212 protein-coding genes, 7 tRNA genes and 1 pseudogene (2 of these 220 cut by a window edge) are annotated in these 230,686 nt (G+C 52.8%); 69 read left to right on the forward strand and 151 right to left on the reverse strand.

Translation table 11 applies throughout. The features are described from left to right. Together rbn and ACHHZ7_RS02975 are read left to right on the forward strand one after the other, a co-directional pair. Window positions 1–372: the 3' portion of a ribonuclease BN gene (gene rbn, locus ACHHZ7_RS02970; protein WP_060683499.1), read on the forward strand. 546 nt of this gene lie to the left of the window's left edge; the window shows 372 of its 918 coding nt (coding positions 547–918); the start codon falls outside the window, past its left edge; the stop codon is at window positions 370–372. Between the two features lie 64 nt (window positions 373–436). After that, entirely contained in the window at window positions 437–1,441 is a 1,005-nt protein-coding gene (locus ACHHZ7_RS02975; RefSeq protein ID WP_032944079.1) for a chemotaxis protein, read from the forward strand. Window positions 1,442–1,499: 58 nt separating this feature from the next. Here the strand turns inward: ACHHZ7_RS02975 and nuoN are convergent, their stop codons facing one another. The 14 genes from nuoN to lrhA all read right to left on the reverse strand — a co-directional run bounded on the left by nuoN (window position 1,500) and on the right by lrhA (window position 18,198). Beyond that, window positions 1,500–2,957, reverse strand: coding sequence for an NADH-quinone oxidoreductase subunit NuoN (gene nuoN / locus ACHHZ7_RS02980; protein WP_003027689.1), 1,458 nt, complete (start codon window positions 2,955–2,957; stop codon window positions 1,500–1,502). Window positions 2,958–2,963: 6 nt separating this feature from the next. Continuing rightward, on the reverse strand, window positions 2,964–4,493 hold the full coding sequence (gene nuoM, locus ACHHZ7_RS02985; protein WP_003027692.1) for an NADH-quinone oxidoreductase subunit M: 1,530 nt from the start codon (window positions 4,491–4,493) through the stop codon (window positions 2,964–2,966). Between the two features lie 251 nt (window positions 4,494–4,744). Next, a complete protein-coding gene (gene nuoL, locus ACHHZ7_RS02990) occupies window positions 4,745–6,586 on the reverse strand; it encodes an NADH-quinone oxidoreductase subunit L (protein WP_003834744.1) in 1,842 nt (613 codons plus the stop codon). Then, window positions 6,583–6,885, reverse strand: a complete 303-nt coding sequence (nuoK, locus tag ACHHZ7_RS02995) for an NADH-quinone oxidoreductase subunit NuoK (RefSeq protein WP_000612644.1) — start codon at window positions 6,883–6,885, stop codon at window positions 6,583–6,585. The genes nuoL and nuoK overlap by 4 nt, the downstream gene beginning before the upstream one ends. Beyond that, window positions 6,882–7,436, reverse strand: coding sequence for an NADH-quinone oxidoreductase subunit J (gene nuoJ / locus ACHHZ7_RS03000; RefSeq protein WP_003028059.1), 555 nt, complete (start codon window positions 7,434–7,436; stop codon window positions 6,882–6,884). The genes nuoK and nuoJ overlap by 4 nt, the downstream gene beginning before the upstream one ends. Before the next feature lie 11 nt (window positions 7,437–7,447). Beyond that, complete coding sequence (gene nuoI, locus ACHHZ7_RS03005; RefSeq protein ID WP_003028062.1) at window positions 7,448–7,990, reverse strand: NADH-quinone oxidoreductase subunit NuoI; 543 nt, start codon at window positions 7,988–7,990, stop codon at window positions 7,448–7,450. 14 nt (window positions 7,991–8,004) lie between these two features. Further along, window positions 8,005–8,982, reverse strand: coding sequence for an NADH-quinone oxidoreductase subunit NuoH (gene nuoH, locus ACHHZ7_RS03010; RefSeq protein WP_003028063.1), 978 nt, complete (start codon window positions 8,980–8,982; stop codon window positions 8,005–8,007). After that, window positions 8,979–11,705 carry an NADH-quinone oxidoreductase subunit NuoG gene (nuoG, locus tag ACHHZ7_RS03015; RefSeq protein WP_032941985.1) on the reverse strand — a complete coding sequence of 909 codons (2,727 nt, stop codon included), beginning with the start codon at window positions 11,703–11,705 and terminating at the stop codon, window positions 8,979–8,981. The genes nuoH and nuoG overlap by 4 nt, the downstream gene beginning before the upstream one ends. Window positions 11,706–11,785: 80 nt before the next feature. Next, window positions 11,786–13,123: an NADH-quinone oxidoreductase subunit NuoF gene (gene nuoF / locus ACHHZ7_RS03020; protein ID WP_003834753.1), complete on the reverse strand. Its 1,338-nt coding sequence runs from the start codon at window positions 13,121–13,123 to the stop codon at window positions 11,786–11,788. Next, on the reverse strand, window positions 13,120–13,620 hold the full coding sequence (gene nuoE, locus ACHHZ7_RS03025) for an NADH-quinone oxidoreductase subunit NuoE (RefSeq protein WP_003028069.1): 501 nt from the start codon (window positions 13,618–13,620) through the stop codon (window positions 13,120–13,122). Before nuoE ends, nuoF begins: the two co-directional genes overlap by 4 nt. A 2-nt stretch (window positions 13,621–13,622) precedes the next feature. Further along, a complete protein-coding gene (nuoC, locus tag ACHHZ7_RS03030) occupies window positions 13,623–15,425 on the reverse strand; it encodes an NADH-quinone oxidoreductase subunit C/D (RefSeq protein ID WP_003834757.1) in 1,803 nt (600 codons plus the stop codon). Window positions 15,426–15,510: 85 nt separating this feature from the next. Beyond that, window positions 15,511–16,173, reverse strand: coding sequence for an NADH-quinone oxidoreductase subunit NuoB (gene nuoB / locus ACHHZ7_RS03035; protein ID WP_003028075.1), 663 nt, complete (start codon window positions 16,171–16,173; stop codon window positions 15,511–15,513). A 15-nt stretch (window positions 16,174–16,188) separates the two neighbouring features. Then, complete coding sequence (gene nuoA / locus ACHHZ7_RS03040) at window positions 16,189–16,632, reverse strand: NADH-quinone oxidoreductase subunit NuoA (protein WP_003028077.1); 444 nt, start codon at window positions 16,630–16,632, stop codon at window positions 16,189–16,191. 627 nt (window positions 16,633–17,259) lie between these two features. Beyond that, window positions 17,260–18,198, reverse strand: a complete 939-nt coding sequence (gene lrhA, locus ACHHZ7_RS03045; protein ID WP_003834760.1) for a transcriptional regulator LrhA — start codon at window positions 18,196–18,198, stop codon at window positions 17,260–17,262. 927 nt (window positions 18,199–19,125) lie between these two features. On the opposite strand from lrhA, the gene alaA reads away from it, so the two are divergent. Together alaA and yfbR are read left to right on the forward strand one after the other, a co-directional pair. Then, window positions 19,126–20,343 (forward strand): alanine transaminase AlaA, encoded by a 1,218-nt coding sequence (gene alaA, locus ACHHZ7_RS03050; RefSeq protein WP_003028082.1) that lies wholly within the window; start codon window positions 19,126–19,128, stop codon window positions 20,341–20,343. Between the two features lie 83 nt (window positions 20,344–20,426). Next, window positions 20,427–21,026: a 5'-deoxynucleotidase gene (yfbR, locus tag ACHHZ7_RS03055; RefSeq protein WP_003028083.1), complete on the forward strand. Its 600-nt coding sequence runs from the start codon at window positions 20,427–20,429 to the stop codon at window positions 21,024–21,026. Window positions 21,027–21,089: 63 nt separating this feature from the next. Here yfbR and ACHHZ7_RS03060 read toward each other — a convergent pair whose 3' ends face one another. The 4 genes from ACHHZ7_RS03060 to yfbV form a co-directional block, all read right to left on the reverse strand. After that, a complete protein-coding gene (locus tag ACHHZ7_RS03060; protein WP_032944084.1) occupies window positions 21,090–22,922 on the reverse strand; it encodes an SLC13 family permease in 1,833 nt (610 codons plus the stop codon). Window positions 22,923–22,999: 77 nt separating this feature from the next. Further along, complete coding sequence (locus ACHHZ7_RS03065; RefSeq protein WP_123969826.1) at window positions 23,000–23,677, reverse strand: sugar phosphatase; 678 nt, start codon at window positions 23,675–23,677, stop codon at window positions 23,000–23,002. Beyond that, the gene (locus ACHHZ7_RS03070; RefSeq protein WP_003028086.1) at window positions 23,670–24,164 is read right to left on the reverse strand and encodes a YfbU family protein; all 495 of its coding nucleotides are present in this window, start codon (window positions 24,162–24,164) and stop codon (window positions 23,670–23,672) included. Before ACHHZ7_RS03070 ends, ACHHZ7_RS03065 begins: the two co-directional genes overlap by 8 nt. 82 nt (window positions 24,165–24,246) lie before the next feature. Next, window positions 24,247–24,702 (reverse strand): terminus macrodomain insulation protein YfbV, encoded by a 456-nt coding sequence (gene yfbV, locus ACHHZ7_RS03075; protein WP_003028087.1) that lies wholly within the window; start codon window positions 24,700–24,702, stop codon window positions 24,247–24,249. Between the two features lie 339 nt (window positions 24,703–25,041). Here yfbV and ackA point away from each other — a divergent pair, with 339 nt between their 5' ends. From ackA to yfcC, 3 genes are all read left to right on the forward strand, one after another. Then, window positions 25,042–26,244 (forward strand): acetate kinase, encoded by a 1,203-nt coding sequence (gene ackA / locus ACHHZ7_RS03080; RefSeq protein WP_003834770.1) that lies wholly within the window; start codon window positions 25,042–25,044, stop codon window positions 26,242–26,244. A 75-nt stretch (window positions 26,245–26,319) separates the two neighbouring features. Next, a complete protein-coding gene (pta, locus tag ACHHZ7_RS03085; protein WP_008785351.1) occupies window positions 26,320–28,464 on the forward strand; it encodes a phosphate acetyltransferase in 2,145 nt (714 codons plus the stop codon). Between the two features lie 199 nt (window positions 28,465–28,663). After that, window positions 28,664–30,184, forward strand: coding sequence for a putative basic amino acid antiporter YfcC (gene yfcC, locus ACHHZ7_RS03090; RefSeq protein WP_060683497.1), 1,521 nt, complete (start codon window positions 28,664–28,666; stop codon window positions 30,182–30,184). Between the two features lie 56 nt (window positions 30,185–30,240). Here the strand turns inward: yfcC and yfcD are convergent, their stop codons facing one another. Genes yfcD through yfcF form a run of 3 tightly spaced genes read right to left on the reverse strand, consistent with a single transcriptional unit; the run spans window position 30,241 to window position 32,103 of the window. Continuing rightward, entirely contained in the window at window positions 30,241–30,795 is a 555-nt protein-coding gene (gene yfcD, locus ACHHZ7_RS03095; RefSeq protein WP_003834775.1) for an NUDIX hydrolase YfcD, read from the reverse strand. Window positions 30,796–30,851: 56 nt separating this feature from the next. Continuing rightward, entirely contained in the window at window positions 30,852–31,403 is a 552-nt protein-coding gene (gene yfcE / locus ACHHZ7_RS03100) for a phosphodiesterase (protein WP_048234823.1), read from the reverse strand. 55 nt (window positions 31,404–31,458) lie between these two features. Continuing rightward, the gene (gene yfcF / locus ACHHZ7_RS03105) at window positions 31,459–32,103 is read right to left on the reverse strand and encodes a glutathione transferase (RefSeq protein WP_003834778.1); all 645 of its coding nucleotides are present in this window, start codon (window positions 32,101–32,103) and stop codon (window positions 31,459–31,461) included. 134 nt (window positions 32,104–32,237) lie between these two features. Between yfcF and yfcG the strand changes: the two genes are divergently transcribed. From yfcG to ACHHZ7_RS03125, 4 genes are all read left to right on the forward strand, one after another. Continuing rightward, window positions 32,238–32,873: a GSH-dependent disulfide bond oxidoreductase gene (gene yfcG, locus ACHHZ7_RS03110; RefSeq protein WP_020996685.1), complete on the forward strand. Its 636-nt coding sequence runs from the start codon at window positions 32,238–32,240 to the stop codon at window positions 32,871–32,873. A 54-nt stretch (window positions 32,874–32,927) separates the two neighbouring features. Further along, complete coding sequence (folX, locus tag ACHHZ7_RS03115) at window positions 32,928–33,290, forward strand: dihydroneopterin triphosphate 2'-epimerase (RefSeq protein WP_003028107.1); 363 nt, start codon at window positions 32,928–32,930, stop codon at window positions 33,288–33,290. A gap of 20 nt (window positions 33,291–33,310) precedes the next feature. Continuing rightward, window positions 33,311–34,204 (forward strand): TIGR01777 family oxidoreductase, encoded by an 894-nt coding sequence (locus ACHHZ7_RS03120; RefSeq protein ID WP_060683495.1) that lies wholly within the window; start codon window positions 33,311–33,313, stop codon window positions 34,202–34,204. 71 nt (window positions 34,205–34,275) lie between these two features. After that, a complete protein-coding gene (locus ACHHZ7_RS03125; RefSeq protein WP_071845290.1) occupies window positions 34,276–34,791 on the forward strand; it encodes a GNAT family N-acetyltransferase in 516 nt (171 codons plus the stop codon). Window positions 34,792–34,824: 33 nt separating this feature from the next. Here the strand turns inward: ACHHZ7_RS03125 and hisP are convergent, their stop codons facing one another. The 15 genes from hisP to pdxB all read right to left on the reverse strand — a co-directional run bounded on the left by hisP (window position 34,825) and on the right by pdxB (window position 49,105). Continuing rightward, on the reverse strand, window positions 34,825–35,598 hold the full coding sequence (gene hisP / locus ACHHZ7_RS03130) for a histidine ABC transporter ATP-binding protein HisP (RefSeq protein ID WP_003839331.1): 774 nt from the start codon (window positions 35,596–35,598) through the stop codon (window positions 34,825–34,827). 13 nt (window positions 35,599–35,611) lie between these two features. Continuing rightward, the gene (hisM, locus tag ACHHZ7_RS03135; protein WP_003028116.1) at window positions 35,612–36,319 is read right to left on the reverse strand and encodes a histidine ABC transporter permease HisM; all 708 of its coding nucleotides are present in this window, start codon (window positions 36,317–36,319) and stop codon (window positions 35,612–35,614) included. After that, window positions 36,316–37,002: a histidine ABC transporter permease HisQ gene (locus ACHHZ7_RS03140; RefSeq protein WP_003028118.1), complete on the reverse strand. Its 687-nt coding sequence runs from the start codon at window positions 37,000–37,002 to the stop codon at window positions 36,316–36,318. Before ACHHZ7_RS03140 ends, hisM begins: the two co-directional genes overlap by 4 nt. Before the next feature lie 186 nt (window positions 37,003–37,188). Then, entirely contained in the window at window positions 37,189–37,971 is a 783-nt protein-coding gene (hisJ, locus tag ACHHZ7_RS03145; protein ID WP_003028120.1) for a histidine ABC transporter substrate-binding protein HisJ, read from the reverse strand. 247 nt (window positions 37,972–38,218) lie between these two features. Further along, a complete protein-coding gene (gene argT, locus ACHHZ7_RS03150) occupies window positions 38,219–39,001 on the reverse strand; it encodes a lysine/arginine/ornithine ABC transporter substrate-binding protein ArgT (RefSeq protein WP_006683634.1) in 783 nt (260 codons plus the stop codon). Window positions 39,002–39,288: 287 nt separating this feature from the next. Next, window positions 39,289–39,858 carry a UbiX family flavin prenyltransferase gene (locus ACHHZ7_RS03155; protein WP_060683492.1) on the reverse strand — a complete coding sequence of 190 codons (570 nt, stop codon included), beginning with the start codon at window positions 39,856–39,858 and terminating at the stop codon, window positions 39,289–39,291. A gap of 96 nt (window positions 39,859–39,954) precedes the next feature. Then, complete coding sequence (gene purF, locus ACHHZ7_RS03160; protein WP_003028127.1) at window positions 39,955–41,472, reverse strand: amidophosphoribosyltransferase; 1,518 nt, start codon at window positions 41,470–41,472, stop codon at window positions 39,955–39,957. Between the two features lie 33 nt (window positions 41,473–41,505). After that, window positions 41,506–41,994 (reverse strand): colicin V production protein, encoded by a 489-nt coding sequence (cvpA, locus tag ACHHZ7_RS03165; RefSeq protein ID WP_003028129.1) that lies wholly within the window; start codon window positions 41,992–41,994, stop codon window positions 41,506–41,508. Between the two features lie 213 nt (window positions 41,995–42,207). Beyond that, window positions 42,208–42,876, reverse strand: coding sequence for a cell division protein DedD (gene dedD / locus ACHHZ7_RS03170; protein ID WP_003834793.1), 669 nt, complete (start codon window positions 42,874–42,876; stop codon window positions 42,208–42,210). Beyond that, window positions 42,866–44,134: a bifunctional tetrahydrofolate synthase/dihydrofolate synthase gene (gene folC, locus ACHHZ7_RS03175; protein ID WP_060683491.1), complete on the reverse strand. Its 1,269-nt coding sequence runs from the start codon at window positions 44,132–44,134 to the stop codon at window positions 42,866–42,868. The genes dedD and folC overlap by 11 nt, the downstream gene beginning before the upstream one ends. A gap of 192 nt (window positions 44,135–44,326) precedes the next feature. Then, complete coding sequence (gene accD / locus ACHHZ7_RS03180) at window positions 44,327–45,241, reverse strand: acetyl-CoA carboxylase, carboxyltransferase subunit beta (RefSeq protein ID WP_003834797.1); 915 nt, start codon at window positions 45,239–45,241, stop codon at window positions 44,327–44,329. 149 nt (window positions 45,242–45,390) lie between these two features. After that, window positions 45,391–46,050, reverse strand: a complete 660-nt coding sequence (locus tag ACHHZ7_RS03185) for a DedA family protein (protein WP_003028140.1) — start codon at window positions 46,048–46,050, stop codon at window positions 45,391–45,393. 24 nt (window positions 46,051–46,074) lie between these two features. Further along, a complete protein-coding gene (gene truA, locus ACHHZ7_RS03190) occupies window positions 46,075–46,887 on the reverse strand; it encodes a tRNA pseudouridine(38-40) synthase TruA (protein WP_060683490.1) in 813 nt (270 codons plus the stop codon). After that, window positions 46,887–47,900: an aspartate-semialdehyde dehydrogenase gene (locus ACHHZ7_RS03195; protein WP_008785360.1), complete on the reverse strand. Its 1,014-nt coding sequence runs from the start codon at window positions 47,898–47,900 to the stop codon at window positions 46,887–46,889. Before ACHHZ7_RS03195 ends, truA begins: the two co-directional genes overlap by 1 nt. A gap of 68 nt (window positions 47,901–47,968) precedes the next feature. Next, window positions 47,969–49,105 (reverse strand): 4-phosphoerythronate dehydrogenase PdxB, encoded by a 1,137-nt coding sequence (gene pdxB, locus ACHHZ7_RS03200; RefSeq protein WP_060683489.1) that lies wholly within the window; start codon window positions 49,103–49,105, stop codon window positions 47,969–47,971. A 108-nt stretch (window positions 49,106–49,213) separates the two neighbouring features. On the opposite strand from pdxB, the gene flk reads away from it, so the two are divergent. Continuing rightward, complete coding sequence (gene flk / locus ACHHZ7_RS03205; protein ID WP_008785362.1) at window positions 49,214–50,215, forward strand: flagella biosynthesis regulator Flk; 1,002 nt, start codon at window positions 49,214–49,216, stop codon at window positions 50,213–50,215. Here the strand turns inward: flk and ACHHZ7_RS03210 are convergent. After that, window positions 50,212–51,390: an MFS transporter gene (locus ACHHZ7_RS03210; protein WP_003834805.1), complete on the reverse strand. Its 1,179-nt coding sequence runs from the start codon at window positions 51,388–51,390 to the stop codon at window positions 50,212–50,214. The two genes, flk and ACHHZ7_RS03210, sit on opposite strands and share 4 nt — an antisense overlap. Window positions 51,391–51,569: 179 nt before the next feature. Next, window positions 51,570–51,944, reverse strand: coding sequence for a hypothetical protein (locus ACHHZ7_RS03215; protein WP_060683790.1), 375 nt, complete (start codon window positions 51,942–51,944; stop codon window positions 51,570–51,572). A gap of 167 nt (window positions 51,945–52,111) precedes the next feature. Between ACHHZ7_RS03215 and ACHHZ7_RS03220 the strand changes: the two genes are divergently transcribed. The 3 genes and pseudogenes from ACHHZ7_RS03220 to ACHHZ7_RS03230 all read left to right on the forward strand — a co-directional run bounded on the left by ACHHZ7_RS03220 (window position 52,112) and on the right by ACHHZ7_RS03230 (window position 53,405). After that, entirely contained in the window at window positions 52,112–52,369 is a 258-nt protein-coding gene (locus ACHHZ7_RS03220; RefSeq protein WP_060683488.1) for a helix-turn-helix domain-containing protein, read from the forward strand. Between the two features lie 150 nt (window positions 52,370–52,519). Beyond that, a pseudogene (locus ACHHZ7_RS03225) lies at window positions 52,520–52,884 on the forward strand (hypothetical protein). 2 nt (window positions 52,885–52,886) lie between these two features. Further along, entirely contained in the window at window positions 52,887–53,405 is a 519-nt protein-coding gene (locus ACHHZ7_RS03230) for a YbjP/YqhG family protein (protein ID WP_060683487.1), read from the forward strand. A gap of 52 nt (window positions 53,406–53,457) precedes the next feature. Here ACHHZ7_RS03230 and fabB read toward each other — a convergent pair whose 3' ends face one another. After that, window positions 53,458–54,678 (reverse strand): beta-ketoacyl-ACP synthase I, encoded by a 1,221-nt coding sequence (gene fabB, locus ACHHZ7_RS03235; RefSeq protein WP_008785363.1) that lies wholly within the window; start codon window positions 54,676–54,678, stop codon window positions 53,458–53,460. Between the two features lie 159 nt (window positions 54,679–54,837). Here fabB and mnmC point away from each other — a divergent pair, with 159 nt between their 5' ends. After that, on the forward strand, window positions 54,838–56,838 hold the full coding sequence (gene mnmC / locus ACHHZ7_RS03240; protein ID WP_060683486.1) for a bifunctional tRNA (5-methylaminomethyl-2-thiouridine)(34)-methyltransferase MnmD/FAD-dependent 5-carboxymethylaminomethyl-2-thiouridine(34) oxidoreductase MnmC: 2,001 nt from the start codon (window positions 54,838–54,840) through the stop codon (window positions 56,836–56,838). A gap of 114 nt (window positions 56,839–56,952) precedes the next feature. Here the strand turns inward: mnmC and ACHHZ7_RS03245 are convergent, their stop codons facing one another. From ACHHZ7_RS03245 to prmB, 6 genes are read right to left on the reverse strand one after another with little or no spacing between them, the layout of a single operon-like run. Next, window positions 56,953–57,228 carry a YfcL family protein gene (locus tag ACHHZ7_RS03245; RefSeq protein WP_003028163.1) on the reverse strand — a complete coding sequence of 92 codons (276 nt, stop codon included), beginning with the start codon at window positions 57,226–57,228 and terminating at the stop codon, window positions 56,953–56,955. A 32-nt stretch (window positions 57,229–57,260) separates the two neighbouring features. Then, on the reverse strand, window positions 57,261–57,809 hold the full coding sequence (locus tag ACHHZ7_RS03250; protein WP_003834819.1) for an elongation factor P hydroxylase: 549 nt from the start codon (window positions 57,807–57,809) through the stop codon (window positions 57,261–57,263). Beyond that, on the reverse strand, window positions 57,809–58,618 hold the full coding sequence (locus ACHHZ7_RS03255) for a sulfite exporter TauE/SafE family protein (RefSeq protein WP_003834821.1): 810 nt from the start codon (window positions 58,616–58,618) through the stop codon (window positions 57,809–57,811). The genes ACHHZ7_RS03250 and ACHHZ7_RS03255 overlap by 1 nt, the downstream gene beginning before the upstream one ends. Further along, window positions 58,618–59,442, reverse strand: coding sequence for a penicillin-insensitive murein endopeptidase (gene mepA, locus ACHHZ7_RS03260; RefSeq protein ID WP_060683485.1), 825 nt, complete (start codon window positions 59,440–59,442; stop codon window positions 58,618–58,620). The genes ACHHZ7_RS03255 and mepA overlap by 1 nt, the downstream gene beginning before the upstream one ends. 3 nt (window positions 59,443–59,445) lie before the next feature. Then, window positions 59,446–60,531 (reverse strand): chorismate synthase, encoded by a 1,086-nt coding sequence (gene aroC / locus ACHHZ7_RS03265; RefSeq protein ID WP_003834825.1) that lies wholly within the window; start codon window positions 60,529–60,531, stop codon window positions 59,446–59,448. 39 nt (window positions 60,532–60,570) lie between these two features. After that, the gene (gene prmB, locus ACHHZ7_RS03270) at window positions 60,571–61,503 is read right to left on the reverse strand and encodes a 50S ribosomal protein L3 N(5)-glutamine methyltransferase (RefSeq protein WP_003028173.1); all 933 of its coding nucleotides are present in this window, start codon (window positions 61,501–61,503) and stop codon (window positions 60,571–60,573) included. 166 nt (window positions 61,504–61,669) lie between these two features. On the opposite strand from prmB, the gene smrB reads away from it, so the two are divergent. Continuing rightward, window positions 61,670–62,221 (forward strand): endonuclease SmrB, encoded by a 552-nt coding sequence (gene smrB / locus ACHHZ7_RS03275; RefSeq protein ID WP_003839296.1) that lies wholly within the window; start codon window positions 61,670–61,672, stop codon window positions 62,219–62,221. A gap of 74 nt (window positions 62,222–62,295) precedes the next feature. Here smrB and sixA read toward each other — a convergent pair whose 3' ends face one another. The 4 genes from sixA to ACHHZ7_RS03295 all read right to left on the reverse strand — a co-directional run bounded on the left by sixA (window position 62,296) and on the right by ACHHZ7_RS03295 (window position 66,909). Then, window positions 62,296–62,781, reverse strand: a complete 486-nt coding sequence (gene sixA / locus ACHHZ7_RS03280) for a phosphohistidine phosphatase SixA (RefSeq protein ID WP_003028179.1) — start codon at window positions 62,779–62,781, stop codon at window positions 62,296–62,298. Between the two features lie 208 nt (window positions 62,782–62,989). After that, window positions 62,990–65,137 carry a fatty acid oxidation complex subunit alpha FadJ gene (fadJ, locus tag ACHHZ7_RS03285; protein ID WP_060683484.1) on the reverse strand — a complete coding sequence of 716 codons (2,148 nt, stop codon included), beginning with the start codon at window positions 65,135–65,137 and terminating at the stop codon, window positions 62,990–62,992. Beyond that, window positions 65,137–66,447 carry an acetyl-CoA C-acyltransferase FadI gene (gene fadI / locus ACHHZ7_RS03290; RefSeq protein WP_060683483.1) on the reverse strand — a complete coding sequence of 437 codons (1,311 nt, stop codon included), beginning with the start codon at window positions 66,445–66,447 and terminating at the stop codon, window positions 65,137–65,139. The genes fadJ and fadI overlap by 1 nt, the downstream gene beginning before the upstream one ends. 177 nt (window positions 66,448–66,624) lie before the next feature. Next, on the reverse strand, window positions 66,625–66,909 hold the full coding sequence (locus ACHHZ7_RS03295; protein WP_003834838.1) for a YfcZ/YiiS family protein: 285 nt from the start codon (window positions 66,907–66,909) through the stop codon (window positions 66,625–66,627). A 371-nt stretch (window positions 66,910–67,280) separates the two neighbouring features. Between ACHHZ7_RS03295 and fadL the strand changes: the two genes are divergently transcribed. Continuing rightward, on the forward strand, window positions 67,281–68,561 hold the full coding sequence (gene fadL, locus ACHHZ7_RS03300; RefSeq protein ID WP_032944104.1) for a long-chain fatty acid transporter FadL: 1,281 nt from the start codon (window positions 67,281–67,283) through the stop codon (window positions 68,559–68,561). Window positions 68,562–68,620: 59 nt separating this feature from the next. Here the strand turns inward: fadL and mlaA are convergent, their stop codons facing one another. Next, entirely contained in the window at window positions 68,621–69,376 is a 756-nt protein-coding gene (gene mlaA / locus ACHHZ7_RS03305) for a phospholipid-binding lipoprotein MlaA (RefSeq protein WP_003028190.1), read from the reverse strand. Window positions 69,377–69,664: 288 nt separating this feature from the next. Between mlaA and ACHHZ7_RS03310 the strand changes: the two genes are divergently transcribed. Continuing rightward, entirely contained in the window at window positions 69,665–70,606 is a 942-nt protein-coding gene (locus ACHHZ7_RS03310) for a formate/nitrite transporter family protein (RefSeq protein WP_060683482.1), read from the forward strand. Between the two features lie 75 nt (window positions 70,607–70,681). Further along, a tRNA-Arg gene (locus tag ACHHZ7_RS03315) sits at window positions 70,682–70,756 on the forward strand. 46 nt (window positions 70,757–70,802) lie between these two features. On the opposite strand, the gene ACHHZ7_RS03320 is transcribed toward ACHHZ7_RS03315, so the two are convergent. Next, window positions 70,803–71,435 carry a DNA-binding protein gene (locus tag ACHHZ7_RS03320; RefSeq protein ID WP_048234804.1) on the reverse strand — a complete coding sequence of 211 codons (633 nt, stop codon included), beginning with the start codon at window positions 71,433–71,435 and terminating at the stop codon, window positions 70,803–70,805. Between the two features lie 312 nt (window positions 71,436–71,747). Between ACHHZ7_RS03320 and ACHHZ7_RS03325 the strand changes: the two genes are divergently transcribed. Together ACHHZ7_RS03325 and ACHHZ7_RS03330 are read left to right on the forward strand one after the other, a co-directional pair. Next, window positions 71,748–72,779, forward strand: a complete 1,032-nt coding sequence (locus tag ACHHZ7_RS03325; protein ID WP_060683481.1) for an isoaspartyl peptidase/L-asparaginase family protein — start codon at window positions 71,748–71,750, stop codon at window positions 72,777–72,779. 341 nt (window positions 72,780–73,120) lie between these two features. Beyond that, entirely contained in the window at window positions 73,121–73,729 is a 609-nt protein-coding gene (locus ACHHZ7_RS03330) for a DUF1062 domain-containing protein (RefSeq protein WP_071845288.1), read from the forward strand. Window positions 73,730–73,805: 76 nt separating this feature from the next. Here the strand turns inward: ACHHZ7_RS03330 and ACHHZ7_RS03335 are convergent, their stop codons facing one another. Beyond that, on the reverse strand, window positions 73,806–75,704 hold the full coding sequence (locus ACHHZ7_RS03335; protein ID WP_020996691.1) for a methyl-accepting chemotaxis protein: 1,899 nt from the start codon (window positions 75,702–75,704) through the stop codon (window positions 73,806–73,808). A gap of 372 nt (window positions 75,705–76,076) precedes the next feature. Here ACHHZ7_RS03335 and ACHHZ7_RS03340 point away from each other — a divergent pair, with 372 nt between their 5' ends. Continuing rightward, window positions 76,077–76,616, forward strand: a complete 540-nt coding sequence (locus ACHHZ7_RS03340) for a DUF2058 domain-containing protein (protein WP_192463880.1) — start codon at window positions 76,077–76,079, stop codon at window positions 76,614–76,616. A gap of 105 nt (window positions 76,617–76,721) precedes the next feature. On the opposite strand, the gene pgtA is transcribed toward ACHHZ7_RS03340, so the two are convergent. The 3 genes from pgtA to pgtC are packed head-to-tail and all read right to left on the reverse strand — an operon-like array spanning window position 76,722 to window position 81,164. Continuing rightward, a complete protein-coding gene (gene pgtA / locus ACHHZ7_RS03345; RefSeq protein ID WP_060683478.1) occupies window positions 76,722–77,969 on the reverse strand; it encodes a two-component system response regulator PgtA in 1,248 nt (415 codons plus the stop codon). Continuing rightward, on the reverse strand, window positions 77,959–79,953 hold the full coding sequence (gene pgtB / locus ACHHZ7_RS03350) for a two-component system sensor histidine kinase PgtB (protein WP_187392930.1): 1,995 nt from the start codon (window positions 79,951–79,953) through the stop codon (window positions 77,959–77,961). Before pgtB ends, pgtA begins: the two co-directional genes overlap by 11 nt. 11 nt (window positions 79,954–79,964) lie before the next feature. Then, entirely contained in the window at window positions 79,965–81,164 is a 1,200-nt protein-coding gene (gene pgtC, locus ACHHZ7_RS03355; protein ID WP_122984195.1) for a phosphoglycerate transport regulator PgtC, read from the reverse strand. A 415-nt stretch (window positions 81,165–81,579) separates the two neighbouring features. Here pgtC and pgtP point away from each other — a divergent pair, with 415 nt between their 5' ends. Further along, the gene (pgtP, locus tag ACHHZ7_RS03360; RefSeq protein ID WP_048234793.1) at window positions 81,580–82,971 is read left to right on the forward strand and encodes a phosphoglycerate transporter PgtP; all 1,392 of its coding nucleotides are present in this window, start codon (window positions 81,580–81,582) and stop codon (window positions 82,969–82,971) included. Window positions 82,972–83,080: 109 nt separating this feature from the next. On the opposite strand, the gene ACHHZ7_RS03365 is transcribed toward pgtP, so the two are convergent. Then, window positions 83,081–83,323, reverse strand: coding sequence for a DUF2545 family protein (locus ACHHZ7_RS03365; RefSeq protein WP_008785383.1), 243 nt, complete (start codon window positions 83,321–83,323; stop codon window positions 83,081–83,083). A 440-nt stretch (window positions 83,324–83,763) separates the two neighbouring features. Between ACHHZ7_RS03365 and lpxP the strand changes: the two genes are divergently transcribed. Then, window positions 83,764–84,684, forward strand: a complete 921-nt coding sequence (lpxP, locus tag ACHHZ7_RS03370) for a kdo(2)-lipid IV(A) palmitoleoyltransferase (protein ID WP_020996694.1) — start codon at window positions 83,764–83,766, stop codon at window positions 84,682–84,684. A 41-nt stretch (window positions 84,685–84,725) separates the two neighbouring features. On the opposite strand, the gene ACHHZ7_RS03375 is transcribed toward lpxP, so the two are convergent. Then, on the reverse strand, window positions 84,726–85,340 hold the full coding sequence (locus tag ACHHZ7_RS03375) for a lysozyme inhibitor LprI family protein (protein WP_060683476.1): 615 nt from the start codon (window positions 85,338–85,340) through the stop codon (window positions 84,726–84,728). 343 nt (window positions 85,341–85,683) lie between these two features. Between ACHHZ7_RS03375 and ypdK the strand changes: the two genes are divergently transcribed. Beyond that, the gene (gene ypdK, locus ACHHZ7_RS03380) at window positions 85,684–85,755 is read left to right on the forward strand and encodes a membrane protein YpdK (RefSeq protein ID WP_010723117.1); all 72 of its coding nucleotides are present in this window, start codon (window positions 85,684–85,686) and stop codon (window positions 85,753–85,755) included. A gap of 66 nt (window positions 85,756–85,821) precedes the next feature. On the opposite strand, the gene alaC is transcribed toward ypdK, so the two are convergent. Then, a complete protein-coding gene (alaC, locus tag ACHHZ7_RS03385) occupies window positions 85,822–87,060 on the reverse strand; it encodes an alanine transaminase (RefSeq protein ID WP_008785386.1) in 1,239 nt (412 codons plus the stop codon). Between the two features lie 387 nt (window positions 87,061–87,447). Here alaC and ACHHZ7_RS03390 point away from each other — a divergent pair, with 387 nt between their 5' ends. From ACHHZ7_RS03390 to ACHHZ7_RS03400, 3 genes are all read left to right on the forward strand, one after another. Then, entirely contained in the window at window positions 87,448–89,145 is a 1,698-nt protein-coding gene (locus ACHHZ7_RS03390; protein WP_123969770.1) for a sensor histidine kinase, read from the forward strand. A 14-nt stretch (window positions 89,146–89,159) separates the two neighbouring features. After that, window positions 89,160–89,894 (forward strand): LytTR family DNA-binding domain-containing protein, encoded by a 735-nt coding sequence (locus tag ACHHZ7_RS03395; RefSeq protein WP_003834866.1) that lies wholly within the window; start codon window positions 89,160–89,162, stop codon window positions 89,892–89,894. A 123-nt stretch (window positions 89,895–90,017) separates the two neighbouring features. Continuing rightward, window positions 90,018–91,040, forward strand: a complete 1,023-nt coding sequence (locus ACHHZ7_RS03400; protein WP_060683475.1) for a hypothetical protein — start codon at window positions 90,018–90,020, stop codon at window positions 91,038–91,040. Between the two features lie 26 nt (window positions 91,041–91,066). Here the strand turns inward: ACHHZ7_RS03400 and glk are convergent, their stop codons facing one another. Beyond that, window positions 91,067–92,032: a glucokinase gene (glk, locus tag ACHHZ7_RS03405; RefSeq protein ID WP_003028256.1), complete on the reverse strand. Its 966-nt coding sequence runs from the start codon at window positions 92,030–92,032 to the stop codon at window positions 91,067–91,069. A gap of 203 nt (window positions 92,033–92,235) precedes the next feature. On the opposite strand from glk, the gene ACHHZ7_RS03410 reads away from it, so the two are divergent. Beyond that, window positions 92,236–93,471, forward strand: coding sequence for an ion channel protein (locus ACHHZ7_RS03410; RefSeq protein ID WP_032944118.1), 1,236 nt, complete (start codon window positions 92,236–92,238; stop codon window positions 93,469–93,471). Here the strand turns inward: ACHHZ7_RS03410 and ACHHZ7_RS03415 are convergent, their stop codons facing one another. Then, entirely contained in the window at window positions 93,472–95,124 is a 1,653-nt protein-coding gene (locus ACHHZ7_RS03415; protein WP_060683472.1) for an alpha-keto acid decarboxylase family protein, read from the reverse strand. Between the two features lie 182 nt (window positions 95,125–95,306). On the opposite strand from ACHHZ7_RS03415, the gene mgrA reads away from it, so the two are divergent. Next, complete coding sequence (gene mgrA / locus ACHHZ7_RS03420) at window positions 95,307–96,296, forward strand: L-glyceraldehyde 3-phosphate reductase (protein WP_048234784.1); 990 nt, start codon at window positions 95,307–95,309, stop codon at window positions 96,294–96,296. Between the two features lie 137 nt (window positions 96,297–96,433). Then, window positions 96,434–96,760, forward strand: coding sequence for a DUF2502 domain-containing protein YpeC (ypeC, locus tag ACHHZ7_RS03425; RefSeq protein ID WP_060683471.1), 327 nt, complete (start codon window positions 96,434–96,436; stop codon window positions 96,758–96,760). A 32-nt stretch (window positions 96,761–96,792) separates the two neighbouring features. Here the strand turns inward: ypeC and ACHHZ7_RS03430 are convergent, their stop codons facing one another. Next, entirely contained in the window at window positions 96,793–98,031 is a 1,239-nt protein-coding gene (locus ACHHZ7_RS03430) for an Nramp family divalent metal transporter (protein WP_003834891.1), read from the reverse strand. A 344-nt stretch (window positions 98,032–98,375) separates the two neighbouring features. Here ACHHZ7_RS03430 and nupC point away from each other — a divergent pair, with 344 nt between their 5' ends. Then, window positions 98,376–99,578 carry a nucleoside permease NupC gene (nupC, locus tag ACHHZ7_RS03435; protein ID WP_060683470.1) on the forward strand — a complete coding sequence of 401 codons (1,203 nt, stop codon included), beginning with the start codon at window positions 98,376–98,378 and terminating at the stop codon, window positions 99,576–99,578. Between the two features lie 139 nt (window positions 99,579–99,717). Here the strand turns inward: nupC and ACHHZ7_RS03440 are convergent. Beyond that, window positions 99,718–99,793: transfer RNA gene (locus tag ACHHZ7_RS03440), tRNA-Ala, on the reverse strand. Window positions 99,794–99,835: 42 nt separating this feature from the next. Beyond that, a tRNA-Ala gene (locus ACHHZ7_RS03445) sits at window positions 99,836–99,911 on the reverse strand. Between the two features lie 221 nt (window positions 99,912–100,132). Between ACHHZ7_RS03445 and ACHHZ7_RS03450 the strand changes: the two genes are divergently transcribed. Together ACHHZ7_RS03450 and ACHHZ7_RS03455 are read left to right on the forward strand one after the other, a co-directional pair. Beyond that, window positions 100,133–100,495: a YfeC-like transcriptional regulator gene (locus tag ACHHZ7_RS03450; RefSeq protein WP_395148619.1), complete on the forward strand. Its 363-nt coding sequence runs from the start codon at window positions 100,133–100,135 to the stop codon at window positions 100,493–100,495. A gap of 1 nt (window position 100,496) precedes the next feature. Next, a complete protein-coding gene (locus ACHHZ7_RS03455; protein ID WP_003834896.1) occupies window positions 100,497–100,889 on the forward strand; it encodes a YfeC-like transcriptional regulator in 393 nt (130 codons plus the stop codon). 56 nt (window positions 100,890–100,945) lie between these two features. Here ACHHZ7_RS03455 and gltX read toward each other — a convergent pair whose 3' ends face one another. Beyond that, window positions 100,946–102,361, reverse strand: coding sequence for a glutamate--tRNA ligase (gltX, locus tag ACHHZ7_RS03460; RefSeq protein ID WP_060683469.1), 1,416 nt, complete (start codon window positions 102,359–102,361; stop codon window positions 100,946–100,948). A 258-nt stretch (window positions 102,362–102,619) separates the two neighbouring features. Between gltX and ACHHZ7_RS03465 the strand changes: the two genes are divergently transcribed. The 4 genes from ACHHZ7_RS03465 (at window position 102,620) to ACHHZ7_RS03480 (ending at window position 103,020) form a co-directional block, all read left to right on the forward strand. After that, window positions 102,620–102,695: transfer RNA gene (locus ACHHZ7_RS03465), tRNA-Val, on the forward strand. A gap of 46 nt (window positions 102,696–102,741) precedes the next feature. After that, a tRNA-Val gene (locus tag ACHHZ7_RS03470) sits at window positions 102,742–102,817 on the forward strand. Between the two features lie 47 nt (window positions 102,818–102,864). After that, window positions 102,865–102,940, forward strand: a tRNA-Val gene (locus ACHHZ7_RS03475). A gap of 4 nt (window positions 102,941–102,944) precedes the next feature. Continuing rightward, window positions 102,945–103,020 (forward strand) — tRNA-Lys (locus tag ACHHZ7_RS03480). A gap of 456 nt (window positions 103,021–103,476) precedes the next feature. Here ACHHZ7_RS03480 and ACHHZ7_RS03485 read toward each other — a convergent pair. The 7 genes from ACHHZ7_RS03485 to ACHHZ7_RS03515 form a co-directional block, all read right to left on the reverse strand. Next, a complete protein-coding gene (locus ACHHZ7_RS03485) occupies window positions 103,477–104,361 on the reverse strand; it encodes a LysR family transcriptional regulator (protein ID WP_060683468.1) in 885 nt (294 codons plus the stop codon). Between the two features lie 98 nt (window positions 104,362–104,459). Next, entirely contained in the window at window positions 104,460–105,716 is a 1,257-nt protein-coding gene (locus ACHHZ7_RS03490) for a nucleoside permease (protein ID WP_048215824.1), read from the reverse strand. A gap of 56 nt (window positions 105,717–105,772) precedes the next feature. After that, window positions 105,773–106,606 carry a xanthosine phosphorylase gene (gene xapA, locus ACHHZ7_RS03495; protein ID WP_060683467.1) on the reverse strand — a complete coding sequence of 278 codons (834 nt, stop codon included), beginning with the start codon at window positions 106,604–106,606 and terminating at the stop codon, window positions 105,773–105,775. A 325-nt stretch (window positions 106,607–106,931) separates the two neighbouring features. Further along, window positions 106,932–107,201, reverse strand: a complete 270-nt coding sequence (locus ACHHZ7_RS03500) for a YdgH/BhsA/McbA-like domain containing protein (RefSeq protein WP_008785396.1) — start codon at window positions 107,199–107,201, stop codon at window positions 106,932–106,934. Between the two features lie 230 nt (window positions 107,202–107,431). Beyond that, on the reverse strand, window positions 107,432–107,827 hold the full coding sequence (locus ACHHZ7_RS03505) for a DUF302 domain-containing protein (protein ID WP_032944134.1): 396 nt from the start codon (window positions 107,825–107,827) through the stop codon (window positions 107,432–107,434). Window positions 107,828–107,904: 77 nt separating this feature from the next. After that, window positions 107,905–108,996 carry a beta-propeller fold lactonase family protein gene (locus tag ACHHZ7_RS03510; protein ID WP_060683466.1) on the reverse strand — a complete coding sequence of 364 codons (1,092 nt, stop codon included), beginning with the start codon at window positions 108,994–108,996 and terminating at the stop codon, window positions 107,905–107,907. Between the two features lie 427 nt (window positions 108,997–109,423). Then, a complete protein-coding gene (locus tag ACHHZ7_RS03515) occupies window positions 109,424–110,350 on the reverse strand; it encodes a LysR family transcriptional regulator (protein ID WP_032944140.1) in 927 nt (308 codons plus the stop codon). A gap of 89 nt (window positions 110,351–110,439) precedes the next feature. Between ACHHZ7_RS03515 and ACHHZ7_RS03520 the strand changes: the two genes are divergently transcribed. Continuing rightward, window positions 110,440–111,438, forward strand: a complete 999-nt coding sequence (locus ACHHZ7_RS03520; RefSeq protein ID WP_060683465.1) for a bile acid:sodium symporter family protein — start codon at window positions 110,440–110,442, stop codon at window positions 111,436–111,438. Here the strand turns inward: ACHHZ7_RS03520 and ACHHZ7_RS03525 are convergent. From ACHHZ7_RS03525 to zipA, 3 genes are all read right to left on the reverse strand, one after another. Then, entirely contained in the window at window positions 111,435–111,653 is a 219-nt protein-coding gene (locus ACHHZ7_RS03525) for a DUF3820 family protein (RefSeq protein WP_003038102.1), read from the reverse strand. The two genes, ACHHZ7_RS03520 and ACHHZ7_RS03525, sit on opposite strands and share 4 nt — an antisense overlap. A gap of 1 nt (window position 111,654) precedes the next feature. Continuing rightward, entirely contained in the window at window positions 111,655–113,670 is a 2,016-nt protein-coding gene (ligA, locus tag ACHHZ7_RS03530; protein ID WP_060683464.1) for an NAD-dependent DNA ligase LigA, read from the reverse strand. A 71-nt stretch (window positions 113,671–113,741) separates the two neighbouring features. After that, entirely contained in the window at window positions 113,742–114,755 is a 1,014-nt protein-coding gene (gene zipA / locus ACHHZ7_RS03535) for a cell division protein ZipA (RefSeq protein ID WP_060683463.1), read from the reverse strand. A gap of 230 nt (window positions 114,756–114,985) precedes the next feature. On the opposite strand from zipA, the gene cysZ reads away from it, so the two are divergent. The 5 genes from cysZ to crr all read left to right on the forward strand — a co-directional run bounded on the left by cysZ (window position 114,986) and on the right by crr (window position 119,846). Continuing rightward, a complete protein-coding gene (gene cysZ, locus ACHHZ7_RS03540; protein WP_057066948.1) occupies window positions 114,986–115,747 on the forward strand; it encodes a sulfate transporter CysZ in 762 nt (253 codons plus the stop codon). A gap of 163 nt (window positions 115,748–115,910) precedes the next feature. Next, the gene (cysK, locus tag ACHHZ7_RS03545; protein ID WP_003038091.1) at window positions 115,911–116,882 is read left to right on the forward strand and encodes a cysteine synthase A; all 972 of its coding nucleotides are present in this window, start codon (window positions 115,911–115,913) and stop codon (window positions 116,880–116,882) included. A 383-nt stretch (window positions 116,883–117,265) separates the two neighbouring features. Next, complete coding sequence (ptsH, locus tag ACHHZ7_RS03550) at window positions 117,266–117,523, forward strand: phosphocarrier protein Hpr (protein WP_002913505.1); 258 nt, start codon at window positions 117,266–117,268, stop codon at window positions 117,521–117,523. A gap of 45 nt (window positions 117,524–117,568) precedes the next feature. Then, window positions 117,569–119,296 carry a phosphoenolpyruvate-protein phosphotransferase PtsI gene (ptsI, locus tag ACHHZ7_RS03555; RefSeq protein WP_008785405.1) on the forward strand — a complete coding sequence of 576 codons (1,728 nt, stop codon included), beginning with the start codon at window positions 117,569–117,571 and terminating at the stop codon, window positions 119,294–119,296. Between the two features lie 40 nt (window positions 119,297–119,336). Further along, window positions 119,337–119,846 carry a PTS glucose transporter subunit IIA gene (gene crr, locus ACHHZ7_RS03560; RefSeq protein WP_000522253.1) on the forward strand — a complete coding sequence of 170 codons (510 nt, stop codon included), beginning with the start codon at window positions 119,337–119,339 and terminating at the stop codon, window positions 119,844–119,846. Window positions 119,847–119,994: 148 nt separating this feature from the next. Here the strand turns inward: crr and ACHHZ7_RS03565 are convergent, their stop codons facing one another. Beyond that, a complete protein-coding gene (locus tag ACHHZ7_RS03565; protein WP_008785406.1) occupies window positions 119,995–120,234 on the reverse strand; it encodes a hypothetical protein in 240 nt (79 codons plus the stop codon). Then, window positions 120,231–121,097, reverse strand: coding sequence for a pyridoxine/pyridoxal/pyridoxamine kinase (pdxK, locus tag ACHHZ7_RS03570; protein WP_060683462.1), 867 nt, complete (start codon window positions 121,095–121,097; stop codon window positions 120,231–120,233). The genes ACHHZ7_RS03565 and pdxK overlap by 4 nt, the downstream gene beginning before the upstream one ends. 82 nt (window positions 121,098–121,179) lie before the next feature. Between pdxK and ptsJ the strand changes: the two genes are divergently transcribed. Both ptsJ and ACHHZ7_RS03580 read left to right on the forward strand, forming a co-directional pair. Continuing rightward, complete coding sequence (gene ptsJ / locus ACHHZ7_RS03575) at window positions 121,180–122,472, forward strand: transcriptional regulator PtsJ (RefSeq protein ID WP_060683461.1); 1,293 nt, start codon at window positions 121,180–121,182, stop codon at window positions 122,470–122,472. 13 nt (window positions 122,473–122,485) lie between these two features. Next, window positions 122,486–123,202, forward strand: a complete 717-nt coding sequence (locus ACHHZ7_RS03580; RefSeq protein ID WP_032944157.1) for a type 1 glutamine amidotransferase — start codon at window positions 122,486–122,488, stop codon at window positions 123,200–123,202. A 90-nt stretch (window positions 123,203–123,292) separates the two neighbouring features. Here the strand turns inward: ACHHZ7_RS03580 and cysM are convergent, their stop codons facing one another. The 10 genes from cysM to ACHHZ7_RS03630 form a co-directional block, all read right to left on the reverse strand. Further along, entirely contained in the window at window positions 123,293–124,204 is a 912-nt protein-coding gene (cysM, locus tag ACHHZ7_RS03585; protein WP_060683460.1) for a cysteine synthase CysM, read from the reverse strand. A 67-nt stretch (window positions 124,205–124,271) separates the two neighbouring features. After that, the gene (gene cysA / locus ACHHZ7_RS03590) at window positions 124,272–125,369 is read right to left on the reverse strand and encodes a sulfate/thiosulfate ABC transporter ATP-binding protein CysA (protein WP_060683459.1); all 1,098 of its coding nucleotides are present in this window, start codon (window positions 125,367–125,369) and stop codon (window positions 124,272–124,274) included. Beyond that, window positions 125,359–126,234, reverse strand: coding sequence for a sulfate/thiosulfate ABC transporter permease CysW (gene cysW, locus ACHHZ7_RS03595; protein WP_003038064.1), 876 nt, complete (start codon window positions 126,232–126,234; stop codon window positions 125,359–125,361). Before cysW ends, cysA begins: the two co-directional genes overlap by 11 nt. Next, on the reverse strand, window positions 126,234–127,067 hold the full coding sequence (gene cysT / locus ACHHZ7_RS03600; protein ID WP_003038061.1) for a sulfate/thiosulfate ABC transporter permease CysT: 834 nt from the start codon (window positions 127,065–127,067) through the stop codon (window positions 126,234–126,236). Before cysT ends, cysW begins: the two co-directional genes overlap by 1 nt. Then, complete coding sequence (gene cysP, locus ACHHZ7_RS03605; protein WP_003835019.1) at window positions 127,068–128,084, reverse strand: thiosulfate/sulfate ABC transporter substrate-binding protein CysP; 1,017 nt, start codon at window positions 128,082–128,084, stop codon at window positions 127,068–127,070. A 157-nt stretch (window positions 128,085–128,241) separates the two neighbouring features. After that, window positions 128,242–129,033 carry an SDR family oxidoreductase UcpA gene (ucpA, locus tag ACHHZ7_RS03610; RefSeq protein ID WP_003835020.1) on the reverse strand — a complete coding sequence of 264 codons (792 nt, stop codon included), beginning with the start codon at window positions 129,031–129,033 and terminating at the stop codon, window positions 128,242–128,244. Between the two features lie 172 nt (window positions 129,034–129,205). Continuing rightward, complete coding sequence (yfeX, locus tag ACHHZ7_RS03615; RefSeq protein ID WP_048215808.1) at window positions 129,206–130,105, reverse strand: porphyrinogen peroxidase; 900 nt, start codon at window positions 130,103–130,105, stop codon at window positions 129,206–129,208. A gap of 93 nt (window positions 130,106–130,198) precedes the next feature. Continuing rightward, window positions 130,199–130,774, reverse strand: a complete 576-nt coding sequence (locus ACHHZ7_RS03620) for an RpoE-regulated lipoprotein (protein ID WP_048215807.1) — start codon at window positions 130,772–130,774, stop codon at window positions 130,199–130,201. Between the two features lie 59 nt (window positions 130,775–130,833). Further along, the gene (locus tag ACHHZ7_RS03625; RefSeq protein WP_008785415.1) at window positions 130,834–131,283 is read right to left on the reverse strand and encodes a DUF2919 domain-containing protein; all 450 of its coding nucleotides are present in this window, start codon (window positions 131,281–131,283) and stop codon (window positions 130,834–130,836) included. Continuing rightward, on the reverse strand, window positions 131,270–131,695 hold the full coding sequence (locus ACHHZ7_RS03630; RefSeq protein ID WP_003038048.1) for a GNAT family acetyltransferase: 426 nt from the start codon (window positions 131,693–131,695) through the stop codon (window positions 131,270–131,272). Before ACHHZ7_RS03630 ends, ACHHZ7_RS03625 begins: the two co-directional genes overlap by 14 nt. A gap of 212 nt (window positions 131,696–131,907) precedes the next feature. Between ACHHZ7_RS03630 and amiA the strand changes: the two genes are divergently transcribed. Next, on the forward strand, window positions 131,908–132,777 hold the full coding sequence (gene amiA, locus ACHHZ7_RS03635; protein WP_003038046.1) for an N-acetylmuramoyl-L-alanine amidase AmiA: 870 nt from the start codon (window positions 131,908–131,910) through the stop codon (window positions 132,775–132,777). A gap of 2 nt (window positions 132,778–132,779) precedes the next feature. Continuing rightward, window positions 132,780–133,679, forward strand: coding sequence for an oxygen-dependent coproporphyrinogen oxidase (gene hemF / locus ACHHZ7_RS03640; protein ID WP_048224960.1), 900 nt, complete (start codon window positions 132,780–132,782; stop codon window positions 133,677–133,679). A gap of 95 nt (window positions 133,680–133,774) precedes the next feature. Here the strand turns inward: hemF and eutR are convergent, their stop codons facing one another. The 18 genes from eutR to maeB form a co-directional block, all read right to left on the reverse strand. Then, on the reverse strand, window positions 133,775–134,827 hold the full coding sequence (eutR, locus tag ACHHZ7_RS03645; RefSeq protein WP_008785417.1) for an HTH-type transcriptional regulator EutR: 1,053 nt from the start codon (window positions 134,825–134,827) through the stop codon (window positions 133,775–133,777). Window positions 134,828–134,875: 48 nt separating this feature from the next. Beyond that, on the reverse strand, window positions 134,876–135,406 hold the full coding sequence (eutK, locus tag ACHHZ7_RS03650) for an ethanolamine utilization microcompartment protein EutK (RefSeq protein ID WP_003835033.1): 531 nt from the start codon (window positions 135,404–135,406) through the stop codon (window positions 134,876–134,878). Between the two features lie 11 nt (window positions 135,407–135,417). Next, window positions 135,418–136,077: an ethanolamine utilization microcompartment protein EutL gene (gene eutL / locus ACHHZ7_RS03655; RefSeq protein ID WP_003838537.1), complete on the reverse strand. Its 660-nt coding sequence runs from the start codon at window positions 136,075–136,077 to the stop codon at window positions 135,418–135,420. Between the two features lie 9 nt (window positions 136,078–136,086). Then, on the reverse strand, window positions 136,087–136,983 hold the full coding sequence (gene eutC / locus ACHHZ7_RS03660) for an ethanolamine ammonia-lyase subunit EutC (RefSeq protein WP_008785418.1): 897 nt from the start codon (window positions 136,981–136,983) through the stop codon (window positions 136,087–136,089). A gap of 20 nt (window positions 136,984–137,003) precedes the next feature. Further along, window positions 137,004–138,365 (reverse strand): ethanolamine ammonia-lyase subunit alpha, encoded by a 1,362-nt coding sequence (gene eutB, locus ACHHZ7_RS03665; RefSeq protein ID WP_003038029.1) that lies wholly within the window; start codon window positions 138,363–138,365, stop codon window positions 137,004–137,006. Between the two features lie 11 nt (window positions 138,366–138,376). Then, window positions 138,377–139,780 carry an ethanolamine ammonia-lyase reactivating factor EutA gene (eutA, locus tag ACHHZ7_RS03670; RefSeq protein ID WP_008785419.1) on the reverse strand — a complete coding sequence of 468 codons (1,404 nt, stop codon included), beginning with the start codon at window positions 139,778–139,780 and terminating at the stop codon, window positions 138,377–138,379. Then, the gene (gene eutH / locus ACHHZ7_RS03675) at window positions 139,777–141,009 is read right to left on the reverse strand and encodes an ethanolamine utilization protein EutH (protein ID WP_003835043.1); all 1,233 of its coding nucleotides are present in this window, start codon (window positions 141,007–141,009) and stop codon (window positions 139,777–139,779) included. The genes eutA and eutH overlap by 4 nt, the downstream gene beginning before the upstream one ends. Before the next feature lie 119 nt (window positions 141,010–141,128). Next, window positions 141,129–142,316, reverse strand: coding sequence for an ethanolamine utilization ethanol dehydrogenase EutG (eutG, locus tag ACHHZ7_RS03680; RefSeq protein WP_008785420.1), 1,188 nt, complete (start codon window positions 142,314–142,316; stop codon window positions 141,129–141,131). Further along, the gene (gene eutJ / locus ACHHZ7_RS03685; RefSeq protein ID WP_008785421.1) at window positions 142,306–143,145 is read right to left on the reverse strand and encodes an ethanolamine utilization protein EutJ; all 840 of its coding nucleotides are present in this window, start codon (window positions 143,143–143,145) and stop codon (window positions 142,306–142,308) included. Before eutJ ends, eutG begins: the two co-directional genes overlap by 11 nt. Window positions 143,146–143,157: 12 nt before the next feature. Continuing rightward, window positions 143,158–144,561 carry an aldehyde dehydrogenase family protein gene (locus tag ACHHZ7_RS03690; protein WP_003835050.1) on the reverse strand — a complete coding sequence of 468 codons (1,404 nt, stop codon included), beginning with the start codon at window positions 144,559–144,561 and terminating at the stop codon, window positions 143,158–143,160. A gap of 11 nt (window positions 144,562–144,572) precedes the next feature. Further along, the gene (gene eutN, locus ACHHZ7_RS03695) at window positions 144,573–144,860 is read right to left on the reverse strand and encodes an ethanolamine utilization microcompartment protein EutN (protein WP_003038011.1); all 288 of its coding nucleotides are present in this window, start codon (window positions 144,858–144,860) and stop codon (window positions 144,573–144,575) included. Between the two features lie 114 nt (window positions 144,861–144,974). Further along, complete coding sequence (eutM, locus tag ACHHZ7_RS03700; protein WP_003835054.1) at window positions 144,975–145,268, reverse strand: ethanolamine utilization microcompartment protein EutM; 294 nt, start codon at window positions 145,266–145,268, stop codon at window positions 144,975–144,977. 36 nt (window positions 145,269–145,304) lie between these two features. Then, window positions 145,305–146,321, reverse strand: coding sequence for a phosphate acetyltransferase (pta, locus tag ACHHZ7_RS03705; RefSeq protein WP_032944169.1), 1,017 nt, complete (start codon window positions 146,319–146,321; stop codon window positions 145,305–145,307). Next, entirely contained in the window at window positions 146,318–147,121 is an 804-nt protein-coding gene (gene eutT / locus ACHHZ7_RS03710; protein WP_003835057.1) for an ethanolamine utilization cob(I)yrinic acid a,c-diamide adenosyltransferase EutT, read from the reverse strand. Before eutT ends, pta (ACHHZ7_RS03705) begins: the two co-directional genes overlap by 4 nt. 9 nt (window positions 147,122–147,130) lie before the next feature. Continuing rightward, window positions 147,131–147,829 (reverse strand): ethanolamine utilization acetate kinase EutQ, encoded by a 699-nt coding sequence (gene eutQ, locus ACHHZ7_RS03715; RefSeq protein ID WP_032944171.1) that lies wholly within the window; start codon window positions 147,827–147,829, stop codon window positions 147,131–147,133. Beyond that, on the reverse strand, window positions 147,807–148,286 hold the full coding sequence (eutP, locus tag ACHHZ7_RS03720) for an ethanolamine utilization acetate kinase EutP (protein WP_003037998.1): 480 nt from the start codon (window positions 148,284–148,286) through the stop codon (window positions 147,807–147,809). Before eutP ends, eutQ begins: the two co-directional genes overlap by 23 nt. A 12-nt stretch (window positions 148,287–148,298) precedes the next feature. Then, entirely contained in the window at window positions 148,299–148,634 is a 336-nt protein-coding gene (eutS, locus tag ACHHZ7_RS03725; RefSeq protein WP_003037995.1) for an ethanolamine utilization microcompartment protein EutS, read from the reverse strand. A gap of 160 nt (window positions 148,635–148,794) precedes the next feature. Next, window positions 148,795–151,074, reverse strand: coding sequence for an NADP-dependent oxaloacetate-decarboxylating malate dehydrogenase (gene maeB / locus ACHHZ7_RS03730; RefSeq protein ID WP_003835063.1), 2,280 nt, complete (start codon window positions 151,072–151,074; stop codon window positions 148,795–148,797). A 280-nt stretch (window positions 151,075–151,354) separates the two neighbouring features. On the opposite strand from maeB, the gene tkt reads away from it, so the two are divergent. After that, on the forward strand, window positions 151,355–153,349 hold the full coding sequence (gene tkt, locus ACHHZ7_RS03735; RefSeq protein WP_057066929.1) for a transketolase: 1,995 nt from the start codon (window positions 151,355–151,357) through the stop codon (window positions 153,347–153,349). Here the strand turns inward: tkt and ACHHZ7_RS03740 are convergent. The 3 genes from ACHHZ7_RS03740 to aegA all read right to left on the reverse strand — a co-directional run bounded on the left by ACHHZ7_RS03740 (window position 153,339) and on the right by aegA (window position 157,217). Next, entirely contained in the window at window positions 153,339–154,382 is a 1,044-nt protein-coding gene (locus ACHHZ7_RS03740) for a DUF1176 domain-containing protein (protein WP_008785425.1), read from the reverse strand. The genes tkt and ACHHZ7_RS03740 overlap by 11 nt on opposite strands. A 123-nt stretch (window positions 154,383–154,505) precedes the next feature. After that, the gene (gene nudK / locus ACHHZ7_RS03745; RefSeq protein ID WP_008785426.1) at window positions 154,506–155,081 is read right to left on the reverse strand and encodes a GDP-mannose pyrophosphatase NudK; all 576 of its coding nucleotides are present in this window, start codon (window positions 155,079–155,081) and stop codon (window positions 154,506–154,508) included. 156 nt (window positions 155,082–155,237) lie between these two features. Continuing rightward, complete coding sequence (aegA, locus tag ACHHZ7_RS03750; RefSeq protein WP_060683457.1) at window positions 155,238–157,217, reverse strand: formate-dependent uric acid utilization protein AegA; 1,980 nt, start codon at window positions 157,215–157,217, stop codon at window positions 155,238–155,240. A 260-nt stretch (window positions 157,218–157,477) separates the two neighbouring features. On the opposite strand from aegA, the gene narQ reads away from it, so the two are divergent. Together narQ and acrD are read left to right on the forward strand one after the other, a co-directional pair. After that, window positions 157,478–159,175, forward strand: coding sequence for a nitrate/nitrite two-component system sensor histidine kinase NarQ (gene narQ / locus ACHHZ7_RS03755; RefSeq protein ID WP_032944178.1), 1,698 nt, complete (start codon window positions 157,478–157,480; stop codon window positions 159,173–159,175). Between the two features lie 184 nt (window positions 159,176–159,359). After that, a complete protein-coding gene (acrD, locus tag ACHHZ7_RS03760; RefSeq protein ID WP_060683456.1) occupies window positions 159,360–162,473 on the forward strand; it encodes a multidrug efflux RND transporter permease AcrD in 3,114 nt (1,037 codons plus the stop codon). A gap of 75 nt (window positions 162,474–162,548) precedes the next feature. Here the strand turns inward: acrD and ypfM are convergent, their stop codons facing one another. After that, the gene (gene ypfM, locus ACHHZ7_RS03765; protein ID WP_001386977.1) at window positions 162,549–162,608 is read right to left on the reverse strand and encodes a protein YpfM; all 60 of its coding nucleotides are present in this window, start codon (window positions 162,606–162,608) and stop codon (window positions 162,549–162,551) included. A 397-nt stretch (window positions 162,609–163,005) separates the two neighbouring features. Here ypfM and ACHHZ7_RS03770 point away from each other — a divergent pair, with 397 nt between their 5' ends. From ACHHZ7_RS03770 to ACHHZ7_RS03780, 3 genes are read left to right on the forward strand one after another with little or no spacing between them, the layout of a single operon-like run. Then, on the forward strand, window positions 163,006–163,362 hold the full coding sequence (locus ACHHZ7_RS03770) for an ArsC family reductase (protein WP_060683455.1): 357 nt from the start codon (window positions 163,006–163,008) through the stop codon (window positions 163,360–163,362). Between the two features lie 3 nt (window positions 163,363–163,365). Beyond that, entirely contained in the window at window positions 163,366–164,493 is a 1,128-nt protein-coding gene (gene dapE, locus ACHHZ7_RS03775) for a succinyl-diaminopimelate desuccinylase (protein WP_003037976.1), read from the forward strand. A gap of 27 nt (window positions 164,494–164,520) precedes the next feature. Next, window positions 164,521–164,721, forward strand: a complete 201-nt coding sequence (locus ACHHZ7_RS03780) for a YpfN family protein (protein WP_003835080.1) — start codon at window positions 164,521–164,523, stop codon at window positions 164,719–164,721. Window positions 164,722–164,824: 103 nt separating this feature from the next. On the opposite strand, the gene ypfH is transcribed toward ACHHZ7_RS03780, so the two are convergent. The 6 genes from ypfH to dapA form a co-directional block, all read right to left on the reverse strand. After that, window positions 164,825–165,523 (reverse strand): esterase, encoded by a 699-nt coding sequence (gene ypfH, locus ACHHZ7_RS03785; RefSeq protein ID WP_057066931.1) that lies wholly within the window; start codon window positions 165,521–165,523, stop codon window positions 164,825–164,827. Between the two features lie 73 nt (window positions 165,524–165,596). After that, on the reverse strand, window positions 165,597–167,612 hold the full coding sequence (locus ACHHZ7_RS03790; protein WP_395148636.1) for a tRNA(Met) cytidine acetyltransferase TmcA: 2,016 nt from the start codon (window positions 167,610–167,612) through the stop codon (window positions 165,597–165,599). 15 nt (window positions 167,613–167,627) lie between these two features. Then, complete coding sequence (locus ACHHZ7_RS03795) at window positions 167,628–168,491, reverse strand: neutral zinc metallopeptidase (protein ID WP_032944186.1); 864 nt, start codon at window positions 168,489–168,491, stop codon at window positions 167,628–167,630. 128 nt (window positions 168,492–168,619) lie between these two features. Further along, a complete protein-coding gene (gene purC / locus ACHHZ7_RS03800) occupies window positions 168,620–169,333 on the reverse strand; it encodes a phosphoribosylaminoimidazolesuccinocarboxamide synthase (protein WP_003835086.1) in 714 nt (237 codons plus the stop codon). 111 nt (window positions 169,334–169,444) lie between these two features. Then, entirely contained in the window at window positions 169,445–170,479 is a 1,035-nt protein-coding gene (gene bamC / locus ACHHZ7_RS03805) for an outer membrane protein assembly factor BamC (RefSeq protein WP_003835088.1), read from the reverse strand. A gap of 16 nt (window positions 170,480–170,495) precedes the next feature. After that, window positions 170,496–171,374, reverse strand: a complete 879-nt coding sequence (dapA, locus tag ACHHZ7_RS03810; protein WP_003037957.1) for a 4-hydroxy-tetrahydrodipicolinate synthase — start codon at window positions 171,372–171,374, stop codon at window positions 170,496–170,498. A 145-nt stretch (window positions 171,375–171,519) separates the two neighbouring features. Here dapA and ACHHZ7_RS03815 point away from each other — a divergent pair, with 145 nt between their 5' ends. Continuing rightward, complete coding sequence (locus ACHHZ7_RS03815) at window positions 171,520–172,092, forward strand: glycine cleavage system transcriptional repressor (RefSeq protein ID WP_003037954.1); 573 nt, start codon at window positions 171,520–171,522, stop codon at window positions 172,090–172,092. Continuing rightward, complete coding sequence (bcp, locus tag ACHHZ7_RS03820; RefSeq protein ID WP_003835095.1) at window positions 172,092–172,562, forward strand: thioredoxin-dependent thiol peroxidase; 471 nt, start codon at window positions 172,092–172,094, stop codon at window positions 172,560–172,562. The genes ACHHZ7_RS03815 and bcp overlap by 1 nt, the downstream gene beginning before the upstream one ends. Before the next feature lie 107 nt (window positions 172,563–172,669). Here the strand turns inward: bcp and iadA are convergent, their stop codons facing one another. The 4 genes from iadA to ACHHZ7_RS03840 form a co-directional block, all read right to left on the reverse strand. Further along, a complete protein-coding gene (gene iadA, locus ACHHZ7_RS03825; RefSeq protein WP_057066937.1) occupies window positions 172,670–173,833 on the reverse strand; it encodes a beta-aspartyl-peptidase in 1,164 nt (387 codons plus the stop codon). An 11-nt stretch (window positions 173,834–173,844) separates the two neighbouring features. After that, the gene (locus ACHHZ7_RS03830; protein ID WP_003835099.1) at window positions 173,845–174,306 is read right to left on the reverse strand and encodes a YjiG family protein; all 462 of its coding nucleotides are present in this window, start codon (window positions 174,304–174,306) and stop codon (window positions 173,845–173,847) included. A 1-nt stretch (window position 174,307) separates the two neighbouring features. After that, a complete protein-coding gene (locus ACHHZ7_RS03835) occupies window positions 174,308–174,967 on the reverse strand; it encodes a nucleoside recognition domain-containing protein (protein WP_032944189.1) in 660 nt (219 codons plus the stop codon). A 166-nt stretch (window positions 174,968–175,133) separates the two neighbouring features. After that, a complete protein-coding gene (locus ACHHZ7_RS03840) occupies window positions 175,134–176,198 on the reverse strand; it encodes an AI-2E family transporter (RefSeq protein WP_003037941.1) in 1,065 nt (354 codons plus the stop codon). A 226-nt stretch (window positions 176,199–176,424) separates the two neighbouring features. Here ACHHZ7_RS03840 and bepA point away from each other — a divergent pair, with 226 nt between their 5' ends. Both bepA and arsC read left to right on the forward strand, forming a co-directional pair. After that, window positions 176,425–177,888: a beta-barrel assembly-enhancing protease gene (gene bepA, locus ACHHZ7_RS03845; protein WP_008785438.1), complete on the forward strand. Its 1,464-nt coding sequence runs from the start codon at window positions 176,425–176,427 to the stop codon at window positions 177,886–177,888. A 123-nt stretch (window positions 177,889–178,011) separates the two neighbouring features. After that, window positions 178,012–178,371, forward strand: coding sequence for an arsenate reductase (glutaredoxin) (gene arsC / locus ACHHZ7_RS03850; protein ID WP_003037937.1), 360 nt, complete (start codon window positions 178,012–178,014; stop codon window positions 178,369–178,371). 35 nt (window positions 178,372–178,406) lie between these two features. On the opposite strand, the gene ACHHZ7_RS03855 is transcribed toward arsC, so the two are convergent. The 4 genes from ACHHZ7_RS03855 to ACHHZ7_RS03870 all read right to left on the reverse strand — a co-directional run bounded on the left by ACHHZ7_RS03855 (window position 178,407) and on the right by ACHHZ7_RS03870 (window position 182,830). After that, window positions 178,407–179,108, reverse strand: coding sequence for a DnaA inactivator Hda (locus tag ACHHZ7_RS03855; protein WP_211924219.1), 702 nt, complete (start codon window positions 179,106–179,108; stop codon window positions 178,407–178,409). Window positions 179,109–179,203: 95 nt separating this feature from the next. Next, a complete protein-coding gene (gene uraA, locus ACHHZ7_RS03860; RefSeq protein WP_003835107.1) occupies window positions 179,204–180,493 on the reverse strand; it encodes a uracil permease in 1,290 nt (429 codons plus the stop codon). A 96-nt stretch (window positions 180,494–180,589) separates the two neighbouring features. Next, window positions 180,590–181,216: a uracil phosphoribosyltransferase gene (gene upp / locus ACHHZ7_RS03865; RefSeq protein WP_003835110.1), complete on the reverse strand. Its 627-nt coding sequence runs from the start codon at window positions 181,214–181,216 to the stop codon at window positions 180,590–180,592. Window positions 181,217–181,399: 183 nt separating this feature from the next. Beyond that, window positions 181,400–182,830, reverse strand: coding sequence for a 6-phospho-beta-glucosidase (locus tag ACHHZ7_RS03870; protein WP_060683454.1), 1,431 nt, complete (start codon window positions 182,828–182,830; stop codon window positions 181,400–181,402). 295 nt (window positions 182,831–183,125) lie between these two features. Here ACHHZ7_RS03870 and purM point away from each other — a divergent pair, with 295 nt between their 5' ends. The 4 genes from purM to ppx all read left to right on the forward strand — a co-directional run bounded on the left by purM (window position 183,126) and on the right by ppx (window position 188,630). Further along, the gene (gene purM, locus ACHHZ7_RS03875) at window positions 183,126–184,163 is read left to right on the forward strand and encodes a phosphoribosylformylglycinamidine cyclo-ligase (RefSeq protein ID WP_020996702.1); all 1,038 of its coding nucleotides are present in this window, start codon (window positions 183,126–183,128) and stop codon (window positions 184,161–184,163) included. After that, on the forward strand, window positions 184,160–184,801 hold the full coding sequence (gene purN, locus ACHHZ7_RS03880) for a phosphoribosylglycinamide formyltransferase (protein ID WP_008785442.1): 642 nt from the start codon (window positions 184,160–184,162) through the stop codon (window positions 184,799–184,801). Before purM ends, purN begins: the two co-directional genes overlap by 4 nt. A gap of 216 nt (window positions 184,802–185,017) precedes the next feature. Then, window positions 185,018–187,084, forward strand: coding sequence for a polyphosphate kinase 1 (gene ppk1 / locus ACHHZ7_RS03885; protein WP_032944192.1), 2,067 nt, complete (start codon window positions 185,018–185,020; stop codon window positions 187,082–187,084). Between the two features lie 4 nt (window positions 187,085–187,088). After that, window positions 187,089–188,630, forward strand: coding sequence for an exopolyphosphatase (ppx, locus tag ACHHZ7_RS03890; protein WP_032944195.1), 1,542 nt, complete (start codon window positions 187,089–187,091; stop codon window positions 188,628–188,630). Here ppx and ACHHZ7_RS03895 read toward each other — a convergent pair. Beyond that, a complete protein-coding gene (locus ACHHZ7_RS03895) occupies window positions 188,610–190,880 on the reverse strand; it encodes a sensor domain-containing phosphodiesterase (RefSeq protein ID WP_057069344.1) in 2,271 nt (756 codons plus the stop codon). The genes ppx and ACHHZ7_RS03895 overlap by 21 nt on opposite strands. 350 nt (window positions 190,881–191,230) lie before the next feature. Between ACHHZ7_RS03895 and ACHHZ7_RS03900 the strand changes: the two genes are divergently transcribed. Both ACHHZ7_RS03900 and mscS read left to right on the forward strand, forming a co-directional pair. Beyond that, window positions 191,231–191,434, forward strand: coding sequence for a YfgG family protein (locus tag ACHHZ7_RS03900; protein WP_008785446.1), 204 nt, complete (start codon window positions 191,231–191,233; stop codon window positions 191,432–191,434). A 364-nt stretch (window positions 191,435–191,798) separates the two neighbouring features. Further along, window positions 191,799–192,677: a small-conductance mechanosensitive channel MscS gene (gene mscS / locus ACHHZ7_RS03905; protein ID WP_048234740.1), complete on the forward strand. Its 879-nt coding sequence runs from the start codon at window positions 191,799–191,801 to the stop codon at window positions 192,675–192,677. Between the two features lie 134 nt (window positions 192,678–192,811). Here the strand turns inward: mscS and guaA are convergent, their stop codons facing one another. Together guaA and guaB are read right to left on the reverse strand one after the other, a co-directional pair. Continuing rightward, window positions 192,812–194,389, reverse strand: coding sequence for a glutamine-hydrolyzing GMP synthase (gene guaA, locus ACHHZ7_RS03910; protein WP_008785448.1), 1,578 nt, complete (start codon window positions 194,387–194,389; stop codon window positions 192,812–192,814). Between the two features lie 63 nt (window positions 194,390–194,452). After that, on the reverse strand, window positions 194,453–195,919 hold the full coding sequence (guaB, locus tag ACHHZ7_RS03915) for an IMP dehydrogenase (RefSeq protein WP_003037756.1): 1,467 nt from the start codon (window positions 195,917–195,919) through the stop codon (window positions 194,453–194,455). A 160-nt stretch (window positions 195,920–196,079) separates the two neighbouring features. Between guaB and xseA the strand changes: the two genes are divergently transcribed. Next, window positions 196,080–197,453 (forward strand): exodeoxyribonuclease VII large subunit, encoded by a 1,374-nt coding sequence (gene xseA / locus ACHHZ7_RS03920; protein WP_057068022.1) that lies wholly within the window; start codon window positions 196,080–196,082, stop codon window positions 197,451–197,453. Here xseA and ACHHZ7_RS03925 read toward each other — a convergent pair. From ACHHZ7_RS03925 to ACHHZ7_RS03985, 13 genes are all read right to left on the reverse strand, one after another. After that, window positions 197,450–197,665, reverse strand: coding sequence for a zinc ribbon domain-containing protein (locus ACHHZ7_RS03925; protein WP_003835160.1), 216 nt, complete (start codon window positions 197,663–197,665; stop codon window positions 197,450–197,452). The two genes, xseA and ACHHZ7_RS03925, sit on opposite strands and share 4 nt — an antisense overlap. A 52-nt stretch (window positions 197,666–197,717) precedes the next feature. Continuing rightward, window positions 197,718–198,800 (reverse strand): Gfo/Idh/MocA family oxidoreductase, encoded by a 1,083-nt coding sequence (locus ACHHZ7_RS03930; protein WP_057068024.1) that lies wholly within the window; start codon window positions 198,798–198,800, stop codon window positions 197,718–197,720. Between the two features lie 63 nt (window positions 198,801–198,863). After that, on the reverse strand, window positions 198,864–200,405 hold the full coding sequence (locus ACHHZ7_RS03935) for a peptide MFS transporter (protein WP_048225012.1): 1,542 nt from the start codon (window positions 200,403–200,405) through the stop codon (window positions 198,864–198,866). Between the two features lie 300 nt (window positions 200,406–200,705). Then, entirely contained in the window at window positions 200,706–202,178 is a 1,473-nt protein-coding gene (gene der, locus ACHHZ7_RS03940) for a ribosome biogenesis GTPase Der (protein ID WP_003835168.1), read from the reverse strand. 118 nt (window positions 202,179–202,296) lie between these two features. After that, window positions 202,297–203,475 (reverse strand): outer membrane protein assembly factor BamB, encoded by a 1,179-nt coding sequence (bamB, locus tag ACHHZ7_RS03945; RefSeq protein WP_008785453.1) that lies wholly within the window; start codon window positions 203,473–203,475, stop codon window positions 202,297–202,299. A gap of 10 nt (window positions 203,476–203,485) precedes the next feature. Beyond that, window positions 203,486–204,106, reverse strand: coding sequence for a YfgM family protein (locus ACHHZ7_RS03950; protein ID WP_003835172.1), 621 nt, complete (start codon window positions 204,104–204,106; stop codon window positions 203,486–203,488). Window positions 204,107–204,119: 13 nt separating this feature from the next. Then, window positions 204,120–205,394: a histidine--tRNA ligase gene (gene hisS / locus ACHHZ7_RS03955; RefSeq protein WP_003835173.1), complete on the reverse strand. Its 1,275-nt coding sequence runs from the start codon at window positions 205,392–205,394 to the stop codon at window positions 204,120–204,122. 110 nt (window positions 205,395–205,504) lie between these two features. Further along, window positions 205,505–206,623, reverse strand: a complete 1,119-nt coding sequence (ispG, locus tag ACHHZ7_RS03960) for a flavodoxin-dependent (E)-4-hydroxy-3-methylbut-2-enyl-diphosphate synthase (protein WP_003037720.1) — start codon at window positions 206,621–206,623, stop codon at window positions 205,505–205,507. Window positions 206,624–206,649: 26 nt separating this feature from the next. Continuing rightward, window positions 206,650–207,648: a cytoskeleton protein RodZ gene (rodZ, locus tag ACHHZ7_RS03965; protein WP_032944208.1), complete on the reverse strand. Its 999-nt coding sequence runs from the start codon at window positions 207,646–207,648 to the stop codon at window positions 206,650–206,652. Window positions 207,649–207,931: 283 nt separating this feature from the next. After that, window positions 207,932–209,098, reverse strand: coding sequence for a bifunctional tRNA (adenosine(37)-C2)-methyltransferase TrmG/ribosomal RNA large subunit methyltransferase RlmN (locus ACHHZ7_RS03970; RefSeq protein ID WP_008785455.1), 1,167 nt, complete (start codon window positions 209,096–209,098; stop codon window positions 207,932–207,934). Between the two features lie 251 nt (window positions 209,099–209,349). Further along, window positions 209,350–209,781 carry a nucleoside-diphosphate kinase gene (ndk, locus tag ACHHZ7_RS03975; protein WP_003037710.1) on the reverse strand — a complete coding sequence of 144 codons (432 nt, stop codon included), beginning with the start codon at window positions 209,779–209,781 and terminating at the stop codon, window positions 209,350–209,352. Between the two features lie 148 nt (window positions 209,782–209,929). After that, window positions 209,930–212,242 carry a peptidoglycan glycosyltransferase PbpC gene (pbpC, locus tag ACHHZ7_RS03980; protein WP_060683423.1) on the reverse strand — a complete coding sequence of 771 codons (2,313 nt, stop codon included), beginning with the start codon at window positions 212,240–212,242 and terminating at the stop codon, window positions 209,930–209,932. Beyond that, complete coding sequence (locus ACHHZ7_RS03985; protein ID WP_060683422.1) at window positions 212,243–217,177, reverse strand: alpha-2-macroglobulin; 4,935 nt, start codon at window positions 217,175–217,177, stop codon at window positions 212,243–212,245. 206 nt (window positions 217,178–217,383) lie between these two features. On the opposite strand from ACHHZ7_RS03985, the gene sseA reads away from it, so the two are divergent. Beyond that, the gene (gene sseA, locus ACHHZ7_RS03990; RefSeq protein ID WP_057068032.1) at window positions 217,384–218,229 is read left to right on the forward strand and encodes a 3-mercaptopyruvate sulfurtransferase; all 846 of its coding nucleotides are present in this window, start codon (window positions 217,384–217,386) and stop codon (window positions 218,227–218,229) included. A gap of 43 nt (window positions 218,230–218,272) precedes the next feature. On the opposite strand, the gene sseB is transcribed toward sseA, so the two are convergent. From sseB to trmJ, 11 genes are all read right to left on the reverse strand, one after another. Next, the gene (gene sseB, locus ACHHZ7_RS03995) at window positions 218,273–219,049 is read right to left on the reverse strand and encodes an enhanced serine sensitivity protein SseB (protein ID WP_016157136.1); all 777 of its coding nucleotides are present in this window, start codon (window positions 219,047–219,049) and stop codon (window positions 218,273–218,275) included. A 70-nt stretch (window positions 219,050–219,119) separates the two neighbouring features. Beyond that, window positions 219,120–220,403 carry an aminopeptidase PepB gene (gene pepB / locus ACHHZ7_RS04000; RefSeq protein WP_008785461.1) on the reverse strand — a complete coding sequence of 428 codons (1,284 nt, stop codon included), beginning with the start codon at window positions 220,401–220,403 and terminating at the stop codon, window positions 219,120–219,122. A gap of 61 nt (window positions 220,404–220,464) precedes the next feature. Continuing rightward, complete coding sequence (gene iscX, locus ACHHZ7_RS04005) at window positions 220,465–220,665, reverse strand: Fe-S cluster assembly protein IscX (RefSeq protein WP_003037694.1); 201 nt, start codon at window positions 220,663–220,665, stop codon at window positions 220,465–220,467. A gap of 11 nt (window positions 220,666–220,676) precedes the next feature. Continuing rightward, the gene (gene fdx / locus ACHHZ7_RS04010; RefSeq protein WP_003037690.1) at window positions 220,677–221,012 is read right to left on the reverse strand and encodes an ISC system 2Fe-2S type ferredoxin; all 336 of its coding nucleotides are present in this window, start codon (window positions 221,010–221,012) and stop codon (window positions 220,677–220,679) included. A gap of 1 nt (window position 221,013) precedes the next feature. Further along, a complete protein-coding gene (gene hscA / locus ACHHZ7_RS04015) occupies window positions 221,014–222,864 on the reverse strand; it encodes a Fe-S protein assembly chaperone HscA (protein WP_003838439.1) in 1,851 nt (616 codons plus the stop codon). A gap of 15 nt (window positions 222,865–222,879) precedes the next feature. Next, window positions 222,880–223,395: a co-chaperone HscB gene (hscB, locus tag ACHHZ7_RS04020; protein WP_003835201.1), complete on the reverse strand. Its 516-nt coding sequence runs from the start codon at window positions 223,393–223,395 to the stop codon at window positions 222,880–222,882. Window positions 223,396–223,503: 108 nt separating this feature from the next. After that, complete coding sequence (gene iscA / locus ACHHZ7_RS04025; RefSeq protein ID WP_003835203.1) at window positions 223,504–223,827, reverse strand: iron-sulfur cluster assembly protein IscA; 324 nt, start codon at window positions 223,825–223,827, stop codon at window positions 223,504–223,506. Between the two features lie 20 nt (window positions 223,828–223,847). Next, window positions 223,848–224,234, reverse strand: coding sequence for a Fe-S cluster assembly scaffold IscU (gene iscU / locus ACHHZ7_RS04030; RefSeq protein ID WP_002913991.1), 387 nt, complete (start codon window positions 224,232–224,234; stop codon window positions 223,848–223,850). Between the two features lie 25 nt (window positions 224,235–224,259). Next, window positions 224,260–225,474 (reverse strand): cysteine desulfurase, encoded by a 1,215-nt coding sequence (gene iscS / locus ACHHZ7_RS04035; RefSeq protein ID WP_060683420.1) that lies wholly within the window; start codon window positions 225,472–225,474, stop codon window positions 224,260–224,262. A gap of 112 nt (window positions 225,475–225,586) precedes the next feature. Further along, window positions 225,587–226,078: a Fe-S cluster assembly transcriptional regulator IscR gene (gene iscR, locus ACHHZ7_RS04040; protein ID WP_003037674.1), complete on the reverse strand. Its 492-nt coding sequence runs from the start codon at window positions 226,076–226,078 to the stop codon at window positions 225,587–225,589. Between the two features lie 239 nt (window positions 226,079–226,317). Then, window positions 226,318–227,049 (reverse strand): tRNA (cytosine(32)/uridine(32)-2'-O)-methyltransferase TrmJ, encoded by a 732-nt coding sequence (gene trmJ, locus ACHHZ7_RS04045; RefSeq protein ID WP_003835235.1) that lies wholly within the window; start codon window positions 227,047–227,049, stop codon window positions 226,318–226,320. 118 nt (window positions 227,050–227,167) lie between these two features. On the opposite strand from trmJ, the gene suhB reads away from it, so the two are divergent. Further along, the gene (suhB, locus tag ACHHZ7_RS04050) at window positions 227,168–227,971 is read left to right on the forward strand and encodes an inositol-1-monophosphatase (protein ID WP_003835237.1); all 804 of its coding nucleotides are present in this window, start codon (window positions 227,168–227,170) and stop codon (window positions 227,969–227,971) included. A 103-nt stretch (window positions 227,972–228,074) separates the two neighbouring features. On the opposite strand, the gene ACHHZ7_RS04055 is transcribed toward suhB, so the two are convergent. Together ACHHZ7_RS04055 and ACHHZ7_RS04060 are read right to left on the reverse strand one after the other, a co-directional pair. After that, window positions 228,075–229,055 (reverse strand): nickel/cobalt transporter, encoded by a 981-nt coding sequence (locus tag ACHHZ7_RS04055; protein ID WP_060683419.1) that lies wholly within the window; start codon window positions 229,053–229,055, stop codon window positions 228,075–228,077. Then, window positions 229,046–229,684: a DUF1007 family protein gene (locus ACHHZ7_RS04060; protein ID WP_060683418.1), complete on the reverse strand. Its 639-nt coding sequence runs from the start codon at window positions 229,682–229,684 to the stop codon at window positions 229,046–229,048. Before ACHHZ7_RS04060 ends, ACHHZ7_RS04055 begins: the two co-directional genes overlap by 10 nt. A gap of 420 nt (window positions 229,685–230,104) precedes the next feature. Here ACHHZ7_RS04060 and ACHHZ7_RS04065 point away from each other — a divergent pair, with 420 nt between their 5' ends. Continuing rightward, a protein-coding gene (locus ACHHZ7_RS04065; RefSeq protein WP_003037665.1) for an autoinducer 2 ABC transporter substrate-binding protein crosses the window boundary here: on the forward strand, window positions 230,105–230,686 show its 5' portion. 402 nt of this gene lie beyond the right edge of the window; 582 of the gene's 984 nt are visible here — the first part of the coding sequence; the start codon lies at window positions 230,105–230,107; the stop codon falls past the right edge of the window.

Consider the following 230,686-nt stretch of genomic DNA (forward strand, 5'->3'; position numbering starts at 1 on the left):
ACCATCGTGCTGGAAGATGGACGTACGATCCACGGCGCCGACTTCCTCGCCCCGGCCCCCAGGGGAAAATCAGTCGCTATTTTCGGTGACACAGGACCCTGCGCGTCCGCCATTGAACTGGCTCGAGGTGTAGATGTCATGGTACACGAAACCACGCTGGACGCTTCAATGGAGGAAAAAGCAAACAGTCGCGGGCACAGCTCAACCCGACAAGCCGCACAGCTGGCGCTGGATGCCGGAGTGGGACGTCTGATAATGACCCACGTTAGCTCACGCTACGATGAAAAAGGCTGCCAGCGCTTACTCGCAGAGTGCAAAACAATATTTCCAGACACGGCACTGGCTCACGATTTCGCCATTTTCAGCGTTTAACGCTCTATTTTTCCGCCTCAGTGCCGATAACAGTGGAAAGGCTGGCTTTCACACTGAGGACAGGATGAACAATTTCCAGAAAGATATTGATGACAGGACAAACCTAACCCTGTCTAACCGTTTTGAACTGCTGCTGTTTCGCCTCGGCAAATCTGTTGAGGAGCAGAAATCAGAGCTGTTTGGCATCAACGTATTCAAACTGCGTGAAATCGTGCCGATGCCGACCTTTACGCGTCCGGCGGGTATGAAGGCCCCGTTACTGGGTATGGTTAATATTCGCGATCAGGTGATCCCGGTGATTGACCTGCCCGCCGTCGCGGGCTGTAAGCCAGAGACCGGACTCAACATCCTGTTGATCACAGAATATGCCCGCAGCGTCCAGGCGTTTGCTGTGGAGTCAGTGGAAAACATTATGCGCCTGGACTGGCAACAGGTGCATACCGCCGAGAAAGCCGTTAATGGTCGCTATATCACCAGTATCGCTTGCCTGGACGACAACAAAGAGACCAACAACCTGGCGCTGGTACTCGACGTTGAGCAGATCCTGTACGACATCGTACCGGCGAACCACGACCTGCGCGCAACCGATCTGAAAACCAATAAATTCAACATCACGCCGGGTGCGGTGGCGATTGTGGCTGATGATTCCAAAGTGGCCCGCGCAATGCTGGAAAAAGGGCTTAACGCCATGGAGATCCCGCATCTGATGCATGTAACAGGTCAGGATGCGTGGGAAAAAATACAGCAGCTTTCCGCAGAAGCGCTGGCGGAGGGCAAGCCGGTCAGTGAGAAGATCGCTCTGGTTCTCACCGATCTCGAAATGCCGGAGATGGACGGTTTTACGCTTACCCGTAAGATAAAAACCGACGAACGTCTGAAGAAAATCCCGGTCGTTATCCACTCTTCGCTTTCCGGTAGCGCGAACGAAGATCACGTTCGCCGAGTAAAAGCGGATGGCTACGTGGCAAAATTCGAAGTCAATGAGCTTTCTTCAGTGATCCAGGAAGTGATGGATCGCACAGCAAAAGGTATCAGCGGTCCGCTGGTGAGCCGTCAGCTATTAAACTGACCGTATTTCACGCATAAAAAAACCCGCCAAGGCGGGTTTTTTCGTTTCTGCATTTCGTTTACATCAGCGGAGTCGCTAACTGCACAATGCTGATCAGCGGTTGCGGGTAAATACCCAGCACCAGTACCAGCAGAGCAGAAATCAGCACCACGATACCGCCCGCGCTGTACTGCCAGTTAGACGGCGCATCACGGTTCAGCTGCTGCGGTGCGCTCAGGTACAAGCTTACGGCAACGCGCAGGTAGTAGTACAAACCAATCGCAGAACCGACCACCACGGCGGCAACCAGCCACCACAGGTTAGCCTGCACACCGACGGCCAGTACATAGAACTTACCGATAAAGCCCAGCGTCATCGGGATACCTGCCAGAGACAGCATCATCACCGTCATCACTGCCGCGAGGATCGGACGATGCCAGAACAGACCACGGTAGGAGAACAGAGAGTCCGCATCCGGGCCGCGGTACGGGCTGGACATCAGGCTGACCACACCGAACGCGCCGAGGCTGCTGAACAGGTAACCGGCCAGGTAAACGCCAACTGCTTCCATCGACATCTCGCCGCTCTGCAGAGCAATAAGCGCCACCAGCAGGTAGCCGAGGTGAGAGATAGAAGAGTAACCGAGCAGACGTTTAATATTGGTCTGGCTCAGCGCCATCAGGTTACCGAAGATGATGGAAGCAAAGGCAATCACGCCCAGTACGATACGTACCGCTTCGCTATCCCCTACCGGTGCGTACAGGAACAGACGCATCACCACGCCGAAGATAGCGATTTTGCTCGCCGTCGCCAGGAAGGTGGAAACCGGAGCAGGAGCACCCTGGTATACGTCTGGGGTCCACAGGTGGAACGGAACCAGCGAGAGTTTAAAGCCGAGGCCAACAATCATCAGACCGAAGCCCGCCAGCAGCAGCGGTTCGTGCAGCATGCCGTCGCCGAGGCTCTTACCGAGTGCAACAAACGACAGATTACCAGACTGCGCGTACACCAGCGCCATACCGAACAGCAGGAAGGAAGACGCTGCGGCAGACAGAATGGTGTATTTGATACTGGCTTCCAGCGAACGTTTCTGGCGGAACGCATAGCCAACCAGACCAAACAGCGGCAGAGAGATCAGCTCAATACCAAGGAACAGCGCCGCCAGATGGTTAGCGTTAGCCAGCAGAATACCGCCGAGCGCGGCAATCAGCACCAACAGGTAGAACTCTTCCCGGTTGTCATCGTAGCCTTCCAGCCACGGGTAAGCGAAGGTACAGGTGGCAAGACTCGCCAGCAGCACCAGCCCGGTGTAGAGCATGGCGAAACCGTCAACCCGCATCAGCGGAGTGACGTCCATGGCGCCCGCCTGGCCAACAAACCAGAGCGAAACCAGCGCGGCGTTAAGCCCAATGACCGACAGCGTGGCATTGAGGAAGTGATTGCGTCGCCACGCAATGGAGAGCATCACAACCACCACCGTCAAGCCGACGATCAGCAGCGGTAGCAGCGCAATCAGGTGTTGTGGAGTTATTGTCATGGCGATTTACGGCCTTGTAGTAGTAACGGAATTAACAAACCACTGCTGGATGTTGCTCATCGCAGAATGCGAGGTATCCAGAATCGGCTGCGGATAGAAGCCAAGCAGTACCAGAAGCACGACCAGCAACAGGATGATAAACAGCTCACGCAGCGACATCCCTGGCAGTTCAACACTGGCAATCTGGCTCTTCGCTTTACCGAAGTAAGCGCGATGCAGCATCGCCAGCGAGTAAACAGAGGCAAACACCAGACCAAAGGTCGAGATCACGGTAATGACCGGAACCACCTGGTAGCTGCCGAACAGAATCATAAATTCGCCAACGAAGTTACCTGTACCCGGCATACCCAGCGTACACACTGCGAAGAACATCGACAGCGCAGGCAACCATTTCATTTTGCCCCACAGGCCGCCCATCATACGCATATCACGCGTGTGCAGACGTTCGTACAGCTGACCACACAGAATGAACAGACCGGCTGCGGACAGACCGTGCGCAATCATCTGGATAACAGCACCCTGGTACGCCAGCTGGCTGCCGGTGTAGATAGCAATCAGTACGAAGCCCATGTGCGATACGGAGGTGTAAGCGATCAGACGTTTGATATCGTACTGATTAAAGGCCATCCACGCGCCGTAGAAGATACCGATAACGCCCAGCCACATTGCGATAGGTGCAAACTCAGCCGACGCGTTCGGGAACAGCGGCAGAGAGAAGCGCAGCAGACCGTAAGCCGCGGTTTTCAGCAAGATCCCCGCCAGGTCAACGGAACCTGCGGTCGGCGCCTGGGAGTGCGCATCCGGCAACCAGCCGTGCAGCGGAACTACCGGCATTTTCACCGCGAAGGCGATGAAGAAGCCCAGCATCAGCAGATATTCCACACCGTGGGACATCGGGGTATTCAGCAGCTCTTCATAGTTGAAGGTCCACACACCGGTCGCTTTATAGTGCACAAACACCAGCGCCAGGATGGCAATCAACATCACCAGACCACTCGCCTGGGTATAAATGAAGAACTTGGTCGCCGCAGTGATACGCGTTTTACCATCAGAGGCTTTATGGCCCCACAACGCGATCAGGAAGTACATCGGCACCAGCATCATTTCCCAGAAGAAGAAGAACAGGAACATGTCGATGGCAAGGAACACGCCGATCACGCCGCCTAAGATCCACATCAGGTTCAGATGGAAGAAGCCCTGGTATTTTTCGATTTCATTCCAGGAGCAAAGTACCGCCAGAACACCGAGCAGACCGGTCAGCACTACCATCAGCAGCGACAGACCGTCGATAGCCAGATGAATAGAGATGCCAAAACGTGGGATCCACGGCAGGACAAATTCAGACTGCCACTGCGGAATGCCAGCGGATTGCGTCAGTGAATAGCCGCCCTGCAACCACAGTTGCAGGCCAAGCGCCAGCGTCAATCCCATGGTAATCAGCGCGATCCAGCGCGGCACCTTCACGCCAAAGCGTTCGGTCTGCCAGCACAGGAAGCCACCGATAAAGGGAATTAATATCAACCAGGGTAATAACATAGCTAAGTATGTCCCTTATATTTACTCCTGCTCAGGCTATCTCACTCGTCAGCCCAAATCCCGGCAGTGCTCGCAATCCTCACGTACTTCAGTACGCTCCGGTTGCTCTGCGCTGGCGGTCTCCGGTCTGACTTCGCCGATGACGCCTGTACATCAGGAACAGATTTTCAACGAATTCTAAAAATTATTTTTGGGTTTGTAGGCCGGATAAGCGCAGCGCCATCCGGCAATCGTTCATCCAGCCAACAAACTCAACGCAGTACCATCAACAGTGCCAGCACAACGACGGCGCCGATGCTCATTGATGCAACATACCAGCGCAGATAACCGTTCTCGCTCAACAGCAGGCCTTTACCTGCAAAGCGGGAAAGGATCGCCGGAATGTTCATCATTGAGTTGAGCGGATCGCGTTTCAGCAACCAGGCAACACCCAGGAACGGCTTAACGAACACTTTGTCGTACAGCCAGTCGAAGCCCCAGGCGTTATACCACCAGGTACCCAGCAGGCGGCCCGGCGCACTGTTCGCAATCGACGTCACCAGCGTGCGTTTACCCAGCCACAGCCATGCTGCGATCAGGATGCCCGCAATCGCTACGATACCGGAGGTAATTTCCAGCGTCATAACGCGACCATGCTCAAGCTCGGTCGTCGCAGGCAGTACACCCTGCAGCGGCGGCACAATCAGCGCGCCAACGAAGGTGGACAGGATCATCAGCACAATCAGCGGCAGATGATGGGTAATCCCCTTCCCTGCGTGGGCGTGAATTTGTTCTTTACCGTGGAACACGATGAAAATCATACGGAAGGTGTACAGAGAGGTCATGAATGCACCGACCAGACCTGCAACCATCAGATTAATATGACCATTCGCCATTGCACCGGCCAGAATCTCATCCTTACTGAAGAAGCCAGCGGTAATCAGCGGCAGAGCCGACAGCGCCGCGCCACCGATCAGGAAGCAGAGATACACCAGCGGAATTGACTTACGCAGACCGCCCATCTTGAAGATGTTCTGTTCGTGGTGGCAAGCCAGGATAACCGAGCCGGATGCCAGGAACAGCAGCGCTTTAAAGAAGGCGTGCGTCATCAGGTGGAAAATCGCCGCATCCCACGCCTGTACGCCGAGAGCCAGGAACATATAACCAATCTGGCTCATCGTAGAGTACGCAAGAACGCGTTTGATGTCGGTCTGTACCAGCGCAGCAAAACCCGCCAGCACCAGAGTGATAGCACCGATAATCCCCACCAGGTGCAGGATTTCAGGCGTCATCAGGAACAGGCCGTGCGTACGGGCTATCAGGTAGACACCAGCGGTAACCATCGTCGCGGCGTGGATCAACGCGGAGACAGGCGTCGGACCGGCCATCGCATCAGCAAGCCAGGTCTGCAACGGCAGCTGTGCAGATTTACCGACCGCACCGCCCAGCAGCATCAGGGTTGCCCACATCAGCATGTTGTTACCGTCTGCAAAGTGCGCAGGCGCCAGTTCCACCATTTCGCGGAAGTTCAGCGTGCCCAGCTCGTTGTAGAGGATGAACAGCGCGAACGCCAGGAATACGTCACCAACACGGGTTACCACGAAGGCTTTCATTGCCGCAGCGCCATTCTTCGGATCGGTGTAGTAGAAACCAATCAGCAGATAGGAGCACAGGCCCACGCCTTCCCAGCCGAGGTACATCAGCAGCAGGTTATCCGCCAGCACCAGAACCACCATGCTGGCGATAAACAGGTTGGTGTAGGCGAAGAAACGAGAATAGCCCTCTTCTCCGCGCATATACCAGGAGGCGAACATGTGGATCAGGAAACCAACGCCGGTCACCACGGAGAGCATGGTCAGCGACAGGCCGTCCAGCACCAGGTTAAAACCGATGTTGAAGTCGCCGACTGACATCCACGTCCACAGCGGCTGGCTGTAAGCCTGCTGGCCATTGGCAAAGAAATCAACGCCAACAAACGCAGTAACCAGCGCAGCCAGACCGATCGACCCGACACCCACGGTAGCGGACAGATTTTCTGACCAACGACCACGAGAAAACGCCAGTAATACAAAGCCAATAAATGGCAGAATAATGGTTAAGGCAAGCATGTTCATCCACGCATCTCACTTACTGAATCGATGTTCAGGTTCTGGCGACGGCGATGAAGTTGCAGCAACAGCGCAAGCCCAATGCTCGCTTCGGCAGCCGCAAGGCTGATGGCGAGAATATACATCACCTGACCATCGGTCTGGCCCCAGTAGCTTCCTGCGACCACAAAGGCCAACGCGGAGGCGTTAATCATGATTTCCAGCCCGATCAGCATAAACAGCAGATTGCGGCGGATAACCAGACCGGTTAAGCCCAGCACGAATAAGATCGCAGCGAGGATCAGTCCATGTTGTAAGGGGATCATGCGTGCTCCTCCGTTTTTCTTTTCGCGCGGTCATCGGTGCGGTTGCTCAGCACTTCACCTGAACGCTCTTCGCGCCCCACGTGGAAGGCCACAACCAGACCCGCCAGCAGCAGCATCGAAGCCAGTTCAACCGCCAGTACATACGGTCCGAACAGGGAAATACCGACTGCTTTCGCGCTAATTGGCGTGCCGTCGATGCCCTGATCGTTAACGCCCAGAATGGCGTAAACAATAACCACCAGCATAATGGCCGACAGAATCGCCGGACCAATCCACACCTGCGGTTTCAGCCACTGACGTTCCTGTTCAATTTCAGAACCACCAAGGTTGAGCATCATCACCACGAACACGAACAGCACCATGATGGCGCCCGCGTAGACGATAATTTCCAGCGCACCGGCGAAGTAAGCGCCTAACGAGAAGAACACCCCAGAAATCGCCAGCAGCGAAATAATCAGGTACAGCAACGCGTGTACCGGATTGGTGTGGGTGATCACCCGCAAGGTTGCGAGAATGGCTATCAGGCCACAGATATAAAAAGCGAACTCCATTGCCCCTCTCCTTACGGTAACAGGCTCTTGACGTCGATAGGCTTAGCTTCGTTCTCTGCTTCGCCCTTATCTTTGCCGTCGATTGCCATACCTGCCATCCGGTAGAAGTTATATTCCGGGTATTTGCCCGGACCGGAGATCAGCAGATCCTCTTTCTCGTAAACCAGGTCCTGGCGCTTGTACTCACCCAGCTCGAAATCTGGAGTCAGCTGAATAGCCGTAGTCGGACAGGCTTCTTCGCACAGGCCGCAGAAAATGCAGCGTGAGAAGTTAATGCGGAAAAACTCCGGATACCAGCGGCCATCTTTGGTCTCTGCTTTTTGCAGAGAAATACAGCCTACCGGACACGCTACCGCACACAGGTTACAGGCAACGCAGCGCTCTTCACCGTCTGGATCACGAGTCAGAACGATACGACCACGAAAACGGGGCGGTAGATAGACCGGCTCTTCCGGATACATCTGCGTTTCGCGTTTCGCGAACGCATGCAGGCCGATCATCCAGATACTGCGTACCTGGGTGCCGAAACCTACGAACAATTCTTTTAAGGTCATGGTCTTTGTGTCCCTTATTGCGCCTGCCAGAGAATGACAGCCGCCGTTACCAGCAAGTTGACGAGCGTCAGCGGCAGACAGACTTTCCAGCCGAAGGACATTACCTGGTCATAACGAGGACGCGGTAACGACGCACGAATCAAAATGAACATCATCATGAAGAACGCGGTTTTCAGCGCGAACCAGACGAATGGCGGTAAGAACGGGCCATGCCAGCCACCGAAGAACAGGGTAACCATCAGTGCAGAAATGGTGACGATACCGATGTATTCACCCACGAAGAACAAACCGAATTTCATACCGGAATATTCAATGTGGTAACCGTCGGCCAGTTCCTGCTCGGCTTCTGGCTGGTCAAACGGGTGACGGTGGCACACCGCCACGCCCGCGATGGCAAAGGTGACAAAACCAAAGAACTGCGGAATAACGTTCCAGATATCAGCCTGGTTATTGACGATGTCGGTCATGTTAAATGAACCGGCCTGCGCCACCACGCCCATCAGGGAAAGCCCGAGGAACACTTCGTAACTCAGCGTCTGCGCAGACGCACGCATCGCACCGAGCAGGGAGTATTTGTTGTTACTGGACCAGCCGGCGAACAGCACCGCGTATACCGCAAGGCCCGCCATCATCAGGAAGAACAGGATCCCGATGTTCAGGTCAGCAACTACCCAGTTCGGACTCACCGGCACGATGGCGAAAGCCAGTAGTAGCGAGGTAAAGGCGATCATCGGTGCCAGGGTAAAGATGACGCGATCCGAGAATTTCGGGATCCAGTCTTCTTTAAAGAACATCTTGATCATGTCCGCAACCAGCTGGAGCGAACCGCCCCAGCCAACTCGGTTCGGTCCGTAACGGTTCTGGAACAGACCCAGCAGACGACGTTCGCCAAAGCTCATGAATGCCCCGCAGGTGACCACCACCAGCAGGATCACGACAGCTTTGAGAATGCTCAGCAGGATCTCAATCAGATCGGGTGTAATCCAACTCATTGTTGTGCCTCCTGCAGATCCTCAAGACGCGCACCTGCCAGAACCGGCGCGATGCCAGGCATACCCATCGGCAAACCAACCTGCCCTGCCGTTAATCCTTCAGCGATTTCAACCGGCAGCGTAACCGTGTTGCCATCGTAGCTGAAAGAAACGCGCGTACCGGCATTAACACCCAACTTCGCGGCATCAGCCGGGTTGAGTTTGATGTACGGCTGCGGCATACGGGTCTGGAAGACTGGCGCACGCTGGGACATTTCGTCACTGCCAAACAGATGGTAGTACGGCGCTATACGCCACTGACCATCCTGAGCCTGGAAGCTCGCCGGAACGGTAGTGAAGTAATCCATACCATCTGCAGAAGCTTCGATCAGACGCACGCCCGGATCGCCATGACGCAGTTTACCGCCCACTTCATCCTGGAACTTGTTCCACGCCTGTGGGGAGTTCCAGCCCGGAGCCCAGGCAAACGGAATTTGTGAACGCGGCGCAGACGGTTGGTTGTTCCCTTCCATAGAGAAGGCGAACATAGTGTCTTTGTCCTGCGGCTGGCGCGGTTCGTGTACGCTGATGTTAGCGCGCATTGCGGTACGACCGCTGTAACGGTGCGGTTCACGAGCCAATTTCTGTCCACGGATACGGAAGCTTGCGTCCGGCGCGGCATCTTTGATACCCGCCAGTTGCGGCAGCTTCTCAACGACCGCGTCGATAACGTGGTCGAGCTGCGTCCAGTCCACTTCGCGGCTCTGCACGGTGCTGTGCAGCGAGTGCAGCCAGCGCCAGCTTTCCAGCATCACGGTGTTACTGTCGTAGTAGGACGGGTCGTAGACCTGGAAGAAACGCTGAGCGCGGCCTTCGTTGTTAATCACCGTACCATCGCTTTCGGCGAAACTTGCGGCGGAAAGCACCAGATGAGCGTTTTCCATAATTGCCGTACGCTGATGGTCAATGACCAGTACCAGCGGCGCTTTCGCCAGCGCTGCGTTCACACGGGTTGCTGAAGCATGGCGATGCAGGTCATTCTCCAGCACCACAACGGCGTCAGCACGACCTGTTTCCAGCTCGGTCAGCGCATCGTCAAGGGAACCACCGCCAATCATACCCAGGCCCATGCTGTTAACAGAGCGAGCAATCATGGTGATGCCGACGTCTGCACCACGGCCTTTCAGCGCCTTCGCCACGTTGGCAGCCGCCTGAATCACTTCGGCGCTACCGGCGTTGGTGCCGGAAATAATCAGTGGTTTCTTCGCCCCGGCCAGTGCCTGAACGATAACGTCAATTTTGTTTTGCAGGTCACGGTCGATACCGTCAACCGCCGGAGCGTTGTTATCCAGCGCATGAGCGATAGCGAAACCTAAACGCGCCTGATCTTCAACCGGTGCACGATAGGTCCATGCGGCGATGTCATCCAGACGGGTGTTATCGACGTTGGTAACGAACAGCGGGTGCTTAGCACGCTGGCCGATGTTAAGGATTGCTGCGATCTGCCAGTCAGCCACTTTCTGTGCCGCCGCCATTTCACGCGCTTTACCTTTCACCGCCTGACGCACAGCCAGCGCAACGCGTGCGCCGGTCTGGGTGACATCTTCGCCCAGCACCAGAACCGCATCATAAGATTCGATTTCGCGCAGTGCCGGAGTATGAATCCCGCCGTCACGCAGCACGCTCAGTGCCAGTTGCAGACGTTCCTGCTCGCCCTGGGCGATACCGGTATAGAAGTTATCCGCACCCACCAGTTCACGCAGCGCGAAGTTACTTTCAACGCTGGCGCGCGGGGAGCCGATACCAATTACTTTCTTCGACTGACGCAGAATATCTGCCGCGCCCTGCATCGCCTGCTCGGCGTTCAGCGTGATCAGGTCATCGCCACGACGCTGTACCGGCTGACGCGGACGGTCTTTCAGGTTCACGTAACCATAGCCAAAACGACCACGGTCGCAGAGGAAGTAGTGGTTAACGGTACCGTTATAACGGTTTTCGATACGACGCAGTTCACCGTAGCGTTCGCCCGGGCTGGTGTTACAGCCGATGGAACACTGCTGGCAGATGCTCGGCGCAAACTGCATGTCCCACTTACGGTTATAACGCTCGGAGTGCGTTTTATCAGTGAAGACGCCGGTCGGGCAAATTTCTACCAGGTTACCAGAGAACTCGCTTTCGAGCGTACCGTCTTCCGGGCGACCGAAGTAGACGTTGTCATGTGCGCCATAGACACCCAGATCCGCACCATCGGCGTAATCTTTGTAGTAACGTACGCAGCGATAGCAGGCGATGCAGCGGTTCATTTCGTGAGAGATGAACGGCCCCAGGTCCTGGTTACGGTGAGTACGCTTCGTGAAGCGGTAGCGACGGAAGCTGTGACCGGTCATGACGGTCATATCCTGCAGGTGGCAGTTGCCGCCCTCTTCACAGACCGGACAGTCGTGCGGGTGGTTAGTCATCAACCACTCCACGACGCTTTCGCGGAACTGTTTCGCTTCTTCGTCATCAATAGAAATAAAGGTGCCTTCGGTGGCCGGTGTCATACAAGACATCACCAGGCGACCACGCGTGTCTTCCGCGTTTTGATATTGCTTCACCGCACACTGGCGGCAAGCACCGACGCTTCCCAGCGCCGGGTGCCAGCAAAAGTACGGAATATCAAGGCCGAGAGACAGACAAGCTTCCAGCAGGTTGTCCGCTCCGTTGACCTCATATTCTTTGCCGTCTACATGAATCGTAGCCATAGTCAGCATGCTTCCAGTTGGCTCGGTCGTAACCGAGCGTTAATCGAATTTCTTATCGCGACACAGGGCTAACCCTGTAATCACCAGCGCTCTTTCAGCAGGTTCGGCTGAATACCACCAATCTGATGGGTATTGCTGAAGGACTGCTTGATGCCAGCTTCGAATTCTTCGCGGAAATATTTAATGGCGCTCTGCAGCGGTTCCACTGCACCCGGTGCGTGTGCACAGAAGGTTTTACCCGGGCCGAGGAAACGACACAGTTGCTCAAGTGTCTCGATATCCCCAGGCTGGCCTTCGCCACGCTCCAGCGCGCGCAGAATTTTCACACTCCACGGCAGACCGTCACGGCACGGCGTACACCAGCCGCAAGACTCGCGGGCAAAGAACTCTTCGAGGTTACGCACCAAAGGAACCATGCCAATCTCGTGATCAACAGCCATGGCCAGCGCGGTGCCCAGACGGCTACCTGCTTTACCAATGCTTTCGAATTCCATCGGCAGATCGAGGTGTGCTTCGGTCAGGAAGTCAGTCCCTGCACCGCCTGGCTGCCAGGCTTTAAACTTCAGTCCATCGCGCATGCCGCCCGCGTAATCTTCGAGGATCTCACGCGCGGTAGTACCGAAAGGCAGTTCCCACAGGCCAGGATTCTTCACGCGACCAGAGAAGCCCATCAGCTTGGTGCCCGCGTCTTTGCTCTTCGAAATGTTCTGGTACCACTCCACGCCGTTCGCGAGGATAGCCGGTACGTTACACAGGGTTTCGACGTTGTTTACGCAGGTCGGTTTGCCCCATGCGCCAGAGCTTGCCGGGAACGGCGGCTTGGAACGAGGGTTAGCACGGCGACCTTCGAGGGAGTTGATCAGCGCGGTTTCTTCACCGCAGATGTAACGCCCTGCCCCGGTGTGGACAAACAGTTCGAAGTCGAAACCAGTGCCCATGATGTTTTTGCCAAGCAGACCGGCTTCGGTCGCTTCGGCAATCGCGCGACGCAGATGCACGGCTGCTTCGATATATTCACCGCGCAGGAAGATGTAACCACGGTACGCTTTCAGCGCAAACGCGGAAATCAGCATGCCTTCCACCAGCAGGTGCGGCAGCTGTTCCATCAGCAGACGGTCTTTATAGGTGCCCGGCTCCATTTCATCGGCGTTACACAGCAGGTAACGGATGTTCATGGATTCGTCTTTCGGCATCAGGCTCCACTTCAGACCGGTGGAAAAGCCCGCGCCGCCGCGCCCTTTCAGGCCAGCGTCTTTTACCTGATTAACGATTTCGTCCGGTGACAGCCCGGTCAGGGCCTTACGCGCACCTTCGTAGCCGTTCTTGCTACGGTATTCGTCCAGCCAGACCGGCTGTTTGTCATCACGCAGACGCCAGGTCAGCGGATGGGTTTCGGGAGTACGGATAATGTCTTTCATTTATACCGCTCCAGCAGTTCGGGAATGCCTTCCGGGGTCAGGTGAGCGTGAGTATCCTCATCGATCATCATGTTTGGCCCTTTATCGCAGTTCCCCAGGCAACAGGTCGGCAGCAGCGTAAAGCGACCATCAAAGGTCGTCTGCCCCGGCTTGATGTTGAGTTTTTTCTCAAGCGCGGCCTGGATCCCCTGGTAGCCGTTGATATGGCACACCACGCTGTCGCAATAGCGGATCACGTGGCGACCTACCGGCTGGCGGAAGATCTGGCTATAAAACGTAGCAACACCTTCTACGTCGCTTGCCGGAATACCCAGCACATCAGCGATCGCATAGATCGCCCCATCCGGCACCCAGCCACGCTGTTTCTGAACGATTTTCAGCGCTTCAATGGACGCCGCACGCGGGTCTTCGTAGTGGTGCTTCTCGTGCTCAATCGCTTCACGCTCAGCCGCACTCAGCTCAAAAGCCTCGGTTTGTGGTTGTTGATTCTCGTGCATAATTAGCGGTCCACATCTGACATAACAAAATCGATACTACCCAGATGGACGATTAAGTCGGACACCAGGCTGCCACGTACCGCTACCGGGATCTGCTGCAGGTGCGCATAGCTCGGGGTACGGATACGGGTACGGTAACTCATGGTGCTGCCATCGCTGGTCAGGTAGTAACTGTTGATACCCTTGGTCGCTTCCACCATCTGGAAGGACTCGTTTGCCGGCATAACCGGGCCCCACGAAACCTGCAGGAAGTGGGTGATAAGGGTTTCGATATGTTGCAGCGTGCGCTCTTTCGGCGGCGGCGTCGTCAGCGGGTGATCCGCTTTGAACGGGCCTTCCGGCATGTTATTGAGGCACTGCTCAAGGATGCGCAGACTCTGGCGCAGCTCTTCAACTTTCAGCATCACGCGGGTATAGCAGTCAGAAACGCCGCCGCCAACCGGGACTTCAAAGTCAAAGTTTTCGTAACCAGAGTACGGACGCGCTTTACGCACGTCGAAATCAATACCGGTCGCGCGCAGCGCAGCACCGGTACAACCCCAGTCCAGCGCTTCTTTCTTACCGTAAGCGGCAACGCCCTGCGAACGGCCTTTCAGGATGGTGTTACGCAGTGCGGCTTTCTCGTAAGAATCCAGACGTTTTGGCATCCAGTCGAGGAAGTCACGCAGCAGCTTGTCCCAACCGCGCGGCAGATCGTGTGCCACACCGCCGATACGGAACCAGGCCGGGTGCATACGGAAACCGGTGATCGCTTCCACCACGTCATAGATTTTCTGACGGTCGGTAAAGGCGAAGAAGACCGGGGTCATCGCGCCGACGTCCTGAATGAACGTGGAGATGTACAGCAGGTGGCTGTTGATACGGAACAGTTCGGACAACATCACGCGAATCACGTTGACGCGATCCGGCGTGGTGATACCAGCCAGCTTCTCAACGGCCAGTACGTAAGGCATTTCGTTTACGCAGCCGCCGAGGTACTCAATACGGTCGGTGTACGGAATGTAGCTGTGCCAGGACTGACGTTCACCCATCTTTTCAGCGCCACGGTGGTGGTAGCCGATGTCAGGTACGCAGTCGACGATTTCTTCGCCATCAAGCTGCAGCACAATACGGAAAGCACCGTGAGAAGACGGGTGGTTAGGACCGAGGTTGAGGAACATGAAGTCCTCGTTTTCGGTACTACGCTTCATACCCCAATCTTCAGGTTTGAAGGTCAGCGCTTCCATTTCCAGATCCTGTTTGGCTTTAGTCAGCTCAAACGGATCAAATTCGGTCGCACGCGCCGGGTAGTCTTTACGCAGCGGATGACCTTCCCAGGTATGCGGCATCAGCAGACGCGTCAGGTGCGGGTGACCTTCGATATCGATGCCAAACATTTCCCAGGTTTCACGCTCATACCAGTTGGCGTTCGGGAACAGTTTGGTGAAAGTCGGTACGCGCAGATCGTTTTCAGACAAAGCCACCTTGAGCATGATATCGCGATTGCGTTCAATGGAGATCAGGTGATAGAAAACGGAAAAATCCGCGGCAGGTAACCCTTCGCGGTGCGTACGCAGACGTTCGTCCATGCCGTGTAAGTCAAACAGCATGACGTAAGGTTTCGGCAGTCTCTTTAAGAAATCGCCAACTTCCAGTAATTGTTCACGCTTGACCCAAACAACGGGTACCCCGGTGCGAGTCGCCTGAACGGTAAAGGCATCCGGCCCAAAACGGTTGCGCAGTTCGCCAATGACCGGGTCATCAAGGTGATCCCGTGTTTGCCATACGGCGTCTTGCGCGGTTAAGTCGGTCATATTGTTCACCATTGCAAATGGTCCGTGGTGGTCGGCAGTGCTTCGCGCTATTTATGTAGTGATAAGCGAAGGAAGTGCTGCTGCCGACAGGCGCAAATTAAATCTCGTCTGGTGTACGAAGATTCGTTACAGCAATACGTTCGCCGCGTTTACGCTCGCGTTCTGACTGCATATTGGCGCGATAAACGCCCTGATCGCCAACCACCCAGGAGAGCGGGCGGCGTTCTTTGCCAATGGAATCTTGCAGCAGCATCAGAGCCTGCATATACGCTTCTGGGCGCGGCGGACATCCCGGGATGTACACATCGACCGGAATAAATTTATCAACGCCCTGCACCACAGAATAGATGTCGTACATACCGCCGGAGTTGGCGCATGCGCCCATGGAAATAACCCATTTCGGTTCCAGCATCTGATCGTAGAGGCGCTGAATAACTGGTGCCATTTTGGTAAAGCAGGTTCCGGCTACGACCATCAGGTCAGCCTGACGCGGCGATGCACGCAGTACTTCCGCACCAAAACGGGCCACATCGTGCACGGCGGTAAACGAGGTCACCATCTCAACGTAGCAGCAGGAAAGGCCAAAGTTATATGGCCAAATTGAGTTTTTACGGCCCCAGTTAACCATGTCATGCAGTTTGCCCATGAACACGTTTTTGTTAACTTCTTGTTCCAGGGGGTCGGTTACGATCTCCTGTTTTTGCAGGGGGTAACGGTCGTTCTCACCGTTAGGATCTATGCGGGTGAGCGTATAATCCATCTTAATGCCTCGCGGTTAGCGTTGACGATTAGCGATACTGTTCGTTTCCGGGTTCATACGCTCGCGGCGTGAACGCGCGGGCGTCCAGTCCAGCGCGCCAATACGCACCAGATAAACCAGACCTGCCAGTAACACAAAAATAAAAATTGCAGCTTCCACAAAGCCAATCCAACCGCTTTCACGGATAGAAGTTGACCATGCGAACAGATACAGCGCTTCAACGTCGAAGATAACGAAGAACATGGCTACCAGATAAAACTTGGCAGACAGGCGCAGGCGGGCGGTGCCGACCGAGTCGATACCTGATTCAAACGGCACGTTTTTAGATCTCGCGCGTGCGCGACCCCCTAAAAACCAGCCGCCGACGAGCATCAGGCAGCACAGGCCAATGGCAACGATAAGAAAGATAGCGAATGCCCAGTGATGAGCGATGATTTCAGTGGATGTTGACATACTCATTGCTTACTCATCAAAAGTAGCGCCAAATTCTCTGCTCTTTTCGGCAGATGAACGCCACATCGATTCATGGGGAGGAATAAAAAAAACCTTACAATCACTGTGAAAAATCATTTTATACAGCTAATTGATGGGGTTTTTTACTCCTTTCTATAACCTTTTGTCAACTTTAACAAAAGTTTCCTCACATTATTTTACACTGTTCCAACTTCATTAACATAAAGTGCTCTTTAGACCCATTTCGATTGCATCATCGGTCATTTTTAATGTTGTTGAATCGTGTCCGTAGTGAAGTAAAAAAGATAATACACGTCTATTTTGACAGGAATTCACCCAGATGCCTCCCCCTAAATGGGAGTATTTTCTTGATCTGTGACACGCTTTTGTTAATTCACCATAAAAAACAGCAACAATTTCTCTAGTTTTTTAACATGGAAACATTTAGCAACTCAGCTGATTATTTTTCATCCTATTGTCAGTCTGTTTTTTTACCTGCTGATTTTGTTAAGTTTTAGTATATGAATGAACAGAAAGCAGTAATATTTGCATAAAAAAAGAGCCGCTGGATGTTTTTTCATCATCAGTGGCTCTTTTTTACACTTACATTTTAAAACGTTTTTTTGTGACGCTTTACTCAAAGTCGCCTTCAACAATCAGCGAGTCATCTCCCCCTTCAGGGGTAAACTGATTGTATTGCCAAGGATTTTGATATGTCTGCATCGACTTAAAGATAACCTGAGCTAATTCATTTTGCGTGGCCGGATCGCTGCACAGCAGATACTCGGTATCAGGCAGAGGTGGCAATCCGTCCGCCGCACCCAGTACGCGTAAATCCGGGCTCATCATTTCGACAGGACGGGCAGTAACGCCCAGCCCTGCTTTTACCGCCGCGCGGACCGCAGGCAATGTTGAAGCGACATAAGCCAAACGCCACGGGATCTGTGCGGCATTCAACGTCGCCAGCACGATATCGCGAAACGGGCTGGGATCGTCCAGCAGAACTAACGGCACCGGTTCCCCTTTTTGCAGGATATATTCGGCTGCGCAATACCAGTGCGTCGGTGAAGTTCGCAAATTCAGGCACTCAAAATCGCCAGGTCGGTTAGTGGTGACCACTAAATCCACTTCTTGCGACTTAAGCATCTCCACCATGTAGGCGTTGCGTTTCACTCTGACATCCAGTGCAAGTTTCGGATAAACCGAACTTATACGGTTAAGCAGAAAAGGGAGTATGGTATCGGCGGATTCATCAGAAGCACCGATAGTTAACACCCCCTGAAGATTGTTAAACATCAATGATGAGCATGCCTCATCATTAAATCGCAGTATTTTCCTGGCGTAACCCAACAGCTGGATACCGTGTTCGGTCAGCAGTTTGTTGCGTCCATGGCGCGCGAACAACTCTTTCCCCACAAGTTGTTCAAGACGCTGCATTTGCTGACTTACCGCAGACTGAGTTCGACATACCGCAGCTGCCGCAGCCGCAAAGGTATTCAGGTCGGCAACAGCAACAAAGGTTCTCAGCAGATCGAGGTCGAGGTTAATTATCGGACGATTTGCATTTATCATAGTTTTTCACTTACTCGCGGGTCATACCGGGTTAATGCTGTGCATTCAGAATCAAACAACTCCATTTGTAATGTGCCTCCCTTCAGTTTCGCTTAGTGTAACCAAGTGAAAATAAGGATGTATTTGGTTTAACAAACGAAACAATTCTCTTTCTGAGCTATTTTAATACCCGTGATATTCATCGGAATATAGCAACGAGAAAGAGCCGTATTTTTAGCTGCTGGATGATTCTGACTAATGGGAAACATGTAAATTTTGTAAATTTAAAAAATAGTTAACGAACAATAATTTACACATTAAAAACTAACTTTTCAGGATGTTAGGAACAACCAACAAACATTTGAATTATCGTAAAATTCGTACTACACACCATTTCATAGGAGTTATCTTAACCTAAAACCACTATATTTATAAGTGTTATCGCGAATAATTCCGGGCAAATTGGTGTTATGTCAGCGCAACGGTTTTCGTATTATTGGCCAACTCAATTTGATGTCGTTTAAATAATAAATAATAATTAATTAAGAATTCCTCAATTCATTAATTATGCTTAACAATGGATTCACACCGCATCACGCAGGGATCAGACCGATAACAGATTTCGCAGGCCAAACCTCAGTATTTTCGAATTACGCCATTCAGCTGAGATCTCAGCTACCTTTTTCTTTACAGGTCTAACTTTTTTTGACCAGACAAATCACCATACCCACACTAACAAAGCAAAACATAAACCACAGAAAACACAATAATCCAGATCATTACTCTACAAAAATCACATTATTTAGTTATTAACAGTGAATTATAATCCCCCTGCTTTCCAAAATCTTCTACTAAAGACCCTTCAAAACTCACCGTCGTGGGAGTACATTGTGCTGGGCTGACTTCCACGGCAGGGAGTGGCATTCACAGCTAAAAAGGTCAACGTTCATGTCCCCCATTGAAAAATCCAGCAAATTAGAAAACGTCTGTTATGACATTCGCGGCCCGGTTCTGAAGGAAGCAAAGCGCCTGGAAGAAGAAGGCAACAAAGTTCTGAAACTGAACATCGGCAACCCTGCGCCTTTCGGGTTTGAAGCGCCAGATGAAATTTTGGTGGATGTGATCCGCAATTTGCCAACTGCGCAAGGATATTGCGATTCCAAAGGCCTTTATTCAGCCCGCAAAGCAATCATGCAGCATTACCAGGCCCGTGGGATGCGCGACGTAACCGTGGAAGATATCTATATCGGTAACGGCGTATCTGAATTGATTGTGCAGGCCATGCAGGCATTGCTAAACAGTGGGGACGAAATGCTGGTTCCTGCACCTGATTATCCACTGTGGACGGCGGCGGTTTCGCTCTCTGGTGGTAATGCCGTGCACTACCTGTGTGACGAATCGTCAGACTGGTTCCCGGACCTGGATGATATCCGCGCCAAAATTACGCCGCGTACCCGTGGGATCGTCATCATCAACCCAAACAACCCTACTGGCGCGGTGTATTCTAAAGAGCTGCTGATGGAGATTGTTGAGATTGCCCGCCAAAACAATCTCATCATCTTTGCGGACGAGATTTACGACAAAATTCTTTACGATGACGCCGAGCACCACTCGATTGCGGCAATGGCCCCTGACCTGCTGACTATTACCTTTAACGGCCTGTCAAAAACCTATCGTGTTGCCGGTTTCCGCCAGGGCTGGATGGTACTGAACGGACCGAAGAAACATGCCAAAGGGTATATCGAAGGCCTTGAGATGCTGGCTTCTATGCGCCTGTGTGCCAACGTTCCGGCACAACATGCCATTCAGACCGCACTGGGTGGATATCAGAGCATCAGCGAATTCATCATGCCAGGCGGACGTCTGTATGAGCAACGTAACCGCGCCTGGGAACTGCTTAATGACATCCCCGGCGTCTCTTGCGTAAAACCGCGCGGTGCGCTGTATATGTTCCCGAAAATTGATGCTAAACGCTTTAATATTCATGACGACCAGAAGATGGTACTCGACTTCCTGTTGCAGGAAAAAGTACTGCTGGTCCAGGGGACGGCATTCAACTGGCCGTGGCCGGATCATTTCCGCATCGTCACGCTACCGCGTATTGACGATATCGAAATGTCGCTGAGTAAATTTGAGCGTTTCCTGTCAGGGTATCGCCAGCTGTAACCACGCAAAGTGCTGCCGGGTTTGCATCCGGTAGCACTCTCTGCGCAAAATACCGTTACTGAAGTCACTGAGTAAGGGTCGTTATGAAGCAGAGCCACTTTTTTGCCCACCTCTCCCGTCTGAAACTCATTAACCGCTGGCCGCTGATGCGCAACGTGCGCACCGAAAACGTGTCCGAACACAGTCTGCAGGTTGCCATGGTTGCCCATGCGCTGGCCGCAATTAAAAACCGTAAATTTGGTGGTCAGGTTAATGCTGAGCGTATTGCCTTGTTGGCGATGTATCACGATGCGTCAGAGGTGTTAACCGGCGATCTCCCTACCCCAGTGAAATATTTCAACTCGCAGATTGCTCAGGAATATAAAGCGATAGAGAAAATTGCCCAACAAAAACTGGTCGATATGGTTCCCGATGAGCTGCGCGATATTTTTGCGCCGCTCATTGATGAACATGCCTTAAGTGAAGAAGAGAGGTCGATTGTTAAACAGGCCGATGCCCTGTGCGCGTATCTGAAGTGCCTGGAAGAACTCTCCGCCGGTAACAACGAATTTCTGCTGGCGAAAACACGTCTGGAAAAAACGCTGGAGTCACGACGCAGCGAAGAGATGGACTACTTTATGGACGTGTTCGTCCCGAGTTTTCACCTTTCATTAGATGAAATCAGTCAGGATTCTCCATTGTAAGTTTGCGACGACGTTACCTTTGTAGGCCGGATAAGGCGTTAGCCGCCATCCGGCACATAAAAATCAAAACGGAAACAGCATCGGGATCATCACCACGCACACCACCATTACAATGATGGTAAACGGCACGCCAATTTTAACGAAATCGCTAAAGCTGTAGTTACCCGGCCCGAGTACCAGTGTGTTTACCGGTGAAGAAACTGGCGTCATAAAGGCTGCTGAAGCCGCCATCGCAATCACCATCGCAAAAGGATACGGCGAAACGCCCATCGACTTTGCTGCCGCCAGCGCAATCGGCGCCATCAGTACCGCCGTCGCAGTGTTAGAGATAAATAACCCAATGGTCGCGCACAGCACGAACAGGCAGCCCAGCATCATATACGGGCCGTACCCTCCACCAACGTCCATTAGCCCTTTAACCACCAGATCAACACCGCCCGTTTTCTGTAATGCCAGCGCAAAGGGCATCATTCCGACAATCAAAATAATACTTGGCCAGTGAATGGCTTTATAGGCGCTTTCGGCATCGATGCAGCGGAATTTTCCCATCAGCAAACAGGCGATAATCGCGGCAACCGTATTAGGGATTTCATCGGTGAGCATTAACGCGACCATCAGCACCAGACAGAAAATCGCATGCGGCGCCTGGCTGTGCGCCGGAGAAGCTTCACTGACTTCCACGGGCATATTCAGCACCACGAAATCGCGCCCTTTTTGCCCCAACAAAGTGATGAGTTTCCAGTTGCCCACCACCAGAATGATATCGCCCATCAGCAGTGGTTCATCCACCACCGCTCCGGCCAGTGCCGTACCATCACGCTTCAGTCCGACGACATTCAGGCCATAACGCGTACGAAAAGCGATTTCCCGTACCGTTTTGCCGATCAATTCCGATTCAGGGATCAATGAAATCTCGGCCATACCCACGTCAAGCGCCTGCTCGGAGAAGTATTCACCGCGCAGCACCATCGGCTCCAACAGTTGCTCGCTGCAAAATTCACGCAGGTCGACGTCGGCCGCTGACATATCAATCAGCAACACGTCACGGGCACGGAACTCAGAAACCCCGTTAACATCGACAATCACGCGGCGAAAACGCCGCCAGCGTTCAACACCAATCACGTTTGCCCCGTAGCGCTCACGCAATTTCAGGTCATCCAGACGTTGGCCAATCATGGGAGAACCCGGGCGAATCGCCAGGCGGCGGGCACGCCCTGTCAGGCGATATTCTTTGATCAGATCGCGAAAGGTCCGGCGCTTCCAGCCGTCTCCCGGCTGCCCGGAGTCTTCACCTTTCAGCATAAAACGCATCACCAGCATATAAATTATGCCGAGTACCAACACCACCAGTCCCAGTGGGGTTACGCTAAAAAAGCTAAAACCGTTAAGTCCTTCACGTAACAATTCACTGTTGACGACCAGGTTCGGCGGCGTTGCCACCAGCGTCATCATGCCGCTTATCAATCCGGCAAAGCTCAACGGCATCATCAGCCGTGAGGGGGAGATTTGCATGCGCATGGAAACGCTTAAGACAACCGGAATAAAGATGGCGACCACACCGGTCGAACTCATGAAGGCACCGAGTCCGGCTACGGTTATCATCAGCAACACCAGCATTTTGACTTCACTGCTGCCGGCGACCTTCACCAGCCAGGCACCCATTACCGTCGCCACGCCGGTACGCACCAGGCCGTCGCCGATAATGAATAAAGCCGCTATTAAAATAACGTTAGGATCGCTGAACCCGGAAAAAGCCTCTGTGATGCTCAATGTTCCGCTCAGAACAAAGGCAATAATGACCAGCAAAGCGACCGCGTCCATACGCACTCTGCCAGTTGCAAACAAGACGACGGCAATCGCCAGCAATGAGAGAACCCATATCAATTCACCGTTCACAACATATCCTTGTTAAATGAGAGGGATGGACTGATTCTGCCATAAAAAAGCCCCAACAATCTGGGGCTAAATCATGATCAGGTATTTCTTATAACGACCACATTTCCGTTGGGTTGTTTGGTCACAGAAATATGTTCCAGACTGGTCAGCGAAAAATCAACTTCGTCCAGACGCGGCGTATCCGCTGGCGCGTTAACCGCGATGACATGACACCCAGCAGCCAGTCCTGAGAGCACCCCGGCGGGGGCATCTTCCACGACTGCACATTCCTGCGGTGACAGGCCCAGAAGCTGAGCACCTAACAGATACGCGTCTGGCTCTGGTTTCCCTCTTTTTACCCGCTCGGCGGTGACAAACACTTCAGGAGCAGGAAGCCCGGCAACACGATGACGCGCACGTGCGACTGGCATAGAACCGGAGGTCACAATCGCCCATGGAATACCTGCTTTATTGAGATGGTTGAGTAAATCAACTGCCCCCGGCAGCGCGGTGATCCCGGCGGTTTCCGTCGCTTCGATCTGCTCCAGACGGGTAAATTCCGCGGCGATCTCTGCCTCAGACTTGCCCACCATAAAGTGTCGCAGGGAGGTAATGGCCTGCTTACCATGAATAAAGCCGAGTACCTCGGCGTGATCGAGGCCGAAGCGATCGGCCCAGTTGCACCACGCACGCTCTACTGCGGGTAAGGAATCGACCAACGTTCCATCCAGATCAAACAGAAAACCTTTGCACTGCACGCTCGCCCCCTCAGGCATTAATGATTTGGTTAATTTCATTCGCGCTCAGGTGATACTGACGCGGGCAAGAGTGCCAAACATTCAGCATACGCTGATATTTTTCCCACATTGGGGTCTGGGCGTTGAAGCCATGCGTACCCGCATCAAAGTGGGTGTAACGACCTTCCACATTGACCATAAAACGAACGTACCCGAGGAAACGGGCTTCCGTTGCGGCGTCAAAACCGAGGAAGGTCACGCGACGCTCATCAATAGCCTGCGCATCCTTAAGATTAGTCCAGGACACATGTAATGCGTGATACATCTCCATAATATCGATAATCGTACGACAGGTTTCTTCCGTCAGTTCACCAAACTCACGATCCAGCTCACGCATCTGCAAGCCGTAACCGCGTTCAATAATCGTCTGCAAACGACGATAACGCTCGGCGTTAGTTGGATCGAGCATAGTCATCATTTTGTACTGATTCGACAAAATCAGACGTTGAGCGTTGGTCATTTCCATTTGGGACTCCTGTATCACTACTACTGCGATGAAAAAAAGAAGGCATCTTGTGCCTTCTTTTATATGCGTAATCAGGGGTCAATTACAAATCATCAAGGAAAGTTTTATCCAGTTGTTTGAAGGCGCGCTTAAGCGTGTCAGCCAACGCCTGGTAATCCGGCTTTCCTTCCACCGGAGAGAGCGCCTGCCCAGCTTCTTGCAATTTACCCCGAACTTCGTAGAACCAATTGAGAATTGAAGGCGGCAGCGGCGTTACGGAACGTTTTCCCAGCCACCACATCCCCTGCATCGGCAGGCTAAGCGCAAACAGAGCAGTCGCCACGGCCGGGCCCAACTGCCCCCCTAACGCAATTTGCCAACATAAGGTGAAGACGGCGATAGGCGGCATAAAACGAATCGCGTAACGCGTCATGCGGATCACGCGGTTCTCAACAAACACGGGCGCAAGGCGCTTTTCCATTGGCCACGTCTTTGCATAGTGCTGCCCCCGGCGAAACAAGCTAAAAAAATTGACGGAGCGATTATCCGGTGTCGACATGGCGGTTACCTCAACTTCACATATAAAAATTAAAAAATTTGTGCAAAACAACAACTACAAGGGACATCGTTCAAAACATTTTGTCTTTGATACCCACATTCAGGTATCCTGTGCCGGCCTGTAAGGCCTGTAGTCCAAAATCATTGAGTCGTCAAATTGGCATACATTATGCCATTGCCTGAAAAATACGCAAAATGACATAGACTCAAAGGTATTTATTCCATCGTGCCCAAAAAGACTATGGCGCATGATGTTAATCATAAACGTCGGTGTCATCATGCGCTACGCTCTATGACTCCCTGACGTTTTTTTAGCCACGTATCATAAATAGGTACTTCCATGTCGAGTAAGTTAGTACTGGTTCTGAACTGCGGTAGCTCCTCACTGAAATTTGCCATCATCGATGCAGTAAACGGTGAAGAATACCTCTCTGGTTTAGCCGAATGTTTCCATCTCCCAGAAGCACGTATCAAGTGGAAAATGGACGGCGGTAAACAAGAAGCGGCTTTAGGTGCAGGCGCCGCTCACAGTGAAGCGCTGAACTTTATCGTTAACACTATTCTGGCACAAAAACCAGAATTGTCTGCGCAATTGACCGCTATTGGTCACCGTATCGTACACGGCGGCGAGAAGTACACCAGCTCCGTGGTTATCGATGATTCCGTTATTCAGGGCATCAAAGATTCTGCCTCTTTCGCACCACTGCATAACCCGGCTCACCTGATCGGTATCGCAGAAGCGCTGAAATCCTTCCCTAATCTGAAAGACAAAAACGTGGCTGTATTCGACACCGCGTTCCATCAGACTATGCCGGAAGAGTCTTACCTCTATGCTCTGCCGTACAGCCTGTACAAAGAACACGGCGTTCGTCGTTACGGCGCGCACGGTACCAGCCACTTCTTCGTCACTCAGGAAGCGGCAAAAGTGCTGAACAAACCGGTTGAAGAGCTGAACATCATCACTTGCCACCTGGGCAATGGCGGTTCTGTATCTGCTATCCGTAACGGTAAATGTGTTGATACCTCCATGGGTCTAACCCCGCTGGAAGGTCTGGTGATGGGTACGCGTTCCGGTGACATCGACCCGGCGATCATCTTCCACCTGCACGATACCCTGGGCATGAGCGTTGACCAGATTAACAAAATGCTGACCAAAGAGTCCGGCCTGCTGGGTCTGACCGAAGTCACCAGCGACTGCCGTTATGTTGAAGATAACTACGCTACTAAAGAAGACGCTAAACGTGCAATGGACGTTTACTGCCACCGTCTGGCGAAATACATCGGTTCTTACACTGCGCTGATGGATGGTCGTCTGGATGCAGTTGTCTTCACCGGTGGTATCGGTGAAAACGCAGCGATGGTTCGTGAACTGTCTCTGGGCAAACTGGGCGTTCTGGGCTTTGAAGTTGACCACGAACGTAACCTGGCCGCACGTTTCGGCAAATCTGGTTTCATCAACAAAGAAGGTACCCGTCCTGCGCTGGTTATCCCAACCAACGAAGAACTGGTTATCGCGCAAGACGCGAGCCGCCTGACTGCCTGATTTCACACCGCCAGCCTAGCTGGCGGTGCTGTTTTGTAACCCGTCTAAATTGGCGGTAACGAAAGAGGATAAACCGTGTCCCGTATTATTATGCTGATCCCTACCGGAACCAGCGTCGGCCTGACCAGCGTCAGCCTTGGCGTGATCCGCGCAATGGAACGCAAAGGCGTTCGTCTGAGCGTCTTTAAGCCGATCGCTCAACCGCGTGCCGGTGGCGATGCGCCAGACCAGACTACCAGCATCGTCCGTGCTAACTCTTCTCTGCCAGCCGCAGAGCCGCTGAAGATGAGCCACGTTGAATCTCTGCTGTCCAGCAATCAGAAAGATGTGCTGATGGAAGAGATCATCGCGAACTACCACGCGAACACCAAAGACGCTGAAGTTGTACTGGTTGAAGGCCTGGTCCCAACCCGTAAACATCAGTTCGCGCAGTCTCTGAACTACGAAATCGCGAAAACGCTGAACGCGGAAATCGTCTTCGTTATGTCTCAGGGTACCGACACCCCGGAACAGCTGAACGAGCGTATTGAACTGACTCGCAGCAGCTTCGGCGGCGCGAAAAACACCAACATCACCGGCGTAATCGTTAACAAACTGAACGCACCGGTTGATGAGCAGGGCCGTACTCGCCCGGATCTGTCCGAGATTTTCGACGACTCTTCCAAAGCGAAAGTGATCAAAGTTGATCCGGCTAAACTGCAAGAATCCAGCCCGCTGCCGGTTCTGGGCGCGGTGCCATGGAGCTTCGATCTGATCGCTACTCGTGCAATCGATATGGCGCGTCACCTGAACGCCACCATCGTTAACGAAGGCGATATCAACACCCGTCGCGTGAAGTCTGTGACGTTCTGCGCACGCAGCATTCCACATATGCTGGAACACTTCCGCGCAGGCTCCCTGCTGGTAACTTCCGCAGATCGTCCTGACGTGCTGGTTGCAGCATGCCTGGCGGCCATGAACGGCGTGGAAATCGGTGCCCTGCTGCTGACTGGCGGCTACGAAATGGACGCGCGCATCACTAAACTGTGCGAACGTGCATTTGAAACCGGCCTGCCGGTATTCATGGTAAACACCAACACCTGGCAGACCTCTCTGAGCCTGCAGAGCTTCAACCTGGAAGTTCCGGTTGACGATCACGAGCGCATTGAGAAAGTTCAGGAATACGTTGCTAACTACATCAACGCTGACTGGATTGAATCCCTGACTGCAACCTCTGAGCGTAGCCGTCGTCTGTCTCCGCCAGCGTTCCGTTATCAGTTGACCGAGCTGGCGCGCAAAGCGGGCAAACGCGTTGTTCTGCCGGAAGGCGACGAACCGCGTACCGTTAAAGCGGCAGCCATCTGTGCTGAACGTGGTATCGCAACCTGCGTACTGCTGGGTAACCCGGATGAGATCACCCGCGTAGCAGCCTCTCAGGGCGTTGAACTGGGCGCTGGCGTAGAAATCGTTGATCCAGATGTGGTTCGCGAAAGCTACGTTGCTCGCCTGGTCGAACTGCGTAAAAACAAAGGTATGACCGAAACCGTTGCCCGCGAACAGCTGGAAGACAACGTGGTTCTCGGTACCCTGATGCTGGAACAGGACGATGTTGACGGTCTGGTTTCTGGTGCAGTACACACCACCGCGAACACCATCCGTCCGCCGCTGCAGCTGATCAAAACTGCACCGGGTAGCTCTCTGGTGTCTTCCGTGTTCTTCATGCTGCTGCCGGATCAGGTTTACGTTTACGGCGACTGCGCGATCAACCCGGATCCGACTGCAGAGCAGCTGGCAGAAATCGCGATTCAGTCCGCTGATTCCGCAATTGCCTTCGGTATCGAACCGCGCGTAGCGATGCTCTCCTACTCCACCGGTACTTCTGGTGCAGGTAGTGACGTAGAGAAAGTTCGCGAAGCAACCCGTCTGGCACAGGAAAAACGTCCTGACCTGATGATCGACGGTCCGCTGCAGTACGACGCCGCCGTTATGGCTGATGTAGCGAAATCCAAAGCGCCGAACTCTCCGGTTGCAGGTCGCGCTACCGTGTTCATCTTCCCGGATCTGAACACCGGTAACACCACTTACAAAGCGGTACAGCGTTCTGCTGACCTGATCTCCATCGGGCCAATGCTGCAGGGTATGCGCAAGCCGGTGAACGACCTGTCTCGTGGCGCGCTGGTAGACGATATCGTCTACACCATCGCACTGACCGCGATCCAGTCTTCCCAGCAGCAGCAGTAATCTGCCGAGTGTGCCGGATCTTTTATCCGGCTACACATCTGCTTATCAAACCGGAAATAGCTGATATTTCCGGTTTTTTTATGTCTTTTTCCCCTTTGGCATAATCTGAAACATTTGCCTGGATGCGCTGCATCAATGAATAACTATTCTTCTGTTCGCATACTTACTCTCTTTTGCGTTGCAACAGGGATAGTCTTTCATGTCAGCAGTAACAGAATCACAGCCAGCTAAAAAATGGGCGATGCCCGACACGCTGGTGATTATTTTTTTCGTCGCCATTTTAACCAGTCTGGCAACATGGGTTGTTCCCGTCGGGATGTTCGACAGCCAGGAAGTGCAGTATCAGGTTGATGGACAAACCAAAACCCGTAAGGTGGTTGACCCCCATTCCTTTCGTATTCTGACCAACGACGCAGGTGAAGAGCAGTATCACCGGGTGCAGTTATTCACCACCGGAGATGAACGCCCAGGCCTGATGAATTTCCCGTTTGAAGGATTAACCTCCGGCTCGAAATTCGGCACTGCTGTCGGCATCATTATGTTTATGCTGGTCATTGGCGGCGCATTCGGCATCGTTATGCGTACCGGTACCATTGATAACGGCATCCTGGCGCTCATTCGCCATACGCGGGGCAACGAGGTCCTGTTTATCCCAGTGCTGTTTATTCTCTTCTCCTTAGGCGGCGCGGTGTTTGGCATGGGGGAAGAGGCTGTTGCCTTTGCCATTATCATCGCGCCTTTGATGGTACGGCTAGGTTACGACAGTATCACCACCGTGCTGGTTACCTATATCGCGACTCAGATTGGTTTCGCCAGCTCATGGATGAACCCATTTTGCGTGGTGGTCGCGCAAGGTATTGCGGGGGTACCGGTGCTCTCTGGTTCCGGGCTACGCATCGTGGTCTGGGTGATCGCTACGTTAATCGGGCTGACCTTCACGCTGGCCTATGCGGCGCGTATCAAAAAGAATCCGCTTTTGTCCCGGGTACATGAATCCGACCGCTTCTTTCGCGAGCAGCAGGACGAAGTCGTGGAACGACGCTTCACGCTGGGAGACTGGTTAGTGCTAGTGGTGCTGACCGCGGTGATGATTTGGGTTGTCTGGGGCGTTATCGTCAACGCGTGGTTTATTCCTGAGATCGCCAGTCAGTTCTTCACGATGGGTCTGGTGATTGGCATTATCGGCGTCGTGTTTCGGCTCAACGGCATGACGGTCAACATCATGGCCTCCTCATTCACTGAGGGTGCACGAATGATGATTGCCCCTGCCCTGCTGGTTGGTTTTGCCAAAGGCATTTTACTGCTGGTCGGTAATGGAGAGGCGGGTGAAGCCAGCGTGTTAAACACTCTGCTGCACAGCATTGCCAATGGCATCAGCGGGCTGGATAACGCCATCGCGGCGTGGTTTATGCTGTTGTTCCAGGCAGTTTTTAATTTCTTCGTCACTTCCGGCTCTGGTCAGGCTGCGTTAACCATGCCGCTACTGGCACCGCTGGGCGATCTGGTTGGCGTAAACCGTCAGGTCACAGTCCTGGCCTTCCAGTTTGGCGACGGATTCAGTCATATTATCTATCCGACGTCAGCATCTCTGATGGCTACGTTAGGCGTTTGTCGAGTGGATTTTCGTAACTGGCTGAAGGTAGGTGCTACGCTGTTGGGACTGCTGTTTATTATGTCCAGCGTGGTGGTGATTGGCGCGCAGATGATGGGTTACCATTAAAAAGTGTGCGTCCGGCCTACTCGATTTCTCGACGCAGTAGGCCGGATGAACAGAGTTTACTCAGCTTCTTCCTGCTTTTCGGCTTTCGCCCCTTCATTCTTGGCGTTGCGGGTCATCCACAGCGCCAGGGCTTTCAGGGAGTCCGGTGTAAATTCGTCGCAGCGCGCGGTAATTTCTTCCGGCGTCAACCAGCAAACTTCACTGACCTCATCTTCCTGAAGCGCAAACGGTCCGTGGGAAACGCAGCTAAACAACCCACCCCATACGCGACAGTTCTGGTCTTCAAAGTAAAACTGACCATGCTCGGCAAACGGCACGCCCGCAATCCCCAGTTCCTCTTCTGCTTCACGACGCGCTGATTCCAGCATCTGCTCGTCAGCCTGAACCACACCGCCTGCGGTGGCATCCAGCATGCCGGGCAAAAAATCTTTTGTCTCAGTGCGACGTTGAACCAGAATTTTGCCCATACCATCATGCACAACGATATACGTTGCACGATGGCGTAAGCGTTGCGCCCGCATTTGTTCCCGGCTGGACTGTGCAATGACTTCGTTGTCTTCATTCACAATATCCACCCATTCAGTACTTGCCAAACGACGCTGTTCCACCATCAGGAAACCTTCTTTTTTCTGGCGCTCTTACGGCGCGTTTATGTTTGTGGGGTAAATTACGGATTAATCTCGACCTGTGCAATAACACTTTGATCATTGAGTGCCATTACGCTGAGAACATTATCATCCAGAATCCCGTAACTTGCCGCAAAGCCCCCTTTCGGGATGCTTACCGAGCCGGGATTGAAATGATAGATACCCTCGCGCCGCTCAGCAACCGGCAGATGAGTATGCCCATAAACCAGAACATCGCCCGCATTGAGCGCCGGCATATTTTGCGGGCCAAAAAGGTGTCCGTGCGTCAAAAAGAGTCGCTGGTTTTCTGTCAGAATTTGCTGCCACGGCGCAGTCATCGGAAAATGCAGGAGCATCTGATCCACTTCGCTGTCGCAATTACCACGCACCGCAATAATTCGCGATGCCAGCTCATTCAGCCGTTCAGCAACCTGCGCAGGTGCATAGCCTTCTGGAAGCGCATTACGCGGCCCGTGGTTTAAAACATCACCCAATATCACCAGCCATTGCGCGCCGCTTGCAGCAAACCGTTCGAGTACGCGTTCCGTGGCTGGCAACGAACCATGAATGTCCGATGCGAACATCAGTTTCATCACTCACTCCTCGCTGAAAATTACCTTGTAATGATACTGGATTACGGCCCGTTTTTCAGCAGGAACGCTTCGCTGAAAGCGCGATAAAACGCTGTACTGAAGCGCGCTGCCACTGGAAGGTGGCGTATTCCGCAAGCGCTTCTGGAACCTCATCGCCGTTAAGGACCAGTCGATTAAGCATTAGCGCTAAATCGCAGTCAGCGATACACCATTCGCCAAATAAATTCTGCTTACCGTGGCTCAGTAAACTGCTCGCAGTAGCGAACAGTTTTTCCGCACTGGCTTTTCCCGCTTCGCTTAACGGGCCTTTCTTCACGCCAGCAAAAACGACATCTGTTGATCGTTCCTCACGGATAGGCATTAAATCGCTGCGGATCCACGCCTGAACCTGGCGCGCCCGAGCGCGCTTTTGTACATCGTGTGGGTAGATACGCTCCCACTGTGGCGGTGCAAAGCTCTCTTCCAGGAATTCCGTAATCGCTGATGATTCGCTCAGTTCAAAACCATCGATCTCCAGAACCGGTACGCGGCGCGTCAAGGCGTAACCTTGCCATGAAGGATGCAAGTGTTCACCACTATTGAGATCAACGGTTTTCAGCGTGAATGGTAGCCCCTTCTCTTGCAGAGCGACATAAACAGACAGCACGTAGGGGGAGAAAAAATTGGCATCTGACCACAGCGTAATTGCAGATTTGCTCATAATGTCCTCTGAAGTGTATTGGCTTGCCTTCAAAATATAGAGTCTTTCTCTCGCTGTCACTTGATGAAAACTCACGCACGCCAACAGGCTCTATACTTGTAATGACCCGGTTCATGACAAAACGGATGCTGAAAATGATCGATCTCTATTACACGCCATCGCCAAACGGTCACAAAATCACGCTGTTTCTTGAAGAGGCACAGCTGCAATACCGTCTGATTCATGTCGATATCAGCAAAGGCAGCCAGTTTCGCCCCGATTTTTTGCTGATCTCGCCGAACAATAAAATCCCGGCCATTATCGATCATGCGCCGGAAGATGGCGGAAGGCCCATCAGCTTGTTTGAGTCCGGAGAAATTTTACTCTATCTGGCGGAGAAGAGCGGTAAGCTGCTCAGCGGTGAATTACGCGAACGCCACACCACGCTGCAGTGGCTTTTCTGGCAGGTCAGCGGTTTGGGCCCCATGCTGGGACAGAATCATCATTTCAGTCATTACGCTCCGCAAACGATCCCTTACGCTATTGAAAGATATCAGGTTGAAACCCAGCGCCTGTACAACGTGATGAATAAACGTCTGGAAACGTCACCCTGGCTGGGAGGCGATCACTACAGCATTGCTGACATTGCCTGCTGGCCGTGGATCCACGCCCATCAGCGTCAGCGCATCGACCTCGACAATTACCCGGCGGTCAATAACTGGCACGAACGCATCCGTACGCGTCCTGCCACGGAACGCGCCATGCAGCAAGCACTGAGTGAGAAGCGGTGACGCAATTCGGTTCTCGTGTATCATGCAGAGGTTCATACATGGAGGAAACCTGCAATGTCACAACCTGACGCTATTATTCGTATAAAAAACCTTCGTCTGCGCACCTTTATCGGCATTAAAGAAGAGGAGATCCTTAACCGCCAGGATATCGTCATCAACATTGCCATTCACTATCCGGCAGACAAAGCGCGTACCAGCGAAGATATCAACGACGCGCTGAATTACCGCACTATAACCAAAAGCATCATTGCCCACGTGGAGGGTAACCGCTTCTCATTGTTAGAAAAATTAACTCAAGATGTGCTCGATATCGCACGCGAACATCACTGGGTCACTTATGCTGAAGTCGAGATAGATAAACTTCACGCATTGCGTTACGCCGACTCAGTATCAATGACGCTGAGCTGGCAGCGCTAAAACGTAACCCGGGAGGCGACATGCAGATTCTGATTACCGGCGGTACTGGCCTGATTGGACGTCATATGATCCCCTGCCTGCTGGAACTGGGGCATCAGATAATCGTAGTGACACGTACCCCTGATAAGGCTCGTCAGATTCTCGACTCTCGGGTCACGTTATGGAAAGGACTGGAAGAGCGGCAACATCTCAATAATATTGATGCCGTGATTAACCTTGCCGGAGAACCTATCGCAGATAAGCGCTGGAGCGCACAGCAAAAGGAACGCTTGTGCCAGAGCCGTTGGGGCATTACGCAGAAACTGGTCGATTTAATCAATGCCAGCGAGACGCCGCCCTCAGTGTTAATCTCCGGTTCCGCTACCGGTTACTACGGCGATTTGGGCGAAGTTGTGGTTACGGAAGAAGAGCCACCGCATAACGAATTTACCCACAAGCTGTGCGCCCGCTGGGAGCAAATTGCCAGCACTGCGCAAAGCGACAAAACCCGCGTGTGTATGCTGCGTACCGGCGTGGTACTGGCCTCAGCAGGCGGCATTCTGGCAAAAATGGTCCCGCCGTTTCGTCTTGGCTTAGGCGGCCCGATCGGTAACGGACGCCAGTATATGGCATGGATCCATGTTGATGATATGGTCAACGGAATTATCTGGCTGCTGAATAACGATCTACGTGGTCCCTTCAATATGGTTTCGCCATACCCGGTGCACAATGAGCAGTTTGCCCACGCGCTGGGTCACGCTCTGAACCGCCCTGCCATTCTGCGCGTTCCCGCCACCGCTATGCGACTGCTGATGGGGGAATCGTCAGTACTGGTCCTTGGTGGACAACGCGCATTGCCCAAACGCCTGGAAGCTTCCGGTTTTACGTTTCGCTGGTACGATTTAGAAGAAGCGCTGGCGGATGTCATCCGATAACCCCTATGCACTATTCACAGTCGCCGTTGTGGTGGTAAGGTTATAGACCAGATTTCCGCAATGGCGACGTTATGGCGATAATATCGACTCCCCGACTTACCCTCTCTTTGTTTCAATTTTCTGACTGGTCATTTTTCCAGAAACTCCGTGAATGTCCTGAAGTCATGCGCTATATGGGTAACATCGCCCCGGCGAAAGATACGCGGCTGTTATTCGCCAGACGTCTGGCCGCACAGCACACTTTCGTCATCCGCGAACATAACAGCCCGACGCCACTTGGCGATATTGGTCTGCAAATCAGCCATCTTTACCCGCAGGAAGCCGACCTCGGCTACGCCATCATGCCACAGGCTCAGGGGAAAGGTATTGCCAGCGAAGCCGTGCGCGCGGTGTGCCAGTATGCCTTCGAGCATGCAGGTGTGACGGCGATAAACGCATACGCGCTGGCGGATAACAAGGGTTCAATCCGTATTCTGGAAAAGACAGGCTTTGTACGTACGCAGGTACTGGAAAAGGCGTATGAGATTGACGGCATCGCCTACGACGACTGGGTGTTTCGGCTGGAGCGCGACGCGCTAAAATTGTAAGCCCGGAAAGCGTAGCGCCTCCGGGCTGTTGACTTACTTCAGCGATCCTTTAAGGAACTGCTGCAAACGCGGGCTTTGCGGATTACCGAATACCTGCTCCGGGTCGCCCTCTTCCTCAATTTTCCCCTGATGCAGGAAAATCACGTGCGTGGAAACATGACGAGCAAACCCCATTTCGTGGGTCACCACCACCATGGTTTTCCCCTCTTCAGCCAGCTGTTGCATAATGCGCAGCACTTCACCCACCAGCTCAGGATCAAGCGCCGACGTAGGTTCATCAAACAGCAACACTTCCGGTTCCATCGCCAGCGCACGGGCAATGGAAACACGCTGCTGCTGACCACCGGACAGGTGCACCGGATATTTACCCTGTGCGCGCTCATCAATGCCCACTTTAGCCAGATACTTCACCGCACGGTCGCGAGCTTCCTGCTTGCTCAGCCCCAACACCTGAATCGGCGCTTCCATGACGTTTTCCAGCACTGTCATGTGACTCCACAGATTAAAGTGCTGAAAGACCATCGTCAGACGCGTACGCAGCAGGCGTAGCTGATTTTTGTCCGCAACCTTCAACTGGCCGTCTTTGTCGCGCACCAGACCAATGTTCTGACCGCTGACGATAATCGACCCGGCACTCGGTTTCTCAAGAAAGTTAATGCAGCGCAGGAAGGTACTTTTACCGGAACCTGACGAGCCAATAATGCTGATAACATCACCCGCGTTGGCCTGCAGCGATACCCCTTTCAGCACTTCATGTTCGCCGTAGTGCTTATGTAAATCGATAACGTTTAATTTATTTTCAGACATCGTGTTACTCGAATCATTTAGAGGATACATGCTGCAACCAGCGTTTTTCCGCTTTACGGAACAGACTGATCAGGACATACGAAATAATCAAATACAGCACAGCGGCAATACCGAAGGCGGTAAACGGCTGATATGTTGCCGAGTTGATATCGCGAGCGATTTTCAACAAATCAGGTACCGTTGCAGTAAATGCCAGCGCCGTTGAGTGCAGCATTAAAATGACTTCATTGCTGTATGCCGGCAGCGCAATACGCAGCGCGGAAGGTAAAATAATGCATCGATACAGTTTGAATGACGAGAAACCGTATGCGCGCGCAGCCTCAATCTCACCGTGAGGCACGGAACGAATAGCCCCGGCGAAAATCTCCGTGGTATAGGCGCAGGTATTCAGCGTCAGCGCCAGCACGGTGCAATTCAGCCCGCTGCGGAAAAACGCGTTGAGGAAGTCCGTGCCTTTAACTATCTCCAGCGTATACATCCCGGAATAAAACACCAGTAGCTGAACGTACAGCGGCGTCCCACGAAAAATATAGGTGAACAGCCAGATGGGAAACTGGATAAATTTATTACTGGAAACGCGGCCAATCGCCAAAAAGAGTGCCAGTATTCCGCCCATCACTACTGACGAAATCAAAAGCCACAGGGTGATAGCGACGCCAGTGTAGCGATATCCGTCGGTCCACAGCAGGGACTTCCAGTATTCCTGAATAATCTCGATCACAGGTCAGCCCTCTTCACACCCACGGAATAGCGGCGCTCAAGGTACAGCAGCACACCATTAGAAACAGTGGTAAACACCAGATAGATGACCCCGCACACGACGGCAAAATAGAACGGCTCCCAGGTACTCTTCCCGGCAAGCTGAGTCGCTTTCACCACGTCTTCAAGTCCAAGCAACGATACCAGCGCCGTAGCCTTAAGAATAACCTGCCAGTTATTGCCGATTCCCGGTAAGGCATAACGCATCATCGCCGGGAACATAATGCGACGAAATATTTGTGAGCTGGTAAAGCCAAACGCCGTCGCGGCTTCAATATGGCCTTTTGGTACAGCCATAAACGCACCGCGAAAAGTTTCGGTAAAGTAGGCGCCGTAGATGAATCCAAGGGTGATAATGCCCGCAACCATCGGATCAATATCAATCTGGCCGATACCGATGGCATCGGTAATGGTATTCAGCGCGATTTGTAATCCGTAGAAGATGAGCAGCATTAAGACCAGATCGGGCACGCCGCGGATTAGCGTTGTGTACCCTTCGAAAATAAGTCCCATTGCCCGGCTTTGCGACAGCTTTGCTGCTGCGCCGACAAGACCTATCAGAACCGCCAGTACCACCGAGCTGAGTGCCAGCTCCAGCGTAACAATTGCGCCCTGTAAAATAACACCTGAAAAGCCATACAACATGCTGCCTGTCCTGTCGTGTGTGGTGGAGTAGTAAGCCTCTTTTGATTTCAGACTAACCGTTAAATGCCGGATGGCGGCCTTGCCTTATCCGGCCTACAAAATCACCGTAGGCCGGATAAGCGCGGTGCCATCGGGCATAAATTCAACGCGTCAAAAATCTACGGGCTTTATCAGCACCTGCGGTAATTAACCGCCGTAAACATCAAAATCGAAGTACTTTTTCGCCAGCTTCTCGTAAGTACCGTCAGCTCGCATTTCGGCAAAGGCTTTATTCAGCGCTTCGCGCAGTTCGTTATCGTCTTTGCGCAGTCCCATACCGGTACCCACGCCGAACAACTTCTCGTCTTTCACAGACGGGCCGCCGAATTTGTAATCTTTACCGACTGGCTGTTTCAGGAAGCCTTCGCTAGCCGCGACTTCATCCTGGAACGCGGCGTCAATACGCCCGGCAGTCAGGTCAGAATAGATATTGTCCTGCCCCTGATAAGAGACAATCTCAATACCTTTTGGCGCCCAGTGTTCGTTGCCGAACGTTTCCTGGGTAGTGCCCTGCAGCACACCAACACGTTTACCTTTCAGCGACTCAATGGTCGGCTGAATAGCAGAATCTTTAGCGACAACCAGACGCGAATCGGCTGCATAAAGCTTGTCGGTAAATGCGATTTCCTGCTGACGTTTTTCAGTAATGGAAAGCGAGGACATGATGGCATCAATTTTCTTCGCTTTTAGCGAAGGGATCAGCGCGTCCAGAGGGTTTTCCACGAAGGTACATTGCGTATTGATACGTTTGCACAGCTCTTTAGCCAGATCGATATCAAAACCGACTAATTCACCCTGCGCATTCTTCGATTCGAACGGCGCATAAGTAGGATCGGTACCGATACGAATTTTTTGCGGAATGGCTGCAAATGCTGCGGTAGCACTGGAGAAAGCCAGAACCAGAGAAAGAGACAACACCAGTTTTTTCATAACTATCCTCAACAGACTGTCTTTTATAGGGGATCTTTACAGGACCAGGTGCAGTTATCGTGCCATTAATCAGGCCGACAAGGCAAAGCATTCTACCCTGTCGGCGGTATTTATTTGCATGAAAAGCGCTTAAGTATGCACTCATGCTTATTAAGCCAGCGATAAAAGCACCAAAACAGTGCACTGAATTTATTATGCACCGAAATGGTTACCCGCAATGGTGCAGTCAATTCCCCACGCCGCTGTATTAATCGCCGTAGACATTAAAATTAAAATATTTGCTCGCCATTTTGTCGTAGGTGCCGTCTTTACGCAGTTCGCCCAGCGCTTTGTCGAAAGCGGCTTTCAGCTCTGCATCATCTTTGCGCAAGCCAATCCCGGTTCCGTCACCAAAGTATTTTTTATCTTTCACCGACGGACCGGCAAAAGCGTAATCCTTACCAGCAGGCTGCTTCAGGAAGCCTTCGCTGGCCGCGACTTCATCTTGCAATGCCGCGTCCAGACGGCCTGCCGTCAGGTCAGAATAGATGAGGTCCTGGTTCGCATAGGCCACCACGTCCACGCCTTTGCTGCGCCAGTTGTCATTGGCATAGGCTTCCTGAGTAGAGCCTTGCAGGACGCCAACGTGTTTACCTTTGAGGGAATCCAGAGTCGGCTGAATTGGGGAGCCTTTCGCGGCGATCAGACGTGAGTCTGCAGCGTAAAGTTTGTCTGAGAACGCAATCTCTTGCTGACGCTTTTCGGTGATAGAAAGCGAGGAGATGATGGCATCAATTTTTTTCGCTTTCAGCGATGGGATCAGCGCATCAAAGTCACTGGCAACCCAGGTGCATTTGATCTGCATGCGCTTACACATCTCATTTCCCAGATCGATATCGAAGCCGACAAAGTCGCCTTTGGCATCTTTAGAGGAAAAAGGAGCGTACGTTGTATCTGTACCAATACGAACCGTCTGCGGAAGTGCTGCGTAGCTGGCCGCGGTGGCGGAGAGTCCTACCAGCAAAGACAAAGCAAGAACCGTCTTCTTCATACATAACCCTCAAGTGGCGTAATTTTATTATGTTTTACGTTGTGTTGTGTGTTTGCAGACTTTTTCATGCAGGTCTTATGCCATTTTCACGTCGATGAGGATATTCGACGTTAAATATGTTAATAAAACGTTGCAATAATGTCCTGATTTTGAAGATAGCAGGTCTGGCGGTTGAACCGCAGCGTTTCGTTGAGTTTTAACGAATTAAATGTTGAGGATATGATCGCGGTTACAAAATTGCCCTGAAACAGGGCAACGGATGATTCTTTGCACGCTGATGGAACGGCTTACGCCCCTTGCCAGCGGGTGAACAGGTCCTGCGGAAGGGTAATATCAAACTGGTCAAGCACGCGATTAACCGTTTGATTAATCACATCATCGAGCGTTTGCGGACGATGATAAAACGCCGGGACAGGTGGCATAATTACCGCCCCAATTTCTGCCGCCTGCGTCATCAATCGCAAATGCCCCAAATGCAGCGGCGTTTCGCGTACACACAGCACCAGTGGACGGCGTTCTTTCAACACCACATCCGCCGCACGGGTAAGCAACCCATCGGTGTAACTGTGGACGATGCCAGAAAGCGTTTTGATTGAACAAGGCAGAATAACCATTCCGGCGGTCTGAAAAGAGCCGGAGGAGATACTGGCGGCGATATCACGGCTATCATGATTCACATTTGCCAGCGCCTGCACGTCGCGCACAGAGAGGTCCGTTTCCAGCGCCAGCGTCTGCCGGGCAGCGGCACTCATCACCAGGTGGGTTTCCACATCAGTGACGTCACGCAATACCTGCAACAGGCGCACGCCGTAAATTGCCCCGCTTGCACCAGAAATACCAATGATGAGTCGTTTCATGTGTAATCGCCCTTACTTGCTCAGGGCCGACTTTGCAGGAAATTACGGTGAGTTGCAAGCAAGGGCGCAGGTTGCGCCCTTGCTTGCGAGCAAACATTAACCTTCGTTGTGCATCTCAAGGTTTTCCGCTTCGTTCTGACGCAATACCGCTTTGGCATCGTCATTACGCAGGGAGTCGAGGAAATCGAGATATTGCTGGTCGACGTCTTTGGTAACGTACACGCCGTTAAATACTGAACATTCAAACTGCTGAATATCCGGGTTCTCAGCACGGACAGCTTCAATCAGATCGTTCAGATCCTGGAAGATCAGACCATCTGCGCCGATTATCTGGCGAATCTCGTCCACTTCACGACCATGCGCAATCAGCTCCGTCGCCGTAGGCATATCGATGCCATAAACGTTCGGGAAGCGAATTTCCGGGGCGGCGGAGGCCAGATACACCTTCTTCGCTCCGGCTTCACGCGCCATCTCGATAATCTGCTCAGAAGTGGTGCCGCGCACGATGGAGTCATCCACCAGCAGCACGTTTTTATCACGGAATTCCGCACGGTTAGCGTTCAGCTTACGGCGCACAGATTTACGACGCAACTGCTGGCCCGGCATGATAAAGGTACGGCCCACATAGCGGTTTTTCACAAACCCCTGGCGGTACGGCTTACCGAGAATACGGGCAATTTCCAGCGCGATATCACAGGAGGTTTCCGGGATTGGGATTACTACGTCGATGTCCAGATCTTCCCACTCACGGGCAATTTTTTCGCCAAGCTTAGTCCCCATATTCACACGGGCGCTGTAGACGGAAATCTTGTCGATAAAGGAGTCAGGACGTGCGAAGTAAACGTATTCAAACAGACATGGATTGCTCACCGGGTTATCGGCACACTGACGGGTAAACAGCTGGCCTTTTTCGGTGATGTACACCGCTTCGCCAGGTGCTACGTCACGCAGGAATTCAAAGCCCAGCGTATCCAGCGCTACGCTCTCAGACGCCACCATGTACTCGGTACGGCCATCGCCAATATCGCGTTTGCCCATCACCAGAGGACGGATACCGTTAGGGTCGCGGAAGGCAACCATACCGTGACCGATAATCATCGCCACGCAGGCATAGGCGCCGCGAATCTGGCGGTTGGTTGCCGCAATGGCAGCAAAAATATTGTCGGCTTCCAGCGGGTAATGGCGGAAGTTATCCAGCTCGCTGGCGAAAATATTCAGCAGAATTTCAGAATCTGAAGTGGTATTGATGTGGCGGCGCTTTTCTTCAAACAGCTTTTTACGCAACTCATGCGCGTTGGTCAGGTTGCCATTGTGGGCAAGCGTAATGCCATACGGTGAGTTGACGTAAAAAGGTTGAGCTTCGGAGGCGCTGGAGCTGCCAGCCGTTGGGTAACGCACATGACCGATGCCCATATTGCCCTGCAAACGCTGCATATGGCGCGCTTCAAAAATATCGCTCACCATTCCGTTTGCTTTACGCAAGCGGAAGCAGTTGTTGGCATCAATGGTGATGATGCCCGCAGCATCCTGACCACGATGCTGGAGCACCGTTAACGCGTCATAAATCGACTGGTTTACCGGCATAACACCGGCGATACCGACAATACCGCACATACGTCTTTTCCTCGTTCAGCAACGACCCAAAGTTTATACTTTGGGCAAGAAACTTGACGAGCTTTGCAGATAGTCAAAGAACCATCTGATGATGAAACTGAACTGCGGGATCAACTGTGACTTACCCCAGTCTTCACTTTTCGACAGACCGGTAAAGGTATCGAGAAAGAACAGTATGGCGGCGACGATCAACGCTCCACGCAAAGCACCGAAGCAGATCCCCAACACCCTGTCGGTACCCGACAGTCCTGTTTTCTCTACCAGTTGGCCTATCACAAAGTTAACGATAGCGCCGACGATAAGTGTCGCGATGAACAGTATCGCGATAGCAATCCCATTTCGAACCAGTTCGTCTTCAAAGCCCGTAAACCAGACAGACAGGTAAGTGTAGTAATGGCTGGCGACAAAGAAAGCACAACCCCAAGTCACCAACGATAATGCTTCACGAACAAAGCCACGGATCAGGCTAACCAGACAGGAAAAACCAATCACCGCGATAATGGCGTAATCAATCCAGACCATATGTGTCCCACGATTTTACGCCCTGTCGTCCTGTTCGGGGCGCATTCTAACAGAAAAAGAAAACGTTTGCGTAGGGATTTCCTTTCCACGCGTAAATAAAAATGGCGCTGAAAAAATCTTCAACGCCATACGATTTTATGCCTCTTCGGGCACTGCCGGATGGCGGTGTAAACACCTTGTCCGGCCTACATCAGAGCAACGTAACGCAATCCCTTAGTTAGGGGTATACCCCATCACCACCCCGCTCAAACCAGAGATCTTCTGCAGCTCGCCGAGCGAGTTCTTCAGCTTATCTTTGGAGGCGTCAGGTCCTACGAGAATGCGGGTTATTTTACCCTGCACCGGCGTTGACGGGGAAGTATATACCCGGAAGCCCGCGCCACGAAGTTTACCCACGATCTCATTGACCTTATCCGCGTTTTTCAATGCACCGAGCTGTACAACGTACGCTTTTCCGGTTGGCGCTGGCGCTTCCTCAGCGGCCGGTTTCGGCGCTGGAGTCGGTGCCGGCGTTGGCGTCGGGGCGACAGCAACAGGCTGCGGCTTCGGTTTAGGTTTCGGTGGTTCCACAGGCGCAGGGACAGGATCTAACTCCGCGCTGTTTGCCGTCGTCAAACGTGATGGATCCAACGATGGCGCGGCAGCATCACCCGCACGCACCTCTTCTGCCGCCCCTTCCGGCGGCTGAGTCGGCAGCGCCTGCGTTGCTGCTGGCATCATGTCTGGTTCATCGCGATCGCCGGGTTTAGGCACCAGTGGGATCGCTGCAAATTCATCCTGATAATGCTTTTTCTGGCCGTCAAGCAGCCCGGGAAGCACAATCACCCCGAGCGCGACCAGCACAATTGTGCCGACTAATCGATTCTGAAACTTACTCGCCACCGCTTCTCCCCACGTCTATTACTTCCATGACATGTGCGACAGTGTGAAACGATCCACACACCAACACGGTATCTTCTGGCTTCGCCTCAGCAAGTGCCGCAGCCCATGCCTGCGCCACGCTGTCATAAGCGTTGCCTTTGCCCAGGTGCTCCAGCAGCTGTTCTGCCGTTGCACCACGCGGCCCTTCCAGGGGCGCACAGTACCAGTCGTCAACCACGCTTTTCAGCCAGGCCAACGTACCTGCAATATCTTTATCATGTAGCATACCGATAACCGCAAGTACACGCCCGCTTTTCACTAACTTTTTCAGACGTCCGGTCAGATACTCCGCCGCATGCGGGTTATGGGCAACATCAAAAATTACCCGCGGCGACTCGCTCACAACCTGGAAGCGTCCCGGTAAAATCGCTTGTTCGATACCGTCACGAATGGCCTGCTCGCTGACGTTAAGGCCGCTTGCGCGCAGTGCGGCCAGTGCGGTTGCAGCATTAGGTTGTGGCACCTGCGGCAACGGCAGGTGCGCCAGCGTTCCATGAGCATCAGTAAACGACCAGTCGTTCTCCGTGACCGCATAGCGCCAGTCCACACCGCAACGTTGCAAAATCGCCCCGCTCTCCTGAGCGACATCCGCGATGGTGTAAGGCATTTCCGGTTCGCCGACGATGGCCGGTTTCTCTGCGCGGAAAATCCCTGCCTTCTCACGACCAATACTTTCGCGATCCGGGCCCAGCCAGTCAGTATGGTCAAGCGCAATACTGGTGACTACTGCGACATCGGCATCGACGATATTGGTGGCGTCAAGGCGGCCGCCTAACCCCACTTCCAGAATAACAACATCCAGTTGGGCCTGTTTAAACAGCCAGAGTGCCGATAACGTACCGTATTCAAAGTAAGTCAGGGAAATGTCACCACGTGCGTCTTCAATCTCAGCAAACGAGGCGGTATGAGCTGATTCCGGCAGTTCACGCCCCTGCACGCGCACGCGTTCCGTGTAGCGCACCAGATGAGGCGAACTGTACACCCCAACTTTATAGCCTGCCGCAGTCAGCACAGATTCCAGCGTACGACAGGTTGTGCCTTTCCCATTGGTTCCTGCCACCGTAAAAACAAATGGCGCAGGTTTCAACACACCCAGTTTACGCGCCACCTGGCTGACGCGTTCAAGGCCCAGATCGATGGTTTTACTGTGCAGGTTTTCAAGATAAGAAAGCCACGACGCCAGGGGCGACGCGGCTTGAGGGATACGTTTATTGTCCATGATGCCTGTAGACTCTTTACGTTGAGAAAAGCAAAAGGGCAGCGCCAACCGGCCTGCCCTTTTTTACACGTCGTTTTCCACGTTGCAGATGTGTTGGCTGTACTCGCTCTCCCGAATCACTTAACGGTGTAAGTTCATCGGGATTAACACTCTTGTCGCCTGCCTGCAACCCGAAACCCATAGCGTAAACTATCAGGCCTCTGGTTCCTGATCGGGAACCGGAGGTACCACTTCGCCTTCACGCGGCTCATCCGGATTCGGCGCAGGAAGATTCATCAGCTTCGCCAGGATGCTTGCCAGTTTCAGGCGCATTTCCGGACGGCGGACGATCATATCGATAGCGCCTTTTTCAATCAGGAACTCGCTGCGCTGGAATCCCGGCGGCAGTTTCTCACGTACGGTTTGCTCGATAACACGCGGACCAGCGAAGCCGATCAATGCTTTCGGTTCTGCAATGTTGAGATCGCCCAGCATCGCGAAGCTTGCGGAAACACCACCCATTGTTGGGTCGGTCAGTACAGAAATATACGGTAAACCGCGTTCCTGCATTTTCGCCAGCGCAGCAGAGGTTTTCGCCATCTGCATCAAAGACATCAGCGCTTCCTGCATACGCGCCCCGCCAGAAGCGGAGAAGCAGATCAGCGGACAGTTGTCTTCCAGCGCCTGCTCAACGGCACGGACAAAACGCGCGCCGACCACAGAGCCCATGGAGCCGCCCATAAACGCGAACTCGAATGCCGCAGCAACGACCGGCATACCGTGAAGTGTGCCTTTCATCACCACCAGCGCATCTTTCTCGCCAGTTTCTTTCTGCGCAGAAGCCAGTCTGTCTTTGTATTTTTTGGAGTCACGAAACTTCAGCACGTCTTTCGGCTCAAGCTCGCTACCCAGTTCCACAAGAGAACCTTCATCTAACAGGCTATGCAGGCGATTGCGCGCCGACATGCGCATATGATGGTCACACTTCGGACAGACCTCAAGATTACGTTCCAGCTCAGCACGGTATAAAACCTGACCGCAGCTATCACACTTGGTCCACACCCCTTCAGGAATGCTTGCCTTGCGGGTGGGAGTAATGTTGCTTTTAATTCGTTCAATCCAGCTCATTGGTGACCTTTCTGCCTGAACCCTAGTCAGCTTTGTTATAAGGGGCGCATAATGCCATTTTTGCCCCTAACAGACCATGAATGTTGCACATTAAAACATAACAGCCCGAAACTTTGGATAAAAAAGTGGTCGAACCGCTGAGTTACTTTCTATTTTGCAGCCCGTGACGCAGCACGCTTATGGCGAATTACTTCAATCACCCCCGGCAATACGGAAAGGACGATAATCGCCACAATCAATAATTTCAGGTTTTCCTGGACGATCGGCAGATCGCCGAACAGGTAGCCTGCGTAGGTGAACAACAATACCCACAGCAATGCGCCTACGACGTTATACATCGCAAAGTGACGGTAGGACATATGTCCCATACCGGCAACAAACGGCGCAAATGTACGCACGATTGGCACGAAACGCGCCAGGATAATCGTCTTACCGCCATGACGCTCGTAGAACGCATGGGTTTTATCCAGGTAGCTGCGGCGGAAAATTTTGGAGTTCGGGTTACTGAAAAGTTTTTCCCCGAACAATCGGCCAATCGTGTAGTTCACCGCATCGCCCACAATCGCCGCCACAATCATCAGTGCCACCATCAGATGAACATTAAGATCGTTGGTTGGCAGCGCAGAAAGCGCACCCGCAACAAACAGCAGCGAATCCCCTGGCAGGAATGGTGTCACCACCAGCCCGGTTTCACAGAACAGGATCAGAAACAGAATGGCGTATACCCAGATACCGTATTCCGCAACCAGCTCCGCCAGGTGCACATCAATGTGCAGGATAAAATCGATAAGAAAGTAAATCAGGTCCATAGTTTTGCCTTTATACGACTCAAATTAGTCCGCCAGAAATAGCGGGCCCATAGGCGGTTTTGGCAGGTCGAACCGGTCCGGGTAATCTACCGCAACCAGATACAGTCCTTCCGCTTTCGCCGTTGCCGCTGCCAGCGTTCTGTCCTTTGCCGCTAACAGTTCTGCTATCCAGCTCTCCGGCTGGTTGTTGGCGCCAACTTCCATCAGGCTGCCGACAATATTCCTGACCATATGATGTACAAAGGCATTCGCTTTAATATCCACCACCACATATGCACCGAAACGTTCGACGTTAATGTGCATCACGTTTCGCCACGGCGTGCGCGACTGACACTGCACCGCTCGAAACGAGGTAAAATCATTTTCGCCAATCAGACACTGGGCCGCACGATGCATACGCTCAGCGTCCAGCGGTTCATAGTAATGGGTTACCCCTTTACCCAAAACAGCAGGGCGCAACTGATGATTGTAGATGATGTAGCGATAACGGCGAGCCGTGGCGCTAAATCGGGCATGAAAATCATCGGGTACAGCTTTAACCCAGCGCACGGCGATGTCACCAGGTAAATTCGCATTTACCCCCAGTGTCCAGGCCGCATCTTTACGCTGGGCAGTGGTTTCAAAATGCACGACCTGCCCAGTGCCATGAACGCCCGCATCCGTGCGTCCTGCACAAAAAACATTGATGCGTTCATTCGCCACCTGAGAGAGCGCTTTTTCCAGTTTTTCCTGAACGCTACGCACTTCGTTCTGGCGCTGCCAGCCATAATATTTGCTGCCGTCATACTCAATGCCCAGCGCAATTTTATGGGTTGACGGCTGTTGCTGGTCAGACATTAGTACAGGTACTCCTGCACCAGTTTTTCCGCAATTTTCACCGCCATTAACGCGCCGCCAAAGCGTACGTTGTCCGCCACAGACCAGAACTGAACCTGCTCTGGCATACCGTAATCATTATGCACGCAGCCAATAGAAAGGTGCGGCGTGCCCGATGCATCGCCAACCTGGGTCGGGAAATCGGTCTCTTCCGACAACACCACGTCTTCACCGCGTGAAAACGCATCGCGCGCTTCTTCCGCCGCCAACGGGCGCAGGGCCTCAAAATTAACCATCTGCGCGTGGCCATAAAATACCGGGGACTGCACGATGCTGGCAGAGATGAGCAGACCATCATCCTGCATAATTTTGCGCACTTCATCAACGATACGACGTTCTTCACGCACGCTACCTTCACGATCGGGCAGCAGCGGCAGCATGTTGAATGCCAACTGACGGCCAAAGAAATCATCTTCGTCAATCGGGATACCGTTAAGCAGTTTTGCACTCTGTCCGGCCAGCGCATCCACCGCTTTTTTGCCATGAGCGGAAGCTGAGATAATATTGGTCACCGTAATACGCGAAAGCCCACCGTCATCAATCAACGGTTTCAGTGCAGACAGCAGTTGGCTGGTCAGACTGTTAGGCACCGCAATCACATTGCGGTTACGGTAATCCGCCAGCACGAACGGGTTAACGTCCGGAACCACCAGCGGAACGTCTGGCTCAAGCGCGAACAGACCGCTGCTGTCGATCACCAGGCAACCTGCATTAGTGGCTTCTTCTACCCATGCGGCGGTGGCTTCAGCGCCCGCAACAAAAAATGCCAACTGTGCCTGCGTCCAGTCAAAGTCTGCAACGTCCTGTACTATGACCGATTTACCGTTAAAACGCAGATGTTCACCGGCGCTTTCATTACGCGCCAGCGCATAAATTTCACCGACCGGGAACTGGCGTTCAGCCAGCGTATCGAGCAGGGCTTCGCCTACGGCGCCCGTTGCGCCCAGAATGGCAATATTCCAGCCTTCAGACATGGTGATTTACTCCAAGAAATACGTAAGCGTCCCTGTCGCATTATTCGACAGGGAGCATTAAGAAGACATTAATGTGCCGGATGATGAACAGCGTTAAAACCCAGCTTACACAATAAGGCAGCAGCCGTTGCGTCGTCACACATCACATATAAAGACGACCATTCACGACGCTCAAGGTAATTTTTACGCAGTTTATCAAACTCACCCGGAATTCCAGCGACTTTGCGCAGCGGCGCATCATCGCGGCGCACATCATACACTAAATGCACCAGCCTTTTCAGCGTTGGCTGATCTAACGGGCCATGCAGGGTGATACGACCAAATTCCGGCGCGGGTAACAGGGTACTGAGCGCAACGTGCTGCTCGTGACCAATAAACTTACTATAGGCCTCAAAGACCTGCGTGGTGCCACGGGCTTTTCCTTCGAGGGTATACCCGGCAATGTGCGCCGTGCCGATATCGACTTTCTCCAGCAACGCCACATTGAGATCCGGCTCTCCTTCCCAGACATCCAGCACAACGCTCAGCGACTGACCGGCATTCAATCGGTTCAGCAATGCCGTATTGTCGATGACCGACCCACGGCAGGCGTTGATCAAAATAGTGCCCGGCTTCAACCGGCTAATCAGCTCGTCATCCGCCATGTGCAGCGTTTTGTACGGCCCGTCTTTAAACAGTGGGGTATGGAAAGTCAGCACATCGGCTTGCTCAACCAGTTCATCCAGCGAGCAGAAATTGCCTTCGTCACCGCGATCGGCTCGCGGTGGATCGCACAGCAGCGTGCGGATCCCCAGCGCTTCCAGACGCGCCTGTAAACGCCCGCCCACGTTACCCACACCCACAATGCCTACGGTGCGATCGCGTAACGCAAACCCGTCGCGCTCCGCCAGCATCAGTAACGCTGAAAAAACATATTCTACGACCGCTATTGCGTTACAACCGGGCGCGGCGGAAAAACCGATCCCCGCCTGCGCAAGCCAGGCGTCATCCACATGGTCTGTGCCAGCGGTTGCCGTACCGACAAATTTAACCGGTTTTCCGCCAAGCAGTGATTCATTTACTTTCGTCACCGAGCGCACCATTAAAGCATCCGCATCATCCAGTTCAGCAACGGGAATCGGACGACCGGGAACCGCTTTGACCTCCCCCAAACGACTGAACAGTTCGCGGGCATAGGGCATATTTTCATCAACGAGGATTTTCACGTCTTTCGCACCTGTTTGAGAACGAGAGTTAACCGGGCAAGTGTGCCATAATCTCGCCGCCAGGCATACTGCGAGACCTGGTCAGCACAGATTTAAGGAACAGAGATGATGCAGCCCATTTCAGGTACGCCCGCACGCCCTCCCGGCGAAGGCCAAAATGCCCCTTCCGCTGCGGGTGAACAACCGTTATCCACGCAACAACGTACTGTGCTGGAACGGCTAATTACCCGTTTGATTTCACTCACCCAGCAGCAAAGCGCTGAGGTGTGGGCCGGAATGAAGCACGATCTGGGCGTCAAAAGTGATACGCCGCTGCAATCACGTCACTTTCCTGCCGCTGAGCAAAACCTTAACCAACGACTGGGGGTTGCTCAGCAAAATCATGTTAATCGTCAGGTGCTTTCGCAGCTCACTGAATTACTGAGCCAGGGAAATAATCGCCAGGCGGTGAGTGATTTTATCCGTCAGCAGTATGGGCAAACGGCGCTCAGCCAGCTCACGCCTGAGCAGTTGAAGAACGTGCTCACGCTGCTGCAACAAGGACAGCTGTCGATACCGCAGCCGCAGCAGCGCCCGGCTACCGATCGCCCTTTGCTCCCCGCAGAGCACAATACGCTGAACCAGTTGGTTACCAAACTGGCGGCGGCCACGGGAGAATCCGGGAAGATGATCTGGCAGTCGATGCTGGAGTTGTCTGGCGTAAAAAGCGGTGAACTGATCCCTGCCAAACAGTTTACGCACCTGGTCACCTGGCTGCAGGCGCGCCAGACGCTCAGCCTGCAAAGCGCACCAACGCTACAAACGCTCCAGGCGGCGCTGAAGCTGCCATTAGAGCCGAATGAGCTGACAGCGATAAAAGAATACGCGCAGCAGACGTATCAGATCCAACCACAATCGATTCTGACCACGGTGCAGGTGCAGGACTTGCTCAATCAAATTTTCCTGCGTCGCGTGGAACGAGAACGTGAGCTCAGCGAGCCGCGTCATCTGCAGCCCATTTACAGCCCGTTCGCGCCGATGATTGAAACGGTTAAATCTCTGTCGGCACGACCGGGACTGCTGTTTGTTGCGTTGATAATTGCGTTAGCCATTTTCTGGCTGGTCGCCTAACCTTTACGCAGCGTAAGCAACGTTACAATAATCCCCACCACGGCGGATATCGCCCCGGCAAGGAACACTGAGGGATAACCGTACGCGGTGGCCAGCACCCCGGCGACCGGACCGCTTATACCGTAGGAGATATCCTGAAACGCGGCGTAACCGCCCAGCGCCGTACCGCGAACCTGCGCGGGCACTCGCTTCACCACTTCGACGCCCAATGCCGGGAAGATAAGCGAACACCCGGCCCCGGTTAATGCCGCCCCGAGCAGCGCAATCCAGGCCGATGGGGCCTGCCACAGCAAAATCAGCCCCGCAGTTTCCACCAGCAAAGAGACAACGGCGACCTTCACACCGCCGAAACGGTCCGGCATCCAGCCAAACAGAATGCGCATCAGCACAAACGCCCCACCAAACGCAGTCAGGGTGAACCCCGCCATCGTCCAGCCGTTGCTGACAAAATAGAGTGAAATAAAGGTACCGATCACCGCAAAGCCAACGCCCTGCAGCGCCAGGCCCAGGCCCGGTTTCCAGATAAGCCCCACCACGCTCCATAACGAAGGACGTTCTCCTGCATGCGCAGGCACTTTACGCACGGTGCCGTTGAATGCCCATGCCAGCAGCGGTAATACCATCGTCGTTCCCGCCAGCGCCGCGAAGCCAAAGTGGCTGTGGATCAACAGGCCCAGCGGTGCACCAGCGGCCAGCGCACCGTAAATCGCCATTCCGTTCCACGACATCACCTTACCGGAGCGTGTTGGGCCGACCAGCCCCAACCCCCAGGTCAGCGTACCGGTGAGCAGTTGGCTTTCGCCAAAGCCGAGGATCAAACGCCCGACGATTAACAACGCAAATTTTACAGGGACAGAAACAGGCAATAGCGCGGCTAAAAGCCACGCCGCTCCCGCCAGTCCACAGGCAAACATCCCCTGTAGCGCCGAGCGTTTAGCACCATATTGATCGGCTAAGCGCCCGGCGTAGCCGCGCGTTAATACCGTTGCCAGAAACTGTACACCTACGGCGATACCGACCATGGTGTTGCCATAGCCCAGTTCCTGATGCACAAACAGAGGAATCACGGGCAAAGGGAGACCGACCGTCATATAGGTCAGGAAAACTGCAAAAGCGATACGAAACAGCGAAAAGTTCGCCGAAGGTGTTTTTTCTTGTTGGGTTACAGCTGTCATGCGTTACTCCAAAATGCAGAGTAAGGCGAGGAATGTCCACGCCCCCTCTACCTGACTATCAGGATTAAGGTGCGTTGGATAACGTTAAACGCTTACGCATTATCAAGAGGATAATGTTGAAGCTGGAGTCTGCCTGCGAGTGACCCTGGCTGTCAACTGTGAAAGCATAGCTGTGTGTTTCAAAGCGGTGACTTCGCAACGAACAAAAAGGGAAATACCGCATCAATGCCTTTCGCTCTAAACCTCCCGGTTACCTGTTCACGCTGCTGCGGCGTCAGGAGCCGGAACATCATATCCCAAATCTCTTTGGGCTCGGCTTCCTGCACAATGTTGCGATCAGGCGCCTCTGTTTTCTCATTTTCATTCAGATACGAGCGTACATACAGTGGGAACACAGAAATATGAAATTCCTCGGCCTTAGATTTCGCGCGCTTGCGCTTAACGCCCTCCTTCCCTTCACTGTAGGTATTTAAGCGCAGACGTACAGCTGGTGCGCTTCCAGGAAACCCCGGTAATTCAAGACACTCCTTTACCGTGAACCACTCTTTTACCATCAGTTTCTTTCCTTTCTGCTGATGAAATAAAAATATTTTTTCTTTTTCGCGAAATTTCAAATTAATTCTGGCAATATTCCTACAACAAAAAGAAAGTAACGTTCTTTTTTCTAATTTATACCCTGAAAAATATCGGCACCGATAACACATCTTCTTAGGATTACAGAATGGAACACAAAAGCCAAGACTGGCATCGTGCAGATATTAAAAGTGCACTGGAAAAAAGAGGCATTACGCTCAGAGAATTGTCACGTTCTGCGGGCTTGTCTCCTGATTCGCTACGAAATGTATTTACCCGCAACTGGCCCAGAGCAGAACAGATCATCGCACAGGCGCTGGAAACCACGCCGGACATGATTTGGCCATCGCGCTACCTCTCGAAATCAGAAAAAATAACCGTCACAAAAAATAACCATAAACTATAAATGCGTTACCCATAATTTGCATGGCAGATTAATTTATATCTCAACCAAATATATTCCCGATATTAATAGCACTATCGGTCATGCCCATCAGATTAAATCCTGTTAAAGCAATACACGAACTTATTACATATTCTTTTAACAGGAGTCATGATGAGTTGGAATAAAACAGCAGCAACAAATTATGCGAAATCACATGCAGGCGCGCATTCTCAGAAGCGCTGTGCAGAATTTACCCGCAAAGCCATTCAGGCAGGAGGTATCTCTCTTGGGAATACCTACCATGCTAAAGATTATGGACCGCTGTTAAAAAACGCAGGATTCCGTCCTATCGGCACATTTGAACAACCCAGAGCAGGAGATGTCGTCGTCATTCAACCTTATGAGGGAGGAAACCCAAGCGGCATATGGCGATATTTGACGGTCAGGAGTGGTACTCCGATTTTAGACAACGTGATATGTGGGCGGGGCCAGGCTATCGGGCGGCAAAGCCTTCATACACTATTTACAGGAAGTAGTAATGAAAGCGTTCCCATTGATTGCTCTAGTTTTGTTACTTTGTAGCTGTTCTTCATCACGCAGTGACAGCACTCAGGATGTTAAACAATTCTATCTCGCGTGGATGTCCGCCTACACACAAGATGGAGATACGTCCGCGCTCATGCAACGTTATGTGGCGAAAGACGTTATCGACCGTCTGGCGCTGATTGGCAGCCTTTACGAGCAGGAAATAATAAATTCTGACTACTTTATGTACGTGCAGGATTATGACCCTGAATGGATCCCGCGGCTACGGGTTGGAGCAGTTCAGCCCTTTCTCGGTGGCGAAAAGGTGGAAGTACAATTAGGTGGACCGGCAGGCGAAGCACCCATGCAACTGGAAGTGTATACGCGTTGGGAAGAGGGTCGCTGGAAAATTTATCGCGTGCGGGATCTGGGCAATCAATTTGAACAGCCAATCTACAGCGCCGGTGATATCGCACACGCCAAGGCATGGTCTGCGGAGATCGCACCGGAGTACGAAAAGATGAATAGATAAAAAAGGGGAGCCATCAGGCTCCCCTTTGCATCTCATTTTTCATTTTGCAGACTTATGCTTTCAGCTTACGCATAACCAGCGTTGCGTTAGTGCCGCCAAAGCCGAAGCTGTTGGACATCACGGTAGTCAGCGCCTGCTCGGTCGGTTTGGTCACGATGTTCAGACCTGCCGCCTGCTCATCCAGCTCTTCAATGTTGATGCTCGGCGCGATAAAGCCGTGTTCCAGCATCAGCAGAGAGTAGATAGCTTCCTGTACGCCAGCTGCGCCCAGGGAGTGGCCGGTCATGGCTTTAGTCGCAGAGATTGCCGGGCTGTTGTCGCCAAACACTTCACGAATTGCCCCCAGCTCTTTCACGTCGCCTACCGGGGTAGAGGTACCGTGAGAGTTCAGGTAGTCGATCGGGGTGTCTACACCGTGCATCGCCATTTGCATGCAACGTACTGCGCCTTCGCCAGACGGAGCAACCATGTCTGCGCCATCGGATGTTGCGCCGTAACCGACGATTTCCGCATAGATGTGCGCGCCACGTGCCAGCGCGTGTTCCAGCTCTTCAACCACGACCATACCGCCGCCGCCTGCAATAACGAAACCGTCACGGTGTGCGTCATAGGTACGGGAAGCTTTTTCCGGTGCATCGTTGTATTTGGTAGACAACGCGCCCATGGCGTCGAATTCACACGCCATTTCCCAGCACAGCTCTTCGCCGCCGCCAGCAAAAACGATGTCCTGTTTGCCCAGCTGAATTTGTTCTACCGCGTTACCGATACAGTGCGCAGATGTCGCACAGGCAGAGCTGATAGAGTAGTTTACGCCGTGGATTTTGAACGGCGTTGCGAGGCAGGCAGAAACGCCGGACGCCATCGCTTTGGTGACCACATACGGGCCAACCGCTTTCAGACCACGCGGGCTACGCATTGCGTCAGCACCGAACACCTGAAAACGCGGGGAACCGCCGCCGGAACCTGCAATCAGGCCAACGCGCGGGTTGTTCTGGTAATCTTCTGCTGCAAGGCCGGCATCAGCCACTGCCTGTTCCATAGAAAGGAATGCATAGATGGATGCGTCGCTCATAAAGCGCACTACTTTGCGGTCAATGAGGCCAGTGGTATCCAGTTTTACGTTGCCCCAAACGTGGCTACGCATGCCGGAGTCCTTCAGCTCCTGAGAGAAAGTGATCCCTGAACGTCCTTCACGCAGAGATGCCAGGACTTCCTGCTGGTTATTACCGATGCTGGAAACGATGCCCAAGCCAGTAATCACTGCACGTTTCATTCAATACCTCTGTAAGTCGCACTATTTTAAAGTTTCGAGTGGCACAATAGCGTACACTTGTACGCCGAACAAGTCCGATCAGCCATTTAATGTGGAAATTTGCGCAGCCAGGCACTCATCGCTAAGATCGGGGCACAGCCTGCCAGACGAGTAACTTACGTGAAACAATACGCTATACAACCTGCAAACCTTGAATTCAACGCTGAGGGTACACCTGTTTCCCGAGATTTTGACGATGTCTATTTTTCTAACGATAACGGGCTGGAAGAGACACGTTACGTCTTTCTCGGCGGGAATCATCTCGCCCAGCGATTCCCTGCGCATTCACGTCCCCTCTTCGTGGTGGCAGAAAGCGGGTTTGGCACCGGACTTAACTTCCTGACGCTCTGGCAGGCATTTACCGATTTTCGCGATACCCATCCTGAAGCTACCCTGGAAAGATTACATTTCATCAGTTTTGAAAAATATCCGCTAACGCGTGAAGATCTCACCTTAGCTCATCAGCACTGGCCAGAACTTGCCCCATGGGCCACGGCGCTGCAAGAGCAATGGCCGCTGCCACTGGCGGGATGCCATCGCCTGCTCCTTGATGAAGGACGCGTCACGCTGGATCTGTGGTTTGGCGATATTAACGAACTGACCAGTAAGCTCGATGACTCCCTGAATCAAAAAGTGGACGCCTGGTTTCTGGACGGTTTCGCACCGGCAAAAAATCCGGATATGTGGACGCCAACGCTGTTTAACGCAATGGCCCGTCTGGCTCGTCCGGGCGGTACGCTGGCGACCTTCACCTCAGCGGGCTTTGTGCGTCGGGGGTTGCAGGAAGCCGGGTTTACGATGCAAAAATGCAAAGGCTTTGGTCGCAAACGCGAAATGCTCTGTGGCGTAATGGAACAGACGCTGACGCTCCCTTCATCGGCTCCCTGGTTTGCACGTTCCGGAACAGATAAACGCGAAGCCGCCATTATTGGCGGGGGGATTGCCAGCGCATTGCTGTCGTTGGCGTTACTGCGTCGCGGCTGGCAGGTCACACTCTATTGCGCCGACGATAATCCAGCCAGGGGGGCATCCGGCAATCGCCAGGGCGCGCTTTATCCGCTACTCAGCAAGCATGACGCGGCCATTAATCTCTTTTTCCCCACCGCGTTTACCTTCGCTCGTCGACTGTATGACGCCCTCCCCGTTGAGTTCGAGCATGACTGGTGCGGTGTGACGCAACTGGCGTGGGATGAAAAAAGCCAGCAAAAAATCGATCAAATGCTGTCCCTTGAATTGCCTGATGCGCTCGCCGTCAGCGTTAACGCAGAGCAGGTTTTACAAACGACCGGCGTAGAAACCGGATGCGGTGGGATTCAGTACCCTGCCGGAGGATGGCTGTGTCCGGCACAATTAACCGCCGCCGTATTCGACTACGCCGCAACGCTGGGATTACGCATCCGGTATCAACATACGCTGGCCTCGCTGTCTCGCCAGACAGAACACTGGCAATTGACGTTTGCCGGTGGCGAAACCGCCACTCACGCTGCGGTGGTTCTGGCTAACGGGCATCGCATTAACGGCGTTGAGCAGACGCAGTCGCTACCGGTCTACTCCGTAGGCGGTCAGGTGAGTCACATTCCTACCACGCCTTCGCTTTCAGCGCTGCGTCAGGTGCTGTGCTATGACGGCTACCTCACGCCGCACAACCCGCAAAACCAGCAGCACTGCATTGGCGCCAGCTATCATCGCGGAAGTGAAGAAACGGTGTATCGCGCGGACGATCAGCAGCAAAACCGTCAGCGCTTAATAGATTGTTTCCCGAATGCCTCGTGGGCAAAAGAAGTAGACGTTAGTGGCAATGCCGCCCGTTGTGGAGTGCGCTGTGCCACGCGTGATCACATGCCAATGGTCGGCAACGTCGCTGATTATGACGCCACGCTCAGCCAGTATGCCACTCTTGCCGAAGACAGAGTGCACGCCGTAAACGCCCCGGTGTATTCCGATTTATTTATGTTAGGTGCGCTGGGCTCGCGTGGGCTGTGTACTGCCCCGCTGTGTGCAGAAATTCTGGCATCGCAAATGAGCAATGAACCCATACCAATGGATGCCAACACGCTGGCAGCGCTGAATCCGAATCGTCTATGGGTGAGGAAGTTATTGAAGGGTAAAGCGGTGAAATAAGATACCATCTCGCCATTGCCTGATGGCGCTACGCATATCAGGCCTACAACCCCCGTCCGCGTAGGCCGGATAAGACGCCTTCGCGTCGCCATCCGGCACAATCCACTGCAATTATTATTGCGTTGCCTTCTGGAACAGTGTGTCCCACATCTCTTTCACTAACGCCTGGTCACGCGGCGAGAGTTCGCCTGCGCTGATGGCTTTTTCCAGGCTGCTGGTCACATTGGCGTACAATGCCTCAGCGGAATGGTCCTCGCCAGCATCCAGCTCAGCCACAGCCAGCGTCAGGTGCCCACGCAAATAGCCACTGGCAAACAACTCATCATCGCTGGCGTGCTCTACCATATCGTCGATTAATGCCAGAATGCGTGATTCAAACTCCGCGATCATCTTATTTCCTCATTGTAAACGTGGCAGCGGCTTCAGTTGAGCGCTTCGGGCCACGGGAATTGTTCCGCCGTAAGTTCAGGCGTGTGATAATAATTCTGTAACGCGTTAATGAAACGCGCCGGACGTTCAGGGATCCCCTTTTCCAGGTACTCCATCACCTGAGCATGAACACGGCGCTGGAATACCACGCGATCCGGTTCAAAGTCCCCTTCCAGATTGTCGCAACTGACGTTAAACGGGTAGCCCGCCGCCATGCAAAACAACCAGTCAAACGCCTGCGGCTTCACTTCCACATCTTCAAACTGGCATTGTGTCTTCGCGTCGCGTCCGTCCGGGCAGTACCAGTAACCGAAATCGACCAGTTCACGACGGGCTTTACCGGCGATGCACCAGTGTGAAATTTCGTGTAACGCACTGGCGTAATAACCATGCGCAAAAACGATACGGTGATACGGTAATTCCGCATCCGCTGGAAGATAGATCGGTTCGTCGTCGCCTTTAATCAGACGGGTATTAAATTCATCGGCAAAGCAGCCGTTAAAAATCTCAATCAACTGTTCGTAGTGATGCGTATTATTCATTAGTTCATCCCCAGCCAGTGGAGAATCTCCTGTCCATGATTATCATAAAGTAGCTTGGCGCTCATCACGGCGGAGACAATAACGATCATTGGCCGAATGAGTTTTTGTCCTTTGCTGAGTACCAGTCGAGAGCCCATCCGTGCGCCAATAAACTGGCCAATGAGCATCACAAAACCTGTCGCCCAAATCACTTTGCCGCCGAGGGCAAACAGCAACAACCCACCGATATTCGATGTGGCATTTAATACTTTGGCGTGGGCCGTCGATTTCGCCAGGTTGTATCCGCACAGCATGACAAAAGCCAGCGCGTAGAACGACCCCGCCGCCGGACCAAAAAAGCCATCGTAAAAGCCGACGCAGCCCCCGGCCACCAGCGCGAAAGGCAAACCGTGCAGTCGGCGCTGTCGGTCCTCTTCTCCGATTTTTGGCATCAACAGAAAGTAAAGGCCAATACAGATAACCAATACTGGCAGGATCTGGCGCAGAACATCTGACTGCACGTGCTGAACCAACAGCGCACCACTCATTGAGCCGATAAAGGTCATGAAGATATTGAGCTTCTGATCCGCCAGATTCACCACACCCCGACGAATAAAATAGAGGGAGGAAGAGATAGATCCCCCGCAGGCTTGCAGCTTGTTGGTCGCCAGCGCTTGCGCAGGTGGCATCCCGGCCGCCATCAATGCCGGGATGGTGAGTAGACCACCACCTCCGGCCAGAGAATCAATAAAACCTGCCAGCATCGCCACAAAAAAAAGCACACCTAACAGCAGTGGCGACACCATAAACAGAGAGGCAAAATGATCCATTAGAGTACATGCTCGTCCAGTAGCGCCTGGCAGGAAGGCGGCAACGGCGGCGGTGTCTTCTTCTCAGGCTTGATGGTTCCAGGTTTTGGAGGTTCGAACCAGCTTTGCAGCTCTGCGCCACAGCCGTCACCCGGTGGCGGTAACGGTTGATCTTCGCACTCAAGGCTGTCGGCAGGGCAACGTAACCGCACGTGCATATGCGCACGATGCTGGAACCACGGCCGCACTTTACGCAACCAGTCCCTGTCGGTCCCTGCATCCAGACAAAGTTGTTGCTTAATCGCCGGATTCACGAAAATACGCGTTACTTCATTATCTTTTGCAGCCAGCCTGATCAGGCTGAAAATCTCCGGTTTCCACAGTGACGGCACAACACGTTTGCCATCCTGTGAGACCAGATCTAACGCCTGCGGCCGCAGCAGTTGCGACTGGGTCCAGCGCGTTTTCGGCAGTTGCAGGAAAATATCCACATCCAGTCCCGTCTGGTGGCTGGCGTGACCGCCATTGAAACGCCCACCGGCCGGCATCCCCATATCGCCGATTAACACCGTGCCCAGCCCATGACTATTGGCCTGATAACTCAGACGCTGGATAAACCTCACCAGATCCGGATGGCCAAAGTAACGACGCTGATCGGTGCGCATCACCTGATAGTGTTCTGACTGTACAGGCAGCGTATCAGCGCCAACAATACAGCCATTGGAAAACGCGCCGATAGACTGCGCACTTCCTGCAACCGGATGGGTAATTTTCTGCCAGGGCGTCGCCGCCAGACAGGCGGTACTGGCAAACAGAGCCAGCGCCGCAAGTGCCGTTTTTTTCATCTCTTACCAGCGTGGAATATCGGTCTTCACGTCCGCATTTTGCGCCCGCTGACGCAGCAGGTGATCCATCAATACGATCGCCAGCATCGCCTCGGCGATCGGTACGGCGCGAATCCCAACACACGGATCGTGGCGACCTTTAGTGATCATTTCGACTTCTTCTCCAAAGCGGTTAATAGTGCGCCCAGGAACGGTAATACTGGACGTCGGTTTCAGCGCCATATGAGCAATGATTTGTTGCCCGCTGCTGATCCCGCCCAGAATGCCGCCCGCATGGTTACTCTGGAAACCTTCTTTGGTGATTTCGTCACGGTTCTGACTGCCGCGCAGCGCAACAACGTCAAATCCATCGCCAATCTCAACGCCCTTAACGGCGTTAATGCTCATCAGCGCATGGGCGATGTCAGCATCCAGGCGGTCGAATACAGGTTCGCCGAGACCCGCAGGTACACCGCGTGCAACAACGGTCACCTTCGCTCCGATGGAGTCACCTTCTTTCTTCAGCCCGCGCATCAGTTCGTCCAGCGCTTCGAGTTTATCCGGGTCCGGGCAAAAGAACGGGTTAAGTTCCACCTGGGACCAGTCTTTGATCTCCAGCGGAATATCACCCATCTGCGTCAGGCAGCCGCGGATCTCAACGCCGAATTTTTCCGCCAGATATTTTTTGGCTATCGCTCCGGCCGCCACGCGCATCGCCGTTTCACGTGCGGATGAACGTCCGCCGCCACGGTAGTCGCGCAGGCCATATTTTTGCTCATAGGTATAGTCGGCGTGTCCCGGACGAAAAACGTCCTTAATCGCGCCATAATCCTGTGAACGCTGATCGGTATTTTCGATCAGCAGGCCAATGCTGGTGCCTGTGGTAACGCCCTCGAACACCCCGGAGAGGATTTTCACCTGATCCGGCTCACGACGCTGCGTAGTGTAGCGCGATGTGCCCGGACGGCGTCTGTCGAGATCGTGCTGCAGGTCAGCTTCTGTCAGAGAAATGCCCGGCGGAACACCATCGACAATACAACCGAGCGCCAGCCCGTGTGATTCGCCGAAAGTGGTTACGCGAAAGAGTTGCCCAATTGTGTTTCCTGCCATCACGGCTCCGTTATGCGTGTTGTGTATGTGCGCGTGTAATTAGTCTTTATAAATGCTGAAGTGCTCGCGAGCAGCAACTAACTGCTCTTTGGTCAGCATGAATACGCCGTCACCGCCGTTGTCGAACTCCAGCCAGGTGAACGGTACATCCGGATATTGCTCTATCAGATGTACCATGCTGTTTCCGACTTCACAAATCAGAATACCGTTATCTGACAGGTAGTCCGGGGCGTTCCCCAGAATGCGGCGGGTAAGTTTCAGCCCATCGCTGCCGGACGCCAGACCCAGCTCAGGTTCGTGACGATACTCGTTTGGCAGATCGGACATATCTTCCGCATCGACATACGGCGGGTTGGTCACAATCAGGTCATACTGGACTTTCAGCAGATCGCGGAACAGATCGGAACGGATCGGCGTGACGTGATGGATCAGGCCGTGTTCTTCAATATTGTGTTCGGTCACCGCCAGCGCGTCAGTGGAAATATCCACCGCATCCACTTCGGCTTCCGGGAAGGCATACGCGCAGGCAATGGCAATACAGCCGCTGCCAGTACACATATCGAGGATATGCTGTGGTTGCTCATTAATAAGGCCCGCAAAGCGGTTATTGATAAGCTCGCCAATCGGTGAACGCGGAACCAGCACGCGTTCATCAACATAAAACTCATGCCCGCAGAACCAGGCTTTGTTGGTCAGATAAGCAACCGGAATGCGCTCGTTGACGCGGCGAATCACGCGTTCAACAATACGATGACGCTCGCTGGAGGTCAGACGCGCGGTACGCATATCTTCTGGAATATCCAACGGCAAATAAAGTGACGGCAGCACCAGTTGTACGGCCTCGTCCCATGGGTTATCCGTGCCATGGCCATACCAGATGTTCGCCGCGCTAAAACGGCTGACCGCCCAACGCAACATGTCCTGAATGGTATGCAGTTCACTCACTGCTTCATCGACGAAAATTTTATCCACGTATTCCTCCAGGGCATGCTCGTATTAATTTCGGCGGCTAGTTTGCCACGAAGACGGCGATAAATCAGCATTCACACGGGGCCTGAACGCGAAAATTGCGTTTTAAGCGATCGGATGCCCGCCGAGTCGGGTTAAACTAACGGAAAATAAAAGTTGAGACTCTCGAATGAAAAAGAAAACATCGCTCAGCGAGGAGGATCAGACGCTGTTTCGCCAGCTGATGACCGGCACGCGTAAAATTAAACAGGACACCATCGTTCACCGACCTCCACGTAAAAAAATTGCCGAGGTTCCGGTTAAAAGACTGCTACAGGAGCAGGCTGATGCCAGCCACTATTTCTCGGATGAGTTTCAGCCGCTGCTGAATACGGACGGTCCGGTAAGATACCTGCGCGCCGACGTCAGCCATTTCGAACTGAAGAAAATGCGCCGTGGCGATTACTCTCCGGAGCTGTTTCTCGATCTGCATGGGCTGACCCAGCAACAGGCCAAACAAGAGTTAGGCGCGCTGATTGCCGCCTGTCGCCGTGAGCATGTGTTTTGTGCCTGCGTGATGCATGGCCACGGAAAACATATTCTGAAACAGCAGACGCCGCTCTGGCTGGCCCAGCATCCGCACGTAATGGCCTTTCATCAGGCACCGAAAGAGTACGGTGGCGACGCCGCGCTGCTGGTGCTGATTGAAGTGGAAGAGTGGCTACCGCCCGAACTTCCGTGATGCAAAAAAACAAAAAGAGCCGCATTTGCGGCTCTTTGATTTTCCGGGTGGCGGCTGCGCCTTATCCGGCCTGTTTAAATCGCTTTTGCCATTTTCAGGTTACACGGGCTCATCTGCCAGTTAAAAGTACCCTTCCCGCTCTCATCAAGCGTAACGCTGGCAATCGCTGATGTGGTAAACATCGGCGGTGTTTCACCTGGGCAAAGCTCAGACACCAGATATCCCACTAAAGGCAAGTGAGAGATAACCAGTGCCGTGGCGATACCTTCATTGGCCAGAGCCTGTAAATAGGCGCTGACCAGACCGACATCGCCGCAGGGAGTCAGCTCCGGCAAAACATCAACACCGGTTGGCAGGTTCATACACTCCCCCACCACATCCAGCGTTTGTTCGGCTCGTAGGAACGGGCTCACCAGAACACGTTCGATATCCACTTTTTGACCTTTCAGCCAGTTCGCCATCAGGCGAGATTCGTCACAACCACAGGAGGTTAAGGGACGAACCGAATCACTGGCGGCATCGAGGGCCGCGTCGCCGTGACGCATGATAAAAACTTGCATATTGCACCGCTTTTGTTAACCAGAATCACCACTACCTTTATTCACAGCCCCTATTGGCTGTGGTAACGATATGGTGGCCGGCATTGTGCCTTATCCATTCACCGAATGAAACGCTGTTTTTTACCTCAACGGCGTAAGTATAGTCAATCTCTGTTTACATTTTGAGCGCGACCCATACATTCAGTGCGGATTCATCCTACCTTTGACCTCATGAATTCAGGTCAGTTTCCCCAATATCCCAGAATCTTTCACTGCGTTCCGCCATCTGCAATAACTGCTCACACGGCGTAAACCGCGAGCCGTACTGCGTGGTCAGCCGTTGCAGAACCGCAACCACTTCACCCGCGCCGAGAGAATCCATATACCGGAACGGGCCGCCGAGGAATGGCGGAAAACCAATACCAAATACAGCGCCGATGTCGCCATCACGTGCGCTGCGGACTATCTTCTCGTCGAAACAACGGGCTGCTTCATTGAGCATTAACATAACGCACCGCTCTGCTATCTGCGCAGCGGTAAGTCGACCCTGACCCTGGACGCCAATAAGCGTATAAATTGCAGGGTCGACCTGTTTTTTGCTTTTACGCCCTTTCGCACCATAAAGATAGAAACCCCGACCATTTTTTCTACCTTTGCGATCGTCATTCAAAATTGAAGCAACAACATTTGCAGGCGCGCTAAAACGTTCTCCATATGCAGCCTCAAGCACTGGTATAATTTTAGTGCCCGTATCAATTCCGACCTCATCCAAAAGTTGGATTGGCCCAACTGGAAAACCAAACTTAACCAGCGCGGCGTCTATGGTTTCGACCCGCTCGCCTTCGGTCAACATACGAATTGCTTCGTTAATATAAGGCGCTAAAATGCGGTTAACGTAAAAGCCGGCCTTATCTCTGACCACTATCGGCGTTTTGCCCTGTTTTTTCGCTAACTTAACGGTAGTTGCAATTGTCTGCTCAGAGGTCGTGGCATGCGGGATCACTTCGACCAACGGCATTTTTTCCACCGGACTAAAAAAGTGTAAACCAATCACTTGTTCGGGCCTTGCAGCGTTCGCAGCAATATCGCCAATGGGCAAAGATGAGGTGTTAGAAGCAAAAATGGTATGAGGTGCGCAATTTTGCTCAACTTCTGCCACCATCCGTTGTTTTAGCGACAGATCTTCAAACACGGCTTCAATAATTAGATCGCGATGCGCAAAGCCGCGGTAGTCGATTGATCCCGAAATCAGCGCCAGTTGTTTATCGCGTTCGCTGGCTTTGATATGACGGCGGCGAACCTTCGTTTCAAGCTGATCCCAGCTGTACTTCAGCGCGTGGTTGATTCCCTTAGCGTTTATATCTTTGATGCGCACAGGCAAGCCGCCTTTACAGGCCGTCACGTAGGCAATACCCCCGCCCATCAGACCGCCCCCCAAAATACCTACGCTGTTTAGCGGGCCAGGTTTCGCATCACTTCCGGGATCTTTTTTCACATCGGTGTTGGCAAAAAAGATGTGCCGTAGCGCCTGAGACTGGGATGTCATCGCCAGTTCACCAAACGCACGGGCCTCAGCGTCGTAACCGCTACTGCTGCCTTGCGCTAGCCCGGTTTCTATAACCTCAAGGATACGTTCTGTTGCAGGGTAGTTACCTTGCGTTTTTTGCGCCGTCTTTTTACTGGCCATGCGGAACAACAGCGCCCGCCCCAGCGGCCCCGCCAACACTCGCTCTCTCACGGGCAGTGTTCGATGCGCAGAACTGTCCTTTTTAGCCAGTTCAACGGCCGCTTCCAGCAAAATGGAATGCGGTACAACTTCATCCACTAAACCAACTTTCAGCGCCTGTTTTGCGCGTAATTGTTTTCCGGTGAGGATCATATCCAGTGCGGTACTGACGCCAATCAGGCGCGGCAGCCGCTGCGTACCACCGGAGCCGGGCAACAAGCCAAGCTGTACTTCCGGTAAACCCAGAACGGTTTTAACATCATCGGTACAAATACGGTTGTGGCACGCCAGCGCCATCTCCAGGCCACCGCCGAGGCATGCGCCATGAATCGCGGCGATAACCGGGATCGGCAAGGCATTAATTTCCGCCATCATCTGCTGCCCCTGACGGGCCAGCGTTTCGGCTTCCTGCGCGCTGCGACAGCTACCAATCATGTTGATATCCGCCCCGGCAATGAAGTTATCGGGTTTAGCCGAAATAAACACCACGCCGCGCAATGCTTTGTTATCGCGAATTTGCTTCAGAATGGCCCGTACCTGAGAAGCAAACTCCGCTTTCAGGGTGTTCATTTTCTCTCCGGGCACATCAATGGTGACAACAGCAACGTTATCCAGACGTACGTTTAGTGTAAAAGCCGATGCCATTTCCATTATTCCGCCTCCAGAACCATGGCTGCACCCAAACCACCAGCTGCACAGGCGGTCACTAAACCAAAACCACCGCCACGACGTCGTAACTCATGGAGGGTTTGGGTAATCATGCGCGCACCGGTAGCGGCGAAGGGGTGCCCATAGGCAATCGATCCACCCAGCACGTTAAATTTACTGTCATCAACTTCGCCAGTGGCATGTGCTCTGCCCAGCACGTCGCGGGCAAAACGTTCGCTACCCAGCAACTGAATATTCGCCAGCGTTTGAGCGGCAAAGGCTTCATGCATGTCGATCAGCGTTAAATCTGCCATCGTCAGACCCGCTCTCTCCAGGGCAAGCGGCGTTGACCACGCAGGTCCCAGCAGCATGTCCTGCCAGACATCGATGGCGGTAAAAGCAAAACTACGCAGGTACCCCAGTGGCACCAGCCCCAGCTCTTTCGCACGCGACTCCGTCATCATGATCACGGCGGCTGCGCCGTCCGTTAGCGGGGTACTGTTTGCTGCGGTGACAGTGCCGTGCTTGCGGTCAAACGCTGGACGTAGTTTGGCGTAATCGGCCAGCGTAGAGTTACCGCGAATATTGTTATCTTCTGAAAAAGGATCTTTAAACGGTGGCGCGTAGGTAGTCATTACCTCATCTGCCAGCTTTCCTTCAGCCCACGCCTGAGCGGCACGCTGATGAGAGCGGTGCGCCAGAGCGTCCTGCTGTTCTCGGGTAATACCATAGGTTTTGGCCATTTGCTCAGCCGTATCCCCCATACGCAAACCGGTGGAATACTCAGCGACGGCTGGCGGCACAGGCATCAGATCACGTAATCGCAGTCGGGAAAAGAGTTTAAGGCGTTGACCGGTAGTCCGGGCCTTATTGACATCCACCAGCACCCGCGCCAGCTTTTTACTAACGCCAATAGGCAAGACTGACGAGGAGTCCGCACCACCCGCAATTCCCGCACGAATAGACCCCGCCATCAGGCTTTCCGCGACATTCGCCACTGCCTGAAAACTGGTCGCGCAGGCTCGGCTTACGCTATAGGCATCCGTATGCACATTCATGCTGGTTCCCAGCACGATTTCACGAGCAATATTTGGCGCTTCAGGCATTTGCACCACCTGACCAAAAACCAGTTGCTCAATCACATCAGCAGGTATTTCGCTGCGCGCCAGCAGCTCACCGACGACCATTTTTCCTAAATCAACGGCGGGAATGCCATGAAACGCGGTAGCCTGACGAGCAAATGGCGTACGCAACCCACTTACAATGGCAATACGGTCGCCCTGGCGGGTAACCAGCGGTAAAGCCTGACTCATAACACTCCCCTGTAAAAAAATAAAATAAGTGGTCTGACCTGATCATAGTCTTAACCAATTTTTTACATTTAGCCAAGCGGAGAGAAAAGAAAGTGGGAGCTAAGACACAGTGAATAATCACTGACAGTTACGAAAAAGCCCTTGCTATCTGATAGCAAGGGCTTTTGCAGAGGGGAATTAACGCAGGCCCAGCTGGAAGATCAGCGTTTCAGCTTCACAGGCAAAAACAAAGTCGATATCCAGACGCACACCTTCTGACTCTTCAGTAAAGGTCGAGGTGATTTGGCAAGGCTCAGATTCCACGCCACGCGCCTTTTCGGTCAGAGCAGCCAGCGTTTCTTCTGCCTCTGCGCGGTTCGCGAACACACGGCTGTAGGACGCGGTGCAATCGGAGTTGTCCATGATGGTGCCAACATCCATACAGCAGCAAACCGGGGTTTCATCAGCACTGCATTTACTCATTGTAGATTTCCTCTGTATTCGCACCTGAGGTGCCAGATAAACGATAGGGATATTTTACGCTCCCATTATTCGCCTCTCCAGTCGTTAATTGTATGAAATGCGATAAGTGACCGAAATCACACTTAAAAATGATCTAAAACAAAAATCGCCCAAACAGGTGAGTGCGCACCCCCGCAATTTTGCCAGCTGGATCGCGTTTCTCTGATCAAATTTGAAAATATTTATAAACATACTTGCAACATTCCAGCTGGTCCGACCTATACTCACGCCACTGGTCTGATTTCTAAGTCGTACCTCAGACCCTACACTTCGCGCTCCTGTTACGGCATGTAACATTGTTTGTATAAAAATAAATCTATGAGGTTATGGTCATGAGCCAGAAAACCCTGTTTACAAAGTCTGCTCTCGCAGTCGCAGTGGCAATTATCTCCACACAGGCCTGGTCTGCAGGCTTTCAGTTAAACGAATTTTCTTCCTCTGGCCTTGGCCGGGCATATTCGGGTGAAGGCGCAATTGCAGATGATGCAGGTAACGCCAGTCGTAACCCGGCATTGATTATGATGTTCGATCGCCCTACTTTTTCAGCAGGTGCGGTGTATATCGATCCAGACGTTAATATTTCCGGTAAATCACCATACACCGGACGCAGCACTGATGCGGACAACATCGCGCCTACGGCGTGGGTTCCCAATGCTCACTTCGTGATGCCTATCAACGAACAGTTTGGTTGGGGTGCTTCCGTTACCTCAAACTATGGCCTGGCTACCGAATTTAACGACAGCTACATCGTCGGTGAATACGGCGGTAAGACCGACCTTAAAACGGTCAACCTTAACCTGAGCGGCGCCTACCGTCTGAATGATAGCTGGAGCTTCGGTCTCGGTTTTAACGCCGTTTATGCTGATGCAAAAATTGAACGTTATTCTGGCGAGCAGACGGCTGCATTACCGAAGGTCAGCAACAAAATTGCCAGTCTGAAAGGGGACGAATGGGGCTACGGTTGGAACGCCGGGATTCTGTACGAACTGGATAAAAATAACCGTTATGGTTTAACGTACCGTTCTGAAGTTAAAATTGATTTTGATGGCGATTATAAGAGTGGCATCCGTACCCAGGCGAACGCTATACCTGGCGCTGGCACTGCATTCCCATGGGGAACAACCAATGCCACCGTCCCGGGTTCTCTGACACTTAACCTTCCTGAAATGTGGGAATTGTCAGGTTATAACCGTATTGCACCACAGTGGGCTATCCACTACAGCATGGCCTATACCAGCTGGAGTCAGTTCCAGGAGCTGAAAGCCACAGGTTCCAATGGACAGACACTGTTCTATAAAGAAGAAGGCTTCAAAGATTCTTACCGCATTGCATTGGGTACGACTTACTATATGGATAAAAGCTGGACGTTCCGTACCGGTATTGCTTATGACGATAGCCCGGTTCCAGCAAGTAAGCGTTCCATCTCGATTCCGGATCAGGATCGCCTGTGGTTGAGTGCAGGTACAACTTATGCGTTCAATGACGATGCTTCTATCGACGTCGGTGTGTCTTACATGCACGGACAAAAAGTAACAGTGCAAGAAGGCAACTATACTTTCGACTCTGAAGGTAAAGCCTGGCTGTTTGGTACAAACTTCAACTACGCATTCTGATTATCTTCAGACGTAAAAAAGGTGAGCTTTTTAGCTCACCTTTTTATTTTCATCAGTCCTTACTCGGAATCGATCTCTTTTAAATCGTCCTGAATGTCTTTCGCGTTCGGGTTTTCTTCTGGTTTGAGTTTCCCACCGTTCGCAATAAAGTCATGACGCTGGAAGTAAGCTTCACGCACCATGATGTAAGGATCGGAAGACTGACGCAGCAGACCGTCAGAGTCGAGCAATTGCGCGCGAGTTTCAATCCCTTCAACCGTCCATTTGCCTATCGACAACGGCCAGGTCAGCCAGGACAGTACCGGATACAGCGTATCGACCATATCACCACCGTCATCACGCAGCGTGAAACTACCGTAGAACGGAAGCTGCATATACGGCCCGTAACCAACATCATAGTGGCCTAACGTGCTGCCAAAGCGGTGTGGTTCAACGCGCTGCAACTTCGGATTAGCCATACCTGCCACATCGATAAAGCCGCCCATACCTAACAGGGTATTCAGGAAGAAACGGGTAAAGTGCACCATCCCCTGATAAGGATCGCCTTGCAGGAAATAGTTGACCATGACGGCCGGCTCTTCAAGGTTGCCGGTAAAGTTACTTAAACCATTACGTGCCGGCTGCGGAACATAGTCACGCCAGGCAACAGCTACGGGTCTTACAACGTATGGATCTAAAACATTAAAGTTGAAGTTGTACATGGTGCGGTTGAACCCTTCAAATGGGTCCGAACGCCCCTGCTGTTCAGTACCGGAGCTCGCACACCCCACCAAAAGTGTGGTTCCCAGCGCAAGCGCCGACAGGCGAAGCTTCATAAGTGTCTCCCTGTGTTTTATGGCTATCGCTGATTGCCATCCATGACGGAACGATGACGTATCCGCCTGTTTAGATGTGAGCGATTGTAACAGCACGTCAAATGATGTCTATATACCCTGTCTTACTGATTTGATCATAGCCTGGTAATGCGCACTCCGCGGCGGTTCTATTCTAACTAACCCGATAAAAACAAACGTTACTATTTTTGCTATCTCAGACTTTCTCCCGCTGATTTTCGGACAAAAGCCGCTACGCTTTAGCAATACGTGCTTATTCAGGATTCGGCCATGAATGACATCAAGAAAGATAAGATTGATCGACACAGCGACGAACTCGAGGTGGAAAGCGATGAAAAGCTAACAGGGAAAAAGATAGAGCTTGATGAGGACAGACTCCCCTCCCGCGCCATGGCAATCCATGAACATATTCGCCAGGATGGGGAGAAAGAGATGGAGCGTGATGCGATGGCGCTACTGTGGTCAGCCATCGCAGCAGGACTGTCGATGGGCGCCTCGCTACTGGCTAAAGGGATTTTTCACGTACAGCTGGAAGGCGTGCCAGGGGGATTTTTACTCGAGAACCTCGGTTATACCTTCGGTTTTATTATTGTCATTATGGCCCGCCAGCAACTCTTTACCGAAAATACCGTCACCGCCGTACTGCCGGTGATGCAAAACCCTACCCTCGGCAATTTTGGCCTGTTGATGCGCCTGTGGAGCGTGGTTCTGCTGGGTAATATTATTGGCACCGGGGTTGCCGCATGGGCGTTTGAACATATGCCGATTTTTGATGAAGAGACCCGCGATGCCTTCGTGAAAATTGGTATGGATGTGATGAAAAATACGCCAACAGAGATGTTTTCCAACGCCATCATTTCTGGCTGGTTAATTGCCACGATGGTGTGGATGTTCCCCGCCGCCGGAGCGGCAAAAATTGTGGTCATTATTCTGATGACCTGGCTGATTGCGTTAGGTGATACCACGCATATCGTCGTCGGCTCGGTGGAAATTCTCTATTTGGTCTTTAATGGCACGCTGCACTGGAGTGATTTTTTCTGGCCCTTTGCGCTACCAACGCTCGCCGGGAATATCTGTGGCGGAACGTTTATTTTCGCGCTTATGAGCCATGCGCAGATCCGCAATGATATGAGCAACAAACGCAAGGAAGAAGCCAGGTTGCAAGCAAAGCATGATGAGCAAAAGCAGAAAAACCAGAAAAAACAGGCCTGAATGGTGACTGTTTGAGCAGTCGGGCGGCCTGAGACTTACCGTTGTGAGTAAAAAACGCTATACTCGTGCCGCTTCGTCCCCTTAGTTAAATGGATATAACGAGCCCCTCCTAAGGGCTAGTTGCAGGTTCGATTCCTGCAGGGGACACCATGAATTCTTAGGCATCCAGTCAAAATTCTTTCATTTACCAGTCAGTTCATCCCTGGGCCAGGCGGTAAAACGGCACATTCCTCACTGTTGCAGTAAGATTGTCGGACACCATTGTCTGCTTTGTCGCTATCCGCATCCCTGCTTTTCTCAGCCTCAACACATCAGCGGCAATACGCTGGCTGCCAAACCAGAAAAGCCCGTCCAGCGCAGTAACATCAAGGCCCGATTCCAGTGCCAGCTTCAGACGTTCACGCGGCGCTTTTACTGTTTTAGCAATCTGCTGATATGGCGCTTCGCTTGAACCTGCAGGACTAATGCGCCGGATGCGATGTGACAGGTGGTACTGAAATTCATCCGGGATCCCGCCGAGACTCGCTTTCAGGCTGTAAACACAGCCAAAGCGTTTGCCGTTAAAGATGACGTTTTTCTGACTAAGCTGCAGCTCTTCACGCACACTGGCAATCAGTTGCGGGGTACGGAGTAATAACAGGCGGAAAGGCAGCTCAAAGCTGGTCACGTAGTCCACATTCAATAAAGCAATACGCAGACGTTCTTGGGGCCCCGCCTTCATTTCCCGGCATTCAGCAATAACATCAGCCCACTGGCCGGTAAGACGGGAACACTCTCTCGCCTCAGTAAAACTGTATTTTTCAGCCTGATAATCAATACGCTCGGTCACACTGAATTCCCTTCTGGCCAGATTTCGGTATTGGTTGCTCACTTTACCACCGACAGGCTGCAGGCATTGTCAGTGGAATGAGAGAAACTTCTGCGGAAACGCTTCATTATTTGGTAAATCAATCATTAAAAATATTTTATGACTAAAATCAATTCACATGAATTATGACTATTGAAATATAGCTATGATTAATTTTTAGCCTACTCATCAGGGAAGCTACTCCCAAGCAGGCTGGTTAATACCGGTAACAATAAAAATTACCGGTGACATTGTCCGAAATGATTCATCGCCTAGAAAAAAGGATCTATTCATATGATCAGAATCAAGACCTGTATCGCTACCTTGACCCTATGTACCTTACTAACTACTCCCGCATGGGGAGACACGCAATCGCCGATACGGCTGGTGATCCATGGTGGTGCAGGTACTATTACAAAAGATACCATCACACCAGAACAAGAAAAGCAGTATACAGAAAAACTCACTGAAGCTCTGAATGCTGGCTATGCCGTTATGAATAAAGGCGGTAGCAGCCTGGAAGCCGTTCAGAAAGCGATTAATGTTATGGAGGATTCCCCTCTCTTCAACGCAGGTAAAGGCGCCGTGTTTACCCACGATGGCCGCAATGAACTGGATGCGTCCATTATGGACGGGAAAAGCCGAAAAGCCGGTGCCGTTGCCGGTGTAACCACTGTTAAAAACCCAATTAATGCGGCGTATGCCGTTATGACGCAAAGTCCACATGTTCTCATGGTCTCGACAGGCGCGGATACCTTTGCAAAAGAACAGGGACTCGCAATCGTTGATCCGGCTTATTTCAAAACTGATTTTCGCTGGCAGCAATTACAGAACGCAATTAAAAAAGAAAAAGTGCTCCTGGATCACGACGGAAAGAGCGCAGCTCTGTTTGCTGATCCGATGATGTATGACTATAAATATGGCACTGTCGGTGCTGTTGCACTGGATAAAGAAGGTAATCTGGCTGCCGGAACGTCTACAGGCGGAATGACCAACAAACGTTACGGACGAGTAGGAGATTCACCTATCATTGGCGCAGGTAATTATGCCGACAATGAAACCGTGGCGGTATCCGCAACCGGTTCAGGAGAAATGTTTATCCGCACGCTTACCGCTTATAACATTGCAGCCCAAGTGAAATACCGCAATATCCCTTTAAAGGACGCAGCACAGAATGCCCTGGATGAAGTTAAGGCGCTGAATGGCAGCGGTGGGGTTATTGTGCTTGATAAAGCAGGTAATTACACCATGTCCTTCAACTCTGAAGGGATGTACCGGGGAACCATAGGTAATGACGGAAAACCTGTTGTAGCCATTTATCGTTAATGATGTTTCCCCGCCATAAAGGCGGGGATGCTATGTGACTCACGTCAGTCCCTTTCTCTTTTCAACAACCTCCCCTCGAATACCTGCAGGAAGAAATTACCAGGATGACCGACACCATAAGTTGCACTCCCTCCGGGCAACATAATAAATATTGATTGAACTCATATACTTGAGTGTATCCACACTGATAATCTCGCGAGATTCATTTGTTGGCAGAAAGGGTCACTGTGTTAGAAATCTTTTCTTAACCCACTGAAAAATATTTAAAAATATTTTCTCACATAAAAACGATGGTTCGTTCAAAACGGATCCGAATTTATTTGGGTTAAAAAAGGTACGGTATGAAAGTCACATGGACTGTCACCCCTGTCGGGTACCAGCGCATAGCTAAGCGTTGTCCATCATGTAATGTAAAACGCGAATTCGCACCTTCCGGAGCATTCAGAGTCAATTCGCAAAAGAAAGTGCTCGATATCTGGAGCATTTATAAATGCATCCACTGCGAATACACATGGAACATCTCGCTGTTTTCACGGCTTCACATCAGCAAAATCAATCGTGAGCTGTATCATCGATTTATCACCAACGATGCCAGTACGGTTCACTATTTTGCCAATGATAAAGCGACCCTGAACCGGAATAATGCTGAGCTTGCAGGTAAACCTGATTTTCGTATTCAGGAACAGTGGCAGGTCAGCATCAACAGCGGTCAGAACGTCACCGTCAGCATCAGACTTTCCCATTCTTTTCAGATTAATGTGCTATCGATATTGAAGCGACAGCTTTTACTCAGCACTGCAGAGATAAAGAAACTGATAGATGAAGGTCATATTCACGGTGTTACGATGAAAGAACTTAAATCCCGAAAACTCATGACAAGACAATTGGATTTTAAGCTGTCAGTAGTCATATTATGTGCTCAGCGAAAAGTTGTTCTGAGCCAGCGTTAACAGTATGCAACTTACAATAAGGCGATGAGACTTAACCGACCCGGTATGTTGTCCGGGTCGGTTAAACGGCGTCACGTCAGACAACAAAACGGTTAACCAGATCCTTCATGGTTGCCGACAGATTGTCCAGCCGCTGGCTGTCGCTCGCAGCCTGAGATACCAACGCCGCATTTTGCTGTGTAACCTGCTCCATCGGTCGCAATGCCAGGTTTATCTGGGTTACCCCTTGTGACTGCTCCGTCGCCACACGAGCGATATCCGCAATATATTGCTTCATACTGGTGGTATTATCCGCCGCGGCTTCCAGCGCGGTAGCAGATGCAGTAACCCGCTCAACACCCTCACTAATTTTGACCATATTCTGCGCGACCAACTCACGGATTTGGTTAGCCTCTTTGGCGCAACGCTGCGAAAGATTTCTCACTTCACTGGCTACGACAGCAAACCCCCTGCCCATCTCTCCAGCACGTGCAGCTTCCACTGCCGCATTCAGCGCCAGTAAGTTAGTCTGAAACGAAATATCATCAATCGAGGTCACAATATTCGAGATTTTCTCACTGGAAGCGCGAATATCCCCCATGCTCTGGTTCGCCGCACTGGCAACGTTACTGGCCTGTCGGACCTCTTTTTCCAGTCTGATTGTCAGATGCTCAGCTTCGCGGGCATTATCCGCTGTTTGCGTAATCGCAGTTGATAGCTGCTCCATGCTGGCCACAGCTTCTACTATTGATGCAGCCTGTTCATCTGTACGTTGAGCCAGATCCTGATTTCCCGCCGTAATACTGCTACTGGCATCGGACAAAACCACGGAGCCTTGCTTAATCTCCTGTACGATATGCTGAATACTTTCCAGCATCGTGTTATATGCACGATTAAGTGAGGAAAGCTCATCTTTGCCCGGGGTCGCCAGACGTTGAGTCAGATCGCCATTCATACCCGCAATCTTGCGTAGCGTGTCACTAAACTGACGGTGCATATTGATTGCGATGGCCCCTGCGAACGTCAATGATGCCAGGAGTGCTAACAGGCTAACAGCCATATATATTTGCCAGTTTTTTCGTGCATCTTGCGCGAGTTTTTCTGCATTCGCCAACAGACGATTCGCTGTCACATTTTCTATCTGCCGCATTACTTCAATACGCTGGGTTTGTACTTTAAACCAGACCGTAGGATCGACACCAAATCCACCGTTCTCGACATGGTTAAACGCGATCTCGCGAAATGCGAGGGCTTTTGACGCTTCTGCTGACTGTAAGCGGCTTTTCAACATGGCCGCCTGTTCCGGTGAACTCAGACGTAACGATTCTGCCAACCAAACGTTCTGTTTACTGACGACATCACTGAGTTGATGTAACTGTCCGTCGGCGAAATGGCCGGAGGAAAAGATATTTGATAACAGCGCCCGTTCAATACCCGCCTGTTCTTTCAAATTCAGCAGGTTGTAGTAGGCGGCGAACGCGTTTGCCATCTCGCCTGAATCCGTCAACTGCCCCAATCTACCCACAAAATTCAGCACATCAGCAATGACATTGGTATAAAACTTAACCACATCTGATGCTGGAAGCCCCAACTGCGTGACGTTTTCGCGGATGGTAGCGAGCGAAAGAATATTTTTCTTAAACGCAGCGACAGAAGTGGCGACATCCCCTTCCGGTAAGGCAGTATCGGACAGTGACCGCACAAATACCTCGATCTCGCGATCGGTCAAAGCCCGCTGTGCGTTTAACTCATCTTTGAACGTCTTCCCTTCAGCCCCCAGAAACCCGACACTCATGCCGCGTTCTTTTTGCAATTCATGCACTACATTTCCGGCACTGCGTGCGAGCGCTGTCAGTTGGGCAATATTCTCCATCTGCCGTTCTGTCTCAATGCGCGTTAATATTCCTGAACCAGCAAACCAACATAACGCCAGTAATAATGGTTGTAGCGCAATTATTAACTTCATTTTCATCGGCATTCGATAAACCCACCACATGCCACTTCCCTCCATTATCCATATATTCATTATGGTTATCGGCGTAAAGAAGCGGCTCTTTAAATTTGAACAATGGGCAACTGTTTGTTTTTTAGATTAAATTTTTGCCAAGATAACTCTATTTAATTACTTCAATTAGAATAAAACTCTAAATAATTAACACATGCGAATCTATGCTCCATTTTGCTAACTTATTTGGCATATTATTTTTTATTAAAGAATCAGGTAATCATCAACTGATTCAGATAGAGAGAGAAGCACATGACAGTGACAGCAGCCCGAGATAACAGCCATGGCGCGGCCATCATTCTGGCGTCCCGCCGAACGTTAAGGTTATAATCCTTACAACGATTTTTTGGATTAGAAGCGACAATGACAAAACTTACCCTACAAGAACAGATGCTTAAAGCGGGTCTGGTCAGCAGCAAAAAAATGGCGAAAGTGCAGAGAACGGCGAAAAAATCGCGCGTTCAGGCTCGTGAAGCCAGAGAAGCGGTTGAAGAAAATAAAAAAGCACAGGTCGAGCGTGATAAGCAGCTCAGCGAACAGCAGAAGCAGGCCGCATTGTCTAAAGAATACAAAGCGCAGATCAAGCAACTGATTGAGAGGAACAAAATCACCATTTCCCGTGGCGATATTGGTTACAACTTTACTGACAATAACCTAATCAAAAAAGTTTATGTTGATAAGGTAACCCAGTCTCAGTTGATCAAGGGCCGTCTGGCCATTGCCCGCCTGACGGCTGAATGCAGCAGCGAGAGCGAATATGCCATTATCCCGGCTGTTGTCGCCGACAAGATTGCCCAGCGCGATGCAAGCTATATTGTTCTCAATTGCGAACTGAGCCAGGAAGCGAAGGACGAAGACGATCCGTATGCTGATTTTGTCATTCCTGACGATTTGATGTGGTAAGAAAAACACCCCGATAATCACCCAGAGTTCCGTCGCGTATTTCGGTGAACGCTAGCGCCGCCACCGAAATACCGTCAACCGCTCTTCTTCCCCACCTGCCATCTGCTAAAACTTATAGTGTTCCTTGCTCAGTCCGTATTTTCTCATGCGCAAATACAGTTTCTTACGCGGAATTTGTAAATACTCCGCCACTTCATTAATACGTCCCTGATGAATATTAAGCGCTTCGGTAATGATCTGTCGCTCGTACTCGTCGACCCGACGATCGAGCGGTGTCGGTTCGGGCAAATGTAGCTGTGGATTCGCGGTTTCAGCCAGTGGCAATAACCCAACGGCAAAAAGCTCGGCGGCATTGGCCAGCTCTCGAACATTGCTTAACCACACGCGACGCCGCATTCCTTTTAGTAATTCCCCGTCAACCTCGGGCACGGGATGATTCAGGCGCAGACAGGCTTTCTGCAGATAATGGCGAAACAGCGGCTCAATATCATCCGGGCGCTGAGACAACGGCTGGCAACCAATTTGCGTCATCGCAAAACAGTAATAAAGTTCGGCCACAATCTGATTAGTTGCCGCCAGTTCCACCAACGAAGTGGCGCCAATGCCAATTAAGCGAAACGGACGCCGCTCCTGGCTTTGCAAATGCACCAGCTGGTGCTGCTGTTCGCGCGTCAGGCACTCAATATGGCTCAGGACCAGCGTTCCCCCTTGCGCCTGGGCAATAAGGTCATTGAGTTGCCCCGCATTCTCTAACGTCAATTCCCCGCGGATAAACGGTCCTTCAGCGCTGCGCCCAAGCTGATGCAAATAACGGGCTCCGGTCATACGCCCCGTTCCCGGCTCGCCATAAAACCAGACGGCAATATCCGTTTCAGCCAGTTGCCGTAAGCGCTGGCGGTACTGATTAACCCAGTCACTGTAGCCGACCAGTTCAACCTGGAGCTTTTGCTGGCAATAGTGACGACGTGTAATCACAGATTTTCTCTGACGCAACGCATCCTCTACCAACACCAGCAGTTTGCCTGGATCAACCGGTTTTTGCAGAAAATCCCACGCACCTTTCTTCACCGCGTCCACCGCCATCGGGACATCGCCATGTCCGGTGATCAACAGGATCGGAAGCTGATTGTCATCCTGATGAAACAACGTCATCAGGTCAATTCCATTACAGCCAGGCATACACACGTCGCTCAGGACAATCCCTGGCCAGTCGGCCTGCAGCCAATTTCGGGCATCAAAAGGGTTACTGCATGCGAATACATGATATCCCTCCTGTTCAAGCAACAAGGTGTAAGCGTCAAGAACATCGGCATCATCATCAATAAGCAGAACAGAATATTCATCACTCAACATCGTTTACATCCGTCAGATTAAATTGCAGAACGACGCAGGCATTGCGCCCCGGGGTCGACGCCAGGCGCAGTTCGCCGTTCATTTGCATCATTAACGATACACAAATCGATAAGCCAATACCGAGGCCAACATCCTTACTGGTGGTAAACGGTTTTAACAGTGATGGTAATAATGCTCCAGGCCAACCGGGGCCGTTATCGCTGATAAATACGCACAACCGGCTGCCTTCGGTCTGCCAGTGAACCTCTATTTTCGCCGCAACCGGACAGGCATCCAGCGCATTTGCCAGGACGTTTACCAGCACCTGCTGGATACGCACTTCATCACCAGCCACCCACACGCCCCGGTCTGGGAGCGTCAGCGTACCCTGCTGTGGCTTGTGTCGCATGGCCAACAGTTCCCAGGCAGCGTTGAACGTTTGTCGGAGATCGACCGGATGCAGAGGCGTGCCAGGTTCGGCCCGGCGAGCAAACTGACGCAGTGAACGGATAATGGCATCGATGCGAGTAATCAGCCCTTCCGCTTTGGTTAATGTGCTTCTGGCCTGAGCGGGTTGCCCCTGTTCGATTGCCCTCCCTGCCGTAAACAGGTACATCGACAGCGCATTCAGCGGTTGATTAATCTCGTGCGCCAGCGTGGTCATAGTCTGGCCGACCACCGCCAGTTTTGCCGTCTGGATCAGCTCATCTTGCGTTGCACGAAGATCGGATTCAATCTCCTTGCGCTCGGTCACTTCCTGCTCCAGCTGATTTTTTTGCGCACTCAACTGGCCCAGGGTATGACGCAGCAAGCCTGCAATACGCCCCAGTTCATCGCGTCCATATACCGGGATAGAGGCATCCGTTCTGCCAAGACCAATTTGCACCACGGCCTGGTTGAGCGCAGTAAAACGCTTAACCAGACGCGAGCGAATGAAGTAGTGGTTAAGCCCCCAGGCGAGAAGTAGCGCCAGCAGCGTCGCCAGCAGGATAAGTCCACCGCTGACGCGAACAATTTGTTCCAGCCGCTGGTTAAACGTCTGCATTTGCTGATGGCTACTCCCCAGTTGCGCTTCCAGCAGTGTTCGAAAGCGCCCAAGCGTAGCCTCTCTGGCATGGCTGGCATCAACCAGCGCTTTTTGCGCTGCAACATAATCGCGCATCGTATCGGGCATTTTATTTTTCATCATCCCGATTTCCAGCAGCTCATCGATAGTTTGTCGCAGTGTGATAGTGCTGGGCCAGTCATCGAGGGTGCGGATATTTTCATCCGCCGTTTTCTTCAGATTTTCCAGGTAGCGGATGTGATTCTCCACCAGCATGCCATCGTCGCTACCCGATTTCAGTTCATTGAGCCTGTCGCGTAAATCATCAACGATCTGGTTTTCAATTCTTGCCAGGGTGTAGACCTGTTGCTGCTCGTTTTGCACCTCTCGGGCACGTTTGAGATACAGCGCCGCATCACCATTTTTGGCCTCGATTTGATCCAGCAACGTCCCCTGCTGCCAGGTAAAATCCTGCACCAGTGAATTCAGCTCAGTAGTAAAATCATCATGTAGCCAATCAATGCGCGCGGAAAGCTCGCTCACTTTTTCGCGTACAAGGAACATGTTGTAGAGCACCCGGTCCAGTTCCGCCATCAACGCCCGGCTGTCCTGCAAAATCACCGCCAGTTGCTGCTGTTCTGCTGATTGCAACCCCCTGCTCAGCACTTCGATTTTATCCAGATGCGAGATTATCTGATTGCGCAGTTGCAGCCTTACTGTTGTATTGGGAGCCAGCAGGAATTCATTCAGTTGGTCCACAACCAGATTGAGATTCCCTTCAATCAAAAAAGCGGAATGCACGCGCGGGAAGTAATCATCAAGAGAATAGCGTATCTGCGAGCTCTGCTCATGCCAGGAGTATAAACTGACGCAGCTTACGCTCAACGTCAGTAATGCGCCCGTTAGAAAGGCTCCCCGCAGGCTGCTGCTGATGCTGAGTTGGCGAAGGCGTTGCAGTATCGATCCACCTTTCATTTTAATTCTTCCAGTTTTGATATCGCCTGACGCTGGTTTTTAAGAAACCAGAGCTGCCACTCCATCATCTGCTGTTCGGCAACGCTTTTATTATCAAACTGCGCAAGCCAGGCTTCATCTTCACTACTTTTGGCATCTATCGGAACGCTGGTCAGTAAGGCTCTGATTTCGGGTAGCGGGCGTTTCAGGCGTGCTTCCGCACTGTATAGTGCCCGCCATGCATCCTTCAGTTGCGCAAGACGAAAACTGATGGCGGTATCAAACATCCGCTGCACTAACTGTTGTCGCTTAAGGATCAGCCGATAATTAAGCGGAGGCTGGTTCAGTAAAATAGCCTGCTGAGCAGCGCGGGGATTATCAGATGCGAGCTGCGTTACCGGATATTTCCCCGTATTCGCATCAGCAAGGATCCGCTGTCCCTCCGGGCTTAACAAATAGCGGATAAAACGACGCGCTTCATTGGGGTGCTGGCTGTTCTTGAGAACAGCAACATAGGTTGGCGATACCGCCGAGCGTGGAAAATAGGTAAAAGCCAGGTGAGGATCGTTAAGCAACAGGTTGGCATAATTATCAATGACCGGCCCCGCCACGCCCAGGCCACTCTTAATTTTGTCGGCTACGCCAAAACTGCGTGATGAAATCGTCACCAGATTTCCAGCACTCGCCAGCAGCGTCGCCCACCCCGCATCCCACCCTTTTTGCTGTAGCAATGACTCAACCATCAGATGGTTGGTATCCGAACGCGATGGGCTACTCATCAACAGCGCGTTCTGATATTTGGGCAGCGTTAAATCCCCCCAGTCGGCAGGAGGCGACAGATGCCGTGCCACCAGAGCAGAACGATTAATCAACAGACCAAAACCAGATATCGCCACTGCCACGGAGGTCGAACGGATAGAGTCTGGCACCAGCCGCTGGCTTTCCGGCAACGCATTTTCGAAAGGCGCCAACTTCTGATGCTCCTGCAGATGCTGCAACAGCATAGGGGATGAGGTCAAAATCAGATCAACATTTTCCGCATTCGCGGTATCCAGCAGTTGCTCCAACGAACTGCTGGTCCGGTTTAACGTGCGAATCATCACCGACCCCGGTTCAGTCTGCCAACGCTGAATAATCCAGGCCGTTGCCCCAGGGGAAAAGGTTGTCGCCATTACCAGCTCTTTACCCTGCGCCAGGCAACTCACCGACAACGACATAAAACAGAGCGAGAACGCCCAACAACGCCCCCGGCCCAAAAGTCTGTTTGTGATCCCGTTCATAAATACCAACATATGCAAAAAATAATATTGAGACAAAACTTACCCGTTTATCACCGACTGGGGGAAGAATAAGGTTATTCGTAGAATAACCAAACGGAAAGTGACGACATCGGTAAAGAATACCCGAAAACGCAGTCTGAATTTGTTAATACCCGCACACGCCGATGATAAAAGCGTTCGTAAAAGAATAGAATTGAAAAGCCATTATTTAAAAAGAGTCAAAACCAGCCACGTAATCCACAAATTGTGTCAATAGTGACTCATTTCATCAACTTGAGTTTCTCTGCCGTCTATTTCACTCTTCACTGCGAAAAATCCTGATATTCACATCAATATAAATTTAGGTGATGATATGTTATCCATATTTAAGGCAGGGCCAGCGGCAAATAAAGTCCCGGCGGAGAAAGTCCAGGAAACTTATGGCCGATACCGCATTCAGGCATTACTCAGCGTATTTCTTGGCTATCTTGCGTACTATATTGTGCGTAATAACTTCACGCTATCAACACCGTACCTGAAAGAACATCTGGATCTCAGTGCCACGCAAATTGGTCTACTCAGCAGCTGCATGCTTATTGCCTATGGGATCAGTAAAGGCATTATGAGTAGTCTGGCAGACAAGGCCAGCCCTAAGGTCTTTATGGCATGCGGCCTGGTTCTGTGCGCCATCGTAAACGTCGGTTTAGGATTCAGTACCGGATTCTGGATTTTTGCCGCTCTGGTCGTTTTCAACGGTTTGTTTCAGGGAATGGGCGTTGGTCCTTCATTTATTACCATTGCCAATTGGTTTCCGCGTAAAGAACGTGGACGCGTCGGCGCATTCTGGAATATTTCTCACAACGTTGGCGGTGGTATTGTCGCTCCGATTGTTGGTGCCGCCTTTGCCATTTTAGGGAGCGAGCACTGGCAAAGCGCCAGCTATATTGTCCCGGCTGGTGTTGCCGTACTGTTTGCTTTTATTGTGCTGATTCTGGGGAAAGGTTCACCGCGCCAGGAAGGCTTACCGGCTCTGGAACAAATGATGCCGGAAGAAAAAGTAGTATTAAATTCCCGACACACTGACCAGGCGCCAGAAAATATGAGTGCCTTCCAGATCTTCTGCACCTATGTGCTGCGTAATAAGAATGCCTGGTATGTTTCACTGGTAGATGTCTTCGTCTATATGGTGCGTTTTGGCATGATTAGCTGGTTGCCTATTTATCTGTTAACCGAAAAACATTTCTCGAAAGAGCAAATGAGCATCGCTTTTCTGTTTTTTGAATGGGCGGCAATCCCTTCCACATTACTGGCGGGCTGGCTTACCGATAAACTGTTTAAAGGCCGTCGCATGCCGCTGGCCATGATTTGTATGGCGCTGATTTTCGTCTGTTTGATCGGCTACTGGAAAAGTGAATCCCTGCTGATGGTCACTATTTTTGCCGCCATTGTGGGTTGCCTGATCTATGTTCCACAGTTCCTCGCTTCTGTTCAGACGATGGAAATCGTCCCCAGCTTCGCAGTAGGTTCTGCAGTAGGACTGCGCGGATTTATGAGCTACATTTTTGGCGCATCGCTGGGCACCAGTCTGTTTGGCGTAATGGTCGACAAAATGGGGTGGCACGGCGGCTTCTATCTGCTGATGGGGGGTATTGTTTGCTGCATCCTGTTCTGCTACCTCTCTCATCGCGGTGCGCTGGAACTTGAGCAACAGCGAAAAAATGCTCAGCAAGAGGAAGCATCACTCCAGTTGGCGGATGCCCGGTAATTCATTTCGGTCTCACAAAAAAGTGCCAGCGATGCTGGCACTTCGATAAACTCAGATAAATAATAAATAACTCAAAGTGATAATTTATTGCTAAACGTAAGATTGCAAATTATTGCTTACCATCCGCGACCATAAAGCGAATGATCAAACCACATGTCGGAGCAAGAAACAGGAATAATCCAGTTACCATTTCGTTACCATTGGTCAGCCGCATAGTAAAAACGTAAATTAATGCCGTAAGGATGGCCATGCCGAGAAAAGCGCTAATTGACGCCGCAGCGCCTATAACCTGCCAGATATAGCAACTGACGCACAGAATGCTCAGTATGAGAAAGGTCCAGAAATAGAGCATAGCGATACCTCCTGTCTGCCGTAAACTTAACGTAAGTCCTTACACTCCCTTAACTTTATATTCTAAGACAATTCCTATCTGCATGCAATTTGAGCAACATTTTATTCACAAAAATTATTCGACCGCTTACTATTACACTGTTTCTCCGTCGTTTATTTAATCATCATAAAAACAACGAATTATATATAGGCGAAATTTTGCCCTTAATCGCCCTAAAAACATTTACGAATCTTGAGTAATTATTTCTGGCTGACATTAATTTTCGGGTGTACATTGTGCGTCCGATCATTCATGCCCCCTCGTGGTTTTGTCCTGACTCAGTTTTACACTCTTTACAGGAACCAATGTCGTTCATGGCGGCCTAACGATCAGTGCAGAGTGTAAAGCGACAGCCAAAGAATCTTCGCGATACATCTATTTCGTATCAACAACAGGTGCTTATGTTCCCCCAATGTAAATTTTCACGCGCGTTTTTGCATCCGCGCTACTGGCTCACATGGTTTGGTGTTGGTGTGCTCTGGTTACTGGTACAGCTTCCCTATCCCGTATTGTGTTTTCTTGGTACCCGTACAGGAACGCTGGCTCGTCCATTTTTAAAACGCCGTGAATCTATTGCACGTAAAAATCTCGAACTCTGTTTCCCAAATCTGTCACAGGAAGAAAGAGACAAACTGGTCGATGAGAATTTCCGTTCGCTCGGCATGGGGCTGCTTGAAACAGGTATGGCCTGGTTCTGGCCGGACCGTCGGGTGCGTAAATGGTTTGATGTAGAAGGGCTGGACAACCTGAAGCGCGCTCAGATGCAAAACCGTGGCGTGATGGTCGTTGGCGTACACTTTATGTCGCTCGAGTTGGGTGGTCGCGTAATGGGGCTTTGCCAGCCAATGATGGCAACCTATCGTCCGCACAATAATAAGTTGATGGAGTGGATCCAAACCCGCGGTCGTATGCGCTCCAACAAGGCGATGATCGGCAGAAATAATCTGCGTGGTATTGTCGGCGCCCTGAAAAAAGGCGAGGCAGTGTGGTTTGCCCCCGATCAGGACTATGGTCGTAAAGGGAGTTCTTTCGCCCCCTTCTTCGCAGTCAAAGACGTGGCGACCACCAACGGTACCTACGTGCTGTCACGATTATCGGGCGCAGCAATGCTGACCGTAACCATGGTGAGAAAAGCAGATAACACCGGTTACCGCCTGTTCATCACCCCAGAAATGGAAGGTTACCCGGCAGATGAAAGCCAGGCTGCGGCGTATATGAACAAAATTATCGAAAAAGAGATCATGCGTGCACCCGAGCAGTATCTCTGGATCCACCGTCGCTTCAAAACTCGCCCGATGGGTGAAGCTTCGTTGTATATCTAAAAAGAAAGGCCGTAAGGCCTTTCTTTTTTTCTACGGTTGAATTACTTAACGCCCCATTTGCTGTGCAGCTCAGCCATTCGCTCGTTGTAGTTGCGGGCTATGCAGGCTGATTTATCCTGTTCCTTCCAGCACTCGTTACGCCCTTTCACCCAACCGCGCTGCTCTGCTTTCAGCGTCGGGTTATTGCTCGATTTAACCAGCGCCTGCTTGTAGGCCCCGTTTAACGCTAAATCCATTTCTGAGAGCGAAGGACTGTGGCAGATAATCTCTTCGATACTGCCCTTTGCAACCGCAGCGCAGGAAAAAGAGGGTCCAGTGCTGGTCGATTTTTTGGCCCCAGAAAAGTCAATATTATCTTCAGGCAGGCATACCCCGTGCTTTCGATTCGGCCCACTCCAGGAAACGTCCGGATTTCCGTCATCTTTACGAGAAATAGAAACCGTATTGTTGCCGCTTTTGGCTTCCCAGTAATTTTCATTGAAGGCCTTCACCGTCGCCTTCGAGCCATCAATCCAAACATTGCCTTTGCCATCACTATTCACACCACCAATACTTGCGCAGCTGAAATTAAACGCCAACGGTGAGGCCGCCATCGACGTCAATGGCGTAAAAACGAGTGCTAACATCATTAATCTGGTCATTTTTAACCTTTTCATTATCTCATTCTGCGAAAAATTAACCGCATTAACATCATGGCGATATGAGAATTCTCCGAGTAACCATTCCGTCGCTCAATAGCAATTTATTACCGGCAGAAATTAAACTGTCGCCGAATCACGACAGTTGTAAGTTATTAAAATTAAATAAAAAAATGCCTCTTGTCTCTCCTCATTTTTAGGCGTACATTAGCGCCGTCTGGAGCATTAAAGCTCAGAATTCTGAGGTGATGCAGCCAAGCAAATGAGGGGGATTCTCCCTTTCGTTCGCGAGTGCATCAGCTCTCTGTCAGGTAAGCATATGTTCATTTAGACGTACCCCAGGTACGCGGAGAGATGAAAAGTGAAATATTTCTTTATGGGCATTTCTTTTATGGTCATCGTTTGGGCCGGTACTTTCGCCCTGATGATCTAAATTAAAAGACGCAGCAAAAAAACAGGAGCCATCAGGCTCCTGTTTTGCATTTTGGGGAACATTCTGTCAGTCGGTACTTTCAGAAGTCGATTTTGCACTGGTCGGTAACAGGCCATCTGCGCGAAACATCGCCTTGATGCCGCGAATAGCCTGGCGGGTACGGTCACGGTTTTCAATCAACGCAAATCGCACATGCGTATCACCATAATCACCAAACCCAATCCCTGGCGAAACGCATACCTTCGCTTCGTTCAGCAGCTTCTTGGCAAACTCAAGTGACCCCATCCCGGCGTATTGCTCTGGAATTTTCGCCCAAACGTACATTGAGGCCTTTGGCATCTCGACCATCCAGCCTGCTTCATGCAGTCCTTTGACCAGCACATCGCGACGACGTTTATATTGCTCTGCGATATCCCGCACACATTGCTGATCGCCTTCCAGCGCGGCAATTGCCGCAACCTGCAGTGGCGTAAAGGTCCCGTAATCGTGATAGCTCTTGATTCGCGCCAGCGCGTTCACCAGCGTTTTGTTGCCCACCATAAACCCGATACGCCATCCCGCCATGTTGTAGCTTTTCGACAGAGTGAAAAATTCAACAGCGACGTCGCGAGCGCCGGGTACCTGCATAATCGATGGTGCCTTCCAGCCGTCATAAACAATATCAGCGTAAGCCAGGTCGTGAACCACCAGCACGTCATAGCGTTTAGCCAGGGCCACCACTTTCTCAAAGAATTCCAGCTCGACGCACTGCGCGGTCGGGTTGGATGGGAAACCTAAGATCATCATCTTCGGCTTCGGGTAACTTTCGCGTATTGCGCGTTCCAGCTCATTAAAGAAGTCGACACCCTCAACCAGCGGCACTGAACGCACCTGCGCGCCGGCAATCACCGCGCCATAGATATGGATGGGATAACTTGGGTTGGGCACGAGGACCGTATCACCGTGATCGAGCGTTGCCAGCATCAGGTGCGCCAGCCCCTCTTTGGAACCGATGGTCACAATGGCTTCAGATTCAGGATCGATCTCAACATCATAGCGCTCCTGGTACCAGCGGGAAATCGCCCGACGCAAACGCGGAATGCCGCGTGAGGTGGAGTAACCGTGAGTATCCGGGCGCTGAGCCACGGTACACAGTTTTTCGACAATGTGAGGAGGCGTGGCCCCATCCGGGTTCCCCATACTGAAATCGATAATATCTTCGCCGCGCCGACGCGCAGCCATCTTCAGTTCAGCGGTGATGTTAAAAACGTACGGGGGAAGGCGATCAATACGCGTAAAGCGACGTTCAGGGCGGGAGTCAGCCATAATATCCTCAGATTAACGTTAGCGCCCGGACCGTCCGAGCGACGCTGCCACGATGGTGGCACGTTTAGAAAATAGCCTGAATAATTTCCTTCTGTCGAGAGGCAAAACAAAATATTTTTTCCTGACGAAAAAGAGGAACAGTAGAGAAAAATGAGGAAATATTTATTTTCACAATCCGCCAAAAATTACCATCATTTAACATTTTGTTGTTGAATACATTACCTTGAACGCAGCACACACAGGACAGGTATTGTAAATACAACAATCATGCAACAATCCCCTTTTAATATTATGGTTTTTCCCCATTAGCTCTGAACTGCGGGGGTGCTGGTCATCCTGCCTCAGGTTACCTATCATAGTGGTTTAACCCTTGCGCAAGAGTCACCCGTGCACGAAATATTCAATATGCTGCTGGCGGTATTTGACCGAGCAGCACTGATGCTGTTCTGTCTGTTTTTCCTGATTCGTATCCGCCTGTTTCGCGAACTGTTGCACAAGTCAGCCCACTCCCCAAAAGAGCTGCTCGCCGTTACCGCGATTTTCTCCATGTTTGCCCTGTTCAGTACCTGGTCAGGCGTACCGGTAGAAGGTTCTCTGGTCAATGTGCGTATTATCGCGGTCATGTCAGGAGGGATCCTGTTCGGTCCATGGGTTGGCATTATTACGGGGCTGATCGCAGGCACCCACCGTTACCTGATCGATATTGGCGGCGTAACTGCCCTACCCTGCTTTATTACCAGCATTCTGGCTGGCTGCATTGCCGGGTGGATCAACCTTAAGATCCCCAAAGCGCAGCACTGGCGCGCGGGTATTTTAGGCGGAATGCTGTGCGAATCACTGACCATGATACTGGTCGTCGCCTGGGCACCCACCACCGAACTGGGGCTGGATATTGTCTCAAAAATCGGTATCCCGATGATCCTCGGCAGCGTCTGTATTGGTTTTATCGTGATGCTGGTACAAAGCGTTGAAGGTGAGAAAGAAGCCAGCGCTGCAAAACAGGCCAAGCTGGCGCTGGATATCGCCAACAAAACGCTGCCGCTCTTTCGCCAGGTCAATAGCGAGTCGTTACGTCAGGTGTGCGAAATTATTCGCCACGATATCCACGCTGACGCGGTTGCAATCACCAATACTCAGCACGTTCTGGCCTATGTTGGCGTCGGAGAGATCAACTACCGCGATAACGATGACTTCGTCAGCCCCACCACGCAAGAAGCCATAAATCACGGTAAAATAATCATAAAAAACAATGATGAAGCGCATCGCACCCCGGAAATCCACTCTATGCTGGTGATCCCACTTTGGGAGAAAGGCGTCGTGACCGGCACGCTGAAGATCTACTACTGTCACGCTCATCAAATCACTTCCTCGTTACAGGAAATGGCGATCGGTCTGTCGCAAATCATCTCCACCCAGCTTGAAGTCTCCCGCGCAGAGCAACTACGAGAAATGGCAAATAAGGCAGAGCTACGCGCGCTGCAAAGCAAAATAAATCCCCATTTTCTGTTTAATGCCCTGAACGCGATTTCATCGTCGGTGCGGCTTAACCCGGACACAGCACGTCAGCTCATTTTTAATTTGTCGCGCTATCTTCGCTATAATATTGAATTAAAAGACGATGAGCAGATCGACATCAAGAAAGAGCTGTATCAAATCAAGGATTACATCACCATCGAACAGGCCCGCTTTGGCGACAAGCTGACCGTTATTTATGATATCGATGAAGAGGTAAGCTGTTTTATTCCCAGCCTGCTGATTCAGCCGTTGGTCGAGAACGCTATCGTCCATGGGATCCAGCCCTGCAAAGGGAAAGGTGTGGTCACTATCAGCGTTGCGGAGTGCGGCAACCGGGTACGGATTGCCGTACGAGACACGGGTCATGGTATCGACCCAAAAGTGATTGAACGGGTCGAGTCCAATGAAATGCCGGGCAATAAAATTGGTCTGTTGAATGTGCACCATCGCGTTAAGCTGCTCTACGGTGAGGGATTACATATCCGCCGTCTGGAGCCAGGCACAGAGATTGCCTTTTATGTACCTAATGTGCACTCGCCCGCAGCCGCGCCAACTACATTATTGCTTTAACCAGGAGTGAAGTCGTGAAAGTCATCATTGTTGAAGATGAATTCCTGGCCCAACAGGAACTGAGCTGGCTGATAAAAGAGCACAGCCAGATGGAGATTGTCGGCACGTTTGACGATGGTCTGGACGTGCTGAAATATCTCCAGCACAACCGCGTTGACGCCATTTTTCTGGATATTAATATTCCCTCGCTGGACGGCGTATTGCTGGCACAAAATATCAGCCAGTTCGCACATAAACCCTTTATTGTGTTTATTACCGCGTGGAAAGAGCATGCTGTTGAAGCCTTCGAACTGGAAGCTTTTGACTACATTCTGAAGCCGTACCAGGAATCACGCATTGTCAGCATGCTGCAAAAGCTGGAAGCCGCCTGGCAGCAACAGCAAACGGGAACGTCCCCTGTAAGTCCGGTGGCCCGCGAAAACGATACGATCAACCTGATCAAAGATGAGCGGATCATCGTGACCCCAATCAACGACATCTACTACGCTGAAGCGCATGAAAAGATGACGTTCGTCTATACGCGACGAGAATCATACGTCATGCCGATGAACATCAGCGAATTTTGCAGCAAACTGCCGGCTTCGCATTTCTTCCGCTGCCACCGCTCGTTCTGCGTAAATCTGAATAAAATCCGCGAGATCGAACCCTGGTTTAACAACACTTATATTCTGCGTTTAAAGGATCTGGAATTTGAAATCCCGGTTAGTCGGAGCAAAGTGAAAGAATTCAGACAATTAATGCATTTATAGTGCTGAAAAAACGTGACGAATGGAGAGTACAGCGCACGCTTTCAGTCGTTTCCGCGACGAACGGGATAGCGGAACTAAGTTTGTAGTATATTGGTCGTCACTCTATTTTTTACAGGTGATGTCATGGCGAAGCTGAGCGAAAAATATCAACGTACATATCCACGCGAATACGCAAAAGAAGCGGAAAAAAATGCCCTGATATGGATAAGTACGGACGATTATTTAGCTGAGTACCTGGATATTCATGAACAATGCCATCTGGATTATTCACTGCAACAACAGCTGAGTTCATGGCTTTTTATGCTGCGCATGAAGCGCAGCCCGGATTTATTAGGATATAAAACCGCGATACAGTCAAATGATATGGAATCTCTGCACTTATCCCTGCGACAGTCTGCGATGATTAAACATGTGACGCAGGGTGTGGACTCAGGCTGCGATCACAGTATTAATGTATGGACGACACTGGAGATTCTTGCCGCGGGTTTATTTGACCGAGTACCGCTCTTATTGCCTGAAAAGTTGGGCATGAGTGATAACGGTCACCCTGTTAACCTGGCCATGACGAATTTAATGATGGCGGTGTGGTACAAACGTGCAGACTTTGCAGTGGATGCCAGAAAAAGAGCGCAAAAGGTACTGGCCACGAAGCAGACAGCAAGCGATATGTTCATCCTCAGCTATCTGATGGCGCTCCTGGATGAGGATGTGACAGAAGCAGGCACGCAACTCGATTTATATTGTAAAAGCGTGTCTGCATTGAGAGAACCAGGGCTCACTAAGCTCCATAAAATGTTCTGGCCATACGCGCACGGATTATACAACCTAGCTTATATTGTGTTGGGCAAAGATAAAGCCAGCGCGATGCCGAAACCAACCGCAGAGTGTTTTATGGACGATCTGGCGGAATGGCAAAATAAACATAACTATCGCCATGGCCCGCAATTTGTTGAATACCCTAAACCAATTGACCTTATTAACACCCTGATCTCATGCACGCCGCCAGAATGTTGTTTGCATCAACCCTATCTGGATACCGATAAAAAATATAAAAACACAAGATACCTGCATGCCGATTTATTTGAACAACAGATGATCAAGATAATTTTAGAAAATATGAACAGCCAGAACGACAAGGCCGGATAAGCGCTGAGCGCCATCCGGCCCTGACCTTACAAAATATGCCCCAGCGTCTGACGTAAATGCGCACCAGCGCCAAGTAGTCCAGGATTATCGTGCACGATCAGATACACCGGAATATCCTGCACGTAGGCTTTAAAACGGCCTTTATCTTCAAAACCACCGCGGAAGCCCGACGCTTTAAAGAAGTCGAGGAAGCGCGGCACAATACCGCCGGCGATGTACACACCGCCAAATGTGCCCAGCGTTAACGCCAGATCGCCACCAAAACGTCCCATGATGACGCAGAACAGCGACAGCGCACGACGACAGTCAATGCAGGAATCTTCCAGCGCCCGTGCGGTGATATCCTTCGGCTGCAGATTTTCCGGCAGGCGTCCGTCAGATTTGACGATCGCGCGATACAGATTCACCAGTCCCGGACCAGACAGCACGCGTTCTGCGGACACGTGACCTATTTCCGCGCGCAGAACCTCAAGGATAATTCCCTCTTCCTCGCTGTTAGGCGCAAAATCCACGTGGCCGCCTTCACCAGGGAGACTTACCCAGCGTTTATCCACGTGGACCAGATGCGCCACGCCAAGCCCGGTTCCTGCGCCATAAACCGCAATAGGTTTACCTTCAACAGGTTCCGCGCCACCAAACTGGATTAAATGCTCTTTTTTCAGCATCGGGATCGCCATCGACACAGCGGTGAAATCATTGATGATTTCCAGATGGCTGAAGCCCAGGTTTTTTTTCATCTCAGCAATAGAGAACGCCCAGGTATGGTTGGTCATTGCCACCCAGTCGCCGGTGATCGGACAGGCAATGGCAATACAACCATCTTCAACGCTAACGCTATGCTCATCCAGGTACACGCGCACCACCGCCTCCAGACTTGGATAATCCAACCCGGAATAGGTTTTTGCCTGCGAAATCTCGCCGCTGGCAATATCGCACAGAGCAAGACGCGCGTTGGTGCCGCCAACATCCCCTACTAAAGCATATTTTGTCATTCTTCCACTGCTCCGCTAAAGTCAGAATAAATCTTTGCACACTGTAAATTCATGGGGACATAACAACAACGGTCTGAAGGCTGATGCCCGTGGAAAATCGATCCAGATCACACAATTACTTTATCGTTTCAGCACCATTTGCAGCGATGTCGTCAGGCAGGCTGTGCAAACTATGTCTATGACTCTGTTTTAAGGAATAGAAAATGCTCCATCCGCGAGCCAGAACGATGCTCTTGCTATCAACCCCAGCGCTAATCATTGGCATAGCGTCCAGCCTGGTGTTGATCGTTGTGATGAAAGTGGCTTCCGTTTTACAGCAGTTTTTGTGGGAGCGTCTGCCTGTTAGCATCGGTATAGCCCAGGACTCTCCGGTCTGGATTATCGGTATGCTGACACTCACAGGGATCATGGTCGGGTTAGTTATCCGTTACAGCCATGGTCACGCAGGCCCGGATCCGGCCTGTGAACCGTTAATTGGTATGCCGGTGCCAACGTCAGCAATACCGGGCCTGCTGGCAGCACTAATCCTCGGCCTCGCGGGTGGCGTCAGCCTGGGTCCGGAACACCCCATCATGACCGTGAATATCGCACTGGCAGTGGCACTTGGTAGCCGCATGTTTCCGCGCATTGCGAAGCTGGACTGGACCATTCTCGCCTCTGCCGGCACCATCGGCGCGCTATTTGGTACCCCCGTTGCCGCCGCGCTGATATTTTCGCAAACGCTGAATAGCTCAAACGATGTGCCCTTGTGGGATCGCCTGTTTGCACCGTTAATGGCCGCCGCCGCGGGTTCGCTAACCACCAGCCTGTTTTTTCACCCCCATTTTTCACTGCCCATCGCGCACTACACGCAGATGCACTTGATCGATATCCTCAGCGGTGCGGTCGTTGCTGCTATCGCCATTGCCGCTGGGATGGTTGCCGTCTGGTGTCTGCCGCGTTTGCACCATTTAATGCATCGATTAAGACACCCGGTGCTGATCCTCGGGGCAGGCGGTTTTATCCTTGGTATTTTGGGTGTAATCGGCGGGCCGCTTACCTTGTTTAAGGGACTGGACGAAATGCAGCAGATGGCGTTTAGCCAAACGCTGGGGACATCAGATTATTTCATGCTCGCCGTGATCAAACTAACGGCATTGGTGGTAGCAGCGGCGAGTGGTTTTCGCGGCGGACGAATCTTCCCGGCGGTATTCGTTGGCGTCGCGCTTGGCCTGATGCTGCACGCCCATGTTGAAGCTGTGCCGGCTGCCATCACGGTTTCTTGCTCTATTCTCGGGCTGGTGCTGGTCGTCACCCGTGACGCCTGGCTGAGCCTGTTTATGGCAGCAGTGGTGGTGCCAGATTCCACCCTGCTGCCGCTGCTGTGCATCGTCATGCTGCCCGCCTGGCTGCTGCTGGCAGGTAAACCGATGATGGTCGCTGAGCGCCCTGATAAATAGCTATCCGCCGTTGCGAGATTCCAGCGCACGGGTCACCGTGCGCAATAATTCAGGAAGATCGGCTTTCGGTAGCGCCACCTCAATTAACGACAATCGTTGCGGATTGGACAACCGGGCCAGCACCTCTTCCAGCTGTACCGCCTGCTTCACCCGCCAACATTCTGCCTGACATTCACGACTAAACGCCTGCGGCACCGACGTCCAGCTCCAGGCGGCGATGTCGTTATAGCGCTGATTTGCCCCATGTATGGCCCGCTCCACGGTATAACCGTCATTGTTGAGCAGTAAAATAACCGGCGATTGCCCGTCTCTGAGCATGGAGCCCAGCTCCTGAATGGTGAGCTGCGCCGCGCCATCACCAATAATCAGGATCACCCGACGGTCCGGACAGGCCGTTTGCGCACCGAATGCCGCCGGGAGCGCGTAGCCGATAGATCCCCACAACGGTTGAACCAGTGCTTCCGCCCCGCAAGGTAGTGAGAGCGCAGCCGCGCCAAAGGCGGCGGTTCCCTGATCGACGAGGATAATGTCATCAGGCTTCAGAAACTGCTGCACCGTGTGCCAGAAGTTTTCCTGCGTCAGTGGGCCCTTCTCAACCTGAACACGCCTAATTGGCGGACGTTCTGGCGGTAGAGAAAACGACATTTCCAGGCACAGCTCACGTAATGTGGTGACCGCCTGCTCCATCGGGATGTTAAACCAGTGGGATCCAATTCGTGACGCATGGGGCTGAACGTCAATGGTGCGATCCTGCGGTAGCTGTTGTGTAAACCCAGCAGTGAGGGTGTCGACAAATTGTGTGCCGACACACATTATCGTATCGGCATCTTCTATCGCCTGACGTACATAATCGCTGCTGGCTCCAGCGCTGTACGTGCCAACAAACGCCGGGTGACGCTCATCAAACAGTCCTTTGCCCATCAACAACGTGGCATGAGCCATCGGCGTTTCTGCCATCCAGCGCTGTAAAACCGGCTGCAGACCAAAACGCAGCGCGAGGAAGTCGGCCAGCAACGCTACGCGTGGGCTGTCCAGCAATCGTTCACGGGCATGGTAGCGAAACGCCTCTATCACGCTGCTTTCCGGCTCGCTCAGAGGAACAATCATAATATCATTCGGTGGCGTAGCAGGCTGTTTAGCCACATCAGCAGGTAGCATCAGATAGCCCGGCCTGCGCTCGCTGAGCATCATTCGCAACACACGGTCAATTTCATAACAGGCATTTTGTTCATCCAGTATCGCGCTGGCCGTCGTTACCGCCTGCTGCATGCGGTAAAAATGCTGAAAGTCACCGTCACCCAAAGTGTGATGCATCAACTCTCCGCGACGCTGCGCGCCGCGACAGGGTGCGCCGACAATATGCAAAACAGGAACATATTCCGCAAAGCTACCCGCGATACCGTTAATTGCGCTTAACTCCCCCACACCAAACGTGGTGAGCAGCGCCCCAACCCCGGATACCCGGGCATAGCCATCTGCCGCATAAGCCGCATTCAATTCATTCGCACACCCGACCCAACATACGTTGGGATGTTCAATCACGTGGTCAAGAAACTGCAAATTATAATCGCCCGGCACACCAAAGAGATGGCCGACGCCACAGCCTGCCAGCCTGTCCAGCAGATAATCAGCAACGGAATACGGGGTTTGCATGACAGCTATCCTTCTGACGGTAACCTCATGTTGAGTATCGAAGAACTGTGATGACTGTCCAGGAAAGTCGCTGTGAAGGGGTGGAAAGCAGGATTTACAGTTTTGGCGGTAAAAATTCATTGAAGAATCGACAGTGTAACCGTATACACTGAAAGGCACACGCATTGTGGAAGGGGGGTGACATGGTTTATCACGCAGATGAAAATCGTTATCAGACAATGGAGTACCGCCGCTGCGGTCAGAGCGGCCTTAAGCTCCCGATTGTCTCTCTGGGTTTGTGGCACAATTTTGGCGATACCACACAGGTCGAGAACAGTCGCGCATTGTTACAGCGCGCATTCGATCTGGGGATTAACCATTTTGATCTGGCAAATAACTATGGTCCACCACCGGGTTCGGCAGAACGGAATTTTGGTCGGATCCTGCAGGAAGATTTTTTACCGTGGCGAGATGAGCTTATTATCTCCACAAAAGCGGGCTACACCATGTGGGAAGGCCCCTACGGTGACTGGGGTTCACGCAAATATCTGATTGCCAGTCTCGATCAAAGCCTGAAGCGTCTGGGGCTGGAGTATGTCGATATCTTCTACCACCATCGCCCCGACCCTGAAACACCGCTCAGAGAAACCATGCGCGCGCTGGATCACATCGTCCGTCAGGGCAAAGCGCTGTACGTCGGGTTGTCTAACTATCCGGCAGATCTTGCCAGGCAGGCGATTGAAATACTCGACGATTTAGGTACGCCATGCCTTATTCACCAGCCCAAATATTCCATGTTTGAACGTTGGGTCGAAGGCGGCTTGCTGTCGCTATTACAGGAAAAAGGTGTCGGCAGTATCGCCTTCTCACCGCTGGCTGGCGGACAGTTAACCGACCGCTATCTGAACGGCATTCCTGCGGATTCTCGTGCGGCAAGCACCAGTCGCTTTCTGAATCCGGACCAGATCACTCCACAAAAACTGGAAAAAGTGCGGGCGCTGAATGTGCTGGCAGAACGACGCGGGCAAAAGCTTTCCCAAATGGCGCTGGCATGGGTGTTACGGGATGACAAAGTCACGTCCGTGCTGATTGGCGCGAGTAAAACGGCGCAGATTGAAGACGCTGTCGGTATGCTGGCAAACCGTCACTTTACGTCTGAAGAGTGCGCGGAGATTGATGCTATCCTGAGTTGATTGAAATAAAGACACATTTATTAACAAAAAGTGCTCTCACTTGCGATTTAAGAGTTAAGGCGATGAAACGGGGCTTTACTGCCCCGTAATATTACGTTAACAGGCCGGCTACGGCTCGATCGTGAAGGAGAGAAAACATGTTCAGGTCACTGATTCTGGCGGCAGTCTTATTGGCTTTTACACCGCTGGCCGCGAACGCTGGCGAAATCACCCTGCTGCCATCAATAAAATTACAAATTGGCGATCGCGATAACTACGGTAACTACTGGGATGGCGGCCGCTGGCGCGACCAGGATTACTGGCACCATAACTATGAGTGGCGCAAAAATCGCTGGTGGCGTCATGACAACGGCTACCATCGTGGCTGGGACAAACGCAAAGCTTATGAGCGCGGTTATCGTGAAGGCTGGAACGATCGTGACGACCACCGCGGTCGCGGGCGTGGCCACAAACATCATCATTAATGTAACAAAAGGGCCAACGGGCCCTTTTGTTTTTACAAACCGAGTGCGGTTCCTACCAACAGCCAGATATTGAGCGCCACCACCAGCACAACAATCACCCAACCTACCTGTTTTACCCAACGGGTATTCACCAAATCGCCCATCAGCTGACTGTTGCTAGTGAAGATCAACAGCGGCACCAGCGCCAGTGCAATACCAAAACTGAGCAATACCTGGCTCATCACCAGAATACGCGTCGGATCCAGTCCCATCAGAATCACAATAAATGATGGCATCATGGTGACGGTACGGCGTACCCAAAGCGGAATGTGAAAGCGGATAAACCCTTGCATCACCACCTGCCCGGCCAACGTACCGACCACGGTAGAAGAAAGTCCCGCAGCCACCAGGCTTAAACCGAATACCGTCGCCGCAGCGTGACTCAACAGCGGTTCAAGTGTCAGATACGCTTGATCGAGATCGGCAATACCGGTATGCCCGCTAAAGTGAAATGCAGCGGCAGCCGTCGCCATCATCGCCAGATTGACAAATCCAGCAATCGTCATGGCGATTGCCACATCCCATTTCGTGGCCGCATAGCGCTGTTGACGTGTTCCGCCGTGCAGATGCTGAGTTAAGGAAGAGTGCAGATAAATGACGTGTGGCATGATAGTCGCGCCGAGCACGCCAGCCGCCAGGAACACCGCTTCGGAATTAGGCAGGCTCGGGATAACCATTCCCTTGCTAAGTTGCGCGAAGTTCGGCTGGGAAAAGATCAGTTCCACAATGTAAGCCGCTGCCACAAACAGCAGCAAGCCGCCAATCACTTTTTCCAGCGGTTTTTGCCCACGGCGCTGCAACATCAGAATCAAAAAAGTCGCGATACCGGTGAGCACGGCCCCCTGCAATAACGACACGCCGAGGATCAATTTGAAACCAATCGCGGCGCCAATGAATTCAGCAAGGTCTGTCGCCATGGCGATAATTTCGGCCTGCACCCAGTAGAACCACACCACCGGACGAGGATAGTGATCGCGAATTTGCTCCGCTAGGTTTTTACCCGTGGCAATACCCAGCTTTGCCGACAGCACCTGAATCAGCATCGCCATCAGATTTGCCCAGACCACCACCCACAACAGTTTATAGCCAAAGCTGGCCCCTGCCTGGATGTTGGTGGCGAAGTTGCCCGGATCGATGTAGCCGATCGCCGCGATGAACGCAGGTCCCATTAATGCGAGCTTCAACTTGCGCGCTGCCCGTCCACTGCTACTCTCAACGCGATCGTTAGTCATTTTAGTGCCTCAGAAACATAGCCTTTGCTATGTTTCAAGCTACGCCTATTGAGAATGATTATCAAATTCATTTTAATGGGTGAAGTTGATTTCTCTGATAGTGTTTGTCTATGGATCGATAAGGATTCTGGAAATACCGGTGAGATGTTTAATTATTGTTATGAGATTAGCACAATGACATAACTTTTCACTTCCATACTAAACATAACAGAAGTGTATCACCGATCACTAATTTTGAATCTCGTCACAGGTCCTTATTATAGTGTGTGTTTGATCTCGTTTTCTTTATGGTTGTTACATAGAATGTGCACGAAAACTAAACCTGCCTCATATTTGGAGCAAATATGGACCGCGTTCTTCATTTCGTCCTGGCCCTTGCCGTGGTTGCGGTACTCGCACTGCTGGTAAGCAGTGACCGTAAAAAAATCCGCATTCGTTATGTTATTCAATTGCTTGTTATTGAAGTGTTACTGGCATGGTTCTTCCTGAACTCTGATGTCGGTCTGGGCTTCGTGAGAGGCTTCTCCGAGATGTTTGAAAAACTCCTCGGATTCGCTAATGAAGGGACAAACTTTGTCTTCGGCAGCATGAACGACAAAGGCCTGGCATTCTTCTTCCTGAAAGTGCTGTGCCCAATCGTCTTCATTTCCGCTCTTATCGGTATTTTGCAGCATATCCGCGTTCTGCCGGTTATCATCCGCGCGATTGGTTTCCTGTTATCCAAAGTGAACGGTATGGGCAAGCTGGAATCCTTCAACGCCGTCAGCTCCCTGATCCTGGGTCAGTCCGAGAACTTTATCGCCTATAAAGATATTCTCGGCAAAATGTCTCGCAACCGTATGTACACCATGGCTGCAACGGCGATGTCGACCGTTTCCATGTCTATCGTCGGCGCGTACATGACCATGCTGGAACCGAAGTACGTGGTTGCGGCGCTGGTTCTGAACATGTTCAGCACCTTTATCGTGCTGTCGCTGATCAACCCGTACACCGTTGATGCCAGCGAAGAAAACATTCAGATGTCTAACCTGCACGAAGGCCAGAGCTTCTTCGAAATGCTGGGTGAATACATCCTGGCAGGTTTCAAAGTGGCAATTATCGTTGCGGCGATGCTGATTGGTTTCATCGCGCTGATCGCAGCCCTGAACGCCCTGTTCGCCACCGTGACCGGCTGGTTTGGTTACAGCATCTCCTTCCAGGGCATCCTGGGCTACATCTTCTACCCGGTTGCATGGGTAATGGGTGTGCCGTCCAGCGAAGCGCTGCAGGTGGGCAGTATCATGGCAACCAAACTGGTTTCCAACGAATTCGTTGCGATGATGGATCTGCAGAAAATTTCCGCCACGCTCTCTCCGCGTGCAGAAGGTATCCTGTCCGTGTTCCTGGTCTCCTTCGCTAACTTCTCTTCCATCGGTATTATCGCCGGTGCGATTAAAGGTCTGAACGAAGAGCAAGGTAACGTGGTTTCCCGCTTCGGTCTGAAGCTGGTGTACGGCTCTACGCTGGTGAGCGTACTGTCTGCATCTATCGCAGCACTGGTGCTGTAAGCGTAAGACAACATCGTATTGATAAGACCGGGGAGATTCTTCTCCCCGGTTTTTTTATGCCTGCTATTCAGCAAACCGAAGAGATACAGGGTGGAAACAGAAACAAAAAACCCCCGCTTTTCAGCGAGGGTTTAAATTTTGGTGGAGCTAAGCGGGATCGAACCGCTGACCTCTTGCATGCCATGCAAGCGCTCTCCCAGCTGAGCTATAGCCCCACGATGCTATTACGTACATACCAAATTCATTGGGATTAAATTTGGTGGAGCTAAGCGGGATCGAACCGCTGACCTCTTGCATGCCATGCAAGCGCTCTCCCAGCTGAGCTATAGCCCCATTACGTAAAGCTTGTCGAGTTGACGGGCGGCATCATATGAATTCCCTTCGCGTGTGTCAACGGCAAAATTAACTCATAGAATTCAATCGCTGAAAAAGCAGTCAAATGAAGAACATTGCGTAACAACTCGCATTCAGTAGTTAAACGCGTCACGGTTTCTACTAAAATGGTGCTATAAAATGAGCCACTAATTAACCCCACGACTATTCAGGGAATCGTTATGTTCAAGGAACGGATGACGCCAGAAGAACTTGCTAATCTGACCGGATACAGCCGACAGACCATCAATAAATGGGTGTGCAAGGAGGGTTGGGCTACATCACCAAAACCAGGCGTACAGGGCGGTAAAGCGCGTCTGGTTCACGTCACCGAACAAGTTCGTGAATACATTCGCAGTGCTGAGCGTTCAGCCGAAGGTTTATCAGATAATTTATCGTTATCCGGCGATACCTCTATCGAAGCTCTACTGATTAGGCTCGCCAAAGAGATGACTCCGTCAGAACAAAAAATGTTTACGTCACTGATCCTGCGTGAAGGCATTACGGGTTTGTTACAACGCTTAGGGATCCGCGACAACAAATAATATGAAAAAATTACGCAGCAAAATGACGACCGAAGAACTGGCGGAATGTCTCGGGGTTGCCAAACAAACCGTCAATCGTTGGATCAGAGAACAAAACTGGACCACTGAAAAGTTTCCCGGCGTTAAAGGGGGTCGTGCAAGACTGATCCATATCGACTCCAGTGTCCGTACGTTTCTGCTCAATATTCCGGCTTTTCGCAAAGTCCCTGAAATTTATCAGGCTGAGGAACCGCTGGCAGAATACACCCACGTGGTGCGTAGCCACGCCTGTCGCCAGATAATTAGCGCACTGGACAACATGTCCCCAACGGAACAAGAAAAGCTGGCAATGTATATTTCGCGCGAAGGTATTCGCACTTTCCTTACCCGTCTGGGTATTGATGAGTCTGAATAACAGGCAAAAAAAACGGCAGGATGCGCTCCTGCCGTTGTTTCATCGCTCAACCACTCTTACTGCAGGCTTTCACGCTCAGCAATAAACGCCAGCGCTTTATTAATACGCTCAATGCTGCGGGATTTACCAATCGCATGCACCGTTACGTCTAACGCCGGAGACTGACCCGCGCCGGTTACGGCTACGCGCAGCGGCATCCCAACTTTACCCATACCCACTTCCAGCTCATCAGCGGTTGCCTGAATCGCGTGGTGCACGTTTTCTGCCGTCCACTCGCTGATAGCAGCCAGCTTATCGCGAACCACTTCCAGCGGCTGACGCGCTACCGGACGCAGGTGTTTCTTAGCTGCATCCGCGTCGAACTCAGCAAAGTCTTCGTAGAAGTAGCGGCAGCTCTGCGCCATCTCTTTCAGCGTTTTGCAGCGCTCACCCAGCAGTTTAACCAGCTCAGACAGCTGCGGGCCGACGCGAGTATCGATATTTTCCTGCTCAATGTGCCATTGCAGATGCGTTGCCACATATTCAGGTGCCAGCGAATTAATGTAGTGATGGTTCAGCCACTGCAGTTTTTCGGTGTTGAACGCACTGGCAGACTTGCTCACCGCACCAAGGGAGAACAGTTTGATCATCTCTTCACGGGTGAAGATTTCCTGATCGCCGCTGGACCAGCCCAGACGCACCAGATAGTTCAGCAGCGCTTCCGGCAGGTAACCGTCGTCGCGATACTGCATAACGCTGACCGCACCGTGACGTTTAGAGAGTTTTTTACCGTCGTCGCCGTTGATCATCGACACGTGTGCATAAACCGGCACCGGCGCATTCAGCGCTTTCAGGATGTTAATCTGACGCGGAGTGTTGTTGATATGGTCTTCACCACGAATAACGTGAGTGATTTCCATATCCCAGTCGTCGACCACAACACAGAAGTTGTAGGTCGGGGAACCGTCAGTACGGCGGATGATCAGATCGTCCAGCTCCTGGTTGCTGAATTCGATCGGCCCACGGATCTGGTCGTCAAAAATAACGGATCCATCCTGCGGGTTGGCAAAACGCACCACGCAGGGTTCATCAGCAGCATGATGTTCATGGCCGTGGCGGCAGCGACCGTCGTAACGCGGCTTCTCACCGTTTGCCATCTGCTCTTCGCGCAGTGCGTCCAGACGCTCTTTGGAGCAGTAGCATTTATACGCGGTACCGGCTTCCAGCATCTCATCAATCACGGCATTGTAGCGATCAAAACGTTTGGTCTGGAAGTACGGGCCTTCATCCCATTCCAGATTCAGCCAGTTCATGCCATCCATAATGGCTTCAATAGCTTCCGGAGTGGAGCGTTCGAGATCGGTGTCTTCAATACGCAGCACAAACTCACCATCATGGTTACGTGCAAAAAGCCAGGAATATAGAGCAGTACGCGCACCACCGACGTGCAGGTAACCTGTCGGGCTTGGCGCGAAGCGAGTTTTGATTTTCATGAAATGGCCTTACGTTTATAAAGATGCCGACAACCGGCAAATCCTGGAAAGATTATCAGGCTCGTATTCTATCACTGTGGTCTGATTCCTCAATGTTGTTCAGGTTGGAACATCACGCTTTGCCATTTTCGTATACAAATCATGCCGCATGGATTGATTTGCGATCGTTTTGTTTAAATTTACGACGAACGAACAAATTCTTTAGAAAATGCGTTGACTCATTTTCAACTCTCCCTATAATGCGACTCCACACAGCGGGGGTGATTAGCTCAGCTGGGAGAGCACCTCCCTTACAAGGAGGGGGTCGGCGGTTCGAACCCGTCATCACCCACCAACTACTTTATGTAGTCTCCGCCGTGTAGAGTAAGAAATTGAGAAGTGGGTGATTAGCTCAGCTGGGAGAGCACCTCCCTTACAAGGAGGGGGTCGGCGGTTCGATCCCGTCATCACCCACCACTTTCTCGCCAGCTGGATTTCTTACAATAAAATTGAAGTACCGAAGTGGGTGATTAGCTCAGCTGGGAGAGCACCTCCCTTACAAGGAGGGGGTCGGCGGTTCGATCCCGTCATCACCCACCACTTCGGGTCGTTAGCTCAGTTGGTAGAGCAGTTGACTTTTAATCAATTGGTCGCAGGTTCGAATCCTGCACGACCCACCAATGTAAAAAGGCGCCCTAAAGGCGCCTTTTTGCTATCTGCGATTTATAAGATTCGAACCTGCATCGCCTGATGCGCTACGCTTATCAGGCCTACAGACAATACCGCACACGTAGGCTGGATAAGACGTCAGCCGCCATCCGGCACAGACAACACTACACACGTAGGCCGGATAAGACGTCAGTCGCCATCCGGCACAGACAATACCGCACGCGTAGGCCGGATAAGACGTCAGTCGCCACCCGGCACAGACAACACTACACGCGCAGGCCGGATAAGACGTCAGTCGCCATCCGGCGCAGACAACACAACACGCGTAGGCCGGATAAGACGTCAGCCGCCATCCGGCACAGACAACACAACACGCGTAGGCCGGATAAGACGTCAGTCGCCATCCGGCACAGACAACACAACACGCGTAGGCCGGATAAGACGTCAGTCGCCATCCGGCACAGACATCACATCGTCAATGCCGCTACCAGTTTCTCCAGCGCGGGTGTCGCCTGCAGTTGGTCATACACAATATACAAATCCGCCGGAATACGTTCCTCTAACGGTCGAAATACCACGCCAGGCCAATTCATCTGCGCATAGCTGTCAGCAATTAACGTAATACCAATCCCCATGCTGATCATCGCCAGCACCGTTTGCGGCTCCCTCACCTCACGAATAATCATCGGGGAAAATCCAGCACTCAGGCAAACTCGCTGCAAAAATGCCCAGTCAGTATGAATGGAAGGCATTGTGACAAAATATTCATTTCTCAACGCCTCCAGCGGTATGGACTCACAGGCAGTAAGAGGATGTTCTTCCGGCATGGCAACCAGAAAAGAGGACTCATGCAAACGCAAACTGGTAAACCCGGGAGAAAGCTCCGTAGCCATCCGCCAAATTCCCGCATCCAGTTCACGCCGTTCCAGCATCGTCATCTGCATCGCGGGCATGTTCTCGCGAAACAGCACCTCAACATTGGGATTATCCTTCATAAAACGCCGCATCACCGGACGCATTTTTCCCCACATCGCTGTACCGATAACGCCAAGCTCAATTCGCCCTGCCTCACCACGACCAATTTGCTCCACTCTCGCCAGCGCCTGATTAGCACTGGATAACAGTCGGCGCGACTCTTCCATCAATATCTTTCCCACGTGAGTTAACGCCACGCTGCGGGAATGACGGATAAATAGCAAAGTGCCGAGCTGTTGCTCCAGCTCTTTAATATGGGTACTGAGCGGCGGTTGCGACATATTCAGGCGAGCAGCAGCACGTCCAAAATGCAGTTCTTCTGCGACAGCAAGAAAATAACGCAGTAACTTCAGATCGATGCGGTGCGTGCGTTCCATGGATAATGCGCTCCTGAAATAAGGATAATGCGCAAAGTTACCACATTGCCTCGCAGAAAATGAAACGGCGGGTATCAGAACCCGCCGCCAATGGAGTATTAATGTGCCGGTGATTTCTGTGCCAGTCGTTCAGGCTCATGCCTGTATTTAAAGAACAATGCAAAGATAACCGCCAGAGCCAGCGCATACGCGGCAAACACCAGCCAGATAGTTTGCCAATCCTTGACGCCATCGACAGAAAAATAGTCCACCGCCATACCACTCAGAATTGATCCCACCCACGCGCCAACGCCGTTTACCATCGTCATAAACAGCCCCTGCGCGCTGGCGCGAATGTTAGAGCTAACCTCCTGCTCGACAAATACCGATCCCGAGATATTGAAGAAATCAAACGCACAGCCGTAGACGATCATCGACATCAGCAGCAGCACAAAACCAAACGGCGACGGATCACCAAAGGCAAAGAAGCCAAAGCGCAGCGTCCATGCCAGCATGCTCATCAGCATCACCGTTTTAATGCCAAAGCGTTTAAGGAAGTACGGAATAGTGAGAATAAAGCCCACCTCCGCCATCTGTGAAACGGAAAGCAATATGGAGGGGTACTTCACCACAAAGCTGTCGGCAAATTCCGGGTTACGGGCAAAATCATGCAGGAACGGATTGCCAAAGACGTTGGTGATTTGCAACACCGCCCCCAGCATCATCGCAAACAAAAAGAAGATTGCCATCTGCGGTTTTTTAAACAGAACAAAGGCGTCCAGACCGAGCTTGCTGGCAAGCGTGGTGTTTGCTTTCTTCTCAGCAACCGGGATTTTCGGCAACGTAAGTGCATACAGAGCCAGCAGCAGCGATGCGCCTGAAGCGATATACAACTGCGCGCTGCTCAGTTCCAGTCCCATCAAACTGACTGTCCACATCGCCACAATAAAACCTATGGTGCCAAACACACGAATTGGCGGGAACGCGGTGACCGGATCCTGACCTGATTGCGCCAGGCACGAGTATGAGACGCTATTCGATAACGCAATCGTCGGCATATACGCCATTGCGTTAACCAGCATCACCCAAAACATGGTCTGCGGATCGGTAACGGTTGTGGCATATAGCAACACGCCCGCACACACCAGATGACAAAGCATATAGGCGCGCTCGGCGCGTAGCCATTTATCGGCAATGATGCCCATAATGCCCGGCATGATAATCGCCGCCAGCCCTTTCGAACTGTAAATCATACCGACGTTCGCACCGGTAAAATCCAGGGTATTAATCATGTAGGAACCCAGGGTTACCAACCAGCTTCCCCAGATGAAATATTGCAAAAACGACATGAGCTTTAAGCGAGATGCGATACCCATTTTTCCGTTCCTTGCCATAAAGTAAGACCCCGCAAGCGGGGTCATTTTTTAGTTATTCAGGCCAGTTTGCGCAAGAATCCGCAGATCAAATTGATGAAATTCTGCCGGGAGAGTTCCGCTGCAGCCAGCGTCTGCGCGTGAGATAATTTAACATCACCCAGACCTTCCGCCAGGTTGGTGATGGCCGCCACCGCAACCACTTTCAAACCGCAGAGGCGCGCAGAGATAACTTCAGGCACCACCGACATCCCCACCACGTCGCCACCGATAATTTGCATCATGCGGATTTCTGCCGCGGTTTCAAAGTTCGGCCCCGGATAAGAGACAAAAACCCCTTCACTCAGCGGGAATCCTTCCTCAGCGGCAACAGTTTGCAGGATCGCACGGTAGTCAGCATCATAGGCATTCGCCAGTGAAAAGAATCGCTCGCCAAAACGCTCATCGTTTGGCCCTACCATCGGCGTACCCGGCATCGTATTGATGTGATCGCTAAGCGCAACGAGGCTACCCGGTCCGACTTCGGGACGCAAAGAGCCTGCAGCATTGGTGCAAAACAGCAGCTCACAGCCCAGCAGCTTCAGCGTACGAATAGCATCCGTCATCACCGTCATACCGCGACCTTCATAGAAATGTCCACGTCCTTTCATACAGGCCACCGGAATTCCCGCCAGATTTCCCAACACCAGTTCACCAGCATGACCGTGTACGGTACTCACCGGGAACCCTGGTAGTTTCTCGTAAGAGATGGCAACCGCATCCTCAATTTGATCCGCCAGCGCCCCCAGGCCTGAGCCGAGGATAAAGGCTACGCGCGGCGTAAAATCCGGTTTGTAACCACGAATGATATCAGCGCTATACCAGGGATTTTGCGAGAAAAGAGAGTGGCTCATGAGATGTCCTTAATACTGAGTAATCGAAATAACGTAGCGTACCGCATTGTTATAGCGAGACTACGCAATCGATTACCAATACCGTTTATCCCGATAACCGATAGTAAATCGGTATAGATGGCATGTGCTAAATCGGCCTGAACTCACATTTTTTTTCTGCCAGAAATGGCAAGGAGTACCAACACATCAGGAATTCGTCAGACGAATGGGCTGACAAAGCCCGCCTTGCAAATGACTGACAAACATTTGTTGATTATTAATAAGCGAAAGCAGGTACAACAACGCACTTTCGCTAATCAATAATTAAAACGGGGGAAACAGCTGTTTACTTCTTATAGAGTTCGCTGGTCACTACAGCCTGAGAACCATTGCCTATAGAAGAGAAGTTCTTAATAACAAAGAAATCAGCACCTTCTTTATCTGCCATTTTCGAAATTTTGTGCATACATTGATTCACCGTATTTTCCGTTACGGTGATTGACTTGACATGCTTTAAACTATTGGCTTCTTGTTGCGAGATTTCTGTAGCAGCAAAGGCAGACAGACTGAGAAAACACAAAGAAGCGGCCAATGATGTGACTAATGTCTTTTTCATAACTATCCTCATAACTTACATATTAATATTTGAGCGTCAAGATATACTCTTCACATAATATTGCAAACAAAAACCCTTCTATTTATAAAATAGACGAATCGACAAACATTGAAGAGTAATGAACATCATATGTATTATTCAATAGGTTTATTATAGCGGGTTAAATATTTGCATAATAAACGCAGAAAAATAACACTAAATATCCACGAGGCATTTAGTGTTATTTGCAATTAATTACCGGCCACTTCGTTAAGAAGGGTTGTCAGGATGCTAACTGGAGCAACAATATTATGTGCAACACCATAGTCAAACTCCAGAACAGTACTTGCATCCTGATAATCTATATGGGTATCACCATTGTCATCCTGCCAAATAACCACCCGTAGGGGTAACTCTATTGCCGCATGAGGATTTGCTTGCATGGCAGGAGTACCACCCTTTGGGTTACCAAACAGAAATAACATCGTCGGTCGCAGAGCAAGACCTGCTTCCGTTGCCGCTTGCTGTTGATCAACCTGCACAAAAATACGAATATTTTTAGCATTCAATACGCTGACGAGTCTGTTTACAGTATCATCAAAATTGAACTTACTAGGCAGCGTTTTTGTCCGCTCCGGCTTTCTCATCTGTCGTTCCTTTATTTATAGAATATTCATGAAAATACCCGCCAGCGAATGACGGGTATTGATAAATGCTAGCACAGTTATTTAGGCGTCACTTCGACAGAGCCCCAGCTGATACCATTTGGGTTGTTGTCTACCGGGAGCGTGTTCACTACCTTACGCTCATTAATGTCAATCATCGAAACAGAGTTTGCAAATGAGTTAGTTACGTAAGCATACTTGCCATTTTTATCGACAACCACGCCATGGGCCCCATCGCCAGTGGTGATGGTTTTCGCTACCGTAAGGCTTGCGATATCAATCATGTTTATTGTGTTACCCGGCTTGCTCTTCGAGCCCTGATTGGTTACCAGCATGCTTTTACCATCCGGAGTGCCAAACAGCTGGATTGGTACGGTACCAACATTAATTTTCTTCACAACTTTACGCGTTGCTGTATCAATCACCGCTACAGCATCTTCACCAGACAGGGAAACAAACACCCGTTTTCCGTCCGGTGAGAAACCTACCTGGGCTGGCATTTTACCTAATGGGATCTGCGCGACTTCTTTATTACTGGCTGTATCGACAACGGATACCGAGCCCCCTTTCATATTCGCGATATAAACTTCTTTACCGTCAGGACTCACTCTGAGGCCATGAGGGAATTTACCTACATTAATTGTCGTTAAATTTTTCAAATGTTCTGCATCAATCACGCTGATAGTGTTATCTGCACTATTTGAGATATACGCCATTTTCCCATCAGGGGTGACGACAACATGCGCAGGGTGTGCGCCAACCGGAAGTTTTGCAATAACCGTATCATTTTCGGCATTAATAACCCAAACTTCGCCATGTTCCTTTTTGCCTGCATGAGAATCTTTGCCCATATCCATTTTCTCAGAATGGGCATCTTTACTCATATTCATATGTTCAGAGCCTGATGAATGTGTCCCGTTAGCACCAAGGTTGGTTACCCAAACTGTTTTATTGTCTGGTGACACCTGAACGTTATGCGGCATTTTACCAACATGTACTTTATCTACAGTCTTTAAAGACGCAGCATCAAGTACATTAACTGAATCTGCACCTTCATTTGCCACATACACTCTGTCTGCTGCAAACGTATAACCAGACCATGCCAGCATACTAATTTGCATTGCAATTAAAATTTTATTTTTTCTTATCATCGCCGCCAATACCCCATTAGTTAAATATATTTACCGGATTAGTTTCAGCAACCAGCTATTGTAGGATTATTTAACATGTCACTAATATTACTCCATCGGGATCGTGTTAATTCTACCTATAACGAGTTACTGTATAAATTGCTTAGTCATTTCATTAATCAATCGCTATACATCATTGTATTAGATACTGCTATCCGTACTTGCGTATAAAGAGTATCAACCTTCCAGCAAGTGGAAGGTCAAGAAAAAAATAATAATTTAAAATAGCCTTACAAATCCGCAAGCTAAGCAATTGCCTAAGAATATCGCAGGAGAATTTATAAATATAAAGAGGTAGTCCGGTGCCGGGTAAAAATATAAAAGTTAACGATCAGTTCATCGATACTGAAAGCCAAACTTAACGACATGACAAACACCAGCCATATCGTTAAAGCTGGTACAAAGGATCCCGTGCCCGACCGGCGGTTAATTCACTGGCCTGCATCCGTACTACGTCCCACAGCGCCTGGGCCGCAGTCGATAAAGAACGATTTTTACGTCGTGCCAGCATCAATTGTCGTTCCACAACCGGCGTCAGGCGTTTAACCTGCAAATGGCTGCCCTGTGGCAGAGGAAGCGCCAGCGCAGGCAGCACGCTGATACCAATCCCCGCCTCAACCATCGGGAAAAGCGTGGCAGGGTGACCTATCTCCTGAACGATATTGGCCTCAATGGAAAAGTGAGCCAGCGCCGCATCGATCAACGGTCGACTGCCGGAAGCGTAATCCTGTAATACCAGGCGCTCATGATATAAATCCTGCCAATTTACCCATTCGCGTTGGGCTAGCGGATGATCCCCTCGACACAACAGCAGGAACGGTTCGGATAACACCGCTTCACACTGCAGATCGGTCACAGCACCTGGATCTATCACAATGCCAAAATCTACCTCGCCCTGACGAATACTCTCCAGCACCCACTGTTGCGGCCTGTCGTGCAGCACAAAATCGATTGCTGGATAAAGCTGATTACTCTGGGCAATACACTGTGGAATAAGGTGAGCAGATATTGTCTGGCTGGCGGCAACGCGCACCGTTCCGGTTAACTGCGTTCCCACCTGGCCTGCTTCACGCAGCGTGCTGTGCAGTTCATCCAGAATACGTTCCAGCCGCGCCGCCAACTGGTGCCCTGCTTCTGTCAGCACCACTTCCCGCGTTGTTCTATCTAACAACCGCACACCCGTCTGCCCTTCCAGCTCTTTAACGCTGTGGCTGACCGCAGACTGGCTTAAGCCAATGATATCCCCCGCCCGGCTAAAGCTTTTGGCCTGAGCGACGGTAACAAAAATACGGAGCTGACGCAGAGAGTAATTCATCTATTCGATTCATATATGGATGCAATAAATCAATTTTATTTCTCAAACAGAAAAACGCAAAATGTTCCTACCGAATTTCAGGAGCTTTTATGAAACTTTTTCGTATCCTTGATCCGTTCACGATAACGTTGATTACGGTCGTTTTACTGGCGTCCTTTTTCCCGGCCGAGGGTGGCTTTGTACCTTTCTTTGAAGGCTTAACCACCGCCGCCATTGCCCTACTGTTTTTTATGCACGGGGCGAAGCTTTCGCGTGAAGCTATTATTGCCGGCGGTAGTCACTGGCGTTTACATCTGTGGGTGATGTGCAGCACGTTTGTTATTTTCCCGGTGCTGGGCGTTCTGTTCGCCTGGTGGGCACCGGTAAATGTTGACCCGATGCTGTACACCGGTTTCCTGTACCTGTGTATTTTGCCGGCCACGGTGCAGTCGGCAATCGCTTTTACGTCGCTGGCGGGGGGTAACGTTGCTGCCGCCGTGTGTTCCGCTTCGGCCTCCAGCCTGCTGGGTATTTTTCTCTCGCCGTTGCTGGTCGGCCTGGTAATGAATATGCACGGCGCAGAAGGCAGTCTGGAGCAGGTGGGGAAAATCATGCTGCAGTTGCTGCTGCCGTTCGTACTGGGACATCTTTCACGTCCGTGGATTGGTAACTGGGTGTCCCGACATAAAAAATGGATCGCCAAAACGGACCAATCCTCCATCTTGCTGGTGGTGTACTCCGCCTTCAGTGAAGCCGTGGTTAACGGGATCTGGCACAAAGTGGGGATTGGCTCACTGCTGTTTATCGTGGTGGTCAGCATCGTATTGCTGGCAATCGTGATTGGCATCAACGTCTTTGTTGCGCGGAAATGCGGCTTCAACAAAGCCGATGAGATCACCATTGTCTTTTGCGGATCGAAAAAGAGCCTGGCGAATGGGATCCCAATGGCAAATATTCTGTTCCCGACGTCAGTGATAGGAATGATGGTGCTGCCGTTGATGATCTTCCATCAAATTCAGTTGATGGTGTGTGCCGTGCTGGCACGTCGCTACAAGCAACAAACGGACGCATTGCAGGCGCAGCAGAAAAGCCGCGCCGCAAAGGCTTAGAGCGGGCGCTTCAGGGGCTGCACCAGTTGCGTCAGCCCTTCAGTTTTAATCAGCAGCGTGATTTGCATCAGCTCGCCGAGCTTGCCCGGCGGGAATTCATCTTTACGGGCAAACCACAGCAGATACTCTTCTGGTACATCAATCAGCCGACGCCCTTTATATTTGCCAAAGGGCATCACGGTATTGGCGATTTCAACCAACTGCTCTTTTTCCATCTCAGGCACCCAGTAAGCGGATCATTTCAGCTTCATCGATCACGGCAATACCCAGTTCCTGCGCTTTTGCCAGCTTCGAACCCGCCGCTTCACCGGCAATCACCAGGTCGGTTTTCTTCGATACGCTGCCGGCCACTTTTGCACCCAACTCGGTCAGTCGCGCTTTGGCGTCATCGCGTGACATCAGGCTCAGGCTCCCGGTCAGCACTACCGTTTTACCCGCGAAGGGGCTGTCGATTTCTTCAGCGTTGATGACCACCGGTGCTGGCCAGTGAATCCCCTGCGCCAGCAGTTGGACGATCACCTCGCGGTTACTCTCTTCAGCAAAGAAATTAAACACGTGGGTCGCTACCACAATGCCGACATCCGGCACTTTTTGCAGCTCTTCAATAGAGGCCGCTTCCAGCGCCTCAAGGGTGCCAAAATGCGCCGCCAGACCAGCCGCCGTAGCTTCGCCGACCTCGCGAATACCCAGCGCGTAGAGGAAACGGGCAAACGTTGTTTCTTTCGCTTTTTCCAGCGCATTCACCACGTTTTGTGCCGATTTCGGCCCCATACGATCAAGACCGGTCAGCTTACCTGCGGTCAGTGTGAAGAGATCCGCTGGTGTGTGGACATACTCCTTCTCGACCAGTTGATCGATAATTTTGTCGCCCATGCCGTCAACGTCCAGCGCACGGCGGGAAACGAAGTGTTTCAGCGATTCCTTACGCTGCGCTCCGCAGATTAAACCACCAGTACAGCGAGTAACCGCTTCGCCTTCCACACGCTCAACGTCTGAGTTGCATACCGGACAGTGTGTGGGAAACTCAATTTCACGCGTATCGTCCGGGCGCTCGGAAAGCACGACATTCACTACCTGCGGGATGACATCGCCCGCACGGCGAATGACGACTTTATCGCCAATACGCAAACCAAGACGCTCAATTTCATCCGCATTGTGCAAGGTGGCGTTACTGACCAACACCCCGGCAACCTGAACTGGCTCAAGGCGGGCGACAGGCGTAATCGCCCCGGTACGTCCAACCTGAAACTCAACATCACGTACGAAGGTCATCTGCTCTTGCGCCGGGAACTTAAAGGCCACCGCCCAGCGCGGCGCGCGGGCGACAAAACCCAGTTGTTCCTGCAACACCATAGAGTTGACTTTGATCACCACACCGTCGATATCGAATCCCAGCGTCGGTCGGTCTTCTTCAACCTTGTGATAGTAAGCAAGTACTTCCTCCGGAGAGTCGCAAAGCGTAACTCTGTCGCTCACCGGCAATCCCCACTCTTTAAATTGCAGCAGACGGCCCAGGTGGGTATCAGGCAGCACACCACCTTCCAGCACACCAACGCCATAGCAGAAGAAAGTAAGCGGTCGCTTCGCTGTGATACGCGGATCGAGCTGGCGCAATGACCCGGCCGCTGCGTTACGCGGGTTAGCAAACACTTTGTTGCCAGTGCGGCGGGCCTCTTCGTTAATTTTTTCAAATCCGGCCTGCGGCAGGAACACTTCACCGCGCACTTCCAGACGCGTCGGAATGTTATCGCCACGCAGTTTTAACGGGATCGCACGGATGGTGCGCACGTTCGAGGTAATATCCTCACCCGTAGTACCATCACCACGCGTTGCGGCACTGACCAGCACACCGTTTTCATACAGGATACTGACCGCCAGCCCGTCCAGCTTCAGTTCGCAGCACCAGGTTAGTTTATCCGTACTCTTCAGTCTGTCCTGCACGCGCTTGTTGAAGGCGAGAAAACTCTCTTCATCAAACACGTTATCCAGCGACAGCATTGGCACTTCATGGCGAATCTGGCTGAACGCTGCTAACGGGGCGGCGCCAACACGTTGGGTTGGCGAGTCGGGGGTGATAAGTTCCGGATGCTGCGCTTCCAGCTCGCGCAGTTCACGCATCAGGCGATCGTATTCCGCATCGGGAATTTCCGGCGCATCCATCACATGGTAGAGATACTCATGATGGCGAAGCGTGGTTCGCAGTTCTGTCAGTTGTTGTTCGATTGATTCCATATCGCACCATCAATGATAAAAAACCCCCGACAGGCGGGGGTTTAGCAAGGATATGTCACGCCAGAGGAAAATCAGGCGTGAGATTCTTTAACTTCGCGGATGCGGTCCTGATACTCGCGCAGTTTCTGCGGCGTCATCATGCGACGTTGATCGTCGAGCACCACACCACCCACTTCATCGGCAATGTGCTGTGCGGACTGCAGCATCAGCTTAAAGTTTTGCAGCTCGTCACCGTAGGACGGAACCTGCATAAAAATAGTCACGCCAGGGGTGCTGAAATCACCCGTCATTTCGGGGTCAAACGTTCCTGGGTTAACCATATTGGCAAGGCTGAACAGCGAAGGACCGCTGCCATCCGGGCTCAAATGACGATGGAAAATATTCATATCGCCAAATTTAAAACCGGCTTGCTGAATGCTGTTGAGCAGCACTTCACCGTTGAGCTCACTACCGTGATGCGCCGCAACGTTCATAATAATGACCGCTTCTTTACGCTGCGGTTTTTCAGCAACAGGCGCTTCTTCAACTACTGGCTCAGGCTGCGGTTGATGTTCAACGGCAGGCTCTGCGGGCTGGAAAGCCTGCGGTGCAGGTTGCGGTGCTTGCTGCACGGGCTGCTGAACCTGCGGAGCAACGGGCTGATGCTGCATCGGCTGCTGCACAGGTTGTTGCTGAACAGGCTGATGTTGCACCGGCTGCTGCGGTTGTACAGGCTGCGGCTGCTGCTGAGCATGCGGCGGCGGTACCGGCGCTTGTGCAGGCTGCGGCGCGGATTGACGCGGCTGAGCAGACGCATAAGGCGGCTGGTACTGGTGTTGCGGCGACTGAGGAGGAACACCATGTTCCTGCGCGTTACCGGGAGCATGATTCACACGATGAACGCGAACTTCGCCCACGCCTTCGTCTTCCTCGACGTTGTCGTCGAACGAATCCTCGTCTTCACGTTTAGACTTCATGCGTTTCAGTGGGCGATCGCGGAATATAGAAGACCGCTCTTTACGGCTAGTCCAAAAACCATGTACCAGTAAAGCGATTATGGCGATCGCGCCAACAATGATTAATATCAGACGCAAATCCTGCATCATTATATTCTCTGTTGTTCTAACACCTTGCCACCACGGCAAACATTTACTCACTAAGAGTATTTGTCGATTACGCCAAGTGCAAGTGCACTCTTGGCTTTCACGGCATAAAGATGAACAAAATTGTGCTTTTTGCTGTTTTTTCGAACATTTCTGAACAGCTTAACGCTCAACAACCCGGTAAGATACGCAAAGTTTACCAGAGCTTATATAACAAGGAGTATGTCCTGACCATGGTTTCATCATCTGCAGTCGTACCTCGCAGCGGCCTTTATTACTTTTCACAGGGATGGAAGCTCATCACCCAACCGGGCATTCGTCGCTTTGTCATCCTGCCTTTGCTGGTGAATATCCTGCTGATGGGCGGCGCATTCTGGTGGCTATTCACACAACTCGATAGCTGGATCCCCGCGCTGATGAGTCACGTCCCTGACTGGCTTCAGTGGCTCAGCTACTTGCTGTGGCCGATTGTCACTATCTCCGTGCTACTGGTGTTCGGCTACCTGTTTTCCACCATAGCCAACTGGATTGCAGCGCCGTTTAACGGTCTGCTGGCTGAACAACTGGAAGCGCGCTTAACGGGCGCAACACCGCCTGACACCGGCGTTCTCGGCATCATGAAAGATGTTCCCCGTATTATGAAACGTGAATGGCAAAAGCTGGCGTGGTATCTCCCGCGCGCCGTCGTGTTGCTGATCCTCTATTTCATTCCGGGTATTGGTCAGACCGTCGCCCCGGTGCTGTGGTTCCTGTTCAGCGCGTGGATGCTGGCTATTCAGTACTGCGATTATCCGTTTGATAACCATAAGGTGCCTTTTAAGGAGATGCGCGTCGCGCTGCGCACACGCAAGGTCACCAATATGCAATTTGGCGCATTGACCAGCCTGTTCACCATGATTCCGGTGCTCAATCTGTTCATCATGCCGGTCGCGGTTTGTGGTGCCACGGCGATGTGGGTAGACTGCTATCGTGCTAAGCACGCGTTATGGAAGTAATGCAAAAATGTGTAAAAGCGGGCTGGCTTATGCCCGCTCTTATTCCATACTGCAACGCATTATTTCCTGGTGGCATATAGATATACGAATTCCTTACTTCCCCATACTTTCTCAACAGGTATGCTGAAGCGGTATCCCAATTTCATACAGTTAAGGACAGGCCATGAGTAAGATTTTTGAAGACAACTCGCTGACTATCGGTCATACGCCGCTGGTTCGACTGAACCGTATCGGTAACGGACGCATTCTGGCGAAGGTGGAATCACGCAACCCAAGCTTTAGCGTCAAATGCCGTATCGGTGCCAACATGATTTGGGATGCCGAAAAACGTGGTGTACTGAAACCGGGTGTAGAGCTGGTCGAACCAACCAGCGGCAACACAGGGATTGCGCTGGCCTACGTTGCCGCAGCTCGCGGCTACAAACTGACTTTGACCATGCCTGAAACCATGAGCATTGAGCGCCGCAAGCTCTTAAAAGCGCTGGGTGCGAACCTGGTGCTGACCGAAGGCGCAAAAGGTATGAAGGGCGCGATTCAGAAAGCGGAAGAAATTGTGGCCAGCGATCCGGAAAAATTCCTGCTGCTGCAGCAGTTCAGCAACCCGGCAAACCCGGAAATCCACGAAAAAACCACCGGCCCGGAAATCTGGGAAGATACCGATGGTCAGGTTGATGTCTTTATCTCCGGCGTTGGTACCGGCGGTACGTTGACTGGTGTGACCCGTTACATTAAAGGCACTAAAGGCAAAACCGATCTGATCACCGTCGCGGTTGAACCTACCGACTCCCCGGTTATCGCCCAGGCGCTGGCAGGTGAAGAACTCAAACCAGGCCCGCATAAAATTCAGGGCATTGGAGCAGGCTTCATTCCGGGTAACCTTGATCTGAAGCTTATCGATAAAGTCGTTGCCATCACTAATGATGAAGCTATTTCTACTGCGCGTCGTCTGATGGAAGAAGAAGGTATTCTGGCTGGGATCTCCTCCGGTGCTGCGGTTGCTGCCGCGCTTAAGCTCCAGGAAGATGAAACCTTTACCAATAAGAATATAGTGGTTATTCTACCGTCATCGGGTGAGCGTTATCTGAGCACTGCACTGTTTGCCGATCTCTTTACAGAGAAAGAACTGCAACAGTAGTGCCAGCATGTTAAAAACGCGTAAAAAAGCACCCTTTTGGGTGCTTTTTTGTGGCCTGCTTCAAAGTTTCAACTCGCCTGGCATTGATTCAGCCCGCCGGAACTGGTATTTAACCAAACTAATTATTTTGATGCGCGAAATTAATCGTTACAGGAAAAGCGCTAGCTGAATCGATTTTATGATTTGGTTCAACTCTTCCTTTCGCGGCATAATGTTTAATGACGAACGAAACGTCAGCGGCAAGAAGTTGCCAGCAACGGATTGCACCGAACTCCTTTTGTGTCGCGTCCAGTTTACGCCGATGCTAACAATACAGGCTAAAGTTGAGCCGCCAGGCTAGACTTTAGTTCCACAACACTAAACCTATAAGTTGGGGAAATATAATGTTCCAGCAAGAAGTTACCATTACCGCTCCGAACGGTCTGCATACTCGCCCTGCTGCTCAGTTTGTTAAAGAAGCAAAAGGCTTTACTTCTGAAATTACTGTGACTTCCAACGGCAAAAGCGCTAGCGCCAAAAGCCTGTTTAAACTGCAGACTCTGGGCCTGACTCAGGGTACCGTTGTCACCCTGTCCGCAGAAGGTGAAGACGAGCAGAAAGCAGTTGAGCATCTGGTTAAACTGATGGCTGAACTCGAGTAAGTTCAACGAGTTCTTTTAAATATCAGTCACAAGTAAGGTAGGGTTATGATTTCAGGCATTTTAGCATCCCCGGGTATCGCTTTCGGTAAAGCATTGCTGCTGAAAGAAGACGAGATCGTCATTGACCGGAAAAAAATTTCTGCCGACAAGGTTGATCAGGAAGTTGAACGTTTTCTGAGCGGTCGTGCCAAGGCATCTGCGCAACTGGAAGCGATCAAAACCAAAGCTGGTGAAACGTTCGGTGAAGAAAAAGAAGCCATCTTTGAAGGGCATATCATGCTGCTCGAAGATGAGGAGCTGGAGCAGGAAATCATAGCCCTGATTAAAGATAAGCACATGACGGCTGATGCAGCTGCGCATGAAGTTATCGAAGGTCAGGCCACAGCCCTGGAAGAGCTGGATGATGAATACCTGAAAGAACGTGCGGCTGACGTACGTGACATCGGTAAACGCCTGCTGCGTAACATTCTGGGTCTGGCAATTATTGATCTGAGCGCTATCCAGGACGAAGTTATCCTGGTTGCCGCAGACCTGACCCCGTCAGAAACCGCACAGCTGAACCTGAACAAGGTGCTGGGTTTCATCACTGATGCGGGCGGACGTACCTCTCATACCTCTATCATGGCGCGTTCTCTGGAACTGCCTGCCATCGTAGGTACGGGTAGCGTCACCTCTCAGGTGAAAAACGACGACTATCTGATTCTGGATGCCGTAAACAATCAGGTTTACGTCAATCCGACCAACGACGTTATTGAGCAACTGCGTGCCGTTCAGGAGCAGGTTGCAACCGAGAAAGCGGAACTCGCTAAGCTGAAAGATCTGCCGGCTATCACGCTGGACGGACATCAGGTTGAAGTTTGCGCCAACATCGGTACCGTTCGTGACGTTGAAGGCGCCGAGCGTAACGGCGCTGAAGGTGTGGGTCTGTACCGCACCGAATTCCTGTTCATGGACCGTGAATCGCTGCCAACTGAAGAAGAACAGTTTGCTGCGTATAAAGCCGTTGCTGAAGCCTGTGGCTCTCAGGCGGTCATCGTCCGTACCATGGACATCGGCGGCGATAAAGAACTGCCGTACATGAACTTCCCGAAAGAAGAGAACCCGTTCCTGGGCTGGCGTGCCGTGCGTATCGCCATGGATCGTAAAGAGATCCTGCGTGACCAGGTTCGCGCTATCCTGCGCGCCTCTGCTTTCGGCAAACTGCGTATCATGTTCCCAATGATCATCTCTGTTGAAGAAGTGCGTGCACTGCGCAAAGAGATCGAAATCTACAAACAGGAACTGCGCGACGAAGGTAAAGCATTTGACGAGAGCATTGAGATTGGCGTGATGGTGGAAACACCAGCTGCGGCAACAATTGCGCGTCATTTAGCCAAAGAAGTTGATTTCTTTAGTATCGGCACCAATGATTTAACGCAGTACACCCTGGCAGTTGACCGTGGTAATGATATGATTTCACACCTTTACCAACCGATGTCGCCATCTGTGCTGACGCTGATCAAGCAAGTTATTGATGCTTCTCATGCTGAAGGCAAATGGACTGGCATGTGTGGTGAGCTTGCAGGCGACGAACGTGCTACACTTCTGTTGCTGGGGATGGGTCTGGACGAATTCTCTATGAGCGCCATTTCTATCCCGCGCATTAAGAAGATTATCCGTAACACGAACTTCGAAGATGCGAAGGTGTTAGCAGAGCAGGCTCTTGCTCAACCGACAACGGACGAGTTAATGACGCTGGTTAACAAGTTCATTGAAGAAAAAACAATCTGCTAATCCACGAGATGCGGCCCAATTTACTGCTTAGGAGAAGATCATGGGTTTGTTCGATAAACTGAAATCTCTGGTTTCTGATGATAAGAAAGACACCGGAACTATTGAGATCGTTGCTCCGCTCTCTGGCGAGATCGTCAACATCGAAGACGTGCCGGATGTAGTTTTTGCTGAAAAAATCGTTGGTGATGGCATTGCTATCAAACCAACCGGTAACAAAATGGTTGCTCCTGTTGATGGCACCATCGGCAAAATCTTTGAAACCAACCACGCTTTCTCTATCGAATCCGACAGCGGCATTGAGCTGTTTGTTCACTTCGGTATTGATACCGTTGAACTGAAAGGCGAAGGCTTCAAACGCATCGCTGAAGAAGGTCAGCGCGTGAAAGTGGGCGACCCGGTTATTGAATTCGATCTGCCGCTGCTGGAAGAAAAAGCCAAGTCTACCCTGACTCCGGTTGTTATCTCCAACATGGACGAAATCAAAGAGCTGATCAAACTGTCCGGTAGCGTGACAGTGGGTGAGACTCCGGTTATCCGCATCAAGAAGTAATTCTTTTTGCAGAGAAAGATGGCGCCATCAGGCGCCATTTTTTTTATCTGATGGATATCAAAACCCTGCCGGATGGCGCTACGCTTATCCGGCCTACAGCAAACTCCGTAACGTAGGCCGGATAAGACGTTCTCGTCGCCATCCGGCATTAAATCTGTGAGGTGACCGGTCGGTAACACGCCTCGCGCATCAGAATCTTCATCCCTTCCGGCCCGCTTTCCAGCATCCGTCGCTCCGAGTCTGCCACTAACAATTCACAGTCGTAGCCACCCGCAATACCAAACATGGCCCGCGCTACACAGATATCTTCCAGCGCTGCTGCCCCGTTGGTGTCAAAATGTCCAACCATACGCCCATTCTGGCGAACTACCAGCCGGTAACTCTTCATCGCGCCTCCCCTGCCGGTGGCAGAATTAATTCATCACAACCGCACTGGTGCGTCCACGTCATCACGTCCAGCACCCGCTGCGCGGCGTCGTGCGTCGCGGTCGTCAGCGTTTTCCCCAGTACAAGGCCGCTCACCAGCTCTGCACAAAACAGATCGCCAGTCCCCTTCAGATCCGTTTTCACTCGCGGATGGGCTAACACCTCAACCGTTTCAGCCGTCACCACCGCAACGTTAATAATCTCTTCGGTATCCCCCGGCGCGCTGGTTATTACCACCCATTTCAGGGTGTCAGTGAGCAGTGATTGTGCCGCCGTAATGGCTTCATCAAGCGTACGACACGGCTTTCCGCTTAGCATTTGCAGCTCGAACACGTTCGGCGTCAGCCCCTGTGCCAACGGCAGCAGGTGCTGACGATAAGCTTCCGGGATTTCGGCTTTCACATACATGCCGCTATCCGTATCGCCAATCACGGGGTCGACCAAAATGCATAGGTCCGGATGCGTGGCCCGAACGGTTTCCAGCCACTGTGCCAGCAAGGCGATTTGCTCCGCGCTGCCCATGTAACCTGTAGTCACCGCCTTTAGCTCACGCAAGGCATCACGCTCGCTTAAGGCGCGGAGATAGCCGCTAAACCAGTCAGACGGAATAACGCCGCCGTAAAAGGTTTCATAATGCGGGGTATTACTGAACAGCACCGTGGGTACTGCCGTCACGCGTAACCCCTGCGCTTTAATGGCCGGGACGGCGATGCTATTGCCTACGCTGCCATACACCACCTGTGACTGGACGGCGACGATATCGGTCTGTAACGCCCGATTCGTGTCGTCAAAGAGCACTGACTGGATATCACTCTCCTGCTCCATAAATTTCTCCTCTCGCTGGACAGCGGGCCTACGCCTCACTATTATCGTCATATGCTAAAATTCATTTTGTCATAGGTCAATAATGATCGACGGAAAAACCGCTAACGAAATTTTTGACAGTATCCGTCAACATGTCACTACAGGCACGCTGGCAGCGGGAGAAACGTTGCCACCAGTGCGGGAACTGGCAACGGAATTAAACGTGAACCGCAATACTGTCGCGGCGGCTTACAAACGCCTGGTCACCTCCGGGTTGGCGCAGAGCCTGGGACGCAACGGCACGGTGATTAAGGGGATTAATGCCCCCGTTGCGCTGGAAGGTGGTAATCCGGATACCCCGCTTATCGATCTTTCCGGCGGTAATCCAGCGCCCTCGCGTCTTCCTGACCTGAGTAGTTATTTCGCAAAGATAAATAAGAATCCGCGTTTGTACGGCGATGCCGCTGTGTCACCAGGGCTTAAGGTATGGGCATCACAATGGATGCAAAATGCAATGCCCGGCAAAGGGGAAATTGATATCACCAGCGGCGCTATTGATGCTATCGAACGGCTACTGTGCGCCCATTTACTGCCTGGTGATAGCGTTGTCGTAGAAGATCCATGCTTTTTGAGCAGCATCAACATGCTGCGTTATGCTGGTTTCTCCGCCAGTCCGGCCAATGTTGACCACGAAGGCATGCTGCCGGACCAACTGGAACTCGCGCTACAGAAAGGTGCGCGGGCGGTAATTCTGACACCGCGCGCGCATAACCCGACAGGATGCAGCCTGAGCGCTTCACGCGCGGCGCAATTGCAGGAAATCCTGGCTCGCTATCCGCAGACGCTGGTGATCGTCGACGACCACTTTGCGCTGCTATCTGCTTGCCACTGGTATCCGGTGATTGCGAAGGAAACCACGCACTGGGCCATTGTCCGTTCGATGTCAAAAACGTTAGGTCCGGATTTACGCCTGGCCATTGTGGCCAGCGATCCGCTCACTTCAGGGAAGCTACGTTTACGGCTCAACTCCGGCAGTCAGTGGGTCAGCCACCTGCTGCAGGATTTGGCCTGCGCCTGCCTGAGTGACGAGACTTATCAACACACGCTGGCGCAAACTCAGCAGTTTTACGCCGCCCAGCAGCAAACGTTGGCGGCAGCACTGCGGCGACATGGCATTGAGTTGCCCGTTGGTGACGGTCTGAATATGTGGCTACCGCTGGAAGATAACAGCCAGGCGATCGCTTTTGCGCTGGCAAAGTCCGGCTGGCTGGTGCGGGAAGGCGAAGTGTTTGGCGTCAACACGCCTGCCCACGGCCTGCGTATTACGCTGTCAACCTTAACTGACAGCGACATTGATAAGCTGGCGGCTGATATTCATCAGGCGCTAAAACGCTAACAGGAGAGAAAAAGTGCGAGTTCATTTTGTTATTCATGAGTCTTTCGAATCTGCTGGCGCGTATCTGCCGTGGGCCGAATCACGCGGCTATAGCGTCAGTTGGTCGCGCGTTTATGCCGGAGAAGCGGTTCCTGCGAACGCCGATGATTTCGATATGTTGGTGGTGTTTGGCGGTCCGCAGTCACCACGAACCACGCTGGCAGAGTGCCCGTACTTTGATTCTCAGGCCGAGCAGCATCTGATCAACCAGGCGATTGCGGCACGTAAAATTGTGGTGGGGATCTGCCTGGGTTCACAGTTAATCGGCGAAGCGCTGGGTGCGAAGGTGTGCCAGAGTCCGGAAAAAGAGATTGGTCACTACCCCATCGTTCTGACCGAAGCCGGTCAACAGCACCCGCTGTTCAGCCATTTCGGCTCACCGCTTACCGTCGGTCACTGGCACAACGACATGCCAGGATTAACCGACCAGGCGACCATTCTTGCTGCTAGCGAGGGCTGCCCACGACAAATCGTGCAATACGGTAATTTTGTTTATGGTTTTCAGTGCCATATGGAGTTTACGGCTGATGCTATAGAAGGGCTTATTCAACACTCCGAACAAGAACTGGCGGAAGCTAAAGGCAAGTGCTTCATCCGTTCCGTTGAAGAGATGCGAGCATGGGATTATCAGCAGATGAATGAGAAGCTGTGGCAATTCCTTGATAAGCTTGTGGAAAAACGTAACGATTGATTATGGCAGGCCGGATAAGACGCTTTGCGTCATCATCCGGCATAGTGTCGTACCTTTGCCTGATAGCGCTACGCTTATCAGGCCGACAAATTAAATCCCTGCGCCCTGGTTGAAATGCTCCTCACCAAAAACGCCGGTCGAAAGGTAGCGATCGCCGCGATCGCAGATGATCGCTACCACCACTGCCCCCGGTGTCGCGCGCGCCACGCGTAACGCGCCCGCTACCGCGCCGCCAGAACTGACACCGCAAAAAATCCCTTCGCGCACGGCCAGTTCACGCATGGTATTTTCCGCATCGTTCTGATGAATATCCAGCACCTCATCCACCAGCGAAGCGTTAAAAATACCCGGCATATATTCTACTGGCCAGCGGCGAATGCCTGGAATGCTGCTGCCCTCTTCCGGCTGCAGACCGACGATGGTGACCGGTTTTTCCTGCTCGCGCAGAAAACGCGACACGCCGGTAATCGTGCCTGTCGTTCCCATACTGGAAACGAAATGCGTGATACGGCCTGATGTCTGCTGCCAGATTTCGGGTCCGGTGGTGGTGTAGTGCGCGTACGGGTTATCAGGATTATTGAACTGATCCAGCAGCTTGCCTTCTCCACGCTGCGCCATCTCAAGGGCTAAATCGCGCGCGCCTTCCATCCCCTGCTCTTTGGTGACCAGAATCAGCTCGGCACCATAGGCGCGCATCGCCGCACGGCGCTCCTGGCTCATGTTGTCTGGCATCAGCAGCTTCATGCGATAGCCCTTCAGCGCGGCGATCATTGCCAGCGCAATTCCGGTATTACCGCTGGTCGCCTCAATCAGCACGTCGCCTGGCTTAATTTCTCCGCGTTTTTCCGCTTCGACGATCATCGACAACGCGGCGCGGTCTTTCACCGAACCTGCGGGATTATTGCCTTCCAGCTTGACCCAAATTTCACTACCGTTATCCGGCGCCAGACGTTGTAATTTCACCAGAGGCGTATTGCCAATTGTTTTTTCTAATGTGTTCACGTTTTCAGCTCGTAAAAAAGCCCGGTAAGCGTAGCGCCACCGGGCGATAACTATGCAAATTAACCTATCAGGCTGATTGCGCCAGGGCAAGTTCCTCTTCACGCGTTTCAATACGCTGGTCGCCGTTATACAAACGTGCATTTTGCAGCCCGACAAACAGCCGTTCACCGCGGCTCGGGGAATCATCGCCCTGCATGACTACCGTCAACGGTTCGTTATACCACCCCAGGGGTTGCACAACTAATTGGGTGTAGTGTCCTTTCGGGCTGGCTTCCAGCACTTGTACCGGCAACGGCGAATCCAGGCTGGTACGACGGCTCACGTCCACTTCCCACGGGCGCAGGAACAGATCCACCGGTCCCTGATAGCCAGGCGTATAACCCAGCGGCCAGCGGTGTGCGCCCACATGGAATTGGCCGCCACGAATCGTCCCCTGCAGGCGGTTAACCTCACCCATAAATTCCAGGACGAAACGAGTAGCCGGTTCGCGCCATACCTGATCCGGCGCATCAGCCTGTTCGATATGACCCTGACTCATCACCACTACGCGGTCTGCGACTTCCGTTGCTTCTTCCTGGTCGTGGGTAACAAACACGCTGGTAAATTTCAGCTCTTCATGCAGCTGACGCAGCCAGCGACGCAGCTCTTTGCGCACCTGCGCATCAAGCGCGCCAAACGGTTCGTCGAGCAGCAGGATCTGCGGTTCTACCGCCAGCGCACGCGCCAACGCCACGCGCTGTTTTTGCCCGCCGGAGAGCTGTGCCGGGAAACGGTCCGCCAGATGAGCCAGTTGAACCATTTCCAGCAGTTTGGTCACTTTTGCTTTGATGGCCGCCGCATTCGGGCGCTCACGCCGTGGCAGCACCGTCAGACCAAACGCGATATTGTCGAAAACGGTCATATGACGAAACAGCGCATAGTGCTGGAACACGAACCCCACCTTACGGTCGCGGGCGTGCAATCGGCTGACGTCGGTACCGTGAAAACGGATATGCCCGCTGGACTGATGCTCCAGCCCGGCAATAATGCGCAGCAGCGTGGTTTTGCCCGAGCCGGATGGCCCCAGCAGCGCGACCATCTGACCTGAAGGAATATCCAGCGAGATATCGTTCAGCACCTGGGTGCGACCAAAAGACTTCTTAATATTGGCAATCTCAATGCTCATGATTTTCCTCCTGCTGCGCGCGTTTTTCCTGGTTCTCCAGACGCCATTGCAACATGCTCTTCAAAAACAGGGTAATAATCGCCATCAGCGTTAATAGCGCCGCGGCGGTAAAGGAGCCGACCGTGTTGTAGTCCTGCTCCAGTAATTCAATCTGTAGCGGCAGCGATAGGGTTTCGCCGCGAATCGAGCCGGAAACCACTGACACCGCGCCAAACTCACCAATCGCACGGGCGTTGGTCAACACCACACCGTACAGCAATGCCCAACGGATATTCGGCAGCGTAACGCGGCGGAACATCTGCCAGCCGGATGCACCCAGCAACACAGCCGCTTCATCTTCATTGCTGCCCTGGCTTAACATCACCGGCACCAGCTCACGCACCACAAACGGACAGGTCACGAACACTGTCACCAGCACCATCCCCGGCCAGGCAAACATAATTTGCAGGTTATGCTCATCCAGCCACCCACCAAGCGGGCCGTTAGAGCCGTAAAACAGCAGATAGACCAGACCGGCGACTACCGGCGAGACAGCAAATGGAATATCCAGTAACGTTAGTAGTAGTTGGCGTCCGGGGAAGTTAAAACGGGTCACCAGCCAGGCCAGCAACACACCAAACACCAGGTTCACCGGCACCGCAATTAGCGCAATCAGCACCGTCAGCCAGATAGCATGCAGCATGTCCGGATCCGCCAGGTTCTGTAATACCGGCATTAATCCCTTGCTGAACGCCTGCACGAAGATGTAAATCATCGGCACCAGCAAAATAAACGCGGAGACCAGCATGCCCGTGCCGATCAGAAACCATTTCCCCCAGTTGATGCGGGGTGCGCCATAGCGTTTCAATTGGGTAATGTCTGCCATCAGTGACCTACCACACGTCGACCAAAGCGACTTTGCAGAGTGTTAATTGAAAACAGCAGCAACAACGAAGCCCCGAGGATCACAGAAGCAATCGCGCTGGCGGCCGGGTAGTCAAACTCCTGCAAGCGAACAAAAATCATCAGCGAGGTCACTTCCGTCTTCCATGCGATGTTTCCGGCGATAAAAATAACCGCGCCAAACTCACCGAGGCTGCGGGTAAACGACAGCGCAACGCCCGCCACCAGCGCAGGAGACAGCTCCGGCAGCACTACTTTACGGAAACTTTGCCAGCGCGTAGCACCGAGCGTTTCAGCTGCTTCTTCATATTCCGGACCTAACTCTTCCAGTACCGGTTGCACGGTACGCACCACAAACGGAATGCTGGTAAAGGCCATCGCTACCGCGATACCGAGCCAGGTGTAGGTCACCTTGATATCCAGCTTCGCCAGCCACTCGCCGTAGAAGCCATTAACCGAAAACAGTGACGCCAGCGTCAGACCTGCCACCGCCGTAGGCAGTGCGAACGGCAGGTCCATCAGCGCATCCAGCAGCGTACGGCCCGGAAAGCGATAGCGTGTTAAGATCCACGCCATCAGCAAACCGAACACGCCGTTAAAAATCGACGCAACAAACGCTGACAGCAGCGTCACTTTATAAGCCGCCACCACCTGCGGATTGGTAATCACATCCCAGTATTGCGCCCAGCTCATTTGCGCCAGTTGCATCACCAGCGCGCTCAGCGGCAGCAGCAATATCAGGCAGACAAACAGTAAGCTGGTGCCCAGGCTCAAAGTGAAGCCGGGCAGCACACGTCGGGAAGAAACAGCAAACATTTACTTACGCCCCGCCGCCAGCAGTTTGTCCAACTCACCGCCGCTGACAAAGTGCGTTTTCATCACTTCAGGCCACGAGCCAAACTTATCTTCCACACGGAACAATTCGGTCTGCGGGAATTTATCTTTCAGCTTGTCCATTACCTGTGGGTTATTCACGCGATAGTAGAAATCGGTAATGATGGTTTGCGCCTGCGGGCTGTACAGCCAGTTCAGGTACGCTTTCGCCGCTTTTTCAGTACCGTTGGCCTGCACATTTTTATCTACCCAGGCCACCGGGAACTCCGCCAGAATGTTGACCTTCGGCACCACCACTTCGAAGCCCTGGTCTTCATACTGTTTACGGATATTGTTCACTTCCGATTCAAAGGTAATCAGTACGTCGCCCAGACCGCGCTCCACGAAGGTGGTAGTTGCACCACGACCGCCGGTATCAAATACTTCCACGTTTTTCAGAAACTGGGTCATGAACTGTTCGGTTTTGGCTTTATCCCCACCGTCCGCTTTATCTGCCGCGCCCCACGCTGCCAGATAGGTATAGCGTGCGTTACCGGAGGTTTTCGGGTTCGGGAAAATCAGCTTCACGTCCGGGCGAACCAGATCGTTCCATTCGTGGATATTCTTCGGGTTGCCCTTACGCACCAAAAACGCCATGGTGGAATAGAATGGCGAACTGTTATTCGGCAGGCGGCTTTGCCAGTCGGCAGGGATCAGCTTGCCTTTGTCATGCAGGATCTGCACGTCGGTCACCTGGTTATAGGTCACGACGTCAGCTTTCAGCCCCTGCAAAATCGCCAACGCCTGTTTTGATGACCCGGCATGAGATTGTTTAATCGTCAGTTTGTCACCGCCGTTATCCTTCGCCCATTGCTGTTCAAACGGCGGATTAAGGGCGGCAAATAGCTCGCGGGAAACATCGTATGAACTGTTCAGCAGTTCCGTTGCCTGCGCCTGCCCCACCAGCAACAGCATGGCTGCCAGCGTCAGTGTTCTTTTTTTCAGTAAGTTAACGGCCATTGCGCACCCTTATAAATTAAATGACTTTCTTATGGTCATCATATTTATAACCAGTGCTAAAGGAGTAACGGTTTTATATACCGTTTGATGATTTGAAAGTTGAAAAGAGAATAAGGGGTACCTCCTCCCCAGCACATGGGGAGGAGACCGGCATCAATCAGACGCCGACGCTTACGCTTTCAGGCAAAGTGCTGCCGCCATCAATCACGTTTTGCGTGCCAGTTAAATAACTGGACTCATCCGATGCCAGGAACGCCGCCAGTTCACCGACCTCAAGCGGGCAGGCCAGACGACGCATCGGGATCGCTTTCGCCATTTCGACTAAAACGGATTCAGGATCTTCCGGGTTAGACTGACGCGCAATGCTTTCCGCCATCGGCGTACGAACGTAGCCAGGGCAAATGGCATTCACGCGAATGCCGGACTGCGCATATTCTACCGCCAGGGATTTGGTCAAACCGATGATCGCGGCTTTCGACAGCGCGTAGGCCGTTTCGCCCGGGTCAGCAACCATATCGCCGGTCACCGATGACATCATCACGATGCGCCCATCTTTGCGCGCAATCATCTCCGGCAGAACGGCTTTCGTCACGTTCCAGACGCCTTTAATGTTGATATCAATGTGGAAATCGCGATCTTCATCGCTCATATCAAGGAAGTTGCCGAGGCGGCATACGCCGGCATTGTTCACCAGAATATCGATTTTGCCTTCAATCTGCTTCGCGCGCGTCACCGCTTCCTTGACCGACGCAAAATCTCTGACGTCAGCGTGAACAGCTGTGCAACGGTGCCCACGCCCAGCCAACTCATCCGCCAGTTTTTCAATCTCATCGGAGATATCCAGCAGGATTAAGTTCGCACCATGGCGGGCAAACGTTCTGGCGATACCCTCGCCAATACCCTGAGATGCGCCCGTAATCAATGCTGTTTTGCCCGTGAGTTTTCCCATTTCAATATTCTCCTTTTGAATATGAATCCTTCGCTTCATTCACGCAGAAGATACAGCAATAACAAATTAGTGCTGAGGAATAGCTCACTAAATCAGGTTAATCTCAGGTAAAAAAAATCCCCGACGATGCGGGGATGTCTATTTCGTGGCCGATAACAGGATCAGCTCACCATTACAGCGCCATTAAACGGTCCAGCGACGGTGCAAAGTAATAGCCGCCGGTTACCGGTTTGGTGAAGCGCAGCATCGCATCACGCTTACCGTCAGTGTCACCAAACATGCTCAGCAATTGTTGTTCAATGTTGTACAGACGAGCGCAGTAGGCGCAGAAATAGAGACCATGCGTGCCGCTGGCAGTACCGTATGGCAGGCTCTGGCGCACAATTTTCAGCCCTTTACCGTCTTCTTTTAGGTCAACACGGCTCAGGTGAGAGGTGACCGGACGGTCATCACCGTCGATCTCTTCGTTGGCTTCCTTGGTGCGACCAATCATCATTTCCTGGTCATGGATGCTCATGCGATTAAGCTGCTTCAGGTTATGTTCCCAACGCTGCACAAACACATAGCTGCCACCGGCATCCACACCATCTTTGATAACGGCAACTTCACGGCGCGTTTCTTCGCCTGCCGGGTTTTCCGTACCGTCAACAAAGCCGCTGAGATCGCGCTCTTCGACCCAACGGAAACCGTGGATTTCTTCTTTAACTTCAATACAGTCGCCAAATGCTTCCATTGCCGCCTGCGCAACGGAGAAATTCACGTCATGACGCAAAGAGAGAATATGGATCAACACGTCATATTGGGTTGCTGGTGCCAGACCTTTACCGTAAGGGATAAAGTCTTTTAACTCTTCAGCACCGACGCCGCCGCTCAATGCACGCCAGGTGTTGTTGCCAAAAGCGACAACCGCGCCCAGATGCGCATCCGGGAACTTAGCTTCAAAGGTCGCCAGCTTATCGGCGAAGGTTTTGCTGGCCGCACGCAGGGCATCAACGTCGCCTTTAACATTGGCTTCAATCCAAATCGCCGCACGGCAATGTTCTGGCAAAATGCCACTCTGAACCTGAGACATTGTTCCTCCTGAAAAAAAGATGCCACGACATCGTGGCATTGATGGGCGCTATTCTACCTGTTTTTTTAACAAGCTGATTTGTTCAGACGCAAATTAACGCCGCCAGATAATTTTGCTTACTTTCCACGCTTTCAGCGTGTCGTCAGACGGCATTATATCCTCAGGCCCGCTCCATTCACCGGAAAAAATATAGCTAATATGTTGACTTCCTTCAGCTTTACACTCAACGCCCGCGCTGTCATCGCCGGTTGCTTTTTGGCAATTACCGAAAGCTTTAGTGTAAAGGTCGCTAAACGGTGTACCGATTTCGACACCCGCGGCTGACGAAATATCGTGATCTAATACATCAATACGACTGATGGTTCCCTGGCTGCCGTTGATGACTATCGCCAGCTTGTCGTCTTTCATCGCTTCATAGAAGCGCACCACATTACCGTTATCGGTCTTCATTCCGCTACGCAGGCGGTAATCGCCGTCCAGCGCATCAGCAATGGCTTTTTCATCCAGCGGCGTAGCGCCCGTTAACGCTCCGACGCCCTGCTCTGTGACCTGCGTTGAAGAACCAAACCAGTTCCACGGATTGGCGGCAGACCAGTTCACCGACGACAGCGTTGAACACCCGGCCAGTAGCAGCGGCATCGCGCATAAAGTCAAACGCAGTGATTTCATTTCACTTCCTTCCTTATTTATCAACGTTGCTTGGAGTCCGGTTTCCCCAAAAAGTGCCGTTATTCTTTCTCAAGGGAAAAACAGGCGCGCAGACGTTGATTGGTTAACAGCCAGATCAGCGCGACAATATCCGCCACCAGCAGCGCCAGCCCGACGCCATTGAGCGGATCGCCTGCCAGCCACATCACCGGCTGCCAGCACAGCAGCACCAGTTGAGCGAGAATCAATAATCCGCGCAGCCAACGCCAGAGCACCGGAAACGCAAAGCGTCGCCCGCTGAGTAAAAACGCCAGCACGGCGGGAACGCCGGGAAGCAATCCCAGCCAGAATGCGTCATGATCGGGATAAAACAGATTCAGCAAGGTGTTGCCCTGCTCACGGGAAGAACCGGCAATCACAAACAAAACCCAGGTGCGTGCCTGCAACAGCAGTACGCACCAGAAGAGAAAAGGCAGGCGCAGACGCCCATGACCGTCATAGTCGGCCGGATGAAACTCAGTACTCTTCATCTTCGATCAAACGCTTGCCCAGATTGAGTACATCCGCATGTTCATAGCCCAGACGTTCATACATGCCCTGTACGACGTCGTTATCGTCACGCACCATGATTTGAATCTTCGGACAACCGCGGGCAATGAGCTTTTTCTCCAGCCGGTTGAGCAGCGCATTGGCGATGCCGCGACCGCGAAACTCAGGATGCACGCCCAGGTAATAGGCGGAACCGCGATGCCCGTCGTATCCGCCCATCACCGTACCGACCACCTCGCCGTTCACTTCAGCAACGAGGAACAAGCTGACGTCATGATTGACTTTACGTTCGATGTCCATTTCAGGGTCGTTCCATGGACGCAGCAAATCACAACGCTCCCAGAGGGTGATCACCTCTTCGAAATCTTCCTGGCGAAAAACGCGTATTTCCATGGTATTGGGTACCTTTTCAGGACGTTAAAAAGCGATTATGGCGCGAACGGCTGATTTAGCCAATATCTGACGCGAAGCGGCGGAAAAAATGGCATAATACGGAATTGTCACGTATTGAAATGAAAAGTAAAACAATTCTTATCTCGATCCGTCGCAACGGACTACGCGATACGATATAACGTTTAGAACCTTTTTTTTACAACTCAGGCCGTATGAGCACTTTTAAACCACTAAAAACACTCACATCGCGCCGCCAGGTGCTGAAAGCCGGGCTGGCCGCCCTGACGCTGTCAGGCATGTCACAAGCCATCGCTAAAGAAGAAGCGCTAAAGACCAGCAATGGACACAGCAAACCGAAAGCGAAAAAATCCGGTGCTAAGCGCGTTGTTGTCCTTGATCCGGGGCACGGAGGGATTGATACCGGCGCAATTGGTCGCAACGGCTCGAAAGAAAAGCACGTTGTGTTGGCTATTGCCAAAAACGTGCGCTCGATCCTACGTAACCAAGGGATTGATGCACGCCTGACCCGCTCCGGCGATACGTTTATTCCGCTCTACGATCGCGTCGAGATCGCCCACAAACATGGTGCCGATCTGTTCATGTCGATCCACGCCGACGGTTTTACCAATCCGAGCGCTGCGGGTGCTTCGGTCTTTGCCTTATCCAATCGCGGTGCCAGTAGCGCCATGGCGAAATATCTGTCCGATCGTGAAAACCGGGCCGATGAAGTCGCCGGAAAGAAAGCCACTGATAAAGATCATTTGTTGCAGCAGGTGCTGTTCGATCTGGTGCAAACTGACACCATAAAAAACAGCCTGACGTTAGGCTCGCATATTCTTAAGAAGATCAAGCCGGTACACCGTCTGCACAGTCGCAGCACGGAACAGGCCGCCTTCGTGGTGCTAAAATCACCTTCGATTCCGTCGGTCCTGGTCGAAACCTCGTTCATCACCAACCCGGAAGAAGAACGATTGCTGGGTACGGCGGCGTTTCGTCAGAAAATCGCCACCGCTATCGCCAATGGCATCATCAGCTATTTCCACTGGTTTGATAACCAGAAAGCACACTCGAAGAAACGTTAACCATGAAGCCCGATGCACAGCGCGTAAAACAGTTCCTGCTCAGCCTGCAGGATGAAATTTGTCAGCAGTTATCCACCGTAGACGGCAGCGAATTTGTTGAGGATAACTGGCAACGCGAAGCGGGCGGCGGCGGGCGCAGTCGGGTGTTGCGTAACGGCGGTATTTTCGAGCAAGCAGGCGTCAACTTCTCCCACGTCCACGGCGATGCAATGCCGGCCTCGGCTACCGCACATCGCCCGGAGCTTGCCGGGCGCAGTTTTGAAGCCATGGGCGTCTCGCTGGTAGTGCATCCGCAGAATCCCTACATTCCAACCAGCCATGCCAACGTACGTTTTTTTATCGCGGAAAAACCGGGGGCCGATCCCGTGTGGTGGTTTGGCGGCGGCTTTGACTTAACGCCCTACTACGGCTTTGATGAGGATGCGGTTCACTGGCATCGCACGGCGCGGGACCTGTGCCAGCCGTTTGGCGATGACGTTTATCCACGTTACAAAAAGTGGTGCGATGACTACTTCTTCCTCAAGCACCGCAACGAGCAGCGCGGCATTGGCGGGCTGTTTTTCGATGATTTGAATACCCCTGATTTCGACCACTGCTTCGCTTTTATGCAGGCGGTAGGTCAAGGATACACCGAGGCGTATCTGCCCATCGTCGAACGCCGCAAAATGATGAGCTGGGGCGAGCGCGAGCGTAATTTCCAGCTTTATCGTCGTGGGCGCTATGTGGAATTTAATCTGGTGTGGGATCGCGGCACGTTGTTCGGTTTGCAAACCGGCGGGCGCACGGAGTCGATTCTGATGTCGATGCCACCGCTGGTACGCTGGGAGTATGACTGGCAGCCGGAAGCGAACAGCCCGGAAGCTGCCCTTAGCGAGTTTATTCAGGTCCGCGACTGGGTGTAATTGCCTGATGGCGCTACGCTTATCAGGCCTACAACAACGGCAAACCCGTAGGCCGGATAAGACGCGTTAGCGTCGCATCCGGCACAATAATCTCATCATGCCCACTGGCGCATACGCTGATGCAGCGTCAACGACGGTTTCTCCGCAAACAGCTGCTGGTAGTCGGTGGCAAACTGCCCTAAATGCCAGAATCCCCACTGCATGGCGGCGTCTTTCACCGTCGCACTCTGCGACCATGGGCTTATCAACTCACGGCGCACGGCGTTCAGGCGAATACGTTTCAGCCAGGCATTCGGGCCAATACCGAGGATCGCGTGAAAGGCGTTTTGCAACGTCCGGCGGCTAACGTGCAGCTGATTGCATAAGTCGAGCACGGTCAGCGGCTCTGACATATTTTCCAGCACATATTCGCGCGCACGTGACAGCAAGCGACGATAGCTCTGATGGCTGATGCTCTCCGCAGTCATAATCGGCTGCGCTTCTTCAAGCATGGTGCCCATCGCCAGCAGCAGGTTATCCCCCAACACTTTACGCACCGCGGGTTGGTGAAGGTTTTCAGGATTCTCACTAAACGTCGCCAGCGCCTGCTGCACAAAGCCCCATAGCGCGGCTTTGTGTTGTTCTTTAACTTCCAGCGCCGACTGATTGCGCAGCATATGTAGCACCCTTTCCGGGTTATGCAGGAAGTTGGCCTGACGAGCAATGGCCTCTTCCGAAATGACGACACCCAAAATGGTGTAATCATCCGGGGTACTCAGTTCAAACTCCGTCCCGCCTGGGCGGGTGGCAATTTCAGCGCTACCCAAACACTGGGTACCAATAAATCCCTGCTCGCCGCGCGTGGCCGGAATGCCAAACCAAAATGAGTTTGGCCAGACAAGGCACGACTGACGCAGCGCCAGTCCGGTGTATTCACGGAACACCTGAATATCATCGAGCAGGATTTCCGTGAACTCGCCATGAAATTTTCCCGGATGCAGCTGGTCGTAGATCTGCTGCCAGGCGGTAATCGTCAGCGCGTGCTCATACACATCCGTTGTTCGCCGTTGGTGAACGTTGTCCACTTCCACTTTCGGCGTCAGTTTAACGTCTTCGGGTAATACTTCATGATAAAGATGGTGCAAGTTTGCAGAACGGTTCTTTTTCATGATCTTTTAAGCCGGAAGCTTCAACGAAGCCCCCGGCCCTCCGACAGGTTAATTTTTTAAGCGGTAGCGACTACTGCGTTTACGCAACGCTCCATCAGAAAAGAGCTGTTCCAGCGCATTTCTGGCTTCATCAAGTGACCAGCCAAAGTGGGCCGCCACTTCCCCTGCCGTCATTCCTTGACGGACCGATGCTAACAGCGTCAGAAGTTGGGCAGAGGATTCAGACGTCACTGGGGCGTCCTGTGTCTTCTCTGGTTTCACTTCTGTTTTCGCTTCTGGCTTCTGTTCAGGTTTCTTCGGCTGGCGTTTAAAACCGCCGATCAGCCACTGGGTGTCATCGTCCGGCCGGCCTATTTCCTTACGGCTGATAACACGGCCCGTACGCGCTGCGGCTGCACTGCCAGCATCCAGCGCTGCGCGGCATGCCGCCAGATCGCCTTCCACCACCAGCGTCAGTCGACCAGGATCGAGCACTTCGTGGCTAAGCAGACGCACGTTCGCGGCTTTCAGCATGGCATCGGCCGCGTCCACGGCAGCCACCATGCCATCCACTTCCAGTAATCCCAGTGCATTGATCATCACTACCTCTCTTACGCGCGCTGGATTGGATTACGGGCAATATCCAGAACGGCATCGGCAAAGGCGTTGCATGCGGCTTTACAAGCGGCCTGGCTACCGGTCAAAAACGCGGCTGAATAGTTGGTTTCTGACGGCGGTGGTACATAGGTCACCAGTTGTACATCGGCAGATTTCAGCGCGGCATCAATACCAAATGTCGCTTCCAGCGGTGGTGCTACCAGATACGCCATCGGATCGCCCAGTCGGCATCCCGCGGTTGCGGAGAGATACGAACCGGTACGCGAAACCACATGCGCCAGGAAGGCGGTATCTTCTGCGTCATTCGCCCACTGGAATGCCGCCCCGCTTTCAATATTGGCCACCATCGCGTCCAGACCCGCGCGAACTTCGGCCGGGTTTGGTCCACCGAGCATAATCAGCACTTCGCCCGATGTTGGAGAGGGACTGTGCGCCGCACCGGCATACAGCGAGCGGCCATAAACCACTTCGACCATTGCCTGTTTTGTCGCTTCATCTGCGGCAATATACGCCACGTCATCAGAATCTGCTGTGATGAGTCCGAGGCTACGTATATGTGGCGGTAATTTAAGTTCGCGGGCAAAACCGTCATTTACCGAGGCAATCACACGCATTGCGGTGACTGAAGGTCTAATTAAATCTAATGCTGGCATGATGCCTCCTTAACGGGTCATATTGATGCCGGATGCTTTTTGCTCCAGCATGCGCTTGGCCAAATCCACAATCACCGCCGCCGCTTCAACCGGTGGCGTACCGCCCTGGTGAATGTTCGAGATACAGGTACGATCAGCCTCAACGGTGGTCGCCACACGCGGCGAATAGACGGCATAGCAAGAAAGACTTTCCGACTGGCCGAGGCCCGGACGTTCACCAACCAGCAGGATCACCGCTTTTGCACCCAGCAGTTCGCCGATCTGATCTTCGATTTTCACGCGCCCATAGCGAACAAAGAACGGCGTCCCGACCTTCAATCCGGCCTGTTTTAAGCCCGACAACAGCGGCGGCAGGATCTCTTCATAGTTAGCGGTAATCGCGTCGGTAGACAGGCCATCAGAAATAATCACCTGCACATCCGGATTCATTACACACTGTGATTTCAGTGCTTCAATGGCTTCCGCACTCAGACGACGCCCCATATCCGGACGCGTCAGATACAGGTTTTTGTCGCTGATTTCCGAGCGCACTTCCAGCAGCCCCTGGGCTTTTACCCACTCTTCCGGCACTTCTTTCAATACCGTATCTTTCGAACGCGAGTGGTCAGCCAGGAAACGCAGCAGCGCCTGGGTACGCGGACGAGGACCGGCACGACCGGTACATACACGCGCAGCGGTGCTACGGCGAAGTTCAGTCAACACCTCTGCACGGTGCGGATTCTCAACGCCAATCCATGCTTTGGCTTCGGCTGAGCCTAAGTCCATCGCGCAGCTTTCACCGGTCGGCGCGGCGCACTGCGTGGTGCTGCATTTTGCTGGCGCTGACGGTTCTTGAGCCTGCGGTTGAGACTCACCCATTGACGCCATTACGCTGCGTACAATTTCTTCAATCTGTTTTTGATCCATCGTGTGTCATCCCCGCGTCATCAGAAGAACAGTGACGGATCGCCCGCCCGTTTGGTCAGGCGACCGTTTGCCATAATGCCCATGGTTTCCAGCCAGCGTTCAAACTCCGGCGACGGACGCAGGTTCAGCAGCTGACGCACGGTCGCGGTGTCATGGAAGGCGGTGGTCTGATAGTTGAGCATGATGTCGTCACCGAGCGGCATGCCCATGATGTAGTTGCAGCCAGCGGTGGCGAGCAGAATCATCAGGTTTTCGTTAAGGTTCTGGTCAGCATCAGCATGGTTGGTGTAGCAGCAGTCGCAGCCCATTGAGATGCCGCTCAGCTTGCCCATAAAGTGATCTTCCAGACCCGCGCGAATAATCTGACGGTCGTTGTAGAGATACTCCGGCCCGATAAAGCCCACCACGGTGTTCACCAGGAACGGATCATAGTGGCGTGCCAGCCCGTAGTTACGCGCTTCCATCGTCACCTGATCGGCGCCGAAGTTGGCCCCCGCGGAGAGCGCAGACCCTTGCCCGGTTTCGAAGTACAGGCAGTTTTCCCCGGCGATACGGTTGAACTCAGCGCCCACTGCGCGCGCTTCATCCAGCATGGCCAACTCAACGCCAAACTCTTTTAAGCCTTTTTCGCTACCGCAGATACTCTGGAAAATCAGCCCGCCCGGCGCGCCGCGACGAATCGCTTCGATCTGGGTAGTCACGTGTGCCAGTACGCAGCCCTGGGTCGGGATGTTGAATTTGTCGATAACGCCGTACACGGTATCCAGTACGCGGCTTAAGTTTTCCACGTCATCCGTTACCGGGTTTACGCCGATCACCGCATCGCCCGCCCCGAAGGACAGCCCTTCGTAGATTTGTGCGGCAATACTCTGCACGTCATCACGGGTGTCGTTCGGCTGCAAACGGCAGCTGAAGGTGCCCGGCAGACCGATGGTGGTATTGGCCTTTTTGATCACCGGCATTTTCTTACCGCCGTAGATCAGGTCCGCGTTAGAGCAGATTTTTGCTACCGCAGCGACCACTTCCGACGTTAACCCTTTGCGCGTAAACGCAATGTCATCAACGGAGGTTTCATCGCTCAGCACGTACTCGCGCAGCTCGCTGATACTCCAGTTTTTGATACGGTTATAGGCCGTCTCGTTGACGTCATCCTGAATCAGACGAGTAACACAGTCCTCTTCATAGGAAATCACCGGGTTATTGCGGATATCCGCCACCGTCATTTCCGACAGTACCTGCTTGGCCGCCACGCGCTCCTGCGAACTGGTTGCGGCCACTCCTGCCAGCACATCCCCCGAACGCAGTTCGTTGGCTTTTGCCAGCACCTCTTTAACATCCTTAAACTGATAAACATTGCCGAACAATGTGGTCTTTAGTTTCATAAGTCGTTCCCTCAGGAAGGAAATGCGAGTGATTTCACCGTCACCGGCACAACCGATCCGCCAAAAAGAGGCGTACCAATGTCGATATAGTCCCCCGCCCGGACAACCACCTCATCGATGACTGCCAGCGGGTGTTGCTGTAACTGTGGGCGTAACAGCATGCCCAGGGCCTTACCAAAATCCTGCTCGGCTACCACCAGCAGGGGATGCGGATTCGGATAGCGCGCGACAAAGGCCAGCAGCGCATCAATCACCGTTAACAGCGCGGCGTAGCGCACCGGCAGCGAACCGGGCAGCGCCAGCACGTAGGCGTCCGTTTGCGGGTCCAGATCGAGCTGCATTAGCGCCTGTTGCCAGGCGGCCACCAAATCAGCCTCATCAACCGGAATCGCCACCGGCAGATTGCGCAGCGGAAGCGCCACACCTTCCAGCCAGATGGTGCTGCCCGAAAGCGACAGCGTATGCGCACCGGCGCCAATCACCGTGGCGCGCACGGTTTGCGCCGGGAACTGCACGTTCATCTCACGCAGGCGCGGATGTTCATGCAGCGCAGTCGCTAACAGCGGGCCAATGTCGGAAAAACAGAACGGATCGGCTGGTTGGTTGCGGTAGCACTCGCCCACCCCGCCGGACAACGTAATCACTTCCGGTTTCACGCCCGCCGGTAACAGGCCGGTTTGCATCAGCGCCTGCGCCAGCGGTGATAACGTGCCGTCAATAACCTCCACAATCAGCGCCGCCATCCGTCGTGCTACCTGAACAAGCTGCGCCGCATTGAGGGTTCGGACGTCGGTGCCCGGACCAAATACGTCATCAACAATCATCTGCCCCGGCTGATGCGCATGTACTACTCGCCCCTGGCCGTCCGTTTCCAGCAGTCGCCCGCCGACGTTGAGGCAAGCCGAACCGCTGACCTTTCCAGCATCAAACAGAACGTAGTTCGACGTACCGCCACCGATGTCGATATTCAGTACGCGGCACAACTTCTGCTCGGACAGGGTTTGTGCCCCCGCACCGTGACCGGCAATCACCGATTCCAGATGCGGTCCGGCGCTGGCCACCACAAAATCCCCCAGCGACTGAGAGAGCGCCATCACCGCCGGACGCGCATTACGGGTTTTGGCACTTTCTCCGGTGATGATGATCGCGCCGGAATCGACAGTCTCAGGTGCAATACCCGCCGCCTGATACTGGGCGAGGATCAGCGCCTTAAGTTCGGCCTCTTTCAACCCGCCCTGCTTATCAACGGGGGTAAAGAACACCGGGCTTTGCCAGCTAATTTCGCGTTTGATGAATTCGTAGCGCGGCACCTGCGACACTGCCGCACGGTTGACTAACTCAAGGCGCGAGAAAATCACCTGAGTGGTAGTGGTGCCGATATCGATACCGACGCTCAGTAGCTGGCGAGTATTCACGATTGCGCCTCCGGGTTGGTTTCTACTTCTGCTGGCACATCTTCATCTTTCGGTACCAACAGCATAGCCACACCAATCGCCGTCACGCCGCCAATCAACTTGCCGACAATCATCGGGAAGATCATCGCGTTCATGTTGGCAGCGGCGAAGCCTAAGTGGTCACCCAGTGCAAAGGCCGCGGAGACCGCGAAGGCGCAGTTGATCACTTTGCCGCGGGTATCCATATTCTTCATCATGCCGAACATTGGGATGTTGTTCGCCAGCGTCGCAACCATACCGGCAGCCGCAATATTATTGATTTTTAACAGGTTACCGACGCTCATCAGCGGTTTTTCAAACCAGCGGGTCAGCAGCAGTACCATTGGGTACGCACCGAGCAGTACGCAGGAAATAGAACCGATAACTTCGATGGCGCGCATCACTTCACCCGGCTTGTCGCCCGGAGCCATGAAGATAGGATCAAGACCTGGGATCAGCTCCCAGCCGAGCAGGAATTTGACCACCGCTGCTGCCAGGCCGATGGTGATCAGCGCCACCAGGAATTTCGCGAAGATCTGGAAGCCGTTGATCATTTTTTCCGGGATGAATTTCAGTCCCAGCGCCACCAGCACAGCCACGATCAGCACCGGGATCATATTCATCAGGATCAGCGCGAAGGTGAACTCCACCGGCTGTCCGTTGATTTCGACGCCGGAGTACATCGCAATCAAACCGCCCGCAATACAACCAATCGGAATGGTGACAATACCCGCCAGCACGCCCAGCGCCAGATAACGACGGTCAGACGGTTCAATAATCCCCAGCGCAACCGGAATGGAGAAGACCAGCGTCGGCCCCATCATCGCCCCGAGGATCAGGCCAGAGTACAGCCACGCCGCAACGTCGCCGCCCGCCAGTTCTTTCGCCAGGAAGAAGCCGCCCATATCGCACGCCAGCAGCGTTCCGGCAAACATCGACGGGTTCGCGCCCAGCATTTCATACAGCGGAATAATCACTGGCCCGAGCACATGCGCCAGAACCGGTGCCAGCGCGGTCATACCAACCATCGCCAGACCCAGCGCGCCCATCGCCATAAAACCTTCTTCAAACTGGCCGCCCGATCCCTCAATACTCTTACCGAACTTACCGAGGAAGCGTGCCGAACCGCCGAACTGCGACAGGATCCTGTCCACGGCGGCAATCAGCATAAAGAACATCATGATGTACATGATGATTTCGTTAATTCCCATAGCCCCTACTCCCTGTCATTTGTGATTTGTAGGCCGGATAAGACGTTTACGTCGCCTCCGGCATTAACGCCGTGTTATTGCCGGATGGCGGTGCGAGCACCTTATCCGGCCTACAGGCATTACCCGGCAGCCGCGTACAGGTCGATGATCTGTGCCTGCGTGGCGGTGCGTGGGTTACTGCGAATACAAATATCCTCCAGCGCGGCGTGAGCCCATGCGCTGTACTGCTCGGGCTTTGCCCCAACGTCAGAGAGTCGTTTGGTCTGGCCCACTTCGCTAATCAACTCGCTGACCGCGTTGATAGCATCACGATCGTCCGATTTCTTGTTGGTTAACGCGCGTCCGATATGGCTAAAGCGCTCACGACACACCATGCGGTTGAACCCCATTACCGTGGGAAGCAGCATGGCGTTAGCCTGTCCGTGTGGAATGTGCAACGTCGCTCCCGGCTGGTGCGCCATCGCATGGCACAGGCCAAGCCCAGCGCTGGAAAACGCCATCCCGGCCATACAGGAAGCCAGCAGCATGCTTTCGCGCGCAGCCAGATCCTGACCGTAGCCGACGGCCTTCGGCAGCGATTTACCGATCATCGCTATCGCACCAATCGCCAGGCTGTCGGTAAACGGCGTCGCGTTCAGTGCGCTATACGCTTCAACGGCGTGCGTCAGTGCATCAATCCCGGTCATCGCCGTTACGTGTGCAGGCACGCCTTCCGTCAATGCGGCGTCAAGGATCGCCACATCCGGCATCAGGGTTGCGTGGGCCAGCACTTTTTTGAGTCCGGTCGCGGCGTCGATAATCACCGTGACGTTCGTGGTTTCTGAGCCCGTTCCGGCGGTAGTCGGTACGGCAATCAGCGGCAGACGCGGGCGTAACACGCTGCGCTCGTCCATGTCAGCCAGCGTCTGAGTAGGATTGGTCACCAGCAACGCCACTGCCTTGGCGGCATCCAGCACGGAACCGCCGCCGAAAGCCACGACACCGTCGCACTTCGATTCACGCAGTTGCGCGACTGCCGCGCAGACGTCCGTAATGCACGGTTCGCCCACCGGGCACGGCCACAGCGTCATCGCCACACCTTTCATCGCCAGGCTGCGCTCCAGTGCCGCGGTCATCCCAGCCTGATGCAGAAAGCTGTCTACCATGACGAACATGTGCGTCAGTCCGCGCGTTTGTGCTTCCTGACCGCAGGTACTGAGCGCTCCCAATCCGCAAAGGGTGACCGGTGGAACGCTAAACGTTTTAACGCGTTGCAGATTCAGGGTATCGAATGCCTGAAAGAGCGCGGTCTGCAATTCAGCTTGCATAGATTCCTTCCGCTTTTTCTTTTCCGCTGTTTGCAATCGCCAGCGGAGTCATAAACAGGCTGTGCTGGGGTAAATGCACCTGCAGTTCCGGGAAACGCTTACGGAACAGTTCATCAACGCCTGGCTGCATACAGGAGCCACCCGCCAGCCACAAATCAGCGACACCCTGTCCGGCAATATGGTGCGCCACGATTTCCGCCATCTTTTCGTAGACAGGCTTCACCACCGGCCAGATTTCTTTGCCATTGCTGCGCTTGTACTGCTCGGCTTCCTCCAACTGGATACGACGGTTCCCGGCCAGCGTCAGAGATATATGGTGCCCGCCGGTCGCTTCATCAGCGGAGTAAGTCACTTTGCCCTGTTTAACAATCGCAATCCCGGTAGTGCCACCACCAATATCCACCACGCCGGCGTTATCAAGCTGCAACAGATCCGCCACCGCGGTTGGTTCGTCGAGGACATGGCTCACTTCAAGCCCGGCAGACTCCAGCACGTTAATAGAGATGCGTGGGTCAGTTCCCGGTGGAAACGAGGTTGCCGCATGGGTAAAACGGCAACCCAGTTGTTGTTCGAGCGTATCGAGATGGCGACGAACGATGGTCACCGCACCAAAGAAATCCCAGACGATGCCATCGCGCACGACATCGGCCCAGTCCAGGCAAACCGCGACCGGCTGTCCGTCACTGTCCACAACCATCGACACCACATCACACGTTCCCAAATCAATGCCCAACCACAGCGGTGAATCGCTCTTTACAGGCGTCTGGTTACATAGCGTTGCCGCTTTTAGCAGTCTGGGTGTCAACCAACGTTGTTCGTCGTGCGCCATCTCATTTACTCCTTATACAATTCTGAAGGCGTCTACCAACACACAGCGACGCAGACGCACAAACGTACGCGCACTGGTCACCCCTTCCCCGGTTGGTGTGGTAATAGTCATCGTGGTCCAGCCTTCACCGCCCAGTCCAAGACCGGCAATACACGGTCCGTTCTTAACGAAGATGCTGGTATCAATGGCGTTTGCCATACGGTTCATATTTTCGATATTGCGTGAGTGCATCGCCGCCGTATGGTGGCAGCCGCCTTCCAGCTTGACCGCCAGTTCAATGGCTTCATCGACGTTAGCAACTCGCACGACCGGCAGCACCGGCATCATCAGTTCGGTAACGGCAAACGGATGCGTCGCGGAGGTTTCGACGAATAACAGACGGGTTTGCTCCGGTACGTTCAGACCAATCGCCGCAGCGATTTTTCCGGCATCGCGCCCGACCCAGTCACGACTGACTGTGCCTTTACCGCGCTCATCGATATTTTTCAGCAGCACCGGCTGCAGCTGTTCAGCCTGAGCCGCGGTCAGTTTCACCGCATGCTGGCTTTCCATCAGACGCATCAGTTCATCAGCGACGCTATCGACCACGATCAGCACTTTTTCGTCGGCGCAGATGATGTTGTTATCAAACGATGCACCTTTGACTATCGACTGCGCCGCGCGTGCCAGGTCAGCCGTTTCATCAACCACCACTGGTGGATTACCCGCACCAGCGGCAATCAGACGTTTGTTGGTGTGCTTACGCGCGGCGTCTACTACGGCTTCACCACCGGTCACCACCAGCAGGCCGATACCTGGGTACTTGAACAGACGCTGCGCAGTCTCGATATCCGGGTTGGCAACCGTCACCAACAGGTTTGCCGGACCGCCTGCAGCAACCACCGCCTGGTTAAGCAGAGTGATAGCGCGCTGAGAGACTTTTTTCGCCGCCGGATGCGGTGCGAAGACCACGCTGTTACCAGCGGCAATCAGGCTGATAGCGTTGTTAATGACGGTCGCGGCCGGGTTGGTGGATGGGGTTACCGAGGCCACCACGCCCCACGGTGCGTTTTCAATCAGCGTCAGACCGTTATCGCCGGTCAGAACCTGTGGAGACAGGCATTCCACACCCGGCGTGCCGCGCGCCTGCGCCACGTTTTTGGCAAATTTATCTTCGACGCGTCCCATGCCGGTTTCAGTGACGGCAAGTTCCGCTAATTCTCTGGCGTGCTTTTCGCCCGCCTCACGTAGAGCCGTGATAGCCAGTTGGCGCATGGCGACGCTTTTCAACCCCTGCTGGGCCAGTTTTGCTGCCGCCACTGCGTCATCCAGGGAGGCAAAAACGCCCATTTCTTGAACGGCACTGACGGGTTGGCTGCTGTCTTTCATTTTCAGCAGTACCGCTTTCACGACCTGTTCAATATCCTGTTGATTCATGATTTTCTGCCTTATTTATGGAAGATCACCTGACCACCTGCCACCACTTCATCGACAATGCCAATCACGCACAGATCGACAGGCGATGATTCATTCCGGTGCGCCTGACGGGCGGAGCTTCCGCTGACCAGCAGCACCCACTCTCCGGTTCCCGCCCCGATGCTGTCGATAGCAACAGCACATTGCCCGTCGGGATTTCCCTGGGCGTCAATCATTTCCACCATCAGCAACTTGTCGTGCGCGAGCCCCTGATGGCGTACGGTACAAACAATTTGTCCTGTAACGATTGCCAGTTTCATACGCGCCTCCGTGGCATATTTCAGGTAAAACCTCCCCCTACCCTCCGCAGAAGGTAATGTGAAAAGGAGAGAGGGTGACGCCAGCAATGAAGTCTGTGGCGTCACATGGACGACTTACATGTCGTTGCTGTCGCCTTTAAAGCTGATCGGGAACACTTCTTCCAGATCGCCGTGCGGACGTGGGATCACGTGTACTGAAACCAGCTCACCAATACGCTGTGCAGCCGCAGCACCTGCGTCCGTTGCAGCTTTACATGCCGCTACGTCGCCACGGACCATGGCAGTGACCAGACCGCCACCGATCTGCTTCACGCCAACCAGTTTCACCCGTGCCGCTTTAACCATTGCGTCAGAAGCCTCAATCAGTGCAACCAGGCCCCGGGTTTCAATCATTCCTAATGCTTCCATTGTGTTTTCCTCTCATTAAGGGGTCCAGAACGGGACCTAAACAACCAGTGTTTGTGAGGCGTTTTCACGACTCACGTCAGTCTGGCGCGGCACTGCTGCCACCAACGCCAGTTCGATAATTTCCTGTACGCTACAGCCACGAGAGAGATCATGAAGCGGTGCGGCAAGCCCTTGAATCAACGGACCTACTGCGCGATACCCTCCCAGACGCTGAGCGATTTTGTAGCCAATATTGCCTGCCTCGAGCGATGGGAAGACCATCACATTGGCATTGCCCTTTAACGGACTGGCGGGCGCTTTTTGCGCTGCGACATCCGGAACAAAGGCGGCATCAAATTGCAGTTCTCCGTCCACGGTAAGCTGCGGGGCACGCTCACGAACGATCTCGGTCGCCTGCTGCACGTTAGCGACGTTAGGATGGCGAGCACTGCCATTACTTGAAAACGACAGCATAGCGACGCGCGGCTCTTCACCTGTGATCGCCTGCCATGTCTGCGCGCTGGCAATCGCAATATCCGCAAGCTGTGCGGCGGTGGGCTGCGGCACGACGCTGCAATCGGCAAAACCTAATGACGGACCAAGGTACTGCGGCAGCATCAGGAAAATTGACGACAGCGTTTTACAACCAGGCTGTAGCCCGATAATGCGTAATCCGGCACGCAGCACGTTCGCTGTTGATGAGAGATTGCCCGCAATACAGACGTCAGCTTTACCCGCGCTGACCATTGCAGCGGCGAACATCAGCGGATCGTTGAGTTTTTCCAGCGCATCCGCAGGCGTTTTATCTCCCGCGCGGGCCAGCCAGCGCAGCGCAAACTCTTCGCGCATTGGCTGATTGCTTTGCGGATCGATAACCTGAATGCCATCCATTGCCACCCGGTGACTGAGGGCAAACTGGCGCAGCGCAAACGGACTGGCAACGAGAATGGGATGTGCCAGACCGTGCTGATGCAGGTAATTCGCCGCCTTCAGCACCCGGACATCCAGAGCATCCGGGAACACCACCCGTGCCGGTGAGCGTTGGGCGAGTTGACGAGCACGTTCAATGATCATTGCTTCTCCCCCAGTCGCTGTTGAATTTGGTTAACCGTCAGCGGATGCTTCGCAACGCTCAGAATCATCATCACGTAGACCGTACTGGAAAGGCGGTTGAGCGCCTGCATAATGTCCGGTCGCATAACCTCAAAACTGCGAGTGATGAACACCTGGGCCGCCACCGTCTCCGTTTCACGGACTTTGGTACGCAGCAGATTAAGCAGCGCGCAATCACGTCCGTGGCTGGCTTCAGGCACCAGGTGGTCGTGGTCCAGATAGCGCAGCGGTTGATGAGAAAGACGGTGTAAATCTTCGTCACTTAACCCCACGACAGCTTGTGCTGCCAGCGGCTCATCCATGGCGTCAGCGCGCATAATATTGCCCAGGCGCGAGCGGATATCCGCCAGCCACGGCTGCCACGGTTCTGCCATCTCAATCTGCAACCACACAGCCAGGGCGATGGTGCTGTCCAGCGCGGCGCGAAATCCCAGCCGAGGGTCACTTTTGGCGACCATCTTGTCCGCCGTCAGATGCGTCAGGGTGTCCGGTTTCTTCGCCACCGGTTGATGGCACAGTTCGCAGCTGGCCTGTGGATGCGTATCGCTGCTGGTTAATCCATGCACCGGCTGCGGCTGCTGTTCTTCGTCATCAATAAACAGGCTGCCCTGCTCGTCGATAAACTTAATACGCAGATGTCGGCTTTCCAGTAATTCCCGGGCAGACGGCGTCAGGCGAGCGTCAGCGGGGAGATGAATTTCAGCCCCTTCGCTGAGCGTATGATTCGCTCTGAGCCATGCTTCGGTAATGAAATCCTTCATACATCCGCCTTAGCAGGACTGCCAGTTCGCAGGCCAGGCCACATACAGAAACTTCACCGTCGATGGCGTACCAAATTCGATGCTGGAACCTTTCGGGATAAACATGACGTCCCCGGCTTTTGCAATCATGGTTTCGCCTTCGTGGCGAACGTGCAGCTCGCCTTCCAGAATCATGTCGATTTCGTCGTAGTTCAGCGTCCATGGGAAAAAGGCGTTATCCCACTGCATAAACCCGGCGGCCATGCTGCTACCGTCCTGGTCGGTCACCAGATCGGTTAAGCCCACGCAGTGCGGCTGCGCGCCGTCAAAACGACCAAACTTCACGCTGCTACCGTCGATGACTTTGACGCCGCCTTTGCCGGTTACCGAGTTAAAGCTCGGCTGCATTCCGCCCTGCTCCAGCGACTGCTTCTCCTTCATAACTTTGTCCATCAGCTGGGCGACCAGGCTTTCGGTAAACTGCCCTTCCGGTAACTGCGCAATGATGGTTTCGCGAATGCGCTGGCTTTCCGTTTTGCCATCATCAACCGCCGCCGGTACAGCAGCAGTTGGCGCGGATTCATCGCATTCACTGATGGTAACGCCCAGCAGCTCCGCAACTTCGCGCGCCTCCGGGGTGATGATGCTGGCGCGCAGAACAACCGACATTTCCTGTTCGCCGCGTGCGTGGGCCGCACGAATATCGTTAGCTGTGATGAGTTTTTTCACCTGCCCTTTCCTCCTTTTGGCTGAGCTCAGTCAGATAATCCACCAGGTGCTGCACGCTGCGCGGGTCATGGCTATTGAGCTCAAAAATCGGCTCCTGAAACCCCATCCCGCGAAGTAGTTGTCGCGTTGCGGCGACGTCGGCATCCGGCATGTCCGTTTTACTGATAACGGCGATTTGTCGTTTACTGGCGCCGATATCCAACAGCCCGGCAGGTAAGCGACTTTCTTTGTCATTTGCCGCGTGTATATAAATCAACGTATCGACATCCTGCAGCGTGGTAATTAAGGCGTGATACCAGCGCGGATGGCTAAAATATTCCCCTGGCGTATCGATATCGCCATTTTCATTAAACTCCACGGCCTGTGTTTTTCTGGCGAGGGAATAATTCCCCTGTAGCGCATTAAAGAGCGTTGTTTTCCCCGCCCCCACCGTACCGACAAATGCAATACGTTTCATCGCCGCCTCTGATTAACTTTTTGTCAGGTTGCACAAAGTGAAATTTAATAATCGACCCAGACCACTTACCGTCTGTAATAACGCTTCTTCTACTGCGCCTACCGAACCGTAGATCACCAGTGCGCCGCTGAATCTATCGAGAAAACCGATATGTACATCCGCCGCCTTCATGGCTAAGTCACCGGCAATCATCGCGGTTTCGCCTGGCGTCAGCGTCATGATGCCGATAGCGCCCGCTTCGGGTACGCCGATCTTTTTCGCTAATTCCTCGCCGGGGTGCGCAATGAGATGCGCCAGCGTGACCTGTTTCCCCGGCACAAATTCCTGAATAATGCGTTCTTTTTCCATTGCTCACCGCCTCCGCTAAAACTGCCCTCATCGTGGCAATTTTTTGTCAGAGTAAATAACAAAATTCGGCAACCAGGTTTAAAAGGTGAAGTAGATCACTAAGAAAGGGAAAATAAAAAGGCGCGGGAGAAACCCGCGCCGGAAATAAATTAAAGTGAAATTACAGCGGCTGCGTTTGGGCTTCTACAACCGCCAGCGCCACCATATTAACGATACGACGAACAGAGGCGATCGGCGTTAATACGTGAACCGGTTTCGCAACCCCCATCAGCACCGGGCCAACCGTTACGCCTTCAGAACTGGAAACGCGTAGTAAGTTGTAACTAATACGGGCAGCTTCCATATTCGGCATCACCAGAATATTCGCTGAGCCTTTCAACGGACTGTCCGGCATGCGGTCATTACGGATGCTTTCCACCAGCGCGGCGTCGCCGTGCATTTCGCCGTCAATCATCAACTCTGGCGCGCGCGCCTTAATCAGCTCCAGCGCGTCGCGCATTTTGCTGGCCGACGGACAGTTAGAGGAACCAAAGTTGGAGTGCGACAGCAACGCCACCTTCGGTTCGATACCAAAGCGACGCACGGTCTCTGCCGCCATCACGGCGATTTCCGCCAGTTGCTCAGGCGTAGGATCGTCGTTGACGTAGGTATCGGCGATAAAGGTGTTACCGCTTGGCAGCAGCAAGGCGTTCATCGCCCCGGCAGTATGCACGCCGTCGCGATGACCAAATACCTCTTTCACCACGCTGAAGTGCTCATGGTAGTCGCCAATCGTACCGCAGATCATCGCATCCGCTTCGCCGCGCTGTACCATGATTGCGCCGATCACCGTAGTGTTGGCGATCACCGCACGCTGCGCCTGCTCCTGGGTAATCCCACGACGCTTCATAATCTGGTAGTACTCGCTCCAGTACTCTTTAAAGCGCGGATCGGACTCATTGTTGACGATTTCAAAATCGACGCCCGCTTTGATCTGCAGACCCAGTTTCTGGATGCGCATCTCGATCACGCTCGGACGACCGATCAGGATCGGTTTTGCCAGCCCTAACGTGATCAGCTCCTGGGTAGCGTGCAGTACGCGCGCTTCTTCCCCTTCGGTCAGCACCACGCGCTTCGGCGCTTTGCGTGCCAGGGAGAAAATCGGCTTCATGAACAGGTTGGTTTTGTAGACGAATTCAGTCAGCTTATCGATGTAAGCGTCAAAGTCGGCAATCGGACGCGTTGCCACGCCGGAGTCCATCGCCGCTTTCGCCACCGCGGGGGCGATTTTGACGATCAGACGCGGGTCGAACGGTTTCGGAATGATGTATTCAGGGCCGAAGCTCAGGTCCTGATCGCCATAAGCAGAGGCCACCACTTCACTCTGCTCAGCATGCGCCAGCTCAGCAATCGCGTGCACCGCCGCCAGTTTCATCTCTTCGTTGATGGCCGTCGCACCAACGTCCAGCGCACCGCGGAAGATGAACGGGAAGCACAGGACGTTGTTAACCTGGTTCGGGTAGTCTGAACGACCGGTACAGATGATGGCGTCGGAACGCACCTCTTTTGCCAGCGGCGGCAGGATTTCCGGCTCCGGGTTGGCGAGTGCCAGAATCATTGGCGCACGCGCCATCTTCTTAACCATTTCCTGCGTCAGCACTTTCGGGCCCGAGCAGCCGAGGAAAATATCTGCGCCGTCAATGACATCATCCAGCGTACGCTTACCGTCATCCACCACCGCGTAAGCCGCTTTGGTTTCCGCCATGTTCGGTTCGCGGTCTTTGTAAATCACACCTTTGGAGTCACAGACCACAATATTGTGTTTCTGCATACCCAGCGCTACCAGCAGGTTCATACAGGCAATCGCCGCCGCACCTGCACCAGACACCACCATGCGCACGTCAGAGATATTTTTCTCAACCACCCGCAGACCGTTCAGAATAGCGGCAGTACTGATGATTGCCGTACCGTGCTGATCATCGTGGAAGACCGGAATATTCATGCGCTCGCGCAGTTTTTGCTCAATGTAGAAGCACTCTGGCGCTTTAATATCTTCGAGGTTGATACCGCCAAACGTGGGCTCCAGGGCCGCAACCACATTGATAAACTTATCCGGATCGAGTTCATCGACTTCAATGTCGAACACGTCGATCCCGGCGAATTTCTTAAACAGAACGCCTTTACCTTCCATCACCGGTTTGCCGGCCAACGCGCCAATGTTGCCGAGACCCAGCACCGCTGTGCCGTTGGAAATAACCGCAACCAGGTTGCCGCGCGCGGTGTATTTGTAGGCTGCCAGCGGGTCCTTTTCAATTTCAAGACACGGTGCAGCCACGCCCGGCGAGTAGGCCAGCGCCAGGTCGCGCTGCGTTGCCAGAGGCTTGGTCGGAGAAACCTGGATTTTACCGGGTACCGGAAATTCGTGGAAATCGAGGGCGCTTTGTTTTAACTGGTCATCCATCTTGTTGTTCCTTTCACGTATCTATCAAAAAAGTGGCGCGGGTAACCATTCTACTGAGCCGCACATTATCACCTCAGTCAACGGTACAAACTTTGAAGGTCCCCAAACTCTCACCATTCAAAGAAAGAATTTGTTATCAATTTATAACAACCATGTTACCTGCTTAATCCAGCAATACCATGCCTGTCTGCTATGCTTTTTGCTGACAACGCCCGCAATTTTCCCAAAAGTGTGAATCACAACACGCATCTAACACTTTACTTTTCAAGGAGTATTTCCTATGACCCGTAAAGAGCTTGCCAATGCCATTCGTGCGCTAAGTATGGATGCCGTCCAAAAAGCTAACTCCGGCCACCCTGGAGCACCAATGGGGATGGCCGATATCGCCGAAGTTCTGTGGAACGATTTTCTACGCCATAACCCGACCGATCCCACCTGGTACGATCGTGACCGATTTATTCTGTCCAACGGCCACGCCTCAATGCTGCTTTACAGCCTGTTGCATCTTTCCGGTTACGACCTGCCGATCGAAGAATTAAAGAACTTCCGTCAGCTCCATTCGAAGACGCCAGGGCACCCGGAAATTGGCTACACGCCAGGCGTGGAAACCACGACAGGACCGCTGGGTCAGGGTTTAGCCAACGCAGTCGGTATGGCCATTGCCGAACGTACGCTGGCAGCGCAGTTTAACCAGCCGGACCATGAGATTGTTAACCACTTTACCTGGGTCTTTATGGGCGACGGCTGTCTGATGGAGGGTATTTCACACGAGGCTTGTTCGCTGGCGGGCACGCTGGGGCTTGGCAAACTCATTGGTTTCTACGATCACAACGGCATCTCGATTGATGGTGAAACCGACGGCTGGTTTACCGACGATACTGCAAAACGCTTTGAGGCTTATCACTGGCATGTGGTACACGACATTGACGGTCATGACCCAGAGGCGGTGAAAAAAGCCATTCAGGAAGCGCAGGCTGTTACCGATAAACCATCGCTGATTATCTGCCGCACGGTGATTGGTTTTGGCTCACCAAATAAAGCAGGGAAAGAGGAAGCGCACGGCGCTGCGCTGGGCGAAGAAGAGGTGGCACTGACCCGGCAGAAGCTGGGGTGGCATCATCCTGCTTTTGAGATCCCCAAAGAGATTTACCGGGCGTGGGACGCACGCGAGAAAGGCGAAAAAGCGCAACAGGGCTGGAAGGAGAAATTCGCAGCTTACCAACAAGCCTACCCGGAACTGGCGGCAGAGTTTTCTCGCCGGATGAGCGGTGGGCTGCCGAAAGAGTGGGAGGCAACAACCCAGAAATATATTACCGAGCTGCAGGCCAATCCGGCCAAAATCGCCACCCGTAAGGCCTCGCAAAATACCCTTAACACCTACGGGCCTATACTGCCAGAGCTGCTTGGCGGATCGGCGGATTTGGCCCCCAGCAACCTGACCATCTGGAAAGGCTCCTCCTCTCTTAAAGAGGATCATGCAGGAAACTACATCCACTACGGCGTGCGTGAATTTGGTATGACGGCGATTGCCAACGGTATCGCCCATCACGGGGGCTTCGTACCGTACACCGCTACGTTCCTGATGTTTGTCGAATATGCCCGAAATGCCGCGCGTATGGCGGCGCTGATGAAAGCCCGACAAATCATGGTTTATACCCACGACTCAATTGGCCTGGGGGAAGATGGTCCTACGCACCAGGCCGTTGAACAGCTCGCCAGCCTGCGCCTGACGCCTAATTTCAGTACCTGGCGACCGTGCGATCAGGTTGAAGCGGCAGTAGGCTGGAAGCTGGCAGTCGAACGTCATGACGGGCCAACGGCGCTGATCCTCTCGCGGCAGAATCTGGCACAGGTTGAGCGCACGCCAGAGCAGGTGCAGCAAATTGCCCGCGGCGGCTATGTGCTGAAGGATGGCGGCGGTAAGCCGGATGTTATTTTGATTGCTACCGGTTCAGAAATGGAAATCACGCTGCTGGCAGCGGAAAAACTGACCGGAGAAGGTCGTAACGTGCGAGTGGTTTCTCTGCCCTCAACCGATATCTTTGACGCCCAGGATGAGGCGTACCGGGAATCGGTCCTGCCAGCAAACGTCAGCGCTCGCGTGGCGGTAGAAGCAGGAATTGCTGACTACTGGTACAAATATGTCGGGCTGAAAGGGGCAATTGTTGGGATGACGGGTTATGGAGAGTCGGCTCCAGCGGACAAACTGTTCCCGTTCTTCGGCTTTACGGTAGATAACATCGTCGACAAAGCGCACAAGGTGCTTAACGCGTGATCCACAGTGTGGGCCAGGCATCTGGCCCATGCCAGTTATCGCAGCTTGGCTCCTGGGCATAGCGCACCAGGCGAAAACGTTGACCGTCGTAGCGCCAGCGGGTCTGGATACCGCAATCTGCCAACCCTCGTCCTTTAGCGAGGGTGACCAGCTCCCGCGACTTCTCGTCAAACGTAGCGTTGGTCAGCTCCATATCGCGACTTTCTGCATCCGTTTTAAACGGCAGGCTTAACCGTACCGCGCGTGAAGTCAACGGAGTCGTACGTGAAACCACCCACGCCAGATCGATGGTGTTATACGCCCCGGCCTCACAGCCAATCATCAGCAGCGCTTTATCGTCTGTTAGGGCCGTGACGCGCATCTCGCGACGCAGCGGATCGATAGAGCAACGAATACCGTTGATCCGCCAGTTACCATAGTCCAGCAGTTCACTGCGCTCCTGCTGCGTGAGAGGCGTTGGCGTTGGATTAATGACCGCTACACCTTTCAGCGCGGGGGCCGGAGGTACGCTGAGCGGAGGCTCGTCACCTTTTTCAATCCATGCGGTTTCGCTCCCCACCCGTTTTTGCTGGGCGTCGATAAACAACAATGCGGCTTTTAGCCCGACCAGCGAAAGGTTTTGCGCACCTTTTTGCAGGGTAATCGCCTTCGCGTCCTGTACGGTTTGTAAAAATGCGCTGATGGTGGCGGGATCATCGGTCGTCAGCTGCCAGGGAGTTATGCGCCAGTGCTCGCCGCTCAGCGAGAGTGGCGCACCATCCAACAGCAGACGCGGCGCAATATCGCTCTCTTTGACGCTGGACGATTCCAGCCCGCCCAGCTCAATACGCAACACGGCGTCGGTATGCGCCCCGGCGCTGCGGCTCAAGGTCATGACCAGGCCGTGGTGCTCTCCGGTATTGCGCGCCACGCAAAAATTTTGGTTATTACACGTCACCTGCCAGTCAGAAAACGCCTGTTGCGCGGGCGCAGCCCACAGCAATCGGGCGGGTAGCAACCCGAGCAGGAAAAGGAGAATAACGCGATAGCGCATGGACGGTACAACCCCGAAGTCAAAACACACAGCCTAAGCGGTATCTTCCTTGCGCGACTGATGTGGCTCAATAAGAATCGTCGGATTGGCCGTAAATTAGTAAAGAAATATAAATCCCGCGCATTAGTCCATGAGATGCGATGACTGCAAATAGTTCAGCAATAGCACCGTTTTACCGTCACGGATCTCACCCGTTTTGATCATTTCCAGCGCCTGTGTGAACGGCAGTTCCAGAACTTCAATATCTTCATCTTCCACGCCGCCACCCGCGTTTGTCCGCTGACTGTCACGGTATTGCGCGATGAAGAAGTGGATTATTTCCGTCACACCGCCCGGCGACATGTATAGCTCAAACAGTTTACGTACTTCACCCACTTCAAAGCCGGTCTCTTCAATCGCCTCTTTTCGAATACATGCTTCCGGTTCGTCGTTATCCAGCAGCCCGGCGCAGGTTTCAATCAGTTGACCGTCTTCGTTACCGTTGACCCATGTCGCAACGCGAAACTGGCGGATGAGCACCACCGTTTTCTTCTCCGGGTTATACAGCAGGATTGTGGCGCCGTTGCCACGATCGTAAACCTCACGTTTGTGACGGATCACCTCTCCATTCTTACGGGTCAGGTCATAAGTGATATTGCGCAGGACGAAGTAGTTATCGGAAAGGACTTTATCTTTGATGAGGGTAATTTTTTGCGACATACCGGCTCCACAGCAAGAAGTGAGAAATAATACTACGCCGTGAAACCGGGTTTGTCTTGGAACAATGTAGGCCTGATAAGCAAAGCGCCATCAGGCATTCATGCGGCACATTGCCGGATGGCAACGCTAACGCGTTTTATCCGGCCTACTCGCCGATTAATGAGATTTGACTGATTTTACGCCCAGCCAGTCGACGATCCCCTGGGCGGCATGCCGCCCTTCCGCCATAGCCGTCACCACCAGGTCTGCACCGCGTACCGCGTCACCACCGGCAAAGATTTTCGGGTTACTGGTTTGATAACGGTATGCACTTTCAACATCGGCGGCAATGCGCCCCCAGTTATCGACCTTAACGCCATGCGACTCCAGCCACGGCATGCCATGTGGGTGAAAACCAAACGCCATAATCACCGCATCTGCGGGCATCACAAACTCACTCCCGGCAATGGGAACCGGGCGGCGACGGCCCTGCGCATCAGGTTCGCCAAGTTGAGTACGTAAGAAACGCACACCGCTGACTCGCCCATCGGCATGCAACACCAGCTCAACCGGCTGAACGTTAAACTCGAAATTTGCCCCCTCTTCCCGGGCGTTCTTCACCTCTTTTTTCGAGCCGGGCATGTTGGCTTCATCACGACGATAGGCGCAGGTCACCTGGCTTGCGCCATGACGCAGGGCGGTTCGCACACAGTCCATTGCCGTATCGCCTCCGCCCAGCACAACCACGTTTAGTCCGGCGGTATCGATAAACGGTTCTTCAGGCAGTTCCTCCAGCCCCATCACCTGCTTGGTGTTGGCAATCAGGAACGGCAGCGCATCATACACGCCTGGCGCGTCTTCATTTGGCAGGTCCGCCTTCATGGAACGATAGGTTCCTACGCCCACGAACACGGCATCGTAATCCTCCAGCAGCTTTTCAAGCGCGACATCCTTACCCACTTGACAATTAAGTTCAAAATGAATGCCCATGGCGCTGAAGATTTCACGGCGACGCGCCAGCAGCGATTTGTCCAGCTTGAAGGCCGGAATACCGAACGTCAGCAAACCGCCAATTTCAGGATGGCGATCGTAAACGGTGGCGCTGACGCCGCTGCGCGCAAGCACATCCGCACAGGCCAGACCCGCCGGACCCGCACCGATGATGGCAACACGCTTGTCCACTTTCTGCACATGGCTTAAGTCCGGTCGCCATCCTTTACTCAGCGCCCGATCGGAGATGTAACGCTCAATATTACCGATGGTAACTGCGCCATGCTCGCTACGCACCGTACATGCCCCTTCGCAGAGTCGATCCTGCGGGCATACGCGTCCGGTCACCTCCGGCAGGCAGTTGGTCTGGTGAGAAAGCTCAACCGCCGCGTCGATATTCCCGGCTTTGACCAGTTCAATCCACTGCGGAATGTGGTTATGCAGTGGACAGGTCCATTCGCAGATACTGTGGTCGCCGCATTTCAGGCAGCGAGAGGCTTCGCGCTCCGCCTGCGCCGTACGAAACGGCAGATAGATCTCTTCAAAGCTGGTTTTCCGGGCCTCAATCGCCAGTTTATCCGGCTCCCCGCGCGCAGGCGTCGCCTGCATTTGCTCACGTTTAGTGATGACATGTGGAACAAAATCGGTAGTGCTGGCATGCCATGGCTGGCTTTCCAGACTTGCGGTACGCAGCCTGCGCGCTTTTGACAGACCGGTAAGCGAATTTTCCGTCACCAGCTGTAACGCCTGCGCCGGACAGTTCTCTACGCAGGCGGGTCCCTGTTCACGCCCCTGGCACAGATCGCATTTGTGCGCGGTAGCTTTCACCTTCCCTTTGGCGACGGGAGTGAGTACGATCTGCATCGTGCCGAAAGGGCAGGCTACAACGCACGATTTACAGCCAATACACTTTTGCGGGTTCACCTGAACGCTGTCGTTATCATGGCTAATTGCCCCGTTTGGGCAACTTCTGGCGCAGGGTGCATCTTCGCAGTGGTGGCAGGTCACCGCGCTGCGCTGCTGCTGATGCTTAATGACGGTAATTCGGGGCTGAAAATGCCGTTGGCTCAGGACATGCTGTTCGCCATTGTGAGCCATGACGCAGGCGACCTCACAGGCATGGCATCCCAGGCACTGCTGGCTATTGACCATAATAAAACGATTCATGGCTTCCTTCTTTTTTGGTTGCAAAAACCTTATTCTTTATAAGAGTGTTATTAACCGACACGGAAGGAAGCGGCAATGTTCATTTGCCCAGGAAGCACAACTATTTATCCAGAACCTGTGGCAGATCAATTTATTTCATCGCATATGAAATTGTGTTTCAGTTACCATCCAGTTTCATGGCGTTTTATTAACATTTATCAAATACACCGCATCGTTCACGCTGTTTTCAGGCGCGACGTGTATTGTGTGAGGATGCACAAGTGACGGTAAAGCGTCCGGTCTCGGCCAGTCTGGCTAAAGCTTTTTTCTACATAGTGATGCTGTCGATTCTCTCAACGGGTATTGCGCTGCTCACGCTGACCAGCAGCTTGCGAGATGCCGAAGCCATCAACGTTGCTGGCTCATTGCGCATGCAAAGCTACCGTCTGGGTTACGATCTACAAAGCCAGAGCCCGCAGCTTAATGCCCACCGCCAGCTTTTCCAGCAGGCGCTAAACTCGCCAGCATTACAGAATCTGAACGCGTGGTATGTGCCACAAGCGGTAAAAAGCCGCTATGGACGTCTGCATGCTAACTGGCTGGAAATGAACGCCCGCCTGATCGACGGCGATTTAAAATGGTACCAGGCCAACATCAACAACTACGTCGATCAGATCGATCTCTTCGTGCTGGCGTTGCAGCATTATGCCGAACGTAAAGTAATGCTGGTATTTGGCATCTCGCTGGCGGGCGGGATCGGCATATTCACCCTCGTCTTCTTTACCCTGCGGCGCATTCGCCAGCAGGTGGTGCGTCCGCTGAATAAACTGGTGATGGCCAGTCAGCAAATTGAACACGGTCAATTTGATATCCCACCGCTGGATACCGGTTTGCCTAATGAACTGGGGTTGCTGGGCAAAACATTTAGCCAGATGTCGAGTGAATTACACAAACTGTATCGCTCGCTGGAAGCGTCTGTGGCCGAGAAAACTCACGATCTGCACGAAGCCAATCGCCGTCTGGAGGTGTTGTATCAGTGCTCGCAGGCGTTAAATACCAGCCAGATTGATGTGCACTGCTTCCGCCATATTTTACAGATCGTCCGCGAACATGACGCCGCGTATTTCCTTGAACTCACTGTCGGTGATAACTGGCGGATTAGCGAAGGGACTAAAAGCCTCGAGCTACCGATGCAGATCCTGCCTGTCACCATGCAGGAAACCGTCTACGGCGAACTGCACTGGCAAAGTCCAAACGTCAATGCTTCTACTCCGCTGCTCAACAGCGTCTCCTCGATGCTGGGACGCGGGTTGTACTTCAACCAGGCGCAAAAACATTTTCAGCAGCTGTTGTTAATGGAGGAGCGAGCGACGATTGCACGCGAGCTGCACGACTCGCTGGCGCAGGTGCTCTCTTATTTACGCATTCAGCTCACGTTGCTTAAACGTTCAATCCCGGAGGATAACGCCCCGGCGCAAAGCATTATGGCGGATTTCTCCCAGGCGCTGAACGATGCCTACCGTCAGCTACGCGAACTGCTCACCACCTTCCGTCTGACCTTACAGCAGGCAGACTTACCCTCCGCCCTGCATGAAATGCTGGAAACGCTGCAAAATCAAACCTCAGCTAAACTCACACTCGACTGTCGGTTACCCACGCTGGCGTTGGATGCGCAAATGCAGGTGCACCTGTTGCAGATCATCCGCGAAGCGGTGCTGAACGCCATTAAGCATGCCAGTGCGAGCGAAATTGCCGTCAGCTGCGTAACGGCTCCGGACGGCAACCACACGGTTTATATCCGCGATAACGGCATCGGCATTGGCGAGCCGCATGAGCCTGCAGGGCACTATGGACTAAATATTATGCGTGAGCGGGCGGAAAGACTAAGCGGCACGTTGACCTTCTCTCAACCTTCCGGAGGGGGTACGTTGGTGAGCATCAGTTTCCGTTCGGCTGAATCAGACAGTGAGCTAACGTAAAGAACCGCAAAGCGCCGTCGGGTCTGGATCCAGGCCTGACGGCGTTGGCACGAAAGGTATGCTGTAAACGGGCATGATAATTTACATTATCTTCTTTTTTTCTCCACGTTTGACCCGTACCTTGCCGCTAAAGTGAAGCAAGCCATACCCATAACGATACGCAGAAACACGAGGTCCTCTTTTAATGGCGAATTTTTTCATCGATCGCCCCATTTTTGCCTGGGTGTTAGCTATCCTGTTGTGCCTGACAGGAGCCCTGGCTATTTTTTCACTGCCCGTTGAGCAATATCCCGATCTGGCACCGCCAAACGTGCGTGTCACCGCCAACTATCCTGGCGCTTCGGCTCAGACTCTGGAAAACACCGTCACCCAGGTTATCGAGCAGAACATGACCGGTCTCGATAACCTGATGTACATGTCATCGCAGAGCAGCGGGACAGGTCAGGCTACGGTTACGTTGAGCTTCGTTGCCGGAACCGATCCTGACGAGGCCGTCCAGCAGGTGCAAAACCAGCTGCAATCGGCAATGCGTAAACTGCCGCAGGCAGTACAGGATCAGGGGGTCACGGTGCGTAAGACCGGGGACACCAATATTCTGACTATCGCCTTTGTCTCCACCGATGGCTCAATGGATAAGCAGGACATCGCCGACTACGTCGCCAGTAACATTCAGGATCCACTCAGCCGTATTAACGGCGTAGGAGATATTGACGCTTACGGCTCACAGTACTCCATGCGTATCTGGCTTGACCCGGCCAAACTGAACAGTTTCCAGATGACCGCTAAAGATGTGACCGACGCTATCGAGTCACAGAATGCGCAGATTGCCGTCGGGCAACTTGGCGGTACGCCTTCGGTGGACAAGCAGGCGCTGAACGCGACGATCAACGCCCAGTCGCTACTGCAGACTCCGGATGAATTCCGCGCCATTACGCTACGCGTCAACCAGGATGGTTCAGAAGTTAAACTGGGCGATGTGGCGACGGTCGAAATGGGTGCTGAAAAGTATGATTACCTCAGCCGCTTTAATGGAAATCCTGCCTCCGGCCTGGGCGTGAAGCTGGCTTCAGGCGCCAATGAAATGGCGACAGCAACGCTGGTCATTAACCGTCTGAACGAGCTGTCACAATATTTTCCGCATGGGCTGGAATATAAGGTGGCTTATGAAACCACCTCCTTTGTCAAAGCCTCAATCATCGACGTGGTAAAAACCCTGCTGGAAGCTATTGCACTGGTATTCCTCGTGATGTACCTGTTCCTGCAAAACTTCCGCGCCACGCTGATTCCCACCATCGCCGTTCCCGTCGTCCTGATGGGTACCTTCTCCGTGCTTTACGCCTTTGGCTATAGCGTAAACACCTTGACGATGTTTGCGATGGTGCTGGCGATCGGTCTGCTGGTCGATGACGCCATTGTGGTGGTGGAAAACGTCGAGCGTATTATGAGTGAGGAAGGACTCTCACCGCGGGAAGCGACACGGAAATCGATGGGGCAAATCCAGGGTGCGCTGGTCGGTATCGCCATGGTGCTGTCAGCGGTGTTTATCCCGATGGCCTTCTTCGGCGGCACTACCGGGGCCATTTACCGCCAGTTCTCGATTACTATCGTCTCCGCCATGGTGCTGTCTGTTCTGGTGGCGATGATCCTGACCCCCGCTCTGTGCGCCACCCTGCTCAAACCACTGCATAAGGGCGAGCATCACGGACAAACCGGTTTCTTCGGCTGGTTTAACCGGATGTTTAATCGCAACGCCGAGCGCTACGAAAAAGGCGTTGCCAGAATTCTGCACCGCAGCCTGCGCTGGATACTGATCTACGGCCTGCTGCTCGGTGGAATGGTTTTCCTGTTCCTGCGCCTGCCAACCTCCTTCCTGCCGCTGGAAGACCGCGGCATGTTTACCACCTCGGTACAGCTGCCCAGCGGCTCCACACAGCAGCAAACATTGAAAGTGGTTGAGGAAGTGGAGAAGTATTACTTCACCCATGAGAAAGACAACATTATGTCAGTCTTTTCCACGGTCGGTTCTGGCCCTGGCGGGAACGGTCAAAACGTGGCGCGTATGTTTGTCCGCTTAAAAGACTGGGATGAGCGCGACACCACTACCGGAACCTCTTTCGCCATCATCGAACGTGCGACCAAAGCCTTTAATAAGATTAAAGAAGCCCGCGTCTTCGCCAGCAGCCCTCCGGCTATCAGCGGCCTCGGAAGCTCTGCCGGTTTCGATATGGAGCTGCAGGATCACGCCGGTGCGGGCCATGATGCGTTAATGGCCGCGCGCGACAAACTCATTGAGCTGGCCGGGAAAGACACGTCCCTGACCCGCGTTCGTCATAACGGTCTGGACGACAGCCCGCAGTTGCAAATTGATATCGATCAGCGCAAAGCCCAGGCGCTGGGCGTTTCCATCGACGACATCAACGACACATTGCAAACGGCCTGGGGTTCCAGCTACGTCAATGACTTTATGGACCGGGGCCGCGTGAAGAAGGTTTACGTGCAGGCGGCAGCAAAATATCGCATGCTCCCGGACGACATTAACTTGTGGTACGTCCGCAACAACAGCGGTGGCATGGTGCCTTTTTCGGCCTTTGCGACTTCACGCTGGGAAACGGGTTCTCCACGTCTGGAACGCTATAACGGCTACTCCGCGGTCGAGATTGTCGGCGAAGCTGCGCCGGGCGTCAGTACCGGTACGGCAATGGACGTGATGGAATCGCTGGTGCGCCAGTTACCGACAGAGTTTGGCCTCGAATGGACTGCGATGTCTTATCAGGAACGGCTATCGGGCTCTCAGGCCCCTGCCCTGTACGCCATTTCTTTGCTGGTCGTGTTCCTGTGTCTGGCGGCACTGTACGAAAGCTGGTCGGTACCCTTCTCCGTCATGCTGGTCGTGCCATTGGGGGTTATTGGCGCGCTACTGGCGACCTGGATGCGCGGCCTGGAAAACGATGTTTATTTCCAGGTCGGGTTACTTACCGTGATCGGGCTATCGGCGAAGAACGCAATATTGATTGTTGAATTCGCCAATGAGATGAACGAGAAAGGACACGATCTGCTCGACGCCACGCTCCATGCTTGTCGCCAACGTTTACGCCCAATTCTGATGACGTCACTGGCGTTTATCTTCGGGGTGCTGCCGATGACCATCAGCAGTGGCGCTGGTTCTGGCGGTCAACATGCGGTGGGGACAGGCGTAATGGGCGGGATGATTTCAGCCACTATCCTGGCGATTTACTTCGTTCCCCTGTTCTTTGTGCTGGTGCGCAGACGCTTCCCATTGAAGCCACGCCCAGAATAATCGGACACAAAAAAGGCGACTTACGTTGAGTCGCCTTTTTTTATCCTTTACAGGATATGAATTTCTTCCAGAAAATTATTTACGAAGCATCACTTCGATAAAGTCTTTCCAGTTCCCCAGTTCACGTTCAATCATAACAACCTCTCTTATTATTATGGGCATTCTACGAAATCATCATCATTAAAAGAAGGCAATTTAACCGATGGTTGCGATTGATTCCTCCAGTGTTTGGGGTTTATGTGATCACTATGCGCTATACCCATAAATTTTATGTGACTTACTGCAATATTTTGAAATATTCATACATCATCTACTACTTTTGCAATTCTGATGGAAAAACAGTCTGATGCAAACAGGCAGATTCTGATTTTTAGTTATACGGTATTTTTTGGAGCTTTCAGGAATCATTATTCACTGTTGTTCAACAATGTTATATTTTTCTATAACGATTGAATGACAATATGTATTATTCATTGCCACAGAATAAAAGAATAAAAGAATAAATATTCAAGTTACGTCAATAAGGATTCAAATGATCACCCTTTACGGCATTAAGAATTGCGACACGATTAAAAAAGCCAGACGCTGGTTGGAGGCTCAAGGTATTGACTACCGCTTTCATGATTATCGCGTCGACGGTCTGGACAACACGCTATTACAGTCCTTTATCAGCGAATTAGGTTGGGAGGCGCTGCTCAATACGCGTGGAACCACCTGGCGTAAACTCGATGAATCCACGCGCAGTCAAATCACCGATGCGGCTTCCGCCGCCGCGTTGATGATTGAAATGCCAGCAATTATCAAACGCCCATTGCTCTGCGCGCTGGGTAAGCCTATGCTGCTTGGTTTCAGTGAATCCAGTTATACTCTGTTTTTTAATGAGGTGTAGTCTATGTCGTGCCCGGTCATTGAGCTGACACAGCAGCTTATTCGCCGTCCTTCCCTGAGCCCGGATGATGCCGGGTGCCAGGCGTTAATGATTGAACGCCTGCGTGCGGTAGGTTTTACCGTTGAGCGAATGGACTTTGGTGACACACAGAATTTTTGGGCATGGCGCGGTAAAGGTGAGACCCTGGCATTTGCCGGTCACACCGACGTAGTGCCTGCCGGCGATGTCGATCGCTGGATCAATCCACCGTTCGAACCGACCATTCGCGATGGCATGTTGTTCGGGCGTGGCGCTGCCGATATGAAGGGTTCACTGGCGGCGATGGTCGTGGCCGCAGAACGTTTTGTCGCCCAGCATCCAAACCATCAGGGTCGTCTGGCCTTTTTGATAACGTCTGACGAAGAAGCCAGCGCCAAAAACGGCACCGTGAAGGTGGTTGAAGCGCTGATGGCGCGTAATGAACGACTGGATTATTGCCTGGTGGGTGAGCCATCCAGCACGGAAATCGTTGGCGACGTGGTGAAAAATGGACGTCGTGGTTCACTGACCTGCAACCTGACCATTCACGGCGTGCAGGGCCACGTAGCCTATCCGCATCTGGCCGATAACCCGGTACACCGCGCGGCCCCCATGCTCAACGAACTGGTGGCGATCGAGTGGGATCAGGGTAACGAATTCTTCCCGGCGACCAGCATGCAGATTGCCAATATTCAGGCTGGAACCGGAAGCAACAACGTTATCCCTGGAGAACTGTTTATCCAGTTCAACTTCCGTTTCAGCACTGAGCTGACCGATGAGATGATTAAAGCACGGGTTCACGCGCTGCTGGAGAAACATCAGCTGCGTTATACCGTCGACTGGTGGCTTTCCGGTCAGCCGTTCCTGACCGAACGCGGTAAACTGGTGGATGCAGTGGTGAACGCCATTGAGCACTATAATGAGATTAAACCGCAGTTACTGACTACAGGCGGGACGTCCGACGGGCGTTTTATTGCCCGCATGGGGGCGCAGGTAGTAGAACTTGGGCCGGTCAACGCCACTATTCATAAAATTAATGAATGTGTTAATGCCGCCGACCTGCAGCTGCTTGCCCGTATGTATCAACGTATCATGGAGCAACTCGTCGCCTGATGAGTGTTCCTGTAAGAGGAAATGAGCATGGACTGGCTGGCAAAATATTGGTGGATTCTGGTGTTGGTGTTTCTGGTAGGCGTGCTGCTGAACGTGATTAAAGATCTCAAGCGCGTCGATCACAAGAAATTTCTTGCCAACAAGCCGGAGCTTCCCCCGCATCGTGACTTTAACGATAAATGGGATGACGACGACGATTGGCCGAATAAGGACCAACCGAAGAAATAATTAGTAGGCAGATAATTCCCGTAGGCCCGGTAAGCGTTAGCGCCACCGGGCATTACGTGCCGGATGGCAACGCTTCGCGTTTTATCCGGCCTACGGTGATCAATCAGATCATGGCAATCACATCATCATCGTGAGGCTTACCGCCGCTCAGCGCTTCATCAAAGTAGTGCTTCGGTACGGTAAAACGCAGATGATCGAGCGCAAACTGCATGCTGCGTTCATCAATGGCGTGCCCCAGATTTTCGACGATATCCAGCGTCACATCCCCACCGGCGCGAATTAACGCTTCCTGCGCGGCAACGGCATGAGATAACTCAATTACCCGGTCTTCGCCACCGTGAATCAAATGCACCGTCGTCGCGGTGGTTGCAGCCTCTGGCAAGGTGGCATAGCGGCCATTGAAGGCGATAACCCGCGACGCCAGCCCCGGCTCAGCTTTGATGCTCTCAAGTGACATAATCGACCCTTGAGAAAAACCAATCAGCGCGGTTGCCTGCGGCGAAACGCCGCTTTGCTTCTGCCAGTAGCGCACGGTTTCGATAAACACCGGCATAATGGCGTCAACACGTTCCTGACGATTCTCTTCTGTTACGCCCTGCACCGAAAACCACTGACGTCCGGACGTCGTTCCGTAAGGCTCTGCTCCACCAATGCTAACGATTAGCGCATCCGGAAACAGCGGCGCAAACCAGGAGCCGATTTCGCCCATGGCAACCGGGTTATCGCCGACGCCATGAAACAGCAGCAGTAGCTGTTGAGCGGGTTTATCGGGACTTTGAACAACAAAATGGTCATGTTTCATGGCGATCTCCTTAACTGATGAGAATCATTCTACGCCGCTTAACCGCAATGACCATGCCAGGAAATTGAAGAAGTTAGTGAAAAAATTGCCATTGCATAATGCGATTATGTAGCCGCTGTTCACGCTCTGCATCCAGCTGATTTAATGCCTGTGCCGCTTCGGCGCGCTGAATGACCAGCAACGCTTTACGACCAGAAATCTTGAGCTGTTGGCACAATTCGGCGTCGCTACGTTTAGCCTGGATGCGTCCGCGCAAGGCCGGAAGAGGTAACTCACTGTGCTCAAGCAGACGACTCAGACAGCCTAGCGACGTCAATAATGGCCGATGCGCGAAGGCAAACCCAGCCAGCTCAGCCCAGTCATCCTCATTAAGCGTAGTCTCTTTCAGCGGGACCAGCGGAATGCTCTCACCGTTCCATCGCGCAAGGATTTCCGCATCACGGCGCAAATGCTGGTGCTCCCGCTCGGCAAGGCGTTTCCCCGCTTCGCTAATGGGAAGTAACGCCATGGCGGTATAACAGCCGCTGCTGGCTTCCCGATGATTTCCCATTCGCACCAGCACAAAACCGCAGCGTTGCCAGAAACGCCATAGTTCAGCCGTATAACCAAAGCTGACGGACAGATAATCACACTGCATGGAATAACGCAGGGTCTGCATAATCAACTGCTGTCCGATACCTTCTCGCTGGCGAGCAGGATGAACCGCAATTCGACTGACCCGTCGCCCGACAAGCGTCGCCGCCAACGGGTCACCACCGTGCGCCGCCAGCGACTGCGCAACCAGATTCCCTCTCGGTCGACGATATCCGGCCCAGACGGCCTGGCTTAATTCCGCGGATAGTCCCCCTTCATCGACCAACCAGACAGCCCCCGCCACTGAGTCAGCGGTTGATGCCTGAAGAAAATGCTGACCAGGCGCGTCCATCATCCGCCGCAGGTCCAATGGCGAGGTGCGATAATGCGCTCCAGAAAGCAGCTGGTATACCGCTAACGGCAGCGCCGGATTAACATGCCAGGACTGTTGCTCAAATGCCGAGAAGTGAAGCTCCCCCAATGGGGCATGCGTGAACGTTTCATCATCAAACACCAGCACATCGCTGACGATTTGCTCCAGCGGACATCCCTGCGCCCAGCGTACCGGTTGTTGCAACTCATAGTGTTGAAGATTGGGGAAGCGGGCACAGAATTTCAGCAGGAAGCCTCTCCCCGTTCCCTCGTAGCCTTGTACTGTAGTGGTTAACAGCGTTCGAGGAAAACGCGCCACCAGTTGGTGCAGCAGCGGCGCGGGGATCGCGGCGGCTTCATCCACAATTAGCCAGTCTGCGATTGCAGAACTGCTTAACAGCGCATCCGGGGCCATAAAACGGTAACGCTCTCCGGCAAATTGCGCCAGCACATCGGTTGCCGCTTTGGCAGGCGCTGTCACAATCGCAGTGCCATTAATCCGCGCTATGAGTTGCCCTGCCAGAGCGGATTTGCCCCGACCCCGTGCCGCCGTCACCGCAACCACACCGGGAGGCATAGCCAGCAAATGATTTAATATCATCGCCTGTTCTGGCTGGGGTTCGCCGGTTGCCGCGTGCCAGGCTGCGCGAGCAGGAAAGTGCGGACAGGCAACCGGCTGATGCTGTTGCCAGTGCAGAGCCTGTCTATCGCGGGAAATCACCCGTTTGACGTGTTCAATAAAGTGCGGTGTAGGGATAGGTTCAGCACAATCGCTCCAGCGTAGTGAATCCGCGTCCGGATGCGTGTGCCAGGAATGCCAGGGTGGGGTCAGCAAAACCAGCCAACTGCCAGCAAGCAGTGTGCCGCTTAAGGCGGCAAACGCCGCAGCGTCAAAACCCTGCCCTGCGTCAAAAACCGCATGACGAAACTCGCGCCCTAATAATGTTTTTAGCGCCTGCGGCGTACAGCACGGCTCGGTAGGGGCTTGCTCCCCTACCCACAGCCAGTCGCCGGGTAACGTGCTACGTAGCGCTAATGCCTGTTCCTGACACCAGTTATCCTCGCCGCTGATAATCAGCAGACGACGGATCCCTTCGTGGGTCATTTGTTCGGTTAACGCGCTCAGCGCCGTGTTATCGGACATCCCTGCCTCAGTATCTTAAATACCTTTACCAAAAGTATTACATTGCCCCGGATCGCCGCTGTCAAAGCCGCGTTTGAACCAGGTAAAACGCTGTTCAGAGGTTCCGTGAGTAAAGCTGTCCGGCACGACGCGTCCTTGTCCCTGCTGTTGCAGACGATCGTCACCAATGGCCTGTGCGGCGTTCAGTGCCTCTTCCAGGTCACCAGACTCCAGTACGCCCTGCTGCTGCATGCTGTGGCCCCAGACACCGGCAAAGCAGTCTGCCTGCAGTTCCATTCGAACGGAAAGACGGTTCACTTCTGCCTGTGAGGCATTCTGCTGCATCTGACGAACTTTAGGTTCAATGCCCAGCAGTTTCTGCACGTGGTGACCCACTTCATGGGCGATAACATAGCCCTGAGCAAAATCACCATCGGCGCCCAGCTTGTTTTTCATGTCGTCATAGAATGAAAGGTCGATGTAAACCGTACCATCTGCCGGGCAATAAAACGGTCCCATCACGGACTGACCCGCGCCGCAGCCGGTACGCGTCGCGCCCCGGTACATCACCAGCTTCGGCTGTTGGTAGGTGCGACCCATTTTTTCAAACTGCTGTCCCCAGGTATCTTCTGTTGTAGCCAGAATCACCGAGGTAAATTTTGCCGCTTCATCATCGTTTGGGCTGATGGAGCGTGATGATTGCTGTTGGGAGACCGGCTGGCCAGTCATTAGCCCGGTGAGATCCACGCCATAGTAACCCGCCACCAGCACCACAATCAGCAGGATGATGCCTCCTTTACCACTGGGCAGACGAAAACCAGGCCCACCCATAGAGGGGCCGCCAGAGCTGTTTCGTCTGTCTTCCACGTTGTCACTTTCACGACGCCCTTGCCAGCGCATAATCACCTCAACTTTTTATTCATTATGATGATGATCGTAGGCGGTTCGGAACAGGATTACCATAAGAAATAGTAATCAAATCAGGTGGGGTTAATGAGCCGGAGAGCGATCGCCGGCTCAGGGGAAGATTAGTCTAACTTCACACCCAGGCGATGCGCGACGGCTTCATAGGCTTCGATCAGGCCGCCCAGACTCTGGCGGAAGCGATCTTTGTCCATTTTATCCAGCGTTTCTTTGTCCCACAGGCGGCTACCGTCCGGTGAGAATTCATCACCCAGGACCACTTCACCTTTATACAAACCAAACTCAAGTTTGAAGTCGACCAGAATCAGACCAGCATCATCAAACATCTTTTTCAGCACGTCGTTAGCTTTGTAGGTCAGCTCTTTCATACGTGCCAGATTCTCTTTGCTCACCCAACCAAAAGTTTCGCAATAGGAATCGTTAATCATTGGATCGTGCATAGCATCGTTTTTCAGGAACAGATCAAACAGCGGCGGATTCAGTTCAATACCTTCCTCAACGCCTAAACGCTTAACCAGAGAGCCTGCCGCGCGGTTACGTACCACACATTCAACCGGTACCATCTCCAGTTTTTTCACCAGACATTCGGTATCAGAAAGCAGTCGCTCCATCTGGGTAGGAATACCCGCTTCTTGCAGTTTAGTCATAATGAAATGGTTGAATTTGTTGTTCACCATGCCTTTACGGTCAAACTGTTCAATGCGCGCGCCATCCCCTGCTGACGTATCATTGCGGAATTCGAGCACCAACAGGTCCGGGTTTTCCGTGCTGTATACGGTCTTCGCTTTACCACGATACAACTCAGCTTGCTTTTGCATCTTTATTACTCCTGGGTGTGAATTAACGATAAATATTGCGTTTTTCTGCCGACGCACACGTTTGCGTATCATATCAGAAAAAAAGGGCTGGAGTTATCCAGCCCTTTATTTTTACTTACTGAACGCTGCCTGGAAGACGGCGACCAGCGCGTCGTTCTGGCTTTGCGTCAGGGTATGCCCCTTCGGATCGATAAACTGCAAGCTGCTGCGGTTGTCTAAATCACCGACCTGCAGTTTATAGTCGCCGGATACCAGACCCGGATCGCTTGCGCCCAACTCCTGCCAGTTGCTATCGGACAGTGGTTTGTAGGTCACCGCGATGCTGCCCTGAGAACGGGTGCTGTCGGTTACCTTCATCCCCACTTTCTCAAGCGCTGCCGGCAGACGCTGCCACACCACGTTGAACGGCCCACGTACCACCAGCATTGGTAAACCTGTGTCATCGGCGGCGCTCTGAACATCCATGGTGGCTGCAGAGCGGTTCTGCGCGGCATTCGCGGCGTCGGTGGCGTTTTTATCCAGACCAGCAGAGATAACGTTCATCATCTCAGCGCTGTAGCGCTGCATTGATGCCGCATCGGCTACGGGTTTACCCGCCTGCTCGAGGTTAACCAGTTTCACCGTTACCGCTTGCTGATAGCCCTGCGGTTTAACCGAGATTTGATAACGTCCACGGTACTGCTCGTCTTCATCCAGACGGTTCCAGTCAACCCAGTCGGTGGTCAACGTCTGGCTGGCATCATCACGTTTGGTGATCGTGTAGTTTTTAGACTGAATGACGCTAACGACCTGCGGCCACAGTGTGTTGCCACGACCGTTTTCCACCAGTAATGTCGACGTATCACCCGCGATCTGTGTGCGAGCACCGGTGACTAATGCTAACGGCTGAGCCGGTGGACGAATATCCAGCGCTTTACCCACGGCACCACTGCCGTTGGTTACCGGGATATTATAGTCGCCCGACATAACCGGCAAAATCATCCCAGCTGGAGCATGAAGCTCAGCAAGCGGTGCGGCCTCCAGATAGGATTCATCACCGCTCACCTGGCGCTTATAGCGCGAGTCAGAGCTACAGGCCGCGAGCAACATAACAAGCGAAACACCCGCAACCTTGGCCAGGCGCGACTTTTGTACTGAGTAAGCCATCAAATCTCCCTAAACTTTACAGCAAACCGGCATGCTTAAGCGCCGCTTTGACGATTTCACGAGCATTGTCCGTAATTGGCGTCATCGGCAGACGTAGCGTATCGGTCGCCACAAGTCCCAACTCCTTACACGCCCATTTCACGGGGATAGGATTGGGTTCGACAAATAGTTTGTTGTGTAACGGCATCAGACGCTGGTTAATCACCCGCGCCTCGGCAAATTGCCCGGCTGCCGCCAGTTTGCACATTTCAGCCATATCACGTGCCGCAACGTTAGACGTTACGGAAATCACGCCATGACCACCGAGCTGCATAAAATCCAGTCCGGTCGCGTCATCACCGCTGAGCAGAATAAAGTCGTCCGAAACCAGCTCTTTGATCTGGTGAACGCGACTTAAGTTCCCCGTGGCCTCTTTAATAGCGATAATATTTTTAACTTTCGCCAGACGACCAACGGTTTCCGGCAGCATATCGCAGCCAGTACGGGACGGCACATTATACAGAATTTGCGGCAGGTCAGTATGCTCAGCGATGGCTTTGAAATGCTGGAACAAACCTTCCTGGGTTGGGCGGTTGTAGTAAGGCGTCACCGTCAGGCAGCCGACAACACCGCTGTCGTTGAAACGCTGCGTCAGACTAATGGCTTCCGCGGTCGCATTGGCGCCGGTTCCGGCAATCACCGGAATACGCCCGTCAGCCAGTTCCAGCGTCATCATCACCACATCGCCATGTTCATCATGACTCAGGGTGGCGGACTCACCGGTGGTGCCAACAGAAACGATCGCCGAGGTGCCGCTGGCGACATGATAATCAATCAGTTTTTTCAGGCTCGACCGGCAGACTTTACCTTTCTCATCCATCGGCGTAACAAGCGCGACAATACTTCCCGTGAACATGGGCCATCCTCTGTGCAAACAAGTGTCTCAATGGTACGTTTGGTACGACAATAAAAGCAAGCGACCAGAGCCGTTCTGATTGTTGTATGCATGTTTTTTTTATGCTTTCCTTATGATTACCTCACCGCTCAAAGGAAGAACAGGTTTGACATCGTCATCGCAACACTATCTGGTCATTACTGCGCTGGGTGCCGATCGCCCAGGAATTGTGAACACCATCACGCGTCATGTCAGCAGTTGCGGCTGTAATATCGAAGACAGCCGACTGGCCATGCTGGGTGATGAGTTCACGTTTATCATGTTGCTGTCGGGCACCTGGAATGCCATCACCCTGATTGAATCAACCCTGCCATTAAAAGGCGCAGAGCTGGATTTACTCATTGTGATGAAGCGTACGACCGCGCGCCCCCGTCCGGCAATGCCTGCTACGGTATGGGTGCAGGTCGATGTCCCTGATTCTCCCCATTTGATTGAACGCTTCACCGCTCTGTTTGACAGCCACCAAATGAATATTGCGGAACTGGTTTCACGCACGCAACCGGCTGAGAATGGAAAGGCGGCGCAGTTGTTTATTCAAATTACCGCACATAGTCCTGCGTCACATGATTCGGCAAATATTGAAGATGCGTTTAAAGCACTCTGTACAGAACTCAATGCGCAAGGCAGTATTAACGTCGTCAATTACTCACAGCATGATGAACAGGATGGAGTTAAGTAATGAACCCACTGAAAGCCGGTGATATCGCACCGAAATTTAGCTTGCCGGATCAAGACGGAGAACAAGTAAATTTAACCGACTTCCAGGGACAGCGTGTTCTGGTTTATTTTTACCCGAAAGCCATGACACCCGGCTGTACCGTACAGGCCTGCGGCCTGCGCGATAACATGGATGAGTTAAAAAAAGCGGGTGTTGAAGTGCTGGGGATCAGCACTGACAAACCAGAGAAGCTTTCCCGATTCGCGGAGAAAGAAGTCCTGAATTTCACGCTCCTGTCCGATGAAGATCATCAGGTTTGCGAGCAGTTCGGCGTCTGGGGTGAGAAGTCATTTATGGGAAAAACCTACGATGGCATCCACCGCATCAGCTTCCTGATTGATGCCGAAGGGAAAATTGAGCATGTGTTTGATGACTTCAAAACCAGCAACCACCACGACGTAGTAATGAATTGGCTGAAAGAGAACGCCTGACCGTGAAATGCCGGATGGCGGCGTGAACGCCTTATCCGGCCTACAAATGCACGCGCGTAGGCCGGATAAGACGCGTTAGCGTCGCCATCCGGCAGATGACCGCCCGGTTACTCAAACGTCCCTTTCACGCACGCTTTCTGCTCCCTGACTACGGCTTTTCCCTTCGCCCACAGGTGATGAACTTCCAGCGCGTCGTTGAGCACCAGAATGTCCGCATCGCATCCCACCGCCAGACGCCCTTTATGCTCCAGTGCCAAAAATTCTGCGACCGTACGCGTCAGCGGACACAGCGCCTGTTCCAGCGGTATGGCATGAATCTTCACCAACTGGCGCACCGTCTCAGCCAGTGATTCAAACCCCGCGACACCGATGCCAGTGAGATTGCCAAGCTCATCAAATTCCGGCTGGCTGCCGTTGCCATCCGAGCTAAGGGTAATGCGCGACAGCGGCACGTTCTGGCGCAGCGCCGTGGCGATAGCCGTGGCCGGGTCGACGGGCTCATCAATGCTGCTGGTAATGTCGATATAACCGCCTTTACGGGCATACTCCAGCGCCGCCTGGAACAGCGGTTCCGCACGGTTAACGTGTGTCGGCAACAGTTTAGTAATCGGCACATCGCAGCAGTCGAGGATCTGGTACAACGGTTCCAGCATGCGCGGGCTGTCGCCCATATGGAAAACGCTGATCCCTGGTTTGCGCCCTAACAACCCGCCGACGCGCGACTGCGCGGCCATGTTTGCCAGCGCCGAGGTATCCGGGGCTGAGGAACGATGGTCCGAAATCGCACATTTCACGCCAATAACTTTATCAATCAGTGCCACGTCGCGATCGATACTGCCGGTGATAGTCGGGGAAGGCAGAGAATACGCCCCGGTCAGCATCCATGCGCTGATGCCTTCAAACTCCAGCGCGCGGGTTTTTGCCAGCAGCGATTCCGGGTGACGGGTAATGCCATCGGTCCCCAGCAAACCCACCACCGACGTGACGCCAGCTTCAACCAGCCGTGACAAGCGCACTTCCGGCGTGCGGGTATGCGGCCCCGCCTCCCCACCGCCGCCAATAAGATGGACGTGTTGATCGATAAATCCTGGGCACACAATCGCGCCGTCAAGATTGATACACTCGCAACCGGGAAAGTCTTCAGGAGAAATTGACGGGGCGATGGCAACAATTTTGCTGCCGGAGACCAGTATATCCTGTCGCCCTAAATCTTCCGGCGCATACACGTGTCCCTGCTGGAACAACGTCAAATCAAGAATTGAACAGTTCATAACCTTCCTTGTCAGGCAATAACCTGCATAACCCAAATAGAGAGCAGCGCATTAATGACGCATACCGCAATAATTAGCGGGTAATAACGAGGATGAACCCCCGCGGTCCCCAGACAACGGCCCACATTTTGCACCGGATTGCCCATCAGGTAGATAGCCGGTAACAACACCGTGGCATCATGTCCCGAAAGCGTACCGGCGACAACCAGGCTGGCGCACACGCCGACGCCGCCTCCCATACTCATCACCGCTGCCAGCAGCACAGTGGCAGATTCCCCCGGCAGCCCCCACAGCGCCATTACCGGCTCGCATACCCGCCCGACAACCTCGAGCAGCCCTGTCACCTTCAGCGCCTGAATAATCACAAACGCCATCACCACGTTAGGTAACAGACTGGTTGTTGCAATGGTAAACCCGCGCCGTGCGCCATCGATAAACATATCCATGACGTTTTTACGTACCTGTGTTGTCATCTCACGCCTCCTGCTGCATACGGCGATTTTCCAGCTGCGCGATCCATACACGCAACAGGTTCGCGCCCACAAATTTGAAGACAAGGATCACAGCCAGCGGCGTAATCACCGGAACGGTCACCATCGTAAACAGCGCTGCGCCAGAAGAAAAATAGTTGGTAATGCACGCGCTGCCGCTGGTTTGCCAGCAGGCAAAAATAGCGCGTTCCTGCTCTGTGATAATGCCCTCTTCCGCCATTTCTTTGGTCATCCCTGCCGCGGCATCGGTATTTTGCAAATTCGCAATCAACGCCAGCGAACAAATACCCGGAATGCCCAGTAACGGACGCAGGACCGGCGTCATCAGCTGTTGTGCCGCGCGCAACCCACCCAACCCTTCGGTGACGGAAATAATCCCGAGCGAAAGAATGACGGAAGGCGCCAGTTCAAGCGCGAATAAGAAGCCGTCTTTTGCCCCCATCCCCCCAGTGCCACGAAAAGAGACTGCCGTGTCGCCCGCAGCATTAATCTGCCCAAACGCACCGTTGAGGACGGTGAAGTCAAAGACCCGCCACCATTCGGTACTTTTCGCAAACATGCCGGAAAAAAGAATAATCGTAATAAAAAAAGCGAGATAACCGCCCCATCCCACCTTTTGCTGCGTGTGTGTGCTGTGACCCATTTTGTTCTCCTGTTGGCCTTAATCCTTGTGTGACTAAAAGACATCACGATGGTCAAGTTAAAGACAAACGCGGAGAAAAACGACAGCAGAAGAGATTATTCAGAAAGTGTGGATAGAGGTCAGACAAGTTCAGATCCGGCGACATGATATCGCCGGATCTTGCAGATTAGGGTTCGTCAACGACCTGACCATCCGGCCAGGCATGCATTACCGCTTTGATTAACGTCGCCAGAGGAATCGCAAAGAATACGCCCCAGAATCCCCACAGACCGCCGAAAATCACCACGGAGAGAATAATCACCAGTGGATGCAGATTGACCGCCTCGGAGAACAACACGGGAACCAGCAAATTGCCGTCCAGTGCCTGGATTATCAGGTACACAGCAAAACAGCTCCAGAACTCGGTGCCAAGCCCGAACTGGAACAGCGCCACGCCAACCACCGGAATCGTCACCACAAAAGCGCCGATATACGGGATCAGCACAGAGAACCCGACCAGCACCGCCAGCAGCAGCGAATAGTTGAGACCAAACAGCAGGAAGCCGAGCCAGGTTGCTACGCCGACCACCACCATTTCCAGCACCTTCCCGCGGATATAGTTGGTGATTTGCTGATTCATCTCTTTCCATACCTGCCCCGCCAGCCCGCGGTTACGCGGCAGCACCCGGCGCACGGCGTTCAGCATCTGTCCTTTATCTTTGATCAGAAAGAACACCATCAATGGGACGAGAACCAGGTAAACCGCCAGCGTCAGCAAACCGACCAGTGAGGCCAGCGAATATTTCACCACCGAATCGCCCATGGTGAGCATTCGCGAGCGCATATTTTCCGCCATCGCATCAATGATGCCCGCATCCATCAGCGCCGGGTAACGTCGTGGCAAGGTGGCGGCAAAATCAGACAATTTATTGAGCATGCCGGGCATGTCGCGGATCAGGTAAATTCCCTGCTGCCACGCAACGGGCATCACCACAAAGGCCATCAGCAGTAAAATACCGACAAATACCACCAGCACAATCGATGTCGCCCAACGCCGTGAACACCCAATATGTTCCAGCCGCACTGTCGGCCATTCAAGCAGGTACGCCAGCACAATGGCGACCAGCAGCGGCGCCAAAAGACCGCTAAAGAAAAACAGGATGCCAAAACCGGCAACAAGAATAATCAGCAGGGCGATGGCTTCGGGGTCGCTAAAGCGGCGACGATACCATTGCATCAACATTTCGAGCATAAAACCCTTCCATGAACCCAATAGCGGGATTGCGATCCCGAATTGTATCGAAATGTCACAAAAAAGACTTCGCTTTTTATGGCTGATTACGCAAAGTGAAAAGACATTTTTCCTGGGTGTTCATCGTCAGGTTTCGCAGTTACACTCCGTAAGCTTGCGGAGTGTGAACGATACTTCACAGCATCGGTCAAATGGCTATCTCAAAAAAGAATACAGGACAGAGGTTATGTTCAGGCAGTTGAAAAAAAACCTGGTTGCTACCCTCATTGCCGCACTGACTATCGGTCAGGTTGCGCCCGCATTTGCTGATACTGCGGACACCCTGCCTGATATGGGAACGTCGGCAGGCAGTACGCTTTCCATAGGACAGGAAATGCAGATGGGCGATTATTACGTACGCCAACTGCGCGGCAGTGCGCCATTAATTAACGATCCATTGCTCACCCAATACATTAATGCGCTGGGGATGCGTCTGGTCTCGCACGCCGACTCGGTAAAAACGCCCTTCACCTTCTTTTTGATTAACAACGATGAAATCAACGCCTTTGCTTTCTTTGGCGGCAACGTTGTCCTGCACTCCGCACTATTCCGCTATTCCGACAACGAAAGCCAGCTGGCATCGGTTATGGCGCACGAAATTTCCCACGTTACACAGCGTCACCTGGCGCGTGCCATGGAAGATCAGAAACGCAGCGCACCGCTAACGTGGGTTGGCGCATTAGGTTCAATTTTATTAGCAATGGCCAGCCCGCAGGCGGGTATGGCGGCGCTGACCGGTACGCTGGCGGGTACACGTCAGGGAATGATCAGCTTTACGCAGCAAAACGAACAGGAAGCAGACCGCATCGGTATTCAGGTGCTGCAACGCTCGGGATTCGATCCCCAGGCCATGCCAACGTTCCTGGAAAAACTGCTCGACCAGGCTCGTTACTCTTCGCGTCCGCCGGAAATTTTGCTGACTCACCCCCTGCCGGAAAGCCGTCTGTCTGATGCCCGTAACCGCGCCAACCAGATGCGCCCGGTGGTCGTCCAGTCGTCAGAAGATTTTTATCTGGCTAAGGCACGAACCTTAGGCATGTACAACTCTGGTCGTAACCAGTTGACCGATGACCTGCTGAGTAGCTGGTCGAAAGGCAACGTACGTGAGCAACGTGCGGCCCAGTATGGCCGGGCATTGCAGGCGATGGAAGCCAGTAAATACGACGAGGCGCGTAAAGCGCTGCAACCGCTGCTGGCGGCAGATCCTAACAATGCCTGGTATCTCGACCTGGCAACGGATATCGATCTCGGCCAGAAGAAAACCAGTGATGCCATTAACCGCCTGAAAAACGCCCGCGACCTGCGCACTAACCCGGTTCTGCAGCTCAACCTGGCGAATGCCTATTTACAGGGTGGACAAGCCAAAGAGGCGGCGACCATCCTGAATCGCTATACGTTTAACCATAAAGATGACCCTAACGGCTGGGATCTGTTAGCGCAAACGGAAGCCAACCTGAGCAACCGCGATCAGGAGCTGGCGGCGCGCGCGGAGGGGTATGCCCTAGCGGGACGTCTGGATCAGGCTATTTCGATGCTTAGCAGCGCAAGCTCTCAGGTGAAACTGGGTAGCCAGCAGCAGGCCAGATACGATGCCCGTATTGACCAGCTACGCCAGCTGCAAGAACGCTTTAAACCGTACACGAAGATGTAATTATCGAACCTTTGCCGGATGGCGACGCTGTAGCGTCTTATCCGGCCTACGTCAGACGCAATATGTAGGCCGGATAAGGTCTTTTGGCCGCCATCCGGCAGTATTGTTATGCAAGGAGAAGTCATGTCAGACGCGATTAAAATCTACCATAACCCACGTTGTTCCAAGAGCCGTGAAACGCTGGAATTACTGAAGTCCAACGGCGTGGACCCGGAAGTGGTGTTGTATCTGGAAACGCCGGCTGACGCAGCAACCCTGCGTGAACTGCTGCAGATGCTCGGCATGTCCAGCGCGCGTGAACTGATGCGCCAGAAAGAGGATCTCTATAAGTCGCTTAACCTGGCGGACAAAAATCTGAGTGAAGATGCGCTGATTCAGGCAATGGTGGAAAACCCGAAACTGATGGAGCGCCCGATTGTGGTTGCCAAAGGTCAGGCTCGAATTGGACGCCCGCCTGAGCAGGTACTGGAAATCGTCGGTTAACCTGCAACCTGCCGCAGTCTGCTCGGCTGCGGCGCTTACAGCTTCAGAATTTCTTTTACGAACGGAATGGTCAACTTACGCTGGGCGGTGATCGAAGCATGATCAAGCTGATCCAGCGTCATAAACAGCGTTCGCATTTCTCGATCCAGACGCTTTAGCAGAAAACGTCCCACATCTTCCGGCAGTTCAAATCCACGAAGTCTGGCGCGTAATTGCAACGCCTGCAGCTTATCTTCATCGGAAAGCGGTTGTAGCTTGTAGATTTGCCCCCAGTCCAGGCGTGAGGCGAGATCCGGCAACCCCAGATTCAGCTGTCTTGGCGGACGATCGCCGGTGATCAGCAAACGCGTTTTCCCCGACTCCAGGATACGGTTGTAGAGATCAAAGATCGCCATTTCCCACAGCGAATCGCCGGCCACACATTCGATGTTATCAATGCAAACCAGCGATAAATGCTCCATCCCGTCGAGCACCTCGGGGACGAACCAGGTGCGTTTGTCGAGCGGCACGTAGCCTACCGCATCGCCGCGCGCGGACAGTTCCGCACAGGCTGCATGCAGCAAATGACTACGGCCAGCGCCTTCACGCGACCAGAGATAAATATACCCGCTATGTTCCTGACGCAGCACGTTTTGCAGTGCAGCCAGTAAAGAGGAGTTATCCCCCGGCCAGAAACTTGCGAAAGTTTCGTCGTCAGGAAGATAAAGTGGCAAAGAGAGCTGTGCCGGTGTGTTCAGAGATACCTCAACCCAGGATTTCATAAAATCGCGTTGAGTTTAACACAGAAATACGTCGCGATAGAACCGGGCAGCGCTGCCGCCCGGTCAGAGATTTACTGTTGCGGACTGTCTGCATCTTTCGCGTCAAGCACGACTTCTTCCGGACGCAGCAGGCTGATAACTTTGAAAATCAGGCTCAGACAGACACCAACGATGGTCGCCAACGCCATGCCTTTCAGCTCTGCGGCACCGATGTGAACTTTCGCACCACTCACGCCGATGATCAAAATAACCGACGTCAGGATCAGGTTCTGCGCCTTGTTATAGTCAACCTTTGACTCGATCAGTACGCGAATACCAGAAGCGCCAATCACGCCGTACAGCAGCAGCGATACGCCACCCATAACCGGCAGTGGAATGATTTGGATCGCCGCCGCCAGTTTACCCACGCAGGAGAGAAGAATGGCGAAAATTGCCGCACCGCCGATAACCCAGGTACTGTAAACGCGGGTGATCGCCATTACGCCGATATTTTCGCCGTACGTGGTGTTCGGCGTAGAGCCGAAGAAACCAGAGATTACCGTAGACAGACCGTTGGCAAACATAGAACGATGCAGGCCAGGATCGCGAATCAAATCTTTTTTCACGATATTCGCCGTTACCACCAGGTGCCCGACGTGTTCAGCGATGACCACCAGCGCCGCTGGCAGGATGGTCAGAATGGCAACCCATTCAAAACGCGGCGTGTAGAACGTCGGCAGCGCGAACCAGTGGGCCTGCGCAATCGGCGTAGTGTCCACAACGCCCATCACGAAGGAAAGCGCATAACCGGCCAGCACCCCGATCAGAATCGGGATAATCGCCATAAACCCGCGGAACAATACGGAACCAAAGACCGTTACCGCCAGCGTCACCATAGAAATGATGATGGTTTTTGAATCCGGTAATTGCCCCTCAGCAGGCAGTAACCCCGCCATACCCGCAGCAACGCCAGCCAGCTCCAGACCGATGACGGCAACGATTGCGCCCATCGCCGCAGGCGGGAACATGACATCCAGCCAGCCGGTTCCTGCCTTCTTAACAATGAAAGAAACCAGGCAGAACAGGACGCCACACATAATGAAACCGCCCAGCGCCACTTCATACCCTAACGGCAGCAGCAGCAGTACCGGGGAAATAAATGCAAAGCTTGAACCCAGATATGCGGGAATTTTACCCTTACAAATAAAGAGATACAGCAACGTACCAATGCCGTTAAACAGCAGAACGGTAGCCGGGTTGATGTGGAACAGGACTGGCACCAGTACCGTTGCGCCAAACATGGCGAACAGGTGCTGCAAACTAAGCGGGATTGTCTGTAAAAGCGGCGGTCTTTCACTCACCCCGATAGCACGGCGCGTCATAGTGTTTTCCTCTGAGTGTTGTTTGTTATTAGCCATTGGGTTGTTTTATTCAAAAAAAAGCCGACTCTTAAAGTCGGCTTCTTTTCACTTATTCGTTTACTTAGTACCAAAAATCTTATCGCCGGCATCGCCGAGCCCCGGAATAATGTATCCGTGCTCGTTCAGTCCCTGATCGATGGAGGCGGTGTACAGCTCCACATCCGGGTGCGCTTTTTCCAGTGCCGCGATACCTTCCGGTGCTGCAACCAGGACCAGCACTTTAATGCTGGTGCAGCCTGCATTTTTCAGCAGATCGATAGTGGCGATAACAGAGCCGCCGGTTGCCAGCATTGGGTCAACGATCAGCGCCATACGCTCATCGATGTTAGAAACCAGCTTCTGGAAATACGGAACCGGCTCCAGCGTCTCTTCGTTACGGTACATACCAACAACGCTGATACGCGCGCTCGGAACGTTTTCCAGAACGCCTTCCATCATGCCCAGACCCGCACGCAGGATAGGCACAACGGTGATTTTTTTGCCTTTGATTTGGTCAACTTCAACTGGACCGTTCCAGCCTTCAATGGTCACCTTTTCGGTTTCCAGACCAGCGGTTGCTTCATAAGTCAGCAGACTGCCAACTTCCGAGGCGAGTTCACGAAAGCGTTTAGTGCTGATGTCGTTTTCACGCATCAGTCCCAGCTTGTGTTTGACGAGTGGGTGTTTGACTTCCACGATCTTCATACTCTTCTCCTTTCCTCAGACGAATGGCAACCACAAAAAAAATCGCCGGATTATACCGCTTTTCCTCTCTGGCGCAACACTGCATACGCTTGATATGGATCAACCAAAGTCATTTGCGTCTGAATGATGAGTATAAAACAAGCCCCGCACTGATGGCGGGACTCGCTGTCAATGCTATGAATTTTAAAGATATTCAGCATTGGTCTGGATGACTTTTTGATACCACGAAAAAGATTTTTTAGGTGAGCGCGTTAATGTCCCGCTACCGTCATTATTTTTATCGACATAGATAAACCCGTAGCGTTTTTTCATCTCCCCTGTCCCGGCAGAGACTAAATCAATGCAGCCCCACGGGGTATATCCCATCAGATCCACGCCATCTTCCACCACCGCTTTTTTCATCTCACGTATGTGGGCGGCAAGGTAGTCGATACGGTACTGGTCGTTAACTGTACCATCGTCCTCGCGCACATCAATGGCGCCAAATCCATTCTCCACAATAAATAGTGGCAGTTGATAATGATCCCAGAACCAGTTCAGTGAATAACGTAGGCCAACCGGATCAATCTGCCAGCCCCAGTCCGATTTCTGCACGTACGGGTTGGAAACCAGGCTTTTCGACTCGTCGTAATCCAGCTGTGGGTTGTCCGCCGTTGCCTGGGTCGCGAAAGACATATAATAGCTAAAGCCGATGTAATCAACGCAGCCCTTGGCCAGCGCCTGACGGTCTTCCTCGGTGATATCCAGTTCAAAGCCACGACGGGCAAAGTAGTTGAGAAGATGCCGCGGGTATTTGCCGCGCACATGGACGTCAGTAAACCAGTAACGCCGGTGCATGGCATTCATCGCCATCATCATATCGTCTGGCGCGCAGGTCAGCGGATAGATTGGACACATGGCAATCATGCACCCTATTTGTAATTCCGGGTTAATCTCACGCGCGACCTTTACCGCCAGCGCGCTTGCCACCAGCTCATAGTGCGCCGCCTGGTACATGACCGGCTCGCGGTCTTCGCCAGGCTGGTATTTCAGACCTGAGTTAGTAAAGGGCGCGAAATCTTCGTGATAATTTGCCTGGTTGTTAATCTCATTAAACGTCATCCAGTACTTCACTTTGTGCTGGTAACGAGTGAATACCACCCTGGCAAAACGGACAAAGAAATCGATAAGCTTGCGGTTGCGCCAGCCGCCGTACTCCGTCACCAGATGGTAAGGCATCTCAAAATGCGACAGCGTAATCACCGGCTCAATGCCATATTTCAGGCATTCGTCAAACAGGTCATCATAGAACTGTAGGCCAGCCTCATTGGGTTGTTCTTCATCGCCTAAGGGGAAAATACGTGTCCAGGCAATAGAGGTGCGAAAACATTTAAACCCCATTTCGGCAAACAGCTTTATGTCGCCTTTATAGCGATGATAAAAATCGATGGCCTCATGGTTAGGGTAATTTTTACCGGCAATCACACCGTCGGTAATTTCACGCGCCACACCATGCGCTCCCGCGGTCATGACATCGGCAACGCTGACGCCTTTTCCGCCCTCCTGCCAGCCACCTTCCAGTTGATGAGCAGCGACAGCACCACCCCACATGAAATCTGCTTTAAATCCTGACATACCCTTCCCCTATCGTGATGACTCTGCGCAAAACGCTGTTGATGAGGTCCGCAACAGAAAACAGAAACCGGTTTCAGTACGATACTGTGCATTCGGCTAACAGGATTCAAGCACAAGACTGTACCCGGTTTCATTTTCGTGGCGCAGCTCAAACAAATAGATAAATGATTGTAAAATGCTGAAAAAACCAGCAGATAAAACTTGATGCAGAGCAGGCTCGCAAACGTTTGCTTTCCCTGTTAGAATTGCGCCGAATTTAACTTTTACTGCAAGTAAACATGTGGGGAAGCAGGCAGTGACCGATAAAACCTCTCTTAGCTACAAAGATGCCGGTGTTGATATTGATGCAGGTAATGCTCTGGTTGATCGAATCAAAGGCGTAGTAAAGAAAACTCGTCGTCCGGAAGTTATGGGTGGTCTGGGTGGCTTCGGTGCGCTGTGCGCATTGCCGCAAAAATATCGTGAACCGGTACTGGTTTCCGGCACTGATGGCGTTGGTACAAAACTGCGTCTGGCGATGGATCTGAAACGCCACGACACTATCGGCATTGACCTCGTCGCAATGTGCGTCAACGACCTCGTGGTTCAGGGCGCTGAGCCGCTGTTCTTCCTCGACTACTATGCAACCGGCAAACTGGATGTGGACACCGCAGCCAGCGTCATTAACGGGATTGCCGAAGGCTGCCTGCAGTCTGGCTGTGCGCTGGTCGGTGGGGAAACAGCTGAAATGCCGGGGATGTACCACGGCGAAGATTACGACGTGGCAGGTTTCTGCGTTGGCGTCGTCGAAAAATCAGAGATTATCGACGGTTCAAAAGTGGCTGACGGTGACGTACTGATTGCGCTCGGCTCCAGCGGCCCGCACTCCAACGGCTACTCTCTGGTGCGTAAAATTGTAGAAGTCAGCGGTTGTGACCCAGAAACCACCGAGCTTGAAGGCAAGCCGCTGGCCGATCACTTACTGGCCCCTACCCGCATTTACGTGAAATCCATTCTGGAACTGATCGAGAAGGTTGATGTGCACGCCATTGCCCACCTGACCGGCGGCGGCTTCTGGGAAAATATTCCACGCGTTCTGCCAGACAACACGCAGGCAGTGATCGACGAATCTTCATGGCAGTGGCCAGCCGTCTTCAACTGGCTGCAAACGGCGGGTAACGTCAGCCAGCATGAGATGTATCGCACCTTTAACTGCGGTGTAGGTATGGTTATCGCCCTGCCAGCTCCGGAAGTGGACAAAGCCCTTGCTTTGCTCAATGAGAAAGGTGAAAACGCATGGAAAATCGGTATCATCAAAGCTTCTGATTCCGAACAGCGTGTGGTCATTGAATGAAAAACATCGTGGTGCTCATTTCCGGCAACGGAAGTAATTTGCAGGCGATAATCGACGCCTGCGAACAGAAAAAAATCAATGGCACCATACGTGCAGTATTCAGTAACAAGGCCGATGCGTTCGGCCTTGAGCGCGCACGCGAAGCGAATATTCCGGCACACTCGCTGGAAGCCGCCCAGTTTGCCAGTCGCGAAGCATTCGACCGCCAACTGATACAAGAGATTGACGCCTATGCACCCGATGTCGTGGTGCTGGCCGGTTATATGCGTATCCTCAGCCCGGCGTTTGTCGCTCACTATGCTGAACGATTGCTGAATATCCACCCGTCTTTATTGCCGAAGTATCCCGGCCTGCATACGCACCGCCAGGTACTGGAAAACGGCGATGAAGAACATGGTACCTCAGTCCATTTCGTGACGGATGAGTTGGACGGCGGACCGGTCATTCTCCAGGCCAAAGTCCCAGTATTTGAAGGCGACAGCGAAGATGACGTCACGGCACGGGTTCAGGCTCAGGAACATACCATTTACCCGCTGGTGGTAAGCTGGTTTATCGACGGTCGCCTGAAGATGCGTGATAACGCTGCATGGCTGGATGGCGTTCGTTTGCCTCCACAAGGCTACGCCGCCGACGAATAATAAAAAAACCAACCTGTAAGCCGAATGTCACCATCCGGCTTACAGGCATAACTACCTTTTCCGGTTAATACCACCGGTATTCATCTACGCTCCCCCTTTCTCTTTGCTATCAGACGGTTTATTGTCATATTTTTCTGGCACAGTTGGACATCTGAGAGCAATGCTCGCCATAATAAATCGGTAGTGTCCCGTGAATGAAACGGAGTAAAAGTGGTAATGGGTCAGGAAAAGCTATACATCGAGAAAGAACTCAGCTGGTTAGCGTTCAACGAACGTGTACTCCAGGAAGCTGCTGATAAGTCAAACCCGTTGATCGAACGGATGCGTTTCTTAGGCATCTATTCCAATAACCTCGACGAGTTTTATAAGGTTCGTTTTGCCGAACTGAAGCGCCGAATCATTATTAGCGAAGAACAGGGTTCAAACTCTCACTCCCGCCATTTGTTAGGCAAAATCCAGGCCCGCGTATTAAAAGCCGATCAGGAATTTGACGGCCTGTACAACGAGTTGCTGTTGGAAATGGCGCGCAATCAGATTTTCTTAATCAACGAACGCCAGTTGTCGGTCAATCAGCAAAGCTGGTTGCGTCATTACTTCAAGCAATATCTTCGCCAGCACATCACGCCGATCCTGATTAACCGCGAGACGGATTTAGTCCAGTTTTTGAAAGATGACTACACCTATCTGGCGGTAGAAATTATCCGTGGCGATACGATCCGCTACGCGCTGCTGGAAATTCCTTCCGACAAGGTTCCTCGTTTTGTGAATCTGCCGCCGGAAACCCCACGCCGTCGCAAACCGATGATCCTGCTGGACAACATATTACGTTACTGCCTTGACGACATTTTCAAAGGGTTCTTTGATTACGACGCACTGAACGCCTATTCGATGAAAATGACCCGTGACGCCGAATACGATTTGGTGCACGAGATGGAATCGAGCCTGATGGAGCTGATGTCATCCAGCCTGAAACAGCGTCTGACCGCAGAACCTGTACGTTTTGTCTATCAGCGTGACATGCCCAACGCGCTGGTCGAGGTACTGCGTGAAAAACTGACGATTTCTCGCTACGACTCGATTGTTCCCGGCGGGCGTTACCATAACTTCAAAGACTTTATTAACTTCCCCAACGTTGGTAAAGCTAACCTGGTGAACAAACCGCTGCCGCGTCTGCGCCATATCTGGTTCGACAACGAGAAGTTTCGTAACGGCTTTGACGCCGTTCGTGAACGCGACGTGCTGCTGTATTACCCCTATCACACCTTTGAGCACGTTCTTGAACTGCTGCGCCAGGCCTCTTTCGACCCGAGCGTGCTGGCTATAAAGATCAACATCTACCGTGTGGCAAAAGATTCACGCATCATAGATTCAATGATCCATGCCGCGCACAACGGTAAGAAAGTCACCGTGGTGGTGGAATTGCAGGCCCGCTTCGATGAAGAAGCCAACATCCATTGGGCCAAGCGTCTTACCGAAGCAGGCGTTCACGTCATCTTCTCCGCGCCAGGCCTGAAAATTCACGCCAAACTGTTCCTTATCTCGCGTAAAGAAGGTGATGAAGTCGTGCGCTATGCGCATATCGGGACGGGGAACTTCAACGAAAAAACGGCACGCCTGTATACCGACTACTCGTTGCTAACTGCCGATTCGCGCATTACCAACGAAGTGCGTCGGGTGTTTAACTTCATCGAGAACCCGTATCGCCCGGTGACGTTCGATTATCTGCTGGTTTCCCCGCAGAACTCACGTCGTCTGCTGTACGCGATGATCGACAAAGAGATCGCCAACGCGCAGCAAGGACTGCCTTCCGGCATTACGCTAAAACTGAATAACCTGGTCGATAAAGGTCTGGTTGACCGCCTCTATGCGGCCTCAAGCTCAGGTGTGCCGGTCAATTTGTTGATTCGTGGTATGTGTTCTTTGATTCCGAATCTGGAAGGTATCAGCGACAATATTCGCGTTATCAGCATCGTTGATCGCTATCTTGAACATGACCGGGTCTATATCTTCGAGAACGGGGGTGACAAGCAGGTGTATCTCTCCTCCGCTGACTGGATGACAAGAAACATCGACTATCGTATCGAAGTTGCCACACCACTTCTTGACCCGCGCCTTAAGCAACGCGTGCTGGATATTATCGATATCCTGTTCAGCGACACGGTGAAAGCCCGCTTTATTGATAAAGAACTGAGTAATCGCTACGTACCGCGCGGAAACCGCCGTAAGGTTCAGTCACAATTGGCGATTTACGATTACATCAAATCACTCGAGCAACCTGACTAAAGATATGCCAATACACGACAAGACTCCACGACCGCAAGAATTTGCTGCGGTCGACCTTGGTTCAAACAGTTTCCATATGGTCATTGCCCGCGTGGTTGATGGCGCAATGCAAATTATTGGGCGACTGAAACAACGCGTACATCTGGCGGATGGCCTCGGCGAAGATAACAAGCTGAGCGAAGAGGCCATGGAGCGCGGGCTAAGCTGTTTATCACTGTTCGCCGAACGTTTGCAGGGGTTTCCTCCATCAAGCGTATGTATCGTGGGAACCCATACTTTGCGTCAGGCACTGAATGCGACTGATTTTCTCAAGCGAGCGGAAAAAGTCATCCCCTACCCAATTGAGATTATTTCCGGCAACGAAGAAGCCCGATTGATCTTTATGGGCGTTGAACATACGCAGCCGGAAAAAGGTCGCAAGCTGGTTATCGATATCGGCGGCGGCTCAACAGAACTGGTGATCGGGGAAGATTTCGAGCCTAAACTGGTCGAAAGCCGCCGTATGGGCTGCGTCAGCTTTGCCCAGATGTATTTCCCGCGCGGTGTAATTAACCGTGAAAATTTCCAGCGTGCCCGCATGGCGGCTGCGCAAAAGCTCGAAACCTTAACCTGGCAGTTTCGCATTCAGGGCTGGAACGTTGCGCTGGGCGCATCGGGCACCATTAAAGCAGCCCATGAAGTGCTGCTGGAGATGGGTGAAAAAGACGGTTTTATCACCCCCGAACGTCTGGACAAGCTGACATCTGAAGTGTTGAAGCACGCGTCATTTGATGCGCTCAGCTTGCCGGGGTTGTCAGAAGAAAGAAAAGCAGTATTTGTACCCGGACTCGCGATTCTGTGCGGCGTTTTTGACGCGTTAGCTATTCGCGAACTTCGCCTTTCTGATGGTGCGTTACGTGAAGGCGTGTTGTACGAGATGGAAGGCCGTTTTCGCCACCAGGACGTTCGCAGCCGTACCGCCAGCAGCCTGGCGAACCAGTACAACATTGACAGCGAACAGGCCCGGCGCGTACTAGAAACGACGATGCAAATGTACGACCAGTGGCATACGCAGCAGCCAAAGCTGGCCAATCCCCAACTGGAAGCGTTACTGCGTTGGGCAGCAATGCTGCATGAGGTTGGGCTGAACATTAACCACAGCGGTTTGCATCGCCACTCTGCGTATATCTTACAAAACAGCGATCTTCCTGGTTTCAATCAGGAACAACAGCTGATGATGGCAACATTAGTTCGTTATCATCGCAAAGCGATTAAGCTCGACGACTTGCCCCGCTTTACGCTGTTTAAGAAGAAACAGTTTCTGCCGTTAATTCAGCTGCTGCGCCTGGGCGTGCTGTTGAATAATCAGCGTCAGGCGACCACCACACCGCCGACTTTGACCCTGATAACCGACGACAGCCACTGGACCTTACGCTTCCCGCATGACTGGTTTAGCCAAAATGCGCTGGTGCTGCTCGATCTGGAGAAAGAGCAGCAATACTGGGAAGCCGTAACAGGCTGGCGACTCAAAATTGAAGAAGAGAGCTCACCCGATATCGCCGCATAAGATCTCAGCAGGTGTCAGTTCATCTGGCACCTGCTTTTCCAGAGTTTCATTCAACGGCAGTGGCTCACCAATCAGATACCCCTGCATGTAATCAATCCCCAGCGAAATCACCGCACTGCGTATTTCTTCGCTTTCGACGTACTCCGCAACCACCAGCATTCTTTTCATCCGCGCCAGATGGCAAATAGAGGCCACGATTTGGTAGTCGAGGCTGTTCGAAACAATATTGCGAATAAAGCTACCGTCAATTTTCAGGATATCGGCATTCACATTTTTCAGCCGCGCATAGCTGGCATACCCAGTACCAAAATCATCAATCGCAATCTGACAGCCCAGTGATTGCAGCTGCAGCAACGTTGCCTGTGCCTGTTCCGCATTGGTCAAGGCATTGCTTTCCGTCACTTCAAAGATAAGTTGCCATGCTTCAACCTTGTACTTATTCAGTAACTGATTGATGTCATTAGGAAGTCGCGCGCGACATACTGAGGTGGGTGATAAGTTGATAGCAAACCGGTGGGCGGGCATTTTTTCCCGATTCTGCGCCATAAATTTCAACGTATTTTCAATCACCCACAGATCGATACGGGATGACAAACCAAACTCATGGGCTACCGGCAAGAAGTTATCAGGGGCAATAGTTTCACCGTCATCCCCCTCAAGCCGCAGCAGGATTTCGTGATAAACGTCGCCACGTACGCCAAAAATCGGCTGCGCCTTCAGGAAAAAGCGATTGTTCTCCAGCGCCTGCTGAATACGGTTCATCATCGCAACCTTATCTTTCAGGTCGCGTTGCAGGTGCATCACACCACGCCGCTGCAAATTCTCTGGTGAATTGGTTGCCAGCGATAATTCGGCAATGGTACTTAACTCTCCCAGCAACAAATAGATATGGTTAACAGGAGAACGGACATAGCAAAAGCTGATCCCAACCTGCGGTTGCAAAGGCATTCCGTCCCAGACAAAACGAAACTGCTTGATATGCCTGTCCAGTGCTTCAATGCGTTCCTGGTGTAGCTCAGTGTTAAAACGCAGGATTAAATCATTACCTGACAATTGATAGACATGCTCATCCTGTTCAAGCAACGGTGTTATCCACTGAGCCAGTTTTTGCTTGTACTGGATACGCAGCATAATGCCGTAATTTTTCACCAGCAGCTCCATGCCCGGAACACCCAAAAAGCAAAGCACTGACCATGGCGCGTTTTTCAAATCCCGGTTCAAAGCGCGCAAATTCGGAATATGCACCATAGGGTCAAAGAAGGCCAGGCGATGGTTGCGCCGGGTAACAAAACGTTGACGCGTTGCCAGGACAGCAATGAAATTCACGATGAAGGAAAAAACCAGATAACTTGATGAGGTAATGGCAAGCTGCGTATCATAACCCGAATACCAGGGCATATAGCGCTGATAATAATGAATTGCGGTAATAAGTACGACCGCCCATATTAACGAAATAAATTTATAACCGTAACGCATTGCCCCCCACAGCATGACAGGCAGTAACAGTGACAGTGTATAATTCGTGCTGAATATTGAGCTTTGTTCATTGAGCGGCATACACAACATTGCCATTAGCACAGTCAATATAATCAACCAGACCGCAAACTCTGTTTTAGTCACTTTGGTATCAAACTGCTGCTTTAACTGAGAAAAATAGCCTCTCAGATGCAAGGGGTTGCGAATTGTTCGAATGATGAAATAACACAGCGGCACACCTACAAGATTCCCCGCGAGTATGGACTGATAGTTGATCAATGTGCCTGTATTGAAGGGCATAACGCCCACCATGCCGGATTTGCTTTCATAAACACCCACAAATGCAGCAAACTGGAAGAGTATCAGAAACAGCGTTGCCGGGCAGAAGACTTGCCAGAACATACGCTGAAACAACAGATGAGAGTCGCCGTGGGAAACGTTGTTTCGTCGGGGAGAAAATACTTTATATCCTCCCCAGCTAAGCACGATTGTAACTATAAAGTGCGAAATTATTGAAAGTGTTTCAAATAACCCGACCTGCGGATATTTGTACCAGATAATGGAAATGATAATACCTGGCAATGCCGCCCAGCCAAAAAAAAGCATCAGGCTAATCATCAGCGCTAACGGCAGGTAGAAAAGAATTACGGCCCCCGTACTAATATGGGCATAGGTGGTGGCAGTGCTCAATATAGGCAACAACAAAGAAGGTAAGATGAGAGGTAATGCCCACCATCTATCTCTAATACCAATATAATTTTTATTGAGTTTCATAGATGCTCAGTAGAATCCCACACATCCTGTAGGGGGTATTCAGACAGGCATCCCACCTGACCTTAAAACGATAAAGTAAAATACATCACAATGATTCATCGATTTTAGTTGTCAGCAAAGTGTGATGCTTGATACATATCAAAAAACATCCCCCTCATTCATCAATTATTACTCTTTTCATTATTTTTTATCGTTAATACATTATTCATGCAAATAATAATATTAATTTCCATAACATAAGAAGATAAAACAACTGAAGCAATTTTACATAAGGAAGAATTGACCATTCCCTCTCAGTGTGCCTTAATGTGAGTATCGCCCTCAGTTGGGTACACTACAAGGAACCTTTTGTGAGCCAGGTTACCAGCCTACGCAAACGACACCGATTTAACAGTCGCATGATCCGGATCGTACTGCTTATCAGCTTTCTCTTCTTCTTCGGACGCTTCGTCTACTCCGCCATTGGTGCGTGGCATCACCACCAGGACAAAAAAGAATCTCAGCAGACCACTCAGCCGCAACAGACAGCTCCTGCACAAACCGACGAACATTGATCGCTCGCGCCTGTGATACCCCCAGCATTAAGATTCCTTACCGGATGGCTAATCGCCTGACATTTAACCATCCGGTAAGGGATTTGAGTGACGAAACTTTACACATATCCCCCCTCTCCCGCTTAATTATCAGATAATCGGCCGTATTTTTCGCACAAATGCACAATCTTTTCATCCCACTTCACCGCACCATTCGCGCTGATTTTTACGTTCCGGTTTAGCGGACATAAAAAGACAAACAGTGCTCAAATAAACGCTAATTAATATCACCAGCAAATATCACTGACGCAAGCATTTATATTTCGCATGAAAATTAAATAGTTATTTGAATTGTTATCATTTTTAAATACTACAGGGTAATACCATGAGTGGTTTTTTATTATTCCCGAAAATAAGAAGCGGCCTTGAGTGGATCGCCGGGCACAGCGATGCTGTCATTCAATTCGGCTGGAATATCGTTGCCGCCGTGATCTTATTGTTTATCGGTAAATTTATCGCTCGTCTGCTCTCTCGTGGGCTGGAAAAGTTACTGCTTAAACGTAAAGTCGACAGAACGATCATTCAGTTCTTCACCGCGCTGGTACGTTACATTACCCTCGCCTTTTCCGTCGTCGCCGCATTAGGTCGCATCGGTATTGAAACATCCTCCATTATTGCCGTCATCGGTGCCGCCGGACTGGCCATTGGCCTCGCGTTACAAAGCTCGCTTTCCAACTTTGCCGCTGGCGTGCTGTTGGTTTCCCTGCGGCCTTTTCGCGCCGGAGAAGTAGTGCAGATTGGTGCAGTCACCGGAACAGTAGAAAAGGTGCACATCTTCTCCACCACCCTGCTAACCGCGGACAGCAAAGAAGTGGTGATTCCAAACGGTAAGATCATCGCTGACAACATCATTAACTATTCCCGTCACCCTTTTCGTCGTATCGATCTGGTGATTGGTGTGGGTTATCAGAGTCGGATTGCAGAGGTTAAGCAAGTTATTAATCACATTATCGAGCAGGACAGCCGCATCGATAAGCAACGTGGGGTAACCGTTCGTCTGGGCGAACTGGGCGCTTCAGCGTTGAATTTTTACGTGCGCGTATGGGTGCCCAATATCGAATACTGGAATACCTATTACGATCTGCTGGAAAACATTAAAGAGGCGCTGGACGCCAACCACATCGACCTACCCTATCCACAGATGGATGTGCGTATTCAGAATGTCACACCTCAGCAGCAGCCCCAGCTGCAACTGGTCGATTAGCGTACTTTCCTACAGAACATGCGCCTGAAGTATTTGCTGAAGTATTTTCTGAAATGCGTGCAATAAAAAACCCTCTGTAAACAGAGGGTTTTTTGCATATTACCGGTTCAAAAAACCGCTAACGGAAAGGGATATTATTCCCACTCAATGGTAGCTGGCGGCTTACCGCTGATGTCATACACCACGCGGGAAATACCGTTCACTTCGTTGATAATGCGGTTAGAGACGCGGCCTAAGAAGTCATACGGCAGGTGTGCCCAGTGCGCGGTCATAAAGTCGATGGTTTCGACCGCACGCAGGGAAACAACCCAGTCGTATTTGCGGCCATCGCCCATCACACCAACGGAACGAACCGGCAGGAACACGGTGAACGCCTGGCTTACCTTGTTGTACAGGTCAGCTTTGTGCAGCTCTTCAATGAAGATAGCATCCGCGCGACGCAGCAGGTCGCAGTACTCTTTCTTCACTTCGCCAAGCACACGCACGCCCAGACCAGGTCCCGGGAACGGGTGACGGTACAGCATGTCGTACGGCAGGCCCAGCTCCAGACCAATCTTACGCACTTCGTCTTTGAACAGCTCACGCAGCGGTTCAACCAGACCCATCTTCATCTCTTTCGGCAAACCGCCCACGTTGTGGTGAGATTTGATAACGTGCGCTTTGCCGGTGGCAGATGCCGCGGATTCGATCACGTCCGGGTAGATGGTGCCCTGCGCCAGCCACTTAACGTCTTCCAGCTTCAGCGCTTCTTCATCGAATACTTCCACGAATACGCGGCCAATGATTTTACGTTTAGCTTCTGGGTCGTTCTCGCCTTTCAGCGCGTCCAGGAAACGCTTTTCGCCTTCCACGTGAACGATGTTCAGGCCAAAGTGGTCGCCGAACATATCCATCACCTGCTGAGCTTCGTTGAGACGCAGCAGACCGTTGTCGACGAACACGCAGGTCAGGTTTTTGCCGATTGCACGGTGCAGCAGCATCGCGGTCACGGAGGAGTCAACGCCGCCGGACAGACCGAGGATAACTTTATCATTGCCAACCTGCTCACGAATGCGGGCAACGGCGTCATCGATAATTTTTGCCGGCGTCCACAGCGCTTCACACTGGCAGATGTCGCGCACAAAACGCTCCAGCATGCGCATGCCCTGACGGGTGTGGGTAACTTCCGGGTGGAACTGCACGCCGTAGAAGCGTTTTTCTTCGTGCGCCATGATAGCGAACGGGCAGCTGTCGGTGCTGGCAACGGTCACGAAACCTTCCGGAATGGCGGTCACTTTGTCGCCGTGGCTCATCCACACGTCCAGCAGAGGTTTGCCGTCTGCGGTCAGGGAGTCTTCAATACCGCGGACAAGCGCGCTGTCGGTCTGAACTTCAACCTGCGCATAGCCGAATTCACGTTCGTTAGAACCTTCAACATGACCACCGAGCTGCATTGCCATGGTCTGCATGCCGTAGCACACGCCGAACACCGGCACGCCCGCATTGAAAACGTATTCCGGCGCACGCGGGCTGTTTTCTTCGGTGGTACTTTCCGGACCACCGGAAAGAATGATACCGCTTGGGTTGAATTCGCGAATTTGTGCTTCCGTAACATCCCATGCCCACAGTTCACAGTAGACGCCCAGTTCACGTACGCGACGTGCAACCAGCTGAGTGTACTGCGAGCCGAAATCGAGGATGAGAATGCGATGTTTATGAATATTGTCTGTCATTGACGCTAATTCCGAGGCAAGTGAAACAAATTCGCCCGGCATATAGCCGGGCGCGGAAACTTATCAGGAGCCCATGCGGTAGTTAGGGGACTCTTTGGTGATGGTCACATCGTGAACGTGACTTTCCTGAATACCCGCACCGCTGATGCGTACAAACTCTGCTTTCGTTCGCAGCGCGTCGATAGTACCACAGCCGGTCAGACCCATACAGGAGCGCAGGCCGCCCATCTGCTGGTGAATGATCTCTTTCAGGCGACCTTTATAGGCAACGCGACCTTCGATACCTTCCGGGACCAGTTTGTCAGCAGCGTTATCGCTCTGGAAGTAACGGTCAGAAGACCCTTTGGACATCGCGCCCAGAGAACCCATACCGCGGTAAGATTTGTAAGAACGGCCCTGGTACAGTTCGATTTCGCCCGGGGATTCTTCAGTACCCGCCAGCATGGAGCCAACCATCACTGCGGCAGCACCAGCAGCAATCGCTTTAGCGATGTCGCCGGAGAAACGAATACCGCCGTCGGCGATAACCGGAATACCGGTACCTTCCAGCGCTTCAACGGCATCAGAAACGGCAGTGATCTGCGGAACACCGACGCCGGTCACGATACGGGTAGTACAGATGGAGCCAGGGCCGATACCCACTTTAACTGCGCTGCAGCCAGCTTCAGCAAGCGCGCGAGCACCTGCGCCCGTAGCAACGTTACCGCCGATGATCTGCAGGTCAGGATATTTAGCGCGAGTTTCACGGATACGCTGCAGAACGCCTTCAGAGTGGCCGTGAGAGGAGTCAATCAGCAGAACGTCTACGCCAGCGGCAACCAGCGCGTCAACACGCTCTTCGTTACCTGCGCCAGCACCTACCGCTGCACCAACGCGCAGACGACCATGCTCGTCTTTACAGGCGTTAGGTTTACGTTCTGCTTTCTGGAAATCTTTTACGGTGATCATGCCGAGCAGGTGGAAGCTGTCATCAACAACCAGCGCTTTCTCAACGCGTTTTTCGTGCATTTTGGCAAAAACGACATCGCGCGCTTCGCCTTCACGAACGGTCACCAGACGCTCTTTTGGCGTCATATATACGCTAACCGGCTGGTTCAGGTCAGTCACAAAACGCACGTCACGGCCGGTGATGATGCCGACCAGTTCGTTATCTTCAGTCACTACCGGGTAGCCAGCAAAGCCGTTACGCTCGGTCAGTTCTTTCACTTCGCGCAGAGTAGTGGTTGGCAGTACGGTCTGTGGGTCAGTTACCACGCCAGATTCGTGTTTCTTCACGCGGCGAACTTCTTCAGCCTGGCGCTCGATGGACATGTTTTTGTGGATAAAACCGATGCCGCCTTCCTGGGCCAGGGCAATTGCCAGGCGCGCTTCCGTCACGGTGTCCATTGCTGCGGAGAGCATAGGAATGTTCAGGCGAATGGTTTTCGTCAACTGGGTGCTGAGGTCAGCAGTATTCGGCAGAACGGTAGAATGAGCGGGAACGAGGAGGACGTCGTCAAACGTCAGGGCTTCTTTTGCGATACGTAGCATGGGCAATATCTCACCTGGGAGGTTATTAAATATTGCCGCGGCATTATACAGAGCGTAACCGATTGCATCCACACTTTTTTGCAAAAAAACCTTGCGCTCCTCTGTGAGCATGTTACTTTCGACTGAATAACTTGCTGATTTAGAATTTGATCCCGCTCACATGTTATCCTCTCAGACCACCTCAATTTTTACCGTAAGCCGCCTTAATCAGACGGTTCGTTTGCTGCTTGAGCAGGAAATGGGACAAGTTTGGATCAGCGGTGAAATCTCGAATTTCACTCAGCCGTCCTCCGGTCACTGGTATTTCACGCTCAAAGATGACACCGCCCAGGTACGCTGCGCGATGTTTCGCAACAGCAATCGACGGGTAACGTTCCGCCCGCAGCACGGTCAGCAGGTCCTGGTACGCGCCAACATTACGTTGTACGAACCGCGTGGCGACTATCAGATAATTGTTGAGAGCATGCAGCCAGCTGGTGAAGGCTTGTTGCAGCAAAAATATGAGCAACTCAAAGCCAAACTGCAGGCTGAAGGGCTATTCGATCAGCAGTTCAAAAAATCACTACCCTCTCCGGCTCACTGCGTTGGGGTCATTACCTCGAAAACCGGGGCTGCGCTGCACGACATTCTCCACGTGCTGAAGCGCCGTGACCCATCCCTGCCCGTTATTATCTACCCGACCGCGGTCCAGGGCGACGATGCGCCAGGACAGATCGTTCGCGCCATTGAGCTGGCGAACGCGCGGGGCGAGTGCGATGTGCTTATCGTCGGGCGCGGCGGCGGTTCTCTGGAAGATTTGTGGAGTTTTAACGACGAACGCGTAGCACGGGCAATCTTTGTCAGCCGCATTCCGGTAGTAAGCGCCGTCGGCCACGAAACAGATGTCACTATTGCCGATTTTATTGCAGATTTACGGGCGCCTACGCCATCAGCAGCGGCGGAAATTGTTAGCCGCAATCAACTGGAACTGCTGCGTCAAATTCAGCATGGCCAGCAGCGTCTGGAGATGGCGATGGACTACTACATCGCCAACCGTACTCGTCGCTTTACCCAGCTTCATCACCGTTTGCAACAGCAACATCCGCAACTGCGTCTGGCCCGTCAGCAGACCGTGTTGGAGCGGCTGCGTCAGAGGATGAATTTCGCCCTTGAGAATAAGATTAAGCAGGCCAATCAGCGCCAACAGCGCGTAAGTCAACGCCTGAGCCAGCAAAACCCACAGCCGCGCATTTATCGGGCGCAAACCCGTATTCAGCAACTGGAGTACCGTCTGGCAGAGAATATCCGCGCGCGTTTAAGTGCACAGCGAGAACGCTTCGGTAATGTGGTGACGCATCTTGAAGCGGTGAGTCCTCTCTCGACGCTCGCTCGCGGCTATAGCGTCACTACCGCGACCGACGGCAAAGTGCTGAAGCAGACCAAACAGGTAAAAACCGGTGATGTGCTCACTACCCGCCTGTCAGACGGCTGGGTAGAGAGCGAAGTGAAAGGCGTAACGACGGCAAAGAAAACGCGTAAGAAAAAGCCAGATTAAACCGGCACAAACTCCACACGTTTCTTCGAAATCAGACCATGACCATTCTGACAGAAGTAATCCACCGCACCGCAGGCTTTTAACACCTGGAGTGGCTGATGGCACTCCGGGCAGCGCGCTTCTAACGGAATATCTTTTTTACAGTTTTCACAGTGTGCCACACCGTTTTGTGGTTCCAGTTCTGCATGACAATCCGGGCAGGTCATCGACATGGTGACTCCTTTAAATGGCGTTCAATTCTGCGCTAATTTTACCATGATACGCTTAGTGTGAACCACGCAACTGTTGCTGTAGGATCAGTAATCGTTCTACCTCATCCAGCCTGCGCTGCGTCGTGCGGCTCACCTCCTGCGGGCTGCGTTCAAACAGACTTTGCGTCCCCAGAATATGTTCCGCCAGACAATGGGCATAAATCGTACCAGGCAGACACCAACGTTGCACAACATCACCGTCAATCAATTCGAGCACATCATCGGCACCCCGTCGGTCGTAGCTGATGATACGCCCATCACGCAGATAAAGGCGCAGACCTTTTTGTCCACCAGCAGGCCCCGCGTATTTATTCAGCCAGATATCCAACGGTACACCGCTAATCAGTCCTTGCAGATGCGCCTCTCCTTCAGCCGTGGTCAGGTCACCCTGGATGATGTTACGTCCCAGACGGTCTTTAGCGCTCTTCACCTGCAGGGTCATGCTGTCATTACCGCCCAGGTAACGCACTGTTTCACGCAGCATGGCCAGTACGTGTGTGCCAATGTCCAGAATCACACCGTCCGGGTGGCGAAGCTCACGCGTATCTGGCTCACCAGTGGCAAAGTTGAGCGCGATCGGCTCTCCTGTAGCGTTATATCCGCTCGGCTCCTGCAAAAAACCGTCGATTTTAACAACGTCTGAAAAGTGAGAGACAAGTGCCTGTTGTGGGTTATCGCCCTGCCACTGCGCACCGAGTTTTCCCAATGCCAGCTGCATTGCGCCATTGCGCGCCATCCAGTGGTCGAGCGCCAGCACACGGTCGGCAGCGTCGGGTGGCTCCAGCAGCGTTTTCAGTTTTTCAATTTGGGAAAGCGTGGCAACAATCGGTTTTTCAACCACGATTCGTGCGATGGGAGCGGCCAGCGCCTGTTCAAGCACATCGAGATGATGCAGGGATGCGGTGGTGATAAACAGGGTATCAAGCGGTGTTGCAAGAAGTTCAGCGAGCGATGCACAGCGTGTCACACCAGCGGGCTGTTTTGCGGGTTGCACGTCAAATCCCACACAGCACAGGGAATCACCGTAAAGTTTACGCAATGCGGGCAAGTATGCCGTTTCAACGACTGCGCCAAGCCCAACAAACCCTAACAGCATGTTCTCACCTCGTAAATGAATTGGCCGGGACATCACGTCTGCCCCGGCACAATCGAGGTGTTATCAGGCGCTAGTAGCCGGTTTAGTTTGCGTATTCTCCAGCATGCGACGGATCGGCACAATGAGGACGATCAGTACCGCAGCGCAGATAAGCAACGCAATCGAGCAGCGAGCGAAGAGATCCGGCAGCATATCCAGTTGGTCGGCCTTCACATGACCACCAATCAGACCTGCGGCCAGGTTACCCAGTGCACTGGCGCAGAACCACAGGCCCATCATCTGCCCGCGCATTCTTTCCGGGGCCAGCAGCGTCATGGTCGCCAGACCGATCGGGCTCAGGCACAACTCACCAAGCGTCAGCATCAGGATACTGCCCACCAGCCAGAACGGGGAGACGCCTGCGCCACCGTTACTGAGAACGTTTTGCGCTGCCAGCATCATCAGACCAAAGCCTGCAGCGGCACAGAGAATACCGATAACGAACTTGGTGATGCTGCTCGGGCGAATATTCATGCTCGCCAGTTTCGGCCACGCCCAGCTGAATACCGGTGCCAGCAGAATGATAAACAGTGCGTTTATCGACTGGAACCAGACCGCCGGGATTTCAAAATCGCCGATCATACGGTTAGTGTAGTCGTTAGCGAACAGGTTGAATGATGTTGGCTTCTGCTCAAATGCAGACCAGAAGAACGCGGCGGAAACCAGCAGGATAAAGCAGACCAGCAGTCTGGCGCGCTCTTTACGGTTCAAACCGGCAAAGATGAACAGGTAGATAAAGTACAAGGCAACGGAGGCTGCAATCACGTATACCAGTATGCTGGCAACCGCGACCGGATTTATCACAATCACGCCCTGCGCAATCAGCGTAACGATAACGGCTACGCCGACGGCCAGCGCCAGCAGCCACGCGCCCACACCGTTACGTTTCACTACCGGGCTGTTCCAGGTTGAGTCCAGACCCACTTCGCTGTCATAACGTTTCATCGATGGAACGGCAAACACACGGAAGATGATCAATGCCACCAGCATCCCGATACCACCGATGCCAAAGCCCCAGTGCCAACCGTGGGATTTAATCAGCCAGCCGGAGATCAGCGGCGCGATAAACGATCCCATATTGATGCCCATATAGAACAGCGAGAAGCCGCCGTCGCGACGCGCATCGCCTTTTTTATACAGCGTGCCAACCATCACTGAGATACAGGTTTTAAACAGACCAGAACCGAGCACGATAAACATCAGGCCGATAAAGAACAGGTTGTTCCCCATAATGGCCGAGAGCGCGATCGACAAGTGACCGAGCGCAATCAAAATGGAACCGTACCACACCGCTTTCTGTTGGCCGAGCCAGTTATCCGCCAGCCAGCCACCAGGCAACGCGGCGAGATACATCGTACCGGCAAAGATACCCACAATCGCCGAGGCATTTTCACGCGCCAGCCCCATGCCGCCGTCATAAACGGTAGCAGCCATAAACAGGATCAGTAACGGGCGAATGCCGTAAAACGAGAAGCGCTCCCACATCTCTGTGAAGAACAGCGAGCCGAGCGGGTAAGGATGACCGAAGAAAGTTCGGCTTTCTTTTTGATTAACAGAGGATTGCATAATTCTCCCGAAAGTTATGTCGTCGTGCGTGTAAACACCGCGATGTACGCCAGCCAGTTACGTATCTGACCGATTTTTTACATGCGGCGAAAAGTTATTTAACCATTTGATAACCTAAGGCTAGTTTTGTCTAGTACCAGCCCCCGGACTTTAAGATGAAAACTCGACAAATGTCTACTTTCTTAGATTTAAACTTGGCAAAAAACGAATAGTGATTGACTTTACACAGGGGGAGATCAGCAATGGGCAGACGAAAAAAAACCCGCGACAAGCGCGAGTTTTTATCTGCATCAGCAACAGTTACTTGCTTTTTTTGATGTGCTTAATCAAACGCTTACGCTTACGCATCTGAGTCGGCGTCAATGTATTACGTTTGTTCGCAAACGGGTTCTCCCCTTCTTTGAACTGAATACGGATCGGCGTCCCCATTACGTCCAAAGACTTGCGGAAATAGTTCATCAGATAGCGCTTGTAGGAATCCGGCAGGTCTTTGACCTGGTTGCCGTGAATCACCACGATTGGCGGGTTATAACCACCAGCGTGGGCATATTTCAGCTTCACACGACGACCACGCACCAGCGGCGGCTGATGATCTTCTACTGCCATGGTCATGATGCGCGTCAGCATCGCGGTGCTCACGCGACGTGTAGAGCTATCGTATGCTTCACGGACCGATTCAAACAGGTTACCCACGCCGCTACCGTGCAGAGCTGAGATAAAGTGTACGCGCGCAAAATCAATAAAGCCCAGACGGAAGTCCAGCGTCTCTTTGACCTGCTCTTTTACTTCCTGCGTCAGGCCATCCCACTTGTTCACAACGATAACAAGTGAGCGCCCACTATTGAGGATAAAGCCCAGCAGCGACAGGTCCTGATCGGAAATCCCTTCACGCGCGTCAATCACCAGCATCACCACGTTGGCATCTTCAATTGCCTGCAGCGTTTTGATTACTGAGAATTTTTCTACCGCTTCGGTAATTTTGCCGCGCTTACGCACGCCCGCGGTATCGATGAGCACATATTCGCGTTCATCGCGCTGCATCGGAATATAAATACTGTCACGCGTGGTTCCCGGCATGTCGTAAACCACCACGCGGTCTTCGCCGAGAATACGGTTAGTAAGCGTGGACTTACCTACGTTCGGACGGCCGACGATTGCCAGTTTAATCGGCAAATCCTGCGGGTTGAAATCGTCCTCAGGCTCTTCTTCGCCGTTTTCTTTGGCTTCAAGCTGCGCCCAGTATTCTGCGTCTTCATCCACTTCTTCCTGAGGAGCAACGTCATCCATCCACGGCAGCAGAACATGCTCCAGCAGGCTGAGAACACCACGACCATGGGACGCCGCGATCGGATAAATTTCACCCAGACCCAATGAGTAGAAATCAACAACCGCCTGGTCAGGATCGAGTCCGTCAGTTTTGTTGGCGACCAGGAACGTCGGTTTCTGGCGCGAACGCAGATGTTTAGCAATAGCTTCATCCGCTGGCATCAGGCCAGCACGCGCATCCACCATGAACAGCACAACGTCTGCTTCTTCGATAGCCAACAGCGACTGTTCCGCCATACGGGTTTCAACACCGTCTTCGGTGCCATCAATACCGCCGGTATCAATACAGATAAACTCACGGCCTTCAATTTCCGCACGACCGTACTTACGGTCACGAGTCAGACCCGGGAAATCCGCAACCAGCGCATCTCGGGTGCGAGTTAGACGGTTAAATAACGTGGATTTGCCAACGTTAGGGCGCCCGACAAGCGCGACCACAGGTACCATGTTTAAAGCCTCATTTAAAAAATCATCAGACAACGGGCACAGTTTTTGCCCCGTTGTTAAAAACAGTAAAACGGCCCCTGCACCAGGAGCCGTTTTTCAAAGCGAGCGGCCGGGACGATTAACGCGTAATGGAGTACAGCGTACCGTCTTTCGCCTGGATCAGCAGTTTACCATCAGCAGAGACCGGCTCGGTCAGGAAACCTGAGCTGTCGACTTTCTGCTGGGCAACAAAACGACCATCGTCAACGTTAATCCAGTGCAGGTAGCCTTCGCTATCACCGACGACCAGATTGCCATTATACAATACCGGGGACGTCAGCAGACGGTGCAGCAGATCGCTTTGCGTCCACAGCGTCACGCCGCCATCGGTGGTCAGCGCCAGTACGCGGTCATTCTGGTCAACCAGGTAGATACGGTTACCGTCGACGATGAAATCATTCACCGAGCCCAGTTCGCGTTTCCACATAATCTGACCGCTGCGCAGATCCAGCGCCGTCAGGTTACCATTATAAGCCAGCGCGTAAACAACGCCATTGACGATAACCGGCGTAGTATCAACATCGCTCAGACGATCGATTTCCGTTGGGCCTGTCGCCTGAGAGATACGCTGCTGCCAAATCATCTGGCCTTGCTGCATCAGCACGGCGCTCACGCGACCGTTATCACCGCCGACAATAGCTGCGCCAAAGGCGGTTGCCGGAGCGGATTCACCACGCAGAGACAGGGAAGGCATGTCGAGGTTAACGGTCCATTTGATGGCGCCATCAGCTTCGTTTAATGCCTGCAACTGGCCGTTGCTGGTGTGGATCAAAACTACGCCATCGCTCACAACAGGACGAGACAGCGCTTCACCGGCGACTTTCGTCTGCCATGCGGTGGTACCGTCGCTGGTATTCAACGCATAAACCTGTGCTTTTTCGCTGCCAATGTAAACATGTCCGCCGGACACGGTTACACCGCCAGAAAGCTGTGCAGATGCACGGGAGAACCAGCCGTCTTTCTCACCCAGATTCACAGACCAGACTTCTTTACCGTCGCCTGCGTTCAATGCTTTCACTACACCAGCGCGATCGGCTGCATAGACAACGTTATCCGCCAGCGCAGGGTGAAGATTGGAATAGAAATCACCAATACCGTTACCTACGGAGGTGCTCCATTCCGTAGACGGAGTAAACTGGTTTTCAACCACCGGTAATGGGGACATCTTAACGACATCTTCTTCGCCACTAAACAGTGAACAGCCGCTCAATAGGGTAACGGAAAGCAGCCCTGGCAGAAGTAATTTACGCAATTGCATCGGGTCCCTCTCAGATGGACAAATTATTGATTTTCATCTGCATCATTTCGCTCAGAGCAGGAGAGGCATCGCTTTTCACACCCGCTTCCCATGCGCTACGCGCACCTTGTTTGTCGCCTTTGCTCAGCAACGCTTCACCGCGCAGATCGGCAACAATGGCCGTCCACCCTTCACCTTTAATGGTGTCGAGTGTTTTCAGCGCGGTATCAGCCTGTTTAAGCTGAACCTGAACACGAGCCAGACGCAGGTTAATCACCGCTTTGAGATTTTCATCGCTGGTCGCAGCCAAGCCCTGTTGCAGCTGACTTGCGGCTTTCTCAAGTTCATTTTGGTCAACAAACTGCTGCGCAAGTTCCAGTGAAGCTAGCGCGCCGTAGGTATTTTTATTCTCTGCAGCAAATTTCTCAGCGGCAGGAATGCTGTCCGGTTTACCCGCGCTAACCGCAGTCACCGTATTTTGATATGCCAAAGAAGCAGAGCGTGCGGACTCCGTCTGATGGCTGGTCCAGTAACGCCAACCAACCAGCGCGCCAACCCCTAAAATGATCCCAACAGCCAGCGCCTTGCCGTTTTCAGCAAAGAAGCGTTTTACCGCATCAACCTGGTCGTGTTCGTTCTCGTAAATTTCCACGCTGTCCTTCTCCTTAGCCCAGTAAAGTGCGCAAATGCGCGGCAACGCTATCCTGCGCTACTGCCGTTTGCTCACCAGAGCGCAAATCCTTCACTACAACAGTACCGTCAGCCACTTCGGACTCGCCCAGTACCAGTGCAACGCGGGCGCCCCACTTATCGGCACGGGCAAACTGTTTCTTAAAGTTGCCGCCACCGTGGTTTGTCATCAGTTTCACACCAGGAACTTCATCGCGCAGACGTTCTGCAAGCGTCATTGCCGCCGACTGCGTGTCCGCCCCTGAAGCGACCAGGTATATATCGACAACAGGATCTGCGTTAAATTCCGGATTAACTGCCTGAACTAACAAAACAAGTCGTTCCAGCCCCATAGCAAAGCCCACGGCAGGCGTTGCACGACCGCCAAGTTGCTCGACCAGACCGTCGTAACGACCACCGGCACACACGGTGCCCTGAGAGCCCAGGCTGCTGGTAACCCACTCAAATACGGTGCGGTTGTAGTAATCAAGACCACGAACCAGACGCTGATTGACAGTGTAGGCAATGCCTGCGGATTCCAGCAGTTTGCACAAGCCCGCGAAGTGCTCGCGAGAGTCGTCATCAAGATAGTCGCCCAGTGCAGGCGCGTCGTTGAGCAGCGCCTGTACTTCCGGGTTTTTAGAGTCGAGAACGCGCAGCGGATTGGTGTACATACGACGCTTGCAGTCTTCGTCCAGTTTCTCTTTGTGCAGTTCCAGGTAGGCGACCAGCGCATCACGATAGTTAGCGCGGGCTTCAAGCGAACCGATTGAGTTCAGCTCAAGGCTAACATGCTGAGAAATACCCAGCGCTCGCCACCAGCGAGCGGTCAGCATAATCAGCTCCGCATCGATGTCCGGGCCTTGCAGGCCAAATACTTCGACACCCAGCTGATGGAATTGACGATAGCGTCCTTTCTGCGGACGTTCGTGGCGGAACATCGGCCCGATATACCACAGACGCTGTTCCTGATTGTACAGGAGACCATGTTCGATGCCGGCGCGTACGCAGCCCGCAGTCCCTTCAGGACGCAACGTCAGGCTGTCGCCATTACGGTCCTCAAAGGTATACATCTCTTTTTCAACCACGTCGGTAACTTCACCGATCGCGCGTTTGAATAACGGGGTCTGCTCTACAATCGGCAAGCGGATTTCACTGTAACCGTAGCTACCGAGCACGTTTTTGAGAGTGCCTTCAATGCGCTGCCAGATGGCGGTTTCGCCAGGCAGATAATCGTTCATGCCGCGAATGGCTTGAATGTTTTTTGCCACGTTTATTCTCTTTATGAATATAAAAATGAACCCTCAGCGCTAACCCGAACAATGCGGGCGCCATGCGGGTTCAATCATACACGGGAAGCACGCCGCTTCCCATCACGTTGTTATTTTTCAAGCTGCTGCACGTCGATACGACGCGCTTCGTCCAGAATACTCGCTTTAGCGCGGATGCGGGCTTCAAGCTGCGTAATCATGTCGTCGTTATCGAGTCTGTCCTTACGCACGCCGTCTTCATACAGGCCGCTTTTCTTGTTACCGCCCGTCACGCCCAGCGTAGAAACCAGCGCTTCACCAGGACCGTTTACCACGCAGCCGATGATCGAAACGTCCATTGGCGTAATGATATCTTCCAGGCGTTGCTCCAGCGCGTTAACCGTACCAATAACGTCAAACTCCTGACGCGAACAGGTTGGGCAAGCGATGAAGTTGATCCCGCGCGCGCGAATGCGCAGCGATTTCAGGATATCGAAACCCACTTTGATCTCTTCCACCGGATCGGCTGCCAGAGAAACACGCAGCGTATCGCCGATCCCTTCAGATAACAGCAGGCCAAGGCCGATCGCGGACTTCACCGAACCACTACGCAGGCCACCGGCTTCGGTGATCCCCAGATGCAGCGGTTGATCGATCTGTTTCGCCAGCAGGCGATAGGATTCTACGGCGAGGAAAACGTCAGACGCTTTAACACTGACTTTGAATTGATCGAAGTTCAGACGATCGAGGTGATCCACATGGCGCATAGCGGATTCCAGCAGCGCCTGCGGCGTCGGTTCGCCGTATTTTTCCTGCAGATCTTTTTCCAACGATCCGGCGTTGACGCCGATACGGATAGGAATATTTTTATCACGAGCGCAATCCACCACCATGCGAATACGCTCTTCACTGCCGATATTACCTGGGTTAATACGCAGGCAATCAACACCGTATTCCGCTACCTTCAGCGCGATACGATAGTCGAAGTGAATATCGGCAACCAGCGGGACGTTAACCTGCTGTTTGATAAGCTTGAACGCTTCTGCGGCATCCATTGTCGGTACAGAGACACGAACAATGTCTGCGCCTACGCGTTCCAGCGCTTTAATCTGATTAACCGTCGCTTCCACATCCGTGGTACGCGTGTTAGTCATAGACTGTACGGCGATGGGCGCACCATCGCCGATCGGCACGTTCCCAACGTAAATGCGTGTCGATTTTCTACGTTGAATTGGAGCCTGGTTATGCATTAAAAAATCTCCCGCATTGCCGTCTGTTACTGAGCCGGTGATTGTTCGGCATTAACGGTCAGACGCGCAACCTGGTTAGTTCTGATAAAACGACTCAGATCGACAGGTTTACCCTGGAACTGAATCTGCACTGCCGCCGGGGCGCCAATTTTCAGTTTGTACGGCGCTTGACCGGTCAGGTTTAGATTGCCGTCTTTACGCTGCATCCCGCTGAACAGTTTTTTACCGGTCGCATCGGTTACTTCCAGCCAGCAATCGGCGGTAAAGTTCATCACCAGCGCGTTAGGATCGGCTGCAGGTGTAGTCACACCTGCCTGATCGGTCGGCAGAGGAGCCGCTGTAGCTGGCGCTGTTGGCGCTGCAGTTGCGGTATCGACGTTAGCCTGAGATGGGGCAACAACGGCGTTCTGTTGCGCATCAGCGGCGGGTGCCGGGGTCGCAGCAACGTCTGGCGTTGGCGCTGCGTCCGCTACCGCACCATCGTCAGGAGCCGGAGGGGTATCCTGCCCTGCTGCTGCGCTGGTATCTAACGGTACGTTCTGCGCACCCTCTTTACCGGCATTCAGCTCAGCAGAGGATTGATCGGCCATAGTGGTGATCTCTTCCTGCTGCGCTTTATGGTTCTGCCACCACCAGGCACCAGTCAGTCCGACAACGACAAACAGTACCAGCCAGGTAAAGGTCATTAACCAGCCGTCACGTTTCTTACGACGTTTGCCGAGCGAGAAGCTCTGCATCGGTGCGACTTTAGCTGGTCGAATCGGAGCCTGTTTTTCCAGCCCTGGCAACAGTTCTTCTTCAGGAATATGCACCAGACGCGCATAAGAACGGATATACCCGCGCAGGAATGTTGAAGCAAGATCGGCTGGCGCCTTATCCTCTTCAATATCGCGTACCGTGGAGACCTTCAGGCAAAGTCGCTCCGCGACTGCCTGCTGGCTGAATCCGAGTTGTTCACGGGCATTGCGCAGACGAACGCCGGTGGATAGTGTTTCATTTTTGTCGTGCGTGGCTTCAGTATTCATTCGCTACAGCTGCGTAAATTTGGGTTCTGATGCCGGCGAGCCACAATGCTCACCCACACCGCGAAACATCTGGTCAGTTAACCTTCGTCAGACAGTATAAAACGGTCAGACTATCAATGACAAAACGGCGTAAACCTGAGGGCTAAACACTTGTTACGCCGTTACATACTGCCTTAAAGTCGACAAAAACGCACCGTTATTATTGACCTGACGACGACAACAAAAAACCTCATATGGCTTACGTTGCACTACGGTACAGGAATTATACCGTAGTGCGCCAACATCAAACGGTCTTAATCTCGATAGCGTCGCCCTGCATACGCTTACGCAGAGTACGCTTGGTACGGTCGATAACGTCGCCCGCCAGCTGACCGCAGGCTGCATCGATGTCATCACCACGTGTTTTACGCACGATGGTAGTGAAACCATAGCTCATCAACACTTTGGAGAAACGATCGATACGGCTGTTAGAACTACGGCCATACGGCGCGCCCGGGAACGGGTTCCACGGGATCAGGTTGATCTTACACGGCGTATCTTTCAGCAGTTCTGCCAGCTGATGCGCGTGTTCAGTGCCATCATTGATGTGATCTAACATCACATACTCAATGGTTACACGACCCTGGTTAGCGTTGGACTTCTCCAGATAACGACGAACCGCGCCAAGGAATGTTTCGATATTGTACTTTTTGTTGATAGGTACAATTTCGTCACGAATTTCATCGTTCGGCGCATGCAGAGAAATCGCCAGCGCGACGTCAATCATATCACCCAGCTTATCCAGCGCAGGGACAACACCTGAGGTGGAGAGCGTGACGCGACGCTTGGACAGCCCAAAACCGAAGTCATCGAGCATGATTTCCATCGCCGGAACCACGTTGGTCAGGTTGAGCAGCGGCTCGCCCATCCCCATCATCACCACGTTGGTAATAGGACGCACGCCCGTAGCCTTCACCGCACCGACGATCTTCGCCGCGCGCCAGACCTGACCAATGATCTCCGATACCCGCAGGTTACGGTTAAAGCCCTGTTGCGCCGTAGAGCAGAATTTACACTCTAATGCGCACCCGACCTGTGAAGAAACACACAGGGTCGCACGATCGTCTTCCGGGATATACACCGTTTCAACGCGCTGATCGCCAACCGCGATAGCCCATTTGATCGTACCGTCAGAAGAACGCTGCTCTTCCACCACTTCCGGGGCGCGAATTTCAGCCACTTCTTTCAGCTTGTTACGCAGCACCTTGTTGATGTCAGTCATGTCATCAAAGTTGTCGCTGCAATAGTGGTACATCCACTTCATGACCTGATCGGCACGAAACGGTTTTTCGCCCATCTCTTTGAAGAATTCGCGCATTTGCTGACGGTTCAGATCCAGCAGGTTAATTTTTCCATTTTTATTTGGAACCGCAGGAATGACGACTTCAGAGGTGTTAACTAATTCAGACATAATTTTTTCCGGCCTCGTTGTTACACGTTGTGGCCCGTGGAGGGTTAAAAAGAAACGCCCCGGCAAGCGATCTGCTCTTCCGGGGCGTTGCATTGTACAAAGTCTGGCGCAGGGATGCCACGTTTGCACGAAGCATTAGCGAAAATAATATGTAAAGGAAGATCGTAGGCCTGATAAGACGCATCAGCATCGCCATCAGGCAAAGCAGAGACGGATGCGCAAATGCTTATCCGGCCTACCCCACGAGCTTATTAGCGAGTGCGCGGGCAAACCTCACCTTCACCAAAGAAATAGGCGATTTCGCGCGCCGCTGACTCAACGGAGTCGGAACCGTGAGTACCGTTCTCGGTGAAGCTGTCAGCGTAGTCTGCACGCAGAGTACCGGCCAGCGCATTCGCCGGGTTGGTTGCGCCCAGCAGATCGCGATGACGCTGTACGGCATTTTCGCTTTCCAGAACAGAAACAACGATCGGACCGGAGGTCATGAATTCAACCAGACCGTCAAAGAACGGTTTGCCATCGTGCTCAGCATAGAAGCCACGTGCCTGCTCAACGGTCAGGTGCAGCATTTTAGTGCCGACAATTTTGAACCCTGCTGCTTCAAAGCGCGCAAAGATGCTCCCAATAACGTTTTTTGCCACCGCGTTTGGTTTGATGATGGAAAAAGTACGTTCAATAGCCATGATAACCTCTGTAATGTGTTCTGTTGTTGTCTATATAGATGTACGACCTGGCGCGGATTATAAAGAGCATCCCGGCAATTGACTATTGATGAAGGTAACATTTCTTTAAAATAAGATGAATTTTAGCAACAAACAGTCACCAACTGGTCTACTGCATCGAAAATCTCACCGTCGCTACCTGACCAGCGTCATCCATCACCAGCAGTTGATAATCCCCTTTAGTCGCCAGCCGTAGCGTAAGACGACGTCCTCGTTCTTCCAGCCTTTCACCGTTAAGAAACCACCAGCGTTCACCGCTCCCACCACTGGTTTGCACCGGCAATGAGGCTTGAGCAGAACCGGGTAAACGCTTCACAATCGCGCCATCACGAATGCCTGTCAACTGCAATGGCTGCGAAGCGTCTTGTCCCAGCGGCGGACACGTGGCAGAAACTGGCGGTAATCTCGCCCCACGGCGTTCTGATTCAGGTAGCCATGGCTCCAGCGGCAACGGCCAGACGATTAATGTTTGCTCGTGCGCCTGCGGGCAATCCGCCGCCACACGTTTGCCTTCATCATCCAGCCAGACAGGAAAACGAATGCCATTAACCCCTTCCTGCTCGGGCAATAATAACGTTGGCGGCTGACTGCCATCCAGTAACCAGGTTGCCAGACGGCGACGGCAGTTGCTGTCTCCTGGGGCAAGGGATTGCCCGCCCGGCCAGCACACCACGCCGCGACTCACGGAATCAGGACGTGGATCTTCCGGCTGATTGGTCCCGCGAGAGAGCAAAAGATTGTTGACCTGATTGAGCAGCGGCACGGCGCTGGCAAATCCAAACTGGCCCACCACCGGCGTTCCGTCTGGTCTGCCAGTCCAGATACCGATCACATAACGAGCGTTAACGCCAATCGCCCACGCATCGCGATAGCCATAGCTGGTGCCCGTTTTCCACGCCAGCGGAACCACTCTGCTCAGTGCGTTATCCGGCAGCGGTTGCGCTTCGTCGGCCATAATGCGGCGAATAATCCACGCCGCGCCCGCCGATATCAACGGACGTTCAAGCAGTGGGTCGCCCGGCTGCAGACGCAGTTTTCCCGCTTTTCCCTGGCGGGCAAAGGCGCTGTACGCTGCAGCCATATCTTCCAGCCTTGCCCCCGCGCCACCTAAAATCAGCGACAGATTCGGCGCAGCCCCTGCGGGCAGATACAGCGGTAAGCCGACGTTACGTAACGATGCGGCAAAGCGCTTCGGACCATAGGCTTCGAGCACCTGCACGGCGGGTAAATTCAACGACCTTACCAGCGCTTCGCTCATGCTCACCGGGCCATGAAAACCGCTGTCAAAATTCCCCGGTCGATAATCTCCGGTTCGCCGCGGGACATCCTGCAACAACGAAGCGGGATGAATGAGTCCGTCATCCAGCGCCAGTCCATAGATAAACGGCTTCAATACCGAGCCAGGCGAACGGATAGCATTCACCATATCCACATGACCAAAGCGGGAGTCGTCATTCATATCTACCGACCCCACCCAACCACGCACGCTCATATCGGTGTGATCGACCACAATCATTGCCAGCGAACTGCGTGCAGGTAAGCGCCCCTTCCAGTTTTGCGCCAGCTCTTCCAGTTGACGCTGCAATCCGGCATCAAGGGTAGTCACGATTTTATCGCTCCGGCTTTTTCCCAGCATCATGCGCGAGAATAACGGCGCTAACTGCGGCATTTGCCGGGGCGACAGCCAGACTGGCTCTTCACGTGAATCCTGTACCTGTCTGGCAGGCCAAATACTCTGGCTCGCCATACGTTCGAGCACTTTATTACGCGCCGCTTCAGCACGGTCCGGCCAGCGATCCGGACGCAGGCGACTCGGTGCCTGTGGCAAAACAGCCAGCAGCGCGGCATCGGAGTAACTCAATTGCGCGGGTGATTTACCAAGATAGGCCCAGCTTGCCGCCCCGACGCCCTGTAGCGTACCGCCAAACGGCGCACGGTTGAGATACAGTGTCAGGATGTCGCGTTTGGAGAGATGCCATTCCAGCTGCAATGCGCGCCAGAGCTGGCGAAACTTGCCGCCGAAGGTTCGCGGATGGGGATCGAGTAATCGTGCGACCTGCATGGTGAGCGTACTGCCGCCCGAAACCACACGCCCAGAGGAGAGGTCCTGCCATGCTGCGCGCAGTACTGAAAACGGATTGACGCCGGGATGCTTCCAGAACCAGCGGTCTTCATAGTTAATTAGCGCCTCAAGGTAGCGGGGCGACACCTCATCAATCGTTACCGGATACCGCCAGATACCTTCGGCATCGGCAAAGCGCCAGAGTGGCGTACCATCATTTGCCACCACGACCCGTGCCGGATCGACTTCGCGCAAAGGCAGCGGCCAGATTTTATCTGCCGCCCAAACTGCCGCCACAATCAATAGCGCAACGGCTGCCAGCCAGAGCCAGCAGCCGCGTTTACCCAACCGGCGCATCATTTACGGTCTGACAATCAAAAGTCCCTCTGTCGCACCGGTCGCGCGCCACTGCGGAACATACATTGATTCCACCTGTGGGACGGGAACCTGGTAGGTCCCCGGCGTTACCGCTCGCGCCAGATACACCAGCGTAACCGGTTGTCCTTCATTGACCGCCACCGCAGCGACAAAGCGATCGTCACGGAACTCAACGTGCTGGATATCTGCCTGCTGCATCTGATTAAGCAGATTCGCCACTTCGCTACCGCTATCCTGCAGGCTGGCGCTGCCGTTGGCCAGATTCTGGTTTTCCAGTTCCAGTCCTGCTGGCAGTAAGTCAACCACCAGCGCATCCGGCACGTTCTGGCTGGCTTTCACCTCCAGCCAGACCAGCACCAGCTCGCCGCTGCGCAGCGAATCCAGCGATTTGCTGTTTCCGTCGAGCCCCAGAATTTGACGCTCAATATGCAGAACGTTGCTGGCAGGCGTCGGTGAGGTTTGCGGATAACCGCTCACATCCAGACGCAGCCACAGCGGTTGATTACCGGTATTGGTGACGCTCAGCGTAGACAGCGCATCGGCATCCAGATTACGCGTCTGTGATTTCTCCCCGGCTAACGGTTGCTCCGAGAGTGACGTTTGCGCCTGCCATGTGCCTGGCAAGTCCTGTAACGTACGGGCGGCAAGGAACAACGCATTATTTTCCTGAGTCGAGAGCCAGCGCTGCCCAAAGGCCTGTTCTGACAACGTGTTCAGCAGCGTATTCTGCACGTCAGGTTTGAGCTTGTTCTCTTCGAGCAAGGCCAGCATCAACGCGTTATCCCGTAACGCACTGCCGTAATCCGCCATCCACTGTTGCGTATCGCGGCGCGGCGTATTCAGCGCCAGCGTCAACGCCTGTTCACTGCGGTTAGCATCGCCCATATTTTTCAGCGCGATTCCCAGTTGTAACAGCGGTAAACCAGAGGCCGCTTGCGCACGGCGCTCCCAGATCTCACGCAGTGCGCCGAGCGGGGCTTTTTGCTGACGCGCCAGAACCAACGCAGCGTAGGCTTGTACGGCAAACCGGCTTGCTGAAGAGTCGTCGGTATAGCGAATCGACAACATTCCTGGATCCTGCAAATAGCGCAGCAGCCGTTCGTTGCCACGGTTAATGACCTCTACCGGGACGCTGTAGCCCTGTTCATTTGCCCGAACGAGGAAATCCATGACATACGCGGTCAGCCAGTACTCTTCCGACCCGTTTTTATCCCACAGCGCGAAACCGCCGTTATCACGCTGCATCTGCACTAAACGAGAAATCCCAATATCGACCGCCGCACGGCGTTTTTCATCGCTGTCACCCACAATACCTAACATCTTCAATTGCGCAGCGTTAGTGTATAAGGATGGGAACAACCCGCTCGCCGTTTGCTCCAGGCAGCCGTAAGGGTAAGCCTTCAGTTCGCGGATATAACGCGCCAGATTTAGCGGCGGCTTACCGCTGAACAGCAGTTGTCCCTGCATCGTTGCAGGGGAGAAATTGGTCAGTTCCTCGCCCGGAAGCTGCCAGGTTGCGCCTGGCTGAAGTGCGACACCGTTATTAACGGTTTGCGCCGGGAACGCCGGACGCACACCAATCTTCCACTGTTTATGCTGAACTGGCAGCGTTTCACCCGGTAAAGTCAGACCGCTAATTTCTGCCTGAATTTCGCCATCGCCAAACCCCTCCCGCGCACGCACCGGAACAAACAGCGTAGTCCGTACGCCTGGTGCCAGATTCAATGGAGCAGGATCTTGCCCCATCAGCTCCAGTAAACCGCTGGCCGCGAGCTTAATATTCAGTGTTTGCGGTTTGTCAGTCAGGTTAGTCACGTCCAGCGTCAGTCGCGAGGTATCGCCTCCCGCCAGAAAACGCGGCATATTCAGTTCAGCAATTACCGGCGCGGCAACAATCACCTTGCTTTCACTGCTGCCAAAGTCATCCGCCATCCAGGCCTGTGCCATTACCCGTAGCTCGCCGTTGAAATCACCAATCGGTAGCGTCACCGTACCTTCGCCCTGCTCGTTGAGCGTGACCGGCAGCGCCTGTTGCGCCACGATATTGACGTGATTGACCGGTGGCTTACCGCCGCGTTTTAATTCATCGCCATCACCACCAAAACGCAGCGCCGCCAGCCGCCCTTGCCCTTCGATCACCTGGCCGTAAATATCATAAATATCCGCGCCATAGCGTTTTTGTCCGAAAAATGCCTGCCACGGATCTGGCGTGGCGTAATCGGTAATGTTCAACACCCCGCTATCAACGGCAGAGACCAGCACGTTGACCTGTTTTGGTACGTCGCCATTTTTGACGCTGGCTTTAATCTTGACGGTCAACGACTGGTTTGGACGTATTTTCGCCGGGTTTTCCAGCGCCAGCGCCAGACGACGGTTTTCATCACCTAACGGCAAATGCAGTAAACCAACCGCCCGTTTTGGCGTGGCCGAACGGGACTTGTCGCCAGGACGAACCACTAGCGCACTGAGATACAAATCGTGGCGATTCCAGGTTTTATCAATCGGGATGGAGATATCGAGACCATCCGCCGGTACGTCTATTTCTTGCCACCACAGCGGGCCTTCGCTGGATTCCACCATCGCATAACCTTTGCCAGCAGCAGGAGCGGCAACGTGCAGCTTCATGGTATCTCCAGGACGATAGCTGGGTTTGTCCAGTTTCAGAGTCACGCGATCGGGACGCACGGCCCCACTGCCGTCGCTGTTATCCTGCCAACTATAACCTGCCCAGAAGCGTACGCTGCTCACCGCATCATTCGGGGCTTTCACTTCCAGACGATAGGCACCCCACTCAACCGGGAAGCTGACTTTACCGGTTTCATCGGCCTTAAGATCCAGAGTCTGCTCACCTTCAACCAGATCCTTTTGATCGAACTGTGATTGCCAGCCCTCGCCTTCAGACCAGTTCCAGTAATAATCCCGGCGCTCGCGGATCAAACGCACCTGCAAACCGGACACCGCTTTTTTCTCGCCCTGCGCATCGGCATAAACAATGTCGAAAGCGGCGTTGCTGTTTTCATCAACGATAGGCTGATTCACAGTGGTATCGGTGCGGTAGTCATAGACGGCTTTTGCCGCAAACTGCGGACGAATCCCCGGCAGCGTGTCCGCAGGCCAGATGGCTTGTTCAGCCCGACGCGTCACCGGGCGGCCACCTGACTCCAGCAGGCTGGCTTGCAGGATCACCTGTAACGGGGAGTGCGTCTCCTGCCATTGGCTGTTGGTGGTCACTTCGCCGCGACCGTGTTCATCCAGCGTAAGCTGAACTTCATCGAGGCTACGGGACAGGTTTTCTTCGGCAATATTACCAAACTGGAACCCCGGCAATGCCTGCACCGCTTCGCGCAGCGGGCGCAGGAAAAGCTGCCCTTGCAGAGCATTGCCGTTAGCAGGCGCGCCGTACAGGTAGTAGCCCACTACCGAGAACTTCACTTCATCAGCCGGAGCTACCGGAATCTTATTAGCGGAGAGATTGAGCGCCATCCGCTCAGGCATAAAATCTTCGACGTGGAAATCCCACATACGTGACTGGTTGTCGCCCGTATTAGCACGAATATGCCACATACCGGTTGGCGCGTTGGTGTCCAGCGGCCAGCTAAAACGGTACAGACCGTTCTCCGGCTGGCTAACCACCGAACGTAACACTTGCCCGTCGGGCTTCACGACCTCCAGCTTCACTGGCTGGTCGGGCAACGTTTTGCCGTCGCTGTCACGCAGTAATCCGTTGAGGATCACCGTTTCGCCAGGACGATAGAGGTCACGGGGACCAAACATAAAGAACTGTTTGCTGTATCCCGGTGCACCGGCAATATCAAATTCAGCCAGATCCAACGCCGGGAGTTTCAAATCCAGCAGCGTGGTTTGCCCGTCTTTGCGGGCCAGCAATAAAGCAGCGTCTTTATCAGTCTCCAGTTTGACATGACCCTGCGCGTCGCTGGTAGCCTGCGCCAGCGTCTGTCCTTTTTCGTTGAGTAACGTGACCTCAATACCCTGCTGCGCAGCGCCGTTTTCCAGACTCTGCGTAAAGACATCCAGTTGATTATGGTAACGGTGCGCAGACACACCAATATCGCTGAGCGTGAACAGCGTAGCGGCATTACTGTAGTTGTATTGTCCAGCCTGATTCATCACCGCGATGTAAACTCCTGCTTGCTGCAACGGCTTGATATCGCTCAGCGGCAGCAGCAGCTTCTCACGGGTGTTACGCGCAGGATTGAGGTCAAAGCGTCCGGTATACACCAGTTCCGCCATTTTCAGCAGATTGTCAGACTCCCAGTTTGTCAACGAATTGCGGTATTCCCACTGGCTGACAAATGCGCCGAGCGATTCAGGCTTCACACGAAAGAAGTTCACATCCACGCTGTTAACGTTGAGGGCCATTACCGGCAGGCCTTCAATTACTTTTCCCGGCAACAGCGAGCCGCGACTGGCAAACCCAACGCTTGGCTGTACATCGCGGGTGGTAATGTTTTTTTCATAATCAATAGCGAACGTCGCTTTATTCAGCGCCAGCAAATCACGCTCAATGGTCACCACCAGTTCCCGGTTAGGTTCCAGATGGCGTAAGCGCAGCTCTTTCAGATTTGGCGCCAGCTCCCAGGCACCATCCACTTTGCCGCTTTTTTTATCAACAACGTGCACGACGCGGGAAAAATCTTGTTCTGGATCGAGGGGAATGGAGAAGGTCAAAACGAGTGTTGCCGCACCGTCGAGCTGGACCTCTGAGGCATCCAGCAGCGTCAGCGACTTGCCCTGGCTTTGTTGCACCAGCTTTTGTAATTGGGCCTTGTCTTTTACTGGCGCAGTCTGGGGAGCTGGCGAGTCAGGTTTCGCAGCCGTCGGTGATTTTTCGTTATTATTATCGCACCCGACCAGTGCCAGCATCAGCATGCAGGCCGCTACGCGTAAATGTTTCATTTTTCATCCCTGGCCGTAGTGGCCCGTTAGCTACGTAGAACAACTATTATGCGTCAGATTTCCGGCTGTGGAAGTCAGTAACTGAACAACGTTGTCTTAATTTAAGTGATTAATGTGGATTCACCTGACAAATCAGCCTGTTTTACTTGTCGCTTTACGGTAAACATCCGACAATTTGCCAAAACCTGGTAAAAATGGAGATGCCTATGACCACCGCCTTCTTTGTCGCTGCCGACTGGCTTGCCGAACACATTGACGACCCGGAAATACAAATTCTTGATGCCCGGATGGCACCTCCAGGACAGGAAGATCGCGATGTTGGCGAGGAGTATCGTGCGGGCCATATTCCTGGCGCAGTATTTTTTGATATTGAAGCGCTTTCCGATCATACCTCACCGCTACCGCATATGATGCCACGCCCCGAAGCCTTTGCCGTTGCGATGCGCGAGCTGGGCGTTGATCAGGATAAGCATCTGGTTATCTACGATGACGGTAATCTGTTTTCCGCGCCACGCGCATGGTGGATGCTGCGGACATTTGGCGTCGAAAATGTCTCCATTCTGGCAGGCGGTCTGGCAGGCTGGAAGCGCGATGAGTTAATGCTCAAGGAAGGCGATGAGGATTTACCTGAAGGTGAATTTAACGTGGCCTTTACGCCTGACGCAGTTGTGCGCGTTACCGATGTACTGCTGGCCAGTCATGAAAAAACGGCGCAGATCGTCGATGCCCGTCCGGCTGCGCGTTTTAATGGCGAAGTTGACGAGCCGCGTCCTGGTCTGAAACGTGGTCATGTGCCGGGTGCGCTTAATGTACCGTGGACAGAACTGGTTCGTGACGGCGAACTGAAAACCACCGATGAGTTGGATGCTATTTTCTTCAGCCACGGCGTGAGCTTTGACCGCCCTATTATCGCCAGCTGCGGCTCCGGCGTAACGGCTGCCGTCATCGTGCTGGCACTTGCCACGCTGGGCGTTTCTGACGTCGCATTGTATGACGGCGCATGGAGCGAATGGGGAGCGCGCAACGATTTACCGGTAGAACCGCAATTATAAAGCTGGAAAAGCCGGATAGCGCTTCGCTTATCCGGCCTACAATTTAGATAATCCGGTTCTGTTTAAAGTCGCGCAGGAAACCGCCCCAGCGGCGTTCGTAGAACGGTGCGATATGCTCAGTGATAAAGTGGCTCACGCCCTTCTCACCCTTCTTCACCTGGCAGATATCAATAGGTTCATCGCCCGGCAGCGTATCGGTCGCGACGCTGCCAGCAGCGTGGATGATCTCTTCAATATCCCCTTCCGCTTCAATACCAATCAGCAGATTCGGCTGGGCTTCCGCGCTTTCTTTGATTGAGCAGAGAAACGCGCGTTTTACCGGCTTAATGGTTTTAAACAGCGTGGTCAGCGAGTCAATCATCTGCGCCGGAGGTTCAGCGACTTCAGAGAGGATCAGCGATTCACCGCCTTCCAGTACTTCCTGGGTGCTGAGCGGATTCCCCTCTTCCCCCATCAGCAGGCTGATTTCACGCGGCATAAATTCTTTGCCGGTCGGCAGTTTCGCGTTGAGAAAGAGCGTTTCGCCGAGCGTCATTTCAAACAACGTACGCACCGGCATAACGACAAATGCTTGCTCATCTTCCACCGCCTGCTGCAGGGCTTCCAGAGAAGTGAAGAACGGGATCACGGTCGTGCCGTCTTCTTTTTCCCAGTGCTGCAGGTCGAGAGCGCTGTCTTCAACCACCGCCTCGCCTTCTGCGGCAGTACCCGGCACCCAGACTGTGGATTCCAGTAAAGTACGGAAAAATGCCGGACGATGCGCAGGTTCTGTCGCCGCTTGTTCAAGCAATGTTTCTAATTCGTTTTTTGTTTCGGACATAAGTATCACAAATTGGATGAATACATGTAGGCCGGATAAGCTTAGCGCCATCCGGCAATACAGTAATAAATTATGCGGTCAGCAGATTCGCAATCGTGCGCACACCCAGACCGGTTGCGCCCGCAGACCACTGCTCAACCGGCGCTTTGCGATAGGTTGCGGAGCAGTCGATATGCAGCCAGCCCTGCTGGTAGTTTTCCACGAAATGGGACAGGAAGCCCGCCGCGGTGCTTGCGCCAGCCGGGTAAGCCGCGCTGCCGGTGTTATTCAGTTCGGCAAAGTTAGACGGCAACTGACTACGGTGGAACTCTGCCAGCGGCAGACGCCAGAACGGTTCGTTTTCTTGTGCCGCACTTGCCAGCAGGCGAGCAGCCAGCTGATCATCAAAGCTAAACAGCGCGTGGTAATCGTTGCCCAGCGCGGTTTTCGCCGCGCCGGTCAGCGTGGCAGCATCAATGATCAGTTCCGGTTTCTGCGCGCTGGCATCGATCAGGCCATCGGCCAGCACCAGACGTCCTTCGGCATCGGTATTCATCACTTCAACTTTTTTACCGTTGCGATAGTGAATAATGTCGCCGAGCTTAAAGGCGTTGCCGCTAATCAGGTTATCCGCGCAGCACAGATACAGCTTCACGCGCTTGTTCAGACCACGGGTGATGGCAAATGCCAACGCGCCGGTGACCGTTGCCGCACCGCCCATGTCGGACTTCATTGAGTCCATAAATGCGCTTTGCTTGATGCTGTAACCACCGGAATCAAAAGTAATTCCCTTACCAACCAGGCAGGCATAAACCGGGGCTTCTTTGTCGCCTGTTGGGTTGTAGTCCAGCGCCAGCAGCACTGGAGGACGTTCAGATCCGCGACCCACGGTATGCAGGCCCATGTAGTTCTGCTCGCGCAGATCTTCACCTTTGGTGATGCGGTAAGAGACGTTATCGCACGCGACGGAGCACAGCAGATCAACAGCGCGCTGCGCCAGTTGTTCCGGGCCCAGCTCTTCTGCCGGGGCATTAATGGTATCGCGCACCCAGTCAATAATCTTCAGACGGCTATCCAGCTCTTTGCGCTGCGCTTCGTCCAGAGCGGCCCACTCAACTTTGCGGGTGCCTTTTGGTCCCTTGTAGCCCTGCCAGAACGCCCAGCTACGTTCGGTATCCCAGCCTTCACCGTCCAGTTGAACGTGTTTAATACCCAGGCCGTCGATTTTACGCGCAGCACGCTGGATAAGGCCGAGGTCATCTTTTCCGTTCAGGTGCAGGGTAATGCCGTCATTATTAATGCTGTATGTCGCCTTTTCACCCCAGCGGGCATCGGCGGGTTGCGTGGAAAGCGTAATTTTCATGGCTTCTGTCATTTTATTTATCCTTATTTTCGCGCATACAGGAAAACGGGCCACCCGTGGGCAGCCCGTTGACTTATTCGGCTTCGTCCAGCCAGACCAGCAAAATGGCCTCAAGGATTTTTTCGTTCGATGCCTGAGGATCATCATCGAACTCTTCCAGGTCACAGATCCACTGGTGCAGATCGGTGAAACGAACGGTCTTGGGATCGAGATCGGGGAAAGCGTCATACAGCGCCTCGCCGATTTCGCGGCTATCGGTCCACTTCAGTCCCATACTACCCTCTGTTAATGCTCACGCGCATGATTGATTGTGTAACGTGGGATTTCGACCACTAAATCGTCCTCGGTTACCCGCGCCTGACAGCTTAAACGGCTCTCCGGCTCCAGTCCCCAGGCTTTATCCAGCATGTCGTCTTCTTCTTCTGTGCTTTCCGGCAAAGAATCAAAACCTTCACGCACGATGCAGTGGCAGGTAGTGCAGGCACAGGATTTTTCACAGGCGTGTTCAATCTCGATCCCGTTACGCAGGGCAACGTCGAGAATGGTTTCGCCGGTCTCAGCTTCCAGAACTGCGCCATCGGGACAGAGATCCTGATGAGGCAGAATAACAATCTTTGGCATATTAAACCTCGTCCACGGAATGGCCTTTCAGCGCGCTACGGACGGATTTGTCCATGCGGCGAGCGGCGAATTCCTGGGTTTGTTTGTCTACGTTTTTAATGGCTTGTTCTATCGCGTCAACATCGTCACCCTGTGCAACCTCGCTCAAGTGCGCGGCGGCGGTGTCGATAGCCTGACGTTCTGCGGCGCTTAACAGCGCGGCATCAGCGTTCAGCGCACCGGATAAACTCTCCAGTACGCGTGCCGCTTCGACTTTCTGTTCTGCCAGCATACGCGCTTTAACGTCCTGCTCGGCAAAACTCATCGAATCCTGAATCATGGAGGCGATTTCACTGTCGGTCAGACCGTAGGACGGTTTAACCTGGATTGAGGACTCAACGCCTGTGGATTTCTCCATGGCGGTGACGCTCAGCAGCCCATCGGCATCCACCTGGAAGGTCACGCGGATGTGCGCACCGCCAGCCGGCAATGCCGGGATGCCGCGCAGCGCAAAACGCGCCAGTGAACGGCAGTCCTGCACCAGCTCACGCTCGCCCTGCATCACGTGAATGGACATCGCGGTTTGGCCATCTTTAAAGGTGGTAAAGTCCTGCGCGCGCGCCACTGGGATAGTGGTGTTACGCGGGATCACTTTCTCCACCAGACCGCCCATGGTTTCCAGTCCCAGAGACAGCGGGATAACGTCCAGCAGCAGCATTTCGCTGTCCGGTTTATTTCCGACGAGAATATCCGCCTGGATTGCCGCACCGATAGCGACCACTTTGTCCGGGTCAATAGAGGTCAGCGGCGTGCGGCCAAAAAATTCACCGACGCGTTCACGTACCAGAGGCACGCGCGTTGAACCGCCAACCATCACCACTTCCAGCACATCTTGCGGCTCCACGCCCGCATCTTTCAGCGCGCGACGGCAGGCCAGCAGCGTACGCTTGACCAGTGCGGAAATGAGTTCATTAAAGGTTTCACGGGTGATTTCACCCTGCCATCCAGCCACGTTAACCGTTACAGAATCAGCGTCGCTAAGTGCGATTTTCGCTGCAATCGCGGCATCCAGCAGTTCACGCTGTACGCGGTTATCGCTGCGATCGGCCACGCCCGCCTGCTCGCGAATGTAATCGGCCAGCAGATGGTCAAAATCGTCGCCGCCGAGCGCGGAATCACCGCCGGTCGCCAGCACTTCAAACACGCCACGGCTCAGGCGCAGAATAGAAATATCAAAAGTACCGCCGCCAAGATCGTAGACTGCGATCACGCCTTCCTGACCGGAGTCCAGACCATACGCGATCGCCGCTGCGGTCGGTTCGTTCAGCAGACGCAATACGTGCAGGCCCGCCAGACGCGCGGCGTCTTTGGTCCCCTGACGCTGTGCATCGTCAAAGTAAGCCGGAACGGTGATTACCACGCCGTCCAGTTCGCCGGACAGCGATTCGGTAGCCCGCGCGGCCAGCGCTTTCAGAATATCAGCAGAGACGCGCACCGGATTAAGCAAACCGGCAGCGGTTTCAATCATCGGCAGACCGTTTTCGCTCGCCTGGAACGTATATGGCAGATGCGGGTAACGCGCCTGGATATCCGCCAGAGAGCGGCCCATCATGCGTTTTACTGAGCTAACGGTGTTTGCCGTATCCAACGCTGCATTGGCGCGGGCATCGTAACCGACAGAGTAGCCCTGCTGCTGATAGTGAACCACTGACGGCAACAGGTGGCGACCTTCATGGTCTGCCAGCGTTTCGGCCTGGCCGCTGCGTACGGTAGCAACCAGGGAGTTGGTGGTGCCTAAATCGATACCTACCGCCAGACGACGCTGGTGCGGCGCGGCGCTCAGACCAGGCTCACTAATTTGTAATAAGGCCATTTTCGCTTCCGGAAATTAAAAATCGAGCAGTTTTTCTTCGAGTTGTTCTGCACTGCTTCGCAGTTTATCGAGAAAACGCAGCTTACGCACGGTATCTGCCGCTGCGTCCCACGTCTCGCTATCCAGCTGTTCCACCATCAGTTGATGGCGAACGTTATACATTTCGCTGACGCGTTTCATAAACGCATCTAAACGTTGACTGTCTTTTGCCTGTTCAATCTCGTCCAGCTCTTCACGCAGCTCAAGTTGCTCCATCAGGAACGCGGTATCGCGCACCGTGTGCTGCTCGCTGCGGATATCAAAACCGTGTAAAGACAATAAGTATTCGGCGCGCATCAAAGGATGACGCAGCGTTTGCCAGGCCTGGTTGATAGTGGCGGACTGCGAAACCGCAGCAAGTTGTTCCGCCTGGGAACCGCTGGCGAATTTATCAGGATGATACTGACGTTGTAGATCCTGAAAACGTAGGCTCAGCGCCTGAGTATCGAGCTGATAACGGGCCGGTAAGCCAAAGAGGGTGAAGTAGTCCATAACATTCTCAGGGCATCGATTCTCTGTTGTTCGATGAGGCAAAACCAGAGAGTCAGGTAAAACAAACCCCACGCGCAGGCGACCACGGTGGGGTTATCAGTAAGCGCGTTACACGTGGAAGCTTTCGCCGCATCCACATTCGTCTTTCACGTTCGGGTTAGTGAACTTAAACCCTTCGTTCAGACCTTCTTTGACGAAGTCTAACTGCGTACCGTCGAGGAATTGCAGGCTCTTACCGTCGATCACGACTTTTACGCCTTTGTCTTCAAACACGGTATCTTCAGCCGCCGGCTCGTCAACAAATTCCAGTACATAGGCCATACCTGAGCAGCCGGAGGTTCTCACGCCCAGACGCAGACCAAACCCTTTACCGCGGTTTGCCAGGAAGGTATTTACACGCGCTGCTGCACTGTCGCTTAAGGTAATCGACATAATAAAACCTCAACTCTTAATTATTTTGCTTCACGTTTGCTTTTGTAATCCGCAATCGCGGCTTTAATCGCGTCTTCAGCCAGAATAGAGCAGTGAATTTTCACCGGTGGCAGTTCAAGCTCGTCGGCGATATCGGTGTTTTTAATCGCCTGTGCTTCGTCCAGAGATTTCCCTTTTACCCATTCGGTAACCAGAGAGCTGGAAGCAATAGCGGAACCGCAGCCGTAAGTCTTGAAACGCGCGTCTTCAATGATACCCTCATTGTTGACTTTGATCTGCAACTTCATCACGTCGCCACAGGCTGGTGCACCGACCATGCCGCTACCCACGTTCTCGTCGCTGTTGTCAAAAGAGCCCACGTTACGTGGATTCTCGTAATGATCGATAACTTTTTCGCTGTAAGCCATGTTGAATTCTCCTTATCGGTACCGATTAGTGATGTGACCATTCAATGCTGTTCAGATCCACACCCTGTTTGAACATTTCCCACAGTGGAGAAAGGTCGCGCAGACGGCCAATGGAGTTGCGAACCAGATTGATGGCGTAGTCAATCTCTTCTTCGGTAGTGAAACGACCTAAAGAGAAACGAATTGAGCTGTGTGCCAGCTCGTCGGTCATCCCCAGCGCGCGCAGCACGTAGGATGGCTCCAGACTTGCAGAAGTACATGCAGAACCGGAGGATACAGCCAGGTCTTTCAGCGCCATAATCAGCGACTCGCCTTCAACAAAGTTGAAGCTGACGTTGAGAATGTTCGGTGCGCCCTGCTCGAGGTCACCGTTGAGGTACACCTCTTCCATATCTTTCACGCCGTTCCACAGACGGTTACGCAGACTGCGCAGGCGCGCCATCTCGGTTTCCATCTCTTCTTTAGCGATACGGTATGCTTCACCCATGCCGACGATCTGGTGCACAGGCAGCGTACCGGAACGCATACCGCGCTCGTGACCGCCGCCGTGCATCTGCGCTTCAATACGAATACGCGGTTTACGACGAACGTACAGCGCGCCGATACCTTTCGGACCATAGATTTTGTGGCCGGAGAAGGACATCAGGTCAACTTTCAGTTGGCTCAGATCGATAGGCAGTTTGCCCACGCTCTGGGTCGCATCAACGTGATAGATGATGCCGCGAGCACGGCACATTTCGCCGATAGTCGCGATATCCTGCACCACGCCGATTTCGTTGTTCACGTGCATGATGGACACAAGAATGGTGTCGTCACGCATTGCTGCTTCAAGTTCATTCAGGTCGATAATGCCGTTACGCTGTGGGGCGAGGTAGGTGACTTCGAACCCTTCGCGCTCCAGCTGACGACAGGTATCCAGCACGGCTTTGTGTTCGGTTTTGCTGGTGATGATGTGCTTGCCTTTTTTCTGATAAAAGTTGGCTGCACCTTTAATCGCCAGGTTATCGGATTCAGTCGCACCGGAAGTAAATACGATTTCACGCGGGTCAGCGCCCACGAGGTCGGCAATCTGGTTACGGGCGATATCTACCGCCTCTTCAGCCTGCCAGCCGAAACGGTGTGAACGAGACGCTGGGTTACCAAAGTTTCCGTCCAGGGTCAGACACTGCATCATTTTCTCGGCAACACGCGGGTCCACCGGCGTGGTTGCGGAGTAGTCGAGATAGATCGGTAATTTCATTGCTCTATAAACTCCGTACATCGCTTCAATGCAAGGAATCAGGCAACCGGCTGGATGTACGACCGAGTTAACGGGGTGTGTAGCACCCCGGCCTGATTCTAAAATACTTTTATTATGCGCGTAACTTAACGTCGATCGCGTCTTGAGCACGATTAGTGCGTGGAGCGTCATGGGTATGCTGGCGACCAGACACATCCAGGACTTCCTGATTATTTACCAGTTCGCCCAACGTAATGTTGTTGAGGAAACCGGTCAGACGATCGCTCAGATCGCGCCACAGCGCGTGGGTCAGGCATTTATCGCCGCCCTGACAACCGCCTTTGCCCTGGCAACGGGTCGCATCTACAGACTCGTCAACAGCGCTAATCACTTCACCTACTGCGATGCTGCCGGCATCTTTACCCAGCAGATACCCGCCGCCTGGTCCACGTACGCTGGAAACCAGACCGTTTTTACGCAAACGGGAAAACAGCTGCTCCAGATATGACAGGGAAATTCCCTGACGTTCAGAAATATCAGCCAACGGTACCGGGCCCGTTTCGGAGTTGAGCGCAACGTCCAACATTGCGGTCACGGCGTAACGCCCTTTTGATGTCAGTCTCATGTCTTACTTAGCCTCAAACTCGCCCCTGCCCGGGGTTTTTTATTGTAAAATGGGGGTATTGCATAGCAGGGGCAAGTCTGACATTCCCGACTAAATCAGTCAACTATTTACTTGACTAATTTAGTCAGGTATTTAACCTTCAGTGCCATTTTCACTTGCCGGATGCGCTTCGTTTATCCGGCCTGCAAATCGTGCGGCCTGTAGGCCGGATAAGCGAAGCGCATCCGGCATTAGTACAGTTACTTGCTTTTATTCTGCTGCTCGATTGAAGCTAAAATCCCGCGCAGGATGTTCAACTCCTGGCTTTCTGGACGCGCACGGGTAAACAGACGGCGCAGCTTATTCATCACCTGCCCCGGGTGCCCTTCACGGATAAACCCGGTTGACAGCAGCGTTTGCTCCAGATGACCGTAAAAACGCTCTAAATCATCGACCAGCGGATACTCTGCTTCTTCGTAATCTACGGTCTTATCGCTTTCCTGCGTCGCCAGCCAGGCCATGCGCACCTCATAAGAGATGACCTGCACTGCCATCGCCAGGTTGAGCGAACTGTATTCCGGGTTCGCGGCAATGGCGACGTGATAATGGCACTTCTGCAGCTCTTCGTTGGTCAAACCAACACGTTCACGACCAAAGACCAGCGCCACCGGCGAGTTCGTCGCTTCAGAGACACTTTTTAAACCGCATTCACGCGGATCCAGCATCGGCCACGGCAGCGTGCGGGAACGAGCACTGGTGCCTACCACCAGGCTACAGCCCGCCAGCGCTTCATCGAGCGTATCGACGATCTGCGCGCTTCCGATCACATCACTGGCACCCGCTGCCAGGGCGATGGCCTGGGAGTCCGGTTTAACCAGTGGATTTACCAGCCACAGATTGGTTAAACCCATGGTTTTCATTGCGCGGGCTACAGAGCCCATGTTGCCAGTGTGAGAGGTTTCCACCAGCACGATTCGAATATTTTGCAGCATTGTATTTCTTCGGCTAAAGATTATTCGGGCATATTATCATAAAACGAAGACATATTCCGAACTCGCTGCTATACTCTGCGCCGTTTTCCCGTTCTTTAACATCCAGTGAGAGAGACCGATGCATCCGATGCTGACCATCGCCGTGCGCGCAGCGCGCAAGGCGGGTAATGTAATTGCCAAACACTACGAAACCCCAGACTCTGTAGAAACCAGCCAGAAAGGCAGCAATGATTTCGTGACTAACGTCGATAAAGCCGCCGAAGCGATTATTATCGAAACGATTCGCAAATCTTACCCACAGCACACCATCATCACCGAAGAAAGCGGTGAACATGTTGGTGAAGATTTGGATGTTCAATGGGTTATCGATCCACTGGATGGCACCACCAACTTCGTAAAACGTCTGCCGCACTTCGCGGTATCCATCGCAGTACGCATCAAAGGCCGTACTGAAGTCGCCGTTGTTTACGATCCAATGCGTAACGAACTGTTCACCGCAACCCGTGGCCAGGGCGCACAGCTGAACGGCTACCGCCTGCGTGGCAGCACCGCCCGCGATCTGGATGGCACCATCATCGCCACCGGTTTCCCGTTCAAAGCCAAACAGCACGCCGCTTCTTACATGAAAATTCTGGGCAACATGTTTACCGAATGCGCGGACTTCCGCCGCACCGGTTCTGCTGCGCTGGATCTGGCCTACGTTGCCGCAGCCCGCGTTGACGGTTATTTCGAAATTGGCCTGCGCCCGTGGGATTTCGCCGCAGGTGAACTGATTGCCCGTGAAGCTGGCGCACTGGTTTGCGACTTTACCGGTGGTCATAACTACATGGCGACCGGCAACATCGTTGCAGGTAACCCGCGCGTAGTGAAAGCCATGCTGGCTAACATGCGTGATGAACTGAGCGATGCGCTGAAGCGTTAATCGTTTGATGCCGGATGGCGGCTAGCGCCTTATCCGGCCTACCAGGGAATTCCCCGTAGGCCTGATAAGCGAAGCGCCATCAGGCATTCATCCTACAACAGTGCTAAAACGGTCTTATCCCTCGCCCCACCGGCACCGCACTCATCCACATCACTACCGCAGCAGTGATCAGCACCGCACCACCGGCTAATGCCAGCGTCGTCCAGCCAATCTGTCGCCACAATACTGGCGCTTTATGCCCGCTAAGTTTCACCGCCAGCGAGCGGAAACTGTGTACCAGCAGAGCCAGTGACGTAATCGTCAAAGAGGTTCCTGCCGCCATCGCCAGCGCCGACGCCATACCCCAGCTAAACACGCCAACCACTTTGCTGAACAGTAAAACCATGATGGCCCCCGAGCACGGGCGCATCCCCATAGACAGCACGATCATCAACCGGGCACGCCAGTCATCACCACTTTGCAGCTGTTCAGGATCGGGTAAATGCTGATGCCCGCAGCCGCAACCCTCGTGATGCACATGATGCGGCGTGAAGGCTGTGAATTTTGGGCGGCGCAGCAGCTGGCGCAATTTCTTCAGCGCACGGACGCACAATAAAACGCCCAACACGCCAACCAGCGCATAACTTCCTTTCTCCAGCCAGAAACTACTCATATGTAGCTGTCGTGCGGGCAACTGCAAAATGGTAAGCACCACAACCACCAGTCCGATAGCGACCAGCCCCTGTAATAAAGATGAGGCCAGCGTCAGGCCAATACTCGACTTCAGCTTCGAGGGGTGCGTTGCCAGCCAGGTGGTAATAACGACTTTTCCATGTCCCGGCCCCAGCGCGTGCAGAACGCCGTAGAGAAAACTAAACAGCAGCAGCGATCCCCCGGCCTGGGCCGGCCTGGCAGCAACCGCTTTCAGCAACCCGCTCATCTGTTGGTTAACGTCGCGCTGCCAGACGACACTTTTCATCATCACCTGCGGCCAGGCCTGCCATAGCCACAGTATGCCGCCTGCCGCCAGCAGCAAAAAGACAGCCAGCGGCCATAGCATGAGCCAGCGACGTCTGGCTGCACGTTGTTGATACACTACTGACATTGCAGCGTTACCGTCTGTGCAAACTGTTTACCCAACTCCATATCCTCCGGCGGTGCGTCTTCTTTATCCAGCGACTGCGCAAAGCTCAACGTTTGTTCATTCGGCGTCGGCGTATGTACTGAAATCCGGCATTTTTGGCTTATGGACTGCCCCAGCCTGGCGTCGCTATCTTTGTCATAGCTCATATCAACGTAGTAGGTCGGGTCGAAGGTTGAAATGGTATATTTTTGACCACTCAGCGGCTGAGCTTCGGCCAGCGGCAAAACGAACGTCAGCACTGCCTGGTGTTCCTCCCGCGCCATGCCATATTCCGTCGGCCTGTTTTTAAACTTTACCTTTTTCCCGTCGTGCCACACTTCGGTGAAATAGTGCTGCCCGAGAACGTTGGCCATCACTTCCGCCGCCAGTTTCTTCCAGATCTCATCACCAGGTTTGGCATTTCCCGCATCGTAAAGCAGATCCGCCGAGGTAATTTCATCCATCGTCCAGCGCATTTTCAGCGCGACGAACTGGTCATTCTCGCTCACTATCTCAGTTTTCAGATGGATAAAGCTGTGGGGATGCGCGCCTGCGCCAAGGGACAGGACAGCGAGAAACAACGTGATAATGATACGTTTAACGCCTTGCATGAGTTCTCCACGATGAAAATCTACACCGCCACAAATAATGATGCCTGGTTTGGCGAAAGTGTGCTGAGGATACCATTGAACGAAAAAATATTGAGCACCCTTTTCCGGTATCGATTCAGTTCTCAATTTCGATAATTTCTTCTTCGGGAAATTCCCCTCAAACACCTTTTCGGCGTCAAAACTTAAGCTAAATGATAACGATATGTTAATTGATGGTTTCATTTTAATATTTAATTAACACTTAATTTGAACAACTGAATGTAAAATCACGCAAATTTAACTAATTATTAACCATTTTATTTCCATAAATTCACAACAATGGGCATAGATCACATTCGCAAAACTTATGATTCATTCCCTCTTCCATTCATTGTTAACTTCACGCCGTGACATGTCCTGCCCCCTACGAAAGGTACAACTATGAAATTCAAACTCGCATTACTCAGTGCAACCCTGGTTTCTGCATGCATGTTGTCCGGCACGTCCTTTGCGGCGGAAAAATATGAAATTGCTGTGGTTGCCAAAGTCACCGGGATCCCATGGTTTAACCGGATGGAAACCGGCGTAAATGAAGCAGCAAAAAAACTGGATGTGAATGCTTACCAGACCGGACCTTCAACGCCGGACCCGGCGCAGCAGGTGAAAGTGATTGAGGATCTGATCGCCAAAAACGTTAATGCGATCATCGTGGTGCCGAATGATGCCAAGGTCCTTGAGCCGGTACTGAAAAAAGCGCGCGATAAAGGCATCGTGGTGTTGACGCACGAATCCCCGGATGAGCAAATTGGCCAGTGGGATATCGAAACTATCGACAGTGAAAAATACGCACAGGCCAACGTCGATGAGTTAGCGAAAAATATGGGCGGCAAAGGCGGATATGCCATCTATGTTGGTTCGCTGACGGTCCCACTGCATAACGCGTGGGCGGATTATGCAATTAAGTACCAGAAAGAAAAATATCCGGAAATGTTCGAAGTCACTTCACGTCTGCCGGTCGCGGAA

This window comes from Citrobacter freundii complex sp. 2024EL-00216 (genome assembly GCF_043945515.1).
GTDB classification, from domain to species: domain Bacteria; phylum Pseudomonadota; class Gammaproteobacteria; order Enterobacterales; family Enterobacteriaceae; genus Citrobacter; species Citrobacter portucalensis.

Coding starts and splice junctions, on each gene's coding strand:
- ACHHZ7_RS02975 (WP_032944079.1), top strand. CDS start 437: ATGAACAATTTCCAGAAAGATATTGATGACAGGACAAACCTAACCCTG.
- nuoN (WP_003027689.1), bottom strand. CDS start 2,957: ATGACAATAACTCCACAACACCTGATTGCGCTGCTACCGCTGCTGATC.
- nuoM (WP_003027692.1), bottom strand. CDS start 4,493: ATGTTATTACCCTGGTTGATATTAATTCCCTTTATCGGTGGCTTCCTG.
- nuoL (WP_003834744.1), bottom strand. CDS start 6,586: ATGAACATGCTTGCCTTAACCATTATTCTGCCATTTATTGGCTTTGTA.
- nuoK (WP_000612644.1), bottom strand. CDS start 6,885: ATGATCCCCTTACAACATGGACTGATCCTCGCTGCGATCTTATTCGTG.
- nuoJ (WP_003028059.1), bottom strand. CDS start 7,436: ATGGAGTTCGCTTTTTATATCTGTGGCCTGATAGCCATTCTCGCAACC.
- nuoI (WP_003028062.1), bottom strand. CDS start 7,990: ATGACCTTAAAAGAATTGTTCGTAGGTTTCGGCACCCAGGTACGCAGT.
- nuoH (WP_003028063.1), bottom strand. CDS start 8,982: ATGAGTTGGATTACACCCGATCTGATTGAGATCCTGCTGAGCATTCTC.
- nuoG (WP_032941985.1), bottom strand. CDS start 11,705: ATGGCTACGATTCATGTAGACGGCAAAGAATATGAGGTCAACGGAGCG.
- nuoF (WP_003834753.1), bottom strand. CDS start 13,123: ATGAAAGACATTATCCGTACTCCCGAAACCCATCCGCTGACCTGGCGT.
- nuoE (WP_003028069.1), bottom strand. CDS start 13,620: ATGCACGAGAATCAACAACCACAAACCGAGGCTTTTGAGCTGAGTGCG.
- nuoC (WP_003834757.1), bottom strand. CDS start 15,425: ATGGTGAACAATATGACCGACTTAACCGCGCAAGACGCCGTATGGCAA.
- nuoB (WP_003028075.1), bottom strand. CDS start 16,173: ATGGATTATACGCTCACCCGCATAGATCCTAACGGTGAGAACGACCGT.
- nuoA (WP_003028077.1), bottom strand. CDS start 16,632: ATGAGTATGTCAACATCCACTGAAATCATCGCTCATCACTGGGCATTC.
- lrhA (WP_003834760.1), bottom strand. CDS start 18,198: ATGATAAATGCAAATCGTCCGATAATTAACCTCGACCTCGATCTGCTG.
- alaA (WP_003028082.1), top strand. CDS start 19,126: ATGTCCCCCATTGAAAAATCCAGCAAATTAGAAAACGTCTGTTATGAC.
- yfbR (WP_003028083.1), top strand. CDS start 20,427: ATGAAGCAGAGCCACTTTTTTGCCCACCTCTCCCGTCTGAAACTCATT.
- ACHHZ7_RS03065 (WP_123969826.1), bottom strand. CDS start 23,677: ATGCCTGAGGGGGCGAGCGTGCAGTGCAAAGGTTTTCTGTTTGATCTG.
- ACHHZ7_RS03070 (WP_003028086.1), bottom strand. CDS start 24,164: ATGGAAATGACCAACGCTCAACGTCTGATTTTGTCGAATCAGTACAAA.
- yfbV (WP_003028087.1), bottom strand. CDS start 24,702: ATGTCGACACCGGATAATCGCTCCGTCAATTTTTTTAGCTTGTTTCGC.
- ackA (WP_003834770.1), top strand. CDS start 25,042: ATGTCGAGTAAGTTAGTACTGGTTCTGAACTGCGGTAGCTCCTCACTG.
- yfcC (WP_060683497.1), top strand. CDS start 28,664: ATGTCAGCAGTAACAGAATCACAGCCAGCTAAAAAATGGGCGATGCCC.
- yfcD (WP_003834775.1), bottom strand. CDS start 30,795: ATGGTGGAACAGCGTCGTTTGGCAAGTACTGAATGGGTGGATATTGTG.
- yfcE (WP_048234823.1), bottom strand. CDS start 31,403: ATGAAACTGATGTTCGCATCGGACATTCATGGTTCGTTGCCAGCCACG.
- yfcF (WP_003834778.1), bottom strand. CDS start 32,103: ATGAGCAAATCTGCAATTACGCTGTGGTCAGATGCCAATTTTTTCTCC.
- yfcG (WP_020996685.1), top strand. CDS start 32,238: ATGATCGATCTCTATTACACGCCATCGCCAAACGGTCACAAAATCACG.
- folX (WP_003028107.1), top strand. CDS start 32,928: ATGTCACAACCTGACGCTATTATTCGTATAAAAAACCTTCGTCTGCGC.
- ACHHZ7_RS03120 (WP_060683495.1), top strand. CDS start 33,311: ATGCAGATTCTGATTACCGGCGGTACTGGCCTGATTGGACGTCATATG.
- ACHHZ7_RS03125 (WP_071845290.1), top strand. CDS start 34,276: ATGGCGATAATATCGACTCCCCGACTTACCCTCTCTTTGTTTCAATTT.
- hisP (WP_003839331.1), bottom strand. CDS start 35,598: ATGTCTGAAAATAAATTAAACGTTATCGATTTACATAAGCACTACGGC.
- ACHHZ7_RS03140 (WP_003028118.1), bottom strand. CDS start 37,002: ATGTTGTATGGCTTTTCAGGTGTTATTTTACAGGGCGCAATTGTTACG.
- hisJ (WP_003028120.1), bottom strand. CDS start 37,971: ATGAAAAAACTGGTGTTGTCTCTTTCTCTGGTTCTGGCTTTCTCCAGT.
- argT (WP_006683634.1), bottom strand. CDS start 39,001: ATGAAGAAGACGGTTCTTGCTTTGTCTTTGCTGGTAGGACTCTCCGCC.
- ACHHZ7_RS03155 (WP_060683492.1), bottom strand. CDS start 39,858: ATGAAACGACTCATCATTGGTATTTCTGGTGCAAGCGGGGCAATTTAC.
- purF (WP_003028127.1), bottom strand. CDS start 41,472: ATGTGCGGTATTGTCGGTATCGCCGGTGTTATGCCGGTAAACCAGTCG.
- cvpA (WP_003028129.1), bottom strand. CDS start 41,994: ATGGTCTGGATTGATTACGCCATTATCGCGGTGATTGGTTTTTCCTGT.
- folC (WP_060683491.1), bottom strand. CDS start 44,134: ATGGACAATAAACGTATCCCTCAAGCCGCGTCGCCCCTGGCGTCGTGG.
- accD (WP_003834797.1), bottom strand. CDS start 45,241: ATGAGCTGGATTGAACGAATTAAAAGCAACATTACTCCCACCCGCAAG.
- ACHHZ7_RS03185 (WP_003028140.1), bottom strand. CDS start 46,050: ATGGACCTGATTTACTTTCTTATCGATTTTATCCTGCACATTGATGTG.
- truA (WP_060683490.1), bottom strand. CDS start 46,887: ATGTCTGACCAGCAACAGCCGTCAACCCATAAAATTGCGCTGGGCATT.
- ACHHZ7_RS03195 (WP_008785360.1), bottom strand. CDS start 47,900: ATGTCTGAAGGCTGGAATATTGCCATTCTGGGCGCAACGGGCGCCGTA.
- flk (WP_008785362.1), top strand. CDS start 49,214: ATGCAGCCCATTTCAGGTACGCCCGCACGCCCTCCCGGCGAAGGCCAA.
- ACHHZ7_RS03210 (WP_003834805.1), bottom strand. CDS start 51,390: ATGACAGCTGTAACCCAACAAGAAAAAACACCTTCGGCGAACTTTTCG.
- ACHHZ7_RS03215 (WP_060683790.1), bottom strand. CDS start 51,944: ATGGTAAAAGAGTGGTTCACGGTAAAGGAGTGTCTTGAATTACCGGGG.
- ACHHZ7_RS03220 (WP_060683488.1), top strand. CDS start 52,112: ATGGAACACAAAAGCCAAGACTGGCATCGTGCAGATATTAAAAGTGCA.
- ACHHZ7_RS03230 (WP_060683487.1), top strand. CDS start 52,887: ATGAAAGCGTTCCCATTGATTGCTCTAGTTTTGTTACTTTGTAGCTGT.
- fabB (WP_008785363.1), bottom strand. CDS start 54,678: ATGAAACGTGCAGTGATTACTGGCTTGGGCATCGTTTCCAGCATCGGT.
- ACHHZ7_RS03245 (WP_003028163.1), bottom strand. CDS start 57,228: ATGATCGCGGAGTTTGAATCACGCATTCTGGCATTAATCGACGATATG.
- ACHHZ7_RS03250 (WP_003834819.1), bottom strand. CDS start 57,809: ATGAATAATACGCATCACTACGAACAGTTGATTGAGATTTTTAACGGC.
- ACHHZ7_RS03255 (WP_003834821.1), bottom strand. CDS start 58,618: ATGGATCATTTTGCCTCTCTGTTTATGGTGTCGCCACTGCTGTTAGGT.
- mepA (WP_060683485.1), bottom strand. CDS start 59,442: ATGAAAAAAACGGCACTTGCGGCGCTGGCTCTGTTTGCCAGTACCGCC.
- aroC (WP_003834825.1), bottom strand. CDS start 60,531: ATGGCAGGAAACACAATTGGGCAACTCTTTCGCGTAACCACTTTCGGC.
- smrB (WP_003839296.1), top strand. CDS start 61,670: ATGAAAAAGAAAACATCGCTCAGCGAGGAGGATCAGACGCTGTTTCGC.
- sixA (WP_003028179.1), bottom strand. CDS start 62,781: ATGCAAGTTTTTATCATGCGTCACGGCGACGCGGCCCTCGATGCCGCC.
- fadJ (WP_060683484.1), bottom strand. CDS start 65,137: ATGGAAATGGCATCGGCTTTTACACTAAACGTACGTCTGGATAACGTT.
- fadI (WP_060683483.1), bottom strand. CDS start 66,447: ATGAGTCAGGCTTTACCGCTGGTTACCCGCCAGGGCGACCGTATTGCC.
- ACHHZ7_RS03295 (WP_003834838.1), bottom strand. CDS start 66,909: ATGAGTAAATGCAGTGCTGATGAAACCCCGGTTTGCTGCTGTATGGAT.
- fadL (WP_032944104.1), top strand. CDS start 67,281: ATGAGCCAGAAAACCCTGTTTACAAAGTCTGCTCTCGCAGTCGCAGTG.
- mlaA (WP_003028190.1), bottom strand. CDS start 69,376: ATGAAGCTTCGCCTGTCGGCGCTTGCGCTGGGAACCACACTTTTGGTG.
- ACHHZ7_RS03310 (WP_060683482.1), top strand. CDS start 69,665: ATGAATGACATCAAGAAAGATAAGATTGATCGACACAGCGACGAACTC.
- ACHHZ7_RS03325 (WP_060683481.1), top strand. CDS start 71,748: ATGATCAGAATCAAGACCTGTATCGCTACCTTGACCCTATGTACCTTA.
- ACHHZ7_RS03330 (WP_071845288.1), top strand. CDS start 73,121: ATGAAAGTCACATGGACTGTCACCCCTGTCGGGTACCAGCGCATAGCT.
- ACHHZ7_RS03335 (WP_020996691.1), bottom strand. CDS start 75,704: ATGTGGTGGGTTTATCGAATGCCGATGAAAATGAAGTTAATAATTGCG.
- ACHHZ7_RS03340 (WP_192463880.1), top strand. CDS start 76,077: ATGACAAAACTTACCCTACAAGAACAGATGCTTAAAGCGGGTCTGGTC.
- pgtA (WP_060683478.1), bottom strand. CDS start 77,969: ATGTTGAGTGATGAATATTCTGTTCTGCTTATTGATGATGATGCCGAT.
- pgtC (WP_122984195.1), bottom strand. CDS start 81,164: ATGTCGTTGTCGGTGAGTTGCCTGGCGCAGGGTAAAGAGCTGGTAATG.
- pgtP (WP_048234793.1), top strand. CDS start 81,580: ATGTTATCCATATTTAAGGCAGGGCCAGCGGCAAATAAAGTCCCGGCG.
- ACHHZ7_RS03365 (WP_008785383.1), bottom strand. CDS start 83,323: ATGCTCTATTTCTGGACCTTTCTCATACTGAGCATTCTGTGCGTCAGT.
- lpxP (WP_020996694.1), top strand. CDS start 83,764: ATGTTCCCCCAATGTAAATTTTCACGCGCGTTTTTGCATCCGCGCTAC.
- ACHHZ7_RS03375 (WP_060683476.1), bottom strand. CDS start 85,340: ATGAAAAGGTTAAAAATGACCAGATTAATGATGTTAGCACTCGTTTTT.
- alaC (WP_008785386.1), bottom strand. CDS start 87,060: ATGGCTGACTCCCGCCCTGAACGTCGCTTTACGCGTATTGATCGCCTT.
- ACHHZ7_RS03400 (WP_060683475.1), top strand. CDS start 90,018: ATGGCGAAGCTGAGCGAAAAATATCAACGTACATATCCACGCGAATAC.
- glk (WP_003028256.1), bottom strand. CDS start 92,032: ATGACAAAATATGCTTTAGTAGGGGATGTTGGCGGCACCAACGCGCGT.
- ACHHZ7_RS03410 (WP_032944118.1), top strand. CDS start 92,236: ATGCTCCATCCGCGAGCCAGAACGATGCTCTTGCTATCAACCCCAGCG.
- ACHHZ7_RS03415 (WP_060683472.1), bottom strand. CDS start 95,124: ATGCAAACCCCGTATTCCGTTGCTGATTATCTGCTGGACAGGCTGGCA.
- mgrA (WP_048234784.1), top strand. CDS start 95,307: ATGGTTTATCACGCAGATGAAAATCGTTATCAGACAATGGAGTACCGC.
- ypeC (WP_060683471.1), top strand. CDS start 96,434: ATGTTCAGGTCACTGATTCTGGCGGCAGTCTTATTGGCTTTTACACCG.
- ACHHZ7_RS03430 (WP_003834891.1), bottom strand. CDS start 98,031: ATGACTAACGATCGCGTTGAGAGTAGCAGTGGACGGGCAGCGCGCAAG.
- nupC (WP_060683470.1), top strand. CDS start 98,376: ATGGACCGCGTTCTTCATTTCGTCCTGGCCCTTGCCGTGGTTGCGGTA.
- ACHHZ7_RS03450 (WP_395148619.1), top strand. CDS start 100,133: ATGTTCAAGGAACGGATGACGCCAGAAGAACTTGCTAATCTGACCGGA.
- ACHHZ7_RS03455 (WP_003834896.1), top strand. CDS start 100,497: ATGAAAAAATTACGCAGCAAAATGACGACCGAAGAACTGGCGGAATGT.
- gltX (WP_060683469.1), bottom strand. CDS start 102,361: ATGAAAATCAAAACTCGCTTCGCGCCAAGCCCGACAGGTTACCTGCAC.
- ACHHZ7_RS03485 (WP_060683468.1), bottom strand. CDS start 104,361: ATGGAACGCACGCACCGCATCGATCTGAAGTTACTGCGTTATTTTCTT.
- ACHHZ7_RS03490 (WP_048215824.1), bottom strand. CDS start 105,716: ATGGGTATCGCATCTCGCTTAAAGCTCATGTCGTTTTTGCAATATTTC.
- xapA (WP_060683467.1), bottom strand. CDS start 106,606: ATGAGCCACTCTCTTTTCTCGCAAAATCCCTGGTATAGCGCTGATATC.
- ACHHZ7_RS03500 (WP_008785396.1), bottom strand. CDS start 107,201: ATGAAAAAGACATTAGTCACATCATTGGCCGCTTCTTTGTGTTTTCTC.
- ACHHZ7_RS03505 (WP_032944134.1), bottom strand. CDS start 107,827: ATGAGAAAGCCGGAGCGGACAAAAACGCTGCCTAGTAAGTTCAATTTT.
- ACHHZ7_RS03510 (WP_060683466.1), bottom strand. CDS start 108,996: ATGATAAGAAAAAATAAAATTTTAATTGCAATGCAAATTAGTATGCTG.
- ACHHZ7_RS03515 (WP_032944140.1), bottom strand. CDS start 110,350: ATGAATTACTCTCTGCGTCAGCTCCGTATTTTTGTTACCGTCGCTCAG.
- ACHHZ7_RS03520 (WP_060683465.1), top strand. CDS start 110,440: ATGAAACTTTTTCGTATCCTTGATCCGTTCACGATAACGTTGATTACG.
- ACHHZ7_RS03525 (WP_003038102.1), bottom strand. CDS start 111,653: ATGGAAAAAGAGCAGTTGGTTGAAATCGCCAATACCGTGATGCCCTTT.
- ligA (WP_060683464.1), bottom strand. CDS start 113,670: ATGGAATCAATCGAACAACAACTGACAGAACTGCGAACCACGCTTCGC.
- zipA (WP_060683463.1), bottom strand. CDS start 114,755: ATGATGCAGGATTTGCGTCTGATATTAATCATTGTTGGCGCGATCGCC.
- cysZ (WP_057066948.1), top strand. CDS start 114,986: ATGGTTTCATCATCTGCAGTCGTACCTCGCAGCGGCCTTTATTACTTT.
- cysK (WP_003038091.1), top strand. CDS start 115,911: ATGAGTAAGATTTTTGAAGACAACTCGCTGACTATCGGTCATACGCCG.
- ptsH (WP_002913505.1), top strand. CDS start 117,266: ATGTTCCAGCAAGAAGTTACCATTACCGCTCCGAACGGTCTGCATACT.
- ptsI (WP_008785405.1), top strand. CDS start 117,569: ATGATTTCAGGCATTTTAGCATCCCCGGGTATCGCTTTCGGTAAAGCA.
- crr (WP_000522253.1), top strand. CDS start 119,337: ATGGGTTTGTTCGATAAACTGAAATCTCTGGTTTCTGATGATAAGAAA.
- ACHHZ7_RS03565 (WP_008785406.1), bottom strand. CDS start 120,234: ATGAAGAGTTACCGGCTGGTAGTTCGCCAGAATGGGCGTATGGTTGGA.
- pdxK (WP_060683462.1), bottom strand. CDS start 121,097: ATGGAGCAGGAGAGTGATATCCAGTCAGTGCTCTTTGACGACACGAAT.
- ptsJ (WP_060683461.1), top strand. CDS start 121,180: ATGATCGACGGAAAAACCGCTAACGAAATTTTTGACAGTATCCGTCAA.
- cysA (WP_060683459.1), bottom strand. CDS start 125,369: ATGAGCATTGAGATTGCCAATATTAAGAAGTCTTTTGGTCGCACCCAG.
- cysW (WP_003038064.1), bottom strand. CDS start 126,234: ATGGCAGACATTACCCAATTGAAACGCTATGGCGCACCCCGCATCAAC.
- cysT (WP_003038061.1), bottom strand. CDS start 127,067: ATGTTTGCTGTTTCTTCCCGACGTGTGCTGCCCGGCTTCACTTTGAGC.
- cysP (WP_003835019.1), bottom strand. CDS start 128,084: ATGGCCGTTAACTTACTGAAAAAAAGAACACTGACGCTGGCAGCCATG.
- ucpA (WP_003835020.1), bottom strand. CDS start 129,033: ATGGGAAAACTCACGGGCAAAACAGCATTGATTACGGGCGCATCTCAG.
- yfeX (WP_048215808.1), bottom strand. CDS start 130,105: ATGTCTCAGGTTCAGAGTGGCATTTTGCCAGAACATTGCCGTGCGGCG.
- ACHHZ7_RS03620 (WP_048215807.1), bottom strand. CDS start 130,774: ATGAAATCACTGCGTTTGACTTTATGCGCGATGCCGCTGCTACTGGCC.
- ACHHZ7_RS03625 (WP_008785415.1), bottom strand. CDS start 131,283: ATGAAGAGTACTGAGTTTCATCCGGCCGACTATGACGGTCATGGGCGT.
- ACHHZ7_RS03630 (WP_003038048.1), bottom strand. CDS start 131,695: ATGGAAATACGCGTTTTTCGCCAGGAAGATTTCGAAGAGGTGATCACC.
- amiA (WP_003038046.1), top strand. CDS start 131,908: ATGAGCACTTTTAAACCACTAAAAACACTCACATCGCGCCGCCAGGTG.
- hemF (WP_048224960.1), top strand. CDS start 132,780: ATGAAGCCCGATGCACAGCGCGTAAAACAGTTCCTGCTCAGCCTGCAG.
- eutR (WP_008785417.1), bottom strand. CDS start 134,827: ATGAAAAAGAACCGTTCTGCAAACTTGCACCATCTTTATCATGAAGTA.
- eutK (WP_003835033.1), bottom strand. CDS start 135,406: ATGATCAATGCACTGGGATTACTGGAAGTGGATGGCATGGTGGCTGCC.
- eutL (WP_003838537.1), bottom strand. CDS start 136,077: ATGCCAGCATTAGATTTAATTAGACCTTCAGTCACCGCAATGCGTGTG.
- eutC (WP_008785418.1), bottom strand. CDS start 136,983: ATGGATCAAAAACAGATTGAAGAAATTGTACGCAGCGTAATGGCGTCA.
- eutB (WP_003038029.1), bottom strand. CDS start 138,365: ATGAAACTAAAGACCACATTGTTCGGCAATGTTTATCAGTTTAAGGAT.
- eutH (WP_003835043.1), bottom strand. CDS start 141,009: ATGGGAATTAACGAAATCATCATGTACATCATGATGTTCTTTATGCTG.
- eutG (WP_008785420.1), bottom strand. CDS start 142,316: ATGCAAGCTGAATTGCAGACCGCGCTCTTTCAGGCATTCGATACCCTG.
- eutJ (WP_008785421.1), bottom strand. CDS start 143,145: ATGGCGCACGACGAACAACGTTGGTTGACACCCAGACTGCTAAAAGCG.
- ACHHZ7_RS03690 (WP_003835050.1), bottom strand. CDS start 144,561: ATGAATCAACAGGATATTGAACAGGTCGTGAAAGCGGTACTGCTGAAA.
- eutN (WP_003038011.1), bottom strand. CDS start 144,860: ATGAAACTGGCAATCGTTACAGGACAAATTGTTTGTACCGTACGCCAT.
- eutM (WP_003835054.1), bottom strand. CDS start 145,268: ATGGAAGCATTAGGAATGATTGAAACCCGGGGCCTGGTTGCACTGATT.
- pta (WP_032944169.1), bottom strand. CDS start 146,321: ATGATCATTGAACGTGCTCGTCAACTCGCCCAACGCTCACCGGCACGG.
- eutT (WP_003835057.1), bottom strand. CDS start 147,121: ATGAAGGATTTCATTACCGAAGCATGGCTCAGAGCGAATCATACGCTC.
- eutP (WP_003037998.1), bottom strand. CDS start 148,286: ATGAAACGTATTGCATTTGTCGGTACGGTGGGGGCGGGGAAAACAACG.
- eutS (WP_003037995.1), bottom strand. CDS start 148,634: ATGGAAAAAGAACGCATTATTCAGGAATTTGTGCCGGGGAAACAGGTC.
- maeB (WP_003835063.1), bottom strand. CDS start 151,074: ATGGATGACCAGTTAAAACAAAGCGCCCTCGATTTCCACGAATTTCCG.
- tkt (WP_057066929.1), top strand. CDS start 151,355: ATGACCCGTAAAGAGCTTGCCAATGCCATTCGTGCGCTAAGTATGGAT.
- ACHHZ7_RS03740 (WP_008785425.1), bottom strand. CDS start 154,382: ATGCGCTATCGCGTTATTCTCCTTTTCCTGCTCGGGTTGCTACCCGCC.
- nudK (WP_008785426.1), bottom strand. CDS start 155,081: ATGTCGCAAAAAATTACCCTCATCAAAGATAAAGTCCTTTCCGATAAC.
- aegA (WP_060683457.1), bottom strand. CDS start 157,217: ATGAATCGTTTTATTATGGTCAATAGCCAGCAGTGCCTGGGATGCCAT.
- acrD (WP_060683456.1), top strand. CDS start 159,360: ATGGCGAATTTTTTCATCGATCGCCCCATTTTTGCCTGGGTGTTAGCT.
- ACHHZ7_RS03770 (WP_060683455.1), top strand. CDS start 163,006: ATGATCACCCTTTACGGCATTAAGAATTGCGACACGATTAAAAAAGCC.
- dapE (WP_003037976.1), top strand. CDS start 163,366: ATGTCGTGCCCGGTCATTGAGCTGACACAGCAGCTTATTCGCCGTCCT.
- ACHHZ7_RS03780 (WP_003835080.1), top strand. CDS start 164,521: ATGGACTGGCTGGCAAAATATTGGTGGATTCTGGTGTTGGTGTTTCTG.
- ypfH (WP_057066931.1), bottom strand. CDS start 165,523: ATGAAACATGACCATTTTGTTGTTCAAAGTCCCGATAAACCCGCTCAA.
- ACHHZ7_RS03790 (WP_395148636.1), bottom strand. CDS start 167,612: ATGTCCGATAACACGGCGCTGAGCGCGTTAACCGAACAAATGACCCAC.
- ACHHZ7_RS03795 (WP_032944186.1), bottom strand. CDS start 168,491: ATGCGCTGGCAAGGGCGTCGTGAAAGTGACAACGTGGAAGACAGACGA.
- purC (WP_003835086.1), bottom strand. CDS start 169,333: ATGCAAAAGCAAGCTGAGTTGTATCGTGGTAAAGCGAAGACCGTATAC.
- bamC (WP_003835088.1), bottom strand. CDS start 170,479: ATGGCTTACTCAGTACAAAAGTCGCGCCTGGCCAAGGTTGCGGGTGTT.
- dapA (WP_003037957.1), bottom strand. CDS start 171,374: ATGTTCACGGGAAGTATTGTCGCGCTTGTTACGCCGATGGATGAGAAA.
- bcp (WP_003835095.1), top strand. CDS start 172,092: ATGAACCCACTGAAAGCCGGTGATATCGCACCGAAATTTAGCTTGCCG.
- iadA (WP_057066937.1), bottom strand. CDS start 173,833: ATGAACTGTTCAATTCTTGATTTGACGTTGTTCCAGCAGGGACACGTG.
- ACHHZ7_RS03830 (WP_003835099.1), bottom strand. CDS start 174,306: ATGACAACACAGGTACGTAAAAACGTCATGGATATGTTTATCGATGGC.
- ACHHZ7_RS03835 (WP_032944189.1), bottom strand. CDS start 174,967: ATGGGTCACAGCACACACACGCAGCAAAAGGTGGGATGGGGCGGTTAT.
- ACHHZ7_RS03840 (WP_003037941.1), bottom strand. CDS start 176,198: ATGCTCGAAATGTTGATGCAATGGTATCGTCGCCGCTTTAGCGACCCC.
- bepA (WP_008785438.1), top strand. CDS start 176,425: ATGTTCAGGCAGTTGAAAAAAAACCTGGTTGCTACCCTCATTGCCGCA.
- arsC (WP_003037937.1), top strand. CDS start 178,012: ATGTCAGACGCGATTAAAATCTACCATAACCCACGTTGTTCCAAGAGC.
- uraA (WP_003835107.1), bottom strand. CDS start 180,493: ATGACGCGCCGTGCTATCGGGGTGAGTGAAAGACCGCCGCTTTTACAG.
- upp (WP_003835110.1), bottom strand. CDS start 181,216: ATGAAGATCGTGGAAGTCAAACACCCACTCGTCAAACACAAGCTGGGA.
- ACHHZ7_RS03870 (WP_060683454.1), bottom strand. CDS start 182,830: ATGTCAGGATTTAAAGCAGATTTCATGTGGGGTGGTGCTGTCGCTGCT.
- purN (WP_008785442.1), top strand. CDS start 184,160: ATGAAAAACATCGTGGTGCTCATTTCCGGCAACGGAAGTAATTTGCAG.
- ppk1 (WP_032944192.1), top strand. CDS start 185,018: ATGGGTCAGGAAAAGCTATACATCGAGAAAGAACTCAGCTGGTTAGCG.
- ppx (WP_032944195.1), top strand. CDS start 187,089: ATGCCAATACACGACAAGACTCCACGACCGCAAGAATTTGCTGCGGTC.
- ACHHZ7_RS03895 (WP_057069344.1), bottom strand. CDS start 190,880: ATGAAACTCAATAAAAATTATATTGGTATTAGAGATAGATGGTGGGCA.
- mscS (WP_048234740.1), top strand. CDS start 191,799: ATGAGTGGTTTTTTATTATTCCCGAAAATAAGAAGCGGCCTTGAGTGG.
- guaA (WP_008785448.1), bottom strand. CDS start 194,389: ATGACAGACAATATTCATAAACATCGCATTCTCATCCTCGATTTCGGC.
- guaB (WP_003037756.1), bottom strand. CDS start 195,919: ATGCTACGTATCGCAAAAGAAGCCCTGACGTTTGACGACGTCCTCCTC.
- xseA (WP_057068022.1), top strand. CDS start 196,080: ATGTTATCCTCTCAGACCACCTCAATTTTTACCGTAAGCCGCCTTAAT.
- ACHHZ7_RS03925 (WP_003835160.1), bottom strand. CDS start 197,665: ATGTCGATGACCTGCCCGGATTGTCATGCAGAACTGGAACCACAAAAC.
- ACHHZ7_RS03930 (WP_057068024.1), bottom strand. CDS start 198,800: ATGCTGTTAGGGTTTGTTGGGCTTGGCGCAGTCGTTGAAACGGCATAC.
- ACHHZ7_RS03935 (WP_048225012.1), bottom strand. CDS start 200,405: ATGCAATCCTCTGTTAATCAAAAAGAAAGCCGAACTTTCTTCGGTCAT.
- der (WP_003835168.1), bottom strand. CDS start 202,178: ATGGTACCTGTGGTCGCGCTTGTCGGGCGCCCTAACGTTGGCAAATCC.
- bamB (WP_008785453.1), bottom strand. CDS start 203,475: ATGCAATTGCGTAAATTACTTCTGCCAGGGCTGCTTTCCGTTACCCTA.
- ispG (WP_003037720.1), bottom strand. CDS start 206,623: ATGCATAACCAGGCTCCAATTCAACGTAGAAAATCGACACGCATTTAC.
- rodZ (WP_032944208.1), bottom strand. CDS start 207,648: ATGAATACTGAAGCCACGCACGACAAAAATGAAACACTATCCACCGGC.
- ACHHZ7_RS03970 (WP_008785455.1), bottom strand. CDS start 209,098: ATGTCTGAATTAGTTAACACCTCTGAAGTCGTCATTCCTGCGGTTCCA.
- ndk (WP_003037710.1), bottom strand. CDS start 209,781: ATGGCTATTGAACGTACTTTTTCCATCATCAAACCAAACGCGGTGGCA.
- pbpC (WP_060683423.1), bottom strand. CDS start 212,242: ATGATGCGCCGGTTGGGTAAACGCGGCTGCTGGCTCTGGCTGGCAGCC.
- ACHHZ7_RS03985 (WP_060683422.1), bottom strand. CDS start 217,177: ATGAAACATTTACGCGTAGCGGCCTGCATGCTGATGCTGGCACTGGTC.
- sseA (WP_057068032.1), top strand. CDS start 217,384: ATGACCACCGCCTTCTTTGTCGCTGCCGACTGGCTTGCCGAACACATT.
- sseB (WP_016157136.1), bottom strand. CDS start 219,049: ATGTCCGAAACAAAAAACGAATTAGAAACATTGCTTGAACAAGCGGCG.
- pepB (WP_008785461.1), bottom strand. CDS start 220,403: ATGACAGAAGCCATGAAAATTACGCTTTCCACGCAACCCGCCGATGCC.
- iscX (WP_003037694.1), bottom strand. CDS start 220,665: ATGGGACTGAAGTGGACCGATAGCCGCGAAATCGGCGAGGCGCTGTAT.
- fdx (WP_003037690.1), bottom strand. CDS start 221,012: ATGCCAAAGATTGTTATTCTGCCTCATCAGGATCTCTGTCCCGATGGC.
- hscA (WP_003838439.1), bottom strand. CDS start 222,864: ATGGCCTTATTACAAATTAGTGAGCCTGGTCTGAGCGCCGCGCCGCAC.
- hscB (WP_003835201.1), bottom strand. CDS start 223,395: ATGGACTACTTCACCCTCTTTGGCTTACCGGCCCGTTATCAGCTCGAT.
- iscA (WP_003835203.1), bottom strand. CDS start 223,827: ATGTCGATTACCTTAAGCGACAGTGCAGCAGCGCGTGTAAATACCTTC.
- iscU (WP_002913991.1), bottom strand. CDS start 224,234: ATGGCTTACAGCGAAAAAGTTATCGATCATTACGAGAATCCACGTAAC.
- iscS (WP_060683420.1), bottom strand. CDS start 225,474: ATGAAATTACCGATCTATCTCGACTACTCCGCAACCACGCCGGTGGAC.
- iscR (WP_003037674.1), bottom strand. CDS start 226,078: ATGAGACTGACATCAAAAGGGCGTTACGCCGTGACCGCAATGTTGGAC.
- trmJ (WP_003835235.1), bottom strand. CDS start 227,049: ATGCTGCAAAATATTCGAATCGTGCTGGTGGAAACCTCTCACACTGGC.
- suhB (WP_003835237.1), top strand. CDS start 227,168: ATGCATCCGATGCTGACCATCGCCGTGCGCGCAGCGCGCAAGGCGGGT.
- ACHHZ7_RS04055 (WP_060683419.1), bottom strand. CDS start 229,055: ATGTCAGTAGTGTATCAACAACGTGCAGCCAGACGTCGCTGGCTCATG.
- ACHHZ7_RS04060 (WP_060683418.1), bottom strand. CDS start 229,684: ATGCAAGGCGTTAAACGTATCATTATCACGTTGTTTCTCGCTGTCCTG.